This window comes from Enterobacter roggenkampii, from assembly GCF_001729805.1.
GTDB lineage: Bacteria > Pseudomonadota > Gammaproteobacteria > Enterobacterales > Enterobacteriaceae > Enterobacter > Enterobacter roggenkampii.
This window is the reverse complement of sequence record NZ_CP017184.1, coordinates 3,954,900-4,180,096: the sequence shown is the minus strand read 5'-3', so window position 1 is coordinate 4,180,096 and position 225,197 is coordinate 3,954,900. Positions and strand designations below refer to the sequence as shown.

Annotated in this window: 222 protein-coding genes, 3 tRNA genes, 1 other RNA gene, 5 pseudogenes and 1 riboswitch (2 of these 232 cut by a window edge); of the genes and pseudogenes, 129 read left to right on the top strand and 102 right to left on the bottom strand. The window is 56.3% G+C overall.

The window, feature by feature from the left end; translation table 11 throughout:
- The 4 genes in view from lptC to BFV67_RS19540 are tightly spaced (at most 14 nt apart) and all read right to left on the bottom strand, a layout consistent with a single transcriptional unit that may run on beyond the window.
- Nucleotides 1–265: the 5' portion of an LPS export ABC transporter periplasmic protein LptC gene (lptC, locus tag BFV67_RS19555; protein ID WP_021242266.1), read on the bottom strand. It extends 311 nt beyond the left edge of the window; the window shows 265 of its 576 coding nt (coding positions 1–265); the start codon lies at nucleotides 263–265; its stop codon lies beyond the left edge, outside the window.
- Nucleotides 262–828, bottom strand: coding sequence for a 3-deoxy-manno-octulosonate-8-phosphatase KdsC (gene kdsC, locus BFV67_RS19550; RefSeq protein ID WP_008501449.1), 567 nt, complete (start codon nucleotides 826–828; stop codon nucleotides 262–264). The genes lptC and kdsC overlap by 4 nt, the downstream gene beginning before the upstream one ends.
- Before the next feature lie 14 nt (nucleotides 829–842).
- Complete coding sequence (gene kdsD / locus BFV67_RS19545) at nucleotides 843–1,829, bottom strand: arabinose-5-phosphate isomerase KdsD (RefSeq protein WP_008501450.1); 987 nt, start codon at nucleotides 1,827–1,829, stop codon at nucleotides 843–845.
- A 13-nt stretch (nucleotides 1,830–1,842) separates the two neighbouring features.
- Nucleotides 1,843–2,820, bottom strand: coding sequence for a calcium/sodium antiporter (locus tag BFV67_RS19540; RefSeq protein WP_069598822.1), 978 nt, complete (start codon nucleotides 2,818–2,820; stop codon nucleotides 1,843–1,845).
- Between the two features lie 227 nt (nucleotides 2,821–3,047).
- On the opposite strand from BFV67_RS19540, the gene mlaF reads away from it, so the two are divergent.
- The 7 genes from mlaF (at nucleotide 3,048) to murA (ending at nucleotide 7,841) form a co-directional block, all read left to right on the top strand.
- On the top strand, nucleotides 3,048–3,860 hold the full coding sequence (gene mlaF, locus BFV67_RS19535) for a phospholipid ABC transporter ATP-binding protein MlaF (protein ID WP_008501452.1): 813 nt from the start codon (nucleotides 3,048–3,050) through the stop codon (nucleotides 3,858–3,860).
- Nucleotides 3,861–3,867: 7 nt separating this feature from the next.
- Nucleotides 3,868–4,650: a lipid asymmetry maintenance ABC transporter permease subunit MlaE gene (gene mlaE / locus BFV67_RS19530; RefSeq protein WP_008501454.1), complete on the top strand. Its 783-nt coding sequence runs from the start codon at nucleotides 3,868–3,870 to the stop codon at nucleotides 4,648–4,650.
- A 4-nt stretch (nucleotides 4,651–4,654) separates the two neighbouring features.
- The gene (mlaD, locus tag BFV67_RS19525) at nucleotides 4,655–5,203 is read left to right on the top strand and encodes an outer membrane lipid asymmetry maintenance protein MlaD (RefSeq protein WP_008501455.1); all 549 of its coding nucleotides are present in this window, start codon (nucleotides 4,655–4,657) and stop codon (nucleotides 5,201–5,203) included.
- Between the two features lie 18 nt (nucleotides 5,204–5,221).
- Nucleotides 5,222–5,857: a phospholipid-binding protein MlaC gene (gene mlaC, locus BFV67_RS19520; RefSeq protein WP_045415319.1), complete on the top strand. Its 636-nt coding sequence runs from the start codon at nucleotides 5,222–5,224 to the stop codon at nucleotides 5,855–5,857.
- Nucleotides 5,857–6,150 carry a lipid asymmetry maintenance protein MlaB gene (gene mlaB, locus BFV67_RS19515; RefSeq protein WP_047367052.1) on the top strand — a complete coding sequence of 98 codons (294 nt, stop codon included), beginning with the start codon at nucleotides 5,857–5,859 and terminating at the stop codon, nucleotides 6,148–6,150. The genes mlaC and mlaB overlap by 1 nt, the downstream gene beginning before the upstream one ends.
- A gap of 126 nt (nucleotides 6,151–6,276) precedes the next feature.
- Nucleotides 6,277–6,531, top strand: a complete 255-nt coding sequence (gene ibaG / locus BFV67_RS19510) for a BolA family iron metabolism protein IbaG (RefSeq protein WP_008501458.1) — start codon at nucleotides 6,277–6,279, stop codon at nucleotides 6,529–6,531.
- Nucleotides 6,532–6,581: 50 nt separating this feature from the next.
- Nucleotides 6,582–7,841: a UDP-N-acetylglucosamine 1-carboxyvinyltransferase gene (murA, locus tag BFV67_RS19505; RefSeq protein WP_008501459.1), complete on the top strand. Its 1,260-nt coding sequence runs from the start codon at nucleotides 6,582–6,584 to the stop codon at nucleotides 7,839–7,841.
- A 60-nt stretch (nucleotides 7,842–7,901) separates the two neighbouring features.
- Here murA and sfsB read toward each other — a convergent pair whose 3' ends face one another.
- The gene (gene sfsB / locus BFV67_RS19500) at nucleotides 7,902–8,189 is read right to left on the bottom strand and encodes a DNA-binding transcriptional regulator SfsB (protein WP_008501460.1); all 288 of its coding nucleotides are present in this window, start codon (nucleotides 8,187–8,189) and stop codon (nucleotides 7,902–7,904) included.
- Between the two features lie 229 nt (nucleotides 8,190–8,418).
- A complete protein-coding gene (ispB, locus tag BFV67_RS19495) occupies nucleotides 8,419–9,390 on the bottom strand; it encodes an octaprenyl diphosphate synthase (protein ID WP_008501461.1) in 972 nt (323 codons plus the stop codon).
- Between the two features lie 257 nt (nucleotides 9,391–9,647).
- Here ispB and rplU point away from each other — a divergent pair, with 257 nt between their 5' ends.
- From rplU to cgtA, 4 genes are all read left to right on the top strand, one after another.
- Nucleotides 9,648–9,959: a 50S ribosomal protein L21 gene (gene rplU / locus BFV67_RS19490; RefSeq protein WP_003025032.1), complete on the top strand. Its 312-nt coding sequence runs from the start codon at nucleotides 9,648–9,650 to the stop codon at nucleotides 9,957–9,959.
- 19 nt (nucleotides 9,960–9,978) lie between these two features.
- Nucleotides 9,979–10,236 (top strand): 50S ribosomal protein L27, encoded by a 258-nt coding sequence (gene rpmA, locus BFV67_RS19485; RefSeq protein WP_004385076.1) that lies wholly within the window; start codon nucleotides 9,979–9,981, stop codon nucleotides 10,234–10,236.
- Between the two features lie 96 nt (nucleotides 10,237–10,332).
- The gene (locus tag BFV67_RS19480) at nucleotides 10,333–11,298 is read left to right on the top strand and encodes a DMT family transporter (RefSeq protein WP_014833443.1); all 966 of its coding nucleotides are present in this window, start codon (nucleotides 10,333–10,335) and stop codon (nucleotides 11,296–11,298) included.
- A 15-nt stretch (nucleotides 11,299–11,313) separates the two neighbouring features.
- A complete protein-coding gene (gene cgtA, locus BFV67_RS19475) occupies nucleotides 11,314–12,489 on the top strand; it encodes an Obg family GTPase CgtA (RefSeq protein WP_021242261.1) in 1,176 nt (391 codons plus the stop codon).
- A gap of 34 nt (nucleotides 12,490–12,523) precedes the next feature.
- Here cgtA and pmrB read toward each other — a convergent pair whose 3' ends face one another.
- From pmrB to dacB, 3 genes are read right to left on the bottom strand one after another with little or no spacing between them, the layout of a single operon-like run.
- Nucleotides 12,524–13,567, bottom strand: coding sequence for a two-component system sensor histidine kinase PmrB (pmrB, locus tag BFV67_RS19470; RefSeq protein ID WP_021242260.1), 1,044 nt, complete (start codon nucleotides 13,565–13,567; stop codon nucleotides 12,524–12,526).
- Nucleotides 13,564–14,226 carry a two-component system response regulator PmrA gene (gene pmrA, locus BFV67_RS19465; RefSeq protein ID WP_008501465.1) on the bottom strand — a complete coding sequence of 221 codons (663 nt, stop codon included), beginning with the start codon at nucleotides 14,224–14,226 and terminating at the stop codon, nucleotides 13,564–13,566. Before pmrA ends, pmrB begins: the two co-directional genes overlap by 4 nt.
- Before the next feature lie 2 nt (nucleotides 14,227–14,228).
- Entirely contained in the window at nucleotides 14,229–15,662 is a 1,434-nt protein-coding gene (gene dacB, locus BFV67_RS19460) for a serine-type D-Ala-D-Ala carboxypeptidase (protein WP_023344983.1), read from the bottom strand.
- 228 nt (nucleotides 15,663–15,890) lie between these two features.
- Between dacB and greA the strand changes: the two genes are divergently transcribed.
- The gene (greA, locus tag BFV67_RS19455) at nucleotides 15,891–16,367 is read left to right on the top strand and encodes a transcription elongation factor GreA (RefSeq protein WP_003861815.1); all 477 of its coding nucleotides are present in this window, start codon (nucleotides 15,891–15,893) and stop codon (nucleotides 16,365–16,367) included.
- Between the two features lie 151 nt (nucleotides 16,368–16,518).
- Here the strand turns inward: greA and yhbY are convergent, their stop codons facing one another.
- A complete protein-coding gene (gene yhbY, locus BFV67_RS19450) occupies nucleotides 16,519–16,812 on the bottom strand; it encodes a ribosome assembly RNA-binding protein YhbY (RefSeq protein WP_003861814.1) in 294 nt (97 codons plus the stop codon).
- A 127-nt stretch (nucleotides 16,813–16,939) separates the two neighbouring features.
- Here yhbY and rlmE point away from each other — a divergent pair, with 127 nt between their 5' ends.
- The 6 genes from rlmE to BFV67_RS19420 all read left to right on the top strand — a co-directional run bounded on the left by rlmE (nucleotide 16,940) and on the right by BFV67_RS19420 (nucleotide 22,532).
- A complete protein-coding gene (gene rlmE / locus BFV67_RS19445) occupies nucleotides 16,940–17,566 on the top strand; it encodes a 23S rRNA (uridine(2552)-2'-O)-methyltransferase RlmE (protein ID WP_003861812.1) in 627 nt (208 codons plus the stop codon).
- A 102-nt stretch (nucleotides 17,567–17,668) separates the two neighbouring features.
- Entirely contained in the window at nucleotides 17,669–19,603 is a 1,935-nt protein-coding gene (gene ftsH, locus BFV67_RS19440) for an ATP-dependent zinc metalloprotease FtsH (RefSeq protein WP_013098921.1), read from the top strand.
- A 98-nt stretch (nucleotides 19,604–19,701) separates the two neighbouring features.
- Complete coding sequence (gene folP, locus BFV67_RS19435) at nucleotides 19,702–20,550, top strand: dihydropteroate synthase (RefSeq protein WP_008501468.1); 849 nt, start codon at nucleotides 19,702–19,704, stop codon at nucleotides 20,548–20,550.
- Complete coding sequence (gene glmM, locus BFV67_RS19430) at nucleotides 20,543–21,880, top strand: phosphoglucosamine mutase (RefSeq protein WP_008501469.1); 1,338 nt, start codon at nucleotides 20,543–20,545, stop codon at nucleotides 21,878–21,880. The genes folP and glmM overlap by 8 nt, the downstream gene beginning before the upstream one ends.
- A gap of 223 nt (nucleotides 21,881–22,103) precedes the next feature.
- A complete protein-coding gene (gene secG / locus BFV67_RS19425) occupies nucleotides 22,104–22,436 on the top strand; it encodes a preprotein translocase subunit SecG (RefSeq protein WP_021242256.1) in 333 nt (110 codons plus the stop codon).
- A 9-nt stretch (nucleotides 22,437–22,445) separates the two neighbouring features.
- Nucleotides 22,446–22,532 (top strand) — tRNA-Leu (locus tag BFV67_RS19420).
- 179 nt (nucleotides 22,533–22,711) lie between these two features.
- Here the strand turns inward: BFV67_RS19420 and argG are convergent.
- Entirely contained in the window at nucleotides 22,712–24,058 is a 1,347-nt protein-coding gene (gene argG, locus BFV67_RS19415) for an argininosuccinate synthase (protein ID WP_023294661.1), read from the bottom strand.
- 287 nt (nucleotides 24,059–24,345) lie between these two features.
- Between argG and BFV67_RS19410 the strand changes: the two genes are divergently transcribed.
- From BFV67_RS19410 to BFV67_RS19355, 13 genes are all read left to right on the top strand, one after another.
- Nucleotides 24,346–24,422: transfer RNA gene (locus BFV67_RS19410), tRNA-Met, on the top strand.
- Nucleotides 24,423–24,629: 207 nt separating this feature from the next.
- Entirely contained in the window at nucleotides 24,630–25,082 is a 453-nt protein-coding gene (gene rimP, locus BFV67_RS19405; RefSeq protein ID WP_014833432.1) for a ribosome maturation factor RimP, read from the top strand.
- 28 nt (nucleotides 25,083–25,110) lie between these two features.
- Complete coding sequence (gene nusA, locus BFV67_RS19400) at nucleotides 25,111–26,613, top strand: transcription termination factor NusA (protein ID WP_003861798.1); 1,503 nt, start codon at nucleotides 25,111–25,113, stop codon at nucleotides 26,611–26,613.
- Between the two features lie 24 nt (nucleotides 26,614–26,637).
- On the top strand, nucleotides 26,638–29,325 hold the full coding sequence (infB, locus tag BFV67_RS19395; protein ID WP_008501472.1) for a translation initiation factor IF-2: 2,688 nt from the start codon (nucleotides 26,638–26,640) through the stop codon (nucleotides 29,323–29,325).
- An 89-nt stretch (nucleotides 29,326–29,414) separates the two neighbouring features.
- Nucleotides 29,415–29,819: a 30S ribosome-binding factor RbfA gene (gene rbfA / locus BFV67_RS19390; protein ID WP_003024988.1), complete on the top strand. Its 405-nt coding sequence runs from the start codon at nucleotides 29,415–29,417 to the stop codon at nucleotides 29,817–29,819.
- Entirely contained in the window at nucleotides 29,819–30,769 is a 951-nt protein-coding gene (gene truB / locus BFV67_RS19385; RefSeq protein WP_025912549.1) for a tRNA pseudouridine(55) synthase TruB, read from the top strand. Before rbfA ends, truB begins: the two co-directional genes overlap by 1 nt.
- Before the next feature lie 154 nt (nucleotides 30,770–30,923).
- Nucleotides 30,924–31,193: a 30S ribosomal protein S15 gene (gene rpsO, locus BFV67_RS19380; RefSeq protein ID WP_003861789.1), complete on the top strand. Its 270-nt coding sequence runs from the start codon at nucleotides 30,924–30,926 to the stop codon at nucleotides 31,191–31,193.
- Nucleotides 31,194–31,435: 242 nt separating this feature from the next.
- Nucleotides 31,436–33,574, top strand: a complete 2,139-nt coding sequence (pnp, locus tag BFV67_RS19375; protein ID WP_008501475.1) for a polyribonucleotide nucleotidyltransferase — start codon at nucleotides 31,436–31,438, stop codon at nucleotides 33,572–33,574.
- 108 nt (nucleotides 33,575–33,682) lie between these two features.
- Complete coding sequence (gene nlpI, locus BFV67_RS19370) at nucleotides 33,683–34,567, top strand: lipoprotein NlpI (protein WP_008501476.1); 885 nt, start codon at nucleotides 33,683–33,685, stop codon at nucleotides 34,565–34,567.
- A gap of 107 nt (nucleotides 34,568–34,674) precedes the next feature.
- Nucleotides 34,675–34,755, top strand: coding sequence for a protein YrbN (yrbN, locus tag BFV67_RS24930; protein ID WP_100122156.1), 81 nt, complete (start codon nucleotides 34,675–34,677; stop codon nucleotides 34,753–34,755).
- Nucleotides 34,748–36,643, top strand: a complete 1,896-nt coding sequence (locus BFV67_RS19365; protein WP_021242253.1) for a DEAD/DEAH family ATP-dependent RNA helicase — start codon at nucleotides 34,748–34,750, stop codon at nucleotides 36,641–36,643. Before yrbN ends, BFV67_RS19365 begins: the two co-directional genes overlap by 8 nt.
- A gap of 142 nt (nucleotides 36,644–36,785) precedes the next feature.
- Nucleotides 36,786–38,030, top strand: coding sequence for a tryptophan permease (gene mtr, locus BFV67_RS19360; RefSeq protein ID WP_008501478.1), 1,245 nt, complete (start codon nucleotides 36,786–36,788; stop codon nucleotides 38,028–38,030).
- Between the two features lie 128 nt (nucleotides 38,031–38,158).
- On the top strand, nucleotides 38,159–39,292 hold the full coding sequence (locus tag BFV67_RS19355) for an integrase core domain-containing protein (protein WP_235610607.1): 1,134 nt from the start codon (nucleotides 38,159–38,161) through the stop codon (nucleotides 39,290–39,292).
- 119 nt (nucleotides 39,293–39,411) lie between these two features.
- Here BFV67_RS19355 and BFV67_RS19350 read toward each other — a convergent pair whose 3' ends face one another.
- From BFV67_RS19350 to ubiU, 3 genes are all read right to left on the bottom strand, one after another.
- On the bottom strand, nucleotides 39,412–40,419 hold the full coding sequence (locus BFV67_RS19350) for a luciferase-like monooxygenase (protein ID WP_069598821.1): 1,008 nt from the start codon (nucleotides 40,417–40,419) through the stop codon (nucleotides 39,412–39,414).
- A gap of 78 nt (nucleotides 40,420–40,497) precedes the next feature.
- Nucleotides 40,498–41,376 (bottom strand): U32 family peptidase, encoded by an 879-nt coding sequence (locus tag BFV67_RS19345; protein WP_021242250.1) that lies wholly within the window; start codon nucleotides 41,374–41,376, stop codon nucleotides 40,498–40,500.
- 7 nt (nucleotides 41,377–41,383) lie between these two features.
- Nucleotides 41,384–42,379, bottom strand: coding sequence for a ubiquinone anaerobic biosynthesis protein UbiU (gene ubiU, locus BFV67_RS19340; RefSeq protein ID WP_021242249.1), 996 nt, complete (start codon nucleotides 42,377–42,379; stop codon nucleotides 41,384–41,386).
- A 211-nt stretch (nucleotides 42,380–42,590) separates the two neighbouring features.
- Here ubiU and ubiT point away from each other — a divergent pair, with 211 nt between their 5' ends.
- Together ubiT and BFV67_RS19330 are read left to right on the top strand one after the other, a co-directional pair.
- Nucleotides 42,591–43,115: a ubiquinone anaerobic biosynthesis accessory factor UbiT gene (gene ubiT / locus BFV67_RS19335; RefSeq protein ID WP_069598820.1), complete on the top strand. Its 525-nt coding sequence runs from the start codon at nucleotides 42,591–42,593 to the stop codon at nucleotides 43,113–43,115.
- Nucleotides 43,109–43,612 carry a GNAT family N-acetyltransferase gene (locus BFV67_RS19330; protein ID WP_021242248.1) on the top strand — a complete coding sequence of 168 codons (504 nt, stop codon included), beginning with the start codon at nucleotides 43,109–43,111 and terminating at the stop codon, nucleotides 43,610–43,612. Before ubiT ends, BFV67_RS19330 begins: the two co-directional genes overlap by 7 nt.
- On the opposite strand, the gene BFV67_RS19325 is transcribed toward BFV67_RS19330, so the two are convergent.
- Nucleotides 43,599–43,928, bottom strand: coding sequence for a GIY-YIG nuclease family protein (locus BFV67_RS19325; protein ID WP_008501484.1), 330 nt, complete (start codon nucleotides 43,926–43,928; stop codon nucleotides 43,599–43,601). The two genes, BFV67_RS19330 and BFV67_RS19325, sit on opposite strands and share 14 nt — an antisense overlap.
- A gap of 14 nt (nucleotides 43,929–43,942) precedes the next feature.
- Here BFV67_RS19325 and BFV67_RS19320 point away from each other — a divergent pair, with 14 nt between their 5' ends.
- Nucleotides 43,943–44,377, top strand: coding sequence for a YhbP family protein (locus BFV67_RS19320; protein WP_021242247.1), 435 nt, complete (start codon nucleotides 43,943–43,945; stop codon nucleotides 44,375–44,377).
- Here the strand turns inward: BFV67_RS19320 and BFV67_RS19315 are convergent.
- Nucleotides 44,357–44,875 (bottom strand): type 1 glutamine amidotransferase domain-containing protein, encoded by a 519-nt coding sequence (locus tag BFV67_RS19315; protein ID WP_008501486.1) that lies wholly within the window; start codon nucleotides 44,873–44,875, stop codon nucleotides 44,357–44,359. The genes BFV67_RS19320 and BFV67_RS19315 overlap by 21 nt on opposite strands.
- Nucleotides 44,876–45,003: 128 nt before the next feature.
- Between BFV67_RS19315 and BFV67_RS19310 the strand changes: the two genes are divergently transcribed.
- Both BFV67_RS19310 and BFV67_RS19305 read left to right on the top strand, forming a co-directional pair.
- On the top strand, nucleotides 45,004–45,648 hold the full coding sequence (locus BFV67_RS19310) for an NAD(P)H-binding protein (RefSeq protein ID WP_023326160.1): 645 nt from the start codon (nucleotides 45,004–45,006) through the stop codon (nucleotides 45,646–45,648).
- Nucleotides 45,649–45,687: 39 nt separating this feature from the next.
- Nucleotides 45,688–46,725 (top strand): permease, encoded by a 1,038-nt coding sequence (locus BFV67_RS19305; protein ID WP_021242245.1) that lies wholly within the window; start codon nucleotides 45,688–45,690, stop codon nucleotides 46,723–46,725.
- A 65-nt stretch (nucleotides 46,726–46,790) separates the two neighbouring features.
- Here BFV67_RS19305 and dolP read toward each other — a convergent pair whose 3' ends face one another.
- The 4 genes from dolP to BFV67_RS19285 are packed head-to-tail and all read right to left on the bottom strand — an operon-like array spanning nucleotide 46,791 to nucleotide 50,506.
- The gene (gene dolP, locus BFV67_RS19300) at nucleotides 46,791–47,366 is read right to left on the bottom strand and encodes a division/outer membrane stress-associated lipid-binding lipoprotein (protein ID WP_008501489.1); all 576 of its coding nucleotides are present in this window, start codon (nucleotides 47,364–47,366) and stop codon (nucleotides 46,791–46,793) included.
- A gap of 9 nt (nucleotides 47,367–47,375) precedes the next feature.
- Complete coding sequence (gene diaA, locus BFV67_RS19295; protein WP_003861754.1) at nucleotides 47,376–47,966, bottom strand: DnaA initiator-associating protein DiaA; 591 nt, start codon at nucleotides 47,964–47,966, stop codon at nucleotides 47,376–47,378.
- A gap of 21 nt (nucleotides 47,967–47,987) precedes the next feature.
- Nucleotides 47,988–48,383, bottom strand: a complete 396-nt coding sequence (locus BFV67_RS19290; protein ID WP_023616281.1) for a YraN family protein — start codon at nucleotides 48,381–48,383, stop codon at nucleotides 47,988–47,990.
- Nucleotides 48,341–50,506 carry a penicillin-binding protein activator gene (locus BFV67_RS19285; RefSeq protein WP_025912546.1) on the bottom strand — a complete coding sequence of 722 codons (2,166 nt, stop codon included), beginning with the start codon at nucleotides 50,504–50,506 and terminating at the stop codon, nucleotides 48,341–48,343. Before BFV67_RS19285 ends, BFV67_RS19290 begins: the two co-directional genes overlap by 43 nt.
- Before the next feature lie 62 nt (nucleotides 50,507–50,568).
- Here BFV67_RS19285 and rsmI point away from each other — a divergent pair, with 62 nt between their 5' ends.
- On the top strand, nucleotides 50,569–51,432 hold the full coding sequence (gene rsmI, locus BFV67_RS19280) for a 16S rRNA (cytidine(1402)-2'-O)-methyltransferase (protein ID WP_023294650.1): 864 nt from the start codon (nucleotides 50,569–50,571) through the stop codon (nucleotides 51,430–51,432).
- 155 nt (nucleotides 51,433–51,587) lie between these two features.
- On the opposite strand, the gene garD is transcribed toward rsmI, so the two are convergent.
- Entirely contained in the window at nucleotides 51,588–53,159 is a 1,572-nt protein-coding gene (gene garD / locus BFV67_RS19275) for a galactarate dehydratase (protein WP_069598819.1), read from the bottom strand.
- A 373-nt stretch (nucleotides 53,160–53,532) separates the two neighbouring features.
- Between garD and garL the strand changes: the two genes are divergently transcribed.
- From garL to pflB, 10 genes and pseudogenes are all read left to right on the top strand, one after another.
- Complete coding sequence (garL, locus tag BFV67_RS19270; protein WP_023326156.1) at nucleotides 53,533–54,303, top strand: 2-dehydro-3-deoxyglucarate aldolase; 771 nt, start codon at nucleotides 53,533–53,535, stop codon at nucleotides 54,301–54,303.
- Nucleotides 54,304–54,324: 21 nt separating this feature from the next.
- The gene (garR, locus tag BFV67_RS19265) at nucleotides 54,325–55,215 is read left to right on the top strand and encodes a 2-hydroxy-3-oxopropionate reductase (RefSeq protein ID WP_069598818.1); all 891 of its coding nucleotides are present in this window, start codon (nucleotides 54,325–54,327) and stop codon (nucleotides 55,213–55,215) included.
- A 59-nt stretch (nucleotides 55,216–55,274) separates the two neighbouring features.
- An RNA gene (gene rnpB, locus BFV67_RS19260) (RNase P RNA component class A) lies at nucleotides 55,275–55,650 on the top strand.
- Nucleotides 55,651–55,944: 294 nt separating this feature from the next.
- Nucleotides 55,945–56,304: pseudogene (locus BFV67_RS24785) on the top strand (pentapeptide repeat-containing protein); the annotation flags it as partial.
- A gap of 24 nt (nucleotides 56,305–56,328) precedes the next feature.
- Nucleotides 56,329–57,216, top strand: a complete 888-nt coding sequence (wcaA, locus tag BFV67_RS23910) for a colanic acid biosynthesis glycosyltransferase WcaA (protein ID WP_226881527.1) — start codon at nucleotides 56,329–56,331, stop codon at nucleotides 57,214–57,216.
- Nucleotides 57,217–57,970: 754 nt separating this feature from the next.
- Nucleotides 57,971–58,891, top strand: a complete 921-nt coding sequence (tdcA, locus tag BFV67_RS19245) for a transcriptional regulator TdcA (protein WP_008501504.1) — start codon at nucleotides 57,971–57,973, stop codon at nucleotides 58,889–58,891.
- A 101-nt stretch (nucleotides 58,892–58,992) separates the two neighbouring features.
- On the top strand, nucleotides 58,993–59,982 hold the full coding sequence (gene tdcB / locus BFV67_RS19240) for a bifunctional threonine ammonia-lyase/L-serine ammonia-lyase TdcB (RefSeq protein ID WP_023326154.1): 990 nt from the start codon (nucleotides 58,993–58,995) through the stop codon (nucleotides 59,980–59,982).
- A gap of 9 nt (nucleotides 59,983–59,991) precedes the next feature.
- Nucleotides 59,992–61,323, top strand: coding sequence for a threonine/serine transporter TdcC (gene tdcC, locus BFV67_RS19235; protein WP_069598816.1), 1,332 nt, complete (start codon nucleotides 59,992–59,994; stop codon nucleotides 61,321–61,323).
- A gap of 30 nt (nucleotides 61,324–61,353) precedes the next feature.
- Nucleotides 61,354–62,562, top strand: coding sequence for a propionate kinase (tdcD, locus tag BFV67_RS19230; protein WP_069598970.1), 1,209 nt, complete (start codon nucleotides 61,354–61,356; stop codon nucleotides 62,560–62,562).
- Between the two features lie 15 nt (nucleotides 62,563–62,577).
- Nucleotides 62,578–64,872: a formate C-acetyltransferase gene (gene pflB / locus BFV67_RS19225; RefSeq protein WP_069598815.1), complete on the top strand. Its 2,295-nt coding sequence runs from the start codon at nucleotides 62,578–62,580 to the stop codon at nucleotides 64,870–64,872.
- 38 nt (nucleotides 64,873–64,910) lie between these two features.
- Here pflB and BFV67_RS19220 read toward each other — a convergent pair whose 3' ends face one another.
- The 4 genes and pseudogenes from BFV67_RS19220 to BFV67_RS19205 all read right to left on the bottom strand — a co-directional run bounded on the left by BFV67_RS19220 (nucleotide 64,911) and on the right by BFV67_RS19205 (nucleotide 70,923).
- The gene (locus BFV67_RS19220; protein ID WP_069598814.1) at nucleotides 64,911–65,882 is read right to left on the bottom strand and encodes a DUF3396 domain-containing protein; all 972 of its coding nucleotides are present in this window, start codon (nucleotides 65,880–65,882) and stop codon (nucleotides 64,911–64,913) included.
- Nucleotides 65,883–65,894: 12 nt separating this feature from the next.
- Nucleotides 65,895–67,109 carry a DUF3396 domain-containing protein gene (locus BFV67_RS19215; RefSeq protein ID WP_069598813.1) on the bottom strand — a complete coding sequence of 405 codons (1,215 nt, stop codon included), beginning with the start codon at nucleotides 67,107–67,109 and terminating at the stop codon, nucleotides 65,895–65,897.
- Between the two features lie 12 nt (nucleotides 67,110–67,121).
- The gene (locus BFV67_RS19210) at nucleotides 67,122–68,405 is read right to left on the bottom strand and encodes a VRR-NUC domain-containing protein (protein WP_069598812.1); all 1,284 of its coding nucleotides are present in this window, start codon (nucleotides 68,403–68,405) and stop codon (nucleotides 67,122–67,124) included.
- Nucleotides 68,405–70,923: pseudogene (locus BFV67_RS19205) on the bottom strand (type VI secretion system Vgr family protein). Before BFV67_RS19205 ends, BFV67_RS19210 begins: the two are co-directional and overlap by 1 nt.
- A 231-nt stretch (nucleotides 70,924–71,154) precedes the next feature.
- Here BFV67_RS19205 and BFV67_RS19200 point away from each other — a divergent pair.
- The 4 genes from BFV67_RS19200 to BFV67_RS19185 all read left to right on the top strand — a co-directional run bounded on the left by BFV67_RS19200 (nucleotide 71,155) and on the right by BFV67_RS19185 (nucleotide 75,751).
- Nucleotides 71,155–71,565, top strand: coding sequence for a Spy/CpxP family protein refolding chaperone (locus BFV67_RS19200; RefSeq protein WP_069598811.1), 411 nt, complete (start codon nucleotides 71,155–71,157; stop codon nucleotides 71,563–71,565).
- 261 nt (nucleotides 71,566–71,826) lie between these two features.
- Complete coding sequence (locus tag BFV67_RS19195) at nucleotides 71,827–73,158, top strand: SLC5/6 family protein (RefSeq protein ID WP_032675535.1); 1,332 nt, start codon at nucleotides 71,827–71,829, stop codon at nucleotides 73,156–73,158.
- Nucleotides 73,159–73,178: 20 nt separating this feature from the next.
- Nucleotides 73,179–74,480 carry an L-cysteine desulfidase family protein gene (locus BFV67_RS19190; protein ID WP_069598810.1) on the top strand — a complete coding sequence of 434 codons (1,302 nt, stop codon included), beginning with the start codon at nucleotides 73,179–73,181 and terminating at the stop codon, nucleotides 74,478–74,480.
- A gap of 128 nt (nucleotides 74,481–74,608) precedes the next feature.
- Nucleotides 74,609–75,751: an IS481 family transposase gene (locus BFV67_RS19185; RefSeq protein WP_069598059.1), complete on the top strand. Its 1,143-nt coding sequence runs from the start codon at nucleotides 74,609–74,611 to the stop codon at nucleotides 75,749–75,751.
- Between the two features lie 80 nt (nucleotides 75,752–75,831).
- Here BFV67_RS19185 and BFV67_RS19180 read toward each other — a convergent pair whose 3' ends face one another.
- Complete coding sequence (locus BFV67_RS19180) at nucleotides 75,832–76,533, bottom strand: pirin family protein (protein ID WP_039265423.1); 702 nt, start codon at nucleotides 76,531–76,533, stop codon at nucleotides 75,832–75,834.
- Nucleotides 76,534–76,637: 104 nt separating this feature from the next.
- Between BFV67_RS19180 and yhaJ the strand changes: the two genes are divergently transcribed.
- Entirely contained in the window at nucleotides 76,638–77,540 is a 903-nt protein-coding gene (yhaJ, locus tag BFV67_RS19175) for a DNA-binding transcriptional regulator YhaJ (protein WP_008503135.1), read from the top strand.
- 41 nt (nucleotides 77,541–77,581) lie between these two features.
- Here yhaJ and BFV67_RS19170 read toward each other — a convergent pair whose 3' ends face one another.
- The 11 genes from BFV67_RS19170 to BFV67_RS19120 all read right to left on the bottom strand — a co-directional run bounded on the left by BFV67_RS19170 (nucleotide 77,582) and on the right by BFV67_RS19120 (nucleotide 84,944).
- Nucleotides 77,582–77,947, bottom strand: a complete 366-nt coding sequence (locus BFV67_RS19170) for a DUF805 domain-containing protein (RefSeq protein ID WP_008503136.1) — start codon at nucleotides 77,945–77,947, stop codon at nucleotides 77,582–77,584.
- A 106-nt stretch (nucleotides 77,948–78,053) separates the two neighbouring features.
- A complete protein-coding gene (locus tag BFV67_RS19165) occupies nucleotides 78,054–79,040 on the bottom strand; it encodes a glutathione S-transferase family protein (protein ID WP_045371403.1) in 987 nt (328 codons plus the stop codon).
- Between the two features lie 71 nt (nucleotides 79,041–79,111).
- Nucleotides 79,112–79,504 carry a DoxX family protein gene (locus BFV67_RS19160; protein ID WP_023294633.1) on the bottom strand — a complete coding sequence of 131 codons (393 nt, stop codon included), beginning with the start codon at nucleotides 79,502–79,504 and terminating at the stop codon, nucleotides 79,112–79,114.
- A 251-nt stretch (nucleotides 79,505–79,755) separates the two neighbouring features.
- Nucleotides 79,756–80,052, bottom strand: a complete 297-nt coding sequence (locus tag BFV67_RS19155; RefSeq protein ID WP_008503139.1) for a YqjK-like family protein — start codon at nucleotides 80,050–80,052, stop codon at nucleotides 79,756–79,758.
- A complete protein-coding gene (locus BFV67_RS19150) occupies nucleotides 80,049–80,447 on the bottom strand; it encodes a phage holin family protein (RefSeq protein WP_069598809.1) in 399 nt (132 codons plus the stop codon). Before BFV67_RS19150 ends, BFV67_RS19155 begins: the two co-directional genes overlap by 4 nt.
- Nucleotide 80,448: 1 nt before the next feature.
- Nucleotides 80,449–80,754 (bottom strand): ElaB/YgaM/YqjD family protein, encoded by a 306-nt coding sequence (locus BFV67_RS19145; protein ID WP_008503141.1) that lies wholly within the window; start codon nucleotides 80,752–80,754, stop codon nucleotides 80,449–80,451.
- Between the two features lie 29 nt (nucleotides 80,755–80,783).
- Nucleotides 80,784–81,152, bottom strand: a complete 369-nt coding sequence (locus tag BFV67_RS19140) for a DUF1090 domain-containing protein (RefSeq protein ID WP_008503142.1) — start codon at nucleotides 81,150–81,152, stop codon at nucleotides 80,784–80,786.
- 143 nt (nucleotides 81,153–81,295) lie between these two features.
- Nucleotides 81,296–81,679: an EnvZ/OmpR regulon moderator MzrA gene (mzrA, locus tag BFV67_RS19135; protein WP_023294631.1), complete on the bottom strand. Its 384-nt coding sequence runs from the start codon at nucleotides 81,677–81,679 to the stop codon at nucleotides 81,296–81,298.
- A 2-nt stretch (nucleotides 81,680–81,681) separates the two neighbouring features.
- Entirely contained in the window at nucleotides 81,682–82,344 is a 663-nt protein-coding gene (yqjA, locus tag BFV67_RS19130; protein WP_008503144.1) for a DedA family general envelope maintenance protein YqjA, read from the bottom strand.
- Between the two features lie 344 nt (nucleotides 82,345–82,688).
- The gene (gene exuR / locus BFV67_RS19125; RefSeq protein ID WP_008503145.1) at nucleotides 82,689–83,465 is read right to left on the bottom strand and encodes a transcriptional regulator ExuR; all 777 of its coding nucleotides are present in this window, start codon (nucleotides 83,463–83,465) and stop codon (nucleotides 82,689–82,691) included.
- 180 nt (nucleotides 83,466–83,645) lie between these two features.
- Nucleotides 83,646–84,944: an MFS transporter gene (locus BFV67_RS19120; RefSeq protein WP_008503146.1), complete on the bottom strand. Its 1,299-nt coding sequence runs from the start codon at nucleotides 84,942–84,944 to the stop codon at nucleotides 83,646–83,648.
- A gap of 474 nt (nucleotides 84,945–85,418) precedes the next feature.
- Here BFV67_RS19120 and uxaC point away from each other — a divergent pair, with 474 nt between their 5' ends.
- Nucleotides 85,419–86,831: a glucuronate isomerase gene (gene uxaC, locus BFV67_RS19115; protein ID WP_069598808.1), complete on the top strand. Its 1,413-nt coding sequence runs from the start codon at nucleotides 85,419–85,421 to the stop codon at nucleotides 86,829–86,831.
- A 17-nt stretch (nucleotides 86,832–86,848) separates the two neighbouring features.
- A complete protein-coding gene (locus tag BFV67_RS19110) occupies nucleotides 86,849–88,336 on the top strand; it encodes a UxaA family hydrolase (RefSeq protein ID WP_039265427.1) in 1,488 nt (495 codons plus the stop codon).
- A gap of 86 nt (nucleotides 88,337–88,422) precedes the next feature.
- Here the strand turns inward: BFV67_RS19110 and sstT are convergent, their stop codons facing one another.
- From sstT to BFV67_RS19090, 4 genes are all read right to left on the bottom strand, one after another.
- Nucleotides 88,423–89,664, bottom strand: a complete 1,242-nt coding sequence (gene sstT / locus BFV67_RS19105; protein ID WP_008503149.1) for a serine/threonine transporter SstT — start codon at nucleotides 89,662–89,664, stop codon at nucleotides 88,423–88,425.
- A 255-nt stretch (nucleotides 89,665–89,919) separates the two neighbouring features.
- Nucleotides 89,920–90,885: a TerC family protein gene (locus tag BFV67_RS19100; protein ID WP_021242367.1), complete on the bottom strand. Its 966-nt coding sequence runs from the start codon at nucleotides 90,883–90,885 to the stop codon at nucleotides 89,920–89,922.
- Between the two features lie 251 nt (nucleotides 90,886–91,136).
- Nucleotides 91,137–92,135 (bottom strand): Gfo/Idh/MocA family protein, encoded by a 999-nt coding sequence (locus BFV67_RS19095; protein WP_021242366.1) that lies wholly within the window; start codon nucleotides 92,133–92,135, stop codon nucleotides 91,137–91,139.
- Between the two features lie 70 nt (nucleotides 92,136–92,205).
- Entirely contained in the window at nucleotides 92,206–92,709 is a 504-nt protein-coding gene (locus BFV67_RS19090; RefSeq protein WP_008503152.1) for a YgjP-like metallopeptidase domain-containing protein, read from the bottom strand.
- A gap of 83 nt (nucleotides 92,710–92,792) precedes the next feature.
- On the opposite strand from BFV67_RS19090, the gene rlmG reads away from it, so the two are divergent.
- Complete coding sequence (rlmG, locus tag BFV67_RS19085) at nucleotides 92,793–93,929, top strand: 23S rRNA (guanine(1835)-N(2))-methyltransferase RlmG (protein WP_045371401.1); 1,137 nt, start codon at nucleotides 92,793–92,795, stop codon at nucleotides 93,927–93,929.
- Nucleotides 93,930–94,019: 90 nt separating this feature from the next.
- On the opposite strand, the gene BFV67_RS19080 is transcribed toward rlmG, so the two are convergent.
- The 3 genes from BFV67_RS19080 to lsrR form a co-directional block, all read right to left on the bottom strand.
- A complete protein-coding gene (locus BFV67_RS19080) occupies nucleotides 94,020–96,041 on the bottom strand; it encodes an NADPH-dependent 2,4-dienoyl-CoA reductase (RefSeq protein ID WP_069598807.1) in 2,022 nt (673 codons plus the stop codon).
- 185 nt (nucleotides 96,042–96,226) lie between these two features.
- Nucleotides 96,227–97,807 (bottom strand): autoinducer-2 kinase, encoded by a 1,581-nt coding sequence (gene lsrK, locus BFV67_RS19075; RefSeq protein WP_059363495.1) that lies wholly within the window; start codon nucleotides 97,805–97,807, stop codon nucleotides 96,227–96,229.
- Nucleotides 97,808–97,839: 32 nt separating this feature from the next.
- Nucleotides 97,840–98,811: a transcriptional regulator LsrR gene (lsrR, locus tag BFV67_RS19070; RefSeq protein ID WP_008503156.1), complete on the bottom strand. Its 972-nt coding sequence runs from the start codon at nucleotides 98,809–98,811 to the stop codon at nucleotides 97,840–97,842.
- A 215-nt stretch (nucleotides 98,812–99,026) separates the two neighbouring features.
- Between lsrR and lsrA the strand changes: the two genes are divergently transcribed.
- The 6 genes from lsrA to lsrG are packed head-to-tail and all read left to right on the top strand — an operon-like array spanning nucleotide 99,027 to nucleotide 104,712.
- The gene (lsrA, locus tag BFV67_RS19065; RefSeq protein ID WP_059363492.1) at nucleotides 99,027–100,514 is read left to right on the top strand and encodes an autoinducer 2 ABC transporter ATP-binding protein LsrA; all 1,488 of its coding nucleotides are present in this window, start codon (nucleotides 99,027–99,029) and stop codon (nucleotides 100,512–100,514) included.
- Nucleotides 100,511–101,542 (top strand): autoinducer 2 ABC transporter permease LsrC, encoded by a 1,032-nt coding sequence (lsrC, locus tag BFV67_RS19060; RefSeq protein ID WP_023326139.1) that lies wholly within the window; start codon nucleotides 100,511–100,513, stop codon nucleotides 101,540–101,542. Before lsrA ends, lsrC begins: the two co-directional genes overlap by 4 nt.
- On the top strand, nucleotides 101,543–102,520 hold the full coding sequence (gene lsrD, locus BFV67_RS19055) for an autoinducer 2 ABC transporter permease LsrD (RefSeq protein WP_021242360.1): 978 nt from the start codon (nucleotides 101,543–101,545) through the stop codon (nucleotides 102,518–102,520). It abuts the gene before it with no gap.
- A gap of 1 nt (nucleotide 102,521) precedes the next feature.
- Complete coding sequence (gene lsrB, locus BFV67_RS19050; protein ID WP_032653517.1) at nucleotides 102,522–103,523, top strand: autoinducer 2 ABC transporter substrate-binding protein LsrB; 1,002 nt, start codon at nucleotides 102,522–102,524, stop codon at nucleotides 103,521–103,523.
- Between the two features lie 11 nt (nucleotides 103,524–103,534).
- Nucleotides 103,535–104,422 (top strand): 3-hydroxy-5-phosphonooxypentane-2,4-dione thiolase, encoded by an 888-nt coding sequence (gene lsrF / locus BFV67_RS19045; RefSeq protein ID WP_039024802.1) that lies wholly within the window; start codon nucleotides 103,535–103,537, stop codon nucleotides 104,420–104,422.
- On the top strand, nucleotides 104,419–104,712 hold the full coding sequence (gene lsrG, locus BFV67_RS19040; RefSeq protein WP_008503162.1) for a (4S)-4-hydroxy-5-phosphonooxypentane-2,3-dione isomerase: 294 nt from the start codon (nucleotides 104,419–104,421) through the stop codon (nucleotides 104,710–104,712). The genes lsrF and lsrG overlap by 4 nt, the downstream gene beginning before the upstream one ends.
- Nucleotides 104,713–104,813: 101 nt before the next feature.
- Here the strand turns inward: lsrG and BFV67_RS19035 are convergent, their stop codons facing one another.
- From BFV67_RS19035 to ygjG, 10 genes are all read right to left on the bottom strand, one after another.
- On the bottom strand, nucleotides 104,814–105,101 hold the full coding sequence (locus BFV67_RS19035) for a hypothetical protein (protein WP_021242358.1): 288 nt from the start codon (nucleotides 105,099–105,101) through the stop codon (nucleotides 104,814–104,816).
- Nucleotides 105,102–105,110: 9 nt separating this feature from the next.
- Nucleotides 105,111–105,812 (bottom strand): fimbria/pilus periplasmic chaperone, encoded by a 702-nt coding sequence (locus tag BFV67_RS19030; protein WP_046092490.1) that lies wholly within the window; start codon nucleotides 105,810–105,812, stop codon nucleotides 105,111–105,113.
- 10 nt (nucleotides 105,813–105,822) lie between these two features.
- On the bottom strand, nucleotides 105,823–106,353 hold the full coding sequence (locus tag BFV67_RS19025) for a fimbrial protein (RefSeq protein ID WP_023294617.1): 531 nt from the start codon (nucleotides 106,351–106,353) through the stop codon (nucleotides 105,823–105,825).
- Between the two features lie 9 nt (nucleotides 106,354–106,362).
- The gene (locus BFV67_RS19020) at nucleotides 106,363–106,908 is read right to left on the bottom strand and encodes a fimbrial protein (protein WP_008503166.1); all 546 of its coding nucleotides are present in this window, start codon (nucleotides 106,906–106,908) and stop codon (nucleotides 106,363–106,365) included.
- A gap of 10 nt (nucleotides 106,909–106,918) precedes the next feature.
- Nucleotides 106,919–107,926: a fimbrial protein gene (locus tag BFV67_RS19015; RefSeq protein WP_039265434.1), complete on the bottom strand. Its 1,008-nt coding sequence runs from the start codon at nucleotides 107,924–107,926 to the stop codon at nucleotides 106,919–106,921.
- Nucleotides 107,927–110,554 (bottom strand): fimbrial biogenesis usher protein, encoded by a 2,628-nt coding sequence (locus BFV67_RS19010; RefSeq protein WP_069598806.1) that lies wholly within the window; start codon nucleotides 110,552–110,554, stop codon nucleotides 107,927–107,929.
- Between the two features lie 77 nt (nucleotides 110,555–110,631).
- Entirely contained in the window at nucleotides 110,632–111,339 is a 708-nt protein-coding gene (locus BFV67_RS19005; RefSeq protein WP_008503169.1) for a fimbria/pilus periplasmic chaperone, read from the bottom strand.
- Nucleotides 111,340–111,384: 45 nt separating this feature from the next.
- Nucleotides 111,385–111,918, bottom strand: a complete 534-nt coding sequence (locus BFV67_RS19000) for a fimbrial protein (protein ID WP_021242352.1) — start codon at nucleotides 111,916–111,918, stop codon at nucleotides 111,385–111,387.
- Nucleotides 111,919–111,990: 72 nt separating this feature from the next.
- The gene (locus BFV67_RS18995; RefSeq protein ID WP_008503171.1) at nucleotides 111,991–112,533 is read right to left on the bottom strand and encodes a fimbrial protein BcfA; all 543 of its coding nucleotides are present in this window, start codon (nucleotides 112,531–112,533) and stop codon (nucleotides 111,991–111,993) included.
- Nucleotides 112,534–113,044: 511 nt separating this feature from the next.
- Entirely contained in the window at nucleotides 113,045–114,424 is a 1,380-nt protein-coding gene (gene ygjG / locus BFV67_RS18990) for a putrescine aminotransferase (RefSeq protein ID WP_008503172.1), read from the bottom strand.
- Between the two features lie 436 nt (nucleotides 114,425–114,860).
- On the opposite strand from ygjG, the gene BFV67_RS18985 reads away from it, so the two are divergent.
- The gene (locus BFV67_RS18985; RefSeq protein ID WP_008503173.1) at nucleotides 114,861–116,381 is read left to right on the top strand and encodes a methyl-accepting chemotaxis protein; all 1,521 of its coding nucleotides are present in this window, start codon (nucleotides 114,861–114,863) and stop codon (nucleotides 116,379–116,381) included.
- Nucleotides 116,382–116,718: 337 nt separating this feature from the next.
- Nucleotides 116,719–118,278, top strand: coding sequence for a methyl-accepting chemotaxis protein (locus BFV67_RS18980; RefSeq protein ID WP_069598805.1), 1,560 nt, complete (start codon nucleotides 116,719–116,721; stop codon nucleotides 118,276–118,278).
- Here BFV67_RS18980 and BFV67_RS18975 read toward each other — a convergent pair.
- The gene (locus tag BFV67_RS18975; RefSeq protein ID WP_008503175.1) at nucleotides 118,275–118,769 is read right to left on the bottom strand and encodes a PadR family transcriptional regulator; all 495 of its coding nucleotides are present in this window, start codon (nucleotides 118,767–118,769) and stop codon (nucleotides 118,275–118,277) included. The two genes, BFV67_RS18980 and BFV67_RS18975, sit on opposite strands and share 4 nt — an antisense overlap.
- Before the next feature lie 145 nt (nucleotides 118,770–118,914).
- Here BFV67_RS18975 and BFV67_RS18970 point away from each other — a divergent pair, with 145 nt between their 5' ends.
- Nucleotides 118,915–119,679 carry a siderophore-interacting protein gene (locus BFV67_RS18970; protein ID WP_069598804.1) on the top strand — a complete coding sequence of 255 codons (765 nt, stop codon included), beginning with the start codon at nucleotides 118,915–118,917 and terminating at the stop codon, nucleotides 119,677–119,679.
- Here BFV67_RS18970 and BFV67_RS18965 read toward each other — a convergent pair whose 3' ends face one another.
- Together BFV67_RS18965 and BFV67_RS18960 are read right to left on the bottom strand one after the other, a co-directional pair.
- Nucleotides 119,680–120,849, bottom strand: coding sequence for a coiled-coil domain-containing protein (locus BFV67_RS18965; protein WP_069598803.1), 1,170 nt, complete (start codon nucleotides 120,847–120,849; stop codon nucleotides 119,680–119,682).
- Between the two features lie 281 nt (nucleotides 120,850–121,130).
- Nucleotides 121,131–121,739 carry a phage repressor protein CI gene (locus BFV67_RS18960; protein ID WP_370527779.1) on the bottom strand — a complete coding sequence of 203 codons (609 nt, stop codon included), beginning with the start codon at nucleotides 121,737–121,739 and terminating at the stop codon, nucleotides 121,131–121,133.
- Nucleotides 121,740–121,933: 194 nt separating this feature from the next.
- Between BFV67_RS18960 and BFV67_RS18955 the strand changes: the two genes are divergently transcribed.
- From BFV67_RS18955 to BFV67_RS18840, 25 genes and pseudogenes are all read left to right on the top strand, one after another.
- On the top strand, nucleotides 121,934–122,272 hold the full coding sequence (locus tag BFV67_RS18955) for a DUF5347 domain-containing protein (RefSeq protein ID WP_023616298.1): 339 nt from the start codon (nucleotides 121,934–121,936) through the stop codon (nucleotides 122,270–122,272).
- 68 nt (nucleotides 122,273–122,340) lie between these two features.
- Nucleotides 122,341–122,568 carry a DUF2732 family protein gene (locus BFV67_RS18950; RefSeq protein WP_023616297.1) on the top strand — a complete coding sequence of 76 codons (228 nt, stop codon included), beginning with the start codon at nucleotides 122,341–122,343 and terminating at the stop codon, nucleotides 122,566–122,568.
- Complete coding sequence (locus BFV67_RS18945; RefSeq protein WP_048028939.1) at nucleotides 122,568–122,789, top strand: TraR/DksA family transcriptional regulator; 222 nt, start codon at nucleotides 122,568–122,570, stop codon at nucleotides 122,787–122,789. Before BFV67_RS18950 ends, BFV67_RS18945 begins: the two co-directional genes overlap by 1 nt.
- Nucleotide 122,790: 1 nt before the next feature.
- Nucleotides 122,791–124,980: a replication endonuclease gene (locus BFV67_RS18940; protein WP_069598801.1), complete on the top strand. Its 2,190-nt coding sequence runs from the start codon at nucleotides 122,791–122,793 to the stop codon at nucleotides 124,978–124,980.
- Nucleotides 124,981–125,089: 109 nt separating this feature from the next.
- On the top strand, nucleotides 125,090–125,530 hold the full coding sequence (locus BFV67_RS23905) for a DinI-like family protein (protein ID WP_024906437.1): 441 nt from the start codon (nucleotides 125,090–125,092) through the stop codon (nucleotides 125,528–125,530).
- Between the two features lie 178 nt (nucleotides 125,531–125,708).
- Nucleotides 125,709–125,912, top strand: a complete 204-nt coding sequence (locus BFV67_RS18930) for a tail protein X (RefSeq protein WP_024906438.1) — start codon at nucleotides 125,709–125,711, stop codon at nucleotides 125,910–125,912.
- Nucleotides 125,903–126,124, top strand: a complete 222-nt coding sequence (locus tag BFV67_RS18925) for a phage holin family protein (RefSeq protein ID WP_023309247.1) — start codon at nucleotides 125,903–125,905, stop codon at nucleotides 126,122–126,124. Before BFV67_RS18930 ends, BFV67_RS18925 begins: the two co-directional genes overlap by 10 nt.
- Nucleotides 126,108–126,617, top strand: a complete 510-nt coding sequence (locus BFV67_RS18920) for a lysozyme (protein ID WP_069598800.1) — start codon at nucleotides 126,108–126,110, stop codon at nucleotides 126,615–126,617. Before BFV67_RS18925 ends, BFV67_RS18920 begins: the two co-directional genes overlap by 17 nt.
- Complete coding sequence (gene lysB / locus BFV67_RS18915) at nucleotides 126,614–127,039, top strand: Rz-like lysis system protein LysB (protein WP_069598799.1); 426 nt, start codon at nucleotides 126,614–126,616, stop codon at nucleotides 127,037–127,039. Before BFV67_RS18920 ends, lysB begins: the two co-directional genes overlap by 4 nt.
- Nucleotides 126,927–127,172, top strand: coding sequence for an Rz1-like lysis system protein LysC (gene lysC, locus BFV67_RS24680; RefSeq protein WP_235610609.1), 246 nt, complete (start codon nucleotides 126,927–126,929; stop codon nucleotides 127,170–127,172). Before lysB ends, lysC begins: the two co-directional genes overlap by 113 nt.
- Nucleotides 127,135–127,602, top strand: coding sequence for a phage tail protein (locus BFV67_RS18910; protein ID WP_069598798.1), 468 nt, complete (start codon nucleotides 127,135–127,137; stop codon nucleotides 127,600–127,602). Before lysC ends, BFV67_RS18910 begins: the two co-directional genes overlap by 38 nt.
- Nucleotides 127,603–127,714: 112 nt before the next feature.
- Nucleotides 127,715–128,356, top strand: coding sequence for a phage baseplate assembly protein V (locus BFV67_RS18905; protein ID WP_069598797.1), 642 nt, complete (start codon nucleotides 127,715–127,717; stop codon nucleotides 128,354–128,356).
- Nucleotides 128,353–128,703 carry a GPW/gp25 family protein gene (locus BFV67_RS18900; protein WP_069598796.1) on the top strand — a complete coding sequence of 117 codons (351 nt, stop codon included), beginning with the start codon at nucleotides 128,353–128,355 and terminating at the stop codon, nucleotides 128,701–128,703. The genes BFV67_RS18905 and BFV67_RS18900 overlap by 4 nt, the downstream gene beginning before the upstream one ends.
- A gap of 5 nt (nucleotides 128,704–128,708) precedes the next feature.
- Nucleotides 128,709–129,617 (top strand): baseplate assembly protein, encoded by a 909-nt coding sequence (locus BFV67_RS18895; protein ID WP_069598795.1) that lies wholly within the window; start codon nucleotides 128,709–128,711, stop codon nucleotides 129,615–129,617.
- On the top strand, nucleotides 129,610–130,140 hold the full coding sequence (locus BFV67_RS18890) for a phage tail protein I (protein WP_023616181.1): 531 nt from the start codon (nucleotides 129,610–129,612) through the stop codon (nucleotides 130,138–130,140). Before BFV67_RS18895 ends, BFV67_RS18890 begins: the two co-directional genes overlap by 8 nt.
- Before the next feature lie 11 nt (nucleotides 130,141–130,151).
- Entirely contained in the window at nucleotides 130,152–132,023 is a 1,872-nt protein-coding gene (locus BFV67_RS18885; protein ID WP_069598794.1) for a phage tail protein, read from the top strand.
- Between the two features lie 2 nt (nucleotides 132,024–132,025).
- Nucleotides 132,026–132,463 carry a tail fiber assembly protein gene (locus BFV67_RS18880; protein ID WP_023616180.1) on the top strand — a complete coding sequence of 146 codons (438 nt, stop codon included), beginning with the start codon at nucleotides 132,026–132,028 and terminating at the stop codon, nucleotides 132,461–132,463.
- Nucleotides 132,464–132,851: 388 nt separating this feature from the next.
- Nucleotides 132,852–134,039 carry a phage tail sheath protein gene (locus tag BFV67_RS18875; protein WP_069598793.1) on the top strand — a complete coding sequence of 396 codons (1,188 nt, stop codon included), beginning with the start codon at nucleotides 132,852–132,854 and terminating at the stop codon, nucleotides 134,037–134,039.
- A gap of 11 nt (nucleotides 134,040–134,050) precedes the next feature.
- Nucleotides 134,051–134,569, top strand: a complete 519-nt coding sequence (locus BFV67_RS18870) for a phage major tail tube protein (RefSeq protein ID WP_045910027.1) — start codon at nucleotides 134,051–134,053, stop codon at nucleotides 134,567–134,569.
- A gap of 56 nt (nucleotides 134,570–134,625) precedes the next feature.
- Nucleotides 134,626–134,928, top strand: coding sequence for a phage tail assembly protein (locus BFV67_RS18865; protein ID WP_045910026.1), 303 nt, complete (start codon nucleotides 134,626–134,628; stop codon nucleotides 134,926–134,928).
- Nucleotides 134,929–134,960: 32 nt separating this feature from the next.
- A complete protein-coding gene (locus BFV67_RS18860) occupies nucleotides 134,961–135,080 on the top strand; it encodes a GpE family phage tail protein (RefSeq protein WP_023616176.1) in 120 nt (39 codons plus the stop codon).
- A pseudogene (locus BFV67_RS18855) lies at nucleotides 135,073–137,333 on the top strand (phage tail tape measure protein). The gene BFV67_RS18860 and the pseudogene BFV67_RS18855 overlap by 8 nt, the downstream one beginning before the upstream one ends.
- Before the next feature lie 11 nt (nucleotides 137,334–137,344).
- Nucleotides 137,345–137,809, top strand: a complete 465-nt coding sequence (locus BFV67_RS18850) for a phage tail protein (protein WP_045910024.1) — start codon at nucleotides 137,345–137,347, stop codon at nucleotides 137,807–137,809.
- The gene (locus tag BFV67_RS18845) at nucleotides 137,806–138,960 is read left to right on the top strand and encodes a phage late control D family protein (RefSeq protein WP_069598792.1); all 1,155 of its coding nucleotides are present in this window, start codon (nucleotides 137,806–137,808) and stop codon (nucleotides 138,958–138,960) included. Before BFV67_RS18850 ends, BFV67_RS18845 begins: the two co-directional genes overlap by 4 nt.
- 67 nt (nucleotides 138,961–139,027) lie before the next feature.
- The gene (locus BFV67_RS18840) at nucleotides 139,028–139,228 is read left to right on the top strand and encodes an ogr/Delta-like zinc finger family protein (RefSeq protein WP_069598791.1); all 201 of its coding nucleotides are present in this window, start codon (nucleotides 139,028–139,030) and stop codon (nucleotides 139,226–139,228) included.
- Between the two features lie 227 nt (nucleotides 139,229–139,455).
- On the opposite strand, the gene BFV67_RS24925 is transcribed toward BFV67_RS18840, so the two are convergent.
- From BFV67_RS24925 to BFV67_RS18835, 3 genes and pseudogenes are all read right to left on the bottom strand, one after another.
- Nucleotides 139,456–139,707, bottom strand: a complete 252-nt coding sequence (locus BFV67_RS24925; RefSeq protein ID WP_110915166.1) for a DUF2542 family protein — start codon at nucleotides 139,705–139,707, stop codon at nucleotides 139,456–139,458.
- A gap of 24 nt (nucleotides 139,708–139,731) precedes the next feature.
- Nucleotides 139,732–139,869: pseudogene (locus BFV67_RS24675) on the bottom strand (site-specific integrase); the annotation flags it as partial.
- 160 nt (nucleotides 139,870–140,029) lie between these two features.
- A tRNA-Ile gene (locus tag BFV67_RS18835) sits at nucleotides 140,030–140,105 on the bottom strand.
- Between the two features lie 124 nt (nucleotides 140,106–140,229).
- On the opposite strand from BFV67_RS18835, the gene mug reads away from it, so the two are divergent.
- Nucleotides 140,230–140,736, top strand: coding sequence for a G/U mismatch-specific DNA glycosylase (gene mug / locus BFV67_RS18830; protein ID WP_008503183.1), 507 nt, complete (start codon nucleotides 140,230–140,232; stop codon nucleotides 140,734–140,736).
- Between the two features lie 97 nt (nucleotides 140,737–140,833).
- On the opposite strand, the gene rpoD is transcribed toward mug, so the two are convergent.
- The 3 genes from rpoD to rpsU form a co-directional block, all read right to left on the bottom strand.
- Nucleotides 140,834–142,681, bottom strand: coding sequence for an RNA polymerase sigma factor RpoD (gene rpoD, locus BFV67_RS18825; RefSeq protein WP_008503184.1), 1,848 nt, complete (start codon nucleotides 142,679–142,681; stop codon nucleotides 140,834–140,836).
- A gap of 154 nt (nucleotides 142,682–142,835) precedes the next feature.
- Nucleotides 142,836–144,581 (bottom strand): DNA primase, encoded by a 1,746-nt coding sequence (dnaG, locus tag BFV67_RS18820; protein WP_069598790.1) that lies wholly within the window; start codon nucleotides 144,579–144,581, stop codon nucleotides 142,836–142,838.
- Between the two features lie 114 nt (nucleotides 144,582–144,695).
- Nucleotides 144,696–144,911 (bottom strand): 30S ribosomal protein S21, encoded by a 216-nt coding sequence (rpsU, locus tag BFV67_RS18815; RefSeq protein ID WP_001144069.1) that lies wholly within the window; start codon nucleotides 144,909–144,911, stop codon nucleotides 144,696–144,698.
- 236 nt (nucleotides 144,912–145,147) lie between these two features.
- Here rpsU and tsaD point away from each other — a divergent pair, with 236 nt between their 5' ends.
- Nucleotides 145,148–146,161 carry a tRNA (adenosine(37)-N6)-threonylcarbamoyltransferase complex transferase subunit TsaD gene (gene tsaD / locus BFV67_RS18810; RefSeq protein WP_008503186.1) on the top strand — a complete coding sequence of 338 codons (1,014 nt, stop codon included), beginning with the start codon at nucleotides 145,148–145,150 and terminating at the stop codon, nucleotides 146,159–146,161.
- Nucleotides 146,162–146,248: 87 nt separating this feature from the next.
- Here the strand turns inward: tsaD and ureG are convergent, their stop codons facing one another.
- From ureG to plsY, 10 genes and pseudogenes are all read right to left on the bottom strand, one after another.
- Nucleotides 146,249–146,866 (bottom strand): urease accessory protein UreG, encoded by a 618-nt coding sequence (gene ureG / locus BFV67_RS18805; RefSeq protein ID WP_008503187.1) that lies wholly within the window; start codon nucleotides 146,864–146,866, stop codon nucleotides 146,249–146,251.
- A gap of 9 nt (nucleotides 146,867–146,875) precedes the next feature.
- Nucleotides 146,876–147,550 carry an urease accessory protein UreF gene (locus tag BFV67_RS18800; protein WP_023344944.1) on the bottom strand — a complete coding sequence of 225 codons (675 nt, stop codon included), beginning with the start codon at nucleotides 147,548–147,550 and terminating at the stop codon, nucleotides 146,876–146,878.
- A complete protein-coding gene (locus BFV67_RS18795; protein WP_021242324.1) occupies nucleotides 147,550–148,089 on the bottom strand; it encodes a HupE/UreJ family protein in 540 nt (179 codons plus the stop codon). Before BFV67_RS18795 ends, BFV67_RS18800 begins: the two co-directional genes overlap by 1 nt.
- A 9-nt stretch (nucleotides 148,090–148,098) precedes the next feature.
- Nucleotides 148,099–148,562 (bottom strand): annotated as a pseudogene (gene ureE / locus BFV67_RS18790) (urease accessory protein UreE).
- A 9-nt stretch (nucleotides 148,563–148,571) separates the two neighbouring features.
- Nucleotides 148,572–150,275 (bottom strand): urease subunit alpha, encoded by a 1,704-nt coding sequence (gene ureC, locus BFV67_RS18785; protein WP_069598789.1) that lies wholly within the window; start codon nucleotides 150,273–150,275, stop codon nucleotides 148,572–148,574.
- Nucleotides 150,268–150,582: an urease subunit beta gene (locus tag BFV67_RS18780; RefSeq protein ID WP_047747783.1), complete on the bottom strand. Its 315-nt coding sequence runs from the start codon at nucleotides 150,580–150,582 to the stop codon at nucleotides 150,268–150,270. Before BFV67_RS18780 ends, ureC begins: the two co-directional genes overlap by 8 nt.
- Before the next feature lie 10 nt (nucleotides 150,583–150,592).
- Nucleotides 150,593–150,895, bottom strand: coding sequence for an urease subunit gamma (locus tag BFV67_RS18775; RefSeq protein ID WP_003862556.1), 303 nt, complete (start codon nucleotides 150,893–150,895; stop codon nucleotides 150,593–150,595).
- 10 nt (nucleotides 150,896–150,905) lie between these two features.
- Nucleotides 150,906–151,733, bottom strand: a complete 828-nt coding sequence (locus BFV67_RS18770; protein ID WP_047747784.1) for an urease accessory protein UreD — start codon at nucleotides 151,731–151,733, stop codon at nucleotides 150,906–150,908.
- 209 nt (nucleotides 151,734–151,942) lie between these two features.
- The gene (locus BFV67_RS18765) at nucleotides 151,943–153,409 is read right to left on the bottom strand and encodes an MFS transporter (RefSeq protein WP_032653467.1); all 1,467 of its coding nucleotides are present in this window, start codon (nucleotides 153,407–153,409) and stop codon (nucleotides 151,943–151,945) included.
- Between the two features lie 90 nt (nucleotides 153,410–153,499).
- The gene (gene plsY, locus BFV67_RS18760) at nucleotides 153,500–154,114 is read right to left on the bottom strand and encodes a glycerol-3-phosphate 1-O-acyltransferase PlsY (protein ID WP_008502955.1); all 615 of its coding nucleotides are present in this window, start codon (nucleotides 154,112–154,114) and stop codon (nucleotides 153,500–153,502) included.
- Nucleotides 154,115–154,221: 107 nt separating this feature from the next.
- Between plsY and folB the strand changes: the two genes are divergently transcribed.
- Both folB and bacA read left to right on the top strand, forming a co-directional pair.
- A complete protein-coding gene (gene folB, locus BFV67_RS18755) occupies nucleotides 154,222–154,590 on the top strand; it encodes a bifunctional dihydroneopterin aldolase/7,8-dihydroneopterin epimerase (RefSeq protein WP_008502956.1) in 369 nt (122 codons plus the stop codon).
- A 105-nt stretch (nucleotides 154,591–154,695) separates the two neighbouring features.
- A complete protein-coding gene (gene bacA / locus BFV67_RS18750; RefSeq protein ID WP_039265445.1) occupies nucleotides 154,696–155,517 on the top strand; it encodes an undecaprenyl-diphosphate phosphatase in 822 nt (273 codons plus the stop codon).
- A 10-nt stretch (nucleotides 155,518–155,527) separates the two neighbouring features.
- Here bacA and BFV67_RS18745 read toward each other — a convergent pair whose 3' ends face one another.
- Nucleotides 155,528–156,769: a multifunctional CCA addition/repair protein gene (locus BFV67_RS18745; RefSeq protein ID WP_008502958.1), complete on the bottom strand. Its 1,242-nt coding sequence runs from the start codon at nucleotides 156,767–156,769 to the stop codon at nucleotides 155,528–155,530.
- Between the two features lie 60 nt (nucleotides 156,770–156,829).
- The gene (locus tag BFV67_RS18740) at nucleotides 156,830–157,450 is read right to left on the bottom strand and encodes a TIGR04211 family SH3 domain-containing protein (RefSeq protein ID WP_025912514.1); all 621 of its coding nucleotides are present in this window, start codon (nucleotides 157,448–157,450) and stop codon (nucleotides 156,830–156,832) included.
- A 229-nt stretch (nucleotides 157,451–157,679) separates the two neighbouring features.
- On the opposite strand from BFV67_RS18740, the gene BFV67_RS18735 reads away from it, so the two are divergent.
- Genes BFV67_RS18735 through hldE form a run of 3 tightly spaced genes read left to right on the top strand, consistent with a single transcriptional unit; the run spans nucleotide 157,680 to nucleotide 163,329 of the window.
- Nucleotides 157,680–158,981, top strand: coding sequence for a CYTH domain-containing protein (locus BFV67_RS18735; RefSeq protein WP_021242317.1), 1,302 nt, complete (start codon nucleotides 157,680–157,682; stop codon nucleotides 158,979–158,981).
- A gap of 21 nt (nucleotides 158,982–159,002) precedes the next feature.
- On the top strand, nucleotides 159,003–161,858 hold the full coding sequence (gene glnE / locus BFV67_RS18730) for a bifunctional [glutamate--ammonia ligase]-adenylyl-L-tyrosine phosphorylase/[glutamate--ammonia-ligase] adenylyltransferase (protein ID WP_069598788.1): 2,856 nt from the start codon (nucleotides 159,003–159,005) through the stop codon (nucleotides 161,856–161,858).
- Nucleotides 161,859–161,898: 40 nt separating this feature from the next.
- Nucleotides 161,899–163,329, top strand: a complete 1,431-nt coding sequence (gene hldE, locus BFV67_RS18725; protein ID WP_008502962.1) for a bifunctional D-glycero-beta-D-manno-heptose-7-phosphate kinase/D-glycero-beta-D-manno-heptose 1-phosphate adenylyltransferase HldE — start codon at nucleotides 161,899–161,901, stop codon at nucleotides 163,327–163,329.
- 115 nt (nucleotides 163,330–163,444) lie between these two features.
- Here hldE and ubiK read toward each other — a convergent pair whose 3' ends face one another.
- Entirely contained in the window at nucleotides 163,445–163,741 is a 297-nt protein-coding gene (ubiK, locus tag BFV67_RS18720) for a ubiquinone biosynthesis accessory factor UbiK (protein WP_008502963.1), read from the bottom strand.
- Nucleotides 163,742–163,860: 119 nt separating this feature from the next.
- Nucleotides 163,861–164,011: riboswitch (FMN riboswitch) on the top strand.
- Nucleotides 164,012–164,117: 106 nt separating this feature from the next.
- Between ubiK and ribB the strand changes: the two genes are divergently transcribed.
- Entirely contained in the window at nucleotides 164,118–164,771 is a 654-nt protein-coding gene (ribB, locus tag BFV67_RS18715; protein ID WP_008502964.1) for a 3,4-dihydroxy-2-butanone-4-phosphate synthase, read from the top strand.
- A gap of 44 nt (nucleotides 164,772–164,815) precedes the next feature.
- On the opposite strand, the gene BFV67_RS18710 is transcribed toward ribB, so the two are convergent.
- From BFV67_RS18710 to zupT, 5 genes are all read right to left on the bottom strand, one after another.
- Nucleotides 164,816–165,877 carry a type 1 fimbrial protein gene (locus BFV67_RS18710; RefSeq protein ID WP_021242314.1) on the bottom strand — a complete coding sequence of 354 codons (1,062 nt, stop codon included), beginning with the start codon at nucleotides 165,875–165,877 and terminating at the stop codon, nucleotides 164,816–164,818.
- Nucleotides 165,861–166,622 (bottom strand): fimbrial biogenesis chaperone, encoded by a 762-nt coding sequence (locus BFV67_RS18705; RefSeq protein ID WP_069598787.1) that lies wholly within the window; start codon nucleotides 166,620–166,622, stop codon nucleotides 165,861–165,863. The genes BFV67_RS18710 and BFV67_RS18705 overlap by 17 nt, the downstream gene beginning before the upstream one ends.
- Before the next feature lie 9 nt (nucleotides 166,623–166,631).
- Nucleotides 166,632–169,040: a fimbria/pilus outer membrane usher protein gene (locus BFV67_RS18700; protein WP_201258619.1), complete on the bottom strand. Its 2,409-nt coding sequence runs from the start codon at nucleotides 169,038–169,040 to the stop codon at nucleotides 166,632–166,634.
- 108 nt (nucleotides 169,041–169,148) lie between these two features.
- Nucleotides 169,149–169,709: a fimbrial protein gene (locus tag BFV67_RS18695; RefSeq protein ID WP_021242311.1), complete on the bottom strand. Its 561-nt coding sequence runs from the start codon at nucleotides 169,707–169,709 to the stop codon at nucleotides 169,149–169,151.
- A 332-nt stretch (nucleotides 169,710–170,041) separates the two neighbouring features.
- Nucleotides 170,042–170,815, bottom strand: coding sequence for a zinc transporter ZupT (gene zupT / locus BFV67_RS18690; RefSeq protein WP_008502969.1), 774 nt, complete (start codon nucleotides 170,813–170,815; stop codon nucleotides 170,042–170,044).
- 196 nt (nucleotides 170,816–171,011) lie between these two features.
- On the opposite strand from zupT, the gene ygiD reads away from it, so the two are divergent.
- Complete coding sequence (gene ygiD, locus BFV67_RS18685) at nucleotides 171,012–171,800, top strand: 4,5-DOPA-extradiol-dioxygenase (RefSeq protein ID WP_025912507.1); 789 nt, start codon at nucleotides 171,012–171,014, stop codon at nucleotides 171,798–171,800.
- Between the two features lie 82 nt (nucleotides 171,801–171,882).
- On the opposite strand, the gene BFV67_RS18680 is transcribed toward ygiD, so the two are convergent.
- The 3 genes from BFV67_RS18680 to tolC all read right to left on the bottom strand — a co-directional run bounded on the left by BFV67_RS18680 (nucleotide 171,883) and on the right by tolC (nucleotide 175,384).
- The gene (locus BFV67_RS18680) at nucleotides 171,883–173,043 is read right to left on the bottom strand and encodes a glutathionylspermidine synthase family protein (RefSeq protein ID WP_069598785.1); all 1,161 of its coding nucleotides are present in this window, start codon (nucleotides 173,041–173,043) and stop codon (nucleotides 171,883–171,885) included.
- Nucleotides 173,044–173,045: 2 nt separating this feature from the next.
- Nucleotides 173,046–173,711, bottom strand: a complete 666-nt coding sequence (locus tag BFV67_RS18675; RefSeq protein WP_008502972.1) for a DUF1190 family protein — start codon at nucleotides 173,709–173,711, stop codon at nucleotides 173,046–173,048.
- A gap of 194 nt (nucleotides 173,712–173,905) precedes the next feature.
- On the bottom strand, nucleotides 173,906–175,384 hold the full coding sequence (tolC, locus tag BFV67_RS18670; RefSeq protein WP_032675510.1) for an outer membrane channel protein TolC: 1,479 nt from the start codon (nucleotides 175,382–175,384) through the stop codon (nucleotides 173,906–173,908).
- A gap of 204 nt (nucleotides 175,385–175,588) precedes the next feature.
- Between tolC and nudF the strand changes: the two genes are divergently transcribed.
- From nudF to parE, 5 genes are read left to right on the top strand one after another with little or no spacing between them, the layout of a single operon-like run.
- Nucleotides 175,589–176,221, top strand: coding sequence for an ADP-ribose diphosphatase (gene nudF, locus BFV67_RS18665; protein WP_008502974.1), 633 nt, complete (start codon nucleotides 175,589–175,591; stop codon nucleotides 176,219–176,221).
- Nucleotides 176,218–176,640: a DUF1249 family protein gene (locus BFV67_RS18660; RefSeq protein WP_003862516.1), complete on the top strand. Its 423-nt coding sequence runs from the start codon at nucleotides 176,218–176,220 to the stop codon at nucleotides 176,638–176,640. Before nudF ends, BFV67_RS18660 begins: the two co-directional genes overlap by 4 nt.
- Nucleotides 176,641–176,667: 27 nt before the next feature.
- Entirely contained in the window at nucleotides 176,668–177,495 is an 828-nt protein-coding gene (cpdA, locus tag BFV67_RS18655) for a 3',5'-cyclic-AMP phosphodiesterase (RefSeq protein WP_023616245.1), read from the top strand.
- Nucleotides 177,495–178,076, top strand: coding sequence for an esterase YqiA (yqiA, locus tag BFV67_RS18650; protein WP_008502976.1), 582 nt, complete (start codon nucleotides 177,495–177,497; stop codon nucleotides 178,074–178,076). The genes cpdA and yqiA overlap by 1 nt, the downstream gene beginning before the upstream one ends.
- Nucleotides 178,077–178,104: 28 nt before the next feature.
- Nucleotides 178,105–179,997 (top strand): DNA topoisomerase IV subunit B, encoded by a 1,893-nt coding sequence (gene parE / locus BFV67_RS18645; protein ID WP_008502977.1) that lies wholly within the window; start codon nucleotides 178,105–178,107, stop codon nucleotides 179,995–179,997.
- Between the two features lie 83 nt (nucleotides 179,998–180,080).
- Here the strand turns inward: parE and BFV67_RS18640 are convergent, their stop codons facing one another.
- A complete protein-coding gene (locus tag BFV67_RS18640; protein WP_069598784.1) occupies nucleotides 180,081–182,222 on the bottom strand; it encodes a TonB-dependent siderophore receptor in 2,142 nt (713 codons plus the stop codon).
- Between the two features lie 385 nt (nucleotides 182,223–182,607).
- On the opposite strand from BFV67_RS18640, the gene BFV67_RS18635 reads away from it, so the two are divergent.
- The 5 genes from BFV67_RS18635 to BFV67_RS18615 are packed head-to-tail and all read left to right on the top strand — an operon-like array spanning nucleotide 182,608 to nucleotide 187,281.
- Nucleotides 182,608–183,420: an ABC transporter ATP-binding protein gene (locus BFV67_RS18635; RefSeq protein ID WP_023344932.1), complete on the top strand. Its 813-nt coding sequence runs from the start codon at nucleotides 182,608–182,610 to the stop codon at nucleotides 183,418–183,420.
- A complete protein-coding gene (locus BFV67_RS18630) occupies nucleotides 183,417–184,400 on the top strand; it encodes a FecCD family ABC transporter permease (protein ID WP_059364651.1) in 984 nt (327 codons plus the stop codon). The genes BFV67_RS18635 and BFV67_RS18630 overlap by 4 nt, the downstream gene beginning before the upstream one ends.
- Nucleotides 184,397–185,437, top strand: a complete 1,041-nt coding sequence (locus BFV67_RS18625) for a FecCD family ABC transporter permease (RefSeq protein ID WP_069598783.1) — start codon at nucleotides 184,397–184,399, stop codon at nucleotides 185,435–185,437. The genes BFV67_RS18630 and BFV67_RS18625 overlap by 4 nt, the downstream gene beginning before the upstream one ends.
- A 9-nt stretch (nucleotides 185,438–185,446) precedes the next feature.
- Nucleotides 185,447–186,397, top strand: a complete 951-nt coding sequence (locus tag BFV67_RS18620; RefSeq protein ID WP_063617876.1) for an iron-siderophore ABC transporter substrate-binding protein — start codon at nucleotides 185,447–185,449, stop codon at nucleotides 186,395–186,397.
- Nucleotides 186,394–187,281, top strand: coding sequence for a MurR/RpiR family transcriptional regulator (locus BFV67_RS18615; protein ID WP_021242303.1), 888 nt, complete (start codon nucleotides 186,394–186,396; stop codon nucleotides 187,279–187,281). Before BFV67_RS18620 ends, BFV67_RS18615 begins: the two co-directional genes overlap by 4 nt.
- 96 nt (nucleotides 187,282–187,377) lie before the next feature.
- Here BFV67_RS18615 and BFV67_RS18610 read toward each other — a convergent pair whose 3' ends face one another.
- The 4 genes from BFV67_RS18610 to qseB all read right to left on the bottom strand — a co-directional run bounded on the left by BFV67_RS18610 (nucleotide 187,378) and on the right by qseB (nucleotide 190,416).
- Complete coding sequence (locus BFV67_RS18610; protein WP_008502984.1) at nucleotides 187,378–187,692, bottom strand: putative quinol monooxygenase; 315 nt, start codon at nucleotides 187,690–187,692, stop codon at nucleotides 187,378–187,380.
- A 31-nt stretch (nucleotides 187,693–187,723) separates the two neighbouring features.
- A complete protein-coding gene (locus BFV67_RS18605) occupies nucleotides 187,724–188,305 on the bottom strand; it encodes an NAD(P)H-dependent oxidoreductase (protein ID WP_014833281.1) in 582 nt (193 codons plus the stop codon).
- A gap of 105 nt (nucleotides 188,306–188,410) precedes the next feature.
- Nucleotides 188,411–189,760, bottom strand: a complete 1,350-nt coding sequence (gene qseC, locus BFV67_RS18600) for a quorum sensing histidine kinase QseC (RefSeq protein ID WP_069598782.1) — start codon at nucleotides 189,758–189,760, stop codon at nucleotides 188,411–188,413.
- Entirely contained in the window at nucleotides 189,757–190,416 is a 660-nt protein-coding gene (gene qseB, locus BFV67_RS18595; RefSeq protein WP_023326078.1) for a quorum sensing response regulator transcription factor QseB, read from the bottom strand. The genes qseC and qseB overlap by 4 nt, the downstream gene beginning before the upstream one ends.
- A gap of 138 nt (nucleotides 190,417–190,554) precedes the next feature.
- Here qseB and BFV67_RS18590 point away from each other — a divergent pair, with 138 nt between their 5' ends.
- The 4 genes from BFV67_RS18590 (at nucleotide 190,555) to ftsP (ending at nucleotide 195,705) form a co-directional block, all read left to right on the top strand.
- Entirely contained in the window at nucleotides 190,555–190,956 is a 402-nt protein-coding gene (locus tag BFV67_RS18590) for a YgiW/YdeI family stress tolerance OB fold protein (RefSeq protein WP_069598781.1), read from the top strand.
- Between the two features lie 118 nt (nucleotides 190,957–191,074).
- Entirely contained in the window at nucleotides 191,075–193,333 is a 2,259-nt protein-coding gene (gene parC, locus BFV67_RS18585; RefSeq protein ID WP_045909972.1) for a DNA topoisomerase IV subunit A, read from the top strand.
- A 163-nt stretch (nucleotides 193,334–193,496) separates the two neighbouring features.
- Nucleotides 193,497–194,234: a 1-acylglycerol-3-phosphate O-acyltransferase gene (plsC, locus tag BFV67_RS18580; RefSeq protein WP_008502990.1), complete on the top strand. Its 738-nt coding sequence runs from the start codon at nucleotides 193,497–193,499 to the stop codon at nucleotides 194,232–194,234.
- Between the two features lie 58 nt (nucleotides 194,235–194,292).
- Entirely contained in the window at nucleotides 194,293–195,705 is a 1,413-nt protein-coding gene (gene ftsP / locus BFV67_RS18575) for a cell division protein FtsP (protein WP_008502991.1), read from the top strand.
- Nucleotides 195,706–195,736: 31 nt separating this feature from the next.
- Here the strand turns inward: ftsP and BFV67_RS18570 are convergent, their stop codons facing one another.
- Nucleotides 195,737–197,212: a TrkH family potassium uptake protein gene (locus tag BFV67_RS18570; protein ID WP_008502992.1), complete on the bottom strand. Its 1,476-nt coding sequence runs from the start codon at nucleotides 197,210–197,212 to the stop codon at nucleotides 195,737–195,739.
- 199 nt (nucleotides 197,213–197,411) lie between these two features.
- On the opposite strand from BFV67_RS18570, the gene BFV67_RS18565 reads away from it, so the two are divergent.
- Nucleotides 197,412–199,586, top strand: a complete 2,175-nt coding sequence (locus tag BFV67_RS18565) for a YgiQ family radical SAM protein (RefSeq protein WP_023344923.1) — start codon at nucleotides 197,412–197,414, stop codon at nucleotides 199,584–199,586.
- A gap of 115 nt (nucleotides 199,587–199,701) precedes the next feature.
- Nucleotides 199,702–200,103, top strand: a complete 402-nt coding sequence (locus BFV67_RS18560; RefSeq protein WP_025912494.1) for a carboxypeptidase-like regulatory domain-containing protein — start codon at nucleotides 199,702–199,704, stop codon at nucleotides 200,101–200,103.
- A gap of 41 nt (nucleotides 200,104–200,144) precedes the next feature.
- Here BFV67_RS18560 and dkgA read toward each other — a convergent pair whose 3' ends face one another.
- On the bottom strand, nucleotides 200,145–200,972 hold the full coding sequence (gene dkgA / locus BFV67_RS18555) for a 2,5-didehydrogluconate reductase DkgA (protein WP_023616907.1): 828 nt from the start codon (nucleotides 200,970–200,972) through the stop codon (nucleotides 200,145–200,147).
- Between the two features lie 105 nt (nucleotides 200,973–201,077).
- Nucleotides 201,078–202,241: an alcohol dehydrogenase gene (gene yqhD / locus BFV67_RS18550; protein ID WP_008502995.1), complete on the bottom strand. Its 1,164-nt coding sequence runs from the start codon at nucleotides 202,239–202,241 to the stop codon at nucleotides 201,078–201,080.
- A gap of 194 nt (nucleotides 202,242–202,435) precedes the next feature.
- Between yqhD and BFV67_RS18545 the strand changes: the two genes are divergently transcribed.
- Nucleotides 202,436–203,335: an AraC family transcriptional regulator gene (locus BFV67_RS18545; protein ID WP_008502996.1), complete on the top strand. Its 900-nt coding sequence runs from the start codon at nucleotides 202,436–202,438 to the stop codon at nucleotides 203,333–203,335.
- A 48-nt stretch (nucleotides 203,336–203,383) separates the two neighbouring features.
- Here BFV67_RS18545 and yghB read toward each other — a convergent pair whose 3' ends face one another.
- Both yghB and metC read right to left on the bottom strand, forming a co-directional pair.
- Nucleotides 203,384–204,043, bottom strand: a complete 660-nt coding sequence (yghB, locus tag BFV67_RS18540; protein ID WP_008499812.1) for a DedA family general envelope maintenance protein YghB — start codon at nucleotides 204,041–204,043, stop codon at nucleotides 203,384–203,386.
- A 143-nt stretch (nucleotides 204,044–204,186) separates the two neighbouring features.
- Complete coding sequence (metC, locus tag BFV67_RS18535; RefSeq protein ID WP_023344922.1) at nucleotides 204,187–205,374, bottom strand: cystathionine beta-lyase; 1,188 nt, start codon at nucleotides 205,372–205,374, stop codon at nucleotides 204,187–204,189.
- 251 nt (nucleotides 205,375–205,625) lie between these two features.
- On the opposite strand from metC, the gene exbB reads away from it, so the two are divergent.
- Together exbB and exbD are read left to right on the top strand one after the other, a co-directional pair.
- Complete coding sequence (gene exbB, locus BFV67_RS18530; protein ID WP_021242115.1) at nucleotides 205,626–206,357, top strand: tol-pal system-associated acyl-CoA thioesterase; 732 nt, start codon at nucleotides 205,626–205,628, stop codon at nucleotides 206,355–206,357.
- 4 nt (nucleotides 206,358–206,361) lie between these two features.
- The gene (gene exbD, locus BFV67_RS18525; RefSeq protein WP_008499809.1) at nucleotides 206,362–206,787 is read left to right on the top strand and encodes a TonB system transport protein ExbD; all 426 of its coding nucleotides are present in this window, start codon (nucleotides 206,362–206,364) and stop codon (nucleotides 206,785–206,787) included.
- A 43-nt stretch (nucleotides 206,788–206,830) separates the two neighbouring features.
- Here the strand turns inward: exbD and BFV67_RS18520 are convergent, their stop codons facing one another.
- On the bottom strand, nucleotides 206,831–207,280 hold the full coding sequence (locus BFV67_RS18520) for a hypothetical protein (protein WP_023294557.1): 450 nt from the start codon (nucleotides 207,278–207,280) through the stop codon (nucleotides 206,831–206,833).
- A 1-nt stretch (nucleotide 207,281) separates the two neighbouring features.
- Complete coding sequence (locus BFV67_RS18515) at nucleotides 207,282–207,686, bottom strand: hypothetical protein (protein ID WP_008499807.1); 405 nt, start codon at nucleotides 207,684–207,686, stop codon at nucleotides 207,282–207,284.
- 103 nt (nucleotides 207,687–207,789) lie between these two features.
- Between BFV67_RS18515 and BFV67_RS18510 the strand changes: the two genes are divergently transcribed.
- Nucleotides 207,790–208,293 carry an ESA_00282 family adhesion-associated protein gene (locus BFV67_RS18510; protein ID WP_008499806.1) on the top strand — a complete coding sequence of 168 codons (504 nt, stop codon included), beginning with the start codon at nucleotides 207,790–207,792 and terminating at the stop codon, nucleotides 208,291–208,293.
- Nucleotides 208,294–208,375: 82 nt separating this feature from the next.
- Complete coding sequence (locus BFV67_RS18505) at nucleotides 208,376–208,864, top strand: TIGR00645 family protein (protein ID WP_008499805.1); 489 nt, start codon at nucleotides 208,376–208,378, stop codon at nucleotides 208,862–208,864.
- A 64-nt stretch (nucleotides 208,865–208,928) separates the two neighbouring features.
- Here BFV67_RS18505 and BFV67_RS18500 read toward each other — a convergent pair whose 3' ends face one another.
- Together BFV67_RS18500 and BFV67_RS18495 are read right to left on the bottom strand one after the other, a co-directional pair.
- Entirely contained in the window at nucleotides 208,929–209,969 is a 1,041-nt protein-coding gene (locus BFV67_RS18500; protein WP_069598780.1) for an aldo/keto reductase, read from the bottom strand.
- A 181-nt stretch (nucleotides 209,970–210,150) separates the two neighbouring features.
- Nucleotides 210,151–212,697 carry an autotransporter family protein gene (locus BFV67_RS18495; protein WP_223825737.1) on the bottom strand — a complete coding sequence of 849 codons (2,547 nt, stop codon included), beginning with the start codon at nucleotides 212,695–212,697 and terminating at the stop codon, nucleotides 210,151–210,153.
- A 550-nt stretch (nucleotides 212,698–213,247) separates the two neighbouring features.
- Between BFV67_RS18495 and BFV67_RS18490 the strand changes: the two genes are divergently transcribed.
- From BFV67_RS18490 to BFV67_RS18480, 3 genes are all read left to right on the top strand, one after another.
- Nucleotides 213,248–214,795, top strand: a complete 1,548-nt coding sequence (locus tag BFV67_RS18490) for a methyl-accepting chemotaxis protein (protein ID WP_023326068.1) — start codon at nucleotides 213,248–213,250, stop codon at nucleotides 214,793–214,795.
- A gap of 126 nt (nucleotides 214,796–214,921) precedes the next feature.
- On the top strand, nucleotides 214,922–215,176 hold the full coding sequence (locus BFV67_RS18485; RefSeq protein ID WP_045409503.1) for a hypothetical protein: 255 nt from the start codon (nucleotides 214,922–214,924) through the stop codon (nucleotides 215,174–215,176).
- Between the two features lie 202 nt (nucleotides 215,177–215,378).
- Nucleotides 215,379–215,651 (top strand): hypothetical protein, encoded by a 273-nt coding sequence (locus tag BFV67_RS18480; protein WP_023294550.1) that lies wholly within the window; start codon nucleotides 215,379–215,381, stop codon nucleotides 215,649–215,651.
- 85 nt (nucleotides 215,652–215,736) lie between these two features.
- Here BFV67_RS18480 and BFV67_RS18475 read toward each other — a convergent pair whose 3' ends face one another.
- Nucleotides 215,737–216,327: a TetR/AcrR family transcriptional regulator gene (locus BFV67_RS18475; protein ID WP_021242108.1), complete on the bottom strand. Its 591-nt coding sequence runs from the start codon at nucleotides 216,325–216,327 to the stop codon at nucleotides 215,737–215,739.
- A gap of 141 nt (nucleotides 216,328–216,468) precedes the next feature.
- On the opposite strand from BFV67_RS18475, the gene BFV67_RS18470 reads away from it, so the two are divergent.
- The 4 genes from BFV67_RS18470 to BFV67_RS18455 all read left to right on the top strand — a co-directional run bounded on the left by BFV67_RS18470 (nucleotide 216,469) and on the right by BFV67_RS18455 (nucleotide 220,312).
- Nucleotides 216,469–217,524 (top strand): sugar phosphate isomerase/epimerase family protein, encoded by a 1,056-nt coding sequence (locus BFV67_RS18470; protein WP_069598779.1) that lies wholly within the window; start codon nucleotides 216,469–216,471, stop codon nucleotides 217,522–217,524.
- 24 nt (nucleotides 217,525–217,548) lie between these two features.
- Nucleotides 217,549–218,448, top strand: a complete 900-nt coding sequence (locus tag BFV67_RS18465; RefSeq protein WP_069598778.1) for an alpha/beta fold hydrolase — start codon at nucleotides 217,549–217,551, stop codon at nucleotides 218,446–218,448.
- A complete protein-coding gene (locus BFV67_RS18460; RefSeq protein ID WP_069598777.1) occupies nucleotides 218,435–219,337 on the top strand; it encodes an alpha/beta hydrolase in 903 nt (300 codons plus the stop codon). Before BFV67_RS18465 ends, BFV67_RS18460 begins: the two co-directional genes overlap by 14 nt.
- Nucleotides 219,338–219,508: 171 nt before the next feature.
- The gene (locus BFV67_RS18455) at nucleotides 219,509–220,312 is read left to right on the top strand and encodes a DUF4225 domain-containing protein (RefSeq protein ID WP_021242104.1); all 804 of its coding nucleotides are present in this window, start codon (nucleotides 219,509–219,511) and stop codon (nucleotides 220,310–220,312) included.
- On the opposite strand, the gene BFV67_RS18450 is transcribed toward BFV67_RS18455, so the two are convergent.
- The 3 genes from BFV67_RS18450 to yghU all read right to left on the bottom strand — a co-directional run bounded on the left by BFV67_RS18450 (nucleotide 220,290) and on the right by yghU (nucleotide 222,244).
- A complete protein-coding gene (locus BFV67_RS18450) occupies nucleotides 220,290–220,613 on the bottom strand; it encodes a hypothetical protein (protein WP_065101629.1) in 324 nt (107 codons plus the stop codon). The genes BFV67_RS18455 and BFV67_RS18450 overlap by 23 nt on opposite strands.
- Nucleotides 220,614–220,886: 273 nt before the next feature.
- A complete protein-coding gene (locus BFV67_RS18445) occupies nucleotides 220,887–221,219 on the bottom strand; it encodes a glycine zipper domain-containing protein (protein ID WP_008499797.1) in 333 nt (110 codons plus the stop codon).
- 158 nt (nucleotides 221,220–221,377) lie between these two features.
- Entirely contained in the window at nucleotides 221,378–222,244 is an 867-nt protein-coding gene (yghU, locus tag BFV67_RS18440; protein WP_008499796.1) for a glutathione-dependent disulfide-bond oxidoreductase, read from the bottom strand.
- Between the two features lie 245 nt (nucleotides 222,245–222,489).
- Between yghU and BFV67_RS18435 the strand changes: the two genes are divergently transcribed.
- The 3 genes in view from BFV67_RS18435 to BFV67_RS18425 are tightly spaced (at most 45 nt apart) and all read left to right on the top strand, a layout consistent with a single transcriptional unit that may run on beyond the window.
- On the top strand, nucleotides 222,490–224,079 hold the full coding sequence (locus tag BFV67_RS18435) for an ABC transporter substrate-binding protein (RefSeq protein WP_069598776.1): 1,590 nt from the start codon (nucleotides 222,490–222,492) through the stop codon (nucleotides 224,077–224,079).
- A 45-nt stretch (nucleotides 224,080–224,124) separates the two neighbouring features.
- Nucleotides 224,125–225,078 (top strand): ABC transporter permease, encoded by a 954-nt coding sequence (locus BFV67_RS18430; RefSeq protein ID WP_008499794.1) that lies wholly within the window; start codon nucleotides 224,125–224,127, stop codon nucleotides 225,076–225,078.
- Nucleotides 225,079–225,083: 5 nt separating this feature from the next.
- Nucleotides 225,084–225,197, top strand: partial view of an ABC transporter permease gene (locus tag BFV67_RS18425; protein ID WP_069598775.1) — the beginning only. It continues 732 nt past the right edge of the window; 114 of the gene's 846 nt are visible here — the first part of the coding sequence; the start codon lies at nucleotides 225,084–225,086; its stop codon lies beyond the right edge, outside the window.

Here is a 225,197-nt window from a genome sequence, read left to right as displayed (position 1 = left end):
CTTTATCAAATGTGGTCATCACAGGTTGGGTAAACCATGAAACGCCATCATCGGAAAAATATTCAACATGCTGGGCAATCAGGCGATAGTTCAGTGCGCCTTCCGGGCTGTAGACCACGGTGTCGCTGTGATCGCTTTTATAGGTTGGATCGGTATTGTTGATCACTTCCGTTTGCGTATCGTCGCGATCGGCAAGGTTCACGCCAATCAATACCAGTGCGACAAGCGAAAGCAAAATGATAATCCAACGTCTGGTTTTACTCATATCGATTGCCCTTTGGCCTCATCAAGCTTGCCCTGCGCCAGCAGAAGCAGATCGCAGACTTCACGGACAGCGCCGCGGCCACCGTTGATGTGGGTAACGTAGTCGGCGCGCGGGATCAGCAGCGGATGCGCATCGGCAACGGCGATGCTCAGCCCAACTTCAGCCATCACCGGCCAGTCAATCAGGTCGTCCCCGACGTAGGCCACGTTTTCCGGTGCGATAGCCAGTTTACCCAGTAAATCATTGAACGCCGCCATCTTATCGGATTGACCCTGATACAGATGGGTAATACCTAAAGTTTCACAGCGGTCTTCTACCAGTTTAGCGTTTCGTCCGGTGATGATCGCCACCTCAATCCCCGAGGTGAGCGCACAGCGGATACCGTAGCCGTCGCGAACGTTAAACGCCTTCAGCTCTTCACCATTATTGCCCATGTAAATCAGGCCGTCGGAGAGAACCCCATCCACATCGAGGATGAGCAGACGAATGTTTTCCGCCTTTGCCATCATCTGGGTACTGACCGGACCATAACAGGTTGCAAGGGATGCACCCGCATTACTCATTGTCTTATCCTTCATTACACTACGCCTGCGCGCAGCAGATCATGCATATGTACCACACCCAGCAACTGGTCGCCATCGGCAACCATAACGGAGGTGATATGGCGGGACTGCATCAGGTTCAGCACGTCCACGGCCAGCGTACCCGGACGCACGCGGATGCCGCCGGGCGTCATCACATCGGCAATACCGAGCGTGCGGACATCGACACCCATGTCGAACACGCGACGCAGGTCGCCATCGGTGAAGATCCCCTGAATTTTCATCAGATCGTCGCACACGACCGTCATCCCCAGATTCTTACGGGTGATTTCCAGCAGCGCATCACGCAGGGAGGCTTCTTTACTGACGTGAGGGATCTCATCCCCGGTGTGCATAATATCGTTTACCCGCAGCAGGAGCTTGCGCCCCAGCGCGCCGCCCGGGTGGGAAAGCGCGAAATCTTCCGGCGTAAAGCCACGGGCTTCAAGCAGCGCCACGGCAAGCGCATCGCCCATGACCAGTGCAGCGGTGGTGCTGGAGGTCGGCGCCAGACCGAGCGGACAGGCCTCCTTAGGAACCTTCACGCACAGGTGAATATCGGCTGCACGCGCCATGCTGCTTTCCGGACGGCTGGTCATGCAAATCAGCGGCACCTGCAGTCGCTTCAGAACCGGGATGAGCGCCAGGATTTCATTGGACTCACCGGAGTTGGAGAGCGCGATGACGATATCCTGCGGCGTGACCATACCCAGGTCCCCGTGCGCGGCCTCCCCCGGGTGGACAAAGAAAGAAGAGGTGCCGGTACTGGCAAAGGTTGCCGCCATTTTGCGTCCAATGTGGCCGGACTTGCCCATCCCCATCACCACGACTTTGCCGGCGCAGTAGAATATCTTCTCACATGCCAGACTAAAATCCTGATTAATGTACTGATCTAACTGCGCCAGACCTTCACGTTCAATCTCCAGAACGTCTTTGCCTGCTTTCTGAAAGTCAAAACCCGGCTGCAATTCTATTTGCGACATAATGCGTTTCCGTTTACCCAGAGAGAAGAGGCGAGAGCCAGTACAGCATCGCCATCCATACGATAAATCCACCCGTCAGCAGCGCGCCTGCGCCTTTGCCGATCTGTCGTTGCCGCCGCCAGCAGAGCAGGGCAAAAATTACGCTGACCAGCAACATCACGCCGTAATCACGTGAGAACGCCAGAGGATTAAAGGGCCCTGGCGAAATCAGGGCTGGCAGGCCCATCACAATGGCGATATTAAAAATGTTAGAGCCGATGATATTACCAATGGCAATGTCATCCTCACCTTTACGGGCCCCCGCAATGGCGGTGGCCAGCTCCGGCAGGCTGGTGCCGATGGCAATCACCGTCAGGCCAATGGTCAGCTCGCTGATGGCAAAATAGTTCGCCAGCACCGTTGCGTTATCCACGACCATGCGCGTTGCCATCGGCATGATGATCAGCGCGACGCCCAGCCAGAGCAGGGCAACAGGCAGCGTGCCTTCTCGTGGAAGCTCGGCGACCTGCTCGCGCGTGAGGCTATCCTGACCCTGCTTTTCAGCCTGACGGGCGATTTTAACACTATACAGCAGCCAAATAACGGCCAGCGCCAGCAGGAAAATGCCGTCGCTGTAGCTCAGTACGCCATCGTAAAATACGCACCCTGCCAGCAGGCTTACGAGTAACATTAGCGGCAATTCACGGCGCAGAACATCAGAATGCACGCGAAAAGGATGGAGCAGCGCGGCCAGGCCTAAAATCAATAAAATATTGACGATGTTAGAGCCAATGGCGGTGCCGACTGCCAGGTCTACCTGACCATGCAGCGAGGCAGAGACAGAGACGATGATTTCAGGAAGCGACGTTCCTGCGCTGACCACGGTCATCCCGATGACAACAGGCGGTACGCCACTCAGGCGACACAGGATAGATGCAGCAAACACTAAACGGTCAGCACTGTAGACCACCAACAGTAAACCAATTATTAACAGTGCTGTTGCTAAAAGCATCAAAAGTCCTTTCTTCAGGTATACTCGTCGGTCCATTGCTCGGGAATGGCTGGACTGCATACAGTCTGAGGCGTAACGAATTCCTAATTTTGACTTTATGCGCCGGAAAAGTAAAACAAATGCCAGCTTTCGCTAACCTCTACGGTTATTATTCTGTAAAAATGCGGAGTTTAGGGCTGATTCAGGCTACATGCCTTAACGTGAGCAGGATAAGAAAGGAACCATAAATGAGCCAAACCATGGCGAATTTAGTCGATGTCCGCGGTGTGAGTTTTTCTCGCGCCAACAGATTGATATTTGATGATATTTCGTTGACCGTGCCGCGTGGCAAAATTACTGCCATCATGGGGCCGTCCGGGATCGGTAAAACGACCCTGCTCCGCCTTATTGGTGGGCAGATCCCACCGGATAGCGGTGAAATCCTCTTTGATGGCGAAAACATCCCGGAGATGTCGCGCTCGCGCCTGTATACTGTTCGCAAACGCATGAGCATGCTCTTTCAGTCGGGGGCTTTGTTCACCGACATGAACGTCTTTGATAACGTTGCCTATCCGCTGCGCGAGCATACCAGCCTGCCGCCTGCGCTGCTGAAAAGCACGGTGATGATGAAGCTAGAAGCCGTCGGGCTGCGGGGCGCCGCGAAGCTGATGCCTTCGGAACTGTCCGGCGGGATGGCGCGTCGTGCCGCGCTGGCGCGAGCCATCGCATTAGAACCTGATTTAATCATGTTCGACGAACCGTTTGTCGGGCAGGATCCCATCACGATGGGCGTGCTGGTGAAGCTCATCTCTGAGCTGAACAGCGCGCTTGGCGTCACCTGCATTGTGGTGTCTCACGATGTACCTGAAGTGTTGAGCATTGCCGATTACGCCTACATCGTAGCGGACAAAAAGATCGTCGCACACGGTAGCGCCCAGGCGCTGCAGGAAAATTGCGATCCGCGCGTGCGGCAGTTCCTTGACGGTATTGCCGATGGCCCTGTGCCGTTCCGCTACCCGGCGGGCGACTATCGTGACGATTTACTGGGAATAGGGAGTTAAGCCACTCATGCTGTTAAATGCGTTGGCCGCTCTCGGACACCGTGGCATAAAAACCATCAGGACGTTCGGGCGTGCCGGATTGATGTTATTCAACGCGCTGGTCGGCAAGCCGGAATTCCGCAAGCACGCGCCGCTATTGGTGCGTCAGCTTTATAACGTCGGCGTGCTGTCGATGCTCATCATCATTGTCTCCGGTCTGTTTATCGGTATGGTGCTGGGTCTGCAGGGCTACCTGGTGCTGACAACCTACAGTGCGGAAACCAGCCTCGGGATGCTGGTGGCGCTCTCGCTGCTGCGTGAACTGGGGCCCGTTGTGGCGGCGCTGCTGTTCGCCGGGCGCGCGGGGTCGGCCTTAACGGCTGAAATTGGCCTGATGCGCGCGACCGAGCAGCTCTCCAGCATGGAGATGATGGCGGTCGATCCGCTGCGTCGCGTGATCTCGCCGCGTTTCTGGGCCGGGGTCATCTCTTTACCGCTGCTGACGATTCTGTTTGTCGCCGTGGGGATCTGGGGCGGTTCGCTGGTTGGCGTGCACTGGAAAGGCATTGATGCCGGTTTCTTCTGGTCTGCCATGCAGGACGCCATTGATCTGCGAATGGATCTGATTAACTGCCTGATTAAGAGCGTGGTATTTGCCATTACGGTCACCTGGATTGCATTGTTCAATGGTTACGATGCCATCCCGACGTCGGCGGGCATTAGCCGCGCAACTACACGTACAGTCGTTCATTCGTCGCTGGCCGTACTGGGTCTGGATTTTGTGCTCACCGCACTGATGTTTGGGAATTGAGTTCATGCAAACGAGAAAAAATGAAATTTGGGTCGGCGTATTCCTGCTGCTGGCGCTGCTGGCCGCGCTGTTTATCTGCCTGAGAGCGGCGGATATTACGTCTGTGCGCACCGAGCCGACGTATCGCATCTATGCCACCTTCGATAACATCGGCGGGCTGAAGGCGCGTTCACCGGTCCGTATTGGCGGCGTGGTGATCGGACGCGTATCTGACATTACGCTGGATGAGAAGACCTATCTGCCACGTGTCGCGATGGATATCGAAGAGCGTTACAACCACATTCCGGACACCAGCTCCCTTTCTATCCGGACTTCCGGTCTGCTGGGCGAACAATATCTGGCGCTTAACGTCGGTTTTGAAGACCCCGAGCTGGGAACGACTATCCTTAAGGACGGGAGCGTGATCCAGGACACCAAGTCCGCCATGGTGCTGGAAGATATGATTGGTCAGTTCCTTTACAACAGTAAAGGGGATGATAAAAAGTCTGACAATGCCCCTGCGCAGAGTGAAGACCATACCAATGCTGCGCCGACCCCAGGTGCTGCGAATTAATATCAGGAGAAGTCATTCATGTTTAAACGACTGTTAATGGTTGCCATGCTGGTTATTTCCCCTCTCACCGCGGTGCACGCGGCGGATCAGAGTAACCCGTACAAACTGATGGACGAAGCCGCGAAGAAAACCTTCGATCGTCTTAAAAACGAGCAGCCTAAGATTCGTGCTAATCCTGATTACCTGCGTGACGTGGTTGACCAGGAGCTGCTGCCGTACGTGCAGATCAAATATGCGGGAGCACTGGTGCTGGGCCGCTATTACAAAGACGCAACCCCGGCGCAGCGTGATGCCTATTTTGCCGCTTTCCGTGAATACCTGAAGCAGGCGTATGGTCAGGCGCTGGCGATGTACCACGGTCAGACCTATCAGATCGCCCCGGAGCAGCCGCTGGGTGATGCGACCATCGTCCCTATTCGCGTAACGATCAACGATCCTAACGGTCGTCCGCCGGTGCGTCTGGATTTCCAGTGGCGTAAAAACAGCCAGACCGGCCACTGGCAGGCGTATGACATGATCGCCGAAGGCGTAAGCATGATCACTACCAAACAGAACGAGTGGAGCGACCTGCTGCGCACCAAGGGGATTGATGGCCTGACCGCGCAGCTGCAGTCCATCGCTCGTCAGAAAATTAGTCTGGACGAGAAGAAGTAATGTCACAGCAACTCAGCTGGTCGCGTGAAGGCGAGACATTAAAGCTGTCCGGTGAGCTGGATCAGGATCTGCTGAACCCCTTATGGGATAAACGCCATGAGGCCATGCAGGGCGTGACGCTTATTGACTTAACCGACGTCACGCGGGTGGATACGGCAGGCGTTGCGCTGCTTGCCCATCTGGTTGCGGTAGGGAAAAAGCAGGGGACGAGCGTCACGCTTCGCGGCGCGAGCGACAATGTCGTGACCCTTGCGCAGCTCTACAATCTGCCTCAGGACGTACTGCCTCGTTAATATTTTCAGTGCGTTACTTCCGAAAGCCCTGACAGTTTCATCGTCGGGGCTTTTTGCTTGTTTAAGACGACGCCACTTTGCTCTAAGATGTTGGGCTTGTTTTCACTATCAGATGATTAAGAGCCCATGGAAAATCATGAAATCCAGACAGTGCTGATGAATGCACTCTCCCTTCAGGAAGCCCACGTCACAGGCGATGGCAGTCACTTCCAGGTTATTGCTGTGGGTGAGATGTTCGACGGTATGAGCCGTGTGAAGAAACAGCAGGCTGTGTACGCGCCGCTGATGGAATATATTGCGGATAACCGCATCCACGCCCTGTCGATTAAAGCGTTCACCCCGCAAGAGTGGGCACGCGATCGCAAACTAAACGGTTTTTGAGCTGAGGGCGACAGGCCCGCAGCACGGTTGAATTTATAAGAGAGCACACCATGGATAAATTTCGTGTACAGGGGCCAACGCGTCTCCAGGGCGAAGTCACAATTTCTGGCGCGAAAAACGCCGCGCTGCCCATCCTCTTTGCTGCACTGCTCGCGGAAGAGCCGGTAGAGATTCAGAACGTACCGAAGCTGAAAGATATCGACACCACCATGAAGCTGCTCACCCAGTTGGGCACGAAAGTCGAGCGTAACGGTTCCGTCTGGATCGACGCCAGCAAGGTGAATAACTTCTCTGCCCCTTACGATCTGGTGAAAACCATGCGTGCTTCCATCTGGGCGCTTGGCCCGCTGGTGGCGCGTTTCGGTCAGGGTCAGGTTTCGCTGCCGGGCGGTTGCGCTATCGGTGCGCGTCCGGTTGACCTGCACATCTTTGGCCTGGAAAAACTGGGCGCAGAGATCAAGCTGGAAGAAGGCTACGTTAAAGCGTCCGTCAATGGTCGTCTGAAAGGCGCGCACATTGTTATGGACAAAGTGAGCGTGGGTGCAACGGTGACCATTATGTCTGCGGCAACGCTGGCAGAAGGGACCACGATCATCGAAAACGCCGCGCGTGAACCGGAGATTGTGGATACTGCCAACTTCCTCGTGGCGCTGGGTGCGAAGATCTCCGGTCAGGGTACCGACCGCATCACCATCGAAGGCGTTGAGCGTCTGGGCGGGGGTGTCTATCGCGTACTGCCGGACCGTATCGAAACCGGTACCTTCCTGATCGCTGCTGCGATCTCTGGCGGGAAAATTGTTTGTCGTAACGCGCAGCCAGATACCCTGGATGCAGTGCTGGCGAAACTGCGCGATGCGGGTGCGGATATCGAAATCGGTGAAGACTGGATCAGCCTTGATATGCATGGACAGCGTCCAAAAGCGGTCAATGTGCGTACGGCACCGCATCCGGCGTTCCCAACTGACATGCAGGCACAGTTCACCTTGTTGAACCTGGTCGCCGAAGGGACCGGCTTTATCACGGAAACCATTTTCGAGAACCGCTTTATGCACGTACCGGAGCTGATCCGTATGGGGGCACGTGCCGAGATCGAAAGTAATACCGTGATTTGCCACGGCGTTGAGAAACTGTCCGGTGCTCAGGTGATGGCAACCGATCTGCGTGCGTCTGCCAGCCTGGTGTTGGCGGGTTGTATCGCGGAAGGCACAACGATCGTGGATCGTATTTATCACATCGATCGTGGCTATGAGCGTATCGAAGATAAACTGCGCGCGCTGGGTGCCAATATCGAGCGTGTGAAGGGCGAGTAATCGTTCCGGCAGCCCCCTGCCAGAAATGACCGGGGGGTTGCTGTTCCTGTCAAAAAAATCTTATTCCTGCGATTCTTTTTTTACTTTTCTCTGGCGAATCATGCGCGATCTGTCGATAAATTCATGGGTGACAGGATCGTGGTAGCGCGAAGGCCAAATCACCCACGGATGCGTGTCCAGCGCCGTTGCGATAATTAATTCTCCTTTTGGCCAGGGGCGGGTGAGGGCGTTTGCCAGAGTTGAAGAACTCAGTCCATGGCGGCGGGACTCTGCTGCCAGTGAAGTGCCTTTTTTGCGCAGTGCGGCAATAATATCAGCCGTGTGCCAGTCGATAAATTTCGTATCCATAACGCCGTCCTTAAGTTCGGATTCACCTACGCCGTTTCTTCTGAAACGACGGGTTTACTATACCCATTTCGAACTCTTGTTCTAAAAAGTTCGCGTTACTTGAAGGAATATTCAGAATAAGACATGGCTTTATTCATGCGGTCTCTAAACCGATGAATTTACATGAACGCGGAATTTACAGGCGTGTACTGGAATCTCCCCGCCAGTATCGCGGGGAGAAAAAGGGAGATTAACGGTCGCGCTGAACGGCGATGTGGGCAAGGCCAATCAGTGCCTCGCGCCATGGGCTGTCTGGAATGACCTGAAGGGCCTCGATGGCCTTGTCGGCTTCTTCTTCTGCACGCTGACGCGTCCATTCCAGCGATCCGCAGATTGCCATGGTTTCCAGTACAGGTTCCAGAAGATGGCGGCCATTTCCCTGCTCAATCGCTTCACGGATCATCTTCGCCTGGTCGGCCGTTCCGTTACGCATGGCGTGGAGCAGCGGCAGGGTCGGTTTGCCTTCGTTCAGGTCATCGCCAACGTTTTTGCCGAGCGTCTCGCCGTCCGCACTGTAATCCAGCAGATCGTCAATCAGCTGGAAGGCTGTGCCCAGATAGCGGCCATAGTCCTGCAGGCCTTTTTCCTGCGCTTCGGTACAGCCCGCCAAAATGCCGGAACACTGGGCCGCCGCTTCAAACAGGCGCGCGGTTTTGCTGTAGATGACGCGCATGTAGTTTTCTTCGGTGATGTCCGGGTCGTTGACGTTCATCAGCTGCAGCACTTCGCCTTCAGCGATGACGTTAACGGCTTCGGACATCACTTCCAGCACTTTCAGGGAACCCAGGCTGGTCATCATCTGGAAGGCGCGGGTATAGATAAAGTCCCCCACCAGGACGCTGGCTGCGTTCCCGAACGCGGCGTTAGCCGTGGCTTTGCCACGACGCATATCCGATTCATCCACCACATCGTCGTGCAGAAGCGTCGCCGTGTGGATAAATTCGATGAGCGCGGCGATAGTGATGTGGGCATTTCCCTGATAGCCAACGGCTCTGGCAGCCAGAATGGCAATCATCGGACGAATGCGTTTACCGCCGCCGCTGACAATGTAATAGCCCAACTGATTGATCAGCTGAACGTCAGAGTTGAGTTGCTCCAGGATTGCTGCATTCACACCCGCCATATCTTGCGCGGTTAACTCGTTGATTTTTTCTAAATTCATCGCAAAAGCCGGGCTTTTTATCCTGTTGATCCCATCTTCAATGGGGTAACGAAGGGTTTCGGTTTATCAATACTAGTGCTGATTGTACTGAAAAAACGGCTCAGATAAACGTTACCGTACGTGTTGTGTTTTTTTTCTTCATGTATTGACGGTAGCACTTGTCAAAGGCTCGCGTTTTGCGTAATATTCGCGCCCTATTGTGAATATTTATAGCGCACTCTGATTCATACGAGGACGTGCGCGGAAGCGGAGTTTATATGTACGCGGTTTTCCAAAGTGGTGGTAAACAACACCGAGTAAGCGAAGGTCAGACCGTTCGCCTGGAAAAGCTGGACATCGCAACTGGCGAATCTGTTGAGTTCGCAGAAGTTCTGATGATCGCAAACGGTGAAGAAGTCAAAATCGGCGTTCCTTTCGTTGATGGCGGCGTTATCAAAGCTGAAGTTGTTGCACACGGTCGTGGCGAGAAAGTTAAAATCGTTAAGTTTCGTCGTCGTAAGCACTACCGTAAGCAGCAGGGCCACCGTCAGTGGTTCACTGATGTGAAAATTACTGGCATCAGCGCCTAAGACCTGAGGAGAGATTTAAATGGCACATAAAAAGGCTGGCGGCTCCACACGTAACGGTCGCGATTCAGAAGCTAAACGCCTGGGCGTTAAGCGTTTCGGTGGCGAATCCGTTCTGGCGGGTAGCATCATCGTTCGTCAACGTGGTACCAAATTCCACGCTGGCAACAACGTAGGTTGCGGTCGTGACCACACTCTGTTTGCTAAAGCAGACGGTAAAGTGAAATTTGAAGTTAAAGGCCCGAACAACCGTAAATACATCAGCATCGTTGCTGAGTAAGGTTTTCTCGGTCCGGTAACGGATTAAAGCCCCGCAACCTGTTGCGGGGCTTTTTACATTGGAAACCCGGTAATTTTTTCTGTAGGGAAAACGGGCATGAAGCAGCAGGCCGGCATAGGAATTCTTTTGGCGCTCACAACCGCAATGTGCTGGGGTGCGCTGCCAATTGCAATGAAGCAGGTACTGGAAGTGATGGAGCCGCCTACGGTGGTCTTTTATCGCTTTCTGATGGCAAGCATCGGCCTCGGGGCGATTCTGGCCGTCAAAGGTAAGCTTCCACCCTTGCGGCTCTTCCGTAAACCGCGCTGGCTGGTATTGCTGGCTATCGCGACGGGCGGTCTGTTCGGTAACTTCATCCTGTTCAGCTCTTCCCTGCAATATCTCAGCCCCACGGCGTCGCAGGTGATTGGTCAGCTTTCGCCGGTGGGCATGATGGTCGCCAGCGTCTTTATCCTCAAGGAGAAGATGCGCGGTACGCAGATTATCGGGGCGAGCATGCTGTTGTGCGGTCTGGTGATGTTCTTCAACACCAGTCTGATCGAGATTTTTACCCGCCTGACGGATTACACCTGGGGTGTCATTTTCGGTGTGGGGGCAGCAACGGTCTGGGTGAGCTATGGCGTCGCGCAAAAGGTGTTATTGCGTCGGCTTGCCTCACAGCAGATCCTCTTTTTGCTGTACACTTTGTGTACAATAGCATTGCTGCCATTAGCGAAGCCGGGCGTGATTACTCAGCTTAGCGACTGGCAACTGGCGTGCCTCATTTTTTGTGGGCTGAACACGCTGGTCGGTTATGGCGCGCTGGCCGAAGCGATGGCGCGCTGGCAGGCAGCACAGGTGAGCGCGTTGATCACGCTTACCCCGCTGTTTACGCTGTTATTTTCAGATTTGTTATCAATGGCCTGGCCCGATGTCTTCGTCAGACCGATGCTCAACCTGTTGGGTTATCTCGGTGCGTTTGTCGTGGTTGCGGGCGCGATGTATTCCGCCATTGGTCATCGTCTTTGGGGACGTTGGCGCAAAAATGAAGCGGTTGTAGTAGTCCCCCGCTCAGGCGAATGAGTTACGGAGAGTAAAATGAAGTTTGTTGATGAAGCGACGATCCTGGTCGTGGCTGGTGATGGCGGCAACGGTTGCGTGAGCTTCCGCCGTGAAAAGTATATCCCTCGTGGCGGTCCTGATGGCGGCGACGGTGGGGATGGTGGTGACGTGTGGCTGGAGGCGGATGAGAACCTCAACACGCTGATCGACTACCGTTTCGAAAAATCCTTCCGCGCTGAACGTGGCCAGAACGGCCAGAGCCGTGACTGTACCGGGAAACGCGGTAAAGACGTCACCATTAAAGTTCCGGTCGGTACGCGTGTGATTGACCAGGGGACGGGTGAAACCATGGGCGACATGACCAAACACGGTCAGCGCCTGATGGTGGCGAAAGGCGGCTGGCACGGTCTGGGTAACAGCCGTTTCAAATCTTCCGTTAACCGTACGCCGCGTCAGAAAACGATGGGTACGCCGGGCGATAAGCGCGACCTGCAGCTGGAACTGATGCTTCTGGCTGACGTGGGCATGCTGGGTATGCCAAACGCAGGTAAATCGACGTTTATTCGCGCGGTTTCTGCGGCGAAGCCAAAAGTGGCTGACTATCCGTTTACCACGCTGGTACCAAGCCTGGGCGTTGTCCGTATGGATAACGAGAAGAGCTTCGTGGTCGCCGATATTCCGGGCCTGATTGAAGGCGCCGCGGAAGGGGCGGGTCTGGGTATTCGCTTCCTGAAACACCTTGAACGCTGCCGCGTGCTGCTGCACCTCATTGATATCGATCCTATCGACGGTTCCGATCCGGTTGAAAACGCCCGCATCATCGTTGGCGAGCTGGAGAAATACAGCGAGAAACTGGCGAACAAACCACGCTGGCTGGTCTTCAACAAGATCGACCTGATGGACAAAGCCGAAGCAGAAGCAAAAGCGAAAGCCATTGCTGAAGCGATGGGTTGGGAAGATAAATACTACCTGATCTCTGCGGCAAGCCAGGTTGGCGTGAAAGATCTGTGCTGGGATGTGATGACCTTCATCATTGAGAACCCAATTGTTCAGGCGGAAGAAGTCAAACAGCCTGAAAAAGTCGAATTCATGTGGGATGACTACCACCGCCAGCAGCTCGAAGAGCTGGAAGCGGAAGAAGACGATGAAGACTGGGATGATGACTGGGATGAAGACGACGAAGAAGGCGTCGAGTTCATCTACAAGCACTAATTGCTGTTCAAAGCCCCCGTTATGGGGGCTTTTTTTATTCCAGCGTTGCGGGCAGCCAGCAGCTGGCGATTAAGCCACCTTCAGCGCCATTCTCAAGCGTTAGCCTGCCGTGGTGGAGCTGGAGGATGCGCTGCACGATGCTCAGGCCCAGCCCACTGCCTCCGTAGCGCTGGTCAAGACGGCGGAATGGCTCGGTAATTGACTGTCGGTGCGCTTCATCAATTCCAGGACCCTGATCGATAACGCTAATCTGCGTCCCGCCCTCGACCTCGGTTAATGTCACTGTAATCGTTGTCCCTGACGGGCTGTAGCGCCCGGCATTCTCCAGCAGGTTGCGCAGCATGAGGCGCAGGAGAACGGCGTCTCCCTGAACCGTGAGCGCGCTTTTAGCCGGCCAAATCACCGTATGCTCTTTGGTTTCATGCCCCAGGCCGAGAGGTTCAATGATATTTTCCGTCCAGTTCACGGTTTCGTAGTGTCCGCTCGCCATGGCCTGTCCGGCCCGGGCCAGCATCAGCAGCTGTTCGACGGTATGCATGAGCTGATCGATACGGCTAATCAGCGTTGCGGCCTGAGGCGCACCTGACTGCGACATTAGCTCCAGATGGAGCCGGATGCCAGCAAGAGGCGTTCTCAGCTCATGAGCGGCGTCTGCAGTGAAGAGACGTTCCTGCTTAATGGTGCTATCCAGCCGGGCCAGCAGCTGGTTCAGAGAGGTCGTCACCGCGCCAATTTCTTCCATGTCGGAAAACATGGGAAGCGGTGTTAAGTTATCGGCTGAACGGTTAGCGAGGCTGGCGCGGAGTTTATTCAGCGGCCGGGTTATCCAGGTGACCGCCCAGAAAGAGAAGAGCAGGGTAAAGCCAACCATCACCAGGGAAGGGACCAGCAGCGAGGCAATCGCTTCGCGTATCTCTTTCTCAACGTGATTATTGCGCGCTTTCGCTGACAGCGTTTCGTTGACCAGAAAACCAATCTGTTCACGGCTTTCATGCCATAGCCAGATGACGCTTATCAGCTGAAAAAACAGGAGAATGACCGCCAGCAGTACCATCAGACGCCGACGCATGCTGTTCATTTCTGGCTCTCCAGACGATAGCCGACGCCGCGAACGGTTTTGATCCTGTCTTTACCGAGCTTACGCCGCAGATTATGGATGTGGACCTCAAGGGTATTTGACCCGGGATCGTCCTGCCAGGAGTAGATATCCTGCTGGAGCGTTTCTCTGTGTACCGTTTGCCCGCTGCGCATGATCAGACGCGTAAGCAAGGCGAACTCTTTTGGTGTGACCTCTACGGCCTGATCCTGTTGCAGCACCTGCTGGGTTTGCAAATTCAGCGTAATGTCGCCGTCGGTCAGTAAGTTATCACTATGGCCCTGATAACGGCGAATCAACGCTCGCACCCGTGCCTGCAGCTCCGCGAGCGCGAAAGGCTTCACCAGATAATCATCTGCGCCTGCATCGAGGCCGGTGATACGATCTTCAATGGCATCACGTGCCGTCAGGATCAGGACGGGATTGTTGATGCCGCGACGTCGCCACTGGCTGAGCAGCGTGGCGCCGTCTTTATCGGGCAAGCCCAAATCGAGGATCACCAGGCTGTATTCGCCGCTCTGGATCAGGGCATCCGCCTCTGCTGCGGTGCCTGCACAGTCGAGAGCATACCCTTCATTGGCCAGCCCCAGCGCCAGCCCTTCCTGCAATAACAGATCGTCTTCAACTATAAGTAGTTTCATCGCTAGTTATTCTGGTAGATGTCCTTATAAAGCCTGCTTTCGAAGCGAACCAGCGGAATACGACGATTGCGCTGATCGGTCGGTTCGACGGCATAGCCGGAAAGATACTGCACGAATGCCATGCGCTGTCCGCTGGCGGTAGTGATGAAGCCTGCAAGGTTGTAAACCCCCTGCAGTGAGCCTGTTTTCGCGGAGACTTTGCCATCCACGCCGGCAGCGTGAAGCCCCGCACGGTACTGCAGTGAACCGTCATGTCCGGCCAGCGGCAGCATTGAAATAAAGTTTAGCTCAGTGTCATGCTGTGCAATGTACTGAAGCACCTGCATCATCGTGGCCGGAGAGATCAAATTATGGCGCGATAGTCCGGAGCCATCGACGGCGATGGTATTACCCAGGTCGATCCCCGCCTGCTGGCGCAGAATCTGACGCACCGCGTCTGAGCCCGCGCGCCAGGTTCCCGGCACGCCGAAACGGGCGTGGCCAATCATGCGGAACACCGTATCGGCAATCATGTTGTCCGACTTTTTCAGCATAATTCGCAGTAAATCGTGCAGCGGCGCAGACTGTTTGCTGGCGATGACCGTGCCGGGCTGGTTGACCTGCGTCTGACGAAGCAGGGTGCCGGAATAGGTTATTCCCGCTTGTTTCAGCTCATCTTTCAGGATGGCGCCTGCATAGCTTGCGCCATCCTGTATTGCAAAGGCCAGCGGCAGCGGATCGGCGCGCTGCGTCAGGCAGCCGGTGAGCGTGAAGCGGTTAAGGTCGCCTGGCACCACATCCAGTTCGCAATACTGGGCATCGGGGGAACCCTTGGCCAGCGTGCGAACCTGGCTAAACATGGTGACCGGGTAGTAGGACGCGATGCGGATAAACGCTAAATCATCCGGCTTTGGCGCACTGTAAAGCGAAACCGAGAAGCAGTTACGGTCAACAATCGCGGCGGCGGGCGGGGCGCTAAAGCACTGCGTCATGTCGTTCCACGGCCAGCCAGGGGCTTTGTCGTGGCTGGCAAAGATGGACGTGTCGATCAGCACATTGCCATCAATTTTCTGCACGCCGGTTTTTTTCAGCGCCGCAACCATATTGCGGATATCCTGGCGTTTAAAGGTTGGATCGCCGCCAAAACGGGCGATAAGATCGCCTTTCAGTTCGCCACCCTCGACGTTACCTTTGGTTTCAAGGGTGGTCGTAAAACGGAAGTCAGGCCCGAGCTGGAGCAGAGCGGCGAGGGCGGTGATCACCTTTTGGGTACTGGCAGGCAGCGCCATCTGTTGACTGTGATAGTCAATCTCGGGAGCCTGTGCGCCAACCTTCTGCACCATCAGGGCGAGGTTCGCGCCTGCGGGAAGCTGATTAATGTACTCATCAACATTCGCGGCCTGGGCGGTGAACGTTATACTGGTAGTCAATCCGATGATAAAACTGGAAAATCGCATAATCTCGCGCTAACAACCCGAAAACAAACCGTCATACTACGGTGCATGGCACTGCAAAGTAAACGATGACCCATAGTGAACTTCGCGGTAAAATGCGTATCAAATTGAAAAATTGCTGCTGACCTGGGGCGTTGCTCCCGGGTCGGTTTTCTTTTTGCTTCTGGCCTGTTCAGGTGGGCTGGAGCAGGGAACACTGCTCCCAACAGGAATGTTTAAGAGGTATAACAAATGCAAGCTATTCCGATGACCTTACGTGGTGCCGAAAAACTGCGCGAAGAGCTGGATTTTCTGAAATCCGTACGTCGCCCTGAAATCATCGCCGCTATCGCGGAAGCGCGTGAGCATGGCGACCTGAAAGAGAACGCTGAATACCACGCCGCGCGTGAGCAGCAGGGCTTCTGTGAAGGGCGTATTAAAGATATCGAAGCAAAACTGTCCAATGCACAGGTTATCGATATCACCAAAATGCCGAATAATGGCCGTGTGATTTTTGGTTCAACCGTTACCGTGCTGAACCTGGACAACGACGAAGAGCAGACCTATCGCATCGTGGGTGATGATGAAGCTGACTTCAAACAGAACCTGATTTCGGTGAACTCACCGATTGCTCGCGGCCTGATTGGCAAAGAGCAGGACGATGTTGTCACCATCCGCACCCCTGGTGGTGAAGTGGAATACGAAATTATTAAGGTTGAATACCTGTAATTCGCTTCTCTACTAAGATGTTGATACATTGTAAAGAAAAGAAAAAGGCCGCGTAGCGGCCTTTTATCAACTCAAGGAGCATGGCATTTTGCTCGCCTGCTGACAGAAATCCCTCGTTTCACACAGAAAATGTGTTTAATTCAGGATATCCTTAACGTGGCAGCGAGATTTTACGCTCTTTAGATGGGCGGTAGAGCACCAGCGTTTTACCGATGACCTGTACATTACAGGCGCCGGTTTCGCGCACGATGGCTTCCACGATCAGGTTTTTAGTGTCTCTGTCTTCAGAGGCGATTTTCACCTTGATCAGCTCGTGGTGTTCCAGCGCTTGTTCAATCTCGGCAAGCACCCCTTCGGTCAAACCATTGTTGCCAAGCATCACTACAGGCTTGAGCGGATGTGCCAGACCTTTAAGGTGCTGTTTTTGTTTAGTACTCAGATTCATCGTATATTTTTGCTTACGTTGGGATTGAAAACGGTTCATTCTACCGCCATCTCCCTAATATCGCCAAATAGCTGCGTAGAAATTTACGTCACAGGCAAGTAACGATGAACCAGGACGGAAATGTTAAATGACAGGTAAAAAGCGTTCTGCCAGCTCCAGCCGCTGGCTTCAGGAACACTTTAGCGATAAATATGTTCAACAGGCACAGAAAAAGGGGTTGCGTTCCCGTGCCTGGTTTAAACTTGATGAAATACAGCAAAGTGACAAACTTTTTAAGCCGGGGATGACGGTTGTTGACCTCGGTGCGGCACCTGGCGGATGGTCCCAGTATGCGGTAACGCAGATCGGCGGAACGGGCCGAATCATCGCGTGCGATCTTTTACCAATGGATCCCATCGTCGGTGTCGACTTCCTTCAGGGCGACTTTCGTGATGAATTAGTGCTGAAAGCGTTACTTGATCGTGTAGGTGACAGTAAAGTCCAGGTTGTCATGTCAGATATGGCACCAAATATGTGCGGAACACCGGCGGTGGATATCCCCCGCGCCATGTATCTGGTGGAGCTAGCGTTAGAAATGTGTCGTGATGTACTAGCGCCTGGTGGTAGTTTTGTTGTGAAGGTGTTTCAGGGCGAAGGTTTCGAGGAGTATCTTAAGGAAATTCGCTCCCTGTTTGCGAAGGTCAAAGTTCGTAAGCCGGACTCTTCCCGGGCCCGTTCCCGTGAAGTGTATATTGTAGCGACCGGGCGAAAATGATAACCGGGAGATTTCAGACGAAAGTTTGAATGAAACTGGATATAGAGTATCCTGACGCTGTTTTTAACACAGTTGTAATATGAGGTTAATCCCTTGAGTGACATGGCGAAAAACCTAATACTCTGGCTGGTCATTGCCGTTGTGCTGATGTCAGTATTCCAGAGCTTTGGGCCCAGCGAGTCGAATGGCCGCAAGGTGGATTATTCTACCTTCCTGCAGGAGGTCAATCAGGACCAGGTTCGCGAAGCGCGTATCAACGGACGTGAGATCAACGTTACCAAGAAAGATAGTAACCGTTACACGACTTACATCCCGGTGAACGATCCTAAGCTGCTTGATAACCTTCTGACCAAAAACGTCAAAGTGGTAGGCGAGCCGCCAGAAGAACCAAGCCTGTTGGCTTCAATCTTCATTTCCTGGTTCCCGATGCTGCTGCTTATCGGCGTCTGGATCTTCTTTATGCGCCAGATGCAGGGCGGCGGTGGCAAAGGCGCCATGTCGTTCGGTAAGAGCAAGGCGCGTATGTTGACGGAAGATCAGATCAAGACCACTTTTGCGGACGTTGCCGGGTGTGACGAAGCGAAAGAAGAGGTGGGTGAACTGGTTGAATACCTGCGCGAGCCGAGCCGTTTCCAGAAACTGGGCGGTAAGATCCCGAAAGGCGTGCTGATGGTTGGCCCTCCGGGTACCGGTAAAACCCTGCTGGCGAAAGCCATCGCGGGTGAAGCGAAGGTGCCGTTCTTTACTATTTCTGGTTCTGACTTCGTTGAAATGTTCGTGGGTGTTGGTGCATCTCGTGTGCGTGACATGTTCGAGCAGGCCAAGAAGGCGGCACCGTGCATTATCTTCATCGATGAAATCGACGCCGTAGGCCGCCAGCGTGGCGCAGGTCTGGGCGGTGGTCACGATGAACGTGAACAGACGCTGAACCAGATGCTGGTTGAGATGGACGGCTTCGAAGGTAACGAAGGTATCATCGTTATCGCGGCAACTAACCGTCCGGACGTACTTGACCCGGCGCTGCTGCGTCCAGGCCGTTTCGACCGTCAGGTTGTTGTCGGTCTGCCGGATGTTCGCGGTCGTGAACAGATTCTGAAAGTTCACATGCGTCGCGTACCGCTGGCACCAGATATCGACGCGGCAATCATTGCGCGCGGTACTCCGGGCTTCTCCGGTGCGGATCTCGCTAACCTGGTCAACGAAGCTGCACTGTTTGCCGCTCGCGGTAACAAGCGCGTCGTGTCGATGGTGGAGTTCGAGAAAGCGAAAGATAAGATCATGATGGGTGCGGAACGTCGCTCCATGGTGATGACGGAAGCGCAGAAAGAATCCACGGCTTACCACGAAGCGGGTCACGCGATTATCGGTCGCCTGGTGCCGGAACACGATCCGGTGCATAAAGTGACGATTATTCCGCGCGGTCGTGCGCTGGGTGTGACCTTCTTCCTGCCTGAAGGCGACGCGATCAGCGCCAGCCGTCAGAAGCTGGAAAGCCAGATCTCAACCCTGTACGGCGGTCGTCTGGCGGAAGAGATTATTTACGGTCCGGAACATGTTTCTACCGGTGCGTCGAACGACATTAAAGTGGCGACAAACCTGGCACGTAACATGGTGACTCAGTGGGGCTTCTCCGACAAACTCGGTCCGCTGCTGTATGCAGAGGAAGAGGGTGAGGTGTTCCTGGGCCGCTCCGTCGCGAAAGCGAAACATATGTCCGATGAAACGGCTCGTATCATCGACCAGGAAGTGAAAGCGCTGATTGAACGTAACTACGGTCGCGCGCGTCAGATCCTGAATGACAACATGGACATTCTGCATTCCATGAAAGATGCGCTCATGAAATATGAGACCATCGATGCACCGCAGATTGACGACCTGATGGCGCGCCGCGAAGTGCGTCCGCCAGCAGGCTGGGAAGACCCAGGCGCTTCCAATAACTCTGACAACAATGGCACCCCGCGTGCGCCGCGTCCGGTTGATGAACCGCGTACGCCAAACCCGGGCAACACCATGTCAGAACAGTTGGGCGATAAGTAAGTCACTGCTGTTGAAGCGTTTGTTTGTACCTCAAACCCTGGAGCTTGCTCCGGGGTTTTTCATTTCTGTTTAACCATTTAGATATCAGGGATTTCGCCATGAAATTATTCGCTCAGGACTCGCATCTCGATCTTTCACATCCCCATGTGATGGGGATCCTGAATGTTACCCCTGACTCCTTCTCTGACGGCGGCACGCATAACACGCTTATCGAGGCGGTTAAGCATGCGAATTTAATGATTAATGCAGGTGCCACCATCATTGATGTTGGCGGCGAATCGACGCGCCCCGGTGCGGCGGACGTGTCTGTGGAAGAAGAGCTGGCGCGCGTGGTGCCGGTCGTTGAAGCAATCGCGCAGCGGTTTGAAGTGTGGATCTCCGTAGATACCTCCAAACCGGAAGTGATCCGTGAAGTGGCGAAAGTGGGGGCTCACATTATCAATGATATTCGTTCACTTACCGAACCGGGGGCGATTGAGGCGGCTGCGGAAACCGGGCTGCCGGTTTGCCTGATGCATATGCAGGGGCAGCCGAAAACCATGCAGGACGCGCCGAAGTATGACGATGTCTTTGCCGACGTAAATCGCTTCTTTATTGAGCATATCGAACGTTGTGAACGTGCCGGTATCCCAAAAGAGAAATTGCTGCTCGACCCGGGATTCGGTTTCGGTAAAAATCTCTCCCACAACTATGCGCTGCTTGCGCGCTTATCGGAATTCCATCACTTTGGCCTGCCGCTGCTGGTGGGGATGTCGAGAAAGTCGATGATTGGCCAGTTGCTGAATGTAGGCCCGAGCGAACGCCTGAGCGGCAGCCTGGCCTGCGCGGTGATTGCGGCGATGCAGGGGGCGCACATTATTCGTGTCCATGACGTCAAAGAAACAGTAGAAGCCATGCGTGTGGTGGAAGCCACACTGGCAGCGAAGGAAAACAAACGCTATGAGTAATCGTAAATATTTTGGTACCGACGGTATCCGCGGGCGCGTAGGCGATGCTCCCATCACCCCTGATTTTGTCCTGAAGCTCGGCTGGGCTGCCGGCAAGGTTCTGGCGCGCCATGGCTCACGTAAAATTATCATCGGTAAAGACACCCGTATTTCCGGCTATATGCTGGAATCCGCGCTGGAAGCGGGGCTGGCGGCGGCTGGACTGTCCGCCTCTTTTACAGGCCCAATGCCAACGCCTGCGGTCGCGTATCTGACGCGCACCTTCCGTGCGGAAGCGGGGATTGTTATCTCGGCCTCTCACAACCCGTTCTACGACAACGGCATTAAGTTCTTCTCTATTGATGGCACCAAGCTGCCGGATGAGGTGGAAGAAGCCATTGAAGCTGAAATGGAAAAAGAGATCACCTGTGTTGATTCCGCCGAGCTGGGTAAAGCGAACCGTATCGTTGATGCGGCGGGTCGCTATATCGAATTCTGTAAAGGCACCTTCCCGAATGAGCTGAGCCTGGCCCACCTCAAAATTGTGGTGGACTGTGCAAATGGCGCGACCTATCACATCGCCCCGAATGTTTTCCGCGAGCTGGGCGCAAAAGTGATTACTATTGGCTGCGAGCCGGATGGTCTGAACATCAACGAGCAGGTCGGTGCGACGGACGTTCGTGCCCTGCAGGCGCGCGTGCTGGCAGAAAAAGCCGATCTGGGTATTGCGCTGGACGGCGACGGTGACCGCGTGATTATGGTTGATCACGAAGGTAACAAGGTCGACGGCGACCAGATCCTCTACATTATTGCGCGTGAAGGTCTGCGTCAGGGTCAGCTGCGCGGCGGTGCGGTCGGGACGCTGATGAGTAACATGGGCCTGGAACTGGCGCTGAAACAGCTCGGTATTCCGTTCGTTCGCGCGAAAGTGGGTGACCGCTATGTGTTGGAAAAATTGCAGGAGAAGGGCTGGCGTATCGGCGCTGAGAATTCAGGTCACGTGATCCTGCTCGACAAAACCACCACCGGTGACGGTATTGTGGCCGCGTTGCAGGTGGTTGCCGCCATGGCGCGAAACCATATGAGCCTGCACGATCTGTGTAGCGGCATGAAAATGTTCCCACAGATCCTGGTAAACGTACGTTTCACTGCCGGCAAAGGCGATCCGCTGGAAAATGAGAACGTGAAAGCGGTAATGGCTGACGTTGAAGCGGCCCTGGGCAGCCGTGGACGCGTGCTGCTGCGTAAGTCTGGTACTGAACCGCTGATCCGCGTGATGGTGGAAGGCGAAGACGAAGCGCAGGTAACCGAATTTGCGCACCGTATTGCGGATGCTGTTAAAGCTGCATAATCTTGCACGCTAAATGTTTAAAAAGGCGGCGTTTGCCGCCTTTGTTTTAAGCAATTAATGGCTTTTTGCTGTTTTTTTCCGCAGTTGATACAATGCGTCGAAAATGCCCTTGCGAAGGTGATTCGCTTTGGTTAGTATTCACACCCGCTTCAGTGGGAAACAGAAATCCTGCTAATTGGTCGAAGCATTGGTATGCGGCAAATCCGCAAGGAACAGGTTGATTATGTACGAAGCTCTTTTAGTTGTTTTCCTTATTGTAGCCATCGCTCTCGTAGCGCTGATTATGCTGCAGCAAGGTAAAGGCGCTGATATGGGAGCCTCCTTCGGAGCAGGCGCTTCCGGTACGCTGTTCGGTTCAAGTGGTTCTGCGAACTTCATGACCCGCACGACGGCGATTCTGGCGACGCTGTTCTTCATCATCAGTCTGGTGCTTGGCAATATCAACAGCAACAAGACCAGCAAAGGAAGCGAGTGGGAAAACCTGAGCGCGCCAGCAAAAACTGAGCAAACTCAGCCAGCTGCACCGGCTAAGCCAACCAGCGATATCCCGCAGTAAGTATTCCGTACCGAGGTGGTGGAATTGGTAGACACGCTACCTTGAGGTGGTAGTGCCCTAACGGGCTTGTGGGTTCGAGTCCCATCCTCGGTACCAATATTCCAGAAGAAAGACGTCGAAAGACGTCTTTTTTTTCGTCTGTAGCTTTTGCCGTTCGTAGGCCCGGTAAGCGCAGCGCCACCGGGCAAAATGGCGGGTGGCGCTGCGCTTACCCGCCCTACAAAAGCTGAACAAAAAGGCGCCCATTGGGCGCCTTTTGCATGTTTCATTATCGATTACTTCTTATCGCTGTGTTCCAGGTTTTCAACCTGCGGCAGGCCGTTACCTGAATTCGCAGAGAGCAGGCCATTCTCAACATAGTTGAACAGCTTCTCACGGGTATCGGTGATGTCCAGGTTACGCATGGTCAGCTGGCCAATACGATCGTCCGGTGAAAACACTGACTCACCTTTCTCCATGGTCAGACGCTCTGCTTTATAGGTCAGGTTATCAGACACGGTGTTCAGGATGGAGTAGTCGTTACCGCGACGCAGTTCCAGGGTCACTTCACCGGTAATTGCACTCGCCACCCAACGCTGCAGCGCATCACGCAGCATCAGCGCCTGCGGATCGAACCAGCGGCCCTGATACAGCAGTTTGCCCAGCTGACGGCCATGAGAGTGATACTGCTCAATGGTGTCTTCGTTGTGAATACCAGTCAGCAGACGCTCGTAAGCAATATGCAGCAGCGCCATTCCCGGGGCTTCATAGATGCCACGGCTTTTCGCTTCGATGATACGGTTTTCAATCTGATCGCTCATGCCCAGGCCGTGACGACCACCAATACGGTTAGCTTCCAGCATCAGCTCAACGTCATCAGAGAAGGTTTTGCCGTTCAGCGCAACCGGATGACCACGTTCGAAACGCACGGTCACTTCTTCTGCCGGGATCTTCACGTTCTCATCCCAGAACTTCACGCCCATGATTGGGTTAACGATCTTCACGCTGGAGTTCAGGAATTCCAGGTCTTTCGCTTCGTGCGTTGCACCCAGCATGTTGGAGTCGGTGGAGTAGGCTTTCTCGACGGACATCTTATAGTCAAAGCCGCAGGCGATCATAAACTCGGACATCTCATGACGACCACCCAGCTCGTCGATGAAGTCGGTATCCAGCCACGGTTTGTAGATCTGCAATTCGGCGTTGGTCAGCAGGCCATAACGATAGAAACGTTCAATATCGTTTCCTTTATAGGTGCTGCCATCACCCCAGATGTTGACGCCGTCTTCTTTCATGGCGGCAACCAGCATGGTACCGGTGACCGCACGGCCCAGCGGGGTGGTGTTGAAATAGGTCAGGCCGCCGGTGGTGTTATGGAATGCACCACACTGAATCGCCGCGATACCTTCCGCGACCAGTTGCTTACGGCAGTCAATCAGGCGCGCGTTCTCTGCACCATACTCTTTCGCGCGACGAGGAATGGCATCATAGTCGTCCTCATCCGGCTGACCCAGGTTCGCAGTATAAGCATACGGAACCGCTCCCTTCTGGCGCATCCACAGCAGTGCAGCGCTGGTATCCAGGCCACCTGAGAAAGCGATGCCAATACGTTGTCCTACCGGAAGATGCTTGAGAATCGTCGTCATAGAATAAAACCCTGCTTGATTGACTGATTAGAGACCGCTTTCGCTCTCTTGTGCATTTTTATGCAAAATAAGTGAGTATTCATTTAATCATCTTTTGGCGAAGACCGGAAGAGACTCGTGCGTTTTTTGTAAAAATTTTGGTCTGATCGATCTGGCGGAAGTCGCCTTGACAGGTGGGGTCAACTATCAATATACTAAACGCCGATTTTACGTCCCGTCTTCGGTACCAAATCCCAGCATTATTTGCAAATTCTGTCCAAAACGCGTAGAATTTGCCACGTTTCAGGCGCGGGGTGGAGCAGCCTGGTAGCTCGTCGGGCTCATAACCCGAAGGTCGTCGGTTCAAATCCGGCCCCCGCAACCACTTTCCCATAAAGTTCTTTTTCAAATATACTGTGAAGACTTAGAGCCTTCGTAGCTGGATTTGAAAAAATGCTTTCGGAGAGTGCTCCAGGCCACAGTTGTGGCTATAGGGTTCAGTTATCTAAAGCCCCGATTTATCGGGGTTTTTTGTTATCTGACTACAGAATAACTGGGCTTTACGCCCTTTTTTTATGTCTTGGGGGTGGGCTTGTCCACATTAGAGCAAAAATTAACAGAGATGATTACTGCACCGGTCGAAGCACTGGGCTACGAACTGGTCGGCATCGAATTCGTTCGCGGCCGTACATCGACGCTGCGCATCTATATTGATAGTGAAGATGGCATCAATGTTGATGATTGTGCTGATGTCAGCCACCAGGTGAGTGCGGTTCTTGATGTTGAAGACCCAATTACCGTTGCGTACAACCTGGAAGTTTCCTCACCTGGCCTCGATCGCCCGATGTTCACGGCCGAGCACTATGTGCGCTTTACCGGTGAAGAAGTGGCTCTCGTTCTGCGTATGGCCGTACAGAACCGCCGTAAATGGCAGGGAATTATCAAAGCCGTTGATGGTGAAATGATCACGGTGACAGTCGAAGGCAAAGATGAAGTGTTCGCGCTGAGTAATATCCAGAAGGCGAACCTGGTTCCCCACTTTTAACAGTCTGGATTGAGGTGAAAAGCCCGCGATGAACAAAGAAATTTTGGCTGTTGTTGAAGCCGTCTCCAACGAGAAATCACTGCCGCGTGAGAAGATTTTTGAAGCGCTGGAAAGTGCACTGGCTACAGCAACCAAGAAAAAATACGAACAAGAGATCGATGTTCGCGTAGAAATCGATCGTAAAAGCGGTGACTTCGATACATTCCGTCGTTGGGTAATCGTTGAAGAAGTGACCCAGCCGACTAAAGAGATCACGCTGGAAGCCGCCCGTTTTGAAGACGAAAGTCTGAACGTGGGTGACTACGTTGAAGATCAGATTGAGTCTGTGACCTTCGACCGTATCACTACCCAGACCGCTAAACAGGTTATCGTGCAGAAAGTGCGCGAAGCCGAGCGCGCGCTGGTTGTCGATCAGTTCCGCGATCAGGAAGGCGAAATCATCACTGGCGTGGTGAAGAAAGTGAACCGCGACAACATCTCCCTGGAGATCAAATCCGAAGGGTTGCCGGGTAACGCTGAAGCCGTGATCCTGCGTGAAGATATGCTGCCGCGTGAAAACTTCCGTCCGGGCGACCGTATTCGTGGTGTTCTGTACGCTGTGCGTCCAGAAGCTCGCGGTGCGCAGCTGTTCGTGACCCGTTCTAAACCAGAAATGCTGGTAGAACTGTTCCGTATCGAAGTACCGGAAATCGGTGAAGAAGTTATCGAAATTAAAGCGGCGGCTCGCGATCCGGGCTCCCGTGCGAAAATTGCGGTGAAAACCAACGACAAGCGTATCGACCCGGTCGGTGCTTGCGTCGGTATGCGCGGTGCGCGTGTCCAGGCAGTTTCTACTGAGCTGGGCGGCGAACGTATTGATATCGTTCTGTGGGATGACAACCCGGCGCAGTTCGTGATCAACGCAATGGCTCCGGCTGATGTGGCGTCTATCGTTGTTGACGAAGACAAACACACCATGGATATCGCTGTTGAAGCGGGCAACCTGGCGCAGGCAATCGGCCGTAACGGTCAGAACGTACGCCTGGCGTCACAGCTGAGCGGCTGGGAACTCAACGTCATGACCGTTGATGACCTGCAGGCTAAGCATCAGGCTGAAGCCCATGCGGCGATCGATACCTTCACCAAATACCTGGATATTGACGAAGATTTCGCCACTGTTCTGGTTGAAGAAGGTTTCTCTACGCTGGAAGAACTGGCCTATGTGCCAATGAAAGAGCTGCTGGAAATTGACGGTCTGGATGAACCAACCGTTGAAGCCCTGCGTGAACGCGCTAAAAACGCACTGACCACCCTGGCACTGGCTCAGGAAGAAAGCCTTGGCGATAAGAAGCCGGCTGATGACCTGCTGAATCTGGAAGGTCTTGATCGTGCGATTGCGTTCAAGCTGGCTGCCCGTGGTGTTTGTACGCTGGAAGATCTCGCTGAACAAGGCGTTGATGACCTGGCTGATATCGAAGGTTTAACCGACGAGAAAGCCGGCGAGCTCATCATGGCCGCACGTAATATTTGCTGGTTCGGCGACGAAGCGTAATAAACTGTAGCAGGAAGGAACAGCATGACTGATGTAACTGTAAAATCGCTGGCTGCTGAGATTCAGACCTCCGTGGACCGCCTGGTACAGCAATTTGCTGATGCAGGGATCCCGAAGTCCGCTGATGACTCGGTGACCGCGCAAGAAAAACAAACCTTGTTAACGCACCTGAACCGTGAACACGGCTCTACGCCTGACAAGTTAACGCTGCAGCGCAAAACGCGTAGCACGTTAAACATCCCTGGTACCGGTGGCAAAAGCAAATCGGTACAAATTGAAGTCCGCAAGACGCGCACCTTTGTAAAACGTGATCCGCAAGAGGCAGAGCGCCTTGCCGCGGAAGAGCAGGCACAGCGTGAAGCGGAAGAACAAGCTCAGCGTGAGGCGGAAGCAGCCGCCAAACGTGAAGCAGAATTAAAAGCTGAACGTGAGGCCGCAGAAAAAGCGAAACGCGACGCAAGTGATAAAGTGAAGCGTGACGCTGCGGAAAAAGACAAAGTGAGCAATCAACAGACAGACGAAATGACCAAAACCGCCCAGGCTGAAAAAGCCCGCCGTGAAAATGAAGCTGCCGAGCTGAAGCGTAAAGCGGAAGAAGAAGCCCGCCGTAAGCTGGAAGAAGAAGCTCGCCGCGTCGCCGAAGAAGCGCGTCGCATGGCAGAAGAAAATGAGAAGAACGGTGTTGATACCGCTGAGCAGTCTGAAGACACCAGCGACTATCACGTGACCACTTCTCAGCACGCACGTCAGGCTGAAGATGATAACGACCGTGAAGTAGAAGGCGGCCGTGGCCGTGGTCGTAATGCAAAAGCAGCGCGTCCGGCGAAAAAAGGTAACAAGCACGCGGAATCCAAAGCTGACCGTGAAGAAGCACGTGCGGCTGTTCGCGGTGGTAAAGGCGGTAAGCGTAAAGGTTCCGCTCTGCAGCAGGGCTTCCAGAAGCCGGCTCAGGCCGTTAACCGTGACGTTGTGATCGGCGAAACCATTACCGTTGGCGAACTGGCGAACAAGATGGCGGTTAAAGGCTCTCAGGTCATCAAAGCAATGATGAAGCTGGGCGCGATGGCAACCATCAACCAGGTGATCGATCAGGAAACCGCACAGCTGGTTGCGGAAGAGATGGGCCACAAAGTTATCCTGCGTCGTGAAAACGAGCTGGAAGAAGCAGTAATGAGCGACCGTGACACAGGTGCTGCGGCAGAACCGCGCGCACCGGTAGTGACCATCATGGGTCACGTTGACCACGGTAAAACCTCGCTGCTTGACTACATTCGCTCTACCAAGGTTGCCTCTGGCGAAGCGGGTGGTATTACTCAGCACATCGGTGCATACCACGTAGAAACTGACAACGGTATGATCACCTTCCTTGATACCCCAGGCCACGCCGCGTTTACCTCCATGCGTGCTCGTGGTGCTCAGGCGACGGATATCGTTGTTCTGGTTGTTGCTGCAGACGACGGCGTCATGCCGCAGACCATCGAAGCTATCCAGCACGCGAAAGCAGCGGGTGTGCCGGTTGTGGTTGCAGTGAACAAGATCGATAAGCCAGAAGCGGATCCCGATCGTGTTAAAAACGAACTTTCCCAGTACGGTATCCTGCCGGAAGAGTGGGGCGGCGAAAGCCAGTTCGTACACGTGTCTGCGAAAGCGGGTACCGGTATCGACGAACTGCTGGACGCGATCCTGCTGCAGGCCGAAGTTCTGGAGCTGAAAGCCATCCGTAACGGTATGGCGAGCGGTGCGGTTATCGAATCCTTCCTGGATAAAGGACGTGGCCCTGTTGCTACCGTTCTGGTTCGTGAAGGTACGCTGCATAAAGGCGATATCGTTCTGTGCGGTTTCGAATACGGTCGCGTTCGTGCGATGCGTAACGAACTGGGTCAGGAAGTGCTGGAAGCAGGTCCGTCCATTCCAGTGGAAATCCTGGGTCTGTCCGGCGTTCCGGCTGCTGGTGACGAAGTGACCGTTGTGCGTGACGAGAAGAAAGCGCGTGAAGTGGCACTGTATCGTCAGGGCAAATTCCGTGAAGTTAAACTGGCTCGTCAGCAGAAATCTAAACTCGAGAACATGTTTGCCAACATGACCGATGGCGAAGTTCACGAAGTGAACATCGTTCTGAAAGCCGACGTTCAGGGTTCTGTGGAAGCGATCTCCGACTCCTTGCTGAAACTGTCTACCGACGAAGTGAAAGTGAAGATCATCGGTTCTGGCGTAGGTGGTATCACCGAAACCGACGCGACCCTGGCTGCTGCCTCCAACGCTATCCTGGTTGGCTTCAATGTTCGTGCGGATGCCTCAGCGCGTAAAGTGATTGAATCCGAAAGCCTGGATCTGCGTTACTACTCCGTCATCTATAACCTGATCGACGAAGTGAAAGCAGCGATGAGCGGTATGCTGTCTCCTGAGCTGAAACAGCAGATCATCGGTCTGGCTGAAGTACGTGACGTGTTCAAATCACCGAAATTCGGTGCGATCGCGGGCTGTATGGTTACCGAAGGTAACATCAAGCGTCACAACCCAATCCGCGTACTGCGTGACAACGTGGTTATCTACGAAGGCGAGCTGGAATCCCTGCGCCGCTTCAAAGATGACGTTAACGAAGTCCGTAACGGCATGGAATGTGGTATCGGCGTGAAGAACTACAACGACGTTCGCGTTGGCGATATGATCGAAGTGTTCGAGATCATCGAAATTCAGCGTACCATCGCTTAATTTCTGATTGTAAGCCGGGATCGCCTCGCGCCACCCGGCAATAATTTCAAAAAGGGGCTTTAGCCCCTTTTTTGTCTGGAGAATTTATTATGGCGAAAGAATTTGGTCGCCCTCAGCGCGTAGCGCAGGAAATGCAGAAAGAGATCGCACTCATTCTGCAACGTGAAATCAAAGACCCGCGCGTCGGCATGATGACCACCGTTTCCGGTGTGGAAATGTCCCGCGATTTGGCCTACGCAAAAGTGTTCGTCACCTTCCTGAACGATCAGGACGAAGCCGCAGTGAAGAACGGCATTAAAGCGCTGCAGGAAGCCTCTGGTTTCATCCGCTCTCTGCTCGGCAAAGCGATGCGCCTGCGTATCGTGCCTGAACTGACCTTCTTCTACGACAACTCGCTGGTCGAAGGTATGCGTATGTCCAACCTGGTGACCAGCGTGGTGAAACATGACGATGAGCGTCGTGTTAACCCGGCGGACGACAGCAAGGAGGACTGATGAGTCGTCCTCGTCGTCGTGGTCGCGACGTGCATGGTGTGCTGCTGCTGGATAAACCCCAGGGCGCTTCCAGCAACGACGTGCTGCAAAAAGTGAAGCGTATTTTTAACGCCAACCGAGCGGGCCACACCGGCGCGCTCGATCCGCTGGCAACCGGCATGCTGCCGATCTGCCTGGGAGAGGCGACAAAGTTTTCCCAGTATCTGCTCGACTCCGATAAGCGTTACCGCGTTATCGCTAAGCTGGGCCAGCGCACGGATACCTCCGACGCGGATGGTCAGGTCGTGGAAGAGCGTCCGGTGACCTTCAGTGCGGAGCAGCTTGATGCGGCGCTGGAGAGCTTCCGTGGGGAGACGATGCAGGTGCCGTCGATGTATTCGGCGCTAAAGTATCAGGGCAAAAAACTCTACGAATATGCGCGCCAGGGCATTGACGTCCCGCGTGAAGCCCGTCCGATTACCGTGTATGAGCTGCTCTTTATTCGCCACGAAGGTGATGAGCTGGAGCTGGAAGTGCACTGTTCGAAAGGGACCTATATTCGCACCATCATTGATGACCTCGGTGAAAAGCTGGGCTGCGGCGCGCATGTGATTTACCTGCGTCGCCTTGCGGTGAGCAAGTACCCGGTGGAGCGAATGGTGACCCTGGAACATCTGCGCGAGCTGGTTGAACAGGCTGAAGCGCAGGGGATCGCGCCGGCAGATTTGCTGGATCCGTTGCTGATGCCGATGGACAGTCCGGCTGCGGACTTCCCGGTTGTTAATCTTCCTTTAACATCGTCCGTTTACTTTAAGAACGGCAACCCGGTTCGTACGTCAGATGCGCCGCTGGAAGGCCTGGTACGCGTGACCGAAGGTGACGAAGGGAAATTCATCGGCATGGGCGAAATGGATGGCGAAGGGCGCGTTGCGCCGCGTCGTCTGGTCGTCGAATATCCGGTCGACGCGTGACGGTAATAACGGCTCACCTTGCGATAAGCAGGGGAGACGAGTAGAATATCGCCGCTTAACGCCTGGTAAATTGTTTAACAATCTGCGGGGCGTACATGGGATTGCTGAATTAGAGATCGGCATCCTTACATTCTTTATACTTTGGAGTTTGAAAATGTCTCTAAGCGTTGAAGCTAAAGCTAAAATCGTTTCTGAGTTTGGTCGTGGTACTAACGACAGCGGTTCTACCGAAGTTCAGGTTGCACTGCTGACTGCACAGATTAACCACCTGCAGGGTCACTTTGCAGAGCACAAAAAAGATCACCACAGCCGTCGTGGTCTGCTGCGTATGGTTTCTCAGCGTCGTAAACTGCTCGACTACCTGAAACGTAAAGATGTTGCACGCTACACCGCGCTGATCGAGCGTCTGGGTCTGCGTCGCTAAGTCTTGCGAGTTTCAGAAAAGGGGGCCTGATGGCCCCTTTTTTCAAGCAGACGGCAGCAATTCACTGGAAACTATTGTATTGTTGCTATAAATGATCTTCATTGCAGAGGTTCGCGCGGCTAATGAGAGGCTTCACCCAGGGGGGTGTTGGTTGTCATTAGTCGCGAGGATGCGAAGAAGGTCGGGTCAAATCGACAGCACACCGGTGGTGTGCTGTCAAACATTTAAGAAAGGACAGAACTTTGCTGAATCCGATCGTTCGTAAATTCCAGTATGGTCAACATACCGTCACGCTGGAAACCGGCATGATGGCACGTCAGGCGACTGCTGCCGTTATGGTAAGCATGGATGACACTGCGGTATTCGTTACCGTTGTGGGCCAGAAAAAAGCTAAACCAGGTCAGGACTTCTTCCCGCTGACCGTTAACTACCAGGAGCGTACCTACGCTGCCGGTAAAATCCCGGGTGGCTTCTTCCGTCGTGAAGGCCGTCCAAGCGAAGGCGAAACCCTGATCGCGCGTCTGATTGACCGCCCGGTTCGTCCGCTGTTCCCGGAAGGCTTCGTTAACGAAGTACAGGTTATCGCGACCGTTGTTTCCGTTAACCCACAGGTTAACCCGGACATCGTGGCGATGATCGGTGCGTCCGCTGCCCTGTCACTGTCTGGTATTCCATTCAATGGCCCAATCGGTGCCGCGCGCGTCGGTTACATCAACGACCAGTACGTGCTGAACCCAACTCAGGAAGAGCTGAAAGAAAGTAAGCTGGACCTGGTGGTTGCGGGTACCGAAGCCGCTGTGCTGATGGTTGAATCCGAAGCTGAACTGCTGAGCGAAGACCAGATGCTGGGCGCTGTGGTCTTCGGCCATGACCAGCAGCAGGTTGTTATCCAGAACATCAACGACCTGGTGAAAGAAGCCGGTAAACCACGTTGGGACTGGCAGCCAGAAGCGGCCAACGACGCGCTGAACGCACGCGTTGCAGCTCTGGCAGAATCTCGTCTGAGCGATGCGTACCGCATCACCGACAAACAGGAGCGTTACGCTCAGGTTGATGTGATCAAATCTGAAGTAACCGCGACCCTGGTTGCCGAAGACGAAACGCTGGACGCTAACGAAATTGGCGAAATCCTGCACGCCATTGAGAAAAACGTTGTTCGTAGCCGCGTGCTGGCTGGCGAGCCGCGTATCGATGGCCGTGAAAAAGACATGATCCGTGGTCTGGATGTGCGTACTGGCGTGCTGCCACGTACTCACGGTTCTGCGCTGTTCACCCGTGGTGAAACGCAGGCGCTGGTTACCGCGACCCTGGGTACAGCCCGTGACGCGCAGATCATCGACGAACTGATGGGCGAGCGCACTGACAGCTTCCTGTTCCACTACAACTTCCCTCCGTACTCCGTAGGTGAAACCGGCATGGTTGGCTCACCGAAGCGTCGTGAAATTGGTCACGGTCGTCTGGCGAAGCGCGGCGTGCTGGCAGTGATGCCAGAAGCAGACAAATTCCCGTACACCGTACGTGTAGTGTCTGAAATCACCGAATCCAACGGTTCCTCTTCCATGGCTTCCGTGTGTGGTGCCTCTCTGGCGCTGATGGATGCAGGCGTGCCAATCAAAGCCGCCGTTGCGGGTATCGCAATGGGCCTGGTGAAAGAAGGCGACAACTATGTTGTTCTGTCTGACATTCTGGGCGACGAAGACCACCTGGGCGATATGGACTTCAAAGTAGCGGGTTCCCGCGACGGTATCTCTGCGCTGCAGATGGATATCAAAATTGAAGGTATCACCAAAGAGATCATGCAGGTTGCGCTGAACCAGGCTAAGGGTGCACGTCTGCACATCCTGGGCGTGATGGAACAGGCTATCAACGCGCCACGCGGTGATATCTCTGAATTCGCACCGCGTATTCACACCATCAAGATCAATCCAGACAAGATCAAAGATGTTATCGGTAAGGGCGGTTCCGTAATCCGTGCGCTGACCGAAGAGACCGGCACCACCATCGAAATCGAAGATGACGGTACCGTGAAGATCGCAGCAACCGACGGCGAGAAAGCGAAATTCGCGATCCGTCGCATCGAAGAAATCACTGCAGAAATCGAAGTGGGCCGCGTGTATGCAGGTAAAGTGACCCGTATCGTTGACTTTGGTGCGTTCGTTGCCATCGGCGGCGGTAAAGAAGGTCTGGTTCACATCTCTCAGATCGCTGACAAGCGCGTTGAGAAAGTGACCGATTACCTGCAGATGGGTCAGGAAGTGCCGGTTAAAGTTCTGGAAGTCGATCGCCAGGGCCGTATCCGTCTGAGCATTAAAGAAGCAACCGAGCAGTCTCAGCCAGCTGCTGCGCCAGAAGCACAGGCAGCAGAACAGCAAGGCGAGTAAGTTGCCATTTGCCCTCCGCTTTGCGGAGGGCCTATTATCAGGCAGGACGCCTTGTTAAGCCGCCGGGGGACAGGACGTTCATCCAATAGTTGTCTTCGGGAGTGGGAAATGAAGCCTTTTTTGCGCTGGTGTTTCGTTGCGACAGCTTTAACGCTGGCAGGATGCAGCAACTCTGCCTGGCGTAAGAGCGAAGTCCTCGCAGTGCCATTGCAACCGACTTTGCAGCAGGAAGTGATCCTGGCACGCATGGAACAAATACTTGCCAGTCGGGCTTTAACCGATGACGAACGCGCACAGCTTTTATATGAGCGCGGAGTGTTGTATGATAGTCTCGGTCTGAGGGCATTGGCGCGAAATGATTTTTCACAAGCGCTGGCTATCCGACCTGATATGCCTGAAGTATTCAATTACTTAGGCATTTATTTAACGCAGGCAGGCAATTTTGATGCTGCCTATGAAGCGTTTGATTCTGTACTTGAGCTTGATCCAACTTACAACTACGCGCACTTGAATCGCGGTATCGCATTGTATTACGGCGGTCGTGACAAGTTAGCGCAAGATGATCTGCTGGCGTTTTATCAAGACGATCCTAATGATCCTTTCCGTAGCCTGTGGCTTTACATCGTTGAGCGGAAGCTCGATGAGAAGCAGGCAAAAGAGGCACTGAAACAGCGCTTCGATAAATCGGACAAGGAACAGTGGGGATGGAACATTGTCGAGTTCTACCTGGGCAACATTAGCGAAGCAACGCTGATGGAACGCCTCAAGGCGGACGCAACGGATAACACCTCGCTCGCTGAGCATCTCAGTGAAACCAACTTCTATTTAGGTAAGTACTACCTAAGTCTGGGGGATAAGGACAGCGCTACGGCACTGTTCAAATTAGCGGTTGCTAACAACGTACACAACTTCGTTGAGCACCGTTATGCATTGTTGGAATTATCGCTCTTGGGCCAGGAGCAAGACGACCTGGCAGAATCGGACCAGCAATAGCTGACGACATAAACATCAGCCCGTAATCTTTTGATTGCCATCACCTTAACTGGTGAGGGCGTTGTTGTTCGTCAATACACCTACTTTGAGCCGGTTCACACTTTTCAATGAAAATTGCTAATCATTTTCACGATGAGCTAAGTAGACTGGCCGCCATTGACATTGAGGCACTCGTACTACATGGCTGAATTCGAAACCACTTTTGCAGATCTGGGCCTGAAGGCTCCTATCCTTGAAGCCCTTAACGATCTGGGTTACGAAAAACCATCTCCGATCCAGGCTGAGTGTATCCCACACCTGCTTTCTGGTCGTGACGTGCTGGGCATGGCCCAGACTGGTAGCGGTAAAACTGCAGCGTTTTCGCTGCCGCTGCTGAACAACATTGATCCGGACCTGCGTGCACCGCAGATCCTCGTTCTGGCTCCAACCCGTGAACTGGCTGTTCAGGTTGCAGAAGCCATGACGGAATTCTCTAAACATATGCGCGGCGTAAACGTGGTTGCCCTGTACGGCGGCCAGCGTTATGACGTGCAGTTACGCGCCCTGCGCCAGGGCCCACAGATTGTTGTCGGTACGCCGGGCCGTCTGCTGGATCACCTGAAGCGCGGTACCCTGGACCTCTCTAAACTGAGCGGTCTGGTACTGGATGAAGCAGATGAAATGCTGCGTATGGGCTTCATCGAAGACGTTGAAACCATCATGGCGCAGATCCCGGACGGTCATCAGACCGCGCTGTTCTCTGCCACCATGCCGGAAGCGATTCGTCGTATCACCAAACGCTTCATGAAAGAACCTCAGGAAGTGCGTATTCAGTCCAGCGTAACCACTCGCCCGGACATCAGCCAGAGCTACTGGTCTGTATACGGCATGCGTAAAAACGAAGCGCTGGTACGTTTCCTGGAAGCGGAAGATTTTGATGCGGCGATTATCTTCGTTCGTACCAAAAATGCGACCCTGGAAGTGGCTGAAGCCCTGGAGCGTAGCGGCTACAACAGCGCAGCGCTGAACGGCGACATGAACCAGGCCCTGCGTGAGCAGACTCTGGAGCGTCTGAAAGACGGTCGTCTGGATATCCTGATTGCAACCGACGTGGCAGCACGTGGTCTGGACGTTGAGCGTATCAGCCTGGTTGTTAACTACGACATCCCGATGGATTCCGAGTCTTACGTTCACCGTATCGGCCGTACCGGTCGTGCGGGTCGTGCTGGCCGTGCGCTGCTGTTCGTTGAGAACCGCGAGCGTCGTCTGCTGCGTAACATCGAACGCACCATGAAGCTGACCATTCCAGAAGCGGACCTGCCAAACGCAGAGCTGCTGGGCAAACGCCGTCTGGAAAAATTCGCCGCCAAAGTACAGCAGCAGCTGGAAAGCAGCGATCTGGATCAGTACCGTGCGCTGCTGTCGCAGATTCAGCCTGTTGCTGAAGGCGAAGAGCTGGACATGGAAACCCTGGCTGCAGCACTGCTGAAAATGGCTCAGGGCGAACGTAGCCTGATCGTGCCACCAGATGCACCGATGCGTCCTAAGCGTGAATTCCGTGACCGTGACGACCGCTTCGAACGTCGTGGCGACCGTAACGATCGTGGCCCACGTGGTGACCGTCCAGAGCGTGGTGGTGAAGACCGTCCTCGTCGTGAACGTCGCGACGCAGGCGATATGGAACTGTACCGCATTGAAGTGGGCCGTGATGATGGTGTTGAAGTTCGTCACATCGTTGGCGCTATCGCTAACGAAGGCGACATCAGCAGCCGTTACATTGGTAACATCAAGCTGTTCGCCTCCCACTCTACCATCGAGCTGCCGAAAGGCATGCCGGGTGAAGTACTGCAGCACTTTACGCGTACCCGCATCCTGAACAAGCCGATGAACATGCAGCTGCTGGGCGATGCACAGCCACGCCCTGACCGTGGCGGCGAACGTCGTGGCGGTGGTCGCGGTTTCGGCGGCGAGCGTCGTGAAGGCGGTCGCAGCGAAGGTCGCGGTGGTGAAGGTCGTCGTTTCTCCGGCGAGCGCCGTGAAAGCCGTGGCCCGCGTCGTGAAGAAGGCACCAGCCGTCGTCGTTTCGGTGACGCGTAAGCCTTACGCTTTTGACGTAAAGTAAAATATACAGCCCCGATACATGCTATCGGGGCTTTTTTTATTCCCTTTGTACTCTTGTACTGGTACAGTGCGTCGCATTAAAATGCAGAACCGCATGATTGACTGGAGAAAAGGCTGTATGGCGACACTAACCACCACCCAAACGTCACCTTCGCTGCTTGGCGGCGTGGTGATCATCGGCGGAACCATTATAGGTGCCGGGATGTTCTCCCTGCCCGTGGTCATGTCCGGTGCGTGGTTCTTCTGGTCGCTGGCCGCGCTGGTCTTTACCTGGTTCTGTATGCTCCATTCCGGGCTAATGATCCTCGAAGCCAACCTGAACTACCGCATTGGCGCGAGCTTCGACACCATCACCAAAGACCTGCTGGGCAAAGGCTGGAACCTGGTGAACGGGCTGTCCATCGCGTTTGTGCTCTATATCCTGACCTACGCGTATATCTCGGCAAGCGGTTCGATTCTGCATCACACCTTCTCGGAGATGTCGCTGAACGTACCGGCGCGTCTGGCCGGGCTGTGCTTTGCGCTGGGCGTGGCGTTTATCGTCTGGATGAGTACCAAAGCGGTGAGCCGGATGACGGCGATCGTGCTGGGCGCGAAGGTCATCACCTTCTTCCTGACCTTCGGCAGCCTGCTGGGGCACGTGACGCCTGCCACGCTGTTTAACGTTGCCGAAGTAAATACCTCCTATACGCCGTACCTGCTGATGACCCTGCCATTCTGCCTGGCGTCGTTTGGCTACCACGGTAACGTGCCGAGCCTGATGAAGTACTACGGCAAAGATCCGCGCACGATTGTGAAGTGTCTGGTCTACGGCACGCTGCTGGCGCTGGCGCTGTACGTCATCTGGCTGCTCGGGACGATGGGCAATATCCCGCGCCCGGAGTTTATCGGTATTGCGCAGAAGGGCGGTAACATTGATGTGCTGGTGCAGGCCCTGAGCGGCGTGCTGAACAGCCGCAGCCTGGATTTGCTGCTGGTGATCTTCTCTAACTTCGCGGTGGCGAGCTCTTTCCTCGGCGTGACGCTGGGCCTGTTTGACTACCTGGCGGATCTGTTTGGCTTTGATGACTCTGCGATGGGCCGCTTCAAAACCGCGCTGCTGACCTTCCTGCCGCCGATTGTGGGCGGCCTGCTGTGGCCGAACGGTTTCCTGTACGCCATCGGCTATGCCGGTCTGGCGGCGACCATCTGGGCGGCGATTGTGCCGGCGCTGTTGGCCCGCAAATCACGTAAACGCTTCGGCAGCCCGAAATTCCGCGTCTGGGGCGGCAAGCCGATGATTGCGCTGATCCTGGTGTTTGGCGCAGGCAATGCCCTGGTACACGTGCTGTCGAGTTTTAATCTGCTGCCTGTGTATCAATAAACAGAAAGCCCGGTGGCGCTACGGTATGAACCGGAAACATGGGTAACACTTTAGACCGGATACATGGGTAACAGTTATAACTGGCATAGAAGAGGAGACTCGCTATGCCCTGGACTGAGACCCGACCTATGCAACGCCTTGATTTTATCCGTGCCTGCCATGCAGGTACGGACTCCTTCTCCGCTCTTTGCCGTCTTTTTGGTATCAGCCGCAAAACCGGCTACAAATGGCTTCAGCGTTTTGACCCTTCTGACCTGTCCTCTCTCTCTGACCGGTCGCGCGCACCATGCTCTCACTCCCGGACGGTTCCTGATGAGGTCGTCGGACACCTGACTGCCCTGCGTCAGAAACACCCTGACTGGGGCCCGAAAAAACTGCGGATGTGGCTCCTCAATCATCACGTCGATTTTACCGTTCCTGCTGCCAGCACTGTCGGCGATATCCTCAAGCGTGAAGGCCTGGTACCTGACAGAAAGAGAAAGCGCAGAACGCCGGGGAATCGCCGGCCTCTGACCAGCATCAGTGAAAACAATCAGGTCTGGAGCGCTGATTTTAAAGGCAAGTTCAGGCTGCTGAGCAGAGAGTACTGTCATCCCTTCACCCTGACCGACAACCACAGCCGGTATCTGCTGAGCTGCCGTGGAACGGACCGTGAGAGCGAGCCCTTCGTCAGGCACTGTCTGACGGAGGCGTTCCTGGAGTACGGTCTGCCGGACGTTCTGAGAACCGATAATGGTCAGCCCTTCGCAGGGACGGGTATCGCCGGGTTAAGTCGCCTTGCCGTCTGGCTGATAAAGCTGGGCGTCAGACCGGAGCGTATCCGGCGGGGCCATCCCGAAGAGAACGGGCGGCACGAACGCATGCACCGTTCCCTGAAAAGTGCGCTGGCGCAGGGGAACACCTTCATGACGATGGAAGAACAACAGCGGTGGTTCAGTGACTACCGGGAAGAATTTAACTACGAAAGACCGCATGAAGCCCTGGCGGGTGCAACGCCCGGAACGGTGTGGCACCCCTCGAAGCGACAGTGGGATGGCCGTGTTCCTGACTATGCCTATCCGTCAGGAGGAACGGTCTACAGGGTGAAATCGAGGGGGACACTCTATATGGGGAAAAAGGGGACGGTGTTCCTGAGTGAAGCGCTGACTGATGAGTACATCATGCTGGAAGAACAGGATGATGGCCTGGAGGCCATCATCTTCAACGGAATAACGCTTGCGTACTACGACCGAAAAACCCAGAGTGTGGTGCGGATAGACTAAAAGTGTTACCTATGTTCCCGGTCTGATCTGTCACCTATGTATCCGGTCATACACTACGCTTACCGGGCCTACAGGGATGGCGTAGGCCGGATAAGGCGAAGCCGCCATCCGGCAAAAAACTACCCCAATATCTCCTCTTTCACCTGCATGGCCAAATCAAACGAATGCAAACGTGCCTGGTGATCGAAAATCTGACCGTTAACCATAATTTCATCCGCCTGCGTTTCGCGCAGCACCGCCTCCAGCCCGTGACGCACTTTCGCTTTATCGCCTACCAGCGACATGCTCAGCGCCTGCTGAACGCCATACTGCTCTGAAGCTGACCACAGCTGATGCATATTCTCCACCGGCGGCGGAAGCTGGCCCGTCTCACCGCGACGCAGCTTCACAAACGCCTGCTGCATGGAGGTGAACAGGAATTCCGCGTCGCGATTGCTGTCGGCGGCAATAATGTTGATACAGACCATCGCGTACGGTTTCTCCAGACGCTCGGACGGTTTGAAGTGCGTGCGGTAAAGATGCAGCGCCTGATGCAGCATATCCGGTGCGAAATGCGAGGCAAACGCAAACGGCAGCCCCAGCTGGGCGGCAAGCTGCGCGCTGTAGAGGCTTGAGCCCAACAGCCATACCGGGATCTTCTCGCCGTAACCCGGTACCGGGCGCACGTGCGGGTTCGGGTCACGCGCGTCGAACCAGTCCACCAGTTCGGCCACGTCGCGCGGGAAGTTGTCGATATCGCCGCTCATATGGCGGCGCAGGGCGCGCATGGTCGGCTGATCGCTACCCGGCGCACGGCCAATCCCTAAATCAATACGGCCCGGATAGAGGGTATTCAGCGTGCCGAACTGCTCGGCGATCACCAGCGGGGCGTGGTTCGGCAGCATCACGCCGCCGGAGCCCAGGTGCAGCGTGGTGGTGTTTGCCGCCAGATAACCAATCAGTACCGAGGTGGCGGCGCTGGCAATGCCCACCATGTTGTGGTGTTCGGCCAGCCAGTAGCGGTGATAGCCACGCTTTTCGGCCAGCTGAGCCAGATCCAGAGAGTGCGAAAAGGCTTCTCTTGCCGAGGAGTCTTGTGGGATCGGCGCCAGATCCAGCACCGAAAACGGAAGGGTTTTGTCAGTCATAACAGCTCACTTTGTCGACGGTGAATCTTTAATACTGCATTAAAAAATGATAACCGTTGTTAACAAAGTGAGCCTTTTTTAGGCCTGCAGTTCCAGCCCGGCCAGACGCTTCCAGTAGCCGTTACAGTCGCTGTTTGCCGTCAGCGGCAGCGGAGCAGCGCCGTTTTCGTTAGCGCGGAAGGCGTCCAGCATCGCGAACACGCCGGTATCCAGCGGCGACAGGCGCACCATATCGACCAGCCCGTCCATCGACGCCAGCTCGTTGCCGAGGTTATAGACATAGCCGCTCATGGTCTGAATACCGTTGAGAACAAACACCTGCTGATTCTCCTGGGACAGCATGCTGCGCCCGTTCGGATACTTAATACAGCAGGTTTCGCACTCGTCTTTCGGACGGTCTTCCGAGCGTGCGGTAAAGCAGCGGGCGGAATAGGCCAGCGGCAGATGCCCGTAGCTCAGCACCTCCACTTCAAACTTGTTGCGAATGCCCAGCTCTTCACACTGCGTGAGCAGGTTTGCCAGCCAGTCGCGGGAGAGTTCCACCGGCATGCACCAGCGCGTCATCCCCTGTTTGAGCAGCAGGCGCAGGGTCACCGCGTTGTAGCAGTTCAGGGCATGACCCGCGACAAACGGCAGCTTGCGCTCGGCACACATGTTCACCACGCCGAGATCGCTCGCTTCCAGCAGGAATTCGCCGTTCTCAACGTAGCGTTTCAGCTCGCCCAGTTCAGAAGAGGCCTGCACCAGCGCGAGCGTGGAAAGCACCACCTGTTTGCCGCTTCCCGCCAGGCTTTTTGCCATCTCCAGCCAGTCGCCCACTTTCGTCGCCCGACGTTTGCTGCACACCGCTTCGCCGAGGTAAATCACATCGGCGCTGCTGGTGGCGGCCTGTTGGTAAAAATCTTCCAGCGTCTCTTTTGGCCAGTAGTAAAGCACCGGCCCTAATGAATATTTCATGATTTTCTCACTGCCATTTACGGTGATACGCGCCCAGCGTGGTTTGCGTGCCTTCGGACATCGATCCGAGCGTTTCCATCCAGGCCTGCTGCGGCGCGTAGTTCTGCGGGTCCGCCATGCAGCGGTCGATAGCCTGACGCCACACTTTCGCCACCTGGCTCACGTACGCCGGGCTGCGCTGGCGACCTTCAATTTTCACCGAGGCGATATTGGCCGCCAGCAGTTCCGGCAGCAGCTCCAGCGTGTTAAGGCTGGTGGGCTCTTCCAGCGCGTGGTAACGCTCGCCGTCCACCAGATAGCGGCCTTTACACAGGGTGGGATAACCGGCGTTTTCACCGTCCTGATAGCGGTCAATCAGCACTTCGTTCAGGCGTGATTCCAGCCCCTGCGGCGTTTGCTGCCAGCGGACAAAGCGGGCAGGGGAGCAGGCCCCGACGGTATTTGGCGACTCGCCGGTTAAATACGAGGAAAGATAGCAACGGCCTTCGGCCATAATGCACAGGCTACCAAAGGCAAAAACTTCCAGCGGCACTGGCGTGACGCGTGCGAGTTGCTTAACCTGATGAATAGAGAGTACGCGCGGCAGCACCACGCGGGCCACGTCAAAGTTTCGGTGATAAAAACGCACGGCCTCTTCGTTGGTGGCAGATGCCTGAACAGAGACGTGGCGCTCAATATGGGGATAGCGTTCTGCCGCATACTCAAGCATGGCGAGGTCGGCCAGAATCAGCGCATCGGCACCCAGCTGTGCCGCCATATCCACCGCGCGCTGCCAGCGGGCGTAGCCGTCAGGATGAGCAAAGGTATTGATGGCGATATGCAGCTTGCGGCGGTGCTGGTGAACGAAGTTAACGGCTTCCTGAAGCTTTTTCTCCGTAAAGTTGAGGCCAGCAAAATGGCGGGCATTGGTGTCATCTTTCAGCCCGATATAGACCGCATCGGCCCCATTTTCGATGGCCGCCTTAAGCGCCGGAAGGTTTCCGGCAGGGCAGAGCAGCTCCATAATTTATCCTGATGTTGTCGATCGCAAAAATGTTAACGAGCTGGGATTTTAATTAACCCATACGCGACAATTTTTGATTTAAGGCAGCTAATGGCGTATTGATGGCACCAATAATGAGGTTGTCCGGACGACGGTTTGTTGATTTACGCCGCTATGTTATGCGTCGGATATGGCAAAATAGCAGGACTATAGATATCAGGGAGTAAAGCTCGTGCTGGATAAACTGCGTTCACGTCTCGTACAATTTGGCCCATCAATGCTGAGCATGCCGGTAAAACTGGCGCCGTTCGCGCTTAAACGTCAGGTGCTGGAGCAGGTCCTGAGCTGGCAGTTCCGCCAGGCGCTGCAGGATGGCGAGCTGGAATTCCTGGAAGGCCGCTGGTTGAGCATTGAGGTACGTGACATCGGGCTGCGCTGGTTTACCTCCGTTGAGAATGACCAGCTGATCGTCCGCGAAACCGCCGAGGCGGACGTGAGCTTTAGCGCCAACGCCAGCGATCTGCTGATGATCGCCGCGCGCAAGCAGGATCCGGATACGCTCTTCTTCCAGCGCCGTCTGGTGATTGAAGGCGACACGGAGCTGGGCCTGTACGTTAAGAATTTAATGGATGCCATTGAGCTGGAGCAGATGCCGAAAGCGCTGCGCGTGATGTTAATGCAAATGGCAGATTTCGTTGAGGCCGGGCTGAAAACCCCGCCGGACAGTAAACACACTTCAGTAGGTGAGCCATGCTGATTCGAGTCGAAATTGGGATTGATGCACCGGGTATCGATGCGTTATTACGCCGCTCTTTTGAGAGTGATGCGGAAGCCCAACTGGTCCACGATCTCCGTGAAGACGGCCTGATCACGCTGGGGCTGGTTGCCACCGATGATGAAGGTCAGGTGGTGGGCTATGTTGCTTTCAGTCCGGTCATCGTTCAGGGCGAAGAGCTGCAGTGGGTCGGTATGGCACCGCTGGCGGTGGATGAAAACTATCGCGGGCAGGGGCTGGCGCGCCAGCTGGTCTATGAAGGGCTGGATTCGCTCAATGAGTTCGGTTATGCGGCCGTTGTAACGCTGGGCGATCCGGCATTCTATGGCCGTTTGGGCTTCGAGCAGGCCGCGCATTACGATCTGCGCTGCCGCTGGCCGGGTACGGAATCCGCTTTCCAGGTGCACCGTCTGGCGGACGACGCGCTCAACGGCGTCAATGGTCTGGTTGAATACCACGACCATTTCAATCGCTTTTAATCAGGCTCTCGCGTAGCGCCTCAAAGGAGCCGTCTCCGGTCACGAGGCGCTCTTTCTGGCGCTTCGTCAGCTGTTTGATGCGGTATTCCAGCCTGAGCGCCAGCGATCGGTCACCGACGGGCGCCGAAAAGGCGAGCTGTAATTCTCCTTTCCCCCGCAGCGCTTTTGCCCCTTTCCCCGTTTGATGTTGTAAAAAACGCCGCGCCACATCGGTGGTGATCCCGGTGTAGAGTGCGTTATCAGCGGTTCGGACAAGATAGAGAAACCAGCACACGGTAAACAGATTCAGTATGTTAAGGTGGACGCACCATAGCATGAGAGAGAACGAAAATGGAAACACTGGCCGCCATTAACCGCTGGCTGGCGAAGCAGCACGTCGTCACCTGGTGCGTCTACAGCGAGGGTGAGATGTGGTGCGCAAACGCGTTTTACTACTACGATCCGGAGCGCGTCGCATTTTACGTCATGAGCGAAGACAAAACGCGTCATGCGCAGATGGCTGGTCAGCAGGCAAAAGTCGCGGGCACGGTAAATGGCCAGCCGAAGACAGTCGCGCTGATCCGTGGGGTACAGTTTAAGGGGGAAATCCGTCGCCTGGACGGAGAAGAGAGCGACGCGCGTCGCAAGCACTACACGCGCCGCTTTCCGGTCGCCGCTGCGCTAAAAGCCCCGGTGTGGGAAATCCGCCTCGATGAGCTGAAATTTACCGACAACACCCTGGGCTTTGGCAAGAAGCTGCACTGGTTACGCGCCGAGCAGGCGTAGCGCTTCGCGGTTAAACGCCGGGAGATCGTCCGGGGTCCGGCTGGTGATCAACTGGTCTTTGTCGTTGACCACCTCCTGATCGTAAAACTCGGCCCCCGCATTTTTCAGATCGATAACGATCGGTTTCACCGCCGTGAGCTTACGCCCGCGTACAACCTCCGCGCTGATGAGCAGCTGCGGCCCGTGACAGATGGCAAAGACCGGTTTGCCGGTAGAGACAAAGTCCCGGGTGAAGGTCACGAAGCGCTCGTCTCCGCGCAGGGAATCCGGTGAATGGCCGCCGGGTAAAAGCAGGGCGTCAAAATCTGAGGGGCTCACGTTATCGATAGTCTCGTCGATGGTCACGCTGGCCTCGCCCTTATGACCTTTCACCGTTTTGCCCGCCTCTTTCTCGATGGTGATGACCTCATGTCCCGCCTTGCGGAACGCCTCTGCAGGAGAGGTGAATTCTGAATCTTCAAACTCGTCGGTAATCAAGACTGCGATTTTCTTGCCCATGCTTCCTCCGTTGTTTTGGCTTCAGACTGATTTTTCTCCGCTTGTGGTAAATACTTACCTGTAACAGACTTCTAAGTGTGGTCGACGACGCCGAGTTCGCAAACGGACAATTCTGTAAAGGGGATACGATGAGTCAGGTATTGATTACCGGTGCTACCGGATTAGTGGGCGATCATCTGCTGCGGCTGCTGATTCAGGATCGCCGCGTGAACTACATCGCCGCCCCGACGCGTCGACCGCTGGTGGACATCTCCGGGGTCTTTAATCCGCACGATCCCCAACTGACGGATGCGCTGGCGCAGGTCCAGGACCCGATTGATATCGCCTTTTGCTGTCTGGGCACCACGCGGCGGGAGGCGGGGAGCAAAGAGGCATTTATCCACGCCGACTATACGCTGGTGGTGGACACCGCGCTTACGGCGAAAAAGCTGGGAGCCAGACATTTTCTGGTGGTCAGCGCGCTGGGCGCCAGTGCCGGATCGCCTTTCTTCTACAACAAGGTGAAGGGCAAGATGGAGGATGCGCTGATTGCGCAGAAATGGGAGCAGCTGACGATTGTGCGCCCCTCAATGCTGATCGGCCACCGGGACGAGCGCCGCTTTAACGAGTCGATATTTGCCCCGCTGTTTCGGATCCTGCCCGGCAACTGGAAATCTATCGAGGCGCGGGACGTTGCGCGTGCGATGTTAAAAGAGGGACTGGCTCCGTCGAAAGCGGGCGTAAACATTATCCCTTCGGCAAAACTGCGTGAAATCGCGCAGGGCGAGGCGTAAACTCCCCCGGCTAATTACTCATACTCTCCGGGGAATGCTATGACTGGTCAGTCTTCATCTCAGGCGGCAACACCTGTTCAATGGTGGAAGCCCGCACTCTTCTTTCTCGTGGTCATTGTTGGCCTTTGGTACGTGAAATGGCAGCCGTACTACGGCAAAGCCTTCACCGCCGCCGAAACGCACAGCATCGGTAAATCTATTCTCGCTCAGGCGGATGCCAGCCCGCTTCAGGCGGCGTGGGACTACGCCATGGTCTACTTCCTTGCCGTCTGGAAGGCCGCCGTCTTAGGCGTGATCCTGGGCTCACTGATTCAGGTGCTGATCCCGCGCAACTGGCTGATGAAAACCCTCGGTCAGCCGCGCTTTCAGGGGACGCTGCTGGGAACGATCTTCTCCCTGCCGGGCATGATGTGCTCCTGCTGCGCTGCGCCCGTGGCGGCAGGGATGCGCCGCCAGCGCGTGTCGATGGGCGGCGCGCTGGCGTTCTGGATGGGCAACCCGCTGCTCAATCCGGCGACGCTGGTGTTTATGGGCTTTGTCCTGGGCTGGCATTTCGCGTTCATTCGTCTGGTGGCCGGACTGCTGACCGTGCTGGTGGTGGCGACGCTGGTGCAGAATCTGGTGAAGGATAAGGCGCCAGAGTCCGCGTCTGTTGAGCTGGACGTCAGCGAGCCGCAGGGCGGGTTCTTTGCGCGCTGGGGCAGGGCGCTATGGCAGCTTTTCTGGAGCACCATCCCGGTCTATATCCTGGCGGTGCTGGTTCTCGGGGCGGCGCGCGTCTGGCTCTTCCCGCATGCGGATGGCGCTATCGACAACACGCTGTTGTGGGTCATTGCAATGGCCGTTGCAGGCTGCCTGTTTGTGATCCCTACCGCCGCAGAAATTCCTATTGTTCAGACCATGATGCTGGCCGGCATGGGCACCGCACCGGCACTGGCATTGCTCATCACGTTACCGGCCATCAGCCTGCCGTCGCTGATTATGCTGCGTAAGTCATTCCCGGCGAAAGCGCTATGGCTCACCGCGGGGCTGGTGGCGTTGAGCGGGGTGATGGTGGGAAGTATTGCGCTTCTGTGAAAAACGCCCGGTGGCGCTACGCTTACCGGGCCTACAAAAAAATCCCCTCACTTGAGGGGATTTTTTTATTTAATGTAAGTAAACGCGGTGGTGACGTGCTTCACGCCGCTCACCCGGCTGGCGATATCGGCCGCCGCTTTCCCTTCACGTTCGGTCACCAGACCCAGCAGGAACACTTCACCGTTTTCCGTTGTCACCTTCACGTTAGAAGATTTCACCTGGTCCGAGCCCAGCAGCTGGGAACGTACTTTGGTGGTGATCCAGGTATCGGAAGAGGCATCACCCAAACCAATTGGCTTGCCCTGACGCACTTCGTTAAACACCTCTGTGGTCCCTTCAACGCCCATCGCAATCTGTTTCGCTCGCGAGGCGAGCTCCATATTCGGCGCCTGGCCTGCCAGCAGCACTTTGCCCTGATAAGCCGTCACGTTGATACGCGCCTCTTTCTTGATCTGTTCGTCTTTCGACAGCGCACTGTTGACGCGCAGCTCCAGCGTACCGTCATCCACCTGTGTTCCCACAGTGCGCGGATCGGTTGCCGCTTTGGTGCCTACTGCGGCGGTACCCACAACGGCCGCAGCGATACATCCCTGAAGCAGTAATGCAGACATAAGGACTGCGAGGGTCGATAAAGCCTTCATAAGAACTCCTTAATCATCCTGGTGAGGGAAAAGCGTGTTATCGATCAAGTCACATAAGCAGTTCACCGTGAGCATATGCATCTCCTGTATGCGTGCGCTCCGGTGAGAGGGAATGCGGATTTCCACATCCTGCGGCCCAAGCAGACCCGCCAGTTCACCCCCGTCATAGCCGGTTAAGGCCACGATGGTCATGTCGCGGGTGACGGCGGCTTCAACAGCTTTGACAATATCCCGGCTATTGCCGCGCGTGGAGATGGCCAGCAGCACATCTCCGGCATGACCCAGGGCTCGCACCTGCTTTGCGTAAATTTCGTCATGCAGACGATCGTTAGCAATCGCCGTTAAGACCACATTATCGGTATTAAGTGCAATGGCAGGTAAACTGGGACGTTCTGTTTCAAAACGATTGATCATGCTGGCAGCAAAATGCTGTGCGTTGGCGGCTGACGTGCCGTTGCCACAACAGAGGATTTTGTTGCCGTTTAGCAGGGATTGCACCAGCGTCATTGCGGCACGCGAGATAGCATCCGGAAGGGCTTCCGCCGCGGCAATCTGAGTCTGGATGCTTTCTGTGAAGCACACTTTAATTCTTTCGAGCACGTTATCCCTTTTAAATCTTAATTATGCGTCTTCGCCAAAAGCGTTTTTAAGCCATTCGATCTCATTTCCGGTGAAGGCTATCACATCGAACCGGCAATCCACAGTATCAAAACTCCCATTATGGCGGGCAAGCCACAAGTGGGCAGTCTGTAATAATTTATGTTGTTTGGCGAGCGTCACGCTGGCGGCAGCACCGCCAAAACGGGAGGACTGTCGAAAGCGCACTTCTACAAACACGGTGACCTGACCATCTTTCATGATCAGGTCGATTTCGCCACCACGTCCACGGACGTTGGCGGCGATAAAACGCAGTCCTTTGCCTTCAAGCCAGCGACGCGCCTTTAACTCCCACGCATCGCCGGTTTGTTTGCGGCTTAACTGGCCGGGACGATCTGCCCCTGCTGGTATTTGAGCCATGATAACTTCCTGTTAATCACACAATCCTGGGTCGCGGTCAGATCGCCGGTGTTGCCGTTAAGCTCGAAGCCCGGCACCTGACGCATCTGGGTAAAGTGGTTCGCCAGCGCCCACGCATCAACCCCCATCGCATACAGACGCGCCAGAGAGTAATCGTTACGCACCGCGCTCAGCGCCTGCTGCATCAGGGATGGATTGCTGCCGGCCAGCATCGGGATTTCGCTGTACTGCAGACCGTCCATTTCCAGACGGAAATCCGGGCCTGCGGTGCCCTGTGCGCTGCGGGAGCTGGCGTAGAGCGTTGCGCCGCTCTGGCTGCCGTTACGCATCGCAATCATCGGTTTGATAAAGGCGATCTCCTGCGGCGTGGCAACGATATAGGCCGCATCCACTTTACCGCCACCGCTAATCTGCGCGTCGGTAGGCGGCGCAGGGATCGTCAGGCCGCCAATCGTCACGCCCTGCTGCTGTGGCAGGCTCGCGGTGACCGGGCTACCGTTAAGTGCGATACCCGCCCCGCCGTTTACGCCTGCGCGCAGTTCAGAGACGGAACCGAATTTCTGCTGCAGCACCACGCCGCCGCCCAGCTTCTGCCACTCATCGGCAAAGGCATTGGCCACGCGATCGCCCAGCGTGCTGCGTGGGATGAGCAGCAGCGGAGCCTGCTTACCCTGCTCATGAATATGACGCGCCGCATCGCGGGCTTCATCTTCTGGAGAGAGCGCGAAGTAGCAGATATTCGCCCGGTTCTGAACCTGCTCTGGCTGGTTGAGCGCCAGCACGTTCAGCGTGGTATTGCTCTTCATCAGCTCTTCCACGTTGTTCTTCAGCAGCGGACCGACAACGATGCTCGCCCCGTCCTGCTGTACCTGCGCCAGCACCTGGTCAAGCGGCTGCGAGCTGGTGTCGTAGATTTTCAATTCAGCGCCCGGGTTGGCGCTGGTGGTTGCCACGGCCTGCGGCTGCGTGGCAGGTTGAGCCGCGGGTTGTGCAGGCTGCTGTTGAGGCTGTTCTGCTGTTGTGGCAGGAGCTGGCGCCGTTTGCGTCTCGGCCGGAGCCTGGGCTGCAGGTGCTGCTGTAGCCGGTGCAGCTTCAGCTGGAGGCGTCGTCGGGGCCGTCACAGGGTTTTGCATCGTGCCCTGCGCTGGCGTTTGCGCCGTGGTCAGGTCGCTGGTCTCTGCGGCGGATGGGCTGACAACATCATTATTCACATTAGCCGCCTGGGCTGCCTGTGCGGGAACGGCGCTGCCGGCTACCGACGTCGTGCCGTTTTTCGCCGCTTCAAAACCCTGCTGAATGGTACGTCCAAACACCGCCGCCTGGCCGTTGAGCGGCAGAAGCAGGGCGATTTTGCTGGTGGAAGCTGGCTTAAAGTTCTGCACGTTCACCAGCTGGGTTGGCAGCATTTTCGCGCCCGGGTTTTGCGGGTAGCGCGTCTGCCAGTCCGTAATGCCGGCTTTCAACATTTTTGGATCGCTGCGGTTGTTAAACCACATCTGCTGCAGATCCAGCCAGCCCTGCAGGACGTTTTCATCGGCGTTGATGACCAGCGCCTGCGCCTGTTCCTGCGTCATCGACGCCAGCGCTTGCCAGGTGGCATCAATATTTTTCTGCTTATCAGCACCGCCAAGCAGCGGCTCTTGCGCGACGAGCGCGCGGAGCAGCGTCAGGGAAGGGCGTCCCTGCTCAGCGGTAATACCCGCCTGCCAGAAGCGCGCCTGCTGGTTTTTATCCAGCGCGCTTACGTCGATATCACCGAGGATCTTCTTCGCCGCGGCGTAATCTTTCAGCGCGACTTTCAGCTCGGCAGAGAGCAGGCTCTGCTCGCGACGCTGCGCGTCGTTAAGATCTTTTGGCAGCTGGTTAAACAGTTCGGCTGCCCGCTGGGTTTTACCCTCTTTCAGCAGTGCACGAATGGCGAGTAATTGCCAGTTGGTCTTGGTATCATTTGAACTCTGCGACATTTGTTGCAGATAAAAGCCAGAATCAGCCTGAGCAGAACCCTGGAGATGGGCGGTGCTCTGGTCAGGTGCCTGGGTGCCACAGCCTGCAAAGATCAGGGCTGCCAGCAGAAGCGGCACGCTGCGCGTGGCTTTTTTTCGAAGAAACGTTAACGGTACCATACTGTATCCAGTGATTTTTTTTACGCAATGCTCAATATTAAATCGGCAATACGGACGAAACAATGAAACAACACGAAACGGCAGATAATTCTCAAGGCCAGCTTTATATTGTACCTACTCCTATCGGGAATTTGTCTGATATTACCCAACGTGCGCTGACCGTACTGCAAGCTGTTGATTTAATTGCTGCTGAAGACACCCGTCATACCGGCTTACTGCTGCAACATTTCGCGATTAACGCCCGTTTGTTTGCGCTGCACGATCACAATGAGCAACAAAAAGCCGAAACGCTGGTGGCGAAGCTGAAAGAGGGGCAAAACATTGCCCTGGTCTCCGATGCCGGTACGCCGCTGATCAACGATCCGGGCTATCACCTGGTGCGTACCTGTCGCGAAGCCGGTATTCGCGTTGTGCCCCTGCCGGGACCGTGCGCCGCGATTGCGGCGTTAAGCGCCGCAGGTCTGCCGTCTGACCGTTTCTGCTATGAAGGCTTTCTGCCTGCTAAATCAAAAGGCCGCCGCGACGTCTTAAAAGAGCTGGAAGCGGAACCGCGCACCCTAATTTTCTACGAATCCACGCACCGCCTGCTGGAGAGCCTGGAAGATATGGTGACCGTCTGGGGGGAAGGCCGCTACGTGGTGCTGGCGCGCGAGCTGACCAAAACCTGGGAAACCATCCACGGCGCACCGGTGGGCGAGCTGCTGGCGTGGGTGAAGGAAGACGAAAACCGCCGCAAAGGTGAAATGGTGCTGATTGTCGAAGGGCACAAGGCGGAAGAAGACGCCCTTCCTGCCGACGCGCTGCGCACGCTGGCGCTGCTGCAGTCGGAACTGCCGCTGAAGAAAGCGGCGGCACTGGCGGCGGAGATCCACGGCGTGAAGAAAAATGCGTTGTATAAGTATGCGCTGGAGCAGCAGGGGGAGTAAGGCATCCCCTGCCGGTTTTTGCCGGGTGGCGGCTACGCCTTATCCGGCCCACGGATCGTTATGTGTCTTTTAGCTAGCAGGTATCGCCTCAACCTGGAAGGTTTGCGGCGTGTCCGACGGGTTACCTAAATGCGGGATAAATGTGGGACGGAAAATCACGTCACCGGTGCCGGGTTAAACACCGCCAGCTGATTATGTAATCCCCATTGGTCCGAGAAGGTTTTCTTTCGCCCGCTGGCGACATCCAGAATGAAGTGGAACAGCTTCCAGCCCACGTCCTCAATGCTCTCTTCTCCGGTGGCGATGGTGCCCGCGTTAATATCCATTAAGTCATACCAGCGGTTTGCCAGCTCGGTGCGGGTCGCCATCTTGATCACCGGCACCGCCATCAGGCCGTACGGCGTGCCGCGCCCGGTGGTAAAGACCTGTACCGTAATGCCGGATGCCACCTGCTGCGTGCCGCACACAAAATCGCTGGCCGGCGTTGCCGCGTAGATAAGGCCGCGTTTCGTCGGGCGCTGGCCCGGAGAGAGCACTTCTGCAATGGCGCTCTGCCCGGATTTGGCAATAGAGCCGAGGGCTTTTTCCACCACGTTTGCCAGGCCGCCTTTCTTGTTGCCCGGAGACGGGTTGGCGCTGCGGTCGGTTTTGCCCATATCGAGATAGTTATCGTACCAGGCCATCTCCTCCAGCAGTCGCTTGCCGACCTCTTTATTAACGGCGCGCGGCGTCAGCAGATGGATGGCGTCACGCACTTCAGTCACCTCGGAGAACATCACCGTGGCGCCGCAGCGAACAAGCAGATCGGACGCATAGCCCACCGCCGGGTTGGCCGTCACGCCGGAGAAGGCATCGCTGCCGCCGCACTGGGTTCCGACCACCAGCTCCGACGCCGGGCACGTTTCGCGCTGGCGGCGGTTGAGCTTGTCCAGATGGCGTTCTGCCACCTGCAAAATATCGTCGACCATTGAGCGGAAACCGACGTGGCGTTCGTCCTGCAGGCGCACGATACTGGCCTCGTCTGCCGGGATGGCTTTGACATCCTCGGTACCCTGCAGCAGGCGTTCTGGCTGCAATTTTTCACAGCCGAGGCCAATGATCATCACCTCGCCGCCAAAGTTGGGGTTCAGGGCGATATTGTGGATGGTCCGGATAGGCACCACCGCAGCGGGCGCGTTAATCGCCACGCCGCAGCCGTAGAGGTGGTTCAGTCCCACCACGCCGTCGACGTTCGGGTATTTTGGCAGCAGATCGCGTTCGATGATTTTCACCACGTAATCCACGACGCCCGCCACGCAGTGCACGCTGGTGGTAATGCCGAGCAGATTTTTAGTGCCGACGCTGCCGTCCGCATTGCGATACCCTTCAAAGGTATAGCCTTCCAGCGGGGGAAGCGGTTCCGGCACGCGGGTTGCCAGCGGAAGCGTGTTCAGCGGCGGCGCTTCTGGCAGCGCCACCAGCGACTCCTCCACCCAGCTTCCCTGCGGTATCGAACGAACGGCATAGCCGATGACTTCACCGTAACGCACAATTTCGCTTTCAGCAGGGATATCCACCAGGGCGACTTTATGTCCCTGCGGAACATGCTCAGTCAGTTCCAGCCCGTCCGGGAAGCAGGTTCCTGCTTTTAAGCCATTGTCGTTGACGATAATCGCCACGTTATCGGCGTCGTGCACTTTTATATAAAACGCCGTCGGCGGTGCCTGTCGAATTTCAATGTCGGCCATTGGTCAGTATTCTCCAGCAAAATTCTGATAATAGGTTCAGCCATTTTTCTGATGGTAGAAATAAATACGCGGCTTTCAGAAATAAAGCATGTCAGCAGATTCAATATCAAAATGTGATCCCGATCGCTCGCGAGCCCGTAATCCTTGATTCTGTGCATTAGCGCCCAGTGCTTTGTGCATATGCAAAAATTTTTATCAAAAAATAGCGTAATACCTGAGCATTAAAACAATGTGCGGCCGTGGATTGCATCTTATACTGAATGACGATTTTATTACGCCAGAATATGTCCGAATAATAAATATCATGATGGCGCGGTGTATGAATAAATAAAACGATACTGAAAAAGGCTGCGGAATTAAAAAGGTAAATACGATGAATAACGCTATCTTCCCGAATAAATTTAAAGCGGCTCTCGCGGCGCACCAGATTCAGATTGGCTGCTGGTCCGCGCTGGCAAACCCTATCAGCACCGAAGTGCTGGGCCTGGCCGGTTTCGACTGGCTGGTGCTGGACGGCGAACATGCGCCAAACGATATCAGCACGTTTATTCCGCAGCTGATGGCGCTGAAAGGCAGCAACAGTGCCCCGGTGGTGCGTGTCCCCACCAACGAACCGGTGATTATTAAGCGTCTGCTGGATATCGGCTTCTACAACTTCCTGATCCCGTTTGTGGAGACGGAAGAGCAAGCGGCGCTGGCCGTGGCGTCAACGCGCTATCCTCCCGAAGGGATCCGCGGCGTTTCCGTTTCGCACCGCGCCAATATGTTTGGCACCGTCCCGGACTATTTCGCGCAGTCCAACAGCAACATCACCATTCTGGTTCAGATCGAGAGCCAGCAGGGCGTCGATAACGTCGACGCGATTGCCGCCACAACCGGCGTGGACGGGATCTTCGTCGGCCCAAGCGATCTGGCTGCCGCCTTAGGCCATCTGGGTAACGCCAGCCACCCTGACGTGCAGCGCGCGATCCAGCACATCTTTGCCCGCGCCAAAGCACACGGCAAGCCGTGCGGCATTCTGGCGCCGGTTGAGGCTGACGCCCGCCGCTACCTGGAGTGGGGAGCCACGTTTGTTGCCGTCGGCAGCGACCTCGGCGTTTTCCGCTCGGCTACGCAGAAATTAGCGGACGCTTTTAAAAAATAACCATCATTGAGGAAACAGATTATGACGCTGAAAGTGGGTTTTATTGGCCTGGGGATCATGGGTAAACCAATGAGTAAGAACCTCATCAAAGCAGGTTACTCGCTGGTGGTCTCCGATCATAATCCACAGGCCGTGGCTGAGGTGATAGCGGCTGGCGCAGAAGCAGCCACCACCGCGAAAGCCATTGCCGAACAGTGCGATGTCATCATCACCATGCTGCCAAACTCCCCGCACGTCAAAGAAGTCGCGCTGGGTGAAAACGGCATTATCGACGGCGCGAAACCGGGCCTGGTGCTGATCGATATGAGCTCTATCGCACCGCTCGCGAGCCGTGAAATCAGCGAGGCGTTGAAGGCGAAGGGCGTCGATATGCTGGATGCACCGGTCAGCGGCGGCGAGCCGAAAGCCATCGACGGCACGCTGTCGGTCATGGTCGGCGGCGATAAAGCTATTTTCGATAAATTTTACGACCTGATGAAAGCCATGGCGGGCTCCGTGGTACACACCGGGGAGATTGGGGCGGGTAACGTGACCAAGCTGGCAAACCAGGTGATCGTGGCACTCAACATTGCCGCCATGTCTGAAGCGCTGACGCTGGCAACCAAAGCGGACGTCAATCCGGACCTGGTCTACCAGGCTATTCGCGGTGGTCTGGCAGGCAGTACGGTGCTGGACGCCAAAGCGCCCATGGTCATGGATCGCAATTTCAAACCCGGTTTCCGCATCGACCTGCATATCAAAGATCTGGCGAACGCGCTGGACACTTCCCACGGCGTGGGCGCACAGCTGCCGCTGACCGCAGCGGTCATGGAGATGATGCAGGCATTGCGTGCCGATGGCCTGGGCACGGCCGATCACAGCGCAATTGCATGCTACTACGAAAAACTGGCGAAGGTGGAAGTGGCGCGTTAATCACGGCTTACCCACAGCCGAGGGTGACAGCGGCGCGCAAACCCTCTATACTGCGCGCCGAAGCTGACCAGACAGTCGCCGCTTCGTCGTCGTCCCTTTCGGGGAGACGGGCGGAGGGGAGGAAAGTCCGGGCTCCATAGGGCAGGGTGCCAGGTAACGCCTGGGGGGGAAACCCACGACCAGTGCAACAGAGAGCAAACCGCCGATGGCCCGCGCAAGCGGGATCAGGTAAGGGTGAAAGGGTGCGGTAAGAGCGCACCGCGCGGCTGGTAACAGTCCGTGGCACGGTAAACTCCACCCGGAGCAAGGCCAAATAGGGGTTCACATGGTACGGCCCGTACTGAACCCGGGTAGGCTGCTTGAGCCAGTGAGCGATTGCTGGCCTAGATGAATGACTGTCCACGACAGAACCCGGCTTATCGGTCAGCTTCAACTTCTTCTAAAACAATACGTTGGTGTGTCTCAGGCTTTCCCTGGTGAAAATGTGACACAGACTGTGATACAAACGAGGCACACCAACGGCTGTTCCATCCCGACTATCCTGAAACCTTGCAACCGCGACAGCCTTCATTTCCGTCTGCCTTCAGTTTATATGTATGTCTCTGGATTGCGATTCATATTTATTTACTGACAATATAGTCTCTACAGACCCCCCTGGCTCACTACAATGTATGAGAAAAATAAATAAAACGTTAATAAATACAGTTTGTCCCTAATTAATTTCTGAAAATGAAGGGGGGCTATTGCTATAGAATGATAAGAACGCTTAACTCAATGCCTAATTTTCTCATCGGTATTCGGTTGAGCATGGACAGAAAAAACAAACTAAAAAAACTAATCCAATATCATAAAAATATACTTAAAAATCACCGATATCAGCCTGGTTTAGCTGGTGCAGATCTGAGGTTTATGGATCTCAGGGGGCTCTATTTACGCAATATTAATTTATCGGGATGCGATATTTCGTTTTGTGATCTTCGAGGAGCCGATTTCTCCTGTGCCAACCTTGCAGGCGCTAATCTTAGCTACTGTAAAACGGAAGGTACAATTTTTAGTCACGCTGATTGTACTTGCGTGGATTTTACTGGAAGTGATATCCATGATGTCAGGTTATTGACGGAATATGAACAAAATGAAAGTGACACGCCACTATCCCGACCACTCATCTCCATCTATATGCCAACCTGGAACCGCCAGGCATTGACGATCAGAGCCATACAATCGGTACTGAATCAAGACTATGTGAACTGGGAACTCATTATCATTGACGATTTCTCATCGTCATTTGACCAACTCTTGACGTATATCTCCGAGCTGAATGACCCACGCATTACCTATATTCGCAATGAATTTAACTCTGGCGCTTGTGCAGTCCGAAATCAGGCTATAAGAATGGCCCGTGGTGACCTTATTACGGGTCTGGATGATGATGATGAATGGCTGCCGACACGCCTGTCCTCTTTTCTTACCTGGCAACATAAACTTCAGTTGCACAGTTTTTTGTACGCAAATGATTATCTCTGTGACGGTACCGGATATCATCATCCTGATGAATTACAGGTGTATCCGAAACCGGCTTATAAAAAAAGCCTGTTTGATAAACGGAATATTATAGGCAACCAAATGCTGACCTTAACCAGTAGAATGCAGCAGATCCTGTTCGACGACGCCTTGCCTGCTGCTCAGGATTATGATGCTTTTTATCGGCTTGCAGAAACCTTCGGTGAACCTTTCAAACTGGATGACATCACACAGGTGCTTTATGTCAATCACGGCGAAGCCCGCATTACCTGCTCAGGACGAAAGTTTTCAGGTTATCTACGTTTTTACCGGAAACACAAAGCCAAATTAGACGTATCGAGTAAAAAATATCAGCTCTTCACTCTATACTACATTCGCAACAAAAAGATGCGCCCGCAAACCCTGATGAAACTGATGACGCTACGCAATCTGAAACGCTATCTGATGATGTATACCCGCTTCCGGAACAAAAAGTTCTGATGTGTACAAACGACAAGAGTCGTTGTGGTGTCTGGAAATAGTAGTTGAATACGGCAATCATTGTGACGAGGGGCTGGATAAGTCGCCGGGAATTACCCCGGCGGACAACCACGACGAACGGGTAAGCGCAGCGCCATCCGGCACCACACAAACGACATCAATTCTCATATTTGCGACATTAAGCACATTTCACTGTTTTTCACTCGACGGTTCCGCCTCGGAATCTGCAGACGATCGCCATCACAAAATTTATATCTAAAAAACCGGCGATCTGTAGTATTGATAATTTGTTATGATTGTTAGCTTAATGTTCGTAAATCTTTTCTCGTTTGATATGCGCTTATTGAAATCAAATACATTTCCTCCGTGAATATGTGACGTATTCCACTCTTTTCCTGAAATTTGAAAATTTACGTCGTAAAAAATGGCTTAAATGGAAGTATGTTTCAAACAAATGACGGTTATTTATTAGCCTTTAATTGCCTGAAATATCGTCTTTATTGTTTTTTTAAGAACGGTGAAATAAATCCGGGTTATCGCCATAAAATAAATTTATTAGCGCTATTTTTGTTGATCAATATCAGCGTTGTAGCGTATTTAATTACCTTCAATGCATTGATTTATAAGGTTTTTAATGGGTTTTTGAAGCGTGAGTTAAGGGTTGCTCAAAGCAAATTGTGAGTAACAGCACATACCCCCTGAAACATTATTGAGTAGAATTCACCCCGTCATAGGGAAATAAGCGCAGAATATTATGAACACTATTATTCTACCGAAAACACAGCACCTCGTGGTATTTCAGGAAGTCATTAAAAGTGGCTCCATAGGTTCTGCTGCAAGACAACTGGGCCTGACGCAACCCGCCGTCAGCAAAATCATCAGCGATATCGAATCTTACTTCGGTGTGGAAGTGATGGTACGTAAAAATACGGGCGTAAAACTGACGGCTGCAGGCCAGGTTCTGCTCTCGTACTCCGAGTCGATCACCCGTGAAATGAAAAACATGGTGAGCGAAATCAACAGTCTCAGTTTTAGCACCGTTATGGATGTCTCCTTTGGCTATCCGTCGCTGATTGGTTTTACCTTCCTGTCTGAGATGATCAAAAAATTCAAGGAAGTGTTCCCGAAAGCGCGCGTCTCAATGTATGAAGCTCAGCTCTCCTCTTTCCTCCCGGCCATTCGCGATGGTCGTCTGGATTTCGCTATCGGCACGCTGAGCGATGAAATGCTGCTTCAGGATCTGCACGTCGAACCGCTGTTTGAGTCTGAGTTTGTGCTGGTCGCCAGCAAAACGCGAACGTGCACCGGCCCGACGACACTGGCATCGCTTACGCACGAGCAGTGGGTGATGCCGCAAACCGATATGGGCTACTACAAAGAACTTCTGACCACTCTGCAAGACAACCACATCAGCATCGAAAACATCGTCCAGACCGATTCCGTCGTCACCATTTATAACCTTGTCCTGAATGCCGATTATCTGACGGTGATTCCCCGCGACATGATTGCCCCATTCGGTTCGGATCAATTTATTGTGCTGCCCGTGGAAGACGAATTACCCGTGGCGCGTTATGCCGCCGTATGGTCTAAAAATTACAGGATTAAAAAATCGGCGTCAGTATTAGTTGAGCTGGCTAAACAATATTCGTCGATGAATATCGAAAGACGACGATGAATAATAAGTTTTAATTTTAAAAAATACCCAGAGCTTAACGTATTAACGCTCTGATACCCTGACTTTGCCTGAAAAGAATGAATTATTATAACGAGGATATTATGCATATTACCTACGATCTCCCGGTAACCATTGAAGATATTCAGGACGCCAGAAAACGACTGGCAGGCAAGATATATAAAACCGGTATGCCGCGCTCGAATTATCTCAGCGAACGGTGTAAGGGCGAAATATTCCTTAAGTTTGAGAACATGCAGCGTACCGGTTCGTTCAAAATTCGCGGCGCGTTTAATAAATTAAGCTCGCTGACCGATGCTGAAAAGCGCAAAGGCGTGGTCGCCTGCTCTGCGGGAAACCACGCGCAGGGGGTGTCGCTCTCCTGCGCCATGCTCGGCATCGACGGTAAAGTGGTGATGCCGATGGGCGCACCAAAATCTAAAGTGGCCGCGACCCGCGACTACTCGGCGGAAGTTGTGCTCCACGGTGAGAACTTCAACGACACCATCGCTAAAGTGAGCGAAATCGTCGAGATGGAAGGGCGCATTTTTATTCCGCCTTACGATGACGCCAAAGTGATCGCCGGGCAGGGCACCATCGGCCTCGAAATTCTCGAAGATTTATACGACGTGGATAACGTCATTGTCCCTATCGGCGGCGGCGGATTAATTGCCGGGATTGCAACGGCGATTAAATCCATCAACCCGACCATTAATATTATCGGCGTACAGTCTGAAAACGTGCACGGAATGGCGGCCTCCTGGCAGGCAGGAGAAATAACCAACCATCGCGTTACCGGCACGTTAGCCGACGGCTGCGACGTCTCTCGTCCGGGTAAATTAACCTTCGAAATCGTTCGTGAACTGGTCGATGACATTGTGCTGGTGAGCGAAGACGATATTCGCAACAGCATGATTGCCCTTATTCAGCGAAATAAAGTGGTGACGGAAGGCGCCGGCGCGCTGGCCTGTGCCGCGTTATTAAGCGGCAAGCTTGACCACTATATTCAGGGCCGCAAAACCGTCTGCATTATTTCCGGCGGCAATATCGATCTCTCCCGTGTTTCCCAAATTACCGGCTTCGTTGACGCATAAAGGTGACCTATGAGCAACACAGAAAGCATTATCGTTGGCCAGACAAAAACGTCCTCCTGGCGTAAGTCTGATACCACCTGGACGCTTGGCCTGTTTGGTACCGCCATTGGCGCAGGCGTGCTGTTCTTCCCCATTCGCGCAGGCTTTGGGGGCTTAATCCCTATCCTGCTGATGCTAGTTCTCGCGTTCCCTATAGCGTTTTACTGCCACCGCGCGCTGGCGCGCCTCTGCCTGTCCGGCAGCAACGTCTCCGGCAACATCACCGAAACGGTGGAAGAGCATTTCGGTAAAACCGGTGGGGTGGTGATCACGTTCCTCTACTTCTTTGCCATTTGCCCGCTGCTGTGGATTTACGGCGTCACTATTACTAACACCTTCATGACCTTCTGGGAAAACCAGCTCCAGCTGCCTGCGCTAAACCGCGGCGTGGTGGCGCTGTTCCTGCTGCTGCTGATGGCTTTTGTTATCTGGTTTGGTAAAGACCTGATGGTGAAGGTGATGAGCTTCCTGGTGTTCCCGTTTATTGCCAGTCTGGTGCTGATTTCCCTGTCGCTGATCCCTTACTGGAACTCCGCGGTGATCGACCAGGTCAACCTGAGCGATATCGCCTTCACCGGCCATGACGGCATTCTGGTCACGGTGTGGCTGGGGATCTCCATCATGGTCTTCTCCTTCAACTTCTCGCCTATCGTCTCCTCGTTTGTGGTCTCCAAGCGCGAAGAGTACGAGCCGGAGTTCGGTAAAGAATTCACCGAGCTGAAATGTTCCAAAATCATCGGTCGCGCCAGCATGCTGATGGTCGCCGTGGTGATGTTCTTCGCCTTTAGCTGCCTGTTTACGCTCTCTCCGCAGAACATGGCGGACGCCAAAGCGCAGAACATTCCGGTGCTCTCTTACCTGGCGAACCACTTTGCCTCCATGTCCGGCACTAAATCGACGTTCGCGACGGTACTGGAATATGGCGCTTCCATTATTGCCCTGGTCGCTATCTTCAAATCTTTCTTCGGTCATTACCTGGGCACGCTGGAAGGGCTGAATGGCCTGATCCTCAAGTTCGGCTACAAAGGCGATAAGAAGAAGGTCTCTGTCGGCAAACTGAACACCATCAGCATGGTGTTCATCATGGGCTCCACCTGGGTTGTCGCGTACGCCAACCCGAACATTCTCGACCTTATCGAAGCCATGGGCGCGCCAATTATCGCCTCTCTGCTGTGCCTGCTGCCGATGTACGCCATCCGCAAAGCGCCAGCCATGGCGAAATATAAGGGCAAACCCGAGAACATCTTCGTCACGGTTGTGGGCCTGCTGACCATTCTGAATATCGTTTACAAACTGTTCTAAACCATTGCTCAGGAAGAGCGGAGTCACATGATGATTGAGTTTCCGGTTGTACTGGTAATTAACTGCGGTTCGTCCTCTGTTAAGTTTTCGGTGCTCGACGCCAGCAGTTGCGACGCCCTGATGACGGGCATTGCTGACGGCATCAACACTGAAAAGGCCTTTATTTCCGTGAACGGGGGTGAGCCAGCCAGACTGGCTCACCAGGACTACGAAGGGGCGCTGGCTGCCATCGCCCTGGAGCTGGAGAAGCGTGACCTGATGAGCAGCGTGGCCTTAATTGGCCACCGCATTGCGCACGGCGGTGACCTCTTCAGCGAGTCGACCCTGATTACGGAAGAGGTGATTGAGCAGATCCGCCAGGTCTCCCCGCTGGCGCCGCTGCATAACTACGCCAACCTGAGCGGCGTGGAAGCCGCAGAGCGCCTGTTTCCGGGCGTGCAGCAGGTCGCGGTATTTGATACCAGCTTTCACCAGACGCTGCCGCCGCAGGCGTACCTGTACGGTTTGCCGTACCGCTATTTTGAAGCGCTGGGCGTGCGCCGCTACGGCTTCCACGGCACCTCTCACCGCTACGTAGCCGCGCAGGCGCATTCGCTGCTTGGGCTGTCCCCCGATGACAGCGGCCTGGTGATTGCCCATCTCGGCAACGGGGCGTCCATCTGCGCGGTACGCAACGGCCAAAGCGTGGATACCTCGATGGGGATGACCCCCCTGGAAGGACTGATGATGGGTACGCGTTGCGGCGACGTGGATTTTGGCGCGATGGCGTGGATTGCCCAGCAGACCGGTCAGTCGTTTGAGGATCTGGAGCGCGTGGTCAACAAAGAGTCCGGGTTGCTGGGGATCTCCGGCATCTCCTCCGATTTACGGGCGCTGGAGAAAGCCTGGCACGCCGGCAATGAGCGGGCGCAGCTGGCTATCCAGACCTTCGTTCACCGTATAGCGCGACATATCGCCGGGCACGCGGCGTCGCTGCACCGCCTCGATGGGGTGGTCTTTACCGGCGGCATCGGCGAAAACTCAACGCTTGTCCGCGCGCTGGTGACGGAACATCTGAACGTGTTCGGCATCCGCCTCGACGACGCCAAAAATGCCCTGCCGGGCAGCGCGGGTGAGCGCGTCATCTCCACTGATACCTCCCGCGTGGTCTGCGCGGTGATCCCTACCAACGAAGAAAAAATGATCGCGCTGGACGCCCTCCGTCTTGGGAAGGTTACCCCGGCTGCGGCTTACGCCTGATAAAGCGAGAATCTGATGAAAGTAACAATCGAAACGGGCGTCGCGCCCTACAGCGACGCATGGGCCGGGTTTCGCGGTGAAGAATGGAAAAACGCCGTCAACGTCCGCGATTTTATTCAGCATAACTACACCCCTTATGAGGGCGATGAAGCTTTCCTCGCGCAGGCGACGCCAGCAACGACGGCGCTGTGGCAGAAGGTGATGGTCGGCATTCGTCAGGAGAATGCCACCCATGCCCCGGTGGATTTTGACACCAACATTGCCACCACCATTACGGCCCACGGGCCGGGCTACATTGACCAGGATCTGGAGACGATCGTCGGCCTGCAAACCGACAAGCCGCTCAAGCGCGCCCTGCATCCGTACGGCGGGATAAACATGATCCGCAGCTCGTTTGAAGCCTATGGCCGGGAGATGGATCCGCAGTTCGAATACCTGTTTACCGACCTGCGCAAAACCCACAACCAGGGCGTGTTTGACGTCTATTCGCCAGAGATGATGCGCTGCCGCAAATCCGGCGTGCTGACCGGTTTGCCGGACGGCTACGGGCGCGGGCGCATCATCGGCGATTACCGCCGCGTGGCGCTCTACGGCATCCGCTATCTGGTGCGCGAGCGTGAGCTTCAGTTCGCCGATCTGCAGGGCCGGCTGGAGCGCGGCGAAGATCTGGAGGCGACGATCCGCCTGCGCGAAGAGCTGGCGGAACACAAGCGCGCGCTGCTGCAGATCCAGCAGATGGCGGCCAACTATGGCTTTGATATCTCACGCCCGGCGATGAACGCCCAGGAAGCAGTGCAGTGGCTCTATTTCGCCTACCTGGCGGCGGTGAAATCCCAGAACGGCGGAGCGATGTCGCTGGGGCGCACGGCCTCGTTCCTCGATATCTACATCGAACGCGACATGCAGGCGGGGCGGCTGAACGAGGTGCAGGCGCAGGAGCTGATCGACCACTTCATCATGAAGATCCGCATGGTGCGCTTCCTGCGCACGCCGGAATTCGACACGCTCTTCTCCGGCGATCCGATCTGGGCCACGGAAGTGATCGGCGGCATGGGGCTGGACGGCCGCACGCTGGTGACCAAAAACAGCTTCCGCTATCTGCACACGCTCCACACCATGGGCCCCGCGCCGGAGCCGAACCTGACGATCCTCTGGTCAGAACAGCTGCCGATCGCGTTCAAGAAATACGCCGCGCAGGTGTCGATCGTTACCTCGTCGCTGCAGTATGAGAACGACGATCTGATGCGTGCGGACTTCAACAGCGACGACTACGCCATTGCCTGCTGCGTCAGCCCGATGGTGATCGGCAAGCAGATGCAGTTCTTCGGCGCGCGCGCCAACCTCGCCAAAACGCTGCTGTACGCAATCAACGGCGGGGTGGACGAGAAGCTGAAGATCCAGGTGGGGCCGAAAACCGAGCCGCTGCTGGATGAGGTACTGGATTACGACACCGTAATGGCGAGCCTCGATCACTTCATGGACTGGCTGGCGGTGCAGTACATCAGCGCGCTGAATCTCATTCACTACATGCATGATAAGTACAGCTACGAAGCCTCGCTGATGGCGCTTCACGACCGGGACGTTTACCGCACTATGGCCTGCGGCATTGCCGGGTTGTCGGTAGCGGCAGATTCCCTGTCCGCCATTAAATACGCCACGGTGAAGCCGGTGCGCGATCATACCGGTCTGGCGGTCGATTTCGTGATAGAAGGGGATTACCCGCAGTACGGCAACAACGACGATCGCGTGGACAGCATCGCCTGCGACCTGGTGGAACGCTTTATGAAGAAAATTCAGGCGCTGCCAACCTACCGCAACGCGGTGCCGACTCAGTCGATCCTGACCATCACCTCCAACGTGGTTTACGGGCAGAAGACCGGGAACACGCCGGACGGACGACGCGGCGGCACGCCGTTTGCCCCAGGCGCGAACCCCATGCACGGCCGCGACAGAAAAGGGGCGGTGGCCTCGCTAACGTCGGTCGCCAAGCTGCCGTTCACGTATGCCAAAGACGGGATCTCTTACACCTTCTCCATCGTGCCGCAGGCGCTGGGCAAAGACGAGCTGGTGCGCAAAACCAACCTGGTAGGGCTGCTGGACGGGTACTTCCATCACGAAGCGTCTATTGAGGGTGGGCAGCACCTGAACGTTAACGTGATGAACCGGGAGATGCTCCTCGATGCCATTGCGCATCCGGAGAATTACCCGAACCTGACGATCCGCGTTTCGGGCTATGCGGTGCGCTTTAATGCGCTGACACGCGAGCAGCAGCAGGACGTGATTTCGAGGACGTTTACGCAGGCGATTTAAGATATGTCATTCAGCCCCCTTATTGAAAAGGGGGCTTTTCATTCCAGCAGGGCGCTGGCCTCATCGAAGCGGGCAAACCACTTCATGGAGTATTCTTCATCAAACTGGTGGTTTTCGTATTCGGAATAGAAATGGAGCCCTTTATGGCCGTCATAACGAACAGGGAGAATAATCTGGTTTATTTTTACCAGTAATTGAGGAAGACCTTCCGTTTGCTTTTCGCCAAGTGGTGGAGGTAACTCACCGGCTTTCATAATCACACCGTTGTTATAGGAGAGCAGGCTGATTTCCGGTGTTTTCGCAAGACGCCGAGAGACGGCATCGTCTCCGCCGAGCCTTTCCAGCCAGGGCGTACCCAGGATGGTGTACCAGCAGGCACCTTTCAGGCCAATGACCGCCTCCCCGCCTTCCAGGGTACCCAGAGAGTCTACCATCACGCCGGAAAAACGCTGCGCCAGGGCATATTCATAAGGGAACATCCGTTCAAAGGCGTAGGGTAGGATGAACGAAAGGCCCGCATAGCCGCTTTCCACTTCGAAGGTATTGCACAGCCACAGCAGCCAGGTTTCATACCGTTCCTTACCGTCCGGCTCTTTCAGCAGGGAAAGGGGGAAAACGAGTTTTATAACTGAGCGATCATTTTCGTTATGGAATATTCGTTTCCCCATGATAAGAATTTCGTAAGCCGGTGCCAGATATGACTCAGTTGCAGAACTTAGCACCCAGTCAAAAATTTCCTCAGGCGTGGAGTTTAGAATAGCCTGCTTCTGTCTGGCATAATTGTTTTCGGTGATTCTGGTCCATTTCTTTACCGGCAGCGTTTTCCTGAGAAACGGCTTAAATTCACCGTAATAACGATCCACACACTCCACCATTTTTCGGCGAACTTCCGGCGTATGGCCGTTTTTAAAGAACACGGTGATTATCAGCCCGAGGTTCACTGCCGGGCTACCGTCCTTATATTTCACCGATGCTTCCGGCAGCCATTTTTCGATATAACTGAGTTCCATCTCTTGTTTCTCTTATTCCGGAATAACAAATACACTGCCCTGGTCGTCACGCTTAAGCAGTGACCAGCGGGCGCGGTGTTTTTTGCCGTGTTTATCCTCAAAGGCGGGCATCTTCTGCCCTTCCCGGGTCTGAATATACTCCGTTGTGCCGTTAACGATGGCGGCCCACTGCCCGGCGTGCAGGGCGTTTTCATCGGTCCAGCGGGTAATGCGTACCGGTTCAGATGAGGTTTCAGGCTCCTCGCTGTCCAGCAGGGCGCTGGCCTCATCGAAGCGCCGGTACCACTTCATGGTCGATTCTTTATTAAACTGGTGGTTCTCATAGGACGAGTAAAAATGTAGCGAGCGGGGTTCATCATAGCGAACCGGCCTGATGATTTGATTAATCTTCACAAGTAACGGAGGAAGGCCTTCTTTTTTCATCTCTCCCAGGCCCGGAGGAAGCTCACCGGCTTTTAGAATTACACCATTGTTATAAGAGAGCAGGCTGATTTCCGGTGTATTCGCCAGACGTCGTGCGACGTCATTTTCTCCGACGAGCTTTTCCAGCCACGGATTGCCCAGAATGGTGTACCAGCAGGCACCTTTCAGGCCAATGACGGCTGCGCCCCCTTCAAGCGTTCCAATGGAGTCCACCATCACGCCGGAAAAACGCTGCGCCAGGGCATATTCATACGGAAACATGCGCTCAAAAGCGTAGGGCAGAACGAACGACATTCCTGAATAGCCGCTTTCCACATCAAAGGTGTTGCACAGCCACAGCAGCCAGTTTTCATAGCGTTCCTTACCGTCCGGCTCTTTCAGCAGGGAAAGGGGGAAGACCAGCTTAATAACGGACCGGTTATTTTCATTGTGAAACACTCTTTCCCCCATGATAAGAATTTCATAGTCAGGGGCTAAGTAAGATTCAGATGCAGAGCTCAGCACCCAGTCAAAAATTTCCTCCGGCGTTGAGTCAAGAATGACCTGCCGCTGTCTGGCATAATTGTTTTCGGTGATTTTGGTCCATTTCTTGACCGACAGCGTCTTCCTGAGACAGGGCTTAAATTCACCGTAATAACGATCGACACACTCTACCATTTTACGGCGGACATCCGGCGTATGGCCGTTTTTAAAGAACACGGTGATAATCAGCCCGAGGTTCACCGCCGGGCTGCCGTCCTTATATTTCACCGATGCTTCCGGCAGCCATTTTTCGATATAGTTCAGTTCGAGATCCTTTAACATCGTCACTCCTTATTACGGGGCTACCGCCACGGTGGTTCCTGCGCCGAGGATCGCCGCCAGCGTCCCCCAGGCGCTTATCGCCAGGCGTACAATTAGTAAAAACGCGCCGATAATGGCTTCAGGAATGCCAAGCGTCACTACCAGCACCCCGACGCCGACCGCCACCAGAATGACCCCTATGGCGATAGCCGCATCGGTCAGCACCTGCACCCAGTCCACTTGGTTTAACATCTCCAGCGTCATATCCGTCGCCTGCTGGATCTCCCGCCAGGCGGCGCGCAGCTGCGCATCCGTCCAGGAGGCCGCCGCACGGCCGGTTCGGCTGGCCCAGCACCATGCCTGGCTGCCCTGCGAATAGACCCACTCGCCGCTGTCGTTCAGCCAGCCCGCGACGCGCTGAAGCTTCTGCTGCATATCTTTTGACAGCGCATTCCAGCCTTCAGCGATGCCGCGAATCGCCCCTTCGCTGAGATCGGCGACGGCATCGCCTGCGTGGGTCCACGGCTGGATCCTGGCAGGCACAGGCGTATCTGGCGGACGCGGGGTAAAAATGGGCGGATAGAGAAACAGCGGCCAGTATTTCGCCCCGCTTTTCAGCCAGTTCTGTAACGTCACGTTGACCACCTGATCGCTCCACTGCTGCTCCAGCGGGCGGCATTCGTGGATCTCCAGGATAGTCATTCGCTCTTCATTGCCTGGTCCACCAACAATTTTCATATAATCGCCATATTGGTTTCGTCCAAGCTCATCCTCCGGAAACTTCACCTCAACCAGCCGCTCGAGATTATCGGCGTGCATATTGCCTTCGGTATCCGCTCCGGCCAGCCCCGGCCAGCGGTCCTTCCTGTTCTTCACAATGATCACGTCCGGACGGCGATAAATGCCTTTTCCCGGTTCGGGAAAAGGGTTGGTGGTATGCCGCCTGCCCGGCCCTGTCTGCGTGCTGCTGAGATAAGGGCGGGGCGGCGTGGGACGGATATCAAATGGCACTTCCGCTTTATACCACCAGTAATATTTTGCCGCGATTTCATCTGCGCGGATAAGCCCGCTCATCATTAGCTGCTTCAGGCTCATCTGATAGCTTTTGCCGTTACGACGAACTTTTGCCGACAGGCGAGGAAAACGCATCGCATATTCCACCTTGATATGCAGATACTGACGGTTGTTCTCCGTCGGCAGCTGCGACTGCTTTTCCACCATCTCGACGCCGGTGGTGGTACAGTCCCACGGCTGGTTGTTTTTAACCAAAGGGATGTCGGGTGAATCAGGCGATGTGGGTAAATCCGGTAGTTCCATTATGGCTGCTCCCTGAGTTCAGTTTCCATTTGCTGCTCTGAGCCGTCACCGATAAACCACAGTGTTTCCTGCGGCTGCGGTTTTTTCTGCACAACGTGAAGTTCGACATTTTCCTGAGTGCGGGTATAGACGGGCACGGTTTTACCTTCTTCATCGGTATAGCCCGTAGCGGTCTGTCCGGAAGGGATAGTGAGCTTATAGGGTTTGCCTGCCAGAAGGTTACCCTGCTCATCCCGTAACTGATAAATTGCGGAATAGATATGTGAGGTGCCCGTGCGGGGCATCTTTAACGGCATGTCTGAAGCCCCCGCCGCCATAGTCCGCTTCACTTTGCGCATATACATCGCCGTCGTACCATACTCGACCTTTCCCGCCTCCAGCCGCAGGTAGCTTCCGCCCCCAATCAGCGTGATGCGTTTTTTCCCCGCAAACGAGATGTCACTTGCTGAACTCAGCGTCAGCTTCTGCTCCGCAAACAACCGCAGGCTGGCGTTTTGGGCCTGGACCTCTACCGCCCCCTCCCCGGATTTGACGCTCAGCTGTCCGGTCCGGGCAAACAGCCCCAGCTTCTCCCCGGCCAGCGCGGTCATGTTGCCCATGACTCCGGCACTGATATCCTCCCCGGCATTAATGGCGACGTTCTTCGCGGCTGTCATCTGCAGGTGCTCCCCGCTGGTCAGGGCCATTCCTTCCGGAGCGGACATCAGCAGCACCTCATTAAGCGGCTTCAGCCGCTGCTCAAACATCTTTATCTGGCTGTCAACGTCCGCCTTCAGCGCCTGTGCCTGCTCCGCCGCGATTTCCAGCTGCTGCAGCTGCTGATTAAGCCGGTCGATTTCCTTCAGCGCCGCATCCCTGTCAAGGACCTCACCCTGTGCTTTCACCTGCGCATCCGCGCTGACAAACAGCCCTTTACCGGCACGTATCGTGCCCCACTCATCGGTGCGCAGCTCTGAGCCTGTGCCGCGACGCTGCCCCTGTGCGTCCACCAGATGCCCGCTGTTCAGCTGCGTTTTGCCGTACTCCGTGGCGAGCTTAATGTGCTCCTCGCCGCGTTTATCCTCCATCCGCAGCTTGTTGTTCGCCGGGGTGCGCAGCACGTTGCGGGTGTGGTTGTCGCGGGAGACAGGGTCCGGATGTTCAGAATCGTGCAGGGCATATGCGATATACGGCAGGTCAATATCACCGTTGCTGTACGCTATCGCCACTTCGGTCCCGTCGGTGAGCGGTGTGTGCCACCCCAGCGTGTCTCCGGCATAAGGCTTTGCCATCCGCAGCCACAGGTAGCCGTACCCGGGTTCTGTCCCTTCCCGGTCGAAGTCGAGCTTCACCCGGTAGCGCCCCTGTTCGTCAAGGTGAGCGTAAATATCATTTTTCTCCCGGCTCTCGACCCGGGCCGGAAGCGTGCCGTGGATTTCCGGACGCGGGATGTCCGCCGGGCGGAAACAGTAACGCTCGGTGTAGGGCATGCCCCACACCGACACGTGCAGGCGGGAATCACGGGCCCCCCGGAAGGTCACGAGCGTGAGGACAACCCCCTCCTTCAGGGCCGTAATGACGTCGCCCTGTGGCTCCAGCACCTGCCCGGGCGTGAGGTGGGCAGCATTGCTGAACAGGTGGATGCGGGCTGATTTGTTCAGTTCCCGCTCGTGGTAGATGCGGGCATAAAAGGCGCCGGATTCGGTTTCCGGCTCAGGGCTGGTGTCGTCACCTGCGTCACGGTAAGGCGCCGCGTAGCGGTAATGTTCCCCGGTGGTGACCGCATCGTTACGCACACTGACCGTCGCATCCATCGGCGTGGTGGCTGTCCGGTAGTTGTAATCCCGCGTGGCGACAGAGCCGGTGGCAACCCTGTGCCAGGTCCGCACATCCCAGACCGATTCCGCTGCGCCGTCAAACAGGCCTGATGGCTCGCGGTACGGCAGGCGTACGTCAAACCGGTAGTTAAGCTGGCTGTCGGCAAAAATGTACATATCCATTTCACGGGTGTCATCCATCTCCGTGCGCCAGTAAATCCCCACCTCGGACAGAATGCGCCGGATAAACTCCAGGTCCGTTTCCCGCCACTGGGTGATAATTTCACGCGGCGGGTAGGTGCGCTCCAGGCGGAAGTCAAAATCAGGTCCCTCCAGCCCGTGTCTGCGCAGCACCTGCTCCACCACCTCCGGAACAGACTGGTTCTGAAATACCGCGCACTGCCGGGTGTATCCCAGCAGCGCCAGGCGCGAACTGAGCGTAAGCCGGTAGTGAGACTGGTCCCTGGATGTGGACAGCCATTCCAGGCGGGTCACCCTGCCGTAGACATTTTTGCCGCTTCGCATCCGGAAGGTGGCATATTTCATCAGCACCTGTTCCGGGGGATGTTCGCCTGCAGGCAGGTGAACTCAATATCCCACCGGAACGGCTCGCTCAGGGCTTCCCTGCCGCGAAAGCGCAAAACATCCGGCTTCACTGGACTGTCATTAATATCCAGAAAGTAACGGGTCTGTCCGTCAAAAAGCGCCAGCCAGTTATCCATAACAAAAACCTGACTAAATGAAGGGATAAAATGGGATGGTTACATAACTCAAATTTATTGTAAATAACTGATCTTAGAAAGAGAAATAGAGTCGTAGGGTTTAATGGAGGAGATAAATAAATCGACCCGCTTAACATACAAAATTGTTTATATAATTACTCACACATATTCATCCGCTCTTGAAAAACAATGCTCCTGCTTTTTCCTATAACAGCATGTAAGGACTGTAAGATGATGAAAATGACCCGCATTGCGTTGGCTGCTGCTTCACTGGTGGTGTGCAGTTTTACGGCGCAGGCCGCGAACGTTGAGGCTGCCCCGTCACCGTCCCAGGATCCTCTGGTACAACACCTGAAGCTCAGCAATGAGCAGGTGAAAAAGATTGAAGATCTGCATAAGCAGCTGGAACAAAATGTCAGCAGGATCCCGATGACGGGCGTGAAGGACGGCGCGCTGATCGACATGTTCCAGGCGGGCAAATGGGACGAAAGCACGGTGAAAAGCCAGCTTAGTGCATTCAGCAAAATTGAAGAGCAGACCCGCTATTACCGCGCGAAATATTACTTCGACGTCAGTCAGGTATTGACGCCGGAACAGCGCAAACAGATTAGAACGGATATGGCTAACGCGCTGGCTGAGTGATCTCTCACCCGCGCATCGCGCGGGTTTTTATTTCTTGATCGTCGTCACTTTTAGAAAAATACCGTCTATCAACCCATTACCAAAGCAAATTTTCCTCTATCATTCGAAAATCCTCATAAAAGTTGTGACTTTTTTCTCCCTCGCTCCGGTTAAGATTTTCTCACATCAATAACAAGCACCTGCTGCTATCTGAATCGCCATCGCTGGCGATCGGAACCTTATAAAAACAACTGTTTACCCTACAAAATAAGCGAGTGCCCCATGGATACGGCAACAAACAGCAGTGTCATTGTGAATGATTCCCCCGCGGCAAGGCGGGCGGGAATGAGTGAAAGCGAGTGGCGAGAGGCGATCAAATTTGACAGCACCGACACGGGTTGGGTCATCATGAGTATTGGGATGGCTATTGGCGCGGGGATTGTTTTTCTCCCGGTACAAGTCGGATTAATGGGGCTGTGGGTCTTTTTGCTCTCGTCCATTATTGGTTATCCCGCCATGTATTTATTCCAACGGTTGTTTATTAACACGCTGGCAGAATCCCCGGAATGCAAAGACTATCCGAGCGTAATTAGCGGGTATTTGGGTAAGAACTGGGGAATTTTATTAGGTGCGCTCTATTTCGTGATGCTGGTGATCTGGATGTTTGTCTATTCCACGGCCATTACCAACGACAGCGCCTCGTATTTGCACACCTTCGGCGTGACCGACGGTTTGCTCTCGGAAAATCCGTTCTACGGTTTATTCCTGATTTGCATTCTGGTCGCGATTTCTTCACGCGGTGAAAAGCTGTTGTTTAAAGTTTCAAGCCTGATGGTGCTTACCAAGCTGTTTGTCGTTGCGGCGCTGGGGCTGTCAATGATTGGCCTCTGGCATTTAGCCAACGTGGGCATGCTGCCGCCGCTGGGATTGCTGATTAAAAATGCCATCATTACGCTGCCCTTTACCTTAACCTCCATTCTCTTTATTCAGACCCTGAGCCCGATGGTGATCTCGTACCGTTCACGTGAAAAATCGGTAGAGGTGGCGCGTCATAAGGCGCTCCGGGCAATGAACATTGCTTTTGGCGTCCTGTTTGTGACGGTCTTCTTCTATGCCGTCTCTTTCACCCTGGCGATGGGGCACGATGAGGCGGTCAAAGCCTACGAGCAGAATATCTCTGCCCTGGCGATTGCGGCGCAGTTTATCAGCGGCGACGGCGCGGGCTGGGTCAAAATCGTCAGCGTGATCCTCAATATCTTCGCCGTGATGACCGCATTCTTCGGCGTCTACCTCGGCTTCCGCGAGGCCACGCAGGGTATCGTCATGAACATCCTGCGCCGCAAAATGCCGGCAGAAAGAATCAATGAAAACGCCGTCCAGCGCGGGATTATGCTGTTCGCCATTCTGCTGGCCTGGAGCGCGATAGTCCTGAACGCGCCGGTGTTGAGCTTCACCTCCATTTGCAGCCCCATCTTCGGCATGGTGGGCTGCCTGATCCCGGCATGGCTGGTCTACAAGGTACCGGCGCTGCATAAATATAAAGGCGTATCGCTGGTGATTATTGTCATCACCGGACTGCTGCTTTGTGTTTCTCCTTTCCTCGCATTCTCCTGAGGGTCATTAAGGTCGTAACGATGTCTGAGCAAACTCATCCTTTATGGAATCAATTTATTCGCGCGGTGCAGGAAGAAGTGAAGCCTGCCCTTGGGTGTACCGAACCCGTCTCTCTGGCACTGGCCTGTGCGATTGCCGCAGACCTTCTGCCGGGGGAGGTCACACGGATTGAGGCGTGGGTCTCGCCGAACCTGATGAAAAACGGGCTGGGCGTGACGGTGCCGGGTACCGGCATGGTCGGGTTACCGATTGCGGCGGCGCTGGGCGCAATTGGCGGTAATGCGCACGCCGGACTGGAGGTGTTGAAAGATGCCACAGCCGATGCACTGGTCCGCGCCAAAGCCCTGCTTGAGGCAGGGCAAGTGCAGGTAAAACTGCAGGAGCCCTGCGATGAGATCCTCTATTCCCGCGCCTGCGTTTATGCCGGGGAACTCTCGGCAATGGTGACCATCGCGGGCGGGCATACCCGGGTGGTGGAAGTGGTTTGCCAGGGGGAAACGCGCTTTACGCTGGATAAGCCCGTGACCGAGGTGGATGACAACCCGCTGGCAGTACTGTCGCACGCTACGCTGTCGCAGATCCTGGAATTTGTCGAGCAGGTGCCGTTTGAGGCCATTCGCTTCATCCTGGAAGCAGGGCAACTGAACGATGCGCTCTCCCGCGAAGGGCTCAGCGGGAAGTGGGGGCTGCATATTGGCGCAACGCTTGAGAAGCAGCGCTCGCGCGGATGGCTGGCGCAGGATCTGGGTTCAGACATTGTTATTCGCACCAGCGCCGCCTCGGATGCCCGGATGGGGGGCGCAACGCTGCCGGCGATGAGCAATTCGGGCTCCGGTAACCAGGGGATCACCGCCACCATGCCCGTCGTTGTTGTGGCTGAGCACCTTCAGGCCGGTGACGAACGGCTGGCGCGGGCGCTGATGCTGTCGCATCTGTCGGCGATCTATATCCATTATCAGCTTCCGCGCCTGTCCGCACTGTGTGCGGCGACAACGGCGGCGATGGGCGCTGCGGCGGGCATGGCGTGGCTGATGGGTGGCCGTTACCAGACCATCGCAATGGCGATCGGCAGTATGATCGGTGACGTCAGCGGGATGATCTGCGACGGGGCGTCAAACAGCTGCGCCATGAAGGTCTCCACCAGCGTCAGTAGCGCCTGGAAAGCGGTGATGATGGCGCTGGATGAGTCGGGCGTGACGGGCAACGAGGGAATTGTCGCGCACGATGTGGAGCAGTCGATCGCGAACCTGTGCGCACTGGCGTGCCGCTCGATGCAGGCAACGGACCGGCAGATTATTGAGATCATGGCGAGTAAGGTGTAGCGAGTTCAGGGCTCTATCGGTTCCCTCTCCCTGTGGGAGTGTACGGTCCGGGGACATAGTGAACACTTGTTCGGGGACATGGTAGACACTTACAACTAAGGCATAAGAACCCGTTTATGGAGTCGCTTATGCCCTGGGATGCGAGAGATACCATGTCATTACGTACCGAGTTTGTTTTGTTCGCCTCGCAGGACGGGGCGAACATCCGTTCCCTCTGTCGTCACTACGGCATTTCCCCTGCCACCGGCTACAAGTGGCTTCGTCGCTGGGCTGAGGAAGGTGCCGCCGGCCTTCAGGACCACCCGCGCATACCGCACCATTCCCCGAACCGCTCATCTGACGACATCACTGCCCTGCTGCGTATGGCCCATGACCGCCATGAACGCTGGGGCGCACGCAAGATAAAGCGCTGGCTGGAAGACCAGGGGCACCGTATGCCCGCCTTCAGCACCGTTCATAACCTGATGGCCCGTCACGGCCTGCTGCCGGGCGCTTCACCGGCCATTCCCGTCACGGGACGGTTCGAACATGACGCGCCGAACCGGCTCTGGCAGATGGATTTTAAGGGCAACTTTCCCTTTGGCGGTGGCCGCTGCCATCCGCTCACCCTGCTGGATGACCACTCCCGTTTTTCCCTGTGCCTGGCGCACTGTACCGATGAACGGCGTGAGACCGTGCAGCAGCGGCTAGTCAGCGTGTTTGAACGCTACGGCCTGCCGGACCGGATGACAATGGACAACGGCGCCCCGTGGGGAGACACCACCGGCACCTGGACGGCGCTGGAGTTGTGGCTGATGCGCCATGGTATCCGGGTGGGGCACTCCCGGCCGTATCATCCGCAGACGCAGGGCAAGCTGGAGCGTTTTCACCGCAGCCTGAAGGCGGAAGTGCTGCAGGGCAAGTGGTTCGCGAACGAGGGCGAACTGCAGCGCGCCTTCGACCACTGGCGGACGGTCTATAACCTTGAACGCCCGCATGAGGCGCTGGACATGGCGGTACCGGGCTCGCGGTATCAGCCGTCTGCGCGGCGGTACAGCGGCAACACAACGCCCCCGGAATACGACGAGGGCGTGATGGTCAGGAAGGTGGATATCAGCGGAAAGCTGAGCGTGAAAGGGGTAAGTCTGAAGGCAGGCAATGCGTTCAGGGGAGAACGGGTCGGGCTGAAGGAGATGCAGGAGGACGGCCGCTACGAAGTGTGGTGGTACAGCACGAAAGTGGGGGTGATCGACCTGAAGAAAAAGTCGATCACCATGGGTAAAGGATGTTAAAAAGTGTTCACCATGTCCCCGAACACCTGTCTACCATGTCCCCGGACCGTACAGGGAGAGGGTTAGGGTGAGGGCGTTCTTTAAACCGGCAAATCAATCAGCAGCGCGCGCAGCGGCGTATCCGCCACCAGGGTAATATTCGCTTCATCACGAATAAACGCGCCGTCGCCGCAGGTGAGCGCCTCTTTCTGTTCCGCGTGCGTCACCGCATGCACCGTACCGTGAATCGACTGCAGATAGGCGCGCGGGCCGTGAAGCTGGAAGCTTGCCTGCTCACCTTTCTTCAGCTCGATATGGTGCAGCCACACCTGCTGACGCAGCTGCAGGCTCTCTTTACTGCCATCAGGGGATGCAATCAGCTGTTGCTTATCGCCCGTTAAATCTAACTTCTGTACCAGCGGATTTTCCCGCTCAGGGCAGGCGTCGAGCCACAGCTGCATGCGGGTCAGCGTTTTGTCTTTGCTGAGGTTATGCTCGCTGTAGCTGATGCCCGGCTGCGTGGAAATTAACAGCGCTTCGCCAGCCTTTGCCTGGACATGATTGCCCTCGCTATCGCGGTATTCTGCCTCGCCTTCCAGGATCAGGTTCAGGATATCGACTTTCGGGTACGTACGCGGCTGGAAGGAGGCGCCCGGGGCGAGCACTTCCTGGTTCAACACGCGCAGTGAAGCGTAACCGAGGAGTTTAGGGTCAAAGTAGTGTCCAAAGGAAAAGGTGTAGCGGGCCTGCAGCCAACCGAAATCGGCTTGTCCGCACTGTTTAGCTGTTCTTGTCGTAATCATAAACTTGACCTCTCTTTACACTAAAACAATGGTAAAGGTATGGACGCTTCATTGTTAGCCAGATATTCTGCCTGGTATGTTCAAATTTCCTGAATGAGAACGAGATGGCTAAAGAGAGAGCATTGACGCTTGAGGCGCTTCGCGTCATGGACGCGATTGACCGGCGCGGCAGTTTTGCGGCGGCGGCCGATGAACTGGGGCGCGTTCCGTCTGCGCTGAGCTACACCATGCAGAAGCTGGAGGAAGAGCTGGACGTGGTGCTTTTTGACCGCTCCGGTCATCGAACAAAATTCACCAACGTGGGCCGAATGCTGCTGGAGCGCGGCCGCGTGCTGCTGGAAGCGGCTGATAAGCTGACGACTGACGCCGAAGCGCTGGCGCGCGGTTGGGAAACCCATCTAACGCTCGTGACCGAAGCGCTGGTGCCGACCGAAGCGCTGTTTCCGCTGGTGGACCGCCTGGCGGCGAAGGCCAATACGCAGCTGTCGATCATCACCGAGGTGCTGGCAGGGGCGTGGGAGCGCCTGGAGACGGGCAGGGCAGATATCGTTATTGCGCCGGACATGCACTTCCGTTCCTCATCGGAAATCAACTCGCGCAAGCTCTACAGCGTCATGAACGTCTACGTTGCCGCCCCCAACCATCCGATTCACCAGGAGCCGGAGCCGCTCTCTGAAGTGACGCGCGTGAAATATCGCGGCGTGGCGGTCGCGGATACCGCGCGCGAGCGTCCGGTGCTGACGGTGCAGCTGCTGGATAAACAGCCACGTCTGACGGTGACCTCACTGGAAGACAAACGGCAGGCGCTGCTGGCCGGTCTGGGCGTGGCGACGATGCCGTACCCGTTTGTGGAGAAAGATATTGCGGAAGGGCGGCTGCGGGTCGTGAGTCCGGAGTACACCAGCGAAGTGGATATCATTATGGCGTGGCGTCGCGACAGCATGGGCGAAGCCAAATCATGGTGCCTGCGCGAAATACCCAAACTCTTCGCCCACCACAATAAATAAACGAGTAGGCCCGGTAAGCGTAAGCGCCACCGGGCAGTAATTTACGCGACGATCTTAGGATCCGGACCAAAGCGGTTTTCACCTGGGGTGCCGCTCTGGCAGTTGAAGATAAGAATCACGATCCAGCCCACGATCGGGATCAACAGCAGCAATAACCACCACGCCGAACGATCGGTGTCGTGCAGCCGACGGAACAATACCGCCCACGATGGCAGCAGGACTAACAGGCCATAAATGGTGGTCAGTACGCCCTCACCGCCAGCCCGCTCCCAGCCAAGAATTTTATCCACAATACCCAGCACCATGATGAGGATGAAGTTCACCAGAACGAACATCCAGTACTCTTTGCGGCGGGCGCGGCCACCAAATCCAATGTAGTTGCGCAGTACTTTTAAATACCAGTCCATTTTCCTTGCCTCATTAGTCAGTCAATCACTTGTTTTCTAAGCGATCGAGGTAAGAATAGATGGAGATTGTGAATTAAAAAAGGGCATCTGGTGATGCCCTTAATATTTATCCAAAACGGACGTCGCGCCCGTGCGGTTCATCCAGATCCTGCCACGGACCGATGGAGATAATACCCGTCGGGTTGATGGTCTTGTGGCTGCGGAAATAGTGGGTGCGAATATGGTCGAAGTCGACCGTCTCCGCGATGCCCGGCATCTGGTAGATGTCGCGCAGGAAACCATGCAGGTTCAGGTAGTCGCTGATGCGGTGCTTGTCGCACTTAAAGTGGGTGACATAGACCGGATCAAAGCGAACCAGCGTGGTCCACAGGCGAATGTCCGCTTCCGTCAGGCGATCGCCCGTCAGGTAGCGATGCTGGCCCAGGATCTGTTCCAGGCGTTCCAGCGATTCAAACACCTTTCCGACCGCTTCGTCATACGCTTCCTGGCTGGTGGCGAAACCGGCCTTATAGACACCGTTATTGACGTTGTCGTAAATCCAGCCGTTCAGTTCATCAATTTTCTCGCGCAGCTCCACCGGATAGTAATCTCCGGCACGGGCGCCGTGCGCGTCAAACGCGGTATTGAACATGCGGATGATTTCCGCAGACTCATTGCTGACAATCGTCTGGTTTTTCTTGTCCCACAGCACCGGCACGGTCACGCGCCCGGTGTAGTGCGGATCGGCGCGCAGATAGAGCTGGTAGAGGAAATCGTGGTGATAAAGATCGTCGCCGGTCGCCGCTGGGAAATTACTGTCAAACGTCCAGCCGTTTTCCAGCATCAGCGGGTTGACCACGGAAACCGGAATGAAGGATTCGAGACCTTTAAGCTTGCGTACGATCAGCGTGCGGTGGGCCCACGGGCAGGCGAGGGAAACATAAAGATGATAACGATCTTTCTCAGCCGCGAAGCCGCCTTCGCCGCTCGGGCCTGGAGCGCCGTCGGCTGTCAGCCAGTTACGGAAGGCCGAAACAGAGCGCTTAAAGCGACCTCCGGTGGATTTGGTGTCATACCAGACATCCTGCCAGACGCCGTCTACGAGTTGTCCCATTTTTTCTCCTCCGTCAGATAGCAAAAGCGAGGAGATGTCTCCTCGCTTTGTGTTTATTCAGTATAGCGTGCTTACCATTTCTTATTCAGAACGCGGTCGATGCTGTATGCGCCCGGGCCAGTGACGGCCAGCAGCAGGAAGCCACCCGCGATGGTAAGGTTTTTCATGAACATCAGTGAGTTCACGCCTTCCGCAAAGTTGCTGTGGAAGATGAACGCGGTCAGCAGGGTGAAGCCTGCGGTAAACAGCGCGGTGGTACGGGTCAGGAAGCCGAACAGCACTGCCAGGCCGCCGCCGAACTCAAGAAGAATGGTCAGTGGCAACAGGAACCCCGGAACGCCCATGGCTTCCATATACTGCTGGGTACCCGCATAACCGGTGATTTTTCCCCAACCTGCCACGATGAACAGAATTGGCATCAGAATACGCGCGACCAGTACACCAACATCTTCTAATTTTTTCATTTTACTCTCCAGGAAACCACATCAGCGGCTGAACGTTATTTGTCTGCAATTCCGGGTAGATACCGCGTCGTTGCTGTCGATGGAGAGCATCATAAACGTGACGGTGGGCGATTGTTAGCAAGGAAAACTGTCAATCTTCTTCAAAGATATTGAGTAAGGGAGGGGGAGGATTTTGTCAGGTGGCGCTGCGCTTACCCGGCCTACGCGTGTAAGTAGGCCGGGTAAGGCGTAGCCGCCACCCGGCGAGAAGGCTAGCGTAATTGCTGCTGACGGATCGTGGCTTTCACCAGACGCCAGGCGCTCCAGGCACCAAAACCACGGCGCGCCCAGCGGATGAGCATATTTGGGTGACGAACCGTCCAGATAGCCATCACGCTGCTACCGACCAGCGCCCATGAACGCAGGCTCAGGAAGGTGTTCCAGCCCCGGTCAAACCGTCGCGTCGCGTCAATCCAGTCGCGACGGCTGGCCGACAGATCCAGCCGTTGCTGCTGGATCTGGCTTAGCAGGTACGCTTTTCGCTTTTGACGTTCGGCTTTACCGCTCACGGCTTGTCATCCTCCAGCAGGGCGCGATCGTTAGCCAGCTCCTGACGCGTATGGCGCAGGAACGTGGACTTACGCGCTTTACGCAGCGTCCATATGCCGCCAATCAGCGCCGCGACCAGCAGAACGACGGTCGTGGCAATCATGGCGTTGAGACGATACTGCGGGTCAATGGCCCAGATGATTAACACCATCAGGCTCATCAGACCAAACGCGGCGAAGAGCATGGTCAGTCCAAGCATCAGCAGCATCTGGAAGAGGTTCGCTTTCTCCTCCTCCAGTTCGACCACTGCCAGCCGGACGCGCGTTTCGGCAATCCCGACCAGCGTCGTCAAAATACGCTGGCCGATGCCGAGGACGTTGTTAGCAGGCCCTTGTGCGGTACGAGGATCTTCCATATCAACGACGCGTCAGCAGGACACCCAGTACCACACCGACTGCGGCACCAATTCCGACACCCGTCCATGGATTATCACGCACGTATTCGTCCGCACGCGCGGCCGCTTCGCGGGTCTGTTTTGCCAGCGCATCGCCGGTTTCACCCAGGCGATAGCGGCTCTCTTTCAGCGCCTGCTCCGCCTTGCTGCGCAGCTTGCTGACCTCTTCTTTTGACTTGTCAGCAGAGGAGTTCAGCACCTCTTCCAGGGTATCGGCCAGGGATTTCAGTTCAGCGCGCAGATGTTCAGACGTCGTATCTTTTGACATGATTCTCTCCTGTTGAGATTTCCGTTAACTCAATAATCGCGAGCTTCCAGCGCTTTCAGGTCGTCCTGCGCTTCTTTCAACTTCTTCTCGCGCTTAGCAATTTTTTCCGCATCCCCTTTCTCTTTCGCTTCCTGCAGGTCGCGACGGCGCTCGGCTATCTCGTCCTTCTGTTCAGCGATTTTCTTCTGGTGGTCGGCACGCAGCTTGCTGTCTGAACAGTTCGCTTTCACTTCGCTCAGCGCTTTTTTAAGACCATCAACACGGTGCTGATTGTTATGCTTTTCGGCATAACCGATCTCACGCTGAATATCCTGTTCTTTCTCCTGACAGAGAGAATTTGCGAAGGATGCTGTGCTTAAAGAAAAAAGGGCCAGAGCCAGAGTCATGCGGAATTTCATTATCGAAACCTTCCATTGTGTTGCGGCGTAAGCCGCTATCCAAAGTTATGCGGAGTACATTCGAGGGGTGCTCCGCGTACTTAAGCATAGTAAGTAAACGGGGGATTCACCAAAGTGAGTGAAAAGATTCGGAATCCTGGTAATTATCCAAACCGATGCGACGTATCGCGAATCAGCGACAGCCAGGCAGCAGGCTGGCTGTCATCTTCCTGCTGAGCGATGATATACCCGTGCGGCAGCGTACGGTCGAGAACCACTTTTGCGGCGGCACTTTGCGCACGGGAATCAAATTTGATCAGTAACACATCGTCCTGCGGGGTGATGCTTTTAAAGCGGATCCCATTCGCGTCCAGATGGTGCCAGACAGAAAAACCGTCAGGCACGCTGGCACCCTGGTTCACCGGGCGAATGGCCAGCGTGGATTCCTGGTGCGAAAGCGCGCTCCATGCCAGCAGCATGGCGCTGAGCACCACCAGTGTTATCACGGCGCAGGCAAAACGGCGCAGGGCGAGCGGTGAGATAGCCATCGTTAGCCTCTGGCTCCGTATTTCTTTTTCCACAGGACGACCAGCGAGCCGATCAGACCGAAGACCAGCAGCACCACAGGCAGCAGCATCAGGCAGGACATCAGCTGGTCTTCATATTTCATAAAGACTGGCGTTTTCCCCAACGCATAGCCGAGCGTCGTCAGAATCAGTACCCACAGCAGGCCGCTCATCCAGTTAAAGAACTGGAAGCGCGCGCTGCTCAGCCCCGACAGACCGGCAATGGTCGGCAACAGGGTGCGTACAAAGGCGATAAAGCGGCCAATCAGCAGCGCAGAAAGCCCGTGCTTATGGAAAAGGTGGTGCGCCCGCTGGTGATAATGTGCAGGCAGGTGCGAGAGCCAGTTCTGGACGATCCGGGTATTGCCCAGCCATCTTCCCTGGATGTAGCTGACCCAGCAGCCGAGACTCGCGGCGACGGTCAGTAACAAAATAGTTTGCGGGAATGCCATCGCCCCTTTGGCGCACAGCACGCCGACAAGCACCAGTAAACTGTCACCGGGCAGGAAAGCAGCAGGCAGCAAGCCGTTCTCAAGGAACAGGATCATAAACAAGACGAAATAGAGCATGCCAATCATGGAAGGGTTGGCCAGCGTTTCAAAATCCTGCGCCCAGAGGGCATGCAGTAGTTGGGTCAAAAGTTCCATTCAGTGTTCCTGGAAATCGGTTAACGTCATGCCTGTTATCCGGGACAAACAGCACGGCGACATGGTTGTGATTTCATTATGGTCGCTCGCGGACACATTGCGGTGTGGCCAACACTGTTCCCTGTTAATTGGCTGGTTAGCAAGCACTAACTTACAAAATAACGAAGTGAATCCAATTGTAACAAAGCCCAACGTTCTGCGTCACAGAATTTGCAGGCGTGAGTTGATTTTGGCGTAAGCCCAGAAAGTGAGCGAGGGGATTTACAAAGGCTGACACTATATATGTTTTGCTTACCCACGTTCGCCGGAAGGCGCAGCGAAGCGCCTGCCAGCGGGAAGGTCATCTATTTTGCGGCACTGGGGACCGTATCGAGATGAACAACGGGATTATCGGCGAAAAGATAGCGGTCAGCGTTAAATTCGAAGTCGTCGCTGGTTTCATTGAACAGCATCTGCTTAGTGTTTTCCAGGTGCTGCCACATCGCCAGCTTAGCGGCGTGCGGATCTTTACGAATCAGCGCTTTAAGGATTTGATCGTGATCGTCACACCAGTTGTCGACGGTACGGGAATCGATATGGTCGTGCAGTTTTTTCCAGTACGGGTTGTGAACGCGCTGAGTCCACATTTTCTCAACGATTGCCGCCAGCGCCGTATTCTGGGTTGCCAGGGCGACCTGGACGTGGAACTGCAGATCCCATTCAGAATCGCGGAAACATTTTTCCTTGCGGGCATTCTCCTGGATTTCCATCAGCTTCATGATGTCCTGCTTGGTCACCTGCGTCGCCGCAAATTCGGCAATGTTGCTTTCAATCAGCTGGCGAGCCTGGAGGAGCTCAAACGGACCATAGCTGGCGAATTCCAGACTTTCGTCCGCGACGGGAGAGTGTTTAGGCAGATTGGAAATGACGTGAATGCCGGAGCCTTTGCGTACCTCAACGTAGCCTTCGACTTCCAGCATGATGATCGCTTCACGCACCACGGTGCGGCTGACGCTTTTTTCATCCGCGATAAAGCGCTCGGCGGGCAGTTTATCACCGACAAGATAGACACCTTGCTCGATGCGATCTTTCAGCTCCGCAGCAAGTTGTTGATATAAACGACGTGGTTCGGTGATTTCCATATGCGCTCCAGGCAGGGTACGGCAGATGATTTGTTATACCACTTTTGCGTGCCACTCTCCAGATTTTGCCATTAAAAAAGCCACTACTGAGTGGCCTTTAAATGCCCGGCGGCGCTTCGCTTGCACGGGCCTACGGGTTTTGTAGGCCGGGTAAGCGTAGCGCCACCCGGCACAGCAATGCTAACTCTGCGTGGCCGGTTTTCCGAGTGACTCTTTTGCCAGCTCCTCTGCCGATTTGCTTTTCAGCACCGTCCAGATCACCACCGCGCCCAGCAGGTCGAAGACCGCCAGTACCGCAAACAGCGGGCTGAAGCCGATGGTATCCGCCAGCGCGCCGACGACCAGCGCGAACATCGTACTCGCGGTCCAGGCGGCCATCCCGGTCAGGCCGTTGGCGGTGGCCACTTCGTTGCGACCGAAGACGTCAGACGAGAGCGTAATCAGCGCGCCGGACAGGGACTGGTGCGCAAAACCACCGATGCACAGCAGGGCGATGGCCACGTACGGGCTGGTGAACAGGCCGATCATGCCCGGGCCAATCATCAGCAGTGCGCCCATGGTGACCACCATCTTACGGGAAACGATCAGGTTCACGCCAAACCAGCGCTGGAACAGCGGTGGCAGGTAGCCGCCCACGATACAGCCCAGGTCAGCGAACAGCATCGGCATCCAGGCGAACATCGCGATCTCTTTCAGGTTAAAGCCGTAGACTTTAAACATGAACAGTGGGATCCACGCGTTGAAGGTCCCCCAGGCCGGTTCCGCCAGGAAACGCGGCAGGGCGATACCCCAGAACTGACGGGTGCCCAGGATCTGCCAGACGGTCATTTTTTTGCCGTTGTTGGTCTGATGCTGCGCTTCCTGACCACCAATGATGTACTCGCGTTCTTCTTCGGAGAGTTTTTTCTGATCGCGCGGGTGCTTATAGAAAACCAGCCACGCGATTGCCCAGGCGAAGCTCAGCACGCCGGAAATGATGAAAGCCATCTGCCAGCTGTGCATCACGATAGCCCACACCACCAGCGGCGGCGCAATCATCGCCCCGATGGACGAACCCACGTTGAAGTAGCCGACAGCAATAGAGCGCTCTTTTGCCGGGAACCACTCGGAACTGGCCTTCAGTCCCGCCGGGATCATCGCGGCTTCTGCCGCACCGACCGCGCCGCGCGCCAGCGCCAGGCCGCCCCAGCTGCCCGCCAGCGCGGTGGCTCCGCAGAACACCGCCCAGGCGATGGCGAAGAAGGCATAGCCGATTTTGGTACCGAGGATATCCAGCACGTAGCCTGCAACAGGCTGCATGATGGTGTACGCCGCGGAATAGGCAGCAATGATGTAGGAGTATTGCTGCGTGGAGATATGCAGCTCTTCCATTAACGTCGGCGCTGCGGCTGCGACGGTGTTACGCGTCAGGTAGCCCAGCACGGTGCCTAACGTCACCAGTGCGATCATGTACCAACGTAACCCTTTAATTTTACGCATGTAAAACCTCATCGTTATAGTATTGCCGTGCCGGGACACGGTAACCGCTCGACCGTTGCCGGGAGCCGTTCAGTAACGGGAGGGGCGTAACCGGGAAATGTCCCGGAACGGCCCGAACCTTGCCAAAAGTCATCTGCATAAGTCGGTTTCCGTACCGTTAAATCTGGTGTAACTGACACCAGGAATGCATTCCGTCGGCTTATAGTTTGCGACGGCGAAAAGATAACTTGTCATACAGCTTTAAAAGGTGAGTGACATCACAAATGTATGATTCTTTGTGGGGACATTATTCGTGTCGCTTCAAGCCAGTACTGGCGCGGCTTGTAGAAGGATTTACTCCAATTTGGGTAATGTATTTGTCTGCGTTTATTGATCTCACTCACGAAAAAAACGTCGGATGGTGGAAATTGGTGTGATAACTTTGCAGCATATGAACATACGCTTTCTGACGCTCCCGTAATGAGGAAGACGATAATGACGCCGTTTATGACCGACGATTTTCTGTTAGATACCGAATTTGCTCGCCGCCTGTACCACGACTATGCAAAAGATCAGCCGATTTTCGACTACCACTGCCATTTGCCGCCGCAGCAGGTTGCCGAAAATTACCGTTTCAAAAACCTGTATGACATCTGGCTGAAGGGTGACCATTACAAATGGCGTGCGATGCGCACCAACGGCGTGGCTGAGCGCCTGTGCACCGGTGATGCGACCGATCGCGAGAAGTTTGACGCCTGGGCGGCGACCGTCCCGCACACCATCGGTAACCCGCTCTATCACTGGACGCACCTTGAGCTGCGTCGCCCGTTTGGCATCACCGGCAAACTGCTCTCCCCAACGACCGCCGATGAAATCTGGGACCAGTGCAACGCGCTCCTGGCGCAGGATAACTTCTCCGCACGCGGCATCATGAAGCAGATGAACGTGAAGATGGTCGGCACCACCGACGATCCGATTGACTCCCTGGAGCATCATGCCGTTGTCGCCAAAGACACCTCTTTTGATATCAAAGTGCTGCCAAGCTGGCGCCCGGACAAAGCCTTCAACATTGAGCAGGCCACGTTCAACGACTACATGGCGAAGCTGGCGGAAGTGTCCGATACCGACATCCGTCGTTTCGCCGATCTGCAAACCGCGCTGACCAAACGTCTGGATCACTTCGCGGCGCACGGCTGTAAAGTCTCTGACCACGCGCTGGACGTGGTGCTGTTTGCGGAATCAAACGAGGCCGAGCTGGACAGCATTCTGGCGCGTCGCCTCTCCGGTGAATCGCTTAGCGAGCACGACGTGGCGCAGTTCAAAACGGCGGTACTGGTGTTCCTCGGTGCCGAATACGCGCGTCGCGGCTGGGTACAGCAGTACCACATCGGTGCGCTGCGCAATAACAACCAGCGCCAGTTTAAACTGCTGGGTGCGGACGTGGGCTTTGACTCCATCAACGACCGTCCGCTGGCGGAAGAGCTGTCAAAACTGCTGAGCAAACAGAACGAACAAAACCTGCTGCCGAAAACCATTCTCTACTGCCTGAACCCGCGCGATAACGAAGTGCTGGGCACCATGATCGGCAACTTCCAGGGCGAAGGGATGCCGGGCAAGATGCAGTTCGGCTCCGGCTGGTGGTTCAACGATCAGAAAGACGGCATGGAGCGTCAGATGACGCAGCTGGCGCAGCTTGGCCTGCTGAGCCGCTTTGTCGGCATGCTGACCGACAGCCGCAGCTTCCTGTCCTATACCCGTCATGAATACTTCCGCCGCATTCTGTGCCAGATGATTGGCCGCTGGGTGCACGCAGGCGAAGCGCCGGCGGATATCCAGCTGCTGGGCGACATGGTGAAAAACATCTGCTTTAACAATGCGCGTGACTACTTCGCCATTGAACTGAACTAGGGCCGTTTGAGGTTGATATGCAATACATCAAAATCCATTCGCTGGATAACGTGGCCGTCGCGCTGGCAGATTTAACCGAAGGGACGGAAGTCACCTTCGACAACCAGTCGGTGACGTTACGCCAGTCCGTTGGACGTGGACACAAGTTTGCCCTGATCCCGATTGCCAAAGGGGAGAACGTGGTGAAGTACGGTCTGCCCATCGGTCATGCGCTGGCGGATATCGCGCCGGGTGAATACATCCATTCCCACAACGCCCGCACAAATCTGAGCGATCTGGACGAGTACAGCTATCAACCTGATTTACCTGCGGCACAAGAGCAGGCGGCGGATCGTGAGGTACAGATCTACCGCCGCGCAAACGGCGACGTGGGGATCCGCAACGAGCTGTGGATCCTCCCGACCGTCGGCTGCGTGAACGGGATTGCGCGTCAGATCCAGACGCGCTTCCTGAAAGAGACCAACGATGCCGAAGGGACTGACGGCGTGCATCTGTTCAGCCACACCTACGGCTGCTCCCAGCTGGGTGACGACCACATCAACACCCGAACCATGCTGCAAAACATGGTGCACCACCCGAACGCGGGCGCGGTGCTGGTGATTGGCCTGGGCTGCGAGAACAATCAGGTGGACGCCTTCCGCGAGACGCTCGGTGAGTTTGACCCTGAGCGCGTGCACTTTATGGTGTGCCAGCATCAGGACGACGAAGTGGAAGCGGGCGTCGAACAGCTTCATCAGCTGTATGAGGTGATGCGCCACGACAGGCGCGAGCCGGGCAAGCTGAGCGAGCTGAAGTTTGGTCTGGAGTGCGGCGGGTCTGATGGCCTGTCCGGTATCACCGCCAACCCGATGCTGGGGCGCTTCTCGGACTATGTGATCGCCAACGGCGGCACGACGGTGTTGACCGAGGTGCCGGAGATGTTCGGTGCGGAACGTATTCTGATGAGCCACTGCCGCGACGAGGAGACGTTTGAAAAAACCGTCACCATGGTGAACGACTTCAAGCAGTACTTCATTGCCCACAATCAGCCTATTTATGAGAACCCGTCGCCGGGTAACAAAGCGGGAGGGATCACCACGCTGGAAGAGAAATCCCTCGGCTGCACCCAGAAAGCGGGCGCGAGCCAGGTGGTTGACGTTCTGCGCTACGGCGAGCGCCTGAAAACGCACGGTCTGAACCTGCTGAGCGCGCCCGGTAACGATGCGGTCGCCACCAGCGCGCTGGCGGGAGCCGGCTGCCATATGGTGCTGTTCAGTACCGGTCGCGGCACGCCGTACGGCGGTTTTGTGCCGACGGTGAAAATCGCCACCAACAGCGAGCTGGCGGCGAAGAAAAAACACTGGATTGACTTTGATGCCGGGCAGCTTATCCACGGCAAGGCGATGCCGCAGCTGCTGACGGAATTCGTGGACGCGATTGTGGAAATTGCCAGCGGCAAGCAGACCTGCAACGAGAAGAACGATTTCCGCGAGCTGGCAATCTTTAAGAGCGGTGTGACGCTGTAAGTACTTTGTCGGGTGGCGCTAGCGCTTACCCGACCTACTAAACCCTGTAGGCCCGGTAAGGCGTAGCCGCCACCGGGCTTTTCTTTTTAACTGCGGAGGGCGTTCTTCGCTAAACGCGCGTCTTCCGCCTGACAGGCCGCCGCGGTAAACAGCACGTCGGTAGAGGAGTTCAGCGCGGTTTCGCAGGAGTCCTGCAGCACGCCGATGATAAAGCCGACGGCAACCACCTGCATGGCGATTTCGTTCGGGATACCGAACATATTACACGCCAGCGGGATCAGCAGCAGCGAACCGCCCGCCACGCCGGATGCGCCGCAGGCGCACAGCGATGCCACTACGCTCAGCAGCAGCGCGGTTGGCAGATCCACCGGAATACCCAGCGTATGCACCGCCGCCAGGGTCAGTACAGTGATCGTAATCGCCGCACCCGCCATGTTCACGGTCGCACCCAGTGGGATCGACACGGAATAGGTATCGCGATCCAGGTTCAGCTTCTCCGCCAGCGCCATGTTCACCGGTATGTTCGCCGCAGAGCTGCGGGTGAAGAAGGCATACACGCCGCTCTCGCGCAGGCAGGTCAGCACCAGCGGATACGGGTTGCGGCGGATCTGCCAGAACACCAGCAGCGGGTTGATCACCAGCGCCACCAGCAGCATACAGCCGACCAGCACAACCAGCAGTTGCGCGTAGCCCCACAGCGCGTCAAAACCGGTGGTTGCCAGCGTGGAGGAGACCAGGCCGAAAATACCGATTGGCGCAAAGCGAATCACCAGCTTCACCATAAAGGTGACAGCGTTGGACAAATCGTTGACCAGGTTTTTCGTGGTCTCGTTGCCGTGACGCAGCGCGAAGCCCAGACCAATCGCCCAGACCAGGATGCCAATGTAGTTTCCGCTCATCAGCGCGGTGATGGGGTTAGAGACCATGCTCATCAGCAGACCGCGAAGGACTTCCACAATCCCGGACGGCGGCGTGATATCACCGGCCGCGCTGGTCAGATGCAGCGTGGACGGGAACAGGAAGCTAAACACCACGGCCGTTAAGGCTGCAGAGAAGGTTCCCAGAAGATACAGGAACAGAATAGGGCGAATGTTGGTTTTTTGTCCGTGCTGGTGGTTGGCAATCGATGCCATGACCAGCATCAGAACCAGTACTGGCGCGACGGCTTTCAGGGCGCCCACAAACAGCGTCCCGAGCAGCCCCGTGGCCTCCGCAGCAGGTTTTGACACCATGGCCAGCAGAATACCCAGCACCAGTCCTACCAGAATTTGTTTAACCAGACTTCCCTGCGCCAGGCGCGCAAAAAGACCCGTCGATTGTGTGCTCATACATTATTCCTGAGTGAAATTGCGTTCCATTCCGAATGTGCTCTTAGTCACATTTATGTCCGGATGTAAGTAAATGTTTGCCTGGTCGAGTATAGGGAATGCGCGAAAGGAGGGAAGCGTAAAATGCTGGATTTTACGTGTTGCGTCATGTTTTTTAACTATTGATTAACGAAAGTGCCGGGTGGCGCTGCGCTTACCCGGCCTACGGGGTAACGTTGTAGGCCCGGTAAGCGCAGCGCCACCGGGCAAAACGCATTAAGCCTGCTGCTTCTTATCGTGCTGGCGGTTAACCCAGGTATTGATAATCAGCGTCACGATCAGAATGCCAAACACCACGCCGAGCGAAATGGCGATCGGGATATGGTAGAAATCGACGATCAGCATCTTGATACCAATAAACACCAGGATCACCGACAGGCCGTACTTCAGCATGGAGAAGCGCTCCGCCGCGCCCGCCAGCAGGAAGTACATGGCGCGCAGGCCGAGGATGGCGAACAGGTTAGAGGTCAGGACGATGAACGGGTCGGTGGTCACCGCGAAAATGGCCGGAATGCTGTCCACGGCGAAAATCACGTCGCTCAGCTCAACCAGAATCAGCACCAGCAGCAGCGGGGTGGCAAACAGCAGGCCGTTCTTGCGCACGAAGAAGTGCTCGCTCTCGATCTTGTCGGTCATGCGCAGATGGCCGCGGATCCACTTCACCAGCGGGCGATCGCCAATCGCGGAGCCGTCCTCTTTCGCCAGCGCCATTTTGACCCCGGTGAACAGCAGGAACGCGCCGAAGACGTACAGCAGCCACTCGAACTGGGTAATCAGCCAGCTGCCAGCGAAGATCATGATGGTACGCAGGATAATTGCACCCAGCACGCCGTACACCAGCACGCGACGCTGCAGAGCCGCAGGCACGGCGAAGTAGCTGAACAGCATCAGCCAGACGAAGACGTTATCAACCGCCAGGGCTTTTTCAATCAGATAGCCGGTGAGGAAGGCGAGCGCCTGAGGATCGGCCACCGCGCGGCCTTCGGTCGAGGCCAGATACCACCAGAAGGCGGCGCAGAAGAGCAGGGAGAGAGTAACCCAGACCAGCGACCAGGCGGCGGCCTGTTTCATGGTCATGCCGTGCGCGCCGCGACGGCCCTGCAAAAAAAGGTCGATCGCCAGCATGATGAGCACGACAACCGCGAATCCGCCCCACAACATTGGAGTGCCGACAGAATGCATACTATTTTCCTTACACATAAAAAACAAAAACGGCCATGGTCAGAAGACGATAGCCGTTAGCTTTTTATGCATAGACCTCGCCTTCCGGCAAGGTCTCACTTACAACCACGAGGGTTGCCCGGCGACCGGATGCGGTATTGCACGCATCGTAATGACGATCCACCGGCGAAGAAGTTACTCCCCTTTGCAGGTAACAAAATATGTCAGACCATCGGTTTCGTCAATGGTCTGCGCCGTTTCATTACACAGCTTTACGCGATAACTTCCGCGCTCACGCCGTCTGCCGGGAATACCACGCCGGTCTGACGGCGGATCTCCGTTTGCAGCTTCGCCGTGGTGCGGCTCACCGCAAGGCCTGGGTGATTCACTTCGTTGTCTTCCACCAGACGGGCGAAGACCTCTGCCTCATAGAGCATAGTGTTAATATGCTGAGGCTGCGTCAGCTCCTGCGCTTTGCCGCCGCGCGGGACAAAGCTCACCTTCTGGCACTCGGAGATCTTCTCGATAACCAGCGAGCCCGCTTCGCCCTGAATTTCGCTCGGCAGGACAGAATCGCTCACCTTGGAGTGCTGCAGCGTCACGCTGAAATCACCGTAATCCAGCACCGCGACACCGTGCGCATCCACGCCGCTCTCCAGCAGGCTGGCGGTGGCCGTGACGCCGTGCGGCTCGCCCCACAGGGCCACGGCAGAGGCCAGGCAGTAGAAACCGATATCCATAATCGAGCCGTTCGAGAAGGCCGGGTTAAAGGTGTTCGGGTTCTCGCCGTCGAGATAGCGCTGGTAGCGCGACGAGTACTGGCAGTAGTTGATAAACGCTTTGCGCACTTTGCCCACCTTCGGCAGGGACTGCTGCAGCAGCAGGAAGTTCGGCAGGCTGGCGGTTTTGAACGCTTCGAACAGCACCACCTGGTTTTCGCGGGCAAGCGCGATGGCGGCTTCCACTTCTTCGATGTTCGACGCCAGCGGCTTCTCGCAAATCACATGCTTTTTATGGCTGAGGAACAGCTTCGTTTGCGGGAAGTGCAGGGCGTTCGGGCTGGCGATATAGACCGCGTCAATGGCGTCGCTTTGCGCCATGTCATCAAGCGAGGTGAAGAGATGCTCGACGAGGTAATCGTTGGCAAAACTCTGCGCCTGCTCAAGGCTGCGGGAATAGACTGCGGTAAGTTTCAGTTTGCCGGTTTCGTGGGCGGCGTCGACGAACTGGCGCGTGATCCAGTTCGTTCCAATGACTGCGAAACGTATCATAAACGTTTACGTACTCCGTAGCGGGGAACCTTTAGCCACTGTAGCACGTCATCATGACAATTCGCGTGCGCTATTCCGCATTACCTTTTAACGATAAATGCGTAAGCCACAGCCGGGTATCAAACTCCAGTTGGTGGTACTGCGGCTCCATGTGGCAGCACAGAGAATAGAACGCTTTGTCGTGCTCTTTCTCTTTCAGGTGTGCGAGTTCGTGCACCACAATCATCCGCAGAAAGGCTTCCGGCGCGTTGCGAAAAACCGTCGCGACGCGGATCTCCGCCTTGGCCTTCAGCTTGCCGCCCTGCACGCGGGAGACGGCGGTGTGCAGGCCGAGCGCGTTTTTCAGCACGTGGATCTTGTTGTCGTACATCACCTTGTTGATCGGCGGGGCGCTCTTCAGATACCGGTTTTTCAGATCCTGCGTATACTGCCAGAGGGCTTTATCGGTCGCGAAATCGTGGGTGCCGGGGTAGCGTTTTTCCAGCACCGCGCCGAGCTTCTGCTCGGCAATCAGGCTGCGAACCTGAGAAAGTAAATGCTCCGGGTAGCCCTGGAGATAAGTAAGTTGGTTCATCAACGCCCCAAATCGACAATAAAACGGGTATACTCACGCACCCTTTTCAGGGATACGCCAAATTTTACCATTCAGGAGGGCCGATGAGCCACTTAGACAACGGTTTCCGTTCACTCAACCTTAAACGTTTCCCGGAAACGGACGACGTTAACCCGCTTCAGGCGTGGGAAGCGGCGGATGAATATCTGCTGCAGCAGTTGGATGAGACTGAAATCCGCGGCCCGGTTTTGATCCTGAATGACGCCTTCGGCGCGCTGGGCTGCGCCCTGGCGGAGCACACGCCGTACAGCATCGGCGATTCCTACTTAAGCGAGCTGGCGACGCGTGAAAACCTGCGCCATAACGACATCGACGAATCCAGCGTGAAGTTCCTCGACAGCACCGCGGACTACCCGCAGGCGCCGGGCGTGGTGCTCATCAAAGTGCCAAAAACCATGGCGCTGCTGGAGCAACAGCTGCGCGCGCTGCGTAAGGTCGTCACGCCAGAAACCCGCATCATCGCGGGTGCCAAAGCGCGTGATATTCACACTTCGACGCTGGAGCTGTTTGAGAAGGTCCTTGGCCCAACCACCACAACGCTGGCCTGGAAAAAAGCGCGCCTGATCAACTGTACGTTCGCCGCACCCGAGCTGGCCGACGCGCCGGACACGCTGAGCTGGAAACTGGAAGGGACCGACTGGACCATCCACAACCATGCGAACGTCTTCTCCCGTACCGGTCTGGATATCGGGGCGCGTTTCTTTATGGAACACCTGCCGGAAAATCTGGAAGGGGAAATTGTCGATCTGGGCTGCGGCAACGGCGTGATTGGCCTGACGCTGCTGGCGAAGAACCCGGAGGCCAGCGTGGTGTTCAGCGACGAATCGCCGATGGCGGTGGCCTCCAGCCGTCTGAACGTGGAAACCAACATGCCGGACGCGCTGGACCGCTGCGAGTTTATGATCAACAACGCGCTGTCGGGGGTAGAGCCTTTCCGCTTCAACGCCGTGTTCTGTAACCCGCCGTTCCACCAGAAGCACGCCCTGACGGATAACGTCGCCTGGGAGATGTTCCACCACGCGCGCCGCTGCCTGAAGATTAACGGCGAGCTGTACATCGTGGCGAACCGCCACCTGGACTACTTCCACAAGCTGAAGAAGATTTTCGGTAACTGCGTCACCATCGCGACGAACAATAAGTTTGTGGTGCTGAAGGCGGTGAAGCTGGGACGTCGTCGTTAAGATGGTTTTGCCCGGTGGCGCTGCGCTTACCGGGCCTACAATGGCCTCGAACCCGTAGGCCGGGCAAGCGAAGCGCCGCCCGGCAATGCCCTAGATCACCAGAGCTAACTTCGTTCCCTGCGCAATTGCCCGCCGCGCGTCCAGCTCCATCGCCACGTCGCACCCGCCAATCAGATGCACCGTTTTACCGGCCTCGCGCAGCGGATCCGCCAGATCCCGCTTCGGCTCCTGCCCGGCACATAAAATGACATGATCCACGCGCAGCAGCTGCGGCTCGCCGCCGATCGTGACGTGCAGCCCGTCGTCGTCGATCTTCTGGTAGCTCACCGCCGGGATCATCTTCACCCCGCGCGAGAGCAGGGTGGCGCGGTGGATCCAGCCTGTGGTTTTCCCCAGCCCTTCGCCCGGTTTGCTGGCTTTACGCTGCAGCATCACGATCTGGCGCGGGCTTTTCGGCAGCTGTGGCCCTTCGGGTCGCAGGCCGCCGGACTGGCTGAGGCTGGTGTCGATACCCCATTCCACGCAGAATTCGGCAATGTTCTGGCTGGTGGCTTCGCCCGGCTGGCTTAAATACATCGCGGTGTCAAAACCGATCCCGCCGCAGCCGATAATCGCCACCTTCTCGCCAACCGGCGCTTTGTCACGCAGCACGTCGAGATAGCTCAGCACTTTTGGATGATCGATACCCTCGATCGCAGGCGTGCGCGGTACGATCCCGCTCGCCAGGATCACCTCATCAAAATCAGTCAGATCCGCCGCGCGGACAAACTGGTTAAGCCGCAGCTCGACGCCCGTCAGCTCGATCATCCGGCGGTAGTAGCGCAGCGTTTCGTAGAACTCCTCTTTGCCGGGGATCTGTTTGGCGATATTAAACTGCCCGCCAATCTCTCCCAACGCATCAAACAGCGTCACGCCGTGCCCGCGCGAGGCGGCATTGACCGCAAACGCCAGGCCTGCCGGGCCAGCACCCACGACGGCCAGGCGTTTTTTATTGACCGCCGGAACGATCGGCATTTTGGTTTCATGGCAGGCGCGCGGGTTGACGAGGCAGGAGGTGACCTTCCCGACGAAGATCTGATCCAGACAGGCCTGATTACAGCCGATGCAGGTATTGATCTCATCCGCACGGCCGCTTTGCGCTTTGGAGAGCAGCTCGGCATCGGCCAGGAACGGGCGCGCCATCGAGACCATGTCGGCATCGCCGCGCGAAATCACATCGTCCGCCACCTGCGGATCGTTAATGCGGTTGGTGGTGACCAGCGGAACGGACACTTTGCCTTTCAGCCTGCGCGTTACCCAGCTGAACGCCGCGCGCGGCACCGGCGTGGCGATGGTCGGGATGCGCGCCTCGTGCCAGCCGATGCCGGTGTTGATAATCGTGGCGCCCGCGGCTTCTATCGCCTGCGCCAGCTGCACGGTTTCGTCAAACGTCCCGCCGCCCTCCACCAGGTCGAGCATCGACAGGCGGAAGATGATGATAAAGTCCGCACCCGCACGTTCACGTACCGCGCGCACCACCTCCACGGCAAAGCGCATCCGGCGGGCATAGTCGCCGCCCCATTCGTCGTCGCGCTGGTTGGTGCGGGCGGCGAGGAACTCGTTAATCAGGTAGCCTTCGGAGCCCATCACCTCAACGCCGTCATAGCCCGCTTCACGCGCCAGCGCGGCGCAGCGGGCGAAGTCGTCAATCAGCGCCAGGATCTCGTCGTGGCTCAGAGCATGCGGAGTGAAGCGGTTAATCGGCGCCTGAATGGCCGATGGCGCAACCAGATTCGGCTGGTAGCTGTAGCGTCCGGTGTGCAGAATTTGCAGGGCAATTTTACCGCCCTCGTTGTGTACCGCGTCGGTCACAATGCGGTGATGCGGCAGCTGTGCTGCATCGTTCAGCACCGCACCGCCCTCCATGCCGACGCCGGAAGGGGAAGGGGCCACGCCGCCGGTGACAATCAGCGCCACCCCGTGGCGCGCGCGCTCGGCATAGAAAGCTGCCAGACGCTCGGCCCCGTCCGGATGCTCCTCGAGCCCGGTGTGCATCGAGCCCATCAACACGCGGTTTTTGAGTGTGGTGAACCCCAGATCGAGAGGGGCGAATAACGACGGGTAGCGGCTCATAGTCTCTTCCAGTGTAAAATTATTGTTATGTGGTCGGATGAGTTACTAATTTAGCCAGCGGTAGCGGAAAGGTAAAAGCGGGATCGAATGATTGTGATAGATCTCAAAGAACTTCCCCGGTGGCGCTGCGCTTACCGGGGCTACAAAACCCCAGGACAGATAAGCGTAGCGCCATCCGGCGTTATTTACGGCGCCGCTGCCCGCACCAGCCCCGGCGCCTGCCACATCGACGTGGTCAGTCCGCTGTCCACCAGCCCGAGCTGGTCCGCGTATACCGCCTGCCATTTCTGCATCATGCCGTCGTACAGCTCGCGGTGCGCCGGGTTTGGCGTGAACTCGCGGCTCCATTTCACCAGCCGCTCGCCCGTCGAGGCCATATCCGCAAACAGCCCCGCGCCCGTACCCGCGGCAATCGCGCAGCCCAGCGCCGTGGCTTCTTTCACTTCCGGCACGCGCACCGGCAGGCCCGTGACGTCGCTTAAAATCTGGCTCCACAGGGCACCTTTTGACCCGCCGCCCGCAAACACCAGGCTCTCAAACGTCACGCCGGAAAAGCGTGAAATCTGCGCCAGGTTGCAGGCCGAAACAATCGCCGCGTTCTCTTCCAGGGCGCGGAACAGCGTCGCTTTATTGCATTTTTCCGGGTCGATGGAGAGGTTAATAAACGACGGCGCGGCGTGGTACCACTGCTTGAAATGCATGGCGTCGGAGAAGATTGGCATTACCCCGTGGGAGCCCGCCGGCACCCGGCTGGCCATCTCTTCCAGCAGGGAATAGGTGTCCATCCCCATCCGCTCGGCAATCAGCTTTTCCTCCGCGCAGAAGGCGTCGCGGAACCAGCGCATGGTCAGCCCGGTAAAGAAGCTGATCGACTCCGCCTGGACCATGCCGGGGATGACGTGCGGATTCACGCGGATGTTCATGTCGGGGTCGGTGCGTACCTGCGGCAGATTGACCACCTGCTGCCAGAAGGTGCCGCCCAGCACCGCCGTTTGTCCAGCGCGGACCACGCCCAGCCCCAGACAGCCCAGCTGCACGTCGCCGCCGCCCATCACTACCGGCGTGCCTTCGCGCAGGCCGCTCTGCTGCGCGGCCTCCCGGGTTATAGCACCCAGTACGGTGCCGGTCTCTTTCACCGGGGAGAGGATATCGGCGCGCAGCCCGGCCATGTCGAGAAGCGCCGGACGCCAGTCGCGGGAGAAGAGATCCAGCATGCCGGTGGTGCCCGCGTTCGACGGGTCGACCGCCAGCTCGCCGGAGAGCTTCGCCGCCAGCCAGTCGCTGATCATGGTGATAGTCGCGGCCCTGCGGTAAATATCCGGACGGTGGTGCGCCAGCCACAGCAGGCGCGGCATGGCGCTCAGCGCCAGCGTCTGGCCGGAGACCTCATACACTTCGGATTCAAAACGGTTGTCGTGGATCTCTTTGAGTTCGGCCACCTCGCGGCTGGCGCGGGCGTCGACGTTGGCGCAGGCCCAGATGGCCTCGCCGTTACGGTCGTAAAGCACGATCCCTTCGCGCATCGAACAGCAGGCGACGGACTGAATATCCGCCGCGCCCAGATTCGCGCGCGTCAGCACCTGATGAATACACCGGCAGGCCAGCTGCCAGTTGGTCTCGAGGTCAAACTCCATCGACCCCGGCACGTTTTCCACGCTCAGGTGTTTCCACTCGGCCTGGCCGACGGCAATCTGGTTGCCCTGCAAATCGAAAATCACGGCGCGAACGCTGCCGGTCCCTGCATCTAACGCTAAAAGGTAACTCATGAGCTTGCCTCGCTGGTAGCGCAGGCGGGCTCTTATTTGGCCAGAGCCAGCACCGCGCGGGCTGTCGTCTCTTCCGTCACCAGGCCATTGATACGGCGACCCTTCAGTGCGGCATAAATCGCATCGGCTTTCTCTTCCCCGCCGGCCACGCCAACGATGGTGGGCAGCTGCGCCAGCTCATCAAGCGAGACGCCGAGTAATTCTTTGTGGATCTCCAGCTCCTCAACGCACTCCCCTTCGGCATTGAGGAAATAGCCGAGAATGTCGCCGACCGCGCCTTTGCGGGCGTACATCAGCTGTTCACCTTCGCTGATATAACCGGAGCGCAGGATCGTGGCGTCACGGCGCTGGTTTACTGAACCAATACCAACTACCGCCACGTCGGCGGCGGTGGCGGCGAGGATCACGTCCCGCACGCTGGTCTCGCGCTTTAAGATCCCGGCCACTTCGGCGGAAGACACGCGAAGCGGGGCGGGGATCATGCTGACGCTGCAGGCCGCGTCCAGCTGGCCGATACCGGTCATGTACGGCCCGACGCCGCCGGACAGCGTCACGAGACGGATCTGCTGCGAGCTGATAAAGCCGCTCAGGTGCTGCAGGCTGCTCATGGTGGTTTCACCGAACCCCACCGCCAGCAGCTGGCCGGGCTCCAGCACGCCCATCAGCGACTGCGCCGCGCCAATGCCCAGCCGCACGTTCATCGGCGGCGTATTCAGGGCAGGCATCACGCGCACCAGCTTCAGGCCAAAGCGCTGCTGTAGCTCGGTTTCCAGCGACAGGCAGCCCTCGTACCGGGAGTTAATCTGCACGCGGATCACCCCGGACTGGCGGCCTTTCTCCAGCAGGCGGGAGATTTTTAATCGCGGCAGCCCGAGGCGTTCGCCGATATCGTTCTGGGTCAGCCCGTCGTGGTAGTAGCACCAGGCTACGCGCGCCACCAGCTCCTCTTCCGCCAGCGCCAGTCCGGCAAACCGTCCTTCTTCCGCAGTGCGTTTATCGCTCATAGTTGAACTCTTATAAAAATTTAGATCATATGTTCGTGATGACGCGGAGGGAAAGTGTGAGCCACGCGACAAAACGGATCATTTCGATCGTTTCTGGTTTATCTGAATCTCAATCGATAAAACTGTGATCCCCGCACGGTTGTAAATATAGTTCACCGTCTACGCTTTTGAACATTATTAAATCTAAAAATCATTTGTTCAATAGCGGAGCGATGATGACCCCACTTCTCGACGCGCGAAGTATCAGCAAGCAGTTCTCAGGCGTGCCGGTTCTAAAAGGCATTGATTTCACGCTGCTTGCGGGCCAGGTGCACGCGCTGATGGGCGGGAACGGCGCGGGAAAATCGACGCTGATGAAGATCATCGCCGGGGTCGAGACGCCGGATGAGGGTGAACTTTCCGTCGAGGGGCAGTCATATGCGCGGCTGACGCCCGTGCAGGCGCACAGGCTCGGCATTTACCTCGTGCCGCAGGAGCCGCTGCTGTTCCCCAACCTGACGGTGCGGGAAAACATCCTGTTCCGCCTGCCGCGCGAGCGCGGCCTGGAAAAGCGGCTGGCGGAGAAACTTGAGCAGCTGCAGTGCCGGCTGAACCTCGACGCCGCCGCCAGCACCCTGGAAGTGGCGGATCAGCAGATGGTAGAGATCCTGCGCGGATTAATGCGCAACGCCAGGATCCTGATCCTCGACGAGCCCACGGCCTCCCTCACGCCGGGCGAAACCGAACGGCTGTTTCGTCAGATCCGCGCCCTGCAGGCGCTCGGCGTCGGGATCGTGTTTATCTCGCATAAGCTGCCGGAAATTCGCATGCTGTCGAGCCACGTCTCGGTGATGCGCGACGGCGCGGTGGTGCTCAGCGGTGAAACCGCGCAGTTTGACGATAGCGCCCTGATCGCCGCCATGACGCCGGTAAGCCGCGAGAAATCCCTCAGCGAGACGCAAAAGCTGTGGCTGGCGCTGCCGGGCAACCGTCGCACCCAGCCGCAGGACTTTCCGGTGCTCCGGGTGGAGGATCTTACCGGGGAAGGGTTTATCGATCTGAGCCTTGAGATCTACGCCGGGGAGATCGTCGGCCTGGCCGGGTTGGTAGGCTCCGGGCGCACCGAGTTTGCCGAAACGCTCTATGGCCTGCGGCCTGTGCGCGGGGGGCGCGTCTGGCTGGAGAATCAGGACATCACCGCCGCACCGGTAAGTTCACGTCTGGACAAAGGCCTGGTCTACCTGCCGGAAGACAGGCAGGTGTCCGGCCTGTTCCTCGACGCGCCGATCCGCTGGAACACCGTGGCGCTGAACGAGCCGTCGCTCTGGCAGCAGCGGAAAAGAGAGTCCGCGGTGGTGGAGCGCTATCACCGGGCGCTGGGGATCAAGCTCAACCATGCGGATCAAACCGTGCGCACGCTCTCCGGCGGCAACCAGCAGAAGGTGCTGCTGGCACGCTGTCTGGAGGCCAACCCGTTACTGCTGATCGTCGATGAACCGACGCGCGGCGTGGACGTCTCGGCGCGCGCCGATATCTACCAGCTTATCAAAAGCGTGGCGGCGCAGAACGTGGCGGTGCTGATGATCTCAAGCGATCTTGATGAGTTTCCCGGCCTTGCCGATCGCGTGCTGGTGATGCATCAGGGCGTACTCAGCGGCGAGCTGCCGCGCCATGCGGTCAGCCTCGATCGCATGATGGCGCTGGCGTTTGGAGGGCAATCATGAAGATCTTACTGAAAAACCGCGAGCTGAGCGCGTTTCTCGCCATTCTGGCGCTGTTCGCCGTGCTGGTGGCGCTCAATCCGTCGTACCTGAGTTTGCAGACGCTGGGGATGATCTTCGCCAGCTCGCAGATCCTGATCCTGCTGGCCATCGGTGCCGCGCTGGTGATGCTGACCCGCAATATCGACGTCTCCGTGGGGTCGACCGTTGGGCTGTCCGCCATCGCCGTCGGCGTGGCGCTGAACAGCGGCTACAGCCTGCCCGTTTCCATTCTCTTCGCGCTGTCGGTTGGCGCGCTGGCGGGGGCATTCAACGGTTTTCTGGTGGTGGGATTACGCATCCCGGCGATTGTCGCCACCCTCGGCACGCTGGGGCTGTACCGTGGAGCGATGCTGCTCTGGACGGGCGGAAAGTGGATTGAAGGGCTGCCGCCGGGGTTGAAATCCCTCTCTGAGCCTGCGGCCATCGGCGTGTCGCCCCTTGGCATGGTGGTGTTGATTATCGTGGTCACCGGCGCGTGGACGCTGTCGCGCACCGCGTTCGGGCGTGATTTCTACGCGGTGGGGGATAACCTCGCTGCCGCGCGCCAGCTGGGCGTGGCGGTGAATCGCACCCGCATGATCGCCTTTACCCTCAACGGCATGCTGGCGGCCTGCGCCGGGATTGTCTTTGCCGCACAGATTGGCTTCGTGCCCAACCAGACCGGCAGCGGGCTGGAGATGAAGGCCATCGCCGCCTGCGTACTGGGGGGCATTTCACTGCTGGGCGGAACGGGCACGCTGATCGGCGCGCTGCTCGGTGCGTTCTTCCTGACGCAAATCGACACCGTGCTGGTGCTGTTCAGGCTTCCGGCCTGGTGGAACGACTTTATCGCCGGGCTGGTGCTGCTGGGCGTGCTGGTGCTCGACGGGCGTCTGCGTCAGGCGCTGGCGCGGCATCAGCGGGCGCTGAAGTACGGTCGTTTCCAGCCGGGCAACAGAGGGGGAAAGCACGTCACCCCCTTTCCCAAACGTAAAAAAGAGGTGGCGTAAATGAGGCTTAACTGGGAAAGCGCGCTGCTCATTTTGCTGGTGCTGGAGATCCTGCTCTTTGGCGCCATCAACCCGCGCATGCTCGACGTCAACATGCTGCTGTTCAGCACCAGCGACTTCATCTGCATCGGCATTGTGGCGCTGCCGCTGACGCTGGTGATCGTCAGCGGCGGGATCGACATCTCCCTCGGCTCGACCATCGGCCTGTGCGCCATTGCGCTGGGGGTGATGATGCAGGCCGGGTGGCCGATGGCGGTCGCCGTTCCGCTGACGCTGCTGCTGGGTCTGCTGTGCGGGCTGGTAAACGCGGCGCTGATCCACTACACCGGCATCAGCCCGCTGGTGATCACCCTCGGCACGCTCTACCTCTACGGCGGCGGCGCGCTGCTGCTCTCCGGCATGGCGGGCGCGACGGGCTACGAGGGCATCGGCGGCTTCCCGGACAGCTTCACGGCGTTCGCTAACCTCACGGTGTTGGGTCTGCCGATCCCATTGGTCTTGTTCGCGGTAATCACCGTCTTCTTCTGGCTCATTACCCACCGCGGGCGCTTTGGCCGTCATCTGTTCCTGATTGGGCAGAACCCGCGCGCGGCGCGCTATGCGGCGCTGCCGGTGAATGGGATGCCCTACGTGCTGTACGGCCTGGTGGGCGTGGCCTCGGCGATTGCCGCGCTGGTGATGGTCTCCTATTTCGGCTCCGCGCGTTCGGATCTGGGGCGCGATCTATTAATGCCTGCGCTCACCGCCGCCGTGCTCGGCGGAGCCAATATCTACGGCGGGTCAGGTTCGGTTGTCGGTACGGCGCTGGCGGCGCTGCTGGTGGGGTACCTGCAACAGGGTTTACAGATGGTCGGCATCCCCAACCAGGTGTCGAGCGCGCTGTCGGGGGCGCTGCTGGTTGTGGTGGTGATGGGGCGTTCGCTGAGTCTGCACCGCGAATGGGTGCGATCTCTCTTTAGAAAACTATCCGGAGCGTAAGATGAAAACAAAACTGCTCGTCCTGGCAATGGCCCTCAGCTTCGCTTCGGCGCAGGCGGCGGACCGCATTGCCTTTATCCCGAAGCTGGTGGGCGTCGGCTTCTTCACCAGCGGCGGCAACGGTGCGAAAGAGGCGGGGAAAGATCTTGGCGTGGACGTGACCTACGACGGCCCGACCGAGCCGAGCGTCTCCGGCCAGGTGCAGCTCATCAATAACTTCGTCAACCAGGGCTATAACGCCATTATCGTCTCCGCCGTGTCGCCGGATGGGTTGTGTCCGGCGCTGAAGCGCGCGATGCAGCGCGGCGTCAAGGTTCTGACCTGGGATTCCGACACCAAACCGGAGTGCCGCAGCATCTACATCAATCAGGGGACGCCGGAACAGCTGGGCGGCCTGCTGGTGGAGATGGCGGGCAAGCAGGTCACCAAACCGAACGCGAAAGTGGCGTTCTTCTACTCCAGCCCGACCGTTACCGATCAGAACCAGTGGGTGAAAGAGGCGAAGGCCAAAATCGAGAAAGACCATCCCCAGTGGCAGATCGTCACCACCCAGTTTGGCTATAACGACGCCACCAAATCGTTGCAGACCGCCGAAGGGATCTTAAAAGCCTATCCGGATCTGGATGCGATCGTCGCCCCGGACGCCAACGCGCTTCCTGCTGCCGCGCAGGCGGCAGAAAACCTGAAGCGGGAAGGCGTGGCGATTGTCGGGTTCAGCACGCCGAACGTGATGCGCCCGTACGTTGAGCGCGGCACGGTGAAGGCCTTCGGCCTGTGGGACGTGGTGCAACAGGGCAAAATTGCGGTCAATGTCGCCGATCGTTTGCTGAAAAAAGGCGATCTTAACGTTGGCGACAGCGTGGACGTAAAAGATATCGGGGCGCTGAAGGTCGAGCCGAACAGCGTGCAGGGCTACCAGTATGAGGCGAAGGGCAACGGCATCGTGCTGCTGCCGGAACGCGTGGTGTTTACCAAAGAGAACATCAGCAAATACGATTTCTGACGGGGGAGCAAATGGCTGATTTAGACGACATCAAAGACGGCAAGGATTTTGGCATCGGCACGCCGCAGCAAAATGTGCCGTTCACCCTGAAGGGCTGCGGCTCGCTGGACTGGGGCATGCAGTCACGGCTGGCGCGCATCTTCAATCCGCAGAGCAACCGTACGGTGATGCTGGCCTTTGACCACGGCTACTTTCAGGGGCCGACTACCGGCCTTGAGCGTATCGACCTCTCTATCGCGCCGCTGTTTGGTGAAACCGACGTGCTGATGTGTACCCGCGGCATCCTCAGGAGCCAGGTGCCCGCCGCGACGAACAAACCGGTGGTGCTGCGCGCCTCCGGCGGTAACTCGATTCTGGGCGAACTTTCCAACGAGTGCGTGGCGGTGGCGATGGAAGACGCCCTGCGCCTGAACGTCTGCGCGGTGGCGGCGCAGGTGTACATCGGAAGCGAGTTTGAGCATCAGTCGATCAACAACATCATCAAGCTTGTCGATGCAGGGGCGCGCTACGGCATGCCGACGCTGGCGGTAACGGGCGTGGGGAAAGAGATGGCGCGTGACGCTCGGTATTTCTCGCTGGCAAGCCGCATCGCCGCCGAAATGGGGGCGCAGTTCGTCAAAACCTACTACGTGGATGAGGGTTTTGAAAAAGTCACCGCCAGCTGCCCGGTGCCGATCGTTATCGCGGGGGGCAAAAAGCTGCCGGAGCACGAGGCGCTGGAGATGTGCTGGCGCGCGATAGACCAGGGCGCGTCCGGCGTGGACATGGGGCGCAACATCTTCCAGTCCAGCGCGCCGCTCGCCATGCTGAAGGCGGTGAAGAAAGTGGTGCACGATAACTGGAATGCCCGTGATGCGTTCCAGTTCTGGCAGGAAGAGAAACAGGGAGAAGCACAATGAACGTGACGCTGGTAGAGATCAACATTAAACCCGAGCGGGTGGACGAGTTTCTGGAGGTGTTTCGCGCCAACCACGAGGGCGCAATCCAGGAGCCGGGGAACCTGCGTTTTGACGTATTGCAGGACCCGAGGGTGAAAACCCGGTTCTTTATCTACGAAGCCTATAAAGACGAAGAGGCGGTGCTGGCGCATAAGCAAACCCCGCACTATCTCGCGTGCGTGGATAAGCTGGAGGAGCTGATGTCGGAGCCGCGCAAAAAACGCAGCTTTGTCGGGTTATTGCCGGAGTAATGGTCTTGCCCGGTGGCGCTGCGCTTACCGGGCTTTTGGGGAAAAGGTGGAATGGTTTTCTAGGCCGGATGAGCGTAGCCCGCCCGGCTTTTGATTTTGCTTTACTGCGCTTTTTTGGCTGCGTCCTGCATCTCTTTCATTTTTTGCGCGGCCGCTTGCTGGCTTTGGCGTAGGTTTTCGCTCGCGGCAACCAGAAACTCAGGATGATTAGCCAGGTAGATAGATATCGCTTCACCCATTTTTTCCGGATGGGCTGTAAAGTAATCCTCGGCGATTTTGCCGATTTCCGTCTTCTGCTCAGCGGTAAACTCAGCGGCCTGGCTCAGCGCCGGTGCGGTCAGTGTGACGAAAACGGTCAGAACGAGGAAGGGGTGCTTTATGAAAAACATGATGGGTACTCATTTCAGATTAAGGATGTTAACCACGGGCGGCATAACCCGGCCATAGTCGTTTATGGTTTGCCAGCGTATTTCGCAGCGAGGCGCCTTCTGGCACTCGTCCATTGTTCGCTGGCTAAAAGGGGCAATGATGCCCGCGTTATCAATGGATTTGTTGTTAATACGCGTCTGGAAGAGCGTCACGTAGTAGGGGGTCGGGTTCTTCACCACGAGCTGGTTTGCTGAATATGACCAGAGGATTTCCCGATACGCGTTTTCTGGATTGCCGTTTAATCCCTCAGGGCGATAGAACACTTTAAAGCTTGAACGTACGGCCATTTGCACGTTGTCGCTGCTGGTCTTACTGGCTGGAATGGTTGAGATGCTGAGGGTGAAAAGCGTTTCACGGTCAGCAGGCAAACCCTCATCGGCACGAAAAATCCTGATGCTATTTTCGCGTCCGCCCTGTAGTGCAAAAAGCGCGGGCGTTGCAACAAGCGCCGAGGTCGCCTGGGGGGCAGAGGTTGCCCCTGGCCAGTTTCCGCCAGCATAAATTTTTGCGCTGACCAGCCAGGGAAGCGTGGATTTATTGCGCACTGAAACGGTAATGGAGTGCTGTTTTTCAGGATAGACGAAGCGTGTCCCCCCTATCACGACGCCTGCATGCGCAAAAGAGATGAACGTTAAGAGTGCTAAAACAGGGATCAGGATGCGCAGTTTCATCACGGTGTTATCAGGCATAAGTCAAAATAAAGGTTGCTGCAGCATTGGCTGTTCCGGGCGATACAGCGCCTCCGTCAGCAAGATAACGGGCATAAAAATCAAGGGTGGCAGTAAGCTGGTTATTTGACAGCGTAAACAGCTGGCTTTCATCGCCCAGCGGTATAAGCGTTTTGTCCGGATTATAAATACCGATAGCCACGCCGCTGGCATAACCCGGACCGCCTGTCAGCGAAAGCAAATCTGCATTGCCCTGATTGGGTGTGCCTTCAAAATGGGTACTGATGTTATTCAACCCTGCGCCGCAGTTTTCAAGATTGATAGCAAAATGTTCCCATGGCGTATTATTTTTCTGGTTCGTAAATTGCCCTGTGGCGACGTCGCTCATACGAACGATAAGATTTTCCGAATCAGGCGATATGATGCAGGTTTTGCTTTTTACGGTACCTACAATATAAACGGTCCCGTCGTGCGCCATTGTACTCGCACTGCCCAGGTGCATCAGAATAATGCAGAAGAAAAATAACCGGAGAAACGGTTTCATTCATATTCCTTACTGATAAAGCAGGTCAAAATACATAACGGCAGTCGCATTTCCTGACGTCACGACGGGCAGCGTGGATTTATAGTGCAAATAAAACGTGAGCGTGTTATCCCCCGGCAGCAGCGGATAAAGCGAGGACTCCGTATTATTGATCGGTATTGGGGTGCGATTGGAATCCAGTAGCTCAACGCCGAGGCCCGTTGCCATCCTGCCAGGCGTTCCCTTTCCGTTATCTGAAAGTGCCAGCAATGTCGGGTTGTTCGCATCCACATTCCCGGTAAACCAAACTTTGGTGCCGGTAATGGCGCGGGTGCAACCTTTCAACGTGATATCAAACTTTGTATCCGGCGTTGTGGTGCCAACCGACGGGAAATCATCCGCGGTAAAGTCACCGAGTTCGACCGTCTGCTCAACGCTGCCAGTGTCGACGTTGCAGGACTCCCCCACGATGGTGCCGATAAACTGAACATTGAAACTGTCATTATCTGCTCTGGCTGTCTGTAAGGACAACGCCAGATTTGCCAGCAGAAACAGGAGAAAATTGCGCTTTTTCATCACCCAATCCTTATGCGAAATCAACGCGTAACAAGGCCAGAGCGGTGAACACGCCCAGTTCCGGGGAATTGCCCGTTGTGCTGATAGGATATGCTTTCAGCGTCACGTTGGCCTTGCCCGCCTCATCAGTCGTAAAAGGTGCGCTACTTGAAAAGACATTCGGTTTCAGTATGTTGTCTTGCTCACTGGTAACCACGACGGCAACATCAGGATTATCCGATGCCAGCGCTTCCGGGTAGCGAGGGTCCGATGTGCCCATAACGCGCAAGGTTAATTGTGCTGGCGAGTTCACGTCAGCATTACATTCAATGGGCACATTGAAGGTTTTGGGCTGAGCGTTGTCCGGCATCTGCCCGGCGCGCGTAAAATCACCGTGATAAAGAGAACCCAGATCCACCGTTACGGTTTGCCCGGCATTAATGACGCAGTTTTGCGGCACGGTAATAACGCCACTGTAGGTAATCTGGTAGACAATATTGGTCAGGCGATCGTTATTCGTCGTGGTGACGTACACATTGAACATCAATTTTGGCGGGATAACCACGGTGCCGATAAAAGGCCTGACAATTTGTAATTTAAAGATCAGGTCATTATCGTTGACCGGGAAAACGCCGCCGGTATCCACTTCATCGTGGCCGCCCATGTGAACGTACTCAATGGGGGGATAAAACTCACCAATGGTTGCGTCATTTATTTTCATGGCGCCAATAATATAATCCGGGTCAAGCTGGAGATATTTCCATTCACCATCCGTTTTGACGACCGGAAAAGGGCTCAAATAGGAGCGATAGGTGCGTTTTTCCCACTCACCCGGTGGACAGGTGGCGTTAACCTGCACATCCTGATTTTTTTCCAGCTCTGTGGAGCCACCTTTAATGTTCTGATTGGTGTTCAGCGTGGTGGTCAAATCATAGTTAACAATCGAGATGCCACCGTTAGCATTTTTACAAATATCGGCTATTCCCTCAGGTGAGAATGCCAGCCCGACCACATAAAATAAAATCATCCATAATTTCATTTATATACACTCCGTTTTCAACCGCAGCAGCGGCTGTTTACTTTCAGGTAATTGATACTTCACGCTACATTGCTTGTCTGACCCTTCACCCCACTGAATTTTCAGCGTTCCCGCCGGGCTCAGGCCAGAGAGATAGACCTCTCCGTCTTCACCCACAATCGTATCGCTGCCATTGTCATCACGTGACACCATGGCGCCGAAAGGAACGGGTTTGCCCCGATGGGTTAAGGTCATTAACGCACGCGTACCAGGCCGGGCTTTGAAGGTTGCACGCACAACCGCGCCACGGGTTGGGACCACATTGGTTACGGCATCATCGATATCCATATCGTCAGCCAGTGAGTTGATGTCCAGTGCCATGCGGTTGAGATGATACGAGGACGCGTAGGGAACCACGGCATAGCCTCTCCAGTCGGTATGAATACCCGGCTCGTTTTCGACCTTGACGTTACTCGCGCCCGGAGCGGCAATCAGCACGTTGGTATCACCCAGTGGCTGGCTAAGGGTGATGCCGTTCCGGTGAGCAATGACGCCGCCGCTCAAACCGTAGTTCACCTGCTGGTAGTCGCCGTTTCCGCTGTAGTTATAGCCCACGTTCGCATTGCCATAGGCGCTATCGTATTCAAGGCTGCTGGAGCCTTGTGATTTTGTCCCCTGGCTTGAATACCCTTCCTGAACGCTGTAGCTCAGGTTGTTATCCTCAAGCAATGTGCCGTTGATCCCGGCATTTTGCGAGGTTTCACCCTTTTTGTCGGTGCTGATGTTGTAGGTGGCATAAGCATAGTTATGCTTCTGGCTGACATCGTTTTGTGGACGCAGCCACAGGCTCAATGGCAGCGACAAATTCAGCGCGTAAATCTCGTCGCTTTTCGACATGCCCGGTGATTTGTTGTAGTTGTAGGACAGGCTGTAGGACACATCTTTAATGGTTCCACTAAAGCCTACCTGGAGTAGCGTATTTTTTTCATCGGTATGCCAGTAGGTCTGTTGGCTGCCCGTGACAAAGAGCGAACCTGCATGACCAAGCTGCTGAGAGATGTTGAACTGAACCTTTCCTCGCTTGGTGTAGTACAGATTGTAATAATCCATCCAGGGATTTTGCTGTTCGGTATCGTTGTCCTCGTGGTCACCTGTGTAGCCGCGCATTTTCTTATAGGCTGTTTCATCCAGGGAATAGAATCCCGATGTCGAGTAACGGTAGCCCAGCAGCTGAAAGTTAGTGCCGAGGCCGTTAAGGGATTTTGCATACAGAAAACGGATCGATTGCCCTGAATGCGTGCTGTCATCCGCCAGCGTGCTCTTCGCGTGAGTCACATCCGCAGAGATAGCGCCCAGTTCACCCATATTCAGGCCGGTGCCGAATGCCAGCGAGTGGTAATTGTTGGTTATCTGCGATCCGCTATACAGCGTGAAGCCATGCGAAAGCCCCCAGATTAGAGACCCCTGAACGAAATTAACCTCATCCTGTTGATCGCTGCTGCTGCGGTATTCGGCCGCTGTTAATGCGTACTTTACGCGGCCTTCACGCTGGAGTACGGGAACGGTGGAATACGGCACGGAATAGCTGTTGATGCTACCGTCAGATTCTTTTACCTCAACACTGAGGTCACCGCTTGAGGACGTGGGAAACAGGTCGCTAATCGCAAATGCACCCGGTGGAACATAGCTTTGATAAATGGTGTAGCCATTTTGCTTAATGGTTACCTGAGCATTGCTTTTTGCGATACCACGGATCGTGGGCGCGAAACCCTTCAGGCTATCGGGCAGCATATTGTCATCAGAGGCGATTTGCGCACCGCGAAAAGGGAGGCTGTCAAACACGTCTGATGGGGTGTAGCTGTCACCCAGCGTCAGTCTTCCTTTCAGCGGAATGACCGCGCGTTCAACATAGGTATTAATGTGCTGCCAGTTGTCGCTGCGTGAGTCATCGCTGTTGTGATAATTCCAGCTTGAGTAATCCCTTAACCGCCACGGGCCAAGGTTCAACCCGCTGTTAAGCCCGAGGAAATAGCTTTTACTGGTTGAGTTGCTCTCCCCCCGATCGCGGCTACGAGAGCCGGTGAAGTTATAATTCAGCAGGAGGGCATTAATGCCTTCATCCCATTGTTCAGGCGGAATATATCCGCGTGCGCTATTCCTCAGGGCGGCTTGCGGGATACTGATATCCAACCGCTGATGCTCAAAGTCAAAGGTAGTTGATGAGGCGGGAATGATTGACGCAATATCAATACAGCTGTCCGTCTTTTCCGCCGTCAGGGCAGGAAACGCCTGAAGGTTAACGCCCAGGTTTTCCAGCGCTTTTGCTGATAAACAGGCGGTCAGACCGGTATCATCCGCCTGCGGTTGTGCCGTCGACGCCGTATTTCTTGCCGTAAAGGTGATATCGCGAGTCGCCACAAACGCCCCGTTAAGCCAGAGATCGACACGATAGACGCCTGGTGCCTGGCCATTGGTGGAAAACCGCGACAGGTCAGCAACGGCAGAGGGATCGCTAGACAAAAATGCCGGGTTGAAAAAATATTCTGCACTTGCATCTGATGGCGATAGCAATCCTGCTATCGCCATCGCCACTGGCGTAAGGGATGTTAAAGAAAATGTGCTAAAAATCAGTGAAGTATTACGTTTCATCTCTTTTCCCTGCAGTAAATGCTAAGTACTTCCTTCCTTGAAGACAAAATGCAGGTCTGCTATTTCATTTCAGGTTGTTAATGGGAACAAATCTGCGTAGGGGTATTTGCGCCGAAATCATTCACTGTCTGGAATTTCACACTGCCGGAACCGCCGCCGGGGATATCCACCGTCAACGTGTTTTTAGGTGCGACCATTGAATTGGGAAGACGGGTTCCCCCAACAAAGAACTGCACCAACGATACGTAATACGGTGATGGATTCGTTATGATGACTTTTCCATTTTCTGTCCGACACGTCAGCGTTTTGGGCGCATCCACGGAAAGGGATGTTAATTTCTTAGGGCGAATGAATAACTTAATCACACTCTGTGTTGCTATTTGCAGCGTATTGCCCTGAAGCTTATTTTTATCGACAGACGGAATAGCCTTGCTGTTCAGATAGAAAACAGTTTCGCGATCGGCAGGAAGGTCGGGGCCGATATACATAATACGCAGCGTGTTCTCTTTCTTAGGGTGGATAACAAACAACGGTGGCGTAAGGATAAAGTCTGGTGACTTGATACCCTCAACGTTGGCTACCCATGATTGTATTAAGAACGTATTGTCTGCCGACGAATTGATCACCGGTAATGAAACCTGTTTATCCCCCTGCGGATAAATGACGCGGGTAGCCCCTAAAGCAATTCCACCTGCAGAGGCATTCGTTGCCAGACCCATTGTCAGCAGCAACGTACCAGCCATCATCAGGCGAGACAAAGACGTAGGTGATGTGTTCATTTGCATTGTTCCCTCAATTCTCATGACGAGGCACTCGGGCCTCTGAGTGTTTTACTGGTAGACGACGTTAAACCATACCTGGGCGTCGGCCGTACCAGCCTGAACGTGCGGTTGTGTGGAGCGGTATTTCGCCATAAAACGCAGAACATTGGCGCCGTTCTGCAAGGGGGCGTACCAGGGCGGGGCTGTATCCGGAATAAGTAGATGGCCGGTTGCGTCAAATATTCCCACACCAATCCCCTGCGCTGCGCCTGCGCCATAACCTGCGCGAAAAATTTGCGGGTCTTTTGCATCGGACTCGCCGCTGAACAGTACGCCCGCACGTTGACTGACGCTGGTATCGCAGTCTTCTAGCGTTATCTGAAAGGCTGTCGGTGCTGCCCAATCGCCCGTTGCGGCAAATTCGTTATTGCGTATTTGGCCCATACGCACAATCTGGTCCTGACTTTCTGCGCTGACGGAACAGCCGGTGTTGACGACTTGCCCCTGAAAATGCACGCTTCCGTCGTCAATTGCCGAGGCGGGCAGTGCAACGCACAGCAATACGCTGAAAAACAGCACTGATTGCCTGGTGACCTGTCGCATAGTGACTCCGTTTCGATGGATCGGCAAAACACCCCCGAATCAGATTCCGGGGGTGTTACTGCAGCTAACGAATCAGGAGTAAACCATCTGGAATGTTGCAGTCGAGGATACGTTACCCGGCGTGGCCGCACCGGTAGCGATGTAGTCAACGCTCAGCGGGATGGTGTTCTCGCCATTGATCAGCTTCACGTTGGAGGAGGTATCACCGATATTGAGTACGTTACCATCCGGTCCGAACAGTTGCAGTGCGACGTTAGTTGCTGAGCCAGCTCCCGCTGTGTTAGCCAGTGAACCTGCCAGTGCTGCGTCTTGCTGACCGTTGAAAATCACAGCGGCGTTCTGGCTTACCGTGGTGTCGCAATCTTCCAGAACGATTTTGAAATCTTCTTTCTGGTTCGCCTGCATTCCTTTTGTCGTCAATTTCACAGTACGAACCTGGCTCAGCGTTACAGTCTGATCTACGGAGTCAGCTGCGACCGAACATGCAGCATTAACAACCTGGCCAACGAAGTTAACCGTACCGCCAGAAACCGTGACGGTGTCTGCCTGTGCGTTCATCGCTACGCCACTTACCATTGCCGTTGCAATGACCATTGCTAAAACGTGCTTTTTCATACAAATCCTTTTAAATAAACATCTTTCTGTCAAATTGAAATTGAGTAAAAGCTATATGCTTTCACAGCGTGAACTTGAATAACGTTTAACAAGTTCCGTTATTTAGAATATGCATTTCGCATAATGGACGGGCTTATTGAAAAGCTCTTTTCATCATGTTTATGATGTTCCGCGGCAGGTATTCTAGGAGCCGTGAAATATTATTTCAATGTATGGTGGTATAATATGCCGTTAGTTTTTTTTAGGTATAATATTAGAATTAATTAATATTTTTGAATGATGTGAGTGGTGGTGTTTTTACCGGATTTTAACAATGGGCACCCTGTTTGCGGTCAAATAGATAAAGGTGGTGTATGGATATCGGTTTGGTTGCAAAAAAAATCATGTAAGAGAAAAGGAACTTTATAATTTTAAAAGTATAAATGTATGTCTGAAATATAATACTATTATTTCAATTTGTAATATTTATACCAGAAAAATGAAATCCCCCTCGGTTAAGAGGGGGGATTGATCAGATCTCTTCTACGCGCACTCTGAGTGCTGCCAGCGCTTTACGTGCCGCTTTTAGCACCTGCTCACACTGCTCAATGGTCAGCGTAAGCGGCGGTTCAATACGAATAGTTTTTGCGTTATTAAGCGTTCCGGCCACCAGCACTCGCTGCCTGAACATCTCGCTCGCGAAGCTGTAGCCGATTTCGTTATCAACGAACTCAATCGCCATCAGCATCCCTTTGCCGCGCGCTTCCTGCACAAGGTCAGGGTATTCCCGGCCCAGCTGGCGGAAGCCGTCCAGCAGCATGTCGCCTTTTTGCTCCGCCTGCGCAGGCAGGTTTTGCTCCAGCAGCACGTTGATGGTCGCCAACGCCGCCGCACAGGCCAGCGGGTTACCGCCAAAGGTGGTGGTATGCAGGAACGGATTGTCGAACAGCACCGAGAAGACTTCTTCGGTGGCGACCGTCGCGCCAATCGGCATCACGCCGCCGCCGAGCGCTTTCGCCAGGCACAGAATGTCCGGCTGCACGTTTTCGTGCTCGCAGGCGAACATCTTGCCGGTACGCCCCATGCCGGTCTGGACTTCGTCGAGGATCAGCAGCGCGCCAAACTCGTCGCACAGCTGACGCACGGCAGGCAGATAGCCCTGCGGAGGGAGGATGACGCCGCCTTCACCCTGAATGGGCTCCAGGATCACCGCCGCCACGTCATCGCCGGTTTTACGGCATTCACTCAGCACGGTGCGCATGGCGTTAATGTCGCCGAACGGCACGTGGCGGAAGCCCGGCAGCAGCGGCATAAACGGTTTACGGAAAGTGGATTTCGCGGTCGCCGACAGTGCGCCGAGGGATTTACCGTGGAACGCGCCGCTGGTGGCGATAAAGGTGAATTTCCCGCGCGGCGACTGGTACGCTTTGGCGAGCTTAATCGCCGCTTCGACCGATTCTGTGCCGCTGTTGCTGAAGAAGCTGTATTTCAGTTTGCCTGGCGTTAAGGCCGCCAGCGTTTTCGCGAGCATGGCGCGAAGCGGGTCGAGCAGTTCCTGGCTATGGAGAGGTTGTTTCGCAAGTTGATTCTGTACGGCGGAAACCACAACTGGATTACGGTGCCCCACGTTGAAAATTCCAAAACCTCCCAGGCAATCGATAAACTCCTGTCCCTGGGTGTCGACAAGCGTGTTGAGACTTCCCGCTTGCCACTCTACGGCTCCGTAATCCCCGCCGGCGGTAACAGATTTGCGATACTCCAGAAACCCTGGATTGACGTGCTCTTTAAAGTAATCGATGACCTCACGGTTAAGTTGTTTCATCTCCTCATGATCAAGCGTTCGCTTCTCAATGAGATTCAGTGCGTGCGCGGTACAGGCAAGAGCCGAGGCGCTGGAAGGTAACCTGTTCAAAATGTGCTCCCGGGGATCGCGTATCACATGATACTGGTTTAAGTATTGCAGGGATTACGCCACTTCAGAGGCCTTAACGAAAATCGGGATAAACGCCAGGTTAAAATAATGTTGCACAATATTTAATCATGCCGATAGAAGCCAAACGGGATTTAGCGGTACGGGGCAGCAAGTATAAAGAAAGGGGGGAAGAGCGTCGCTGCACTAAAGAGGTGCATACGCTGCAACTTAAGCGGGCATTAACAGGTCATACTTTGTCGGTAATTTCTTTGCGAAAGTATTTGAAATCAATGAATTAAAATATCGTACAAAAAGTATGGTTTAAGTCAAATCTGCGATCTTCATCAAGTTTAACAACTAAAGATAAATTGTTTACCGCCGAAAAAACATTGACCCACAAAATTAACATTCAAATAACCTGCAAGGGATGCTCACGATGTCCTCTCCAACCTATGTCACCCAGAATGAATATCCTCTGGACGATGACACCACCTTAATGTCTACCACAGACGTCCACAGCTACATCACCCACGCCAACGACACCTTTGTGCAGGTGAGCGGCTATCAGCTCGATGAGCTGACGGGCCAGCCGCACAATATGGTGCGCCATCCCGATATGCCAAAAGCTGCGTTTGCCGATATGTGGTACACGCTGCAGCAGGGCGAGCCGTGGAGCGGGATTGTCAAAAACCGGCGCAAAAACGGTGACCACTACTGGGTGCGTGCTAACGCGGTGCCGATGGTGCGCCGCGGGCAGGTGACGGGCTATATGTCTATTCGCACCAGAGCCACAGCGGAAGAGATCGCCGCCGTGGAGCCGCTCTACCGGGCGCTGAACGACGGGCGCTGTAAAAAACGTATTCACAAAGGGCTGGTGGTGGGAAAGGGCTGGCTGGGTAAACTCCCGGCCATGCCGCTGCGCTGGCGCGTGCGCAGCGTGATGGCGGTGCTCTTTGCCGGACTCGCCGCCACGCTGGCCGCCACCTCCGCAGGCTGGTTACCGCTTGCCGCCGCTGCGGTGGTGATGCTGATGGGAACGCTGCTGTTTGAGCAACAGATTGTCCGCCCAATAGAGAATGTGGCGCGACAGGCGCTGAAGGTCGCCACCGGCGAGCGCAACAGCGTGCAGCATCTTAACCGCAGCGATGAACTGGGCCTGACGCTGCGCGCGGTAGGACAGCTTGGCCTGATGTGCCGCTGGTTGATCAATGACGTGTCGAGCCAGGTGGTGAGCGTCCGTGACGGCAGCGACAGGCTGGCGCAGGGGAATGAAGATTTGAACGATCGGACCCGTCAGACCGTCGCGAACGTGCAGCAGACCGTCGCGACAATGAACCAGATGGCCGCGTCCGTTCAGAGTAACTCCGAGACCGCCGCCGAGGTGGACAAACTCTCCGTGGCCGCCAGCAGCGCGGCGACGAAAGGGGGCAACGCGATGCAAACCGTCGTTAAAACGATGGATGACATTGCCGACAGCACGCAGCGCATTGGCTCGATCACCTCCCTGATTAACGATATCGCGTTCCAGACCAATATTCTGGCGCTGAACGCGGCGGTTGAAGCGGCAAGGGCAGGCGAGCAGGGTAAAGGGTTTGCCGTGGTCGCGGGCGAAGTCCGTCATCTCGCCAGCCGCAGCGCCAGTGCGGCTAACGATATTCGTAAACTCATTGATGCCAGCGCCAGCAAGGTGCAGTCCGGTTCTGAGCAGGTTCACGCCGCGGGCCGTACGATGGATGATATCGTTGTGCAGGTGAAAAACGTGACCCAGCTTATCGCCCAGATCAGCCACGCGACCTCCGAGCAGGCAACCGGCTTATCAGAGCTAACCCGTGCGGTAGCTGAACTCGACAGCATCACGCAGAAAAACGCCGATCTGGTCGAGGAGAGCGCGCACATTTCGGCCATGGTGAAGCACCGCGCCGGACGCCTTAAGGATGCGGTGACCGTGCTCCATTGAGTCAGTCATGTTCCAAAAAAGCCGTTTATACCGTAGGGAATAAACGGCTTTTTATTTTTCTGATTGTGACTATTAATGGGGTTTGTTGTTAATTTAATATTAAATAACTAAAGAAAGTGCCTCAGTTATTTATTCCTGCCTAAGTCAGTTCTTCAGAATGCTATTTCGAAAATACCCCGTTTGGCGGTCTGGTAACGATCGATGAGGCCATATTAATAGCCTGCACCTATGTATTGTGAGAATTATGAAATAAAAAAACGATCAAACTCATAAAGTTAGCGAAATCGTTACCGATAACAGCGATCGTCTGAGAAATAATCACATCGATGGAGAAAATATGTTCTTTCATGACGTAAAGATCGGCACGAAATTATTTCTGGCGTTTGGGTTCTTTATTGTCCTGATGGCGATCAGCGCAAGTGTGTCTTTGCTGAGCCTGAACCGGGCAAATAATGGGATGCAGTCCATTGTTACCCATGACTATCCGACCACGGTAAAAGCGAACCAGTTAATTGATAACTTCCAGGAATTTATTAGCACTCAACAGCTGATGCTGCTGGACGAGCAGGGTACCTACACGGGGCAATCTCAGCAGCGCCTGAAAGAGATCAGCGAGCATATCACGGTGATCCTGGGCGAGCTGAACAACGCCTTGCAGGATCAACAGTCTCAGCAGGTGCTGGCGGATATCCGCAGCGTGCGCCAGCAGTACCTGGATTCACGCTACCGCATTCTGCAGGCGGTGCAGAACAACAACCGTGCGGGCGCCATACAGGAAATGATGACTACCACCCTCGCCGTGCAGCAGGCTTATAAAGCGAAGGTGAAGGAGCTGATCGCCATTCAGAACAGCGAGATGCAGCGTGCGGGTACGCAGGTGGAAGGGGATTTCAGGTCTAACCGTCTGCTGCTGATCCTCCTCACCCTCTTTAGCGTTGGGGCAGGCAGCCTGATTGGCTGGTTTATCGTGCGCGCCATCACCCGCCCGCTCGGTGAGGCGGTGAATTTTGCAAAAGCGATTTCAGAGGGCGATCTCACGGGCAGCATTACGCCACACGGCAAAGACGAAACGGGCCTGCTGCTGCATGCCCTGATGGAGATGAAGACGCGACTGCTGGACATTGTGCAGCAGGTGCAGACCGGCTCGGAGAATATCTCCAGCGCTGCCGCGCAGATTGTCGCCGGGAACCAGGATCTGGCCGCACGCACGGAAGAGCAGGCCAGCTCCGTTGAACAGACTGCCGCCTCGATGGAGCAGATCACCGCCACGGTGAAAAATACCGCCTCGCATACCGGTGAAGCGACCAACCTTTCTGCCGATGCCGCCACGGTGGTCAAAAACAACGGTGAGATGATGAAGCAGGTGACCAGCAAAATGCGCCTGATTAACGAGACCTCCAACCGGATGTCCGACATTATCGACCTGATCGACGCTATTGCGTTCCAGACCAATATTCTGGCGCTGAACGCGGCGGTGGAAGCGGCGCGCGCCGGTGAGCACGGCCGCGGCTTTGCGGTAGTGGCCGGAGAGGTGCGCCAGCTTGCCCAGAAGAGCGCGTCGTCTGCCAGCGAAATCCGCGAGCTGATTGAGAGCTCCACCAGCCAGACCCAGGACGGGATGAACCTGGTCGAAAAAGCGAGTGGGCTGATTAACGGCATGGTTGGCAACGTGGAGGAGATGGATGCGATCCTGCGCGAGATCCGTCAGGCCAGCCATGAGCAGACGGAGGGGATCTCGCAGATCAACAGCGCGATTGGCCTGATTGATGCCACTACCCAGCAAAACTCCGCGCTGGTGGAGCAATCCGTCGCGGCGGCGGCATCGCTTAACGAACAGGCGATGCACCTGAAAGAGCTGGTACGCGTCTTCCGCGTGAGCGAGCACGCACCGGCTTAATCCAGCTGGGAGATCTCCAGCGCCGCGCGGTCGATTACGCCGATAATCTGCTTAAGCTGCGCGTCGCTGAGCTCTCCCTGATTCACCTTCAGGTCTAATACCGCCTTGAAGTTATCCAGCGCCCGCTTCATCTGGGGGTTTTTGCGCAGCTGAAAGCCGACGCTGCGCGCTTTGATACGCACCTGGATCTGTTCCAGCTGTTCCCGGTTTTCGTCCAGCCAGCGTTGTCCTTCAGCGGTAATCGCAATGCGCTTACGCCCGTTCTCTTCTTCTGTAATGGTGATAAAAGCCTGATCCTGCAAATAATCCAGGGTTGGATAGATGACGCCCGGGCTCGGGGTGTAGTTCCCTTGGGTCAGGTTCTCGATCTCTTTAATCAGCTCATAGCCGTGGCTCGCGTTGCGGGTCAGGATATCCAGAATCACCAGCCGCAAATCGCCGTGGCCGAAAAAGCGCGGCCGACGTCCGCCACCCTCGTGTTCGTGTCGCATAGTATTCCCTTTTTTGATATATCTAAACTATATCTAAGATATATTCAGATGCAATCTAAAAGATCTTGCATTTTTCCTTATTAGTAATCATTATCATTTAAAAATTGATTTAGATATATCGTATTCACCAGAAAAGGGTCTAAAAATGGCATCTACTCGTTATCCACAGCGTGTTCGTAATGACCTGCGTTTTCGCGAGCTGACGGTGCTCCGCGTTGAGCGCGTCAGCGCGGGTTTTCAGCGCATTGTGCTAGGCGGCGAGGCGCTGGAGGGCTTTAGCTCCCGCGGTTTCGACGACCATACCAAAGTTTTTTTCCCGGCACCCGGGACAACGTTTACGCCGCCGGTGGTCACCGATGAAGGCATCGACTGGGGTGACGGCGTGCGTCCGCAGGCGCGCGACTATACGCCGCTCTATGATGAGGCCCGTCATGAGCTGATGCTCGATTTCTTCATTCATGACGGCGGCATTGCCAGCAGCTGGGCGGTTGAGGCGAAAGCGGGAGACACGCTGACCATCGGCGGCCCGCGCGGTTCGCTGGTGGTGCCGGAGGATTACGCCTGGCAGCTGTACGTGTGCGATGAATCCGGCATGCCCGCGCTGCGCCGACGCTTAGAGAGCATTGCTCAACTGCCGGTTCGCCCGGACGTGCATGCGGTCGTGACGGTTGGGAATGAATCGTATAAGGACTATCTGGCGCACCTGAGCGCGTTCAACATCACCTGGGTGGTGGGCCACAGCGAGCAGGCAGTCGCTGACCATCTCGCGGCGCTGACCGTTCCGGGGGACGATTACTTTGTCTGGCTGACCGGGGAAGGGAAGGTGGTGAAAACGCTGAGCCGTCAGTTTGAAGCCGACGCGATTGACCAGCAACTGGTGCGTGCCAGCGCATACTGGCACGCCAAATAATCAGGCGGCGGAATCCAGCTGCGCTTCGCTCACTTGATGTTCGAGCGAGGCGCGGACCTCGTGCAGCGCTTTCTCCTGCTGAGCAAAGTACGCTTCCATATTGCTCAGCGAGGAGACCAGCAGCCAGGACTCCTCTTTCTCCAGCTCCGCCAGCTCGTTCACTAAAATGTCGATTTGCTCGCGAACCTGCGCCATTTTTTTGCGGATACGTTCCAGATCGTTCAGCCTGTCGCTGGCCATCAATGGCTCGAAGCCCTGCTGCAGGCGGGCCACCAGCGAACGAATGGCTTTCACATCGCCGCGCTGCTTCGCCTGGTTAAGCTGCACCATCATGCTGTTGGCTTCTTCTTTCAGATCGTCCGCCACCAGATCCGGGTGGCAGAGCTTGCTCGCCTGCCGCCAGAGACGCTTGAGTTCGTTCTGGTCCTCTTGTGAAAGATGCTTACCTTTGCGCAGCCGCACTTCGGCATCGTGATGCTGTTCGCGATACTTCTCGTACTCTTCGTTGGCCTCGTCGCGCGCCTGACGCGCAGGCTCCTCTTCGCGCGTTAAGCCGCTCTCCAGCTCCAGCGCTTCGGCCAGCAGGTTGGCAATCAGATTGCTTTGCTGCTCCAGATGCTTACGCGCCTCGGCGGCCTGCACGGAGTCCGCCGGGAGATCGCGCCAGCGCTGGGTCAGCGTCGCCAGCACCTCTACCGCCTGCGCCATATAGTGCTGGCAGCGACGGTAATCCTCCTCGCGACGACGCGCTTCCGCCTGCTGACGACGCAGGTTCAGCTCCGCCAGCGTTTTACGCAGGACGAGGATCTGCTGCATCAGCGGCCCCAGGCGGGAGAAATAGAGATCGTTGAACTCATCAAGCTGCTGCACCCGCGCGTTGCGGCGGTCAATCAGATCGCGCAGACGCTCTTCCAGCGCCTTCAGCTCCAGCTTGCTGGCCGCCACCTGCGGATCGCGCCACGGCGTCACGGCGCGCTGGCCCTGCAGCCAGGCGGTAATGGCCGCCATGGCCGCGGTGTAGTTCTTCTCCTCAAGCGCCACGACGATTGCCTGTAGCTCATCGTCAAACGCTTCATTTTTCAGGCGTGTCAGCTGGCTCTGGATGATGTCGTCATCTTCCAGCTCAATGGCATTTTTAATGATTTCTAGCCGTTTGATCGGTGTGCTCATGATGCCTTTCGCTTTGGCGCTTAAGTATTTGAGTTAAGGTTAGTTGTTGTAAAAGCCACAGGAAATAATACACACGGATGATGATCGGCGCGATGGGGGATTTCTTTAATGGGTTGATGGATGTTGCTCTCACTATGGGTAAACCCAATAGAGCGTCATACCACACGTTCACCAGCCCTGTTAATGTGCGTCGATTCTCTTTTTCCCCTGCCACGGGTTTTACCGTGTCCTACCCGAAAGCAAGTGCCCCATCTTTAGTGGCGAATGCAACCGGCCAGGCCTCAGCTAACCTCGCTGTAAATCCCCACCACGCGACCCACCGTCTTTATTTCGTCGATACCGCATTCAAACGGAACCTTGCCACCTGCCACGTGAAGTTTTTTTCCTGGCAGCAGCGTTAAGTCGCGGATGCTGGCGGTGCCTTCAATCTCAACCAGCCACAGGCCGTCGGTTAACGACACCTCTTTTTCGATAAAGTGCAGTTTCCCCTCCGCCCGTACGGCAATGCCGCGCGCTAGCGGTTTGCTAAAAAGAGTAGAGTCGACACTCAAAATAGTATTTTCTTCCAGCCTTCCATCACTTAGGGTGAATGTGGAAACCGAAACGGGATCGCCCGGCGCGGGGTTACCTTCAAACTGTGCACCTTGCCCGGTCATCAGCCAGCGGAGGCTGGCCCCAGTGTCCAGCGCGCACTGAACCGCAAAGTCGTAAGAGATGGTACCGCGCGCGTAGCGGTTCTGAAGCGAGCTGGCGGCGATATTAAAGTGTCGGGCCAGCTGGATTTTCTGCGTGAAACCATATACCTGACAGATTCTATCGAGCAATTCTTCATTATTCACTTGAGAATCTAGTATCAAAATATATTCCTTTGGGTGTTTACTAATACTCATTTGAGTATTAGTATCATTGCAAATTCGGGCAATCAGCGGCAGACGTTGGCAAACTGAGGCTAATGATTGCAGGCATTATCAAAATGGGAATCATGCAGCATGGCTTCCGAAATCGCAATCCTCAAACGGCGGAAAAAGCCGTGCTCTGCCCGTTTTGAACGCATTCGCGTGCATACATTTATGCGAGGGGAGATATGGCGATAGAAGCTGCCCGTGCAAGGGTTCCACTAAGCGTGGGGGCGCGTCTTAGCGGGCTTAACCACATCGCTGAACTGCGCGCCCGCTACGGGAGCGATAGCGGGAAAGAGCTGGCGCGGTTTATGGCCGACATGCGCGATAAGCGCGATCCCTTTTTTGAGGAGAACAGCAGGGCGCTGGCCGCTCTCTTTTTCCTGGCGAGATTACCCGTCGCCCGTCATGAGTGCGATATCAGCGAGCTGACCACAGAGGAGAAAAGAGCGCTAATTACCGCGATGAATCATTTTCGTGCTGTTGTGAGTTTATTTCCTGAACGGCTGACCATGCCGTTGTAACCCAACCCAAAAACGAATGGCGTCAACCCGCCGGGCACCCTGTTGCCTGAATTTAAGGAGAACGCGTAATGCGACACAGTGAAAACCGCCCTTATCCAATCGGAAGTGAAGAACTGCAACGCCTGCTGATGGAGGCAAAAACAGAGGAACGATGCGCGCGCGCCCTTGCGGTCTCCCTGCGTCTGGAAGCGCTGGCGAGCCAGATCTACAAAACCGGCATGAGCGGAGAAGACGTTGCCGAACTGCTGTGCCACGAAGCGGCTCGCTACGAGCGTGAATCCCAGGAGCTGCACTGATGGCCGATTTTATCGATCTTGCCCAGGCGCGCGAGCAGGAAGACAGAGAGCGCCACATTAATAGCGCCCGCAGACGACCCGCATCGCCTTCGCGTTTCTTCTGCGAGGAGTGTGAGGCTCCAATACCGCAGGCGCGCCGTATGGCGGTGCCCGGCGTGGCCCTGTGCGTCACCTGTCAGGAGATCGCGGAGATGAAAAATAAACACGTCCGGGGAGGGTGAGTTGGCTACGTCATTCGCTTATCCGTGGAATGCACCGCGGTCGGCCATTGCCAGCCCTTATCTTACCCATGCCCAGCAGCAGCGTCGCGATCGTTTCTTCGCGACGCTGCAGCAGGCAAGAATGGCCCTCTCACAGCAGCCTGACTGCGTGCGTTTTGAGGTCTGGCGCGCGGTTGACGCCCTCGAACAGCATCGTGGCAGCCCGCAGGCTAACGCCTTTTTGATCCGCTTCTGCAACAGGATATTGCCCCGCCTGCGGCGGGTCTCTGAACGCTATGCCTGCGCAGGTTTGCATGACGCAGTCTCCCGAGCCGTGTTTAAAGGCTATTTCGATACCCAGCTTCTGCAGTACCTTGCCTCGCGAATGGTTGAACTGGTTGCCCGCTATAACCGTCTGCCGGATATGTCCCGCGCGGATATCGACCTGCTGGCCGGCGATATTGCCAGCTTTATTCGCGGCGAGCTGGCGAATATTAACGATGCTGATATGGGCGAATACCAGACGCTCTTCATCTGGTATCAGCGCGCCGGACTGATCGCCCGGCAGTTCAACGTGTCGCCTCCGCACTGGGAGCGGGTGTCGAAGACATTTTTCAACAAAGATGATGTTGCCGCCGCGGTGATGCGGATGTTTTCCGAGGCGTGGTGGCGCGGGCGTTTACGTCGGATCGCGGCTGCCTGGCGCGAGCATTTGCAGATTGCCCTCGGCAACGTCAGTAAAAAGAGAATGGCGTATGCGAGCAAACGCTGCGTGACCGAGTGGCGCGAGCAGAAGCGCCGCACCCGTGAATTTCTCAAGGGCATGGAGCTGGAAGATGAAGAGGGCAACCGCATTAGCCTGATTGAAAAATTCGATAGCTCGGTGGCCAACCCGGCGATACGCCGCTGTGAACTGATGACCCGCATCCGCGGATTTGAAAATATCTGTGAGGCGCTGGGCTATGTGGGCGAGTTCTATACCTTAACCGCGCCCGCGCAGTATCACGCGACGCTGAAATCAGGTTACCCCAACGCGAAGTGGAACGGGGCCAGTCCGGCGGAGACGCAAGGCTACCTCACCCGGCTGTGGGCGCGCATCCGCGCAAAGCTCCACCGTGATGGGATCCGTATTTTCGGTATCCGCGTTGCGGAACCCCATCATGACGGTACGCCCCACTGGCACATGCTGATGTTTATGCTGCCGGGAGATGTCGAATGCGTTCGCCGGATTATCGGGGACTACGCGCGGCAGGAGGATGCCGTTGAGCTGCAGAGCGAAAGCGCCAGACAGGCGCGCTTTCACGCGGACGCGATCGATCCGCAGAAAGGCAGTGCTACCGGCTATATTGCCAAATACATCTCAAAGAATATCGACGGCTATGCGCTCGATGACGAGGCCGATAACGAAAGCGGCGGGCTGCTGAAGGAGACGGCGTCCGCCGTGTCGGCTTGGGCAGGGCGCTGGCACATTCGCCAGTTTCAGTTTATCGGCGGCGCGCCGGTAACGGTCTACCGCGAGCTGCGACGTATGGCGGATCCCGAGGCCGCGAGCGGTCTGAGCGTTGAGTTTGCTGCCGTCCATGAGGCTGCCGACGCCGGTGACTGGGCGGGATATGTTACTGCACAGGGCGGCCCGTTTGTGCGTCGCGATGATTTACAGGTGCGCACGCTGTATGAGCCGCGCGCCGGATTTAACCAGTACGGCGAGGAAACGGTCCGCATCCGCGGTGTATACGATTCTGCCGTTGGCGCGGGCAGCCCAATTATAACCCGACTCACGCAGTGGAAAATTGTGCCGAAGCGGGCCGCGGATCTTAAGGACACGCCTGTATCCTCTCGGAGTTCTGTCAATAACTGTACGCAGACCGACCTTTCTCAACCCCTCAGCAGGCGTGCGAGGCGGGCGTTGACCGAACGCATCAAATTCATCCGCCCTGGCGCGTCGTCGCCCATCGTCTTCGCGAGCGACCCGCAGAACGGGGTTCCGGAGAAGGTGATCGATGAGATACGGCTCGCCACCGGAATCGCCATCAGCCGCGGAGAGGCCCTGCACCTTATGGCTGGCGGCGTTAGCCGCTTTAACAACAAATGGTGCAGAGGCGCAGCTGACGGATCGCTCTTTCCGGCAGCGGGTTCTTATCAGCACAAGGCGCGGAAAATCCTTGAACGTATTGGGTATTTAACGGATCTCTTCGCTCAGAGAGCCCGCTAATCTCCATCCATATCATGTACATACCGTGAAGGATTCTGATTTTTCGCTTCACTCTTTTTATGAATACGTGGTACTGTATGTTTATACAGTATCTCGTGGTGGAGGTTGTGTGGACAGAGAGTTGAACGAGCAGGTCATGATTGAACGTGTCGAGATGATTGCGCGACTGACGACAGAAGGAACATGTCAGGAAAGAGATCGTGAGATTGCCCTGAATTTGATTGCTGAGATTGCGCGGGGAAATTTAATCAAGAACAACGCATTTACCGTTGTTTTCTCAGCATCGCCTGTTCCGGAACGAATCAAAAAAGAGGGCAACGTTCGTGTGAACATTACGCTCGATAAAGATCAGCAGATTGGCCATGCCGTCGTTGAAGCCTTTCAGTGCGAACTGACCCGCAGAATACGATCCCTGTTTCCGTCATCGCGGGTGAGCGTGAAAATAGGATCGGTGACGGGGGTCGAGCTCCAGGGGCTTGAAGGAGAGGCCGATCGCGAAATGCTGGATAATATTCTCCGGGAAGTCTGGGAAGACGAGAGCTGGCGCTAGCCCAGCGTCATAACCCGAACGTACACCCTCATTCAGATTTTGCGCTTTCGTCGACCCACGCTTCGCTGCTTATGGACGGTCTGTTGTGTCCGCGATTGTCCATCCGTCAGCGATAGCGAAAAGGCCGCCGGCCCGGGAAACTCTACAGTACCTGGAAACCGGATGTTGGGAGCGTCTGATGAAGATCTATGCAATGCAGGGGGACACGCTTGATGCCGTTTGCGCCCGCTATTACGGGCGCACGGCTGGCGTCGTAGAAGCCGTTCTGAAGGCCAATCCTGGCCTCGCGGAGTCAGGCGTTATTTTGCCTCACGGCACGCCAGTAGAGATGCCGGAGGTGAATAGCGCCCCCACCAAAGAATCCGTAAACCTATGGGATTGAGCCTGGAGAAAATCACCACGGTTATCGCCTACTGGCTGGCCGTGGCGCTGGCCTGGTTCGGGGCGATGTCTCCTGAAAAGGTTGCGCTGTACGTGGGGAGCCTTTGCGCCATTTTTACCGCGCTGACGAATTACTGGTTTAAGCGCAAAACCTGGCGCTACCTCCAGTCTCTGGGCCTCGATAAGAAGAGCATTCGTGAACTCAATCATTAAGCGTTGCAGCGTCGCCGGCGTGCTGGCCCTGGCGGTGCTGATGCCTGACTTTCGATTACTGAAAACCTCCCCGGAGGGGCTGGCGCTGATTGCCGATCTCGAAGGATGTCGCCTCTCGCCCTACCGGTGCAGCGCTGGCGTATGGACGTCAGGCATTGGCCACACGGCAAACGTCGTGCCGACGCGGGATATTACCGAGCGTGAGGCCGCGGTAAATCTGGTCGCTGATGTGCTCAACGTTGAGCGTCGTCTGGCGGCGTGCGCGCCGGTGGAGATGCCGCCGCAGGTCTACGACGCGCTGGTGAGTTTTTCCTTTAACGTCGGCACAGGCGCCGCCTGCCGTTCGACTCTGGTCTCCTTTATCAAACGTAAACAGTGGTCACAGGCGTGCGGGCAGCTTACCCGCTGGATATACGTCAACGGCGTCAAAAATACCGGGCTGGAAAATCGTCGTGTCCGCGAGAAGGCCTGGTGCATGAAGGGGCTGCCATGAGAGTCCTCATGCTGATGCTGGCCGGACTGCTGGCCATCACGCTGTGGCTTCGTCATGACAACCAGACCCTGTCCCGTTCTCTAGCCACGGCCAACCGGGTCGCCAGCGAGCAAAAAACGGCCCTCGCCACGCTTAACCAGCAGCTGTCCCTGTCGCAACGGATGGCCAGAGCAAATGAAAACGCCCAGGTCAGGCTCCGTGAGGAGCTTGTTACTGCGGGCGAGGAGAGGGCAAGACGGGAAGCGACTATCGGGAGATTACTCAATGAAAATGAAGCGTTACGCCGCTGGTATACCGCTCAGCTGCCTGATGCTGTCCGCAGGTTGCACACCCGCACCGCCTGCGCCTCCGCAGCCCAATGTTTACAACGCCTGCCCGAAGGTGAGCCGCTGCCCGATGCCGGGAAGCGAACCCGCCACTAACGGCGATCTCAGCGCCGATATTCGCAGGCTTGAGTACGCCCTTATCGCCTGCGCGCTGCAGGTTGAAACCATAAAAGACTGTCAGGATAAACTCGATGCACAAACTCAAGAGCCTGCGTCAGGCATTAATTGACGCGATCCCCCAGCTGAATGCCAACCCTGAACGCCTGCAGATGTCGGTCGGCAGCGGCAATATAGACGCCCGCCAGGCCTCCTCGCTCTCCTTTGAAAAGCGGTATGCGCTAAACGCGAAGGTCAGCGGTTTCACCGGCGACAGCGAGGGATTTTTTGTCCCGGTACTGGCCTGGCTGCGGGAAAACCAGCCGGACATTTTTACCCTCGATGACGGACGCAAAAACGGATACACCTTCACGATCGTCTTAAACGATGACGATACGATGGATATCACCATCAGCGTGCAATTAGCCGAGCGCATTCTTGTTTCCCAGGATCAGGGCGCTCTGCACGCGACGTATTCCCCGGAGCCGCCGCTGCCGGAGCCCGTCACGCGTCCGAAGACGTTGTACATCAACGGTGAGCTGGTCAGCCAGTGGGAGGACTAAGCTCCCCACGCTGAAGGCCGCCAGCCGCCTGCTGTCTGGACCGCTTGTTGTATCATCCCGCAGAAAACCCCGTCTCGTTGCTGCCGTTCGTCCTGAACGGCATTCTCTTCTCATGAATACATTAACTTCCATGAACGGTATCGCTCGCGCGATCCGCAACCTGATTCGTATCGGTGTTGTGACCGACGTTGACCTCAACAGAGGGCTTTGTCGTGTCCAGACCGGCGGGATGAAAACCACTTGGCTGAACTGGCTAACCTGTCGTGCGGGGCGTTCGCGCGTGTGGTGGGCCCCTTCCGAGGGAGAGCAGGTGCTGCTGCTGGCCATCGGCGGTGAGCTTGATACCGCCTTTGTGTTGCCCGGCATTTTCTCGGACGACCATCCGGCACCGTCCGGGTCACCTGATGCTTTCCACGTCTCGTTTCCGGACGGCGCGGTGATCGAGTACGAACCCGGGCGCGGGGCGCTGACGGTTGCAGGCATTAAAACGGCCGACATTACCGCCTCTGAATCGCTGACCGCCACCGTGCCGGAGGTACGGGTGACGTCAACGTCCCGCATCACGCTGGATACGCCTGAAGTGGTGTGTACCAACAAGTTAATTACCACCTCGCTGGAAGTGCAGAAGGGCGGTGTGATGGCCGGAAATATTGAACATTCCGGCGGTAAATTCACCTCCAACGGGGTGCAGGTGGACAACCACGCGCACGGCAGTGTGCAAAGCGGCGGAAGCTGGACTAAGGGGACACAATGACGGTGCGTTACAGGGGAATGAACAGGCAGACCGGGCTTAGCATTTCAGAGGCTGAACACATTCGGCAAAGCCTTCGCGACATCCTGGTCACGCCGATTGGTTCGCGGGTCATGCGGCGGGATTACGGCTCGCTGCTGGCGGCGATGATTGACAGGCCGCAGAGCCCGGCGCTGCGCCTGCAGATCATGGCCGCATGCTATTCCGCCATCCAGAAATGGGAGCCGCGGATAAGCCTGACGGCCATCACTTTCGAGCGTTCGGAGAACGACGGGACGTTGTATGTCGATATCACCGGCACGCGCCCGACCTCCGGACAATCCTTTTCTATCACCATTTCACTGAGTTAAACGCTATGGCTATTGTTGATCTGAGCCAGCTCGCCGCGCCTGATGTCGTGGAGGAGGTGGATTATGAAGCGCTGTTGGCAGAACGAAAGGCCAGCTTTGTCTCCCTCTATCCGGAAGAGGAGCGAGAGGCGATTGCACGGACGCTGACGCTGGAATCCGAGCCGATTGTGAAGCTGCTGCAGGAGAACGCCTACCGGGAAGTTATCTGGCGCCAGCGCGTAAACGAGGCTGCACGGGCGGTCATGTTGGCCTATGCGGCAGGCCACGACCTGGACCAGATCGGGGCAAACGCGAACCTTGCGCGTCTTACGATTACCCCTGCCGACGACACCACGTTACCGCCCACTCCGGCTGTGATGGAGTCCGATACCGACTTTCGTCTGCGCATCCAGCAAGCGCCGGAAGGGCTGAGCGTGGCCGGTTCGACGGGCGCGTATCAGTTCCATGGCCGCAGTGCAGATGGTCGGGTGGCTGACATTTCCGTCATTAGCCCACAGCCCGCAAACGTCACGGTTTCCGTGCTCTCCCGGGAGAATAACGGCGTAGCGTCTGAGGAACTGCTCGCCGTTGTTCGCAATGCGCTGAACGATGAGGACGTCAGGCCCGTCGCCGACCGCGTGACCGTCCAGTCGGCCAACATTGTCGACTACAGCATTGAAGCATCGCTTTTCCTTTTTCCCGGCCCCGAAAGTGAACCGGTACTCAATGCGGCAAGAGCCCGATTACAGACCTACATCACGGCTCAGCATCGGCTGGGACGCGATATCCGCAAGTCAGCCATTTACGCTGCCCTTCACGTGGAAGGGGTGCAGCGGGTGGAACTGACCGCACCCGCGGCTGACATCGTGCTTGATGAAACTCAGGCCTCCTGGTGCAGCCACTACAGCGTAACCGTGGGGGGAAACGATGAGTAATGCCCGCCTTTTACCGGTCGGCTCATCGGCGCTTGAGGTCGCCGCGGCGCGCGCCTGTGCGGACATCGAAAATACGCCGGTTCCGCTGCGCCATCTCTGGAATGCGGACACCTGTCCGGCGAATTTGCTGCCCTGGCTGGCGTGGGCGTTTTCGGTTGACCGCTGGGATGAGAACTGGCCGGAGGCCACCAAACGGGAGGTGATCCGCGCCGCGTGGTTTATTCATGCCCACAAGGGAACGATAGGCGCCGTACGTCGCGTGGTGGAGCCGCTTGGCTATCTGATTAACGTTACCGAGTGGTGGCAAACCAACGATCCGCCCGGCACCTTCCGCCTTGATATCGGCGTATTGGACACGGGCATCACCGAGGAAATGTATTACGAAATGGAGAGGCTTATTGCTGATGCAAAGCCTGCCAGCCGCCACCTTATTGGCCTGAATATCATCCAGGACATTCCGGGTTATCTCTATACCGGTGCCCTGAGCTATGACGGCGACATCATCACGGTTTATCCCGGATAAGTGAGAGCACAATGACAGTGAAATATAAAACGGTTATCACCAAAGCCGGTGCCGAAAAACTGGCTGCCGCGACCGTCCCGAACGGCAAGAAAGTCAATTTTACGGCGATGGCCGTGGGTGACGGTGGCGGCACATTGCCGGTTCCTGATGCCGGGCAGACGAAGCTGGTTAATGAAGTCTGGCGCCATGGGCTGAATAAAATTAGCCAGGACAATAAAAAGCTTAACTATGTAATCGCGGAGCTTCTCATTCCTCCCGAAGCGGGTGGTTTCTGGATGCGTGAGATGGGGCTTTACGATGATACCGGTACGCTGATTGCAGTCGGCAACATGGCGGAAAGTTACAAACCATTGCTGGAGGAGGGATCGGGCCGTGCACAGACCGTGAGAATGGTGATCATGGTCAGTGATATCGCCTCGGTCGAGCTCTCGATAGATACGTCTACGGTAATGGCGACCCAGGAGTATGTTGATGAGAAGCTTGAGGAGCATGAGCAGTCTCGTCGCCATCCCGATGCCACGCTAACGGCTAAAGGATTTACGCAGCTCAGTAGTGCGACTGATAGTGTGTCTGAAGCGCTGGCCGCAACGCCGAAAGCGGTTAAGGCTGCCTACGACCTTGCCCGTGGTAAGTATACGGCTCAGGATGCGACTACCGGACAAAAGGGGATTGTTCAGCTTAGCAGTGCGACCGATAGTGCTTCAGAGACGCTTGCGGCCACACCAAAGTCTGTGAAGACTGTCAGTGATGATCTCATAAAACTGAAAAACAGTCTGGGTACTGCTGCTGGTAAAAATGCCCAAGAAAGTCGTGACGACATCACGCCCGGGCGCGTGGTTGTTAACGGTGGTGCGCTTGCTATACGGTCTGTTGCTGCTGAAGCGAGCAGAGAGATTAAAGACGCAAGCGGTCTTCCTGCTAATTCCGTAAGTTTCTGTTATGCCAGTGCTGCCTATTCACCTGGCTATGAGGCGACAATTCTTGATGTGGGAGGACTGGGTGGTAACTATCGGGTGCAATATGCTGCGTCTTATAGTGATGGTGGTAAACAACTAAAATTCCGTACCTTAAATGGAGATAACGGATACTGGGGGAGCTGGACGAAAGTTCTCACAAACTACGGGGGAAGCGTTGATTATCTCGATGGTGCAAAGTATTACGCCACTAAGCCGGAATACTGGCAGGGAGGTGGGGCATTTGCACATCAATATACGAATGGCTCAGCACCGTTTTTTGTTGGTGGATACACTACCGCTAAAGATAATTCGGTATACCTTCCGATCGTGAAAGGAACGTCTGTAACGAGTGGTCATGGATATGGCGCTTCTGTTAGTTTTGGCATATTACGATCGGGTAAAAATGATTTTGGTTCCGCAGTCGTTCATATCATTGGGGATTCTGGCAGTGGTGCCCTGTATTCTTTTGATGCAAACGGAACATTCAATGCACCCCAACGGCTTTATAGCGGTGACTCAATTTTTGCTGCTGGGCAAATTAACAGCGGAGGCAATATCGTTGCGGGTCAAGGGGTGTTTGAATCCGGCGGGCAGGTAAGGGTTTATTCTTCGAACAACCCACCACCGAACCAGTCAGGGTCGACCACCACCGGAAACAGCTCCGCCTATTACCGTCACGGCAACGGTCAGGTGTTCATGCAGTGTATTGGCGGGGTTGCTTCCAACTCCAATTCCAACCCGGATGTCACTGTTTATCTTCCGGCTGCTTTTCCTAACGGAATCCTCGCAATAGGTGGCTCTTTCAGCGGAACAGGGGGAAATGACAAAGATTCTTACTGGACAGCTAACCCTTTAAGTGCAAGTGCTTTCTCTCTTCACTCGCGAAATATGAGCGGCTATTTCTCTTTTGTGGTAACAGGATATTAGTTATGCATAGTCAGTTATTCAGCAATAAAACGCGCGGCTTTTATCCGATTAAAAGTTTGCGCTATTACAAGTCTGTTAACGCTCTGCCGGATGACCTTGTCCGGGTCAGTGATTCAGAGCATGAAAAATTTGTCGGCGCCGCTCCCGTTAACTGCGCCCCCAGTTACAACGTCGAGAGCAAACAGATGGAGTGGGTCACTGTAGCCGCACCGGTCAGGACACCAGAAGAAATCCTCGCAGCTAATCGCAGAGAGCTATTGAGCAGGCAACGCGAGGCGGCGGTAAGCGCTTTTCCGCTGCAGTCTGCAGTTGATTTGGGGATGGCTACCGAGGAAGAAAAAACACAACTGGAAGAACTGAAAAAATACGTTGTTGAACTGACGGGGGTTGACCTCAGTGTACCAGACTGGCCTAAAACTCCTGAGTGGATATCTGTTTAAACTGTCTTATTATAAAGAAAAGGCCCGCATCACGCGGGCTATTTCTTATTTATAGGGGCATTACTCATATTTTTCTGTTTTATTACCGATAAAAAATTTTAGCCAGTAATAACCAAAAATTCATCATGTAGTCAGACCGCCAGCTAACCAGAGTAAAATCGTTATTACCATCGTTAATGGCGCAACGATATCGATAATATTCACTCATTAATAATGGTAATCGACGATCAATTACTTATAATTGATCGCTCAAAACGCTCAGTCACCTTTCCCGCGCGGGTCAACCACTCACTCTATGTTGTGCTGCCCTACCTCCAACGGCATTACGTTTCATACCTCCTTCGCCCAAGAGAAAATAGCCTCACCACTAAACGAAGGAGTTAACCGGATGGGCGACTATCACCACGGCGTGGAAGTTATCGAAATCAACGATGGCACCCGCACCATTTCCACCGTCTCGACGGCAATCATCGGTATGGTCTGTACGGCCAGCGATGCTGACGACAAGACATTTCCTTTAAACGAGCCCGTGCTCATTACCAACGTGCAAACTGCGATTGCGAAAGCCGGCAAGGCGGGGACGCTGTCCGCTTCTCTGCAGGCGATTGCTGACCAGTGTAAACCGGTTGTCGTTGTTGTTCGCGTGGCTGAAGGCACCGCTGAAACCCCGGAAGAGGCGCGCAAACAGACCGTTTCCAACATCATCGGTACCACCGATGAAAACGGTAAATATACCGGCCTGAAGGCGCTTCTCACGGCGAAAACGGTAACCGGCGTTAAGCCACGTATTCTCGGCGTGCCGGGGCTGGATTCTCAGGAAGTGGCAACCGCGCTGGCCGCGATGTGCCAGAGCCTGCGCGCGTTCGGCTATGTCAGCGCATGGGAATGTAAAACCATTTCTGAGGCGATCGACTACCGCAAAAACTTCAGCCAGCGCGAGCTGATGGTTATCCACCCTGATTTTCTGGCATGGGATACCGCCACGAACGCAACGACGACGGCCTGGGCAACCGCTCGCGCGCTTGGCCTGCGCGCCAAAATCGACCAGACCATCGGCTGGCATAAAACCCTGTCAAACGTTGGCGTCAACGGCGTCACGGGCGTAAGCGCTTCTGTCTCCTGGGATCTGCAGGAACAGGCTACCGATGCGAACCTGCTTAACCAGGCGGGCGTCACCACGCTGATTCGCAACGACGGCTTCAAATTCTGGGGTAACCGTACCTGCTCAGACGACCCGTTATTCGTCTTTGAAAACTACACCCGTACCGCGCAGGTGCTGGCCGATACCATGGCGGAAGCGCACGCGTGGGCGATGGATAAACCCATCACCCCAACGCTTATCCGCGACATCGTTTCCGGTATTAATGCCAAGTTCCGCGAGCTGAAAACCAACGGCTATATCGTCGACGGCTCCTGCTGGTATGACCCTGAGTCGAACGACGCAACCACCCTGAAAGCGGGGAAACTGTATATCGATTACGACTACACCCCTGTCCCGCCGCTGGAAAATCTGACCCTGCGCCAGCGCATCACCGATACCTATCTGGCAGACCTGTCAGATTCGGTTAATAGCTAAGGAGCTGAAGCATGGCGTTACCACGCAAACTTAAATACCTGAATATGTTCAACGATGGCCTGAGCTATATGGGCGTTGTTGAGTCTGTGACCCTACCGAAGCTTACCCGCAAGCTGGAGAAGTATCGTGGCGGCGGTATGCCGGGCTCGGTCTCTGTCGATCTCGGTCTGGACGATGATGCCCTGGCGCTGGAGTGGACCGTTGGCGGTCTGCCGGACGCCGCGCTGTGGGCGCAGTACGCCTCTCCGGGCGCGGACAGCGTGCCGCTGCGCTTTACCGGCTCTTTCCAGCGTGATGATACCGGCGAAATCTCCGCCGTCGAAATCGTCATGCGCGGCCGTCATAAAGAGTTTGATGGCGGCGAGAACAAGCAGGGCGAAAGCGGCACCACCAAGATGTCCACCGAGTGCGCCTACTACCAGCTGACCATTGATGGCAAAGAGATCATCGAGATCGACATCATCAACATGGTGCTGAAAGTCGACGGTGTCGATCGTCTGGCTGAACACCGTAAGGCCATCGGCCTGTAACCCTTTAACCGGCCGGGATAGCCGGCCGGTAAGCTAACTTTCAGAAGAGTAATGAAATGGAAAATAGCAACGAGAACGCCATGAACAACAGCTCATACATCGTCACGCTTGATAGCCCCGTTCAGCGCGGCGAGCAAAAAATTGAACAGGTGACGGTCTCCAAACCGAATGCCGGGACTCTGCGTGGGATCTCGCTGGCCTCGCTGGCGCAATCCGACGTTGATGCGCTGATCAAGGTGCTGCCGCGAATGACCTCGCCGGCTCTGACCGAGCATGAAGTTGCGCGTCTGGATGCCTGCGATCTGCTCTCTTTTGCCGGTAAGGTGATCGGTTTTTTGTCACCGGCTTCGGCTCGCTGAGATTTCCCGAAAACCTGTCGGTCGACGATCTGATGGCGGATATCGCGGTGATTTTTCACTGGCCGCCGTCAGAACTGTACTCCCTTAGCGTGACCGAACTCCTCTTATGGCGCGAAAAAGCGCTGCAGCGAAGCGGAAACCACCATGAGTAATAATGTCAGTCTTCAGGAGCTGCTTAAGGCAGTTGATCGTGCAAGCCGACCGCTTAACGCTCTTCAGAACGCCAGCCTGACTCTCGCGAGCGATATCCGCGATGCGCAGGCGGCGCTGGGGGCGCTCGACGAGCAGGCGGGGCGCATTAACGGCTTCAGAAAAGCAAATGCCCAGCTCGCCACGACGGAGCAGTCGCTTGCTCAGGTGAAACAGCAGGCGGCGGCGCTGGCGTTGCAGTTTAAAAACACACAAAACCCTACTCAGGCACAGGCTGATGCGCTGTCCGCAGCCCGAAAATCGGCAGCCAACCTCAAGCTTGAGTACAACAGCTTACGTTACTCGGTACAGCGTCAGCGGACTGAGCTCGCTCAGGCGGGAATCAACACGCGAACGCTTTCGTCGGATGAGCGTCGTTTAAAAAGTCAGATCGGCGAAAAAACGCAGCAGCTTAACCGACAGCGGGATGCGCTGGCCCGCGTCAATCAGCAGCAGGCGCAGCTGAGTACCGTTCAGAATCGCTACGAGTCAGGCAAACGCGTTGCCGCGCGGGTGCATCAGCTGGCTAATGCGGGCGTGGGCATGGCCAAAGCGGGCTTTGATCAGACGTCCCGGTTTATGGCGCCTGGCATCAGTTTTGAAAAACAGATGTCGACTATTCAGGCAAGCCTTGGTCTGGAGAAGGGTGACGCCCGGCTTGAGGCCATTCGCCAGCAGGCGCGGGAGGTCAGTGCCAGGACCGGAGTACCCGCAGATACGGTCGTCCGTGCACAAACCGAACTGGCTCGTTCAGGCTACGACGCCGATGGGGTTATCGCTGCCACAGTACCCACGGTTAACCTCAGCCTGGCGGGGAATGTCGACGCGGCTAAAGCGGCCGATATTCTTAGCAGCACGCAGGCCGCCTATAACCTGGCCGATACGGATGCGGGACGCATCGCAGATTTACTTACCCGCGGGTTTACCTCTTCGAACACCAGTCTCGTTGAGATGGCGGCGGCCATCACCTCCGCTGCGCCCGCTGCGGATGCGACAGGTATGGGTCTTGAAGAGACAATCGCGCAGCTTGGCGTTCTGACGGAAAAGGGAATGAACGGTGCCGCCGCCGGGGACGCGCTCAGCGCGATGCTGCGACAGTCCCAGGCTCCGGATGCACTGCGTTCAGCCGCGGGTAACGGCGCGCTTGATAAAAAACGCCAGCAGTTGCAGGGGGCAACGGGCAGTGCCGCGCTCGTGGCTTCCGTGCAGACCGACAATCTTGACGGCGATATCAGCAAATTCCAGGCCGCGTGGAGCGGGCTTAAGATTGACGTATTTGATAAAGCAGATGGCGCTTTGCGCAACCTGATAACAACCGCAACCGGCTGGCTTGGCACGGCCTCCCTGTGGGTGAATGCCAACCCTGAGCTGACGCAGACCCTCGCCAGTATTGTTGTCGGCGCGCAGGCATTTGCTGGGGTACTGGGTGGCGTAGGCACGGTTATTGGCCCGGTTCTGACGGGCATCAATATGGTTATTACCGCGGCCGGGATGTTAGGAACGGTATTCAGCGTGGTGGGCGGTGCCGTCATGACGGTGCTTGGCGCCCTTAGCTGGCCGGTGATAGCCCTTGGCGCGGCGATTGCCGCCGGTGCTTTGCTGATTTTCAAATACTGGGAGCCCATCAGCGCCTTCTTTGGCGGGGTGATTGAGGGATTGTCTGCGGTCTTCGCACCGCTGGGCGAGCTGTTCTCTCCGCTCTTACAGGCGTTTGGTTTTATCTCAGAAAAACTGGGCGGGATCTGGCAGTGGTTCACTGATCTGATTGCGCCGATTAAGGCGACGCAGGAAACCCTCGACAGCTGTAAAAATGTCGGTGTGGCGTTCGGTCAGGCACTGGGGATGCGCTAATGGCACCGCTTAATCTCTTTAACAGCCTGAGTGGTAAGGCCAGCTGGCTGCTGGTAAAACTCGGACTGATCAAAAACGAGTCGGATCATCTCGACGCCGCGGCGGCAAAAGCAGACGCGGCATCTTCTCCTGCGGGCAGTGCGTCCATTCCGGTGGCGGGGATCTCTGGCGGCGGTCAGGGGTATCAGCCCACCCTCGTGCCGGGAGGACGCTCTTACGTCGATCAGAGTAAAAGCGAATATCACATCACGCTGCAGGGGAGCGCGGCCTCCGCAACGGATCTGACTCGTCAAATCCGGGAGGAAATCGAGAACAGTGAGCGTGATAAAGCGAGACAGCGGCAAGCCAGCTTTATGTACGGTTGAGGAGAGAGAACATGTTAATGGTGCTGGGTCTGTTTGTCTTTGAACGACGAACCTTACCCTATCAGACAATGCAGTTTACAAAGGACTACCGCTGGGCGTCCAACGACCGGATCGGGAAACCTAAAGCCTGGCAGTACCTTGGCGAAGGCGAGACATCTTTTACCCTCTCCGGACTGCTTTACCCGGAGCTCACGGGAGGGCGACTTTCCCTCAAGGCGGTTGAGCTGATGGCGAATGAGGGGAGGGCATGGCCGTTGATAGACGGAACCGGCATCATTCACGGCATGTTTATCATTGAGAAAGTCACGCATACGCATTCGGATTTTTACAGTGACGGTACTGCCCGAAAAATTAATTTTACGCTGGAACTGAAACGCGTGGACGAATCGCTGGTGACGATGTTTGGCGATCTGAGAACCCAGGCCGAAGAGCTGGTGACGAGCGCACGTAATAGCATTGGAGGGCTGGTGGGATGATCACCGAAATGAATATCCGGGCGGGTGGGAAAATCGCCCCTGATTTTATGCTTAAGCTTGACGATCGCGATGTCACACAGAATTTCAGCCACCGTCTTATCAGCCTGAGCATGATCGACAAACGTGGGCTGGAAGCCGATCAGCTGGATATTCAACTGGATGATTCCGACGGGCTGCTAGACTTGCCAGCCCGGGGGGCAAGGCTCTCCTTATGGCTGGGATGGGAGGGAACCCCACTCCAGCCGAAAGGGAGCTTTACGATCGATACGATTGAGTTTCGGGGCGCACCGGATACGCTGACGATTCGGGGATGCAGCGCGGATTTTCGTGGAAAGCTAAACGTGCGGCGCGAACAGTCATGGCATGACACGACGATCGGCGCGATAGTCAACACTATTGCTCAGCGTAACCAGTTAACTGCCAGCGTTGCGGCAGGTCTTTCATCGATTGCCATTTCTCATATCGATCAGTCTCAGGAGACCGACGCTGCGTTTCTCTCTCGACTGGCCGAACGTAATGGCGCCTTTGTTTCAATCAAAGCCGGGAAGGTTATTTTTATGAAGGCGGGCCATGCCGTGACGGCCAGCGGTACGCCGATTCCCTTAATGATGATTGAGCGTGGGGATGGTGATAAGCACCTTTTTTCCGTCGCTGACCGTGAAAATTATTCCGGCGTGACGGCCAAATGGTTGCAAACGCGCGACCCAAAACAACAAAATCCTCAATTGAGTATTTCGCGTCAGTCAGGGGGACAGCCGACAGAAGCACTGCAGCACCCGGATGCCGTCGCACCGGTAGCGGAAACAGGAGGCAAGGAGCAGAAGCCGCAAGAGAGGCTGGTGGGATCGGCGGAAAACGTATTTGAGCTCACCACGGTCTATGCCTCTGAAGAGCAGGCACTCAGGGCCGCAGAGGCGAAGTGGCGCGCGCTTCAGCGGGGTACCGTGAATTTTTCTATCCAGCTGGCGCTGGGGCGAGCCAATCTGTACCCCGAAACGCCGGTATTAGTAAACGGTTTTAAACGCGTTATTGACGAGCAGGCGTGGATTATCAGCGAGGTGGTTCACACCCTCAACAGGAGTGGATTTACCACGCAGCTTAAGCTTGAACTGAATGCCACTGACGAAAAATTCTCTGTCGATAGTGAGTAATTCATTTGCCTTTGAGTTTTTTTTGGGTATTATTGATTCACAAAATGTGAATAAAACGGAGAGGTACATGTTTCATTGTCCTAAGTGCAAGCATTCAGCGCATGCGCGTACCAGTCGCTATTTAAGTGAAAATACCAAAGAGCGCTATCACCAGTGCACCAATGTGGACTGCAGCTGTACGTTCGTGACGATGGAGTCCGTAGAGCGTCTGATTGCGACCCCTGGTGCCTCTGACCATGCCCGAACGGCTTCTCTGAGCCAGGGTTAGCGGGTTCAAAAAAATCAATAAAAAAGCCACTCAATCGAGTGGCTTAATCATATGATTCTACAGCTTAAACTTGGTATCCCCTGCTGGACTAGAACCCGCGACCTGGCGATTCTGAGCTCAATTTTAAAGATTTATAAAACAATAAGTTAGTTTGTTTTTTTATGGGTTTTTGCATCGAATAATGTCAAATATGAAAGCATAGTGAATAGGTTTGCTGCCAACGATGCCTATAAAAAATGATAATCGCCATTCAATAGGTAAAGGGCTAAACCAATCATAAAGGAGCCGAACAGCGAAAACACAGTGTTATACCAGTAGAAGTAGATAGGTGTTTCGGAGCGGTAGATGTAGTAGTTTTCATATGTGCCTTTATACCAACCGACGAAGACCCCACTTCTAAGAGCTTTTGCTGAATGAAAAATCATCCACAATCCGCAAAGAAGTACACAGATCAATACTAATAATGTATCCCATTCCATATATTGTCTTCTAAAAACAATGCTTTATAAAATTGTTGGTGGGTTGGGCAATGTCGCTTCGTTCAGGTTGTCAGGTGCAAAGTAAGCGTAGCGCATCGTTACCTTAATATCAGTGTGTCCAGGAATGCGCTGGAGTACAAGGATGTTGCCCCCGCGCATCATAACCACTGCATCCGAAGGGGTTGCATCAACAACTTTCGTACTGGCCCGCTGCTGGCGGGTTTTTTTATGGAACTCCTGCTGCCATTTCGCTGCCAACGGGATTTAAATAAACAAAAAGGCCACTCGCGAGAGTGGCCTAACTGTATGTACTGCTTGAATTTGGTGGCCCCTGCTGGACTTGAACCAGCGACCAAGCGATTATGAGTCGCCTGCTCTAACCACTGAGCTAAGGGGCCGTGGCGGTGAATTATAAAGTAACTCCCCGTAGCAATCCAGCCATTCACACCTGCCTGCTGTTTTTATAAACAACGCATTATCAATCCTTTATACTTCCATAACGATGTATCAGCGGGAGTAAAGATGATCAACGACATTCTGGCCCCTGGCCTGCGGGTGGTGTTCTGCGGAATCAACCCGGGCAAGTCCTCGGCGCACACCGGCTTTCACTTCGCCCATCCGGGCAATCGCTTCTGGAAGGTGATCTACCAGGCCGGGTTTACCGACAGGTTACTCAAGCCCGAAGAGGAGCAGCATCTGCTGGACACGCGCTGCGGAATTACCATGCTGGTCGAGCGGCCGACTGTACAGGCAAGCGAGGTCAACCTGCATGAACTGCGCAGCGGCGGCCGGGAGCTGGTGAAGAAGATTGAAGACTACCAGCCGGCCGCACTGGCGATCCTCGGCAAGCAGGCCTACGAGCAGGCATTCAGCCAGCGCGGGGCTAAGTGGGGTAAGCAGAGCATCATGATTGGCGTTACGCAGGTGTGGGTGTTGCCGAACCCGAGCGGGCTCAACAGGGCGACGCTGGACAAGCTGGTAGAGGCGTATCGGGAGCTGGATGAGGCGCTGATGGTACGGGGGCTTTAGGGCTTCTACGGCCTGATGCCCTCACCCTGACCCTTTCCCACAGGTCGAGGCAATAAAAAAAGCTCCCCGAGGGGAGCTTTTTCACTGTCAGAACAGATTAGTCGTCCAGGAAGCTACGCAGCACTTCAGAGCGGCTTGGGTGACGCAGCTTACGCAGCGCCTTCGCTTCGATCTGACGGATACGTTCGCGGGTAACGTCGAACTGTTTACCCACTTCTTCCAGCGTGTGGTCGGTGTTCATATCGATACCGAAACGCATACGCAGCACTTTCGCTTCACGGGCGGTCAGGCCAGCCAGAACGTCGTGCGTTGCGGCACGCAGGCTCTCGGTGGTGGCAGAGTCAAGCGGCAGCTCGAGGGTGGTATCCTCGATGAAATCACCCAGATGCGAATCTTCATCATCACCAATTGGTGTTTCCATGGAGATTGGCTCTTTGGCGATCTTCAGCACTTTACGGATCTTGTCTTCCGGCATCAACATGCGCTCGGCCAGCTCTTCCGGCGTCGGCTCGCGACCCATCTCCTGCAGCATCTGGCGGGAAATACGGTTGAGCTTGTTGATGGTCTCAATCATATGCACCGGAATACGGATGGTGCGCGCCTGATCCGCGATAGAGCGGGTGATAGCCTGACGGATCCACCAGGTTGCGTAGGTGGAGAACTTGTAACCACGACGGTATTCAAACTTGTCTACCGCTTTCATCAGACCGATGTTGCCTTCCTGAATCAGATCCAGGAACTGCAGACCGCGGTTGGTGTATTTCTTGGCGATAGAGATAACCAGACGCAAGTTCGCTTCAACCATCTCTTTCTTCGCACGGCGGGCTTTCGCTTCACCGATGGACATGCGACGGTTGATATCTTTAACCTGCTCGATGGTCAGGCCGGTCTCTTCTTCAATCTGCTGCAGCTTCTGCAGGCCGCGATACACGTCTTCTTTCACGTCGTGCAGTTTTTCAGACCACGGCTTGTTCATCGCGATAGCCGCGTTGAACCAGGTTTCGCTGGTTTCGTTGCCGGTGAAGAGGGTGATGAAGTTCTTCTTCGGCATTTTGCACTGCTCAACGCACAGCTTCATGATGATGCGTTCCTGGGTACGTACGCGATCCATCATCACGCGCATGCTGTTCACCAGGTAGTCGAACTGTTTTGGCACCAGGCGGAACTGTTTGAACACTTCAGACAGTTTCAGGATCTCTTCCTGAGCGGCTGCGTGGCTGCGGCCTTTCGCTTTGATGGTGTCACGCGTCACTTCGTACTGAGTACGCAGCTCGGCAAACTTCTCGCGCGCCAGTTCCGGGTCGATGCTGTTGTCATCATCGGCGCTGTCGTCGTCGCTCTCTTCCTCATCTTCGTCTTCGTCATCATCCATCTCTTCCTGAGACAGTTCAGAACCGACGTGAGTGGCGGTAGGCGCCATATCTTCTTCAGCGTTCGGGTCGACAAAACCGGTGATCAGGTCAGACAGGCGCGCTTCTTCCGCTTCAACGCGATCGTACTGCTCCAGCAGATAGGTGATCGCTTCCGGGTACTCGGCAACAGAGCACTGAACCTGGTTGATCCCATCTTCGATGCGTTTTGCGATGTCAATTTCGCCTTCGCGGGTCAACAGTTCAACGGTACCCATTTCGCGCATGTACATGCGGACCGGGTCAGTGGTACGCCCGATTTCAGATTCCACGCTGGACAGTACCTGTGCAGCAGCTTCTTCCGCATCTTCGTCAGTGTTGTTGGAGGTTTCAGCCAGCAACAGATCATCGGCATCCGGTGCTTCTTCCATCACCTGAATGCCCATGTCATTGATCATTTGGATGATGTCTTCGATTTGATCTGAATCGACGATATCTTCCGGCAGATGGTCATTGACCTCGGCATAGGTCAGATAGCCTTGCTCCTTACCACGTTGGACAAGAAGTTTCAGCTGTGACTGCGGGTTTTGCTCCATAAGACGGTATCCACACTTAATTCGTTTGATTGGTGTCGGCGATGGGGCTGCCAACCTTTAAAGCGAGGGCGTACTTATATTTTTGCCGCTGCCTCTCAGTGCGGCTGCCGGGGGCTTCCCGATCGATATTCGGCACTTAAGCCGTTAAATTTCTTTATTTCTTCGCCAGTTCCTGGTTAATCATCCAGAGCTCCCGGCGTTCTTCGCTGCTCAAACCGTGTGTGCGCTCGCGAGCTATCAACTCTTCCTGGCGCAGCTCAAGCATCGAATCAAACATATGGTTGAGTGAGTCGGTGAACGTTTTTTCTGCAATGTCCTTATCTGCTATATCGTCCCACATCGACAATTTTTCAAGGGTTGCGGCCTCTTTTGTGCCGCGATAATGCTCTAAAAGTTGTCCGGTGGTCAGACCTGGCTGAGACAAACAGGTGTTGACCAGTTCTGAAAATAAGGCAAGCCCGGGCAATTTTTCGTGGTTCAAACCCGCCAGCGACGGCACCTGTGGCGCCAGCTCGGGGTTTTGTACCAGTAACCCTATCAGTATACGCATGGTTGTGCGTTTTAGCTGAGGCGCGGGGCGAACCGCACCGTTTTCAGCCTGTTTAGGCATTAAACGTTCAAGCTGGCTGTCATCCAGAATGCCGAGCTTGTTGCCTAGCTCCTGACGCAGGTAGATGCGCAGCGTTTCGCCGGGCACCTGACTGATTAACGGCAGCGCCAGCGTGCTGAGCTGCGCGCGCCCGTCAGGGGTACTCAAATCAACCTGCGGCATCAGGCTGTTAAACAAAAACGTGGAGAGCGGCTGTGCCTGCTCCATCCGCGCTTCAAACGCCGCTTTGCCCTCTTTACGCACCAGCGTATCCGGGTCTTCACCGTCGGGCAGGAACATAAAGCGCAACTGACGCCCGTCGGTCATATAGGGTAGCGCGGTTTCCAGCGCGCGCCAGGCGGCGTCGCGTCCGGCGCGGTCTCCGTCGTAACAACAAATCACGTTGTTGGTCACGCGGAACAGCAGCTGGATGTGATCCGCCGTCGTGGACGTTCCTAACGACGCAACCGCGTAGTTAATGTCGTACTGCGCCAGCGCAACGACGTCCATATAGCCTTCGACGACCAGAAGACGCGGAGGTTCCGCGTTATCCTGCTGCGCCTCATAAAGGCCGTAAAGCTGGCGGCCCTTATGGAAAATATCGGTTTCCGGGGAGTTGAGGTACTTCGGCAGGGCATCACCCAGCACGCGACCACCAAAACCAATTACCCGGCCTCGCTTGTCGCGGATTGGGAACATTACCCGTTCGCGGAAGCGGTCGTAGCTTCGTCCCTGGTCGTTGGTGACCAGCATGCCTGCATCGATGAGAGACTTACGATCTTCGCTATTGCCGCCAAAACGCTTTAACACGTTGTCCCAGCCGGGCGGGGCGTAGCCAATAGCGAAACGCGCAATGACCTCGTCGCTCAGTCCGCGCTTGTTCAGATACTGACGCGCAGGTTCAGCCGCAGAGTGCTTAAGAGACTGTTGGTAAAACGAATTCAGGCCATCCATCAGTTGATACAGCGTTTGCCGTTGATGACGCTCGATCTGACTTGGCCCACTGCCAGCTTCATACGGCACTTCAAGGTTATGCATTGCCGCCAGCTCTTCGACGGTTTCAACGAACTCGAGCTTGTCGTAGTTCATTAAAAAATCGACGGCATTACCGTGAGCACCACAGCCGAAGCAATGGTAAAACTGCTTTTCACCGTTTACGGTGAAGGAGGGGGTTTTTTCGTTATGGAACGGACAGCACGCATGGTAATTCTTGCCCTGCTTCTTCAGCTTTACCCGCGCGTCGATGAGATCGACGATGTCGGTTCTGGCGAGCAGGTCATTGATGAAAACGCGTGGGATTCTTCCGGCCATATGCCCCAAAATTTAAGCGACTTATAAACGAAAACAAGCCGCGCATTCCTTCCGGAAGCACGGCCTTACGACTACTACTCTGTCTGTCAATTGAGGGCTGAGGCCCTCAACCAATTAGTACAGACGAGTACGGCGTGCGTTTTCGCGAGCCAGTTTCTTCGCGTGACGTTTCACAGCGGAAGCTTTAGCGCGCTTACGTTCGGTCGTTGGTTTTTCATAAAACTCACGACGACGAACTTCAGCCAGAACACCTGCTTTCTCGCATGAACGTTTGAAGCGACGCAGTGCTACGTCGAACGGCTCGTTTTCACGTACTTTAATTACCGGCATGTAACTCTCACCTTTAATAAATTCGGTTTGCCGCTGGCATCAACGCCAGCTTATTTCAAAATGGTGCGGAATTTTACTGCAAATGCTGCTGCTTTGTAAAGCACCGATGCGATTTTGAAAGGGACTTTAATAAGGGTGAGGAGTATACACGAGCCTTCTTCCTGGGGCGAACAAAGTTTTACATCAACCCGCCCAGGCTCTACACTGCGCGGTATTGAAACGAGGTAAAACAAGTCATGCGTGTACTGGGTATTGAAACATCCTGCGATGAAACCGGCATCGCCATTTACGACGACGAAAAAGGGCTTCTGGCCAACCAACTGTATAGTCAGGTGAAATTGCACGCTGACTACGGCGGCGTCGTGCCTGAACTGGCCTCTCGTGACCACGTGCGTAAAACAGTTCCCCTGATTCAGGCGGCGCTGAAAGAGGCCGGGTTAAGTTCAACCGATATTGATGCCGTGGCCTACACCGCGGGGCCGGGTCTGGTCGGCGCGCTGCTGGTTGGCGCGACGGTTGGCCGTTCGCTGGCCTTCGCGTGGGATGTGCCAGCCATCCCGGTTCACCATATGGAAGGGCACCTTCTGGCGCCGATGCTGGAAGAGAATCCGCCTGAATTCCCGTTTGTGGCACTGTTGGTCTCCGGTGGACATACCCAGCTGATTAGCGTCACGGGCATTGGCAAGTACGAGCTGCTGGGCGAGTCGATCGACGACGCTGCCGGTGAAGCGTTCGACAAAACCGCCAAGCTGCTGGGGCTGGATTACCCAGGCGGCCCGATGCTGTCCAAAATGGCGGCGCAGGGAACGGAAGGGCGCTTTGTCTTCCCGCGTCCGATGACCGACCGTCCGGGGCTGGACTTCAGCTTCTCCGGGCTGAAAACCTTCGCGGCCAACACGATCCGCAATAACGACGACAGCGAGCAGACCCGCGCCGATATCGCCCGCGCGTTTGAAGATGCGGTGGTGGATACGCTGATGATCAAGTGCAAGCGCGCGCTGGATCAGACCGGCTTCAAGCGTCTGGTGATGGCGGGCGGCGTCAGCGCCAACCGCACGCTGCGTGCGAAGCTCGCCGAGATGATGCAAAAGCGTCGTGGGGAAGTGTTTTACGCCCGTCCGGAATTCTGTACCGATAACGGGGCGATGATTGCCTACGCCGGTATGGTGCGCCTGAACGCTGGCGCAACGTCTGACCTGAGCGTGTCCGTGCGTCCGCGCTGGCCGCTGGCGGAACTGCCTGAGGCGTGAGTTTTTTTGCCCGGTGGCGCTGCGCTTACCGGGCCTACAAAACCGTAGGCCGGGTCAGGCGAAGCCGCCACCCGGCAATAACCTGCACTACACCCGCAGCATCCCTTTCTCTTCCAGAAACGCAATGATCGTTCCCAGACCGTCTCCCGCTTTCAGGTTGGTAAAGGTCCACGGACGCTCGCCGCGCATGCGGTTGGTGTCGCGCTCCATCACCTCCAGCGACGCCCCCACGTACGGCGCGAGATCGGTTTTGTTGATCACCAGAAAATCGGACTTGGTGATCCCCGGCCCACCTTTGCGCGGAATTTTTTCCCCTTCGGCAACGTCGATCACGTAAATAGTCAGATCCGCCAGCTCCGGGCTGAAGGTCGCGCTCAGGTTGTCCCCGCCGCTTTCCACGAAGATCAGATCCAGATTGCCAAACTTCTCGCTGAGCGCTTCCACCGCTGCCAGGTTCATCGAGGCGTCCTCGCGGATCGCGGTATGCGGGCAGCCGCCGGTCTCCACGCCCACGATGCGCTCCGGCGCCAGCGCGCCCGCCTCGGTCAGGATGCGCTGATCCTCTTTGGTGTAGATATCGTTGGTCACCACCGCCAGGTGATACGTATCGCGCATTGCCTTGCAGAGCGCTTCCAGCAGCGCGGTTTTGCCCGAGCCTACCGGGCCACCCACGCCCACGCGCAGGGGATGTTTGTAATCAGCCATGTTGACTCCTCAGGAACGGAATAGTCGTGAATATTGGGTTTCGTGGCGCGCGGAGGCGATGGCGGACAGCGGCGTAGCGGCCCCCAGCGCGTCGTCGCGACGTAAAAAGGCCTGTTCAAGCCCGGCGGCAAAATGGTCGCTCAGCTCGATAATCAGCTGCTGCGCCGCCTGCTGCCCAAACGGCACCAGCTTGACGCCCGCCATGACCGCGCTCTCAATCCAGCTGTAGCCGAGGCTCAGCGCCAGCTCGCGCACGTCAATGCCCCAGCGCACGCCGAGCCACGCCATGCCGCAGAGCTGGCTTTGCCTGCACAGCGCCAGCCATTCTGCCGGGCAGTCCGGCTCCCAGCTTTTGATGAGACGCGTAAAGGCCGCTCCGCGGTTGCGTTCTTCTTCGCGCAGCTCGCGCGTTTCCCGACAGGCGAGCAGGTATGCCGTCCAGCGTCTGGCCGTTGCCAGGTCGTTCCGATTGCAGGCCTGGCAGAGACGGTGAAACAGCGGCAGATCGACGCAGAAAAAACTCTGCTCCATCTGCTGGATCTGCCAGCGTTTAAAGGCGTCGGCGTCCGTGACCCAGCCCGCCTCCACGGCCCACTCCAGCCCCTGCGACCAGGTAAACGACCCGACCGGCAGGCTGCTGCTGGAGAGCTGCATCAGGCGCAGCCACTGGCGGGCGTGCTCCATCAGCTCATCAGCGCCAGCAGGGCGGAGACGATCAGCCCGCCGCCGAAGGTTTTACGCAGCCCGTCGTGACGGCGCAGCAGCAAGCCTGCGGCGAAACTGGCGCACAGCACCGTGGCGCTGGCGAACATAAACCCGCTGGTGAACAGCCAGAAGCTATGGCCGGACATCTCCACGCCGTGCGCCCAGCCGTGGAACATCGCCAGGGCAGGCACCGCGAGCAGCAGACGGTTTTCAGTCTTAAACATCATCACGCCGCTGACCGCCAGCGAGGCGATAATCAGCATCTCCATGCCGCTAAAGCCGCCGAGCAGGCTGCCTGCGATGGCGCCGACAAGCATCATCCCGAGGGTGGCAAACGGCAGCAGGAGCTTGCGGCCGCTCAGCGCCGAGAGCACGCCTGCGCCCGCTAGCATCAGCAGGTGATCGAGCCCGGTCAGCGGATGGAAAAAACCGGCCTGAAAGCTGTCGGCACCGTGGCCGGGATGCGCGAGCGCGGGAACGGAAAAAGCCAGCAGTAACAGGGGGAGTAACTTGCGCATGATGGATCCTTAATGTGAATGGGCGTGAGCGTGGCTATGGCTGTGGGCATCGCTGGCATACGCGCCCGCTTCCGGTTCAAACGGCAGGCTGGCGTAGGTCACCTCCAGCCCAAACTGGCGCAGCATGTCGTCGAGAACGTGATCGTGGTGATAGCGCAGCTCGCCGGGCATCACCTGCAGCGGCACGTGGCGGTTGCCCAGGTGGTAGCAGGCGCGGGCGAGCAGGAACGGATCGGCGCAGCGCACCACGGAGACGGACTCAGCCGCGGCGATCACTTCGATCACTTCGCTGCCGTCGTCGGTGGTCAGCAGGTCCCCCCGCGCAGCAGCAGGCCGCGCGGCAGCATCAGCCCGGCTTCGCGCCCGTCGTTCAGCGCTACGCGGGCGCGGCTTTTCACCCGTACGTCAATCGGCAGCGTGACGCTGGCGGTAGTCGGGTGCGCGTGGTCCAGACGTTGGGTCAGATAAATCATCATCACTCCTCAAAACAGGAAATAGCGTTGCGCCATCGGCAGAACGTCAGCCGGTTCGCTGGTAATCAGTTCGCCGTCGACGCGCACCTCGTAGGTTTGCGAATCAACGGTGATGTTCGGTTGCAGAGCGTTGTGGATCATGTCCGCCTTTTTCACCGTCCGGCAGCCTTTCACCACCGCGGTGGCGCTCTGCAGGTTGAGCTGCTGCGGGATGCCGTTCGCACTGGCGGCCTGCGAGACAAACGTCAGTCGCGTGGCGTGGCGCGCGGCGCCCAGCGCGCCAAACATCGGGCGGTAATGGACCGGCTGCGGCGTGGGGATTGAAGCGTTGATGTCGCCCATCGGCGCGCAGGCGATCATCCCACCTTTGACGATGGTGGTGGGCTTGACGCCGAAGAACGCCGGGGACCAGACCACCAGATCTGCCAGCTTGCCCGCCTCAATCGAACCCACTTCATGGGCGATACCGTGGGTCAGCGCTGGGTTAATGGTGTACTTGGCGACATAGCGCTTCACGCGGAAGTTGTCGTTTTCGCCGGTCTCTTCCGGCAGCGCGCCGCGCTGGACCTTCATGCGGTGCGCGACCTGCCAGGTGCGGATAATCACTTCCCCGACGCGGCCCATGGCCTGCGAGTCTGACGACGTGAGCGAAAACGCGCCGATATCGTGCAGCACGTCTTCCGCGGCGATGGTCTCCCGACGAATGCGGGATTCGGCAAACGCCACGTCCTCGGCGATATCCGGGTCGAGGTGATGACAAACCATCAGCATGTCGAGATGCTCGTCGATGGTATTGACCGTGTAGGGCAGCGTCGGGTTGGTGGAGGAGGGCAGAATATTCGGGTGTGCGCAGGCGGTGATGATATCCGGCGCGTGGCCACCGCCCGCCCCTTCGGTGTGGAAGGTGTGGATTGTACGCCCGGCGATCGCCGCCAGCGTGTCTTCGACAAATCCGGATTCGTTCAGGGTGTCGCTGTGCAGCGCCACCTGAATGTCCATCTCTTCGGCCACCTCCAGCGAGCAGTTGATCGCCGCAGGCGTCGCGCCCCAGTCTTCGTGGATCTTCAGCCCGATGGCGCCCGCGGCAATCTGCTCGCGCAGGGCATCCGGGTTGGAGCCGTTCCCCTTGCCGAGCAGGCCGATATTCACCGGCAGCGTATCGGCAGCCTGCAGCATTCGGGCGATATACCACGGCCCCGGCGTACAGGTGGTGGCGTTGGTGCCCGCCGCCGGACCGGTGCCGCCGCCGATCATGGTGGTGACGCCGGAGACCAGCGCCTCTTCCGCCTGCTGCGGGCAGATCCAGTGGATGTGGGTGTCGATCCCGCCAGCGGTGACGATCTTCCCTTCGGCGGCAATCACTTCCGTCGCCGCGCCAATCGGGATCGTCACGCCGGGCTGGATGTCCGGGTTCCCGGCTTTGCCGACGGCAAAAATCCGCCCGTTCTTGACGCCGATATCGGCTTTCACGATCCCCCAGTGATCGACGATCAGCGCGTTGGTCAGCACCAGATCCACGCAGTCGTCTGCGGTCATCTGCCCCTGGCCCATGCCGTCGCGGATCACCTTCCCGCCGCCGAACTTGACCTCTTCGCCGTAGATCGTGAGATCGTCTTCCACTTCAATCCACAGCTCGCTGTCGGCCAGCCGCACTTTATCGCCGGTAGTGGGGCCGAACATATCGGCATAGGCCTGGCGCGAAATCTCAGCCATGTTTCACCTCACCCATTACCTCGCCGCGAAAGCCGACAATGCGTTGCGCACCCGTGACCTGAACCAGCGTTACTTCACGCTTCTGGCCGGGCTCAAAGCGCACGGCGGTGCCTGCCGGGATGTTCAGCCGGTAGCCTCGGGTCGCCTCACGGTCAAACTTCAGCGCCGGGTTGATTTCGTAAAAGTGATAGTGCGATCCGACCTGGATCGGCCTGTCGCCGTGGTTTTCGACAATCACGGTTTGGGTTTCGCGCCCGACGTTGATCGCAATCGCGCCGGGCTGGATCTGGTATTCGCCTGGGATCATCACGCGCTCCTTAGACGATCGGGTTGTGGACGGTGACGAGCTTGGATCCGTCCGGGAAGGTGGCTTCCACCTGAATGTCCGGGATCATCTCCGGCACGCCCTCCATCACCTGGTCGCGCGTCAGGACGTGGCGGCCCGCCTCCATCAGCGAGGCGACGGTTTCGCCATCGCGCGCGCCTTCCATGATGAAGGCGCTGATCAGCGCGACCGATTCCGGGTAATTGAGCTTTACCCCGCGCGCAAGGCGGCGTTCGGCAACCAGCGCGGCGGTAAACAGCAACAGCTTGTCTTTTTCTCTGGGGGTCAGTTCCATAACGTTTCTCTTATGTCTGCCAGATACGCGGCGAACAGGCGGTTTTGGTGGTGAGAAGCGGGCGAAGCGACTGCCAGATATCGCGCATCACCCGCTGGCAAATCAGGTTGTCGTGGGAGAGAAAACGCACCGACAGCAGCTCGTCGGTGAGCGTTGCCCCCGCAAAATGGCCCAGAGGCGCGAGCAGCGCGCGCACCGCGTCGAGTTGTTCTTCTCTGGCCGGGTAGAACAGCAGCGTGCCGATCCACGGATGCCCGGCAACGGGCGTGAGATCGCCGTCGCTGAGGTGCTGGCGCTCTATCAGGCGGGGTTCGTCATCCACCCACACCTCAAGGCGGCTCTCCAGCGTGCCGTGGCTGAAGGTCTCATTGATTACCGGTCGTCCCAGACAGTACAGCTCCCACGCCAGCAGCGTGCTGGAGGCCTTCAGGTGGAAGACGGAGCGCAGCGCGGCATTCGCCCCGGGGAAGATAATGGTGTCCTGCGGCAGCCACTCCAGCGTGGATCCCTCATCGAGATAAAAATGCTGGCTCAGACGCGCCTGCGGGCCGCTGCTGCGATAGAACTTGCTGGCGCCGGGCATGGTGATAAGCGTGTGGCTTTTGGCGTCCAGCCGAACGGAAATGTCCAGCGTATCGCCGCCCACAACCCCGCCCGGCGGGTGCAGCAGATAAAGGTGGCAGGTTTCGCCTTCGGGGTAAAACGGACGCTGAACGGTAAGCGGCCCGACGTGATGAGCGGAGTGCAGGAGGGTTTTCTCAGGGGTGTGACAAAACTGCAGGGCAAGCGACGCCTGCCAGCCTTTGTACGAATTATCAGTGACCTGAGCTGCTAACATGCTGCATCCATCTGCGCATCATCGGGGTCGTTTCAGTATGCCCTGGCAGAATTGAAGGCTGTCATATGAGTCGCTTATGGATAAAAAAACGGCTCATATGAGCCGGTTTCAAACTTTTGATAATCGCCCGGCGGCGCTACGCTTGCACGGGCCTACAAGAGAATGCGCAATGTAGGCCGGGTAAGCGCAGCGCCACCCGGCAGGAAAGGCTAGCGGTAATCCTCCGCATCCACATCATAACCCGATGGCTCCCAGCGGATCGCCAGCAGCGAGGCCAGGCCGATAAACGGCGCCAGCGCAATTACCCAGAACACGGCGGTATCGAGTGAGGCGACCAGCAGCGGGAACAGGAACAGCGACAGCGTCGAGCTGCTGCGCATCAGCGTCTGGTTAAGGCCCACGCCGACGCCGCGCAGCGAGGTCGGGTAGCTCAGTGAGGCAAACGTCATGGTATGCGCGCCCGGGCCGAAGCCCTGGCCGAACAGGAAGAGCGCCAGCATCGCCACGGCAAGCACGCCTTCGGTGGCGCCTTCCGGGCGACCAATCAGCCCCAGGCCCAGCAGCGCGACCAGCTGGCAGGCGTAACCCGCCAGCGACATCCGCCATGCGCCGAAGCGCGGCACGTAGCGTACCGCCAGCAGTCCGCCGACGAAGGCAAACAGCAGGTTAAGCACCAGAGAAATCAGGATGGTGGTCAGCATCGACTGGACAAAGAAGCTGGAGATGATCACCGGCAGACCAAACGCCACCGCGTTATAGGCGAACGAAGAGACGACGGACAGCAGCGTGGCGAGCGTCGTGCGGCGTAAGTAGACGCCGCGGAACAGGTTCAGATAGTTGGACCATTTCGCTTTATTCACGACGGGAGCTGGCTGGCTGAGCGCATCCTGCGGCACGTGGGCATTGATGTTATACGACTGACGCAAAATGGACGCCGCCTCCTTCAGGTTGCCCTGATTTGCCGCCCAGACCGGCGATTCGCTCATATAGCGGCTGCGGATGGCAATAATCACCAGCGCGGGTACCGCGCCAAAGCCGAGAATCAAACGCCACAGCCAGTCGCTGTGGCTTTCCGGCAGCACGGCGTAGAAGAAGAGCACCAGCAGGTAGGAGATACTGATGGCGGCATACCAGGTGGGGCACCACATGGCGACGCTGGAGGCCTTATTGCCGGGGCCTTTTAGCCTGGCGAACTCGCTTAAAAATGCCATCGCCACGGGAAGGTCGATCCCGACGCCAAGCCCCATGACAAAGCGGGCACCCGCCAGCACATATTCGTTCGGGGCCAGCGCACAGGCGATGGCGGCCACCACGAAGAAGAGCATGTCGGCCATAAAGACGCGATAGCGCCCGATTTTATCCGTGAGATAACCGCCGAGCAGCGCCCCGACAATCGCGCCAAACGTAATGGCGGACGCCACCATGCCGGTACCGGCGGGCGTCAGGTTAAATTCGCGGGTGATATCTTTTATGCCGAAGGCCAGCGCGCCCAGATCGTAGGCATCGAGGAAAATCCCGCCCAGCGCGATACCGATCACGATGCGAGCATTGGCCCGGCCCTGAGAACCATCATTAACGAGGCGTGAAACATCCGATGCGCTGCGCACCCACTGGATGTCGCCATCGGAACGTTTTCCTGCCGTTGAAAGGGGAGTTGTTTCTGTGATTTCTGCCATTTTCTTCTTATGTGGTTGTGTTGTGTCATTAACAGTTACCACAGGCAGAAGGTGACCAAAATCACATTTGGCTATAAGGCATAACTAACCTTACGGGGCGTCTTTTTTCTTCCTCTTGAGCTTCGTCCAGATTTTGGTCTCCTGACGACGCCACAGGCGCTGAATATTGTCGTGATGACGCAGCAGGATAAGGCAGGAGAGCATCGATACCGGGAAGGTGAACTGAGGTTTGAACCACCAGACGTAGAACGGGGCGATCAGCGCGCTGACGATCGCGCCCAGCGACGAATAGCCGCTCAGCAGAATGGTGAGCAGCCAGGTGCCAGCCATCACGCCGGTTAAATCCCAGCCGATAGGCGCAATGGCACCAAAGGCGGTTGCCACGCCTTTGCCGCCTTTAAAACCGAAGAATACGGGCCAGATGTGGCCGACACAGGCAGCAATGGCAATGAGCCCCAGCCAGAACGGCGTGACGCCCAGCGCATACGCGCCCCAGACGGGTAGCATCCCTTTCAGAACATCAAAAATCAAAACCGCTACGGCTGCTCCCTTGCCGCCAATTCGTAGTACGTTGGTCGCTCCCGGATTCCCGGAACCACTTTCACGCGGGTCAGGTAACCCGGCGATGCGGCAGACCAGAATGGCGCTGGAGATTGAGCCGCAAAGATAGGCGAGGAGGATCATTCCAGGCGCGATTGCACTCATAACGCTGTTCCGTTTTGAAAATGTATCTGTATTCTCAGCATCTGTGGATAATACGCATAATTCGCCGGAAGTGGTATCCGGTTTAGCCAAAAAGCAGGCAGGTCGTGATGGATATTGTATTTATAGAGCAACTTTCGGTAATCACCACTATTGGTGTTTACGACTGGGAACAGACCATCGAGCAGAAGCTGGTGTTCGATATCGAAATGGGCTGGGATAACCGCAAGTCGGCAAAAAGCGATGACGTGAACGACTGTCTTAGCTACGCCGACATCAGTGAAACGGTCATCGGTCACGTGGAAGGGCAACGTTTTGCGCTGGTCGAACGGGTGGCGGAAGAAGTCGCAGAATTGCTGCTGAAAAAATTCAACTCACCTTGGGTGCGCATCAAGCTGAGCAAACCGGGCGCGGTGGCGCGCGCGGCCAACGTGGGCGTCATTATCGAGCGTGGCACAAATCTGAAAGGCAAGATTTAACGTCATAATAGCTAAACCCTTTTATGTTATATCTGTCTTATAGCTGTATCTTTCACGGTAGCCGTTGGGGCGACCGTTTTTTTATATTTTTTTAGGGGTTTATAGATGAGCGATATGCACTCGCTGCTGGTGGCGGCAATACTGGGTGTGGTCGAAGGATTGACGGAGTTTTTACCGGTTTCCAGTACCGGCCATATGATCATTGTTGGTCATCTGCTGGGCTTTGAAGGCGATACCGCCAAAACGTTTGAAGTGGTGATCCAACTGGGGTCTATTCTTGCGGTGGTGGTGATGTTCTGGCGCCGTCTGTTTGGCCTGATCGGTATCCATTTTGGCCGTCCGCCGCAGCACGAAGGGATGAGTAAAGGCCGCCTGTCGCTGATCCATATTCTGCTCGGGATGATCCCGGCGGTGGTGCTGGGGCTGGTATTCCACGACACCATTAAATCGCTGTTCAACCCGATTAACGTGATGTACGCGCTGGTGGTGGGCGGCTTCCTGCTGATCGCCGCGGAAGTGCTGAAGCCAAAAACGCCGCGCGCGGAAGGGCTGGACGATATGACGTATCGTCAGGCGTTTATCATTGGCTGCTTCCAGTGTCTGGCGCTGTGGCCGGGCTTCTCCCGTTCAGGTGCCACCATTTCCGGCGGGATGCTGATGGGCGTGAGCCGTTACGCCGCGTCAGAGTTTTCGTTCCTGCTGGCCGTGCCGATGATGATGGGCGCCACCGCGCTTGACCTCTATAAAAGCATTGGTTTCCTGACCACCGGCGACATTCCGATGTTCGCCGTTGGCTTCATCACCGCGTTTATCGTGGCGCTGATTGCCATCAAAACCTTCCTGCAGCTGATTAAGCGTATCTCGTTCATTCCGTTCGCGATCTACCGCTTTATCGTTGCCGCTGCGGTGTACGTGGTCTTCTTCTGACCGACTGCCCTCAGTCTTTTGGCTGAGGGCAATGCTTTTCCTTCCACTCTGATACCGCCTGAATCCGCCGTTTCGTCAGTTCTTCGCGAATGTCCGGGCCTTTGAATCCCGCCTCGACAACGTCCTTCGTCGGCACCGCTTTGGCTACCTCCCAGGCTTTACGCAGTAAACGTCCCTGCGGGTAGTCACAGGCTTCAAACCCGGTACGCCCGCGCACGTCAGCCTCGCTGGTGAGCGCGATCTGCTCCACGCGCTGGGGTTTGCGCCAGGCGTCGATGTTATCGAACAGCTTAACGATGGTGGCCGGTTTCAGGATCGGGAAGGTGTGGATCAGGTCGTGGAATTCGGCCACCAGTTTCGCCAGATCGCGGATTTCGTTCGGCACGCGCAGGCGCTGGCACAGCCCTTCGACGAGCTTCACCCCTGCCGGACCGTGCCCGTGGTGCCGAGGCCAGAGCTCTTTTGGCGTTAAGCCTTTGCCGAGATCGTGGCACAGGGTGGAAAAGCGCACGTCCACGTCAGGGCTGAGCATGGCCGCCATGCTCAGGGTCATCAGCGTGTGCACGCCGGTGTCAATCTCCGGATGCCATTTCGCCGGAGCCGGGACGCCAAACAGTGCGTCTATTTCCGGGAACAGCACCTTTAGCGCGCCGCAGTCGCGCAGCACCTGGAAAAAGACCTGCGGGTTACGCGTGGTGAGCGCATTCTCGGTCTCTTTCCAGACGCGCTCTGGCGTCAGGTGTTCAAGCTCGCCCGCCTCGGTCATGGCGGTCATCAGCGCCATGGTCTCATCGGCAATGCGGAAGCTGAGATGGGCGTAACGCGCGGCAAAACGCGCCACGCGCAGCACGCGGAGCGGATCTTCAGAAAACGCCGGGGAGACGTGACGTAAGAGACGGTTGCGCAGATCGTCCTGGCCGCCATAAGCGTCAATAATCTGGCCGTGCTCGTCCTGCGCCAGCGCGTTAATGGTCAGATCGCGACGCAGGAGATCGTCCTCCAGCGTGACGTCCGGCGCGGCGTAGCAGGTAAAGCCCGTATAGCCCGAACCTGACTTCCGCTCGGTACGCGCCAGGGCATACTCTTCGCGGCTTTTCGGGTGTAAAAAGACGGGAAAATCGCGGCCTACCTGCTGGTAGCCCGCGTCCAGCATCTCTTCCGGGGTGGCGCCCACCACCACCCAGTCTTTATCTTTGACCGGCAGACCTAACAACGCATCACGTACCGCACCACCGACCAGATAACTCTTCACGCCTGACACTCCCGTTTTCTCTTTTCCAGAATGATACGTAAGTCTGGCAGAGAAGACGAATTAGTTCATCCAGCGATCTTTACGTTTACGGCTTGGGATCAGGTGCGGCAGAACCAGACCCAGCACCAGACCGACGCCCAGCACGCCGCCGCCATACATAAACCACTGCATGATGATGGTGCGCTGTTTGTCATCGAGCTGCAGGTTGGCGGCATTCACTTTCTTCTGCGCGACAATCAGCTCGTTTTTCAGCTTCTGGTTCTCTTCTTTCAGGCCGTTAATCACCCCGTCGCTCTGCGCCACTTTCTGCTGCATCTCGGCGGTACGCTGGTTCCAGGTTCCGTCGATATTGTTCAGCTTGTCGGTCAGGGTTTTCACCTGATTTTCCAGATCCGGTACGCGGGTGCGCAGGCTTGGCACGGTGCTCAGCTCTTTCAGCGGGATCCAGGACGTGCGGCCAGAACTGTCGCGAACCTGACCGTAGTTGGTGTCCGCGTTGGTCTGTAACAGGGTGACTTCCTCGCCGGCATTCACCGTACCCACGAGGCGATAATTATCTCCGGGGCCACTGCGTACCCAGGTGTTCAGTTCGTCAGAAACGTAACGCTTCTCTTCAGCGTGCACTGCGGTTGCGGCGCTAAAAGCGAGTAAAGTAAGTCCAATCAGGCGTAATTTAAGCATCATTAGTCGTTATTTTCATAAATAGTGGAACGATAGTAGTGGCAACAGTGTCTCTACGCAAAGCATTCATCAGCAATCAGAATCATCTGTGTCACGACTCTACACATTTACGCCCGTCAAATTGCTCATTGCATGGCAATTTGGCGCAAAATACTATGTACTGACAAACAAATGGCGAGGAAGTTCGCCCTCATTGACGCGTCTGTGACGCCCGCAAAAGTACAAGGCTATGGCTCAGGAAATCGAATTAAAATTTATCGTCGAAAAAGACAGCGTTGACGCACTCCGCCAGCATCTGCATACGCTCTCCGGCGAACACCATGCACCGGTACAACTGCTTAATATTTATTACGAAACGCCGGATAACTGGCTACGCCGCCACGATATGGGGCTGCGCATCCGTGGCGCGAGTGGGCGCTACGAGATGACGATGAAAATTGCCGGCCGCGTGGTCGGCGGGTTACATCAGCGTCCGGAATACAATATCGACATCAGTCAGCCAGAACTTGAGCTGGAACGTTTTCCGGCGGAAGTCTGGCCGGAAGGCGAGCTGCCTGCCACGCTGGCGGAGCAGGTGCAGCCGCTGTTCAGCACCGATTTCTGGCGCGAGAAATGGCTGGTGACGGAAGGTAAAAGCCGCATCGAAATCGCCCTCGATCTGGGTGAGGTGAAGGCGGGTGAGTACCAGGAGCCGATCTGCGAACTGGAGCTTGAGCTGCTGGAAGGGGACGCAAATGACGTGCTGAAGCTGGCGCGCAGGCTGGTGAACCAGTCCGGATTGCGCCAGGGGAGCCTGAGCAAAGCCGCGCGGGGTTACCATCTGGCCGCCGGAAATGCGCCGCGCGTGCTGAAAGAGACGACCATTTTGCGCGTTGCGCCGAAAGCCAGCGTTGAGCAGGGGCTGGAAGCCGCGCTGGAGCTGGCGCTTTCTCAGTGGCAGTACCATGAAGAGCTGTGGGTACGAAATGTGAAAAACGCCAAATCCCACGTGCTGGCGGCCATTGCCCTGGTGCGCCATACCCTGACGCTCTTCGGCGGTATTGTTCCTCGCAAAGCGAGCGCTCACTTACGTGATCTGCTGACGCAAACCGAAACGCTGATGCTCTCGGACGTATCTGCGCAGACGGCGATCTACAGTCCGCAAGCCGCTTCGGCAAAACTGGCGCTGACCGAGTTTCTTGTGACGCGCGGCTGGCGCGCCTTCCTGGATGCGAAAGCCGAGGCCAAAATCGCGGAAAACTTTAAGCGTTTCGCAGACATTCATCTTTCCCGTCATGCGGCCGAACTGAAGAGCACCTTTGCGTATCCGCTCGGCGATAAGTATGGCGATCAGCTTCCCCGTCTTTCGCGCAACATCGACAGCATGCTGCTCCTTTCCGGTGCCTACGACGGGCCACAGGCGCAGGCGTGGCTGGAAAACTGGCAGGGGCTGAAGCATGCCATCGAAACCCGTCAGCATATTGAGATAGAGCATTTCCGTAACGAGGCCATTTCGCAGGAGCCGTACTGGCTGCACAGCGGAAAACGTTAACTCTGGCAAGGAACCCCTAGAATGCCGCTTTCTTCACCGTTACAGCAGCAGTGGCAGACCGTTTGCGAACGTCTGCCTGAGTCATTACCGGCGTCATCGTTAAGCGAGCAGGCGAAAAGCGTGCTCGTCTTCAGTGATTTTGTGCAGGAAAGCATTGCCGTCTACCCGGACTGGCTGGCGGAGCTTGAGAACGTACCGCCTCAGGCGGACGAGTGGCGGCACTATGCCGCCTGGCTGCAGGCCGCGCTTGAAGACGTCGCGGATGAGGCGACGCTGATGCGCGTCCTGCGTCAGTTCCGCCGTCGTGTGATGGTGCGCATTGCCTGGGCGCAGGCGCTGGAGCTGGTGAGCGAAGAGAGTACGCTGCAGCAGTTAAGCGAGCTGGCGCAGACGCTGATTGTCGCCGCGCGCGACTGGCTCTACGCCGCCTGCTGTAAAGAGTGGGGCACGCCGTGCAGCGAGGAAGGGGTTCCTCAGCCACTGTTGATCCTGGGGATGGGCAAGCTGGGCGGCTGCGAGCTGAACTTCTCCTCCGATATCGACCTGATTTTTGCCTGGCCCGAGAACGGCTCCACGCGCGGCGGCCGTCGCGAGCTGGACAACGCCCAGTTCTTTACCCGCCTCGGTCAGCGTCTGATTAAGGCGCTGGATCAGCCGACGCAGGACGGCTTTGTCTACCGCGTGGACATGCGTCTGCGTCCGTTCGGCGACAGCGGGCCGCTGGTGCTGAGCTTTGCCGCGCTGGAGGATTACTACCAGGAGCAGGGGCGCGACTGGGAGCGTTACGCGATGGTCAAGGCACGGATCATGGGCGACAGCGACGACGCCTACGCCAACGAGCTGCGCGCCATGCTGCGCCCGTTCGTGTTCCGTCGCTATATTGACTTCAGCGTGATCCAGTCCCTGAGAAATATGAAAGGGATGATCGCCCGTGAGGTGCGCCGTCGCGGGCTGAAGGACAACATCAAGCTCGGCGCGGGCGGCATTCGCGAAATCGAATTTATCGTCCAGGTCTTCCAGCTGATTCGCGGCGGGCGCGAGCCGTCGCTACAGTCCCGCTCGCTGCTGCCGACGCTGAGCGCCATTGAGCAGCTTCACCTGCTGCCGGACGGCGACGCGCAAACCCTGCGCGAGGCCTATCTTTTCCTGCGCCGTCTGGAAAACCTGCTGCAAAGCATCAACGACGAACAGACCCAGACCCTGCCGGGGGATGACCTTAACCGGGCGCGTCTGGCCTGGGGGATGCGCGTGGATGACTGGTCAACGCTGACCGAACGGCTCGATGCCCATATGGCAGGCGTGCGCCGCATCTTCAACGAGCTAATCGGTGATGACGAAAGCGAATCGCAGGACGATGCCCTTTCCGAGCACTGGCGCGAGCTGTGGCAGGACGCGCTCCAGGAAGATGACACCACGCCGGTGCTGACGCATTTAACCGACGACTCGCGCCATCGCGTGGTGGCGCTGATTGCCGATTTCCGTCTTGAGCTGAACAAGCGCGCCATTGGCCCGCGCGGCCGTCAGGTGCTGGATCACCTGATGCCGCACCTGCTGAGCGAGGTCTGCTCGCGGGCGGATGCGCCGGTGCCGCTGTCGCGCATGATGCCGCTGCTGAGCGGGATCATCACGCGCACCACGTACCTTGAGCTTTTGAGCGAGTTTCCGGGGGCGCTGAAGCACCTGATTTCCCTCTGCGCCGCCTCCCCGATGGTGGCCAACAAGCTGGCGCGCTACCCTCTGCTGCTGGATGAGCTGCTCGACCCGAACACCCTGTATCAACCCACGGCGACGGATGCCTACCGTGACGAGCTGCGTCAGTATCTGCTGCGCGTGCCGGAAGAGGACGAAGAGCAGCAGCTGGAGGCGCTGCGACAGTTTAAGCAGGCCCAGATGCTGCGCGTGGCGGCGGCGGATATCGCCGGAACGCTGCCGGTAATGAAAGTGAGCGATCACTTAACCTGGCTCGCGGAGGCGATCATCGACGCGGTCGTGCAGCAGGCGTGGGTGCAGATGGTGGCCCGCTACGGCCAGCCGAAGCACCTTGCTGACCGTGAGGGGCGGGGCTTTGCCGTGGTCGGTTATGGCAAGCTCGGCGGCTGGGAGCTGGGATACAGTTCCGATCTGGATTTAATTTTCCTGCACGACTGCCCGGTTGACGTGATGACCGACGGCGAGCGCGAGATTGACGGGCGTCAGTTCTATCTGCGCCTGGCCCAGCGCATCATGCACCTGTTCAGCACCCGCACTTCGTCGGGCATTTTGTATGAAGTGGATGCCCGCCTGCGTCCGTCCGGCGCGGCGGGTATGCTGGTCACCTCAACGGAGTCCTTCGCCGATTATCAGAAGAATGAAGCCTGGACCTGGGAGCATCAGGCGCTGGTGCGCGCCCGCGTGGTGTATGGCGATCCGCAGCTCAAAACGCAGTTCGATGCCGTCCGTAAGGATGTGATGACCACCCCGCGCGAGGGCAGTACGCTGCAGACGGAAGTGCGCGAGATGCGCGAGAAAATGCGCGCGCACCTGGGTAATAAACACCGCGATCGCTTTGATATCAAAGCCGACGAGGGCGGGATTACCGATATTGAGTTCATTACCCAGTATCTGGTGCTGCTCCACGCGCACGACAAGCCGAAGCTGACCCGCTGGTCGGATAACGTGCGCATTCTGGAGCTGCTGGCGCAAAACGACATTATGGACGAGCAGGAGGCGCAGGCTTTAACCCGCGCCTACACCACGCTGCGCGACGAGCTGCATCACCTGGCGCTACAGGAGCAGCCGGGGCACGTGGCGCTGGACTGTTTTGTCGCAGAGCGCGCTCAGGTAACGGCCAGCTGGCAGAAGTGGCTGGTGGAACCGTGCGTAACAAATCAAGTGTGATATTATCGCGCGCAAATTGTGAATCTTTCTGGAGTCAGGAATGAAAGTAACACTGCCAGAGTTTGAACGTGCTGGAGTAATGGTTGTTGGGGATGTGATGCTGGATCGCTACTGGTATGGGCCGACCAGCCGCATCTCTCCGGAAGCACCGGTACCGGTGGTTAAGGTCGACACCATTGAAGAGCGTCCCGGCGGCGCGGCAAACGTGGCGATGAACATAGCCTCTCTGGGCGCGCACTCGCGTCTGGTTGGCCTGACCGGTATCGACGATGCGGCGCGCGCGCTGAGCAAGTCGCTGGCGGACGTGAACGTGAAGTGTGACTTCGTTTCTGTTCCGACCCACCCGACCATCACCAAGCTGCGCGTGCTGTCACGTAACCAGCAGCTGATCCGCCTTGACTTTGAAGAAGGGTTCGAAGGCGTTGATCCCGAGCCGCTGCACGAGCGCATTAACCAGGCGTTAGGCAATATCGGCGCGCTGGTGCTGTCCGACTACGCGAAAGGCGCGCTGGCCAGCGTGCAGACGATGATCCAGCTGGCGCGTAAGGCCAGCGTACCGGTGCTGATCGATCCTAAGGGCACCGACTTTGAGCGCTATCGCGGCGCAACCCTCCTGACGCCAAACCTCTCCGAGTTTGAAGCGGTGGCGGGCAAATGCAAAACCGAGGAAGAGCTGGTTGAGCGCGGCATGAAGATCATTGCTGACTTCGAATTATCTGCGCTGCTGGTGACCCGCTCCGAGCAGGGGATGACGCTGCTGCAGCCGGGCAAGGCACCACTGCATATGCCAACCCAGGCGCAGGAAGTGTATGACGTGACCGGTGCCGGTGATACGGTGATCGGCGTGCTGGCGGCGACGCTGGCGGCGGGGAACTCCCTGGAAGAAGCGTGCTACTTCGCCAACGCCGCGGCAGGTGTGGTCGTCGGTAAACTCGGTACCTCAACCGTGTCCCCAATCGAGCTGGAAAACGCGGTGCGCGGCCGTGCGGATACCGGCTTTGGCGTCATGACCGAAGAGGAACTGAAAGTGGCCGTTGCTGCCGCGCGCAAGCGCGGTGAAAAAGTGGTGATGACTAACGGCGTGTTCGACATCCTGCACGCGGGCCATGTCTCTTATCTGGCGAATGCGCGAAAGCTGGGCGATCGCCTGATTGTGGCGGTGAACAGCGATGCGTCCACGAAGCGCCTGAAGGGTGAAACGCGTCCGGTGAACCCGCTTGAGCAGCGTATGATCGTGCTCGGCGCGCTGGAAGCCGTGGACTGGGTGGTGTCGTTTGAAGAAGACACGCCGCAGCGCCTGATTGCCGGTATTCTGCCGGACCTGCTGGTGAAGGGTGGGGATTACAAGCCGGAGCAAATCGCGGGCAGCGAAGAGGTCTGGGCCAACGGCGGCGAGGTGATGGTGCTCAACTTTGAGGACGGGTGTTCAACCACCAACATCATCAAGAAGATCCAGAAAGACAGTCAGTAAAAAACGGGCCTATTGGCCCGTTTTTTTATGTCGGGTGGCGGCTGCGCCTTACCCGACCTACGCGTTCATTTTGGCCCGGTAAGGCGTAGCCGCCACCGGGCACAACAGGCCGCACTTACTCCTGGTTATCCACCGGCGGAATGGCTGGCGCTGGCTTCACTTCTTCCGGCGCATTGCGGTTTTCCAGCTCGGTCAGACGCTGTTCCAGCAGTGCCAGCTTCTCGCGGGTGCGCAGCAGAACCTGGGTCTGCACGTCAAACTCTTCGCGGCTGACGAGATCAAGGCGAACCAACTGCGCCTGCAGCGTCTGGCGGATTTTCTTCTCAACGTCATCACCAAATTCACGAATGCCTTTTGGCATAGACTCGTGAACCTGACGCGCAATTTGCTCAATTTTCTTCGGGTCAATCATTGTCGTTTCCCTTGATGAAAAGGTGTTAGTGTCCATTGTAGCGCGTCATGCCCGGGGTAAACAAAATTGTTTGATGCTTATGCATTGCCCAGGATAATCAATAGCGTTATAGTTATCTCGCTTATTCTCAGGGCGGGGCGAAATTCCCCACCGGCGGTAAATCAGCTTAACGCTGAAAGCCCGCGAGCGCTTTGGGTGAATTCTCAAAGGTCAGCAGATCCGGTGTAATTCCGGGGCCGACGGTTAGAGTCCGGATGGGAGAGAGTAACGATCCAGTCGGGCATGGGCCCGCTCACGTTATCTTTTTGCCGCTTATACGGCGCTCCTAAGACTGCCCTGATTCTGGTAACCATAATGTTAATGAGGTTTTTTTACCATGAATCAGACGCTACTTTCCTCTTTTGGCACTTCAACTCAACGTGTTGAACATGCACTGGATGCACTGCGCGAAGGCCGCGGTGTGATGGTGCTTGACGATGAAAACCGTGAAAACGAAGGCGACATGATTTTCGCCGCCGAAAACATGACCGTTGAACAGATGGCGCTGACCATCCGTCACGGCAGCGGCATCGTATGCCTGTGTATTACCGAAGATCGTCGTAAGCAGCTCGAGCTGCCGATGATGGTCGAAAACAACACCAGCGCCTTTGGTACCGGATTTACCGTGACCATTGAAGCGGCGCATGGCGTGACCACCGGTGTGTCTGCGGCTGACCGTCTGACCACCGTACGTGCCGCGATTGCTGATGATGCGAAGCCATCCGATCTGCATCGTCCAGGCCACGTCTTCCCACTGCGCGCGCAGGCGGGTGGCGTGCTGACCCGCGGCGGTCACACCGAAGCGACGATCGACCTGGTGACGCTGGCTGGCTTCAAACCTGCGGGCGTGCTGTGTGAACTGACCAACGATGACGGCACCATGGCGCGTGCGCCAGAGTGCATCACCTTCGCACGTCTGCACAACATGCCGGTGGTAACGATTGAAGATCTGATCGAGTATCGCCAGGCGCACGAGCGCAAAGCCAGCTGAAATGGCTGATGTGAAAAAGCCGGGGAAACCCGGCTTTTTTGTCTTTAGTGGTAGTTAATTTTGAACAGCACCACTGTTTCGAACGGCCCGGACTGGATCGCTTTTCCTTCGACCGGCGACAGCTCTGCGGTGTATTGCTGCTCATGCTCAAGCGTGCTGCCCGTAAAATCCACGTATTCGTTATAGTGGTTAAAGGTGTAGGGCTCGGTTCCGTTAAGGATCCTCAGCTTCAGGCCATTGCCTATCAGCAGTGCGGTATCGTTGGCCGTAAGCGCTTCATTTGTATAGAACGACGAGTCCATTTTGAAGCCATCTGAACATTGGGCATCCTGCACTTTCGTCGTCTTCACCGAAAAGGTCCGTTTACGCGTCTGTTGATTCACAATATCGCGTGCGCTAAAGGTGCCGAAATCAATCTCCTGGTTCTCAGGGTAAATACTGAACGTTGCCCCGCAGTCCAGAACGGTAATATTTTGCAGCCCGTTGATGTGATATTTGAGGTTTTTCGCATCCGACATCTGATTCACGCCGCCTTTTCCGTCAAACTGGACAACGATGTAATCGCTCAGCGAGCTGACGTAGCCGTGAGGCGGCATGGCTTTAATTTTTACGTATAAGCGCAGACGAGCAATGAAGGTTCGTGAAGTGTGGATATCATCCGGGTTACCGGAACAGATACGATTTTCCCATCCCATTTGTCGGATCTGCTCGGGGGTATAAATCGTGATGTTTTGGTTGTCCAGACATTGTCGGGTATCGACGCCGTTAGGCTGGCCTTTTGCATCGTAGTCTATCCCTTCATAGGTTACGCCCAGTTCATAATAGGGATCGGAGGTTGAAGGATAAGGATTCACCCAGCCAAAAATATCCTCCGGTTGAAAACTGCTTGTGACATTGTGGTTGCATGTCACCGGGATTTTGATGTCATCCGATTCCCAAATTTTCTCACCTGCCTGTGCATTACTGGGGATAGCAAACGGCGAGATCGTTTTAGTTTCTTCTACGGGGCCGCCCGAACCGCCCAGGTAGCAGTCGAGCGCCAGCGCTTCTCTTAAAGGCAGCACTGAGAGCAGCACTATGAACAATACGTTAGCGAGATTGCGCATCTTTTTCGATCTTCCGTTCGGTGAGCGAGCACTGCGCCGTTCCCGCGCACTGTACGTCGACCTTTTTCAGCGCGCCGTAATCGTCGATATAACCGATGCTGTAATAGTTACCGTGGTAGTCACCGGTAGAGGTTGTTGCTGTCGCGAAAGGCGCAAGCATCAGGCTGTCGAAGCCCGGCAGCATGGTTCTGGCATTCTTACTGAGCCACGCCAGCGTGATGTAGTACGGCGTCGGGTTATGTATGGTCAGCCCATTCGCAGTGGCTGAAACTTCCATCCGCATTTCCGCCTGCTCGCCGGGTTTTTTGGTAATCGCTTTAGGACGCCAGAACAGCTTGATCCTGCTCTGCATCGCCACCTGCATGACGCTGCGTTCATCGCTGGCGCTGGTGCTTTTCGGCGGCACTTCGCGCAGGTTGAAATAAAACAGGGATTCTCTGTCTTTCGGTAACTGACTGGTGGCCGCTTGCTTAACGATCCTGACCTGCGATGCGGAACCCGCTTCAATGCGTTGAATCGGAGGCAGCGCCATGAAATGCCTGTCTTCTTTACGGCCTTTCTCATCTTCAATCCAGGAGAGCGCCAGATAGGGCAGCGCTTTACTCTGGTTTTCAATCTTCAGGCTGCTGGCCTTGTCGCTTTCCGGAAAGACAATGCGCGTGCGGTCCAGGTTTACGGCCGCGTGAGTGGTGAATGCTGTGCCGACCAGCATCAGGCACAGGCTTTTGAGTAAGGTTAATTTCATCATGATTTCTTACTGACATGGCAGTATCAACTGCATACTGTTTTCAAGGTGTGAAGGTAACGTGAAGCGGCACTGCTGATTGTCTCCCCACGTCACGCGAAACTGTTGTTGTGGCTCTACGGCGCCGAGCCAGACGTGGCCGTCATCGGCGACCATGGCAATCTGCCGATCGTCTTCAAGCTGGCGAACAACGGCGCCCAGCGGCGGTATGCCAGAGGCAGTTCGTAAAATGCCTGCGATATCATTGCCTGCACGCGTCGCGATCTGACGGTACCCGATGGCGCCTTCCGTCCAGGTTGAGGTGACGACGCGGGTGTCAACGTCTACGCCATCGGGCAGGTTGTTCATATTGACCTGCACGCTGGAAGGCGAATAGCTGGAGATGGACGGTAAAACGCCAATCCCGAAGCGATTGGTTTCATCCCGCGACATGTTCAGTGGGATGTTGCCTACGCCATCGGTACTGACCATCACGCGCGGCTCGTTACCGTAGCTGCGGCGGTGCAGCGCAGCGCCTTTAGCCGTCGAGGTGAATGAACCGGTCCAACTGGCACTCAGGGAATTGTATTCGTTAGCCTTAACGCTCCCGGAGAGATTCAGGTCGCCATAAGGAGAATAATGTTGATAGTTGCCGCTCACCTGCGCGCCGGCATCTGACTTCTCGCTTTCGGTACCTGCCGAAACGCCCCAGGTGTTGTTGCGGTCTGATGTGTCATACCACGATACGTTCTGGCTCAGACTGTCGCTGTTGCGCAGGTCGTAATTCAGACGATGATCGGGATCGAGCGGTACGCTCAGTGAGAGATAGAACTGCGTATCGTCGTCTTCGTCTTCATAGTGGGTTTTACTCCACGACACGGTGAGGCCCAGATTTTTCCAGCGACCGATATCAAAGTTATAGCCTGCGGTCACGCTGCCCGTCGTGGAGGAGGAATCGTTCCACCAGGTTTGACGCAGCATGTTCACATAGAGGTTGAGCGATAGCGCCGGAATGTACTGGCTTGCCGTCACGCTGAGCGTCTGTTTTTCTGACTGCCGATCGTTATTGTCATCATCCAGAAAACGGGCGTAGCTGAGAAACTGCGGGTCGGAATAGCGATAACTGGCGAGCGTAAGCTGGCTGCCGGTGGTATCGAAACGCTTACTGTAGTTGAAACGGTAGCTGTAACCTGTCTGGCTATTCTGATTGGGCAACTGGCTGGTTGCCTGCGTCACGTCAAAAGAGAGCGCGCCCAGGTACTCCATGTTTTGACCTATTCCTACGGCAACGGACCGGTAGCGATCGCCATCGGCGAGCGTACCGCCGTAGAGGGAGGTTTGTGACAGCATCCCCCAGGAGAATTCGCCGCTCATAAACGCGTTATCTTCAACGTCATGCGAGGCGTCTTTGCGTGCTTTTCCTGCCGCCAGCTTATAGCGAACCTGACCTTTGCGGGTTAAAAAAGGCACCGATTCCGCAGAAACCTGGAAGGTGCTTACGCGCCCATCTTCTTCTGTCACTTTGACGTCCAGCGTACCCTGTACAGACTGGTTTAGATCCTGAATAACAAACGGCCCTGGCGGAACGTTGCTTTGGTAAATGACACGGTCAGCCAGGCTAACCGTTACCGTGGCGTTAGTTTGCGCGAGGCCGGTAATTTGTGGCGCGTAGCCGCGCAGCGACCATGGCAGCATGCGCTCATCGCTAATCAGGGAGGCACCGGTATAGGTGAAGGCATCAAAAATAGCGGACTGGAAATCCGTTTCACCCAGTGTGAGTTTGGCTCCGAGCGAGGGGAGAGGACGGAACATATAGAGGCGTGAAAAGCGTCCGTCATTCTCTGAACCTGCGTCGGTATGGGTTTGAGTATACTGATAATCACCGCGCAGTCGCCACGCGCCCATATTCGCGCCGGCAGTGCCATAAGTGTTGACGTTATCCGTGCTGCTGCCATCGTTCGGCTGGTAATGACTGGCAAAAAGATTGTAATCCAGTAGTACGCCCGGCACGCCGTTGTCCCAGGTTGAAGGGGGCATCCAGTCTGCGGCACGGTACTGTAACCAGGCCTGAGGTATCGTGACCTTCAGCGTCTGGCTGGATTGCTCAAAATTAAATTTAATATCCGGTTTTGATGCAAAGTCGACGCACCCGTCTTTTTCCGCCAATGCGCTACGAATATTGTCCTGCAGAGCAAATGTATCGGCCAGTTCAGGTGGAATACAGACTTGTACGCTCTTGTCTATCTCCTGCCAGCGGAGCTGCCAGCCATTTGCCAGCGGGATATCATTAATTGAAACGGTAACAAAATAGTCGCCTGGTGTGATCGATATTTGATCTTTAAAAAGAGATAAATCAACGCTGCCACGCTGATCTTTATCGATAGCATTGATGTTAAATTCGGTGGCGGAGCCAAGTTCCGCCATAAACAGGGACGTCATAATAATTATGCATTGTAATTTATATGTCATTGCCCTGTTACTCAAATAAATACATTCAATGCCGGCTGACATTAAATGCCAGCCGGTTTAATTTGAAACATGGCGTAGTTATTTATACGCCAGAATATAGTTGGCTGTAGCTTCCACCTGGCCAGCAGTCGCCGTTTTACCCGTTACCACTTCCATTAATGCTTTGAAGTGCAGCGTTTGAGTCGTTGAACCTGCCAGCAGAGCAACCTCATTAGCAGCACCCAGCGTAATGTTGGCTTCGGCGTTATTCAGAAGACGAACGCCCACGTTCTGTGCACCACTTGCATAGGTATTGGTCATCAGACTGGTGTCGGTCGCGTCTGTCGCTGAGCTGGTAAACGTGACATCGACTTTGGTCACTGGTGTGTCAGTCTCGTCGGCCGGATCGTCAAGCTGGCAGTTTTCCAGATTGATATCAACCGGAACAGCGGAGGACTTCTTGTTGGCATTGATCACGGCTGTGGTCACTTCACCGAGATCGACTTCTTTATCAACGCTGTCTGGTGCAATGCTGCAAGGCGCATCAATAACAACGCCTTTGAATTTGATTTTTCCCGACCCCTGCTCGGCAGCAAAGGCGGAACCCGATACTGCGGCAGCGATAGTTACAGCTAATAGAATTTTTTTACCCATATACATGAAAATATCCTTTTTCAAACGAATTCATACTCTGAATATAAGTTTCAAAACGCAAATGGAGTATATGGGAGGACGAAGGGGAGATGCGATTACTGCATCTTAAAGCTATTTTAAGATTATATTAATATATAATTAATGTTGATTGTAAGCATCGGCTAACATTCATAATATATGCAGTAACTCAGATAATGGACTGATAAAGTTTCATCATTCTATTTCTATGAGCTATATATTTTGCAAGGGCTTTGTAGGCAACAAAATAACGTATCATTTCTATCTATATCTTAACGTTTCGAAAGTCTGCCTCCGTATTATACGGAGGCAGACTAATCCTAACCGATACCTGCAGATTGCAATAACACCAGGCTTAAGCCCATGACCGACATTCCGCACAGCACGCCATAGCTGGGGTTGTTATTGGGATCGATCTCTTTCGCCAGCGGCATTAATTCATCGACGGAAAGCGCCACCATAATCCCGGCAACTGTGGCCATAATGGCGGCCATCACGACAGGGGAGACCAGGCTTCCGAGAATCAACCAGGCCAGGACACCGCCGAGGATTTCAGCCATCCCGGAAATTCCTGCCCAGAATACCGCGGTACGTTTCGAGCCCGTGGCGGCATACACCGGTCCGGCGACCGCCAGTCCTTCAGGAATATTGTGTAAGGCCACCGCCAGCGCGATGCCAAAGCCCATTTCCAGATTGCTGCTGGCCGTCACGTAGGTCGCGACCCCTTCCGGGAAGTTATGCAGGCTAATCCCCAGCGTGAGCAGAACCGCCGTTCGCTTAATATTCCGCGGCACAGGCGTTACGTTTTTCTGCATTAAATCCTGCGGATGCGCGTGGGGTAGCATCCGGTCGAGGGCAAAGTAACCCAGCAGGCCAACGACAAACATGCCGTAGCCCAGCAGGGGAGACATCCCGTCGGTGCCCAGCGCAGCAGGGAGCATCTCCATCAGGGAGATAAGCAGCATGATCCCGGCAGCAAAGCCCAGCGAGAAGGCCAGCACGCGGTTTGACGGCTTCTGACCAAGCACGCCGAGGATTGCGCCGATAAAGGTCGCGGCGCCCGCCAGTATGGTCAGGATCAGAGGGACTGACATGGATTGCTCCTTATGATAATGATTATCATTAATATAAATGATTCATTTCTGGCAAAGCGAGGGGCGAACCCCGGCTTTACACATTCCTTACATTCAAAATTCCTGATGATGATCTTCACGCTTATCAGCGTTCATCTTTGTCCGATTGCGCGTAATGTAGCACCATTAAATTGACACCTTCTGTAAGGATATCATCATGACTTCATCCCGTATGCCAGCCCTGTTTTTAGGCCACGGCAGCCCAATGAACGTTCTGGAAGATAACGTCTATACCCGCGCATGGCGTCATCTGGGCGAGACGCTGCCGCGTCCAAAAGCGATTGTGGTGGTATCTGCGCATTGGTTCACCCGCGGCACGGGCGTGACCGCCATGGAAGCGCCAAAAACCATTCATGATTTTGGCGGCTTCCCGCAGGCGCTGTATGACACGCATTATCCGGCCCCCGGCTCGCCTGAGCTGGCACAAAGGCTGGTGGATCTGCTGTCGCCTGTTCCGGTTGCGCTGGATAAAGAAGCCTGGGGCTTTGACCATGGCTCATGGGGCGTGCTGATAAAAATGTATCCTGATGCGGATATCCCGATGGTGCAGCTGAGCATCGACAGCACCAAACCGGCTGCCTGGCATCTGGAGATGGGGCGCAAGCTGGCGACGCTTCGTGATGAAGGCATCATGCTGGTGGCAAGCGGCAACGTGGTGCACAACCTGCGTACGGCGCGCTGGCATGGCGAAAACACGCCATATCCGTGGGCGACCGCTTTTAACGACTACGTCAAAGCGAACCTGACCTGGCAAGGCCCGGCTGAGGCGCATCCGCTGGTGAACTATCTGGAGCACGAGGGCGGTTCGCTCTCTAACCCGACCCCAGAGCATTTCCTGCCGCTGCTGTACGTGCTTGGCGCATGGGACGGTGAGGAGCCGGTTACGATCCCGGTCGATGGATTAGAGATGGGAAGTCTGAGTATGCTGTCGGTGCAGGTAGGGTGAAAACATGCCGGGTGGCGGCTTCGCCTTACCCGGCCTACAGGTCGAGCGTAGGCCCGGTAAGCGTAGCGCCACCGGGCAAGTCTTACTCCACAAAAATATGCGGGTAGAACCGCGACAGATCCTGCGTGATCAGCGCGCGATCTTCGCGAATGCCAATTCCGGCAGGTTGATCGTTAATGAGCCAGCTGCCAATTAGCGTATAGCTGTCGCCAAATTTCGGCAGTTGATAGAACGCCTGGACGATCATCCCTTCCTCGCCGTAAGGCCCTTCAACCGCTTCCAGCGTTTTACCGTTTTCGATGATCGACACGTTAGCGCCTTCGCGGGAGAAGATCGGCTTAACGACGTATTTCTCCATCTGCGGGTAATCATCTTCCGCAAAGTACGCTGGCAGTAGGTTAGGGTGATTCGGGAACATCTCCCACAGCATCGGCAGCAGGGCCTTGTTGGAGATAATGCTCTTCCAGGCCGGTTCCAGCCAGCGCACGCCCGCATCTTCCAGCTTGGTGGAGAACATCTCGCGCAGCATGTACTCCCACGGGTAGAGCTTGAACAGGTTGCTGATGACCTGATCCTGCATGTCCGTAAACTGACCTTTTTCACCCAGGCCGATATCCTCGATAAAGAGGAACTCGGTCGCCACTTCCGCTTCGGCGGCGCAGTCCTGCAGATACTGAACCGTGCCACGATCTTCTTCCGTGTCGCGGCAGCAGGCGAGATGCAGCAGGTTGAAGCCAAACTGCTCGCGCAGCTCGGCAAAGCGCTCGATCAGCTTCTCCTGCAGGCTGTTGAACTGGTCGCTGCCTTCCGGCAGGTTTCCGGCATTGGCTTGGTCTTCCAGCCAGATCCACTGGAAGAACGCCGCCTCGTACAGGGACGTTGGGGTATCGGCGTTGTTTTCCAGCAGCTTAGGCTCGCCTTTGCCGTCCCACGCCAGATCCAGGCGAGAGTAAAGCGAAGGCTGATTCGTTTTCCACGACTGGCGGACAAAGCTCCAGGTGTGCTTTGGAATGCGAAACTTGGCCATCAGCTCGTCGCTGTCGATGACTTTTTCCACCACCTTGAGGCACATCTGGTGCAGCTCAGCCGTGACCTCTTCCAGCTTCTCAACCTGGGCCAGGGTGAGCTTGTAGTAAGCGTCTTCACACCAGTACGGCTCGCCGTACATGGTGTGGAAGTTAAAGCCGTACTCGGTGGCTTTTTCGCGCCAGTCCGGGCGCTCGGTAATACTGACTCGTTCCATGATTAGCCGCCCATTGAGCGAGTAGAGGTGCCTGATGCACTGCGCTGCATGCTGGTCTGTTTCGCCACAGACTCACCGAACCCGCCGCGGGTGATGGTGCTGGTGGTCGCAGGCTTCGGCGCCATCGCGGTTTTCGGTACGGTTACGGTGCGGCCCGGAGTCGCTGCGCCGTAGCCTTTACCGCTGGCATCGGTATATTGACCGTAAGCCGGGCTGGCCGGGTTTTTCGAGCTAAACAGCGGCTGCTGCTGGTAGCCCGCACCGCCGCCCATCAGACGGCCCATCATGTAGCCTGCCATCAGCGGCATCCAGAAGCTGCCGCTGGACTGCGCCTGTGCCTGATTTTCAGGTGCCGTGCCTGCCTGAGCCGGTGCCTGCTGGCACTGACCTTCACCAAATTCCGCTACGCAGTCTTCGCGTGAGGCATATTTCGGCGCGGTGCGTTCCGCTTCTTTCAGCGCGTTGGTGTAGGCCGTTTTACATTCGGCCGCTTTGCCGGTGGCGGCGGAGCAGTCGTCCGCGTTTTGATACAGCGAAACCGTTTCATCGTTTTTCTCACAGCCTGCCAGCATAAAGACAGCGGTAACCGCCAGCGCAACAGGGGTGAGGTGACGTGCATTCCAGCTCTTGCGGAACGACGCGTGATTGATCGTTTTTGTCCGTTTCATGTTTGTCTTCCAGGACCCAGTGGTAATAACGCTCAGGATAGAGGATGAGTGGTTGAAAATGAAGCGAAGAGGGGCGGAATCAGGGGGATCTTTACGTTGGCTTACGTTCGAGGGGGATTTTGCGCCGGGTGGCGCTGCGCTTACCCGGCCTACGATTCAGTAGGCCCGATAAGCGAAGCGCCATCGGGCAATGCTTAGTTACGGAACGGATTGTTGCCCTTGCTGGCAGGCGCTGTGGTGCGCGCGGCAGCAGGCTGTGCAGCAGGGGTAGTGCTGTTAGCGTTGAAGTTATCAACCGCGGCAACCTGCTCCGGGTTCTCCGGTGCAACGCTGTCCGGAGAGGTAGAGACCGGCTTGCCCAGTGCGCTGTTCAGCATCTGCAGGTCTTGCTCGTTCAGCGTACCCAGAGCCTGCTTAATGTTCAGCTGGTTAATCAGGTACTGATAACGCGCGCTTGAGAGCTGCTGCTTCGCGTTGTACAGCGTGGTGGTGGCGTCGAGCACGTCAACGATAGTACGTGTACCGACCGAGTAACCCGCTTCCATCGCGTCCAGGGAGCTCTGTGCAGACACAACGGCCTGTTTATAGGCGTTGATGCTGCTGATTGAGGCGTTCACGTTGTTGAAGGATGAACGTACGGTCTGCACCACGTTACGATGGGCGCTTTCCAGCTGCTCGCTCGCGCCAACAAAGTTGTACTGCGCCTGTTTCACCTGGGAGTTAACCTGACCGCCCTGATACAGCGGCAGGGAGAAGCTCAGGCCCACTTTGTTCTGACCCATATTGCTGTCGTCATACTGGGCAGAATTGGTTTTAGAGCCACTGTAGGTGGTGTCAGAAACGCCGGTAGAGGCGCTCAGGCTCAGGGTTGGCAAATGGCCGTCCTGCGCCTGACGAATCTGCTCGCGGGCCAGGTCCTGGTTCAGACGCGCCTGCAGCAACGTCAGGTTGCGGTTTTCCGCCTCTTTCAGCAGGGCGTTAACGGCCTGCGGCTTATCCGTTTTGAAGCTGTCGACGTTCAGGGAGGCCAGCTCAGGATAGTAGTTCCCGGTCACCTGGCGCAGGGATTCCAGCGCGTTGTCGAGGTTGTTACGCGCGGTCACTTCGTTGGCCAGCACGGTGTCGTACTGTGAACGGGCGTTCTGCACGTCGGTGATCGCCACCAGACCCACGTTGAAGCGCTGGGTGGTTTGATCTAACTGACGGTAAATGGCCTGTTTCTGCGCTTCGGTGTAGGAGAGCGCGTCAATGGCGCTCAGCACATTGAAGTACGCCGTAGCTGTATTCAGGATCAGCGTCTGCTGGTCGGTCTGATAGGTCACATCCTGGATGCCCGCGCTTTTTTCCTGCAGGGTCAGGGCACGCCATTTGGACATATCAAACAGCGTCTGTGTTAATTGCAGTGAGGCACTGGTAGCATTGGAGTTTACGCCGTTAGCGTCGCGGAAACCGTTGCTGTAGGTATAATCTGCACCTAACCCTAACTGTGGCAGCAAGGGGCTACGCGCTTCGTTAATCTTTTCAAACGCAGCATCACGATCGGCCGCTGATTTACGTAAATCAGGGTTGCCCAGACGTGCCTGCTGGTAGACCTGTAACAGGTTTTCCGCCTGGCTCATTGCACTGAAGCCCGTCAGGCTCAGGCCGATAAGGATGGGGAGCAATTTCTTCATTTGCATTCCTTGTTGTGAAGCAGTATTAGCGCTGATCTAATTAAAAAATAATTGCCGATTCTAACAGAATCATCCACACCAAAAGGTTGGCGTTACGTGCCATCTGGCGGTAATTTGCACCAATCTATCATATAGCCTTACAAACGGCAGCCAAACAGCCTTGAAATTCACAATTTCATCACCATTGCTACCAGGACTCGACTCATGCAAAAACCAGAAAAGTTGCCCGTGACATTCGCCAAAAACGATGTAGAAATTATTGCACGAGAAACGCTTTATAGCGGTTTTTTTTCAATGGATCTTTACCGTTTCAGGCATCGCCTGTTTAACGGTGAAATGAGCGGCGAAATCAGACGCGAAATTTTTGAGCGCGGGCATGCGGCAGTCTTGCTACCCTTTGACCCAGTGCGTGACGAAGTCGTGCTGGTGGAGCAGATCCGCATCGCCGCTTATGACGTCAGTGAGAGCCCTTGGCTGCTGGAGATGGTGGCCGGGATGATCGAAGAAGGCGAGACGGTTGAAGACGTCGCCCGGCGCGAGGCGCTGGAAGAGGCGGGGCTGGTGGTGGGCCGCACCAAACCGGTGTTGAGCTATCTGGCGAGTCCGGGTGGCACCAGCGAACGCTTATCCATTATGGTGGGCGAAGTGGACGCCACGACCGCAGAAGGCATTCACGGTCTGGCTGATGAAAACGAAGATATTCGGGTTCATGTGGTGAGCCGGGAACAGGCTTATCAGTGGGTAGAAGAGGGGAAAATCGACAACGCAGCGTCTGTCATCGCCCTGCAATGGCTGCAGCTGCATTATCAGACATTACGAAACGAGTGGAAAAAATGAAGCGCTATACGCCTGACTTCCCAGAAATGATGCGCCTGTGCGAAACCAATTTCGCACAATTGCGCCGCCTGCTGCCGAGAAACGACGCACCCGGCGAAACGGTAAGCTATCAGGTGAGCAACGCGCAGTATCGATTAACGATAACAGAATCAACGCGCTACACTACGCTGGTGGAGATTGAGCAAACGGCACCCAGCATTAGCTACTGGAGCCTGCCGTCGATGACGGTACGCCTCTATCACGACGCGATGGTCGCTGAAGTGTGTTCAAGCCAGCAGATCTTTCGCTTCAAGGCGCGGTATGATTACCCGAATAAAAAGTTGCATCAACGCGACGAAAAGCATCAAATTAACCAGTTTTTAGCCGACTGGCTAAGGTATTGTTTAGCACATGGAGCAATGGCGATTCCGGTTTGTTAGCGTCATAAACCTACCTAAGGACACCATTTGGAAAGCCTGTTGAACCTGACTGTTGCTGGTGGGGCGCCAGTCAGGATATTACAAATCACCGATACCCACCTTTTTGCCGAAAAGCATGAAACGCTGCTGGGGGTGAATACCTGGGAGAGTTATCAGGCGGTACTGAGCGCCATTCACGCTGAAAACCGTGCATGCGATCTGATTGTCGCAACGGGCGATCTGGCGCAGGACCAATCTTCCGCGGCCTACCAGCATTTTGCTGAAGGCATCGCGAGCTTTAGCGTGCCCTGCGTCTGGCTGCCGGGTAACCACGATTTTCAGCCCGCCATGTACAGTTCTCTCCAGGATGCGGGGATTTCTCCGGCGAAATGTGTTTTTGCGGGTGAACAGTGGCAGATCCTGCTGCTGGACAGCCAGGTGTTCGGCGTCCCGCACGGTGAACTAAGTGAGTTTCAGCTCGACTGGCTGGAGACCAAACTGGCCGCTGAACCTGAACGTCACACGCTGCTGTTGCTTCATCATCATCCTCTGCCGGCGGGCTGCAGCTGGCTCGATCAGCACAGCCTGCGCAACTCCGCGGCGCTGGATCGCGTGCTGGCGAAGTTCCCACGGGTGAAAAATCTGCTGTGTGGGCATATTCACCAGGAGCAGGATCTCGACTGGAACGGACGCCGCATGCTGGCGACGCCGTCGACCTGCGTTCAGTTTAAGCCGCACTGCGCCAACTTTACGCTGGATACCATCGCGCCAGGCTGGCGCTGGCTGGAACTGCATCCCGACGGCACGCTGACCACGGAAGTCTGCCGTTTGACCGGCGCACAGTTCCGCCCGGACACCGCTTCAGAAGGCTATTGATGTCTACGCTCCTTTATCTGCACGGATTCAACAGTTCGCCGCGCTCCGCAAAAGCGACACAGTTTCGCCAGTGGCTGAGCGAGCATCACCCTGACGTTGAGATGATTATCCCACAGCTGCCGCCTTACCCGGCAGAAGCCGCGGAAATGCTGGAATCCATCGTGCTTGCGCACGGCGGCGAAACCTTTGGTGTGGTCGGTTCATCGTTGGGGGGATATTACGCCACCTGGCTCTCGCAATGCTTTATGCTGCCCGCCGTGGTGGTTAATCCGGCGGTACGGCCATTTGAGCTGCTGCGGGACTTTCTTGGCGAAAACGAGAACCCCTACACCGGCCAGCAATATGTGCTAGAGTCACGCCATATTTACGATCTCAAAGTTATGCAGGTCGACCCGCTCGAGGCGCCGGATCTCATCTGGCTGCTGCAGCAGACGGGTGATGAAGTGCTGGATTACCGCCAGGCAGTGGCGTATTACGCCTCCTGCCGCCAGACTATAGAAGAGGGCGGAAACCATGCTTTCACGGGCTTTGAGAATCATTTCACCCAGATTGTCGATTTTCTTGGACTGCACAGCCACTGACAATCAATGCGAATTGCTAGTTTAAATCATGACGCAAACCTATAACGCTGATGCCATTGAGGTCCTCACCGGGCTTGAGCCGGTTCGCCGCCGCCCGGGGATGTACACCGATACGACGCGCCCAAACCATCTGGGCCAGGAAGTTATTGATAACAGTGTGGACGAAGCGCTGGCGGGCCATGCCAAACGCGTTGACGTCATCCTGCATGCCGATCAGTCGCTGGAAGTTATTGACGACGGGCGCGGCATGCCGGTGGATATCCACCCGGAAGAGGGCGTCCCGGCCGTTGAGCTGATCCTCTGTCGTCTGCATGCGGGCGGTAAGTTCTCCAACAAAAACTACCAGTTCTCCGGTGGCCTGCACGGCGTGGGGATTTCCGTCGTCAACGCCCTGTCCAAACGCGTGGAAGTGAACGTCCGTCGCGATGGTCAGGTGTACAACATCGCGTTTGAAAACGGCGAGAAGGTGCAGGATCTGCAGGTTGTCGGCACGTGCGGCAAACGCAACACCGGCACCAGCGTCCACTTCTGGCCTGACGAGAGTTTCTTCGACAGCCCGCGCTTTTCCGTATCCCGCCTGACGCACCTGCTGAAAGCCAAAGCGGTGCTTTGCCCGGGCGTGGAAATCACCTTTAAAGATCACGTTAATAATACCGAGCAGACCTGGTGCTACGCCGATGGCCTGAACGACTACCTGTGCGAAGCGGTAAACGGCCTGCCAACGCTGCCGGAAAAACCGTTCGTCGGTAACTTTAGCGGTGATACCGAAGCGGTGGACTGGGCGCTGCTGTGGCTGCCGGAAGGCGGCGAGCTGCTGACCGAAAGCTACGTTAACCTGATCCCCACCATGCTCGGCGGGACCCACGTCAACGGCCTGCGTCAGGGGCTGCTGGACGCGATGCGCGAATTCTGCGAATACCGTAATATCCTGCCGCGCGGCGTGAAGCTGTCGGCGGAAGATATCTGGGACCGCTGCGCCTACGTGCTCTCCGTGAAGATGCAGGATCCGCAGTTTGCCGGTCAGACCAAAGAACGTCTGTCGTCACGCCAGTGCGCGGCGTTTGTCTCCGGCGTGGTAAAAGATGCGTTTACCCTGTGGCTGAACCAGAACGTTCAGGCGGCAGAAATGCTGGCTGAAATGGCCATCTCCAGCGCCCAGCGTCGTCTGCGCGCCGCGAAGAAAGTGGTGCGTAAAAAGCTGACCAGCGGCCCAGCGCTGCCGGGCAAGCTGGCGGACTGTACCGCGCAGGATCTCAACCGCACCGAGCTGTTCCTGGTGGAAGGGGACTCGGCGGGCGGGTCGGCCAAGCAGGCGCGCGATCGTGAATATCAGGCGATCATGCCGCTCAAGGGTAAGATCCTGAACACCTGGGAAGTTTCTTCAGACGAAGTGCTGGCCTCGCAGGAAGTCCACGATATTTCGGTCGCGATCGGTATCGATCCGGACAGCGACGATCTGAGCCAGCTGCGCTACGGCAAGATCTGTATCCTTGCGGATGCGGACTCCGACGGTCTGCACATCGCCACGCTGCTGTGCGCGCTGTTTGTGAAGCACTTCCGCACGCTGGTGAAAAACGGTCACGTCTACGTGGCGCTGCCGCCGCTTTACCGTATCGATCTCGGCAAAGAGGTTTACTACGCGCTGACGGAAGAAGAAAAAGCGGGCGTGCTGGAACAGCTGAAGCGTAAGAAGGGCAAGCCTAACGTGCAGCGCTTTAAAGGGCTGGGCGAGATGAACCCGATGCAGCTGCGCGAAACGACGCTGGATCCGAACACGCGCCGTCTGGTGCAGCTGACGATCAGCGATGAAGACGAACAGCAGACCAACGCCATGATGGATATGCTCCTTGCCAAGAAACGTTCGGAAGACCGTCGTAACTGGCTGCAGGAGAAAGGCGATATGGCGGATATTGAGGCTTGATGCCCTCACCCTAACCCTCTCCCGCAGGGAGAGGGAATGGATCGCAGGCCCGGTAAGCATTAGCGCCACCGGGCTTTTTTACATCAAAACTCCATCTTCACCGTAAACTGCACTTCGCGAGGGTCGCCAATCTGGTTGCCCAGGTTGTTGGTCGCAATGGACGAGGTGTAGTAGGTCTTATCAAACAGGTTCTTCACGTTCACCTGCAGCGTCACCGGATACTGCAGCTTCATCTTATAGGCCGCAAAGGCATCCGCCACAAAATAGCCCGGCAGATAATAATCCGCGCCGTTGGTCGCTGAACGACGGCTCACGCCGTGTCCGCCACCGCCCAGCGTCAGGGTATTCCCGGCAAACGCATTGTGAATATCGTACGTCAGGAACAGGGAGCCGGTGTGGCGCGGCACGTTCGGCAGCGGTTTGCCCGCGTAGTCCGGGTCTTCCAGCACCTTCGCGTCGGTGTAGCCGTAGCTGGCGATAATATTGGTGTTCTCGGTCAGTGACCCGGCAAGATCCACCTCCACGCCCTGGGATCGCACGCGGCCCGCCGTTTTGGCGATGGTTTCACCTCCCACGCTTTCGTTGTACAGCACGTTGCGTTTGTGGATATCAAACAGCGCGATATTGGCGGTAACGCCGTCGAACAGGTCGAACTTCGCGCCCAGTTCGTAGGCGTTTGAGGTTTCCGGCGGCAGGTCGCCAATGTAACTTGCAATGGACGACTGCGGCATAAACGTCTGCGAGTAGTTGGCAAACAGCGAGACGGATGGCGTGAGCTTGTAAACCAGCCCCAGCTTTGGCGTCCACTGTTCGTCGCGGCTGTCGGTGTTGACGTTGAACGGACGACCTTTACCCGCGTACTGGGTGTAATACTGGTAGCGCATCCCGGCGACGGCGATCCACTTATCCGTCAGGTACAGGGCATCCTGCGCGTAGGCCGAATAACTCTCCTGCTTGAGCGTCTGGTCGCTGTCTGCGGCGGAGACGGTTGTACACTTGTTGAGTTTGCCGTAAACCGGATGGTAGATGTTGAAACCTTTGACGTTCTTACAGCGCATCATGTCCGTACGCAGCAAATCGTAATTCTCATACGATACGCCGCTCAGGATCTCATTGTAAAAGCCTGCAATATCGACATTCCCCTGCAGATCCGCGCGGGTGCTGTGCATGCGCTGGGTCGAGCCCTGGGTCGCATCCACGCGGCGGGTCAGGTTGCCGGTTTTTGCATCGTAGGCCATCACGCGGGCCTGGTTATCGCTGTATTTGTCCTGGCTGTAGCTGTAGTCGAACTTCGCGGTCCACTGGCTGTTGAGGCGATACTCCGCGTTCAGCTGCGCCAGATCGGACTGACCATCGGTCACGTTAAACGGCTCGTCAAATCGGGTTTTACGATCGACATCAACGGCCTTTTTGGTGTTGAGATCGAAGATCGTTCCGCGATCGAACGGCGTCTTATAGTCGCGATGCGAATAGAGCGCGGTCACGGTGGCATCATCGCCGAACCAGGTGAGCGACGGGGCGATAAAGGTGCTGCGTTCGTTGCCAAAATTACGCCAGTAATCTTCGTCCTGATACTCACCCGTGAGGCGATACGCCAGACGCGTGCCGTCGATCGGGCCGGTCACATCGACCTGTCCGGTGCCGCCGCCAAAGCTGGAGGAGGTGGCGGACAGAGAACCACCGAAGGTTCTCTCCGGGCGTTTGGTGACGACGTTAATCAGGCCGCCCGGATCGAGAATGCCATACAGCGTTGAGGCCGGGCCTTTAAGCACCTCCACGCGCTCGGTGGCGGCGTTAAAGCTGCGCGGCAGGACGGTGCGCAGGCCGTTGGTCATGATCGAGCCGTCCCGGTTCGCGCCAAACCCGCGGCGCACGAAGGCATCCTGCGTACCGCCGAGGGTATTGGTCTGGACCACGTTGCTGACGTTATAGAGCGCCTCATCCAGCGTGGTGGCGTGCTGATCCTCCAGCACTTTATCGCTGACGGTATTCACCACCTGCGGGATATCCAGCATCGGCATGTTGGTCAGCGTTGCGGTGGAGGTGTTCAGCGGCTGGTAGCCGTTGGTGGCTTCCGCCGGCGTATTTGGATCGGCAGTGACGGTAAGCGTTTCGCCGTCTTTAGCCGCGGTGGTGTCCGCCGCCTGGGCCAGCGGCGCCATAAACAGCAGTGAAAAGAGCGCGCGCCCTTTTACCCCAGAGAGTGAAGGTGTGAACGTAGCCATTACATCTGTTATCCCAAAATATCCGTGAATCACCTTCACGGAAGAATGTGTGAGTCATTGCCCTTTTATGCTCTGCTCGTTAGCCAGAACCGGCATCGAACATGTAATTGAGAATCATTCAATCATGCGGGAATGTAGTAGTAAATGAAAAATGATAAAAATCGGCTACATGCATGAAACGCAACGGGAAAGTACAAGGGTAATTAATTATTTAATTGAAAAATAATGATTTATTAATTTTGTGGTCTGCACGGTAACGCTCCTTTACCCCTGGTTTTTTCAGAGTGTTTCTTCGCTTGACTACTACATGGCGTGGCGTCAAACTCTCAAAAGAGAATGATTTTTATTTATATTTGTTGCGCTTTTTTATTACGTTGGCGTTCACGTGGCTCACAACACAAAACAACCGGGACTGGTTCTGGAGAACCTCTCTGCGGGCTATCAGAAAAAAATCATCGTTGATGATATCTCTCTTGCGATCCCCCAGCAGAAAATAACCGTTCTGGTGGGCGCAAACGGCTGCGGGAAATCCACGCTGTTGAGCACCATTGCGCGGCTGCTCCAGCCGCTTGGCGGCGCGGCGGTTCTCGACGGCAAGGCGATCCACGAGCAGCCGACCAAAGCCGTCGCCCGCCAGCTTGGTATTCTCCCGCAGTCCCCGCTGCTCCCGGAAGGGTTAACCGTTTTTGAGCTGGTCTCGCGCGGGCGCTTTCCCTGGCAAAACGTTATGCGCCAGTGGAGCGACGAGGACGAACTGGCGGTGGAAGAGGCCCTGCGCCTGACCGGCACGGCAGCGTTTGCCCATATGCCGGTGGAAAGCTTATCCGGCGGCCAGCGTCAGCGCTGCTGGATCGCCATGGCGCTGGCGCAGCAAACGCCGTATATCCTGCTGGATGAACCCACCACGTTCCTCGATCTTCGCTACCAGGTGGAGATCCTGGAACTGCTGCACGCCCTGACCCGCCAGCACGGGCGTACCGTCGTGGTGGTGCTGCACGATCTCAACTTTGCCGTGAACTACGGTGATTCCCTGGTCTTTTTACGCCAGGGAAAAGTCGAGGGAGTGTTACATGAAGGCGACGCCTGCACGCCGGAGCTGATCAAAGCGGTGTTTGATGTGGACGTGCATATGTCCATCAACCCCTTGACCGGCAAACCGTTCTTTATGCCGTTTCGCCAGAGCATTCAGAAGCCATGATGCGCATCTCTCTGGCTTTCCTGATTTTCACCCTGCTGTTGGCAATGGGGGCGATTGCTCATCTGGGGATCGGTGCACGCTTTATCGCCCCGCAAACGGTAGTGGAGGCATTCTTTCATTTCGACCCGCGCAATTTCGACCATAACATCATCATCAGACTACGACTGCTGCGCCTCTGCGCCGCGATGGTGACAGGCGCCGCGCTCGGTGTGGCGGGCGTGCTGCTGCAGTCCGTGATCCGCAACCCGCTCGGTGAGCCGCATATTCTGGGGCTCAACGCCGGGGCAGCGCTGGCTGTGGTGATCGCCAGCGCGCTTGGGCTTTCGCTGCCGTTTGGCCGCCCGCTGATTGCGGCCGCCGGTGCCGCCGCGCTGTTTCTGCTGGTGCTGATGTTCTCCTCGACCGGTCGCATCGGGCTCACGCCGATGAAGGTCACCCTGTGTGGCGTGGCGATGTCGGCATTTGCCTCGTCGATTACCGCCGCGGTGTTAATCCTGGATGAACAGACGCTGCTCTCTCTGCGCACCTGGCTGGCAGGTGATATCGCCGGAGTCAACGCGCAGATGCTCCAGAGCGCCCTGTGGGCTGCAGCAGCCGGTTTTGTTCTTGCTATCGGGTTGTCGCCCTCGCTCAACATGCTGGCGCTGGGCGACAGAATGGCGCAGGGGCTTGGCGTGTCGCTGCTGAAAACCCGCCTCCTTGCCCTGCTGGCCATCGCGCTGCTCTGCGGCGCGGCCGTCTCCCTCGCCGGACCGATTGGCTTTATCGGCCTTGTGGTACCGCAGCTCATTCGCCGTCTGGTGTCGGTCGATTTACGCGCGATGGTGCCGCTGTCGGCCCTCTGCGGTGCGCTGGTGCTGCTGCTGGCGGATATCGCTGCCCGCACGCTGTTTACCCCCTGGGAGCTGGCAACCGGCATCATGACGGCCCTTGTCGGCGCGCCCGTGTTCATCCTTATGGCCTTGAGGATGTTCAAATGAACCGGGCCGGACTCCGCGCGATCCGTGTTGGCCGCCTGTCGGCGCTGGTTCGCCCGAAGGCGCTGGCGTACCTGTCGCTTTTCGCGTTGATGGCGCTAAGCCTGCTGGGCTTTGGCCTGGCGCACGGTTCTCTGCCCATCCCCGCCTCTGCCATCGGGCGCGCGCTGTTTTCGCCTGAAAGTCTGACGGCGGAGACGCGCTACGTCGTGATGGATATCCGCCTGCCGCGCCTGCTGATGGCGGTGCTGTGCGGCGCGATGCTCGGCATGGCGGGGGCGGCGATGCAGTCCATCACCCGCAACGGTCTGGCTGACCCGGGGCTTATCGGCGTGAAGGAGGGCTGTAGCGCGGCGGTACTGCTGCTGATTTTTCAGTTCCCGGCGCTGAGCCTGGCCTGGCGTCCGCTGGTTGGCATGGCCGGTGGGCTGCTCACCGCGCTGCTGGTGATAGCTCTGGCGCGCGATATCTCGCGCCCGCGGTTTATTTTGATCGGCATCGGCGTGTCGTGGGCGTTTGCCGCGGCAATGGGCGTCTTTATGACCACCGCCGACGTGCGCGACGTGCAGACGGCGATGCTGTGGCTGGCGGGCAGCCTGCACGCGGCAAACTGGACGCTGGTAGGGCTGGCCGCGCTCTGGGCTGCCCCCGCGTTTGCGCTGCTGCTCTTTACCGCGCGGGCAGCGGACGTGGCGCTGCTCGGCAATCAGGCCGCCGCGGGCCTTGGCGTGCGCACAACCCGGCTGGCGCTGCTGCGGGTTCTCGCCCCGGTAGTGCTGACGGCGGCCTGCGTCTCCTGCGTGGGCAGCATTGGCTTTGTGGGGCTGATTGCCCCGCATATGGCGCGCCTGCTGCTGCGCGGTGGTCAGACCGCGCTCCTGACGGGAAGCGCCGTGCTGGGCGCGCTGCTGGTGCTGCTGGCGGATAACGTCGGACGTCTGGCATTCCTCCCGCTGCAGCTGCCGGCGGGAATTGTCATTTCATTGATTGGCGGACCGTTTTTCCTGCTGCTGCTCTGGCAGCGTCGGGACAGATTTTAGGGGATTATGATGCGCGTACTGTTTTCGATGCTGTTGCTGGTGGGGTTCGCGGTGAGCGCGGCGGAGCCGACGCAGGTCTTTACCGACGATCTGAACCGCAAGGTGGTGGTGCCGGTGCACCCGAAACGGATTGTCTCCTTACACGATCTGGACATCACCATTCCACTGATTGAGCTTGGCGTGCCGCCGGTGGCGAGCCATGGCCGCACGCGGCCTGACGGCAGCCATTTTCTGCGCTCCAGCGGCATGTTAACCGGCGTCGACTTCGATAATTCCGATATCAAATTTATCGGCACGGCGGATATCGACATCGAAGCCATCGCCGCCGCCAAACCTGACCTGATCGTTACCGAGCCGACCCGCAACACGCCGGTGGAACAATTAGCGAAAATTGCCCCGACGGTGAGCATCGATCATCTCGACGGCGGCGCGCCGGAAATCTACCGCAAGCTGGCTCAACTGACAGGAACGCAGGCGCGGCTCAAGGTTCTGGAGCGGCGATATCAGGAGCAAATCAAGGCGCTGAAGGCGACCATCGACACGCGCAAAATCACCGTATCGGTGATTCAGGCCAATCAGGGGAAAATCAACGCCATGCACAGCTACCACTCGCTGGGCCGCGTTCTGCGCGACGCCGGATTCAAATTCCCGCCACTGATTGAGTCCATCCCGGAAGGGGGGCGCATCGACGTCAGCGCCGAGCGCCTGCCGGAGCTGGATGCCGATTTCGTCTTTGCTACCTGGCGCGGGGATACGGGCGGTAAACCGCAGGACGAGCTGGCAGCGATGGAGGCGGTGATGCCGGGCTGGTGTCAGTTCCTGACTGCCTGCCGGAGCGGGCATTACGTGCTGATCTCGCGTGAAGAGGCGATCTCGAATTCGTTCGCGTCTTTAGGGCTGATGGCCGCGCAGGTGCAATCACAGATTGCCGGGCGTCCGCTGCCGGAGGCCTCACGGTGATCCGCAAAGAGAAGGGGCGCGTGGATGTCTATGGCGACCGCTTTCGCGCGCGGGCGCATCAGCTGACGCCGCGTCTGCTGCAGGTCGCACGCTATATCCATGACAACCGCGAAGCGGTGATGGAGCAGACCGCCATGGAGATTGCCGCCGTAGTGAAAACCTCGGATGCCACGGTGGTCCGCGCCATACAGGCGCTGGGGTTCGCCGGGCTGCGCGATCTCAAGCAGACGCTGGAGCAGTGGTTTGGCCCGGTGGTCACCTCCAGCGAAAAGATGTCCACCACGGTGAACACGCTCGCCAGCGACGTCAACGCGAGCATTGATTTCGTGCTGGAGGGACATCAGCACACCTGCGAGGTGTTATCCGAGCCCCACAACCGCTACGCGATGGCGCAGGCGGTCTCACTGCTGGCGCAGGCAAGGCAGGTTGCCATATTTGGCATTGGCGCCTCCGGCATTCTGGCCGAGTACACCGCCAGGCTGTTCAGCCGTATGGGGTTACCCGCCACGCCGCTCAACCGTACCGGGATCGGGCTTGCCGAACAGCTGATTGCGCTTCAGCGCGGTGACGTGCTGGTGATGATGGCGCAGAAATCCGCGCACCGGGAAGGGCAAACCACCCTGCGTGAAGCTAAACGTCTGGGCATTCCCACCATCCTGCTGACCAACGCCCTTGATTCGCGTTTCAGTAAGGAGGCCAGCGTGGTGATCCACGTTCCGCGCGGCGGTGAAAAGGGTAAAATCCCGCTCCACGGCACGGTGCTGCTCTGTCTGGAGATGATCATTTTGTCCGTCGCCGCCACCGAACCGCAGCGCGCCATCAAGTCGATGAAGCGCATCAACGAACTCCATCGCGGGTTAAAGCCGGGGAAGAAAAGCAGCTAAAAACAACAAAGCCCGGTGGCGCTAGCGCTTACCGGGCCTACGGTTCAGGTTTTGTTGGCCGGGTAAACGCAGTGCCACCCGGCAAATTCCACGAACTTAAACCCCTTGCTCCAGGATGCGGATGTGGGTTTCCAGCACGTCGCCCTTCACCGCGTCGCTCCACGCTTTCATGTGCGCGGTCTGCAGATGCGCTTCAAGATGCGCGACGGTTTCCCACTGCTCAACCATAATGATCGAGTCCGGCGCGGTCGCCTGGAAGCTGGCGTCAGTGGCAGCATCCACCATCGGCGCGTAGCCGTGGCAGCCTTCTTCTTTCAGTACGGTCGGGATGATTTTCGCGAACTGATCCAGCACCGCCTGGCGGTGATGTTGACCTGGACGAGTACGGATTTCTGCGATAACGGTAAGCATGTTTACTACTCCTTTAATTCCAGGCTACCAGTTAAGCAAAAATTTCCGCGAGATGCTTGCGATATTCTGCGATATAGCGCGGGACATCAGGCATTTTAATCACGTCGTTGACGATAAAGGTCGGCAGCGGATCCATGCCCAGGAACTGATTCGCCTTGTGGAACGGCAGATAAGCACCGTCTACGCCCACGCCTTCGAAGAACTGATCTTTCTCGGTGAAGGCTTCCAGCGGCGCGTTCCAGGTCAGTGACAGCATATATTTTTTGCCCTGAATCAGGCCGCCTGAACCGTATTTTTTGGACGCGTCAGAGCGGGTGCGGCCATCGCTGGCATACAGCGAGCCATGACCTTCCGTGAACACGTCGTCCATGTACTTTTTCACGGTCCACGGCGCGCCCATCCACCAGCCTGGCATCTGCCAGATCACCACGTCAGCCCACAGGAAGTTCTGCACTTCGGCCTTCACGTCGTAGTGGCTGTCTGCACGCACGACCTTAACATCATGCCCGGCGTCGCGCAGGAAACCGTCCGCGACCTCGGTCAGGGTGTCATTCAGCTGGCCTTTAGAGTGCGCAAATTCTTTTGCACCGTTGATAATCAGGATGTTGCTCATTATTTGTCCTCGACGATGAGAGTATGCCGGGTATTCTACGCGCGAGGACGGAGCGGAAAAATGAGCAAAATGTGCAAAGTCTTTTGCTGGAGATGCAATAATCCGCTACCAGCTGACCTTCACCTCAAAGCCGCCTTCCGCCGCATTGCTCAGCGAGACGCGCATCCCGTGCAGCGCGGCAATGCGCCTGACGATAGAGAGCCCCAGCCCGCTGCCCGTGGCGTTCTGGCCCGGTGGACGATAAAAACGCTCGCCGATGCGCGCCAGCACCTCGGGGTCAACGCCGGGACCGTTGTCGCGCACGCTAAAGCTACGTGCGTCCAGCGTCACGTCCACCACGCTGCCGCGTGGGCTGTAGCGGATGGCGTTGTCCAGCAGGTTGCGCACCAGCAGGCTGAGCAGCAGGGGCTGCCCCTGACGTTTGACCTGCGGGGCATGGTTGTTGAGGCGAATATCAATCCCTGCCTGCTGCGCCGGATGCCAGATATCCAGCACCGCCGACTGCAGTAAATCGGCAAGCGTGATCGGTTCGACATCGTCAAGGTTATCCAGCGAGTCCAGACGCGACAGGGTGAGGAGCTGATCCACCAGCCGCGAAGCGCGGTCGATTCCCGCATGCAGCTGTGCCAGCGCTTTTTCCCGCGCCTGCGGATCGTCCTGCGAGAGCTGCGCCACGTCAGTTTGCACCTTCAGGGCCGCCAGCGGGCTGCGCAGCTCGTGGGCGGCATCGGACGTAAAGCGGCGCTCGCGGGTCATCATCTCCTGGGTACGTGCGAAGAGGTGATTCAGCGCGTCGAGCAGGGGGCGCACTTCCGTGGGCACACCCTGAAGCACAAGCGCATCGGTCGCATCCGGCGAGCGGGAGCGCAGGGTCTGCGCCAGCTTTTTGAGCGGCCTCAGCTCCCGGCTCAGGAGGAGAACCAGCAAAAGCAGCATCACCGGCAGCGCCACCAGCCAGGGCGTGAGCTGCGAGCTGACCACGTCCAGCGCCATATCCTGGCGGTACTCCCACTCCTGACCGACCACCACGCGGTACTTCCCGTCGGGTGAGGTCAGCCACAGGAAACGCCATTCGTCGTTGTCGTCCTGGAGCTGCCCGTTAGCAAACCCGTCGCGGCGATAGTGGTACGGAATATCGCGCCCGTTCTCGCCGTCGTTCAGCAGCATTTTGCCGTCGACGCTGTAAATGGCGAAAGCCAGCGCGTCGTCATCGAGCCGGCCATGCTTCACTTTTTTCGGGATCTCGCGCATCCGCTCGGGGGCGCGGATCTCGTCCAGATCCATCGTCAGCAGCCGTTTGGCAAACAGCATCTGCTGCGTGTCAAAGAGCTTATCCAGCTTGTGGGTGGTCTGCTGCCAGGCCACCAGGCTGGCGGCAAACCATGCCGTCAGGGAGAGCGCTAAAAAGAGGAGCGTCAGGCGCAGCTTCAGGCTCAGGCGTTGCGTCAGCTTCATGCGTCACCCAGGGTATAGCCGATGCCGTGCACGGTGCGGATAAACTCGCTGCCAAGCTTGCGGCGCAGATGATGAACGTGGACTTCTACCGCGTTGCTGGAGACGTCGTCGTCCCAGGTATACAGTTTTTCCTCAATCGTCTTGCGAGGGAGCACGCGGCCTGCATTGCGCATCAGCAGTTCCAGCAGCGCGAACTCTTTCGGCTTCAGCGTCAGCGGTTCACCGTCCAGCGTGGCGACGAGACGGGTCGGATCGAGCGTGACCTTGCCGTGGCGTAGCTCGCTATGCGTCTGGCCGTGGCTGCGGCGGACCAGCGCCTCGAGGCGGGCACCCACTTCAATCAGCGCGAACGGCTTGCAGAGATAATCATCCGCGCCAAGACGCAGCCCTTCCACGCGCTGGTTAAGCGCATCCCGCGCGGTCAGGATCAATACCGGCTCGCTGCGCCCGCTTTCGCGCCACGCGCGCAGGATGTCCAGACCGTCGATTTCCGGCAGCGTCAGATCCAGCACCACGGCATCATAGGGCGCAGACGCGAGCGCGGCCTGACCGGTTTTGCCGTCGGTAAACCAGTCCACGCTAAAGCCCATTTTGCTTAAACCCGCCCTGATACCGTCGCCGATTAACGTGTCGTCTTCTACCAGTAAAATGCGCATATTCCCTCCTTGATGCCGTCAGTAAACCCTCTGTAAGCGCCTGCTGTACAGCAATAATAAATAAATTTTTCCCTTAAGAAGTTGTTAAGGATTACCCTGTTTAATGGACTGCGAAACCAGATTAAAGGGAGAGTTAATATGAAAAAATTCGCTGCCATTGCCGCCATCATGATGATGGCCACTGCCCCCGTTTTTGCCGCGCAGGGCGGATTTAACGGCCCGTCCGCCACGCAAACCCAGACCCAGACGCAGGCAGGCGGTTTTGTCGATAACGACGCCAACCTCACCACCGCGGTGAAGGTGAAAGAGATGAAGGACGACAGCTGGGTGAAGCTGCGCGGGAACATCACCCAGCGCCTGTCCGATGACCGCTACACCTTCCGCGATGAGACCGGCACGGTGAACGTGGAAATTGACCACAAGCGCTGGAACGGCGTGACCGTCAGCCCTCAGGATAAAGTGGAAATCCAGGGCAAGGTCGATAAAGAGTGGAACGATTTTGAAATCGACGTGAAGCAGGTCATTAAGCTGAACAAATAACCCGGAAAGGGCCGCATAAGCGGCCCTTTTTCTTTGTGACTCAACTCGTCAGATAGGGTAGTATCTGCGGCAATATTGCCTGAAACCCTTCGGTTTCTGAGTTGAGGAATCACACGTAATGAGCGATATGGCAGAGCGCCTCGCGCTACATGAATTCACGGAAAACGCCTACCTGAACTACTCCATGTACGTCATCATGGACAGGGCGTTGCCGTTTATCGGGGATGGCCTGAAGCCCGTTCAGCGCCGCATCGTGTATGCGATGTCCGAACTGGGGCTGAATGCCACCGCCAAGTTCAAGAAATCCGCCCGTACCGTCGGTGACGTGCTGGGTAAATACCATCCGCACGGCGACAGCGCCTGCTATGAAGCAATGGTGCTGATGGCGCAGCCGTTCTCTTACCGTTACCCGCTGGTGGATGGTCAAGGGAACTGGGGGGCGCCGGACGACCCAAAATCCTTCGCGGCGATGCGTTATACCGAGTCCCGCCTCTCTAAATATGCCGAAGTGCTGCTGGGCGAGCTGGGGCAGGGGACCGTTGACTGGGTACCGAACTTCGACGGTACGCTGCAGGAGCCGAAGATGCTGCCCGCGCGTCTGCCGAACATCCTGCTGAACGGCACCACCGGGATTGCGGTCGGTATGGCGACGGACATTCCGCCGCACAACCTGCGTGAAGTGGCGAAAGCCGCCATCACCCTGATTGAGCAGCCGAAAGCCTCGCTCGACGATCTGCTGGATATCGTGCAGGGTCCGGACTTCCCGACCGAAGCCGAAATCATCACCTCGCGCGCGGAAATCCGCAAAATCTACCAGAACGGTCGCGGCTCCGTGCGCATGCGCGCGGTGTGGAATAAAGAAGACGGCGCCGTGGTGATCACCGCGCTGCCGCATCAGGTATCCGGTGCCAAAGTGCTGGAGCAGATCGCCTCCCAGATGCGCAATAAAAAGCTGCCGATGGTGGACGACCTGCGTGACGAATCTGACCACGAGAACCCGACCCGTCTGGTGATCGTGCCGCGTTCTAACCGCGTGGACATGGAGCAGGTGATGAACCACCTGTTCGCCACCACCGATCTGGAAAAAAGCTACCGCATTAACCTGAACATGATCGGCCTCGACGGACGCCCGGCGGTGAAAAACCTGCTGGAGATCCTCACCGAATGGCTGACGTTCCGCCGCGATACGGTACGCCGTCGTCTGAACCATCGTCTGGAGAAAGTGCTTAAGCGCCTGCATATCCTCGAAGGTTTGCTGGTGGCGTTCCTCAATATCGACGAGGTGATTGAGATCATCCGTACCGAGGACGAGCCGAAGCCCGCCCTGATGTCGCGCTTTGGCATCAGCGAAACCCAGGCCGAAGCGATCCTCGAGCTGAAGCTGCGCCATCTCGCCAAACTGGAAGAGATGAAGATCCGCGGCGAGCAGAACGAGCTGGAAAAAGAGCGCGATCAGCTGCAGGCGATCCTCGCGTCCGAACGCAAGATGAACACCCTGCTGAAGAAAGAGCTGCAGGCCGATGCCGACGCGTTTGGCGACGACCGTCGTTCTCCGCTGCACGAGCGCGAAGAAGCGAAGGCGATGAACGAGCACGACATGCAGCCGTCCGAGCCGGTGACCATTGTCCTGTCGCAGAGCGGCTGGGTGCGCAGCGCCAAAGGCCACGATATCGACGCGCCGGGGCTCAGCTACAAAGCGGGCGACAGCTTCAAAGCGGCGGTGAAAGGCAAGAGCAACCAGCCGGTGGCGTTTATCGACTCCACCGGTCGCAGCTATGCCATTGACCCGATCACGCTGCCTTCCGCGCGCGGGCAGGGTGAACCGCTGACCGGCAAGCTGACGCTGCCGCCGGGCGCGACGGTTGACCATATGCTGATGGAAGCCGATGACCAGAAGCTGCTGCTGGCGTCTGACGCGGGCTACGGTTTTATCTGTACCTTCAACGATCTGGTTTCCCGCAACCGTGCCGGTAAGGCGCTGATTAGCCTGCCGGACAACGCTCACGTAATGGCACCGCTGGTGATCGAGAACGAAAGCGACATGCTGCTGGCGATCACCACCGCCGGACGTATGCTGATGTTCCCGGTCAGCGATCTGCCGGAGCTGTCAAAAGGCAAGGGCAACAAGATCATCAACATCCCGTCGGCGGAGGCCGCGAAAGGCGAAGATGGCCTGGCGCACCTCTTCCTGCTGCCGCCGCAGAGCACGCTGACCATTCACGTCGGCAAGCGCAAAATCAAGCTTCGTCCGGAAGAGCTGCAGAAGGTGGTGGGCGAGCGCGGTCGCCGCGGCTCGCTGATGCGCGGCCTGCAGCGTATCGACCGCGTGGAGATTGACTCTCCTGCACGCAGCGCGGCGGGTGACAGCGAAGAGTAATGTCATGATATCCCCCTCTGTCCGGAGGGGGAATTTCAATAAAATTTCCCGTAAAATCGTTGTTAATTCGTGCGTTGCGATTAACAATACGCGCTCGTAATAAAGTCCTTACCTGGCCACAGGTGAAGTATAATTGTCAGCTGTCAGGGCTTCAGAGGTCGCTATGCTATATATTGTTCGTCTTATTCTTACCGTTATCTACTGTATTCTGGTCTGTATTTTCGGCTCTATTTATTGCCTGTTCAGCCCGCGTAATCCGAAGCATGTCGCCACCTTTGGCCATATGTTCGGGCGTCTTGCGCCGCTGTTTGGTCTGAAAGTTGAAAAACGCCTGCCGGAAGGAGCGGAGAATTTCGGTAACGCCATCTATATCGCCAACCATCAGAACAACTACGATATGGTGACGGCCTCCAATATCGTGCTTCCACCGACCGTGACGGTGGGCAAAAAAAGCCTGCTGTGGATCCCGTTTTTTGGTCAGCTGTACTGGCTTACCGGTAACCTGCTGATTGACCGTAATAACCGTGCAAAAGCGCACGGCACCATTGCAGAAGTGGTGAATCATTTTAAAAAGCGCAGGATCTCAATCTGGATGTTCCCGGAAGGGACGCGCAGCCGCGGCCGCGGCCTGCTGCCGTTTAAAACCGGTGCGTTTCATGCCGCAATTGCGGCAGGTGTTCCAATTATTCCTGTGTGCGTTTCCAATACTTCGAATAAGATTAATCTTAACCGCCTGAATAACGGGCTGGTGATTGTCGAAATGCTGCCACCCGTCGATACCAGCAAATACGGTAAAGATCAGGTGCGCGAGCTGGCAGCGCACTGCCGTGATCTGATGGCTGAGCATATTGCGCTGCTCGACAAAGAAGTCGCAGAGAGAGAAGCCGCCGGTAAGATCTAACCCGGCGTTGAAGGGAAAACGAATTCCCGCGTTGTTAGTCGTTTCAGATGGAGCTTATATGTCACTCAGTCGGCGTCAGTTTATTCAGGCTTCGGGGATCGCCCTTTGTGCGGGTGCGATGCCGCTGACAGCCAGCGCCGCCGGGCAGCAACAGCCGCTGCCTATTCCGCCACTCATTGAATCCCGTCGCGGCCAGCCGCTTTTCCTGACGCTGCAGCGCAGCCACTGGTCCTTTACCCAGGGGACGCGTGCGCCGGTCTGGGGCATTAACGGACGTTACCTTGGGCCGACCATACGCGTGTGGAATGGCGATGACGTAAAGCTCATCTACAGTAACCGTACCCCTGAAAATGTCGCCATGACCATCAGTGGCCTGCAGGTGCCTGGCCCGCTGATTGGCGGCGCGGCGCGCATGATGTCGCCCAGCGCCGACTGGGCGCCCGTTCTGCCGATTCGCCAGAGCGCGGCAACCCTGTGGTATCACGCCAACACCCCTAACCGCACGGCGCAGCAGGTCTATAACGGCCTGGCCGGCATGTGGCTGGTGGAAGATGAAGTCAGCAAATCCCTGCCGATCCCGAACCACTACGGCGTGGATGACTTCCCGATTATCATCCAGGACAAACGTCTGGATAATTTCGGTACGCCGGAATACAGCGAACCGGGGAGCGGTGGCTTCGTTGGCGATACGCTGCTGGTTAACGGCGCGCAGAGCCCGTATGTCGAAGTGTCCCGTGGCTGGGTGCGCCTGCGCCTGCTCAACGCGTCTAACTCGCGCCGCTATCAGCTGCAGATGAGCGATGGCCGTCCGCTGCACGTTATTTCCGGCGATCAGGGTTTTTTACCGGCACCGGTGTCCGTCAAACAGCTCGCGCTCGCGCCGGGTGAGCGTCGCGAAATTCTCATTGATATGACCAACGGGGATGAAGTCTCTGTGACCTGCGGCGAAGCGGCAAGCATTGTTGACCGTATTCGCGGGTTCTTTGAACCGTCGAGCATTCTTGTCTCGACCCTGGTGCTGACCCTGCGTCCAACCGGCCTGCTGCCGCTGGTGACCGATAGCCTGCCCATGCGCCTGCTGCCGCAGGAGATCATGAGCGGCTCCCCGGTGCGCAGCCGTGATATCAGCCTGGGCGACGATCCGGGCATCAACGGTGCGCTGTGGGACGTCAACCGCATCGACATCACCGCGCAGCAGGGCACCTGGGAGCGCTGGACGGTGCGTTCAGATATGCCGCAGTCCTTCCATATTGAAGGGGTAAGCTTCCTGATCCGCAACGTTAACGGCGCGATGCCGTTCCCGGAAGATCGCGGCTGGAAAGACACCGTCTGGGTGGACGGTCAGGTTGAACTGCTCGTCTACTACGGCCAGCCTTCGTGGCCGCACTTCCCGTTCCTGTTCCACAGCCAGACGCTGGAGATGATGGACAGGGGGTCCGTAGGGCAAATGCTGATCAACCCCGCGCCATAACCTCTGACATTCCCGGTTCGCCGGGAATGGTTTATGCCCGCCAGAAAAAGCGCGAGAACAGAATCAGCACCGGGTAAATTTCCAGACGCCCTAAGATCATCGCCGCGCACATCAACAGCTTAGCCCCTTCTGTTAACGTGCCGAACGTCGACGCCGTCTCGCCAAATCCCAGCCCCATGTTGTTGATACAGGCGGCGACCGTCGCGAATGACGTAAACAGATCGTAGCCCATCAGATTAAGCGCCCAGACAAAAAAGCCCGTGATCATCACGTAGAGAAAGAAGAAGCTCCAGACCGAGCGCAGGACGCGTTCATTCACCACGCTTTTGCCCACCTTAATGCTCAGCAGCGCGCGCGGATGCGCCAGCTGGTTCATCTCCTGAATACTCTGCTTGAACATAATCAAAAAACGCAGGGCTTTGATCCCGCCGCAGGTCGAGCCTACGCAGCCGCCAAAAAAGCTGGCGCTCAATAGCAGGAAGATGGTGTGGGTGGGCCATTGGGCGTAGTCGGCGGTCGACAGGCCGTTATCGGTCATCATCGAACTGGCAAGGAAGAAGGCGTGCACCAGGCTATCCGTGGGGCTGTACATGCCTGCATGCCAGACCTGCCAGGCGGTGATGAGGATAATCGCCGCAGCGGCGCTCAGGAAGAATTTAACCTCCGGGCTGCGACGAATCGGCTTCAGGGTGCGTCGGACAATGGCGACGTACCAGAGGGTGAAGTTAAACGCGGAGAGCAGCGAAAACGCCCCGGCAACCAGCTCGATTGCGTGGCTGTCATAAAAACCAATGCTCTCGCTGCGGGTGGAGAAGCCGCCCAGTGACACGGTCGAAAGCCCGTGACAGACGGCGTCAAAAAAGGACATTCCCGCCAGCCAGTAGGCCAGAGTGCAGGCCACGCCCAGCGCGAAGTAGGTCACCCACAGCGTGCGCGCGGTATCGGCAAGGCGGGGCGTCAGACGCTCCTCCTTGAACGGCCCCGGCATCTCTGACTGATAGAGCTTCATGCCGCCAATGCCCAGCAGCGGCAGGACCGCGACGGCCAGCACGATGACGCCTAACCCGCCAATGAAATTCAGCTGAGCGCGGTAATACAGGTACGACTTAGGCAGGGCGCTGACGTCCCCGATCACCGTCGCTCCGGTAGTGGTGATCCCGGAAACCCCTTCAAAGAGCGCGTCAGCAAAGGAGAGCTGAAGCCCGTCATCCATCCAGAGCGGCATGGCGCTAATCAATGAAAACAGCAGCCAGAACAGCACGATAATCACGAAACCGTCGCGGGTGCGCAGCTGGATGCCGGCGTGGCGGGTTGCCCGCCAGGTTAAGCCTCCGAGACTAAAAAAGGTTAAAAAAGTGGTCAGGAAGGCAAAGTAGGTCCGCTCTTTGTTCAGCAGGGCGATAACCATCGGCGGAAGCATGGAAAGGCTGTACAGCAGCACAAGGAAACCGCAGAGGTGCAGGACAACCCGCAGCTGGGAGACATGTAACGAATCGTTGGGCTTCACAACTGAGCTCCGCACAAACACGCATTCCGGGGCAAATCACCGTAAAATAGAGTGAATATTATGATCCAATATTATCAGGGCGGCATATTTTAACGACTTCCGTGAATATCTGCCTGCTTCCTGCATCCTTTTCTTCAAATCTGGCGGATGAACAGCGTATAATCCCGCTCCTTTTGTTTATTTTTTCTTCGGAAGCATTATGAGCGCAATTTCCCTGATCCAGCCGGATCGTGACCTCTTCTCCTGGCCCCAGTACTGGGCGGCCTGCTTTGGACCGGCGCCGTTCCTGCCGATGTCCCGGGAAGAGATGGACCAACTGGGCTGGGACAGCTGCGATATCATTCTGGTCACGGGCGATGCCTACGTTGACCACCCGAGCTTCGGCATGGCCATCTGTGGCCGCATGCTTGAGGCGCAGGGCTTCCGCGTGGGGATCATCTCCCAGCCTGACTGGAACAGCAAAGACGACTTTATGCGTCTGGGTAAACCGAACCTGTTCTTCGGCGTGACCGCTGGCAACATGGACTCGATGATCAACCGCTATACCGCTGACCGTAAGCTGCGCCATGACGACGCCTACACGCCGGATAACGTGGCGGGCAAACGTCCGGACCGCGCAACCCTCGTCTACACCCAGCGCTGCAAAGAAGCCTGGAAAGACGTGCCGGTGATCCTGGGCGGCATCGAGGCGAGCCTGCGCCGTACCGCACACTACGACTACTGGTCAGATACCGTGCGCCGCTCGGTGCTGGTGGATTCCAAGGCCGACATGCTGATTTACGGAAACGGCGAGCGTCCGCTGGTGGAAGTGGCGCACCGCCTGTCGCAGGGCGAGCCGGTGAGCAGCATCCGCGACGTGCGCAATACCGCCATCATGGTGAAAGAGGCGCTGCCGGGTTGGCGCGGGGTAGATTCCCGAATCATCGATATGCCGGGCAAAATCGACCCGATCCCACATCCGTACGGCGACGATCTGCCGTGTGCCGATAACAAACCGGTAGAGCCAAAGAAGGCGGAAGCGAAGGCGATCGTCGTGCAGCCGCCGCGTCCGAAGCCTTGGGAAAAGACCTACGTACTGCTGCCCTCCTACGAGAAGGTGAAAGCCGACAAGGTGCTCTACGCGCACGCGTCCCGTATTCTGCACCATGAAACCAACCCGGGCTGCGCCCGCGCGCTGATGCAGAAGCACGGCGAGCGCTTTATCTGGATCAACCCGCCAGCGATCCCGCTCTCCACCGAAGAGATGGACAGCGTCTTTGCGCTGCCGTACAAGCGCGTGCCGCACCCGGCGTACGGCAACGCCCGCATCCCGGCGTATGAGATGATCCGCTTCTCGATCAACATCATGCGCGGCTGCTTCGGTGGCTGTTCCTTCTGCTCCATTACCGAGCACGAAGGGCGCATTATTCAGAGCCGCTCTGAAGATTCGATCATCAATGAGATCGAAGCCATTCGCGACTCCGTGCCGGGCTTTACCGGCGTGATTTCCGATCTTGGCGGCCCAACCGCCAACATGTATATGCTGCGCTGCAAATCACCGCGCGCGGAACAGACCTGTCGTCGCCTCTCCTGCGTCTATCCGAGCATTTGTGAGCACATGGACACCAACCACGAGCCGACGATCAACCTCTACCGCCGCGCGCGCGATCTGAAGGGCATCAAGAAGATCCTCATCGCGTCCGGGGTGCGTTATGACATCGCCGTGGAAGATCCGCGCTACATCAAAGAGCTGGCGACGCACCACGTGGGTGGCTATCTGAAGATTGCGCCGGAGCACACCGAAGAAGGCCCGCTGTCGAAGATGATGAAGCCGGGCATGGGCAGCTACGATCGTTTTAAACAGCTGTTCGACACCTACTCGAAGCAGGCGGGCAAAGAGCAGTATCTGATCCCGTACTTCATCTCCGCCCACCCGGGCACGCGTGATGAGGACATGGTGAACCTGGCGCTGTGGCTGAAGCAGCGCCGCTTCCGCCTGGATCAGGTGCAGAACTTCTATCCGTCACCGCTCGCCAACTCGACGACCATGTACTACACCGGCAAGAACCCGCTGAGTAAGATTGGTTATAAGAGTGAAGATGTAGTGGTGCCGAAAGGGGATAAACAGCGTCGTCTGCACAAAGCGCTGCTGCGCTACCACGATCCGGCCAACTGGCCGCTGATCCGCCAGGCGCTGGAAGAGATGGGCAAAAAGCACCTGATCGGCTCGCGCCGCGACTGTCTGGTACCGGCCCCGACGCTGGAGGAGATGCGCGAAGCGCGTCGCCAGAATCGCAATACGCGCCCGGCGCTGACCAAGCACACGCCGATTGTGCATCAGCGTTCGAACGGTGGAGCGGGAACGAAGAAGACCGTAAAACGTAAGATCGGTTAAACCTGTAACAAAGCCCGGTGGCGCTAGCGCTCACCGGGCCTACTGGCCAGCGCGTAGGCCGGGTAAGGCGTAGCCGCCACCCGGCTTTTTTCTGCATAAGGGTAGGAGGCCCAAAATGAAAATTAGGAAGTTAACAGGAGCGATGCTGATTGGCCTTACGTTATGCGGTTGTGTAATGCACCGCCAGACACAGCCAGAAGTGGAAGGACGTCTAATCGACAGCGCAGGTAAGCCAGTCCCGGGCGCTAAAATAACATTAGAGAGGGAGCAAACGCTTTCTGACGACAACGGTCGTTTTGCTTTTCAGAGCCAGCATGAGTGGATCTTTTTTCTGCCAATAGGTCCGATGGACTGGATTTATCACACCCCGCTCCAGATAAGCGTCAACGGAAAGGAATATGGTGCAGAAGTAGGCGGCGGTCTCGGTGGGCCACATAAACTGGAAGGGAAAGCGTACAACGTTATTTGCACATTACCTGATCTTCCCGGAGAAGCGAGATGTCAGTCCGGTTTATAAATTAAAACGAGCCCGGCGGAAGACCGGGCTCGTTTTAAGTATTATCCGCCAAACTGATCCGGGTCTGGCCCAAGCCGCTTGCCCTTATCCAGCTTCGCAATTTCTCCCAGCTCATCTTTGTCCAGACGGAAATCCCAGACGTCGAAGTTCTCGGCGATGCGCGATGGCGTGACCGATTTCGGGATCACCACCAGGCCGTTGTCCAGATGCCAGCGAATGACGATCTGCGCCGGGGTTTTGCCGTATTTATCCGCCAGGTCGCGGATAATTTTCTGATCGAATACCCCTTCACCACCCTGAGCCAGCGGGCTCCAGGATTCGGTCTGAATCTTATGCGTGGCGTTCCAGGCGTGAAGCTGGCGCTGCTGCAACAGCGGGTGCAGCTCGATCTGGTTAATCACAGGCGCGACGCCCGTCTCGTCAATCAGCCGCTGCAGGTGATGAACCTGGAAGTTGCAGACGCCGATGCTTTTCACCAGCCCCTCTTTTTGCAGTTCAATCATCCCTTTCCAGGCATCAACGTAATGGTCGATGGCCGGAACCGGCCAGTGCATGAGATACAGGTCGACGAAATCGAGCTGGAGCTTCTCCAGACTCTCCTGCAGGGCTTCGCGGGGACGCTTTTGATCGTCATTCCACAGTTTCGTGGTGATGAATAACTCATCGCGGGGGACACCGGCGCTGACCAGTGCGGTCCCCACGCCGTCCTCGTTTTTGTACGCGGCGGCGGTGTCAATCGACCGGTAGCCGACTTCCAGGGCTTTATGAATGGCGGAGACGACCTCGTCGTTACCGGCTTTCCATACACCTAGCCCCAGCTGGGGCATCACGTTGCCGTCCTGCAGCTTGATTACGGTTTGGTTTGCCATTTTTCCTCCTTCAGGTGCGCATCGCCGGAGGGAGACTCCGGCGATGGGGTGTGCATTAAGTCTGGACGAAATGTCAAAAAACGAAAGTCGGGGGGACAAAAACGCTTAGCGTGCCGCCTCGTAAATACGGCGGCTGACGTCCAGGGTGATGTCGCCGTGCTCGCCCAGATGGGTCATGCCATGCTCTTCGAGTTTCGCCAGCAGGGCAGGGATAGAGCTGCCGTCCAGGCCGTAGCCAGACAGACGCGTTGGCACGCCCAGACCTTCAAAGAAGCTGCGGGTCGCTTCGATAGCGGCATCAATACGCGCATCGTCAGAACCCTCGGTGATGTTCCACACGCGCTCAGCGTACTGCAGCAGTTTGGCGCGTTTGGTATCACGTTTTTCATTCCACAGCGCAGGCAGCACAACGGCCAGCGTCTGCGCATGATCCAGACCGTGCATCGCCGTCAGTTCGTGGCCCAGCATGTGGGTCGCCCAGTCCTGCGGCACGCCAGCACCGATCAGGCCATTCAGCGCCTGGGTGGCGGCCCACATCACGTTGGCGCGAACGTCATAGTTTTCCGGCTCTTTCAGCGCTTTCGGACCTTCTTCAATCAGCGTCAGCAAAATGCCTTCCGCAAAACGATCCTGAATTTTGGCATTCACCGGATACGTGACGTACTGCTCAACGGTATGAACAAAGGCATCGACCACGCCGTTCGCGACCTGACGCGCAGGCAGGGTGTAGGTGTAAACCGGGTCCAGAATGGCGAAGACAGGCTGAACGTGTTCGTTCATGAAGGCCTGCTTGTCGCCGGTGGTTTTGCGGGAGATCACCGCGCCCTTGTTGGATTCAGAACCGGTGGCCGGGAGGGTCAGCACGGAGCCCATCGGGATAGCGCTTTTGATGTCGCTCCCGCGGGTTTCCAGAATGTGCCACGGATCGATGCCGTCAGCATAGTGCGCTGCCGCCGCGATGAATTTGGTGCCGTCCAGCACGGAGCCGCCGCCGACCGCCAGCAGGAAGGTGATGTTTTCTTCGCGGGCGATTTTCACCGCGTTCATCAGCGTTTCGTAGGACGGGTTTGGCTCAATGCCGCCGAACTCACGCACGTCCAGACCGTCCAGCGCGCTGTAAACCTGATCCAGCACGCCGGTTTTTTTCACGCTGCCGCCACCGTAGGTGATCAGCACGCGGGCGTCAGCAGGGATCTGTGCGCGCAGGTCAGCGATAGCGTCTTTACCAAACAGAATGCGGGTTGGGGTGTGAAGATTAAAGTTGTTCATTGCTCGTTCCCTTTAGTGGGTGAAAAACCGTGGTGCGCAGAGGGCGACCTGATGCTGCTCATTGTGGCCGTCCGGGGCTACGCCCTCAATGCACATTCCTGCCGATGTCTTGCCCATTTCTACAGAGCGCTGGAGAAAGCGCGGAAAACAACGCACACTGTCAACGTCGAAAACCGCACCCGGAGTAACGCAAGATGAACCGTGAGGCTATCTGCCAGCAGCTCACTGCGCAGATTAAGAGATTGATAGATAATGAAAATCGTGCCAGCGATCTGCTGCCGGACATTCGCCTGCTCTACGGCACGCAGCCCGGAACGCGCACGCCGGTCATGTACCAGCCGGGCATCGTTTTTCTCTTTTCAGGCCATAAAATTGGCTATATCAACGAGCGCGTGTTCCGCTACGACACCAATGAATATCTGCTGCTGACAGTACCTTTACCCTTCGAATGTGAAACCTTCGCGACAGAGGCGGTTCCGCTGGCGGGGATCCGCGTCAATGTTGATATCCTCCAGCTGCAGGAGTTGCTGATGGAGATTGGCGAAGACGAACTCTTCCAGCCTTCGATGGCCTCAAGCGGGATCAACTCGGCAACGCTGTCGGAAGAGATCCTCTGCGCCATTGAGCGTCTGCTGGACGTCATGGAGAGGCCGCTGGACGCGCGCATACTGGGCAAGCAGATTATCCGAGAAATTCTGTACCACGTGCTGTTGGGCCCGGGCGGCGGCGCGTTACTTGCCCTGGTGAGCCGACAGACCCACTTCAGCCTGATAAGCCGCGTGCTCAAGCGTATCGAAAGCCAGTACACGGAAAACCTCAGCGTCGACCAGCTGGCGGCGGAAGCCAATATGAGCGTCTCGGCGTTTCACCATAACTTTAAATCGGTGACCAGCACTTCGCCGCTGCAGTACCTCAAAACCTACCGGCTGCATAAGGCGCGGATGCTGATGATCCACGACGGCATGAAGGCCAGCGCGGCGGCGATGCGGGTGGGCTATGAAAGTGCGTCGCAGTTCAGTCGGGAGTTTAAGCGCTATTTCGGCGTCACGCCGGGAGAGGATGCGTCACGTATAAGAACGATGCAGGGAGCCTGACGAAAAACGTAGGCCGGGTAAGCGATAGCGCCACCCGGCTTTGTTGAATTATGCGCTGCAGTACTTCTTCTTAATCACTACCGCGATGGTTCCCACCAGACCCGCCACCAGCAGGAACATCGGCAGCACCATCAGGAAGGTCATCACCTGATCTTCGTGGTGTTTCACGAAGGGGATCATATTCAGCGCGTAGCCGAATGTCGTCACCACGCCAACCCAAAGCAGGGCGCTCAGCCAGTTGAAGAACTGGAAGCGGCGGTTCGACAAACCGGAAATGCCCGCCATCGTCGGCAGAAGGGTGCGAACGAATGCCAGAAAACGTCCGGCCAGCAGCGCAAGCAGGCCGTGCCGGTCAAACATGCAGGTTGCACGCTGATGGTATTTATGGGGTAACTGCGCCAGCCAGCTTTTGACCACGCGCGTGTTGCCGAGCCAGCGGCCCTGCAGATAGCTCAGCCAGCAGCCCAGGCTGGCTGCGGAAGTGAGGATAACCATCGTGGGCGTAAAGTCCATGACGCCTTTGCCGATCAACGCCCCGGCAAGCAAAAGCAGACTGTCACCGGGTAAAAACGAGGCTGGCAGTAATCCATTTTCCAGAAACAGCGTTGCGAACATCACGAAATAGACGACGCCTATGACGTGAGGATCCGCCAGGGCGGCAAAATCATGTTGCCAGAGCGCCGCGATAATATCTTGAATAACAGCCATGGACTTTCCTGTGGAACAGCAGATATAGCGCTATTGTACTCCCTAATTCGCCCGTCGGGTTTGATCCCGGGCGCAACTCATGCAGACTTTTCTGCTTGCGGTGTCCACAAAAGCGTCCAGAGAGTACATTTTCAGCCAGCACTCTACACGATACGCTCGAACCCTGCTGCTAAATCCGCAATCAGATCGTCAACATTTTCTAAACCGATATGCAGTCGAATCAGGGTACCGCTGAAGTCCACTTCACCGCCGGGGCGCAGGGCCGCGATCTGCTCCGGCTGGTTAGCCAGGATCAGGGATTCAAAACCGCCCCATGAGTAGGCCATACTGAAGAGGCTAAAATTATCCAGATAGCTTGCCAGCTCGTCATTATTCAGCCGTTTTTTCAGCACAAACGAGAACAAACCGCTGCTGCCCGTAAAGTCACGTTGCCAGAATTCATGCCCCTTACTGCCCGGCAGCGCCGGATGGTTTACGCGCTCAACCTGCGGATGCTGCGCCAGCCATTCGGCCACCTTCAGGCTGCTTTCGTGGTGCTGACGCAGGCGAACGCCCAGCGTGCGGATTCCGCGGCTGGTCATGTACGCCGTGTCGGCATCCACCATCTGGCCCATCAGATAGGCGTTTTCACGCAGCTGATCCCAGCAGCGCGCGTTGGAAACCGCAGTACCAATCATGCCGTCAGAGTGGCCAATCAGGTATTTCGTCGCCGCCTGGATGGAAATATCAATGTCGAATTCCAGCGCTTTAAACAGCACCCCTGCCGCCCAGGTGTTGTCGATCATAATGATCGCCTCTGGCGCTTTGCTGCGCACGGCCTTGACGATAGCCGGCACGTCGTGAACTTCCATGGTGAGCGACCCCGGCGATTCCAGGAACACAATGCGCGTGTTTGGCTGAATAAGTTCGGCAATACCTTCACCAATCAGCGGGTCGAACCAGCCGGTCGTCACGCCGAGCTTGCTGAGGATTTTGGTACAGAAGTCCTGGCTGGGTTCATAGGCGGTGTTGGTCATCAGGATATGGTCGCCCTGTTCCACAAACGCCAGAATGGTGTTGGCGACCGCCGCCGCGCCGCACGGGAACAGCGCGCAGCCTGCGCCGCCTTCCAGTTCGCACATCGCTTCCTGCAGAGAAAAGTGGGTTAGCGTGCCGCGACGACCATAAAACAGCCCGCCTTTTGCGCGGTTGCGCGTGGCGTTTTTTTTCTCCTCTACGGTGTCAAACACCAGCGAGGAGGCGCGTTGAATCACGCTGTTGACCGATCCCTGAGTATATTTTTTGCTGCGTCCTGCCTGTACCAGCGTGGTATCAAGATGCTTCGTTGTCATGTTCGCTAACCCTGTTTTTATACGTCTGGACGTCCAGACTACCACGATTGGAAAAAACTGCACCCGCAGGCTTATCGAATAAGCAGAAAATATTAGCAAAAAAGCGCATAAGAAATTTTTACTGCGTAAGCGCAAGGAAAGTGAACGAAAATTGCGGCACTATGCAAATACTAATGAGAACTACTATCAATTCGACGATGTTTTGATATTATTACGTTCAGATTTTGTGATTTGCGTCCTGGAGATACAGAGTGGGTAATAATTTGATGCAGGCGGATCTCTCCGTTTGGGGCATGTATCAGCATGCTGACATCGTGGTTAAAATTGTGATGATCGGCCTGATTCTGGCGTCCGTTGTCACCTGGGCTATCTTCTTCAGCAAGAGCGCCGAGCTGCTTTCGCAGAAGCGTCGCCTCAAGCGGGAACAGCAACAGCTGGCAGAAGCCCGCTCTCTGGATCAGGCCTCAGATATGACCTCATCCTTCCACGCGAAAAGCCTGACTACCCTGCTCGTGAATGAAGCTCAGAACGAGCTGGAACTCTCCGCGGGCAGTGAAGATAACGAAGGCATCAAGGAGCGTACCGGTTTCCGTCTGGAACGTCGCGTGGCGGCCGTTGGCCGACACATGGGGCGCGGCAATGGTTATCTGGCCACCATCGGCGCGATTTCGCCGTTCATCGGTCTTTTCGGTACGGTCTGGGGCATCATGAACAGCTTTATCGGTATCGCGCAGACCCAAACCACCAACCTGGCGGTCGTTGCGCCGGGTATCGCCGAAGCGCTGCTGGCGACGGCGATTGGTCTGGTCGCGGCGATTCCGGCGGTGGTTATCTACAACATCTTCGCGCGGATGATTGGCAGCTACAAAGCCACCCTCGGTGACGTTGCCGCGCAGGTTCTGCTGCTGCAGAGCCGCGATCTCGACCTGAATGCCAGCGCCGTTAAGCCGGTGCACGCGGCGTCCAAACTGCGCGTGGGTTGATATTATGGCGATGCGTCTAAACGAAAATCTGGACGATAACGGCGAAATGCATGAGATCAACGTGACGCCGTTTATCGACGTCATGCTGGTTCTGCTGATCATCTTCATGGTGGCCGCGCCGCTGGCGACGGTGGACGTGAAGGTGAATCTGCCAGCCTCGTCCAGCCAGCCGCAGCCGCGCCCGGAAAAGCCTGTCTATCTGTCCGTGAAGGCCGATAAATCGATGTTCCTCGGTAACGACCCGGTAACGGCCGACTCTGTTATCCCGGCGCTGGATCAGCTTACCGGCGGTAAAAAAGACACCACGGTCTTCTTCCGTGCGGATAAAACCGTGGATTATGAAACCATGATGAAGGTAATGGACACGCTGCATCAGGCGGGTTATCTGAAGATTGGGCTGGTCGGCGAAGAGAAAGCGGCCGCGAAGTGATAAAGAAGCTGGCGAAAGCCGGCTTTTTTTATGCCTGTTGGGTTTATGCGTTTTTATTTTCCGTCGGTGCGGTAGAGGGGGTTGCCAGCGCGTCCTCATCAAGCGCAACGCAGGTGACGTTTGAGGTACGGTACTCGCCGTCTGACAGTTTGCGCGTCAGACGTAGGGTGGCGATCTCTCTGGCAAGCAGATACTGGTAGTTGGCCTCAAGGCGTCCCAGAAGCTTCTCTTTTAGCTCTGGCCGCTGTTCCATGATGGCGTTCATCACGGCACCGTAAATTTCTTCTTTGACCTGCAGCGGATAAATCTCACGGCGATTCTGCCATTTCAGCCGCACCAGCGTCGCCGGGATCGATACCAGGTCTTGTGTAATGCGCGTCATCTCGTCATTTTTTGTGTTTCGCAGCGCGTCGAGATTTTGCTTTAAGATAAATTCATCACTTTTTTTATCATCCAAAGTCAAATAAACGTCGTTATTTTTAACTTCCTTCACGTTAATCCTCCCCCAGGCTATAAAAAATTGGGTTGTTTTTTTCGCGCGTAATTAAGTTAAGCCAAATTTCATTGCCCGCTTCGTTAATTTCTTTGGTTTTTTCGGCCAATATTTGACTTAGTTTCTGGGCATCTATTTCACCTTCGGCCTGCAGATCATTCAGCAGGTGGACAAAGGCTTCAATTTTTATGGCGCGAAATAAGCGGTCTTTTATATGACGATCGTGCTCTTCCAGTAACATATTACGGGATTTGCCGGTACGGGAAACACCAATTAATATATCAGGCTCGAAATCAGAGAGCTTTCTTTTCCCCTGAGTGAAACTGACCTCTTTTTCTGCTTCCGTCGGTTGCTGTTCCACAGGCGTAATGTGGTACTTAGCCGGGACGAGATAGTCGGGCAGCATTTTTAATTTCCTTTAATTTCAACAGGGTGGGGTTGGTAAAGGCGTGAGATTCGTTGACAATATCATGAGGCAAATTTAAAATCAAAAAAAATGGAGCCTACCCATGAACAGCATCTTTTTTACGGTCATCACATTACTATTACTGACCGCTGGTGTGCTTTTATTGATGCAGGAGTTCAATAAAACGAAAGTGTCGAAAGACACCAGTGAACCGCCGCAACCGGAACTCATGACAAAAGAGGAAGGGGAAGACCATTTCTCTGTATTGATGAACTCCGTTACGCCTGTCTGGTACTGGCGGGTGAACCATGAATATATCGACTTTTTACACGCGACAATTAAACGCATGAAAATGTCGGAAATTAATGACACGCCCGGACTGTTTGAAGCACAGCGTCGCTGTAGCGATCTCAATTCAGCCGTGTATAAATATTATGACAATATCAAAAAACGCTGCCTTAACGGCGAGAAGGTCTCATATTCCGATCTGGACGTATTAAATTTGCGTCAGTGTTTTCGTGAGTTCAGCCTTGAAGCCTACCCGGAGCTGGTGGTGCTGGTCTGGCCGGAATACGCCCGTCCCGAGGTTAACCCCGACAACGTCTGAGTGACCATACTGGTGAGCTATTGCAAACAGTCAGCGCCATTGGGATATACTGGGCGCTGGTTTCTTTTGCAAACAGGACTTTATGGAACGCTTTTTTGAAAACGCCATGTACGCCTCTCGCTGGATACTGGCCCCCGTCTATTTTGGCCTTTCGCTGGCGCTTATCGCGCTGACGATTAAGTTCTTTCAGGAAATCCTGCACGTTCTGCCGAATATCTTTTCCATTGCCGAGGCGGATTTGATTCTGGTTCTGCTGTCGCTGGTGGATATGACCCTGGTGGGCGGGCTGCTGGTAATGGTGATGTTCTCCGGCTACGAGAATTTCGTCTCTCAGCTGGATATCGACGAGCGCAAAGAGAAGCTCAGCTGGTTGGGCAAAATGGATGCCTCGTCGCTGAAGAATAAAGTGGCCGCGTCGATTGTGGCGATCTCTTCTATCCACCTGCTACGCGTGTTTATGGACGCGAAGAACGTGCCGGATAACAAACTGATGTGGTACGTCATTATCCATCTGACGTTTGTGCTGTCCGCGTTTGTGATGGGGTATCTGGATAAGATCAGTAAGAAGTAAAGTACGCCTTACCCCTCACCCTAACCCTCTCCCCAAAGGGGAGAGGGGACTGCTCGGTGCGGTCTTATTTATCGGACGACGCCTGCCACAGATTCAACTCCCCATCCGCAACATGCTGGTCAATCCGCTTGAGTTCGTCCTCACTGAAGTACACGTTATCCAGCGCCCGAACGTTCTCCTCAATCTGTTCCGGGCGGCTTGCGCCAATCAGCACTGACGTCACGCGCGCATCTTTCAGCAGCCAGCTCAACGCCATCTGCGCCATAGTCTGACCCCGCGCCTGCGCCATTTCACTCAGCAAACGCAGGCTGTTCAGGTTGGCTTCGGTCAGCATTTTTTCGTTCAGACCGCGGACTTTCTTGCCTTCACGCTGCATGCGTGAATCTTCAGGAATACCGTTCAGGTATTTTCCGGTCAGCAGCCCCTGCGCCAGCGGGGTAAAGGCGATGCACCCGGTACCGTTTGCCGCCAGCGCATCCAGCAAACCGGTCTTATCGACCCAGCGGTTGAGCAGGTTAAAGGACGGCTGGTGGATCAGCAGGGGGATCTTCCACTCGCGCAGCAGCTCGGCCATTTTTTGCGTGCGCTCGGTTGAGTAGGAGGAAATGCCCACGTACAGCGCCTTGCCGCTCTGAACAGCCTGCGCCAGCGCAGAGGCCGTCTCTTCCATCGGCGTGGTTTCATCCACGCGGTGGGAATAGAAAATATCCACGTAGTCGACGCCCAGGCGTTTCAGGCTCTGATCGAGGCTAGCGAGCAGATATTTGCGCGATCCGCCTGAGCCGTATGGCCCGGCCCACATGTCGTAACCCGCCTTGGTGGAGATAACCAGCTCGTCGCGATACGCGGCAAAGTCCTCCCGCAGCAGACGGCCAAAATTCTCTTCCGCGCTGCCTGCTGGCGGGCCGTAGTTGTTGGCAAGGTCGAAATGGGTAATGCCGAGGTCGAAGGCTTTACGCAGCAGCGCCCGCTGGGCATCAAGAGGCTGAACGTGGCCGAAGCTATGCCACAGCCCAAGCGACAGCGCGGGCAGGCGAAGGCCGCTCTTGCCACAGTGGCGGTACTGCATATTCTCGTAGCGGTCAGGGGCAGGGTACCAGGACATGATGTCTCCTTTTCTTATCGATGAATTTTTGAAACGGCGTTTTCATTCTGTCCTTATCAAAACACAAATCCCGGGGAGAAGCGATGGCAGAACTCCCTGCCAGCAATTTTCCCCGGGATGCGTCAGACGTTGAGTCCCGCACTGCCCGGTACACGCAGGTCACCGGGCAATCAGACGACAATCAGAAGCTATAGCTCATCCCCGCCTGTACGCTGGCATCGTTATCCACATCGCCAGTACCGACATAGACGCCGGTAGTCAGGGTGAAGTTATGGGCGATGGTGGCGTTGATACCTGCCCCAAAGATGCCCATGGTGTTGTTGTGACCGGAGGTATTGTGATAATCCGCCGCCTGAATGTCGGTGTCATCGCTGAACTCTTTCTGGAAGCGCGCGTCGATCCACGGCATCACCTTCACGTTCTTGTTCAAATCGCGAAGGGTGGTGGTGAGCCTCACGCCCGCGCCGCCATTCCAGGAAGAGACCTGGCTGTCGGCAAAGGTGACTTCGCTGTCAGAGAAGCCGTTCGCTTTGGTCTGATCCCAGCCAAGAGTGGCGTAGGGTTGCAGCAGCGTTTCGCCTGGCAGCAACACGTTCACCCCGGTGCGGGCCTGCGCCAGATACAAACTGCCATCGGTGGAGCCGTGCAGCGCTTCCGTCATGCCGCTGGTATCGCCCGTCACGTTGTTGGCAGACAGCGAGTAACGCATATCGCCGTAGCTGAAGCTGCCGTCAGCAAACAGACCCCAGGTTCGGCCGTTCAGCGCCTGCTGCCAGCCGCCATACAGGCTGTAGTAGTTACCGTAAACGCTGTCTTTGAAGCTATCCGCGCCGTCGCTGGTGTCCTGCACGCGGCTGCGCGTCCACGCCAGCGCGATACCGCCGGTGACGCTGTCGCCGTTGTCCAGATGCGCCGTCCAGTCTACGCCGCCCTGCGCACCCTGAGTGATGCTTTTATAGTCGACGTCGTTGCTGAAATTACCGTTCTGATAAAGGAAATCGCCCCAGACCTGCGCACCGTCCTGCTGTTCTCCCAGCAGGTTTGCCAGATGCACCTGGTTCATGTGGTTGCTGATGTCATCCGCTACCTGATGCCCGGCCTGTTCCGCTGCATCCAGGCCGGCTACCAGCCCCTGAACGTCGCTCGCAAGGTTGCCCTTCTGGCTGTTAAATTCAATATTCCAGCTCTGGCTATTATCTGCAGTCAGCTGAGCCTGAGGCGCGCTGTCGGCCGCAACAATATTCAGACTGTTGTTGTAGTTATACGCGCCGCTACGATTCTCCACGGTCTGGTCGCCGTTGGTAAACGTGGCTGCTGCATAATTCTGCGGCGCACTGCTGCCCGACGTGGTGAAGGTCCCCAGGACTATCCCCTGCTGATTTTGCGCAGACGGCGTAATGCTGTTCACCACCACGGCGTTATTGGCGCCGGTAATATTACCGAAATTCACGTAGCTGTCGGTGCTCATGGTAACCAGCGCATTGCTGCCGGTGGTATTGGCAATCAGGGTTGAACCGTTTTGCAAACTCCAGCTGGTTGCATCGTTAATTTTATCAATCGCAATGCTGTTATCGCTGGTGGTATTTACCGTTTCAAACTGGCTTATTTGTCCGGATATAGAACTGCCCGCATCCATTGACAGGGTATCGCTGCCGTCACCACCGTTAACATTGCCATTGACATGTGAATCATTGGTCAGCACGACCGTATCATCACCTGCACCCGTTGTAATATCACCGTTGACGGTCGCGTTGTTCTGCAGCGTAATTGTGCTATTGCCCGTACTCTGGCTGGTATTTATCTCGCCATTCACGGTGCTGTTATCCACCAGAACGGAATTTGCGGCGTTACCATCGACGGTCACATTGCCATTTACCACGCTGTTATTGGTCAATGAAATCAGCGTGGTGCCGTTTTCGTTAAAGGCCCCAATGTCGCCGGTGACCGTACTGTTATCCAGCGCCAGCGAATCAGCCTTCGTTCCGTACATCGCGATGGCGACATCGCCAAAGGCATCCAGGTTGATGTCGCTGAATGGCTTGTATCCGCTCAGTTTTACCGCCAGCGTGTCGATGTTCTGCGCGATTTCGCTCTGCGAGGCATCCACGGAAGCGTTAGTCAGCGTAATATTGGTATCAGATTTATCGCTACCCGCGTAAATACCGCCTTTATCCATCGTGCTGTTGCTGATGGCAATATTTTGTGCACCGGCTCCCGCACTGAGAATACTGCCGTGCAGCATGCTGCCGTCCTCAACGTTGACGGTGTGGTAACCTTTATCCATGGGGTCGAGATAAATGGCGGAACCCATCATATAGGCTTTCTTGCCCTCGTAGCTTCCGGCGTCATTTTCGCCATTCAGCGTGGCGTCATCGATGGTCACCGTCGTATTAGTGGTTGCACCGGTATTGCCCACTTCGATCATATCGACGGTGGCGCCGTTATTCACCGTAATATTAGCCGTCCCCCCGTTGCTGCCCTGAATATAATGGCCGGACATGTCGGTACCAGAAACGGTTAATGACTGGGTATCCCCTGATTCACGGCTTCCATCCATAAAGATATTATTTGCGGTGGTGTCGGCCATAATGGCATTAGTCACGCCGGGATCTTCATAAAAACTATTATCTACATATTTCGTTAAGCCGCAGGTCTGCGATGTCACGCCCGGCTGGCAGGGCGTAGCGGGTGTTACGTTAGCCTGGGCGCCAAATGACGTTAAAGCCACTAAGACACATTGCGAAAGCAATGTACGATTCATTAATTTGCGCATTTGAAGTTCTCTGGATGAGTCGAAAATTGTCCGGCTCTTTTTAAATGAATTTATTTAAAATAAGAACTTCCTCAGCAGGTAAGGATGTAATGAAATCTAAAAAAATATCCTGCACAATAATTAGCGTTTAAATAATTAAATCTGATTAATAAATTTAATTTAATTCATGAGCTAAATGCTTTGGAATGATTTGCATACAAATTAAAGGGTTTCTTGACCGGTCGTGCGCTTCTTTGACCGTCTCATTCATCAGGGTATTCATCCTTTCGGGTTGTGAGGTTAATTAACTGTTTGTCTGTTTTACATTTCGACGGCTGCTGAAATATGAAAACATGTATTGACCAGTAAGATTTTCCCCGCAGTGATTATCCTTTTCCGGCGAACGGCAGGGTAGCGAAGATTTTTATAAAATTACGCGCGAAATAGTATAACTTCGTCAGTTTCTGCCGATAACGAGGGTAAGACTCGCCTCTGGGCGAATTCACCCTCACGGCAAGGAAGACTTATGAATATGCTCCGTAATTTCACGATCCGTTTCGTCATGCTGGCGATTCTCGGGATCTTTTGTTTAATGTGGGCGGGTGTTGGGCTGTACAGCACCTGGTCTCTGTCTCGCGTTTCTGATGGCAACGAGGTGGACCGTCAGCTGGTCAAGCAGATGACGGTGCTCAGCCAGGGCAACGATCAGTATTTCCGCTTTGTGACCCGTCTGAGCCGCGCAATGGAAGTCAAAGCCGCAGGCGGCACGCCGGATCTGGCCTCTGCCCAGCAGGCGCTGGATAACATGGGCAAGAAGCTGGCCGAGATGAAGGCGATCTCCCCAGGCCCAATGGATCCCCAGGTCTCTTCCCGGGTGATCGGTGCCTGGCAGGCGCTGCTCGAACAGGGCGTGACGCCGCAAATGCAGCAGGCGAAACTGGGCGCGCTGGACGGTTATCGTCAGCAGGCCAATAACGTCACGCCAACGCTGAGCCGCGCGTTCGGCGCGGCGGCTGAAGAGTTCAACAATGCTGCCGCGAAGTCGCTCGACAGCACCCGCGTGGTGGTGGACGGCCTGACCAGCATGACCCGTACGGTGATTATCGTCGCCACGATCGTCGGTCTGCTGATCCTGCTCTTCACCGACCGTTACCTGGTCGCGATGCTGGTCAAACCGCTCGACCGCATTCGCCAGCAGTTCCGCCAGATTGCTCAGGGCGATCTCAGCCAGCCCATTGAACCGTTCGGCCGCAACTGCGTGGGACAGCTGGTGCCGCTGCTGAGCGCCATGCAGGACAGCCTGCGCGAGGCGGTCAGCACGATCCGCTCCGGCAGTGAAAATATCTGGCGCGGGGCGACGGAGATTTCCAGCGGTAACAACGATCTCTCCTCCCGTACCGAAGAGCAGGCGGCGGCGCTGGAAGAGACGGCAGCCAGCATGGAACAGCTGACCGCTACGGTGAAACTGAACGCGGAGAGCGCCCGTCAGGCAAGCCAGCTGGCCGATGTGGCCTCAACCACCGCCAGCCGCGGCGGTTCGCTGGTGGAAGAGGTGGTAAGCACCATGAGCGGTATTTCGGAAAGCTCGAAGAAAATTGCTGAAATCACCAACGTCATTAACAGCATTGCCTTCCAGACCAATATTCTGGCACTTAACGCGGCGGTTGAAGCAGCACGCGCGGGCGAACAGGGGCGCGGCTTCGCCGTCGTCGCGGGCGAAGTCCGCAACCTGGCAAGCCGCAGCGCCAACGCGGCGAAAGAGATTGAGGGGCTGATTACCGATTCCGTTTCCCGCGTCGAGCAGGGTGCAAAGCTGGTAAGCGACACGGGTACGACCATGGATGCGATTTTGCGGGACGTGACGGAAGTGACGACCATTATGAAGCAAATCGCCTCTGCCTCTGAGGAGCAGAGTAAAGGCATTTCGCAGGTCGGTATCGCCATTACGCAGATGGACGGCGTCACCCAGCAAAACGCCTCGCTGGTGGAGGAGGTTTCCGCGGCGGCTTCGGCGCTGGAGCGTCAGACCGAAGATCTTCAGCGCTCGGTGCAGAAGTTCCGCCTGACGGCATAACGCAACGTGATAAGGCCGCCTTGAGCGGCCTTACATTATTAACGCCTTCCCCATTCCGCGTGCTCTGAAACTGCTATTCTTTTGCTAACCCCTGACGTTCTGGACTCTCTTCTACGAGGTGTTGCTATGAACAGATCGTTATCTTTTATCCCTGTCCTTTCTCTCATTTTTCTGACGCTTTTCTCGGTTTCCACCAGTGCGACCCAGCAGGCGCAGGAGCGGCGCGTGGCGCGTGATGTCAGGCAGGAAACCCGCGACGCGTCACGGCAGGTGAAACAGACCTGCGTGGCGAACAATAACCAGAGTAATCACGACTGCCGCCAAGATAAACGTCAGATGAAACAGGCCGGGCGGCAAAAAGCGCGGGATATTAAGTATTAACATAACAGGCGAGGCGGCATGCGAGCATGTTTCTTGCCGCCTTTTTAAAAAGCGTAAGTCAATATATTTCAAAAATTAAAATATTCGCTTGTGACAATATATTTGGCATTTTCTGCACATTTCAGAACATGAAAATTAATATTGTCTTAAGATTCAGTCGACATAATGAATTATCTTCTTGATACAGGAAATAATTCAATTTATGAAAAACCGTATTATTTTATTTGCTGCCCTGGCAGGTTTTGCCGTGGTCAATACAGCGATGGCCCAGAGCGTCACGGTCGATGTCCCCACCGGGTATAAGGTCGTGATTGTTCCGCAGTCAGCTACGGTTCCTGAGGCGGTAAGCGTTGCGCCTGCACCTGTACAAACAACGTATGCCGCCCCTGCACCGGTCTATCACCCGCGTGCACGCCATGTGGCGAGCGTGGCGGAAGGAATGGTGATTGAGCATCAGTATGACGATCACCATTGATGCGATTTTGCGTAACGTGTCAGTAATTCCGCCTTACGGCAGAACGCGCTAAGGCCACGCTGTGCGGCCTTCCTCAGCGTCGCACTCAGGAAGGCGGCAGCAGGTTAAGCGCCTGCTTAACCGCCGCCTGCAAACGTGATTCCGGAACACCGTCCCGGGCCTGCACCGACAAACCGTGTAAAAAGACGGCGAAATAGTCTCCCAGACTCTCTGCATCGGTCGTATCCTGCAGTTCACCGTTTTGCACTGCCTGATGGAGACGGTCGATGATCTGCTGTGTACGCTGCAGGCGATGCTGCGCCAGCCAGGTTTTGATCGGCTCATTTTCTGCGCTGACGCTGGCTGCAGAGGCCACCACCATACATCCTTGCGGCAAATCCGGATGGCAGTACAGGTGAACCGCATCCATTAATAGCGTCTGGAGGGTATCCCGCACTGTGCCCCCAGCGGCTAAGGCCCGATCCGCAAAACTGCCTTCCTGATTTTCGTAATCAGCGATAGCTTCCCGAAAGAGCTGTTCTTTTGAACCAAACGCCTTGTAAATCCGTGCCGACGCGATACCCAGCTCTGCCACCAGATCTGACATCGAGGTTCCTTCATAACCCTGTCTCCAGAATAGGTTGCGCGCTTTGATAAGCGCCTGGTCACGATCGAACTGGCGCGGTCTGCCTGCCATTTTGTTGCTCCGGTTGGTCCTGAATTCTGTGCAACAGGATCGCCTAAATCATCTGGATTACCAACGAATTTATAATTTTCGCTTGCGGTTATCCGGCTTTACTCCTATTGTTTGTCAATCGACAAACAATAGGAGTATACGATGAAAACCCTCAAAGGTCCCTCTCTCCATCTGGCCCAGTTCAGCGATGACGCGGCCCCCTTTAATGATTTGCCGGCGATAGCCCGGTGGGCGGCGGAAACGGGTTTTAGCGCCCTGCAAATTCCGGCATGGGATCGCCGTCTCTTCGACGTGGCGACGGCCGCAGAAAGTCAGACCTACTGTGATGATTTGGTCGGTATGCTGGCGGAGCATGGCCTGGTGGTGAGTGAACTGACCAGCCATATCTTCGGCCAACTGATGGCGGTCCATCCTGCTTACGACAGCTTATGCGACAGCTTTGCGCCGCCGGAAGTCCACGGCAACCCACAAGCCCGTAGCGAATGGGCACGGCAACAGCTGCTGATGGCGGTCAAGGCCTCTGCCAGGCTTGGCCTCAGCGATCTGGGTACCTTTTCTGGCTCGCTGGCGTGGCCCTATTTGTTCCCGTTCCCGCAGCGCCCGGAAGGGTTAATTGAAACCGCCTTTGACGAGCTGGCCAGACGCTGGATGCCGGTACTTAACGCCTGCGAAGAGCAGGGCATTAACCTCTGCTATGAGATCCACCCGAGTGAAGATTTGCATGATGGGGTGACGTTTGAAATGTTTTATCAAAGGGTAAAAGAACATCCCCGCTGCCGGATACTTTTCGACCCCAGCCACATGGTGCTCCAGCAGCTTAACTATCTGGAGTTTATTGATATTTATAAGGACATGATCAACATGTTCCACGTGAAAGACGCTGAATTTAATCCGACCGGTCGTCAGGGTATTTATGGTGGCTATCAGTCATGGGTTGATCGTGCAGGACGTTTTCGCTCATTGGGTGACGGCCAGGTGGATTTCAGGGCCATTTTCTCGAAGCTGACCCAATACGATTATGCTGGCTGGGCAACCCTGGAGTGGGAGTGCTGTCTGAAAAACCCGCTGGATGGTGCCAGAGAAGGGGCTACGTTCATCCGCGACCATATTATTCACATTACCGATAAAGTCTTTGATGATTTCGCCGGTGCGCCGGTTAACCCTCAGCAAATCAACGCACTACTCGGCATTCGCTAAGCCACGACATTACAGGGAGTCCCCATGGAACAACAATACGGTGAGATCGCGCATGCGGATCTCAGGGCAGAACACGTCTATACGAAAGTGAACGGACAGCGCATCCATTGCGTCGTGGCGGGAAAAGGTCAACCGGTATTACTGATACCGGGCTGGCCGCAGACCTGGTATACCTGGCGTTATGTTCTTCAGGCGCTGGCGGCGGCGGGTTTTCAGGCGATAGCGGTCGACCCTCCGGGTATTGGTGAGTCCGATAAACCGCGCGACGGCTATGACACCGGACGTGTCGGTGCCATGCTGCATACCATGATGGCGCAGTGGGGTCATGCGCGTTATAGCATAGTGGGCCACGATATCGGCATGTGGGTTGGCTATGCCATAGCGAGCGATTTTCCTCAGGCAATAGAACGACTTGTGCTGACAGAAGCGGTTATTCCTGGACTGGCACCGCCACCGCCGATTTTCGTCGCACCGGAAGAGAACATCTTTCTCTGGCACTTCATGTTCAATCAACTGGCGGATTTACCCGAGACCCTGACCAGCGGGCGCGAATCACATTATCTCAGCTATATTTTCGATCGCTGGTCGCATCGCCGTGAACAGGTCGCTGCAGAGGTGTATATCGCCGCCTATTCGACACCCGGCGGGCTGCGTGCGGGCTTCGACTATTATCGCGCTATCCCGGAAACCATCCGGCAGAACCAGCGCCGTTCGCAAACGCCTTTAACCATGCCGGTATTAACGGTGGGGGCCGAACATGCCACGCGCGATGCACCGCTGATAACCCTCCAGGGCAATGCCCTTGATCTGCGTGGCGAGACGGTGGCGGACTGCGGGCATTTTATTACCGAAGAGTGTCATGAGGCGTTTATTGGGCTGATCGTGCCCTTTCTCTCAGAGGGCAACGATCGTGCCGCTGGATAAACACATTGCTGACTTTCTGGCTGCATCATCGGGCGCGCCGCAACCGGCGTCGTTAGGCGGCCTGCGTGCCGCCACCGAAGTAGATTTGTTGCGGCTGCAGGGAGAGGATGAATTAAGCGATGACATGCAGGACTATGTTGTCATCGCTGATGATGGTTACGCCATTGCCCTTCGTGCCTATACCCCAGCAGCCTCAAACGCGGACATTGCGCAGCCTGCCATACTATTTGCTCACGGCGGTGGATGGTGTCTGGGGTCGCTGTCGCTCTATGATCGACCCTGTCAGGCACTGGCCAATGCCACTGGCAGGAAAATACTCTCCGTGGATTACCGTCTGGCGCCGGAGTTCCCCTTCCCAAGGCCGTTAGAAGATGTTTATCAGGCACTATACTGGGCCAGTGAACAGGCCGCGCTTCTGGGGATAGATGCGACCCGTCTGGCGGTGGGGGGCGACAGTGCAGGCGGAAATCTCGCTGCAGCCACAGCTCTGCTGGCACGGGATCGCGGCGGACCTCACATTGAGCATCAGTTGCTGCTCTACCCGGCATTAAGTCGCGAAATGTCGACCGAAAGCTATTGTGAATTTGCTGAAGGTTATTTTTTAACGCGTGATGCGATGGCGTTTTGCTGGGAGAACTATCTGGGAGAATGTCGTCATCCCTATGCTGAGCCGCTGCATATGGCCTCGCTGAGGGGATTACCGCCAGCAACCATCCTGAGTTGTGAATATGATCCCCTGCGCGATGAGGCTGAAGCGTATGCGCGACGGCTTCAGGAGGCGGGGGTGCCTGTGCGCTGTGAACGGCTGCCGGGAATGGTGCATGCCTGCATGCATATGTCAGGGTTAACGCCAGCCGCGGGGCGGTTGTTCGAACGGGCTTGTATATAGTTCAGAGTAGGGCTCCGTTTTCCAAACGGAGCCCTTTATCTTTACCTCTCGCCTCCATGCCGCGATGCGGTATCGGTTAGTTCTGCAATATTGCCGAGGCAATACCCATTTTTTGTTGTCAAAAATCGTTTCGGGAATATGCTTTCTGAAACAGATCAGCGAGGCGATAAAATGGACACGTTGCTTTTACCCGGCCAGAATCCCCGAGCCTGGGCGGAAACTATGATCAATCTGGAGGCCAGAAAACTGGTTAATACGGCCAACACGGTCGCGGCTATGCATCTTCAGGATGGTTTTATCCGGATTCAGTTTGTGGATGAGATCAGGGCATTCATCATGGCCCAGTTTGAGGCCGCACGCCGGGCAAAAACGGATGATGACTGTATGGCCTGCCTGCAGGCGTTGCGTGCAGAGAACACCAGTCTGCTTGAACAGTCCCATTCTCTCAAAACCGGCTATGCAAAACTCTATGCCGAGGTGAAGGTTGTCCGGCACGAGAACAAAATTGTAGGTTACATCATCTCAGCTGTTGACGTGGTGGTAGCCGGAGCGGCTATCTTTGGTGGGATCGTCATGATGTCCTCCATGACGCCGTTGGGGGTGGTGGCCGGTGCCGTGATTGTTGTCAACGGGCTTAACACTATTTCACGTGAGGCCGCACACAACCTGCTCGGTGATAAGCAGACGGAGGGAATTTTCGCTGACGGCTCAATGGAGGTCGCAGAATTCCTGGGCTTCAGCCGGCAGCAGGGGCTGGGGACCTACAAGGCTGTCACGCTCTTTAGTGAAGTCTACGGCGCGTATGGTCTGAGGCTGAAACCCGAAGCGCAACGGCTGTGGTACTGGACCAGGCCCGATTTCTTCAGGAAAGTATCCGATACGCCACGTCCCGCGATGGCGCTTAAAATTGCGGGATGGGGTGTTAAAGCCAAAGTGGCGCTTGATTTACTGACTATCGAGCCTTCCGGGAAATAGTCTTCTGCAGGCGGAATGCTTTCCAGCCCAGAGCTGGTGGAAAGGTCACCCAGGCAATGATCAGGACAACAAGGGAACTCATGCCCCCGGAAAGAATGTGTGTCCGGCTGCCAGCGATAAGGGTGACCAGCATAACCAGAACCAGCGCGACCGTGATCCATACCGAAACCCGGAAGCGCCGTGATAGCGCATCGATGAGATGCTGCATTGTGCCTCCGGCTGCTGCGAGTCGGCCCTTTAAATTGTCTACTTCGCTTTTGCTGAAACCTGCCTCAAGCAGGTCTTTCTCACTGATAGCCATCACGTCCTCCCTAAACAGGCGAAAGTATACTGTATCAGACCAATAATCCCAGGTGGCCAGCGTAAGCAAAATAAAAGAAATTACGGAACATGAAATGCGGACAACTTTCCGGAGAAAGTCCCGAACATAAGGATACCGCAAACAGGAGGCTACCCGTAACGATCGCGGTAATACTTCCCGTTTCTCAAACGGAACCGAGATAAGACAAAAAACCCAGCATAATAGCTGGGTTTCATCATCATACCGATTCTAAAGTCAGAACTACGGCGTTTATCAGTGCGTCGCTTCACCAATCAGCGCGCCCGTGCCCGCGCCAACGGCTGCACCTTTCAGCACGCTCTTGCCGGTAACCGCCGCGGCGCCTGCGCCCACGGCAGCCCCTACGGCGCCGCCTTTACGCGCGGCTTTACCTTTGTCGCCGTTTTTGAACATGGCACCCGTGCCTGCGCCAACAACTGCACCGCCAACGGTGGATTTCAGATCTTTGCCCGTGGCCGCGCCAATGGCAGCGCCTGCTACCGCGCCAGCGGCGGTTTTATCGATGGCCATTCCCGAGGTGGAAAAAATGAGGGCGCTGATAACCAGCGTTGTTTTAATCAGTTTCATAACAGATCCTTTGTGACTGCTGTCGGTTGATACGTCGCTTCTCACTCTGAGGTGAGAAAAACGCACAGATAGTGCCAGCAATACCGGCTCAACCTTTAGGCCAATCATGCCCTGCGAAAGGATCTCGGTTGCCGGGCGGCGATCCGCCCGGCAGAACATTACGCCTGACGCTTATCTTCCGTATTGGTCTCGAAGTCGCTCGCCGCGTGGCGTTCGTGAAGCTGCTCGTTCAGCTCGCCGCTGGTGCGGTTAACGATGCGTCCGCGCTTAACGGCATGGCGGTTCGCCACGTCTTTCGCCCAGCGCTGCACGTTGGTGTACTTTTCTGCGTCGAGGAACTCAGCGGCGTTATACACGCTGCCCAGCGCCACGCAGCCGAACCATGGCCAGATGGCGATATCGGCAATGGTGTACTCCTCACCCGCCACGTAGCGACCGCGCGCCAGCTGTTTATCCAGCACGTCGAACAGGCGTTTGGCTTCCATGGTGAAGCGGTCAATCGCGTACTCAATTTTTACCGGGGCATAGTTATAGAAGTGGCCAAAGCCGCCGCCGAGGAACGGTGCCGCGCCCTGCAGCCAGAACAGCCAGTTCAGCGTCTCGGTGCGTCCCGCCGGATCTTTCGGCAGGAAGTGGCCGAATTTCTCCGCCAGATAGAGCAGGATATTGCCGGATTCAAAGACGCGCGTTGGCGGGTTCGTGGAGTGGTCACGCAGCGCCGGGATTTTCGAGTTCGGGTTCACCTCAACGAAGCCGCTGGAGAACTGATCGCCCTCGCCGATGCGGATCAACCACGCGTCGTACTCCGCGCCCGTTACGCCCAGCGCCAGCAGCTCTTCGAGCATGATCGTCACTTTCTGTCCATTCGGTGTGCCGAGCGAGTAGAGCTGCAGCGGGTGCGAACCGACAGGAAGATCTTTCTCATGGGTCGCGCCGGAAATCGGGCGGTTGATATTGGCGAACGCGCCGCCGTTGTTCTTTTTCCATTCCCACACTTTGGGTGGCTGATACGTGTTGTCTGACATGTTGGCCTGCCTTTTGAGTGATGTGTTGAGGCAGTGTAGCAGGAGATTTGTGAAGCGTTTAACGAACTGAGCGTAATCGATCTGCCGCTATTCCTTCCGGCGCTTATATATATCAAATCAGGTATAAGCTTAATCGAAAATCGCATTTTCATAATTAATGCGTAAACGGATAAAGCTGCATATGATGCTTCAACATAAATAAAAGATGCAGTCATAAACACTTTATAAGGCAAGGAGTTAGTGAGATGCGCAAGCTTTTGTTATCGGCAGTGGTTGTTTCGCTCGCGTTAGGCCTGGCGGGCTGTGATGATGCGAAAAATAAAGAGACAAATACGCCCTCAGCGGCAAAAAGCGATGCGCCAAAAGCGGGCGGTTCGCTGATTATCGGTATTACCTCCGGCGACCCGTTAGCTGTAAATCCGCTCTACGCCAGCGACCGTACCACGTTGACGATCATGCAAGCGTTGTATGCTCCCCTCTATAGCTTCAACGACGGTAAGATCGAATGGGGCCTGGCGGAAAGCCTCACGCCCTCTGCCGACAACCTCAGCTACACCCTGACGTTAAAACCGAACCTGAAATGGCAGGACGGCCAGCCGCTGACGGCGGACGACGTGGTCTTTACGTTCAACAAGCTGCTGGATGCCAAACAGCACAGCTTCTTCCGCAGCATGTTCACCTACGGCGATAAGCCGGTACAGGTAAGCAAGGTTGACGACCGCACCGTTAAGTTCACCTTACCGCAGGTCAGCGCGGCCTTTACCGGCACGCTGGTACAGATCTACCCGATCCCGCAGCACGTGTTCGCCGGCGAAGGCGACCTGGAAAAGAGCAGCAAAAACGATGCACCGGTCGGCTCCGGGCCGTTCAAATTTAAAGAGTACCGCGCCGGACAATATTATGCCCTGACCCGTTTTGACGATTACTGGAACGGCAAAGCGAAGCTAGATTCGGTGACCTACCGTTTCGCCAAAGACAGTAACGCCGCCAACCTTGCGCTGCAAAACGGTGAAATCAACCTCAAGATGGTTGACCCGCAGGATGTGAACCGCCTGAAAAATACCGGTAAGTTTGACTTCGTGGTCTATCCGGAAGGCCGTCTGGCCTATATGACGTTCAACCAGAACGTGCCGGTAATGAAGAGCAAAGAATTGCGTCAGGCCATTGCGTACGCCATCAACAAAGACGAGCTGACCCAGACCGCCTTTACCTCGCTGGACTACGCCAAACCCGCGACGTCCTTCCTGACGCCCGATACGCTTTACAAGACGGATGACGTCGAGCAATACACATTCGACCTGCAAAAAGCCAAAGAGCGGCTTAAAGCGTCCGGCGCGCCGGACAACCTCAAGCTGCGCCTGGCGTATGTGAATACCAACAAAACCCAGGAGAGCATGGCGCTCTACATTCAGCAGGCGCTGAAGGGCATTGGGGTGAACGTGGAGCTGATGCCGCTGGACTCCAACGCCATGTCCCAGCGCAGCCTCGATATGAACAACACCGCGTGGGAGCTGAACCTGGGCGGCTACATCATGGGCTCAGAGCCGGACGGCTACAAATCGCTGTTCATGAGCAACGAAGCCTATAACTACGCGCACTACAAAAATCCGCAGTTTGATGCCCTGTGGGATAAAGGCGCCGTGGAAACCGACGCCGCGAAGCGTGCCGATATCTACAAGCAAATTCAGCAGATCGTGGCGAACGACATGACGTACTACCCGATCGCCTATACCAATGCGACCGTCGCGGTAGACAAGCGTTTCGGCGGCACCCAGGAAGCGGAGCCGAAACCGGTCTATCTGTTCCAGGATCTGTCAAAAATCTATCAGAAATAAGCGATTGCCCCGGCCGTCGGGTCGGGGCCTTGGTAAGGGCATGTCGTGAACACACTTCTCACGCGTCGGCTGCTGCAGCTGCTGCCGATGCTGTTCTTCATTTCGCTGGTGGCGTTTTTGCTGGTCAAGCTCGCGCCCGGCGATCCGGTGGCGGCGTACATTACGCCGCGCATGGCTCCGGAAGATATCGAACGTATTCGCCAGAGCCTGGGGCTGGATAAGCCCCTGGTCACGCAGTACGTCCTGTGGCTGAAAAACGTCCTGCAGGGCGATCTCGGCTATTCGCTGATCTACCACCGTCCGGTGCTCGAGATGATCGGCGAACGCATTCCGGCCACCCTGGGGCTGATGGGCGCGTCGCTGCTGCTGGCGATCGTGCTGGCCATCCCGCTGGGCCTGCTGGCGGGGGCATTTAAGCACCGCTGGCTGGATCACCTGCTGAACCTGTTCGCCTATATCGGCATCTCGGTGCCGATTTTCTGGTTCGGCATTTTGCTCATCACCGTTTTTGCCGTGCAGCTTAACTGGTTCCCCAGCATGGGGATGCGCACCATCGGCATGGAGGATAATGCGCTGGACGTGCTGCGCCACGGCGTGCTGCCGTGTATTGCCCTCACGTTCTACAACCTCTCCAGCTACGTGCGCTACATCCGCTCCAACACCATCTCGCAGCTCTCGGCCGACTACGTGCAGACCCAGCTGGCTTACGGCGCCACGCGTTCCAGCATTCTGTTCCGCCACGTGCTGAAAAACGTGCTGCTGCCGGTGATCACCCTGTTTGGGCTGTCGTTCGGTGAGCTGATTGTGGGGGCCTACGTGACGGAAAGCGTCTTCTCCTGGCCGGGGATGGGGCTGCTCGGGATCCAGTCGATCGCTTCGCTGGACTACCCGCTGATCATGGCGATCATCATGCTCTCGTCGATGATGCTGATCGTCGGTAACCTGATCGCCGATCTGCTTTATCGCTTCGCCGATCCCCGCATTCGTACGCTGAGGTAACCCGCATGAGCAGACGCTGGCAGCAGGTTCGTTACCAGCTGCGCCGCAACCGTCCGGCGCAGTTCTCCCTGTTTGTGCTTTTTATTTTCGTTGTCGCCGCGCTCTGTGCGGGCTTGAGT

Coding starts and splice junctions, on each gene's coding strand:
- BFV67_RS18985 (WP_008503173.1), top strand. CDS start 114,861: ATGTCCTCTCCAACCTATGTCACCCAGAATGAATATCCTCTGGACGAT.
- BFV67_RS19090 (WP_008503152.1), bottom strand. CDS start 92,709: ATGAACCAACTTACTTATCTCCAGGGCTACCCGGAGCATTTACTTTCT.
- BFV67_RS18860 (WP_023616176.1), top strand. CDS start 134,961: ATGGCGGATATCGCGGTGATTTTTCACTGGCCGCCGTCAGAACTGTAC.
- BFV67_RS19140 (WP_008503142.1), bottom strand. CDS start 81,152: ATGAAATTCCGCATGACTCTGGCTCTGGCCCTTTTTTCTTTAAGCACA.
- kdsD (WP_008501450.1), bottom strand. CDS start 1,829: ATGTCGCAAATAGAATTGCAGCCGGGTTTTGACTTTCAGAAAGCAGGC.
- plsY (WP_008502955.1), bottom strand. CDS start 154,114: ATGAGTGCAATCGCGCCTGGAATGATCCTCCTCGCCTATCTTTGCGGC.
- BFV67_RS19350 (WP_069598821.1), bottom strand. CDS start 40,419: ATGACTGACAAAACCCTTCCGTTTTCGGTGCTGGATCTGGCGCCGATC.
- dolP (WP_008501489.1), bottom strand. CDS start 47,366: ATGAAGGCTTTATCGACCCTCGCAGTCCTTATGTCTGCATTACTGCTT.
- BFV67_RS18965 (WP_069598803.1), bottom strand. CDS start 120,849: ATGAGCACACCGATCAAACGGCTAGAAATCATTAAAAATGCCATTGAG.
- tdcC (WP_069598816.1), top strand. CDS start 59,992: ATGAGCAACACAGAAAGCATTATCGTTGGCCAGACAAAAACGTCCTCC.
- plsC (WP_008502990.1), top strand. CDS start 193,497: ATGCTATATATTGTTCGTCTTATTCTTACCGTTATCTACTGTATTCTG.
- BFV67_RS19110 (WP_039265427.1), top strand. CDS start 86,849: ATGCAATACATCAAAATCCATTCGCTGGATAACGTGGCCGTCGCGCTG.
- BFV67_RS19095 (WP_021242366.1), bottom strand. CDS start 92,135: ATGATACGTTTCGCAGTCATTGGAACGAACTGGATCACGCGCCAGTTC.
- BFV67_RS19000 (WP_021242352.1), bottom strand. CDS start 111,918: ATGCGACAGGTCACCAGGCAATCAGTGCTGTTTTTCAGCGTATTGCTG.
- bacA (WP_039265445.1), top strand. CDS start 154,696: ATGAGCGATATGCACTCGCTGCTGGTGGCGGCAATACTGGGTGTGGTC.
- BFV67_RS18625 (WP_069598783.1), top strand. CDS start 184,397: ATGAACCGGGCCGGACTCCGCGCGATCCGTGTTGGCCGCCTGTCGGCG.
- BFV67_RS24925 (WP_110915166.1), bottom strand. CDS start 139,707: ATGGAATGGGATACATTATTAGTATTGATCTGTGTACTTCTTTGCGGA.
- pmrB (WP_021242260.1), bottom strand. CDS start 13,567: ATGAACAGCATGCGTCGGCGTCTGATGGTACTGCTGGCGGTCATTCTC.
- BFV67_RS19030 (WP_046092490.1), bottom strand. CDS start 105,812: ATGAAACTGCGCATCCTGATCCCTGTTTTAGCACTCTTAACGTTCATC.
- ribB (WP_008502964.1), top strand. CDS start 164,118: ATGAATCAGACGCTACTTTCCTCTTTTGGCACTTCAACTCAACGTGTT.
- BFV67_RS18780 (WP_047747783.1), bottom strand. CDS start 150,582: ATGATCCCAGGCGAATACCAGATCCAGCCCGGCGCGATTGCGATCAAC.
- BFV67_RS18840 (WP_069598791.1), top strand. CDS start 139,028: ATGTTTCATTGTCCTAAGTGCAAGCATTCAGCGCATGCGCGTACCAGT.
- ubiU (WP_021242249.1), bottom strand. CDS start 42,379: ATGGAGCTGCTCTGCCCTGCCGGAAACCTTCCGGCGCTTAAGGCGGCC.
- BFV67_RS18885 (WP_069598794.1), top strand. CDS start 130,152: ATGACAGTGAAATATAAAACGGTTATCACCAAAGCCGGTGCCGAAAAA.
- BFV67_RS19305 (WP_021242245.1), top strand. CDS start 45,688: ATGACTGGTCAGTCTTCATCTCAGGCGGCAACACCTGTTCAATGGTGG.
- BFV67_RS18910 (WP_069598798.1), top strand. CDS start 127,135: ATGCACAAACTCAAGAGCCTGCGTCAGGCATTAATTGACGCGATCCCC.
- tolC (WP_032675510.1), bottom strand. CDS start 175,384: ATGAAGAAATTGCTCCCCATCCTTATCGGCCTGAGCCTGACGGGCTTC.
- BFV67_RS18740 (WP_025912514.1), bottom strand. CDS start 157,450: ATGCTTAAATTACGCCTGATTGGACTTACTTTACTCGCTTTTAGCGCC.
- BFV67_RS18455 (WP_021242104.1), top strand. CDS start 219,509: ATGGACACGTTGCTTTTACCCGGCCAGAATCCCCGAGCCTGGGCGGAA.
- BFV67_RS18450 (WP_065101629.1), bottom strand. CDS start 220,613: ATGGCTATCAGTGAGAAAGACCTGCTTGAGGCAGGTTTCAGCAAAAGC.
- BFV67_RS18490 (WP_023326068.1), top strand. CDS start 213,248: ATGAATATGCTCCGTAATTTCACGATCCGTTTCGTCATGCTGGCGATT.
- BFV67_RS19200 (WP_069598811.1), top strand. CDS start 71,155: ATGATGAAAATGACCCGCATTGCGTTGGCTGCTGCTTCACTGGTGGTG.
- tdcD (WP_069598970.1), top strand. CDS start 61,354: ATGATTGAGTTTCCGGTTGTACTGGTAATTAACTGCGGTTCGTCCTCT.
- BFV67_RS18710 (WP_021242314.1), bottom strand. CDS start 165,877: ATGCGCAATCTCGCTAACGTATTGTTCATAGTGCTGCTCTCAGTGCTG.
- uxaC (WP_069598808.1), top strand. CDS start 85,419: ATGACGCCGTTTATGACCGACGATTTTCTGTTAGATACCGAATTTGCT.
- argG (WP_023294661.1), bottom strand. CDS start 24,058: ATGACGACGATTCTCAAGCATCTTCCGGTAGGACAACGTATTGGCATC.
- BFV67_RS18630 (WP_059364651.1), top strand. CDS start 183,417: ATGATGCGCATCTCTCTGGCTTTCCTGATTTTCACCCTGCTGTTGGCA.
- rbfA (WP_003024988.1), top strand. CDS start 29,415: ATGGCGAAAGAATTTGGTCGCCCTCAGCGCGTAGCGCAGGAAATGCAG.
- BFV67_RS19080 (WP_069598807.1), bottom strand. CDS start 96,041: ATGAGCCGCTACCCGTCGTTATTCGCCCCTCTCGATCTGGGGTTCACC.
- pflB (WP_069598815.1), top strand. CDS start 62,578: ATGAAAGTAACAATCGAAACGGGCGTCGCGCCCTACAGCGACGCATGG.
- zupT (WP_008502969.1), bottom strand. CDS start 170,815: ATGTCAGTCCCTCTGATCCTGACCATACTGGCGGGCGCCGCGACCTTT.
- BFV67_RS18945 (WP_048028939.1), top strand. CDS start 122,568: ATGGCCGATTTTATCGATCTTGCCCAGGCGCGCGAGCAGGAAGACAGA.
- ureC (WP_069598789.1), bottom strand. CDS start 150,275: ATGGCTGAGATTTCGCGCCAGGCCTATGCCGATATGTTCGGCCCCACT.
- BFV67_RS18845 (WP_069598792.1), top strand. CDS start 137,806: ATGATCACCGAAATGAATATCCGGGCGGGTGGGAAAATCGCCCCTGAT.
- BFV67_RS19150 (WP_069598809.1), bottom strand. CDS start 80,447: ATGGAAGATCCTCGTACCGCACAAGGGCCTGCTAACAACGTCCTCGGC.
- greA (WP_003861815.1), top strand. CDS start 15,891: ATGCAAGCTATTCCGATGACCTTACGTGGTGCCGAAAAACTGCGCGAA.
- kdsC (WP_008501449.1), bottom strand. CDS start 828: ATGAGTAATGCGGGTGCATCCCTTGCAACCTGTTATGGTCCGGTCAGT.
- BFV67_RS19010 (WP_069598806.1), bottom strand. CDS start 110,554: ATGAAACGTAATACTTCACTGATTTTTAGCACATTTTCTTTAACATCC.
- mtr (WP_008501478.1), top strand. CDS start 36,786: ATGGCGACACTAACCACCACCCAAACGTCACCTTCGCTGCTTGGCGGC.
- BFV67_RS18605 (WP_014833281.1), bottom strand. CDS start 188,305: ATGAGCAACATCCTGATTATCAACGGTGCAAAAGAATTTGCGCACTCT.
- BFV67_RS18480 (WP_023294550.1), top strand. CDS start 215,379: ATGAAAAACCGTATTATTTTATTTGCTGCCCTGGCAGGTTTTGCCGTG.
- BFV67_RS18960 (WP_370527779.1), bottom strand. CDS start 121,739: ATGAGTATTAGTAAACACCCAAAGGAATATATTTTGATACTAGATTCT.
- BFV67_RS18500 (WP_069598780.1), bottom strand. CDS start 209,969: ATGTCCTGGTACCCTGCCCCTGACCGCTACGAGAATATGCAGTACCGC.
- BFV67_RS18795 (WP_021242324.1), bottom strand. CDS start 148,089: ATGCGCAAGTTACTCCCCCTGTTACTGCTGGCTTTTTCCGTTCCCGCG.
- infB (WP_008501472.1), top strand. CDS start 26,638: ATGACTGATGTAACTGTAAAATCGCTGGCTGCTGAGATTCAGACCTCC.
- lsrA (WP_059363492.1), top strand. CDS start 99,027: ATGACCCCACTTCTCGACGCGCGAAGTATCAGCAAGCAGTTCTCAGGC.
- BFV67_RS18660 (WP_003862516.1), top strand. CDS start 176,218: ATGAAGCGCTATACGCCTGACTTCCCAGAAATGATGCGCCTGTGCGAA.
- rpsO (WP_003861789.1), top strand. CDS start 30,924: ATGTCTCTAAGCGTTGAAGCTAAAGCTAAAATCGTTTCTGAGTTTGGT.
- BFV67_RS18485 (WP_045409503.1), top strand. CDS start 214,922: ATGAACAGATCGTTATCTTTTATCCCTGTCCTTTCTCTCATTTTTCTG.
- BFV67_RS19035 (WP_021242358.1), bottom strand. CDS start 105,101: ATGTTTTTCATAAAGCACCCCTTCCTCGTTCTGACCGTTTTCGTCACA.
- BFV67_RS18510 (WP_008499806.1), top strand. CDS start 207,790: ATGAACAGCATCTTTTTTACGGTCATCACATTACTATTACTGACCGCT.
- BFV67_RS18870 (WP_045910027.1), top strand. CDS start 134,051: ATGGCGTTACCACGCAAACTTAAATACCTGAATATGTTCAACGATGGC.
- BFV67_RS18515 (WP_008499807.1), bottom strand. CDS start 207,686: ATGCTGCCCGACTATCTCGTCCCGGCTAAGTACCACATTACGCCTGTG.
- BFV67_RS19015 (WP_039265434.1), bottom strand. CDS start 107,926: ATGAAATTATGGATGATTTTATTTTATGTGGTCGGGCTGGCATTCTCA.
- tdcB (WP_023326154.1), top strand. CDS start 58,993: ATGCATATTACCTACGATCTCCCGGTAACCATTGAAGATATTCAGGAC.
- lysC (WP_235610609.1), top strand. CDS start 126,927: ATGCTGTCCGCAGGTTGCACACCCGCACCGCCTGCGCCTCCGCAGCCC.
- mzrA (WP_023294631.1), bottom strand. CDS start 81,679: ATGGCTATCTCACCGCTCGCCCTGCGCCGTTTTGCCTGCGCCGTGATA.
- rpoD (WP_008503184.1), bottom strand. CDS start 142,681: ATGGAGCAAAACCCGCAGTCACAGCTGAAACTTCTTGTCCAACGTGGT.
- lsrC (WP_023326139.1), top strand. CDS start 100,511: ATGAAGATCTTACTGAAAAACCGCGAGCTGAGCGCGTTTCTCGCCATT.
- BFV67_RS18435 (WP_069598776.1), top strand. CDS start 222,490: ATGCGCAAGCTTTTGTTATCGGCAGTGGTTGTTTCGCTCGCGTTAGGC.
- ftsP (WP_008502991.1), top strand. CDS start 194,293: ATGTCACTCAGTCGGCGTCAGTTTATTCAGGCTTCGGGGATCGCCCTT.
- garL (WP_023326156.1), top strand. CDS start 53,533: ATGAATAACGCTATCTTCCCGAATAAATTTAAAGCGGCTCTCGCGGCG.
- BFV67_RS19195 (WP_032675535.1), top strand. CDS start 71,827: ATGGATACGGCAACAAACAGCAGTGTCATTGTGAATGATTCCCCCGCG.
- BFV67_RS19290 (WP_023616281.1), bottom strand. CDS start 48,383: ATGGCTCAAATACCAGCAGGGGCAGATCGTCCCGGCCAGTTAAGCCGC.
- BFV67_RS18565 (WP_023344923.1), top strand. CDS start 197,412: ATGAGCGCAATTTCCCTGATCCAGCCGGATCGTGACCTCTTCTCCTGG.
- garD (WP_069598819.1), bottom strand. CDS start 53,159: ATGGCCGACATTGAAATTCGACAGGCACCGCCGACGGCGTTTTATATA.
- dacB (WP_023344983.1), bottom strand. CDS start 15,662: ATGCGATTTTCCAGTTTTATCATCGGATTGACTACCAGTATAACGTTC.
- BFV67_RS18675 (WP_008502972.1), bottom strand. CDS start 173,711: ATGAAACGGACAAAAACGATCAATCACGCGTCGTTCCGCAAGAGCTGG.
- glnE (WP_069598788.1), top strand. CDS start 159,003: ATGCCGCTTTCTTCACCGTTACAGCAGCAGTGGCAGACCGTTTGCGAA.
- mlaF (WP_008501452.1), top strand. CDS start 3,048: ATGAGCCAAACCATGGCGAATTTAGTCGATGTCCGCGGTGTGAGTTTT.
- hldE (WP_008502962.1), top strand. CDS start 161,899: ATGAAAGTAACACTGCCAGAGTTTGAACGTGCTGGAGTAATGGTTGTT.
- BFV67_RS18620 (WP_063617876.1), top strand. CDS start 185,447: ATGCGCGTACTGTTTTCGATGCTGTTGCTGGTGGGGTTCGCGGTGAGC.
- yhbY (WP_003861814.1), bottom strand. CDS start 16,812: ATGAATCTGAGTACTAAACAAAAACAGCACCTTAAAGGTCTGGCACAT.
- rpsU (WP_001144069.1), bottom strand. CDS start 144,911: ATGCCGGTAATTAAAGTACGTGAAAACGAGCCGTTCGACGTAGCACTG.
- BFV67_RS18590 (WP_069598781.1), top strand. CDS start 190,555: ATGAAAAAATTCGCTGCCATTGCCGCCATCATGATGATGGCCACTGCC.
- lsrR (WP_008503156.1), bottom strand. CDS start 98,811: ATGAGCGATAAACGCACTGCGGAAGAAGGACGGTTTGCCGGACTGGCG.
- yqhD (WP_008502995.1), bottom strand. CDS start 202,241: ATGAACAACTTTAATCTTCACACCCCAACCCGCATTCTGTTTGGTAAA.
- sstT (WP_008503149.1), bottom strand. CDS start 89,664: ATGAGCACACAATCGACGGGTCTTTTTGCGCGCCTGGCGCAGGGAAGT.
- lsrK (WP_059363495.1), bottom strand. CDS start 97,807: ATGAGTTACCTTTTAGCGTTAGATGCAGGGACCGGCAGCGTTCGCGCC.
- BFV67_RS18735 (WP_021242317.1), top strand. CDS start 157,680: ATGGCTCAGGAAATCGAATTAAAATTTATCGTCGAAAAAGACAGCGTT.
- BFV67_RS19315 (WP_008501486.1), bottom strand. CDS start 44,875: ATGGGCAAGAAAATCGCAGTCTTGATTACCGACGAGTTTGAAGATTCA.
- BFV67_RS18890 (WP_023616181.1), top strand. CDS start 129,610: ATGAGTAATGCCCGCCTTTTACCGGTCGGCTCATCGGCGCTTGAGGTC.
- ispB (WP_008501461.1), bottom strand. CDS start 9,390: ATGAATTTAGAAAAAATCAACGAGTTAACCGCGCAAGATATGGCGGGT.
- BFV67_RS18800 (WP_023344944.1), bottom strand. CDS start 147,550: ATGGAGCACGCCCGCCAGTGGCTGCGCCTGATGCAGCTCTCCAGCAGC.
- BFV67_RS18765 (WP_032653467.1), bottom strand. CDS start 153,409: ATGGCAGAAATCACAGAAACAACTCCCCTTTCAACGGCAGGAAAACGT.
- qseB (WP_023326078.1), bottom strand. CDS start 190,416: ATGCGCATTTTACTGGTAGAAGACGACACGTTAATCGGCGACGGTATC.
- BFV67_RS18695 (WP_021242311.1), bottom strand. CDS start 169,709: ATGTATATGGGTAAAAAAATTCTATTAGCTGTAACTATCGCTGCCGCA.
- BFV67_RS18560 (WP_025912494.1), top strand. CDS start 199,702: ATGAAAATTAGGAAGTTAACAGGAGCGATGCTGATTGGCCTTACGTTA.
- BFV67_RS19145 (WP_008503141.1), bottom strand. CDS start 80,754: ATGTCAAAAGATACGACGTCTGAACATCTGCGCGCTGAACTGAAATCC.
- BFV67_RS19365 (WP_021242253.1), top strand. CDS start 34,748: ATGGCTGAATTCGAAACCACTTTTGCAGATCTGGGCCTGAAGGCTCCT.
- BFV67_RS19185 (WP_069598059.1), top strand. CDS start 74,609: ATGCCCTGGGATGCGAGAGATACCATGTCATTACGTACCGAGTTTGTT.
- sfsB (WP_008501460.1), bottom strand. CDS start 8,189: ATGGATACGAAATTTATCGACTGGCACACGGCTGATATTATTGCCGCA.
- BFV67_RS19005 (WP_008503169.1), bottom strand. CDS start 111,339: ATGCAAATGAACACATCACCTACGTCTTTGTCTCGCCTGATGATGGCT.
- BFV67_RS19310 (WP_023326160.1), top strand. CDS start 45,004: ATGAGTCAGGTATTGATTACCGGTGCTACCGGATTAGTGGGCGATCAT.
- rlmG (WP_045371401.1), top strand. CDS start 92,793: ATGAGCCACTTAGACAACGGTTTCCGTTCACTCAACCTTAAACGTTTC.
- mlaD (WP_008501455.1), top strand. CDS start 4,655: ATGCAAACGAGAAAAAATGAAATTTGGGTCGGCGTATTCCTGCTGCTG.
- rsmI (WP_023294650.1), top strand. CDS start 50,569: ATGAAACAACACGAAACGGCAGATAATTCTCAAGGCCAGCTTTATATT.
- BFV67_RS19215 (WP_069598813.1), bottom strand. CDS start 67,109: ATGTTAAAGGATCTCGAACTGAACTATATCGAAAAATGGCTGCCGGAA.
- rplU (WP_003025032.1), top strand. CDS start 9,648: ATGTACGCGGTTTTCCAAAGTGGTGGTAAACAACACCGAGTAAGCGAA.
- BFV67_RS18905 (WP_069598797.1), top strand. CDS start 127,715: ATGAATACATTAACTTCCATGAACGGTATCGCTCGCGCGATCCGCAAC.
- rlmE (WP_003861812.1), top strand. CDS start 16,940: ATGACAGGTAAAAAGCGTTCTGCCAGCTCCAGCCGCTGGCTTCAGGAA.
- BFV67_RS19285 (WP_025912546.1), bottom strand. CDS start 50,506: ATGGTACCGTTAACGTTTCTTCGAAAAAAAGCCACGCGCAGCGTGCCG.
- BFV67_RS18950 (WP_023616297.1), top strand. CDS start 122,341: ATGCGACACAGTGAAAACCGCCCTTATCCAATCGGAAGTGAAGAACTG.
- BFV67_RS18445 (WP_008499797.1), bottom strand. CDS start 221,219: ATGAAACTGATTAAAACAACGCTGGTTATCAGCGCCCTCATTTTTTCC.
- BFV67_RS18640 (WP_069598784.1), bottom strand. CDS start 182,222: ATGGCTACGTTCACACCTTCACTCTCTGGGGTAAAAGGGCGCGCGCTC.
- nusA (WP_003861798.1), top strand. CDS start 25,111: ATGAACAAAGAAATTTTGGCTGTTGTTGAAGCCGTCTCCAACGAGAAA.
- BFV67_RS18930 (WP_024906438.1), top strand. CDS start 125,709: ATGAAGATCTATGCAATGCAGGGGGACACGCTTGATGCCGTTTGCGCC.
- glmM (WP_008501469.1), top strand. CDS start 20,543: ATGAGTAATCGTAAATATTTTGGTACCGACGGTATCCGCGGGCGCGTA.
- BFV67_RS19100 (WP_021242367.1), bottom strand. CDS start 90,885: ATGCATTCTGTCGGCACTCCAATGTTGTGGGGCGGATTCGCGGTTGTC.
- BFV67_RS19345 (WP_021242250.1), bottom strand. CDS start 41,376: ATGAAATATTCATTAGGGCCGGTGCTTTACTACTGGCCAAAAGAGACG.
- folB (WP_008502956.1), top strand. CDS start 154,222: ATGGATATTGTATTTATAGAGCAACTTTCGGTAATCACCACTATTGGT.
- lsrF (WP_039024802.1), top strand. CDS start 103,535: ATGGCTGATTTAGACGACATCAAAGACGGCAAGGATTTTGGCATCGGC.
- mlaB (WP_047367052.1), top strand. CDS start 5,857: ATGTCACAGCAACTCAGCTGGTCGCGTGAAGGCGAGACATTAAAGCTG.
- dnaG (WP_069598790.1), bottom strand. CDS start 144,581: ATGGCCGGAAGAATCCCACGCGTTTTCATCAATGACCTGCTCGCCAGA.
- BFV67_RS18505 (WP_008499805.1), top strand. CDS start 208,376: ATGGAACGCTTTTTTGAAAACGCCATGTACGCCTCTCGCTGGATACTG.
- BFV67_RS19025 (WP_023294617.1), bottom strand. CDS start 106,353: ATGAAACCGTTTCTCCGGTTATTTTTCTTCTGCATTATTCTGATGCAC.
- BFV67_RS19220 (WP_069598814.1), bottom strand. CDS start 65,882: ATGGAACTCAGTTATATCGAAAAATGGCTGCCGGAAGCATCGGTGAAA.
- BFV67_RS18995 (WP_008503171.1), bottom strand. CDS start 112,533: ATGAAAAAGCACGTTTTAGCAATGGTCATTGCAACGGCAATGGTAAGT.
- BFV67_RS18610 (WP_008502984.1), bottom strand. CDS start 187,692: ATGCTTACCGTTATCGCAGAAATCCGTACTCGTCCAGGTCAACATCAC.
- folP (WP_008501468.1), top strand. CDS start 19,702: ATGAAATTATTCGCTCAGGACTCGCATCTCGATCTTTCACATCCCCAT.
- BFV67_RS18900 (WP_069598796.1), top strand. CDS start 128,353: ATGACGGTGCGTTACAGGGGAATGAACAGGCAGACCGGGCTTAGCATT.
- ureG (WP_008503187.1), bottom strand. CDS start 146,866: ATGGCTGATTACAAACATCCCCTGCGCGTGGGCGTGGGTGGCCCGGTA.
- truB (WP_025912549.1), top strand. CDS start 29,819: ATGAGTCGTCCTCGTCGTCGTGGTCGCGACGTGCATGGTGTGCTGCTG.
- lysB (WP_069598799.1), top strand. CDS start 126,614: ATGAGAGTCCTCATGCTGATGCTGGCCGGACTGCTGGCCATCACGCTG.
- exbD (WP_008499809.1), top strand. CDS start 206,362: ATGGCGATGCGTCTAAACGAAAATCTGGACGATAACGGCGAAATGCAT.
- nudF (WP_008502974.1), top strand. CDS start 175,589: ATGCAAAAACCAGAAAAGTTGCCCGTGACATTCGCCAAAAACGATGTA.
- BFV67_RS19320 (WP_021242247.1), top strand. CDS start 43,943: ATGGAAACACTGGCCGCCATTAACCGCTGGCTGGCGAAGCAGCACGTC.
- dkgA (WP_023616907.1), bottom strand. CDS start 200,972: ATGGCAAACCAAACCGTAATCAAGCTGCAGGACGGCAACGTGATGCCC.
- BFV67_RS19355 (WP_235610607.1), top strand. CDS start 38,159: ATGCAACGCCTTGATTTTATCCGTGCCTGCCATGCAGGTACGGACTCC.
- parE (WP_008502977.1), top strand. CDS start 178,105: ATGACGCAAACCTATAACGCTGATGCCATTGAGGTCCTCACCGGGCTT.
- tsaD (WP_008503186.1), top strand. CDS start 145,148: ATGCGTGTACTGGGTATTGAAACATCCTGCGATGAAACCGGCATCGCC.
- exuR (WP_008503145.1), bottom strand. CDS start 83,465: ATGGAAATCACCGAACCACGTCGTTTATATCAACAACTTGCTGCGGAG.
- BFV67_RS19540 (WP_069598822.1), bottom strand. CDS start 2,820: ATGCTTTTAGCAACAGCACTGTTAATAATTGGTTTACTGTTGGTGGTC.
- secG (WP_021242256.1), top strand. CDS start 22,104: ATGTACGAAGCTCTTTTAGTTGTTTTCCTTATTGTAGCCATCGCTCTC.
- BFV67_RS18545 (WP_008502996.1), top strand. CDS start 202,436: ATGAACCGTGAGGCTATCTGCCAGCAGCTCACTGCGCAGATTAAGAGA.
- cgtA (WP_021242261.1), top strand. CDS start 11,314: ATGAAGTTTGTTGATGAAGCGACGATCCTGGTCGTGGCTGGTGATGGC.
- BFV67_RS19020 (WP_008503166.1), bottom strand. CDS start 106,908: ATGAAAAAGCGCAATTTTCTCCTGTTTCTGCTGGCAAATCTGGCGTTG.
- BFV67_RS19180 (WP_039265423.1), bottom strand. CDS start 76,533: ATGATTACGACAAGAACAGCTAAACAGTGCGGACAAGCCGATTTCGGT.
- garR (WP_069598818.1), top strand. CDS start 54,325: ATGACGCTGAAAGTGGGTTTTATTGGCCTGGGGATCATGGGTAAACCA.
- rpmA (WP_004385076.1), top strand. CDS start 9,979: ATGGCACATAAAAAGGCTGGCGGCTCCACACGTAACGGTCGCGATTCA.
- mug (WP_008503183.1), top strand. CDS start 140,230: ATGATCAACGACATTCTGGCCCCTGGCCTGCGGGTGGTGTTCTGCGGA.
- BFV67_RS18775 (WP_003862556.1), bottom strand. CDS start 150,895: ATGGAACTGACCCCCAGAGAAAAAGACAAGCTGTTGCTGTTTACCGCC.
- BFV67_RS18475 (WP_021242108.1), bottom strand. CDS start 216,327: ATGGCAGGCAGACCGCGCCAGTTCGATCGTGACCAGGCGCTTATCAAA.
- metC (WP_023344922.1), bottom strand. CDS start 205,374: ATGACAACGAAGCATCTTGATACCACGCTGGTACAGGCAGGACGCAGC.
- BFV67_RS18895 (WP_069598795.1), top strand. CDS start 128,709: ATGGCTATTGTTGATCTGAGCCAGCTCGCCGCGCCTGATGTCGTGGAG.
- yrbN (WP_100122156.1), top strand. CDS start 34,675: ATGAAAATTGCTAATCATTTTCACGATGAGCTAAGTAGACTGGCCGCC.
- lsrB (WP_032653517.1), top strand. CDS start 102,522: ATGAAAACAAAACTGCTCGTCCTGGCAATGGCCCTCAGCTTCGCTTCG.
- BFV67_RS18875 (WP_069598793.1), top strand. CDS start 132,852: ATGGGCGACTATCACCACGGCGTGGAAGTTATCGAAATCAACGATGGC.
- qseC (WP_069598782.1), bottom strand. CDS start 189,760: ATGAAGCTGACGCAACGCCTGAGCCTGAAGCTGCGCCTGACGCTCCTC.
- BFV67_RS18705 (WP_069598787.1), bottom strand. CDS start 166,622: ATGAAATTAACCTTACTCAAAAGCCTGTGCCTGATGCTGGTCGGCACA.
- yqjA (WP_008503144.1), bottom strand. CDS start 82,344: ATGGAACTTTTGACCCAACTACTGCATGCCCTCTGGGCGCAGGATTTT.
- pmrA (WP_008501465.1), bottom strand. CDS start 14,226: ATGAAACTACTTATAGTTGAAGACGATCTGTTATTGCAGGAAGGGCTG.
- BFV67_RS19190 (WP_069598810.1), top strand. CDS start 73,179: ATGTCTGAGCAAACTCATCCTTTATGGAATCAATTTATTCGCGCGGTG.
- ubiK (WP_008502963.1), bottom strand. CDS start 163,741: ATGATTGACCCGAAGAAAATTGAGCAAATTGCGCGTCAGGTTCACGAG.
- ibaG (WP_008501458.1), top strand. CDS start 6,277: ATGGAAAATCATGAAATCCAGACAGTGCTGATGAATGCACTCTCCCTT.
- lsrD (WP_021242360.1), top strand. CDS start 101,543: ATGAGGCTTAACTGGGAAAGCGCGCTGCTCATTTTGCTGGTGCTGGAG.
- BFV67_RS19330 (WP_021242248.1), top strand. CDS start 43,109: ATGCTGATTCGAGTCGAAATTGGGATTGATGCACCGGGTATCGATGCG.
- murA (WP_008501459.1), top strand. CDS start 6,582: ATGGATAAATTTCGTGTACAGGGGCCAACGCGTCTCCAGGGCGAAGTC.
- BFV67_RS19120 (WP_008503146.1), bottom strand. CDS start 84,944: ATGCGTAAAATTAAAGGGTTACGTTGGTACATGATCGCACTGGTGACG.
- mlaE (WP_008501454.1), top strand. CDS start 3,868: ATGCTGTTAAATGCGTTGGCCGCTCTCGGACACCGTGGCATAAAAACC.
- yqiA (WP_008502976.1), top strand. CDS start 177,495: ATGTCTACGCTCCTTTATCTGCACGGATTCAACAGTTCGCCGCGCTCC.
- BFV67_RS18880 (WP_023616180.1), top strand. CDS start 132,026: ATGCATAGTCAGTTATTCAGCAATAAAACGCGCGGCTTTTATCCGATT.
- BFV67_RS18465 (WP_069598778.1), top strand. CDS start 217,549: ATGGAACAACAATACGGTGAGATCGCGCATGCGGATCTCAGGGCAGAA.
- BFV67_RS19210 (WP_069598812.1), bottom strand. CDS start 68,405: ATGGAACTACCGGATTTACCCACATCGCCTGATTCACCCGACATCCCT.
- BFV67_RS19170 (WP_008503136.1), bottom strand. CDS start 77,947: ATGGACTGGTATTTAAAAGTACTGCGCAACTACATTGGATTTGGTGGC.
- BFV67_RS19480 (WP_014833443.1), top strand. CDS start 10,333: ATGAAGCAGCAGGCCGGCATAGGAATTCTTTTGGCGCTCACAACCGCA.
- nlpI (WP_008501476.1), top strand. CDS start 33,683: ATGAAGCCTTTTTTGCGCTGGTGTTTCGTTGCGACAGCTTTAACGCTG.
- BFV67_RS18700 (WP_201258619.1), bottom strand. CDS start 169,040: ATGACGTCCCTGTTTATGGCGGAACTTGGCTCCGCCACCGAATTTAAC.
- yghB (WP_008499812.1), bottom strand. CDS start 204,043: ATGGCTGTTATTCAAGATATTATCGCGGCGCTCTGGCAACATGATTTT.
- mlaC (WP_045415319.1), top strand. CDS start 5,222: ATGTTTAAACGACTGTTAATGGTTGCCATGCTGGTTATTTCCCCTCTC.
- ygiD (WP_025912507.1), top strand. CDS start 171,012: ATGACTTCATCCCGTATGCCAGCCCTGTTTTTAGGCCACGGCAGCCCA.
- BFV67_RS18680 (WP_069598785.1), bottom strand. CDS start 173,043: ATGGAACGAGTCAGTATTACCGAGCGCCCGGACTGGCGCGAAAAAGCC.
- parC (WP_045909972.1), top strand. CDS start 191,075: ATGAGCGATATGGCAGAGCGCCTCGCGCTACATGAATTCACGGAAAAC.
- BFV67_RS18955 (WP_023616298.1), top strand. CDS start 121,934: ATGGCGATAGAAGCTGCCCGTGCAAGGGTTCCACTAAGCGTGGGGGCG.
- BFV67_RS18850 (WP_045910024.1), top strand. CDS start 137,345: ATGTTAATGGTGCTGGGTCTGTTTGTCTTTGAACGACGAACCTTACCC.
- yghU (WP_008499796.1), bottom strand. CDS start 222,244: ATGTCAGACAACACGTATCAGCCACCCAAAGTGTGGGAATGGAAAAAG.
- BFV67_RS18770 (WP_047747784.1), bottom strand. CDS start 151,733: ATGTTAGCAGCTCAGGTCACTGATAATTCGTACAAAGGCTGGCAGGCG.
- BFV67_RS18925 (WP_023309247.1), top strand. CDS start 125,903: ATGGGATTGAGCCTGGAGAAAATCACCACGGTTATCGCCTACTGGCTG.
- BFV67_RS18975 (WP_008503175.1), bottom strand. CDS start 118,769: ATGCGACACGAACACGAGGGTGGCGGACGTCGGCCGCGCTTTTTCGGC.
- yhaJ (WP_008503135.1), top strand. CDS start 76,638: ATGGCTAAAGAGAGAGCATTGACGCTTGAGGCGCTTCGCGTCATGGAC.
- ftsH (WP_013098921.1), top strand. CDS start 17,669: ATGGCGAAAAACCTAATACTCTGGCTGGTCATTGCCGTTGTGCTGATG.
- lsrG (WP_008503162.1), top strand. CDS start 104,419: ATGAACGTGACGCTGGTAGAGATCAACATTAAACCCGAGCGGGTGGAC.
- BFV67_RS19165 (WP_045371403.1), bottom strand. CDS start 79,040: ATGGGACAACTCGTAGACGGCGTCTGGCAGGATGTCTGGTATGACACC.
- BFV67_RS19325 (WP_008501484.1), bottom strand. CDS start 43,928: ATGCTATGGTGCGTCCACCTTAACATACTGAATCTGTTTACCGTGTGC.
- BFV67_RS19160 (WP_023294633.1), bottom strand. CDS start 79,504: ATGAAAAAATTAGAAGATGTTGGTGTACTGGTCGCGCGTATTCTGATG.
- BFV67_RS18980 (WP_069598805.1), top strand. CDS start 116,719: ATGTTCTTTCATGACGTAAAGATCGGCACGAAATTATTTCTGGCGTTT.
- BFV67_RS18470 (WP_069598779.1), top strand. CDS start 216,469: ATGAAAACCCTCAAAGGTCCCTCTCTCCATCTGGCCCAGTTCAGCGAT.
- BFV67_RS18970 (WP_069598804.1), top strand. CDS start 118,915: ATGGCATCTACTCGTTATCCACAGCGTGTTCGTAATGACCTGCGTTTT.
- tdcA (WP_008501504.1), top strand. CDS start 57,971: ATGAACACTATTATTCTACCGAAAACACAGCACCTCGTGGTATTTCAG.
- BFV67_RS18865 (WP_045910026.1), top strand. CDS start 134,626: ATGGAAAATAGCAACGAGAACGCCATGAACAACAGCTCATACATCGTC.